Annotated in this window: 199 protein-coding genes, 8 tRNA genes and 18 pseudogenes (2 of these 225 running past the window's edge); 125 read left to right on the plus strand and 100 right to left on the minus strand. The window is 35.1% G+C overall.

Annotation, left to right across the window (positions count from 1 at the left end):
- Window positions 1–584: the 3' portion of an aspartate-semialdehyde dehydrogenase gene (locus AACH21_RS01510; protein WP_012673309.1), read on the plus strand. 451 nt of this gene lie to the left of the window's left edge; 584 of the gene's 1,035 nt are visible here — the last part of the coding sequence; its start codon lies off the left edge, out of view; its stop codon occupies window positions 582–584.
- 452 nt (window positions 585–1,036) lie between these two features.
- Here AACH21_RS01510 and AACH21_RS01515 read toward each other — a convergent pair whose 3' ends face one another.
- Window positions 1,037–1,993 carry an IS5 family transposase gene (locus AACH21_RS01515; protein WP_265029812.1) on the minus strand — a complete coding sequence of 319 codons (957 nt, stop codon included), beginning with the start codon at window positions 1,991–1,993 and terminating at the stop codon, window positions 1,037–1,039.
- A 34-nt stretch (window positions 1,994–2,027) separates the two neighbouring features.
- On the opposite strand from AACH21_RS01515, the gene AACH21_RS01520 reads away from it, so the two are divergent.
- Entirely contained in the window at window positions 2,028–2,216 is a 189-nt protein-coding gene (locus AACH21_RS01520; RefSeq protein ID WP_338482635.1) for a hypothetical protein, read from the plus strand.
- 278 nt (window positions 2,217–2,494) lie between these two features.
- Here the strand turns inward: AACH21_RS01520 and AACH21_RS01525 are convergent, their stop codons facing one another.
- Entirely contained in the window at window positions 2,495–2,995 is a 501-nt protein-coding gene (locus tag AACH21_RS01525; protein ID WP_236514444.1) for a Smr/MutS family protein, read from the minus strand.
- 92 nt (window positions 2,996–3,087) lie between these two features.
- Here AACH21_RS01525 and rlmB point away from each other — a divergent pair, with 92 nt between their 5' ends.
- The 6 genes and pseudogenes from rlmB to AACH21_RS01555 all read left to right on the plus strand — a co-directional run.
- Entirely contained in the window at window positions 3,088–3,852 is a 765-nt protein-coding gene (gene rlmB, locus AACH21_RS01530) for a 23S rRNA (guanosine(2251)-2'-O)-methyltransferase RlmB (protein WP_236514443.1), read from the plus strand.
- A 79-nt stretch (window positions 3,853–3,931) separates the two neighbouring features.
- Entirely contained in the window at window positions 3,932–4,654 is a 723-nt protein-coding gene (locus AACH21_RS01535; protein ID WP_010962942.1) for a Bax inhibitor-1/YccA family protein, read from the plus strand.
- On the plus strand, window positions 4,655–5,191 hold the full coding sequence (locus tag AACH21_RS01540; protein ID WP_006279376.1) for a cytochrome c oxidase assembly protein: 537 nt from the start codon (window positions 4,655–4,657) through the stop codon (window positions 5,189–5,191).
- 170 nt (window positions 5,192–5,361) lie between these two features.
- Entirely contained in the window at window positions 5,362–6,348 is a 987-nt protein-coding gene (locus AACH21_RS01545; protein ID WP_236514441.1) for a quinone oxidoreductase family protein, read from the plus strand.
- Window positions 6,349–6,843: 495 nt separating this feature from the next.
- Window positions 6,844–7,812 (plus strand): IS110 family transposase, encoded by a 969-nt coding sequence (locus tag AACH21_RS01550; RefSeq protein WP_236514440.1) that lies wholly within the window; start codon window positions 6,844–6,846, stop codon window positions 7,810–7,812.
- 180 nt (window positions 7,813–7,992) lie between these two features.
- Window positions 7,993–8,975, plus strand: a pseudogene (locus tag AACH21_RS01555) (IS4 family transposase); the annotation flags it as partial.
- Window positions 8,976–9,183: 208 nt separating this feature from the next.
- On the opposite strand, the gene AACH21_RS01560 reads toward AACH21_RS01555, so the two are convergent.
- Window positions 9,184–10,131 carry an IS110 family transposase gene (locus AACH21_RS01560; RefSeq protein ID WP_209472550.1) on the minus strand — a complete coding sequence of 316 codons (948 nt, stop codon included), beginning with the start codon at window positions 10,129–10,131 and terminating at the stop codon, window positions 9,184–9,186.
- Between the two features lie 216 nt (window positions 10,132–10,347).
- Here AACH21_RS01560 and AACH21_RS01565 point away from each other — a divergent pair.
- The 4 genes and pseudogenes from AACH21_RS01565 to AACH21_RS01580 all read left to right on the plus strand — a co-directional run.
- Window positions 10,348–10,755, plus strand: a pseudogene (locus AACH21_RS01565) (IS4 family transposase); the annotation flags it as partial.
- 157 nt (window positions 10,756–10,912) lie between these two features.
- Window positions 10,913–12,526: a hypothetical protein gene (locus tag AACH21_RS01570; protein ID WP_338482637.1), complete on the plus strand. Its 1,614-nt coding sequence runs from the start codon at window positions 10,913–10,915 to the stop codon at window positions 12,524–12,526.
- Window positions 12,527–12,703: 177 nt separating this feature from the next.
- A complete protein-coding gene (locus AACH21_RS01575) occupies window positions 12,704–13,051 on the plus strand; it encodes an IS630 transposase-related protein (RefSeq protein ID WP_338482638.1) in 348 nt (115 codons plus the stop codon).
- Window positions 13,052–13,218: 167 nt separating this feature from the next.
- Window positions 13,219–13,554, plus strand: a complete 336-nt coding sequence (locus AACH21_RS01580) for a transposase (protein ID WP_049973597.1) — start codon at window positions 13,219–13,221, stop codon at window positions 13,552–13,554.
- A gap of 416 nt (window positions 13,555–13,970) precedes the next feature.
- Here AACH21_RS01580 and ubiB read toward each other — a convergent pair whose 3' ends face one another.
- Window positions 13,971–15,401 carry a 2-polyprenylphenol 6-hydroxylase gene (gene ubiB, locus AACH21_RS01585; RefSeq protein WP_236514429.1) on the minus strand — a complete coding sequence of 477 codons (1,431 nt, stop codon included), beginning with the start codon at window positions 15,399–15,401 and terminating at the stop codon, window positions 13,971–13,973.
- Window positions 15,398–16,138, minus strand: a complete 741-nt coding sequence (locus AACH21_RS01590) for a metal ABC transporter ATP-binding protein (RefSeq protein ID WP_006279528.1) — start codon at window positions 16,136–16,138, stop codon at window positions 15,398–15,400. The genes ubiB and AACH21_RS01590 overlap by 4 nt, the downstream gene beginning before the upstream one ends.
- Between AACH21_RS01590 and AACH21_RS01595 the strand changes: the two genes are divergently transcribed.
- Window positions 16,130–17,011: a zinc ABC transporter substrate-binding protein gene (locus tag AACH21_RS01595; RefSeq protein WP_012673303.1), complete on the plus strand. Its 882-nt coding sequence runs from the start codon at window positions 16,130–16,132 to the stop codon at window positions 17,009–17,011. The genes AACH21_RS01590 and AACH21_RS01595 overlap by 9 nt on opposite strands.
- 38 nt (window positions 17,012–17,049) lie before the next feature.
- Here the strand turns inward: AACH21_RS01595 and AACH21_RS01600 are convergent, their stop codons facing one another.
- A complete protein-coding gene (locus AACH21_RS01600) occupies window positions 17,050–17,343 on the minus strand; it encodes a helix-turn-helix domain-containing protein (protein WP_338482639.1) in 294 nt (97 codons plus the stop codon).
- A 25-nt stretch (window positions 17,344–17,368) separates the two neighbouring features.
- Complete coding sequence (gene rpmG, locus AACH21_RS01605; protein WP_006279743.1) at window positions 17,369–17,569, minus strand: 50S ribosomal protein L33; 201 nt, start codon at window positions 17,567–17,569, stop codon at window positions 17,369–17,371.
- A 149-nt stretch (window positions 17,570–17,718) separates the two neighbouring features.
- On the opposite strand from rpmG, the gene AACH21_RS01610 reads away from it, so the two are divergent.
- The 5 genes and pseudogenes from AACH21_RS01610 (at window position 17,719) to AACH21_RS01630 (ending at window position 24,606) form a co-directional block, all read left to right on the plus strand.
- Window positions 17,719–19,482, plus strand: coding sequence for an Rne/Rng family ribonuclease (locus AACH21_RS01610; protein WP_338482641.1), 1,764 nt, complete (start codon window positions 17,719–17,721; stop codon window positions 19,480–19,482).
- An 86-nt stretch (window positions 19,483–19,568) separates the two neighbouring features.
- Complete coding sequence (gene dnaK, locus AACH21_RS01615; RefSeq protein ID WP_338482642.1) at window positions 19,569–21,491, plus strand: molecular chaperone DnaK; 1,923 nt, start codon at window positions 19,569–19,571, stop codon at window positions 21,489–21,491.
- Window positions 21,492–21,561: 70 nt separating this feature from the next.
- Complete coding sequence (locus tag AACH21_RS01620; RefSeq protein WP_077188332.1) at window positions 21,562–21,846, plus strand: BolA family protein; 285 nt, start codon at window positions 21,562–21,564, stop codon at window positions 21,844–21,846.
- Between the two features lie 7 nt (window positions 21,847–21,853).
- Window positions 21,854–23,087 (plus strand): annotated as a pseudogene (gene metC / locus AACH21_RS01625) (cystathionine beta-lyase).
- A complete protein-coding gene (locus AACH21_RS01630) occupies window positions 23,062–24,606 on the plus strand; it encodes a UDP-N-acetylmuramoyl-L-alanyl-D-glutamate--2,6-diaminopimelate ligase (protein ID WP_338482643.1) in 1,545 nt (514 codons plus the stop codon). The pseudogene metC and the gene AACH21_RS01630 overlap by 26 nt, the downstream one beginning before the upstream one ends.
- A 1-nt stretch (window position 24,607) precedes the next feature.
- On the opposite strand, the gene AACH21_RS01635 is transcribed toward AACH21_RS01630, so the two are convergent.
- The 6 genes from AACH21_RS01635 to AACH21_RS01660 form a co-directional block, all read right to left on the minus strand.
- The gene (locus AACH21_RS01635) at window positions 24,608–25,501 is read right to left on the minus strand and encodes an ankyrin repeat domain-containing protein (protein ID WP_338482645.1); all 894 of its coding nucleotides are present in this window, start codon (window positions 25,499–25,501) and stop codon (window positions 24,608–24,610) included.
- 64 nt (window positions 25,502–25,565) lie between these two features.
- Entirely contained in the window at window positions 25,566–26,291 is a 726-nt protein-coding gene (locus tag AACH21_RS01640; protein ID WP_006279736.1) for a ComF family protein, read from the minus strand.
- A 227-nt stretch (window positions 26,292–26,518) separates the two neighbouring features.
- On the minus strand, window positions 26,519–26,833 hold the full coding sequence (locus tag AACH21_RS01645) for a hypothetical protein (RefSeq protein ID WP_010082388.1): 315 nt from the start codon (window positions 26,831–26,833) through the stop codon (window positions 26,519–26,521).
- Between the two features lie 54 nt (window positions 26,834–26,887).
- Window positions 26,888–29,683, minus strand: a complete 2,796-nt coding sequence (uvrA, locus tag AACH21_RS01650; protein WP_338482646.1) for an excinuclease ABC subunit UvrA — start codon at window positions 29,681–29,683, stop codon at window positions 26,888–26,890.
- A gap of 425 nt (window positions 29,684–30,108) precedes the next feature.
- A complete protein-coding gene (locus AACH21_RS01655; RefSeq protein WP_186809131.1) occupies window positions 30,109–30,258 on the minus strand; it encodes a hypothetical protein in 150 nt (49 codons plus the stop codon).
- Between the two features lie 658 nt (window positions 30,259–30,916).
- On the minus strand, window positions 30,917–34,024 hold the full coding sequence (locus AACH21_RS01660; RefSeq protein ID WP_236514424.1) for an AIR synthase-related protein: 3,108 nt from the start codon (window positions 34,022–34,024) through the stop codon (window positions 30,917–30,919).
- A gap of 108 nt (window positions 34,025–34,132) precedes the next feature.
- Here AACH21_RS01660 and AACH21_RS01665 point away from each other — a divergent pair, with 108 nt between their 5' ends.
- Entirely contained in the window at window positions 34,133–36,949 is a 2,817-nt protein-coding gene (locus AACH21_RS01665; RefSeq protein ID WP_338482648.1) for a WPE palindromic element domain-containing protein, read from the plus strand.
- A gap of 116 nt (window positions 36,950–37,065) precedes the next feature.
- Here AACH21_RS01665 and AACH21_RS01670 read toward each other — a convergent pair whose 3' ends face one another.
- Window positions 37,066–37,392 (minus strand): transposase, encoded by a 327-nt coding sequence (locus tag AACH21_RS01670; RefSeq protein ID WP_338482649.1) that lies wholly within the window; start codon window positions 37,390–37,392, stop codon window positions 37,066–37,068.
- Between the two features lie 119 nt (window positions 37,393–37,511).
- On the opposite strand from AACH21_RS01670, the pseudogene AACH21_RS01675 reads away from it, so the two are divergent.
- Window positions 37,512–38,798, plus strand: a pseudogene (locus AACH21_RS01675) (IS4 family transposase).
- On the opposite strand, the gene AACH21_RS01680 reads toward AACH21_RS01675, so the two are convergent.
- Window positions 38,785–39,084: a transposase gene (locus AACH21_RS01680; protein WP_338482650.1), complete on the minus strand. Its 300-nt coding sequence runs from the start codon at window positions 39,082–39,084 to the stop codon at window positions 38,785–38,787. The pseudogene AACH21_RS01675 and the gene AACH21_RS01680 overlap by 14 nt on opposite strands.
- A gap of 63 nt (window positions 39,085–39,147) precedes the next feature.
- Here AACH21_RS01680 and AACH21_RS01685 point away from each other — a divergent pair.
- Both AACH21_RS01685 and AACH21_RS01690 read left to right on the plus strand, forming a co-directional pair.
- Window positions 39,148–39,980, plus strand: a protein-coding gene (locus AACH21_RS01685; protein ID WP_338482219.1) for an IS5-like element ISWpi1 family transposase whose coding sequence is annotated in 2 segments (ribosomal slippage) — window positions 39,148–39,517 and window positions 39,517–39,980 — 834 coding nt in all. Because the reading frame shifts where the segments join, the coding sequence is not laid out codon by codon here.
- Between the two features lie 36 nt (window positions 39,981–40,016).
- A pseudogene (locus AACH21_RS01690) lies at window positions 40,017–40,868 on the plus strand (IS630 family transposase).
- 28 nt (window positions 40,869–40,896) lie between these two features.
- On the opposite strand, the pseudogene AACH21_RS01695 reads toward AACH21_RS01690, so the two are convergent.
- From AACH21_RS01695 to AACH21_RS01710, 4 genes and pseudogenes are all read right to left on the minus strand, one after another.
- A pseudogene (locus AACH21_RS01695) lies at window positions 40,897–41,280 on the minus strand (IS66 family transposase); the annotation flags it as partial.
- A 205-nt stretch (window positions 41,281–41,485) separates the two neighbouring features.
- Window positions 41,486–43,759, minus strand: coding sequence for a polyribonucleotide nucleotidyltransferase (pnp, locus tag AACH21_RS01700; protein ID WP_338482652.1), 2,274 nt, complete (start codon window positions 43,757–43,759; stop codon window positions 41,486–41,488).
- Window positions 43,760–43,773: 14 nt separating this feature from the next.
- Window positions 43,774–44,046, minus strand: a complete 273-nt coding sequence (rpsO, locus tag AACH21_RS01705) for a 30S ribosomal protein S15 (protein ID WP_006279944.1) — start codon at window positions 44,044–44,046, stop codon at window positions 43,774–43,776.
- Between the two features lie 12 nt (window positions 44,047–44,058).
- Window positions 44,059–44,319, minus strand: coding sequence for a hypothetical protein (locus tag AACH21_RS01710; protein ID WP_006279945.1), 261 nt, complete (start codon window positions 44,317–44,319; stop codon window positions 44,059–44,061).
- Window positions 44,320–44,460: 141 nt separating this feature from the next.
- On the opposite strand from AACH21_RS01710, the pseudogene AACH21_RS01715 reads away from it, so the two are divergent.
- Window positions 44,461–45,443, plus strand: a pseudogene (locus tag AACH21_RS01715) (IS4 family transposase); the annotation flags it as partial.
- Window positions 45,444–45,651: 208 nt separating this feature from the next.
- Here AACH21_RS01715 and AACH21_RS01720 read toward each other — a convergent pair.
- Complete coding sequence (locus AACH21_RS01720; protein WP_209472550.1) at window positions 45,652–46,599, minus strand: IS110 family transposase; 948 nt, start codon at window positions 46,597–46,599, stop codon at window positions 45,652–45,654.
- 216 nt (window positions 46,600–46,815) lie between these two features.
- Here AACH21_RS01720 and AACH21_RS01725 point away from each other — a divergent pair.
- A pseudogene (locus AACH21_RS01725) lies at window positions 46,816–47,223 on the plus strand (IS4 family transposase); the annotation flags it as partial.
- A gap of 72 nt (window positions 47,224–47,295) precedes the next feature.
- A pseudogene (locus AACH21_RS01730) lies at window positions 47,296–48,117 on the plus strand (IS5 family transposase).
- A 13-nt stretch (window positions 48,118–48,130) separates the two neighbouring features.
- Here the strand turns inward: AACH21_RS01730 and AACH21_RS01735 are convergent.
- Window positions 48,131–48,396 (minus strand): annotated as a pseudogene (locus AACH21_RS01735) (IS4 family transposase); the annotation flags it as partial.
- Window positions 48,397–48,550: 154 nt separating this feature from the next.
- On the opposite strand from AACH21_RS01735, the gene AACH21_RS01740 reads away from it, so the two are divergent.
- The 4 genes from AACH21_RS01740 to AACH21_RS01755 all read left to right on the plus strand — a co-directional run bounded on the left by AACH21_RS01740 (window position 48,551) and on the right by AACH21_RS01755 (window position 51,035).
- Entirely contained in the window at window positions 48,551–48,685 is a 135-nt protein-coding gene (locus AACH21_RS01740; RefSeq protein ID WP_255324782.1) for a hypothetical protein, read from the plus strand.
- A 32-nt stretch (window positions 48,686–48,717) separates the two neighbouring features.
- Complete coding sequence (locus AACH21_RS01745) at window positions 48,718–49,074, plus strand: hypothetical protein (RefSeq protein ID WP_223823154.1); 357 nt, start codon at window positions 48,718–48,720, stop codon at window positions 49,072–49,074.
- A 24-nt stretch (window positions 49,075–49,098) separates the two neighbouring features.
- Window positions 49,099–49,401: a hypothetical protein gene (locus AACH21_RS01750; RefSeq protein WP_231115838.1), complete on the plus strand. Its 303-nt coding sequence runs from the start codon at window positions 49,099–49,101 to the stop codon at window positions 49,399–49,401.
- Window positions 49,402–49,508: 107 nt separating this feature from the next.
- Window positions 49,509–51,035 (plus strand): acyl-CoA carboxylase subunit beta, encoded by a 1,527-nt coding sequence (locus tag AACH21_RS01755; RefSeq protein ID WP_077188322.1) that lies wholly within the window; start codon window positions 49,509–49,511, stop codon window positions 51,033–51,035.
- 53 nt (window positions 51,036–51,088) lie between these two features.
- On the opposite strand, the gene AACH21_RS01760 is transcribed toward AACH21_RS01755, so the two are convergent.
- A tRNA-Thr gene (locus AACH21_RS01760) sits at window positions 51,089–51,161 on the minus strand.
- A gap of 247 nt (window positions 51,162–51,408) precedes the next feature.
- Between AACH21_RS01760 and mutM the strand changes: the two genes are divergently transcribed.
- Together mutM and pdxH are read left to right on the plus strand one after the other, a co-directional pair.
- Window positions 51,409–52,224, plus strand: coding sequence for a bifunctional DNA-formamidopyrimidine glycosylase/DNA-(apurinic or apyrimidinic site) lyase (gene mutM / locus AACH21_RS01765; RefSeq protein ID WP_010963068.1), 816 nt, complete (start codon window positions 51,409–51,411; stop codon window positions 52,222–52,224).
- A gap of 16 nt (window positions 52,225–52,240) precedes the next feature.
- Window positions 52,241–52,834, plus strand: a complete 594-nt coding sequence (gene pdxH, locus AACH21_RS01770) for a pyridoxamine 5'-phosphate oxidase (RefSeq protein ID WP_022626142.1) — start codon at window positions 52,241–52,243, stop codon at window positions 52,832–52,834.
- Window positions 52,835–52,837: 3 nt separating this feature from the next.
- Here pdxH and AACH21_RS01775 read toward each other — a convergent pair.
- Window positions 52,838–52,914: transfer RNA gene (locus AACH21_RS01775), tRNA-Met, on the minus strand.
- A gap of 62 nt (window positions 52,915–52,976) precedes the next feature.
- Between AACH21_RS01775 and AACH21_RS01780 the strand changes: the two genes are divergently transcribed.
- The 5 genes from AACH21_RS01780 to AACH21_RS01800 all read left to right on the plus strand — a co-directional run bounded on the left by AACH21_RS01780 (window position 52,977) and on the right by AACH21_RS01800 (window position 58,854).
- Window positions 52,977–55,136 carry a ComEC/Rec2 family competence protein gene (locus AACH21_RS01780; protein WP_236514433.1) on the plus strand — a complete coding sequence of 720 codons (2,160 nt, stop codon included), beginning with the start codon at window positions 52,977–52,979 and terminating at the stop codon, window positions 55,134–55,136.
- 61 nt (window positions 55,137–55,197) lie between these two features.
- On the plus strand, window positions 55,198–55,650 hold the full coding sequence (locus tag AACH21_RS01785; RefSeq protein WP_338482654.1) for a hypothetical protein: 453 nt from the start codon (window positions 55,198–55,200) through the stop codon (window positions 55,648–55,650).
- A 33-nt stretch (window positions 55,651–55,683) separates the two neighbouring features.
- On the plus strand, window positions 55,684–56,634 hold the full coding sequence (locus AACH21_RS01790) for an IS481 family transposase (protein ID WP_338482200.1): 951 nt from the start codon (window positions 55,684–55,686) through the stop codon (window positions 56,632–56,634).
- Window positions 56,635–56,689: 55 nt separating this feature from the next.
- Window positions 56,690–57,889: a hypothetical protein gene (locus tag AACH21_RS01795; protein WP_338482655.1), complete on the plus strand. Its 1,200-nt coding sequence runs from the start codon at window positions 56,690–56,692 to the stop codon at window positions 57,887–57,889.
- 71 nt (window positions 57,890–57,960) lie between these two features.
- Window positions 57,961–58,854 (plus strand): RluA family pseudouridine synthase, encoded by an 894-nt coding sequence (locus AACH21_RS01800; protein WP_236515211.1) that lies wholly within the window; start codon window positions 57,961–57,963, stop codon window positions 58,852–58,854.
- A 51-nt stretch (window positions 58,855–58,905) separates the two neighbouring features.
- On the opposite strand, the gene AACH21_RS01805 is transcribed toward AACH21_RS01800, so the two are convergent.
- The 3 genes and pseudogenes from AACH21_RS01805 to AACH21_RS01815 form a co-directional block, all read right to left on the minus strand.
- Window positions 58,906–59,094 (minus strand): hypothetical protein, encoded by a 189-nt coding sequence (locus AACH21_RS01805; protein WP_265029936.1) that lies wholly within the window; start codon window positions 59,092–59,094, stop codon window positions 58,906–58,908.
- Window positions 59,095–59,210: 116 nt separating this feature from the next.
- Window positions 59,211–60,043 (minus strand): IS5-like element ISWpi1 family transposase gene (locus AACH21_RS01810; protein WP_236514306.1). Its coding sequence is split into 2 segments (ribosomal slippage): window positions 59,211–59,674 and window positions 59,674–60,043, totalling 834 coding nucleotides; the frame shifts between segments, so codons are not numbered across the junction.
- 90 nt (window positions 60,044–60,133) lie between these two features.
- Window positions 60,134–60,985: pseudogene (locus tag AACH21_RS01815) on the minus strand (IS630 family transposase).
- Between the two features lie 357 nt (window positions 60,986–61,342).
- On the opposite strand from AACH21_RS01815, the gene recR reads away from it, so the two are divergent.
- Together recR and AACH21_RS01825 are read left to right on the plus strand one after the other, a co-directional pair.
- Window positions 61,343–61,948, plus strand: a complete 606-nt coding sequence (gene recR / locus AACH21_RS01820) for a recombination mediator RecR (RefSeq protein WP_010963080.1) — start codon at window positions 61,343–61,345, stop codon at window positions 61,946–61,948.
- 3 nt (window positions 61,949–61,951) lie between these two features.
- A complete protein-coding gene (locus AACH21_RS01825; RefSeq protein ID WP_077190565.1) occupies window positions 61,952–63,172 on the plus strand; it encodes a P-loop NTPase fold protein in 1,221 nt (406 codons plus the stop codon).
- Window positions 63,173–63,217: 45 nt separating this feature from the next.
- Here AACH21_RS01825 and AACH21_RS01830 read toward each other — a convergent pair whose 3' ends face one another.
- A complete protein-coding gene (locus AACH21_RS01830) occupies window positions 63,218–64,042 on the minus strand; it encodes a hypothetical protein (RefSeq protein ID WP_007550761.1) in 825 nt (274 codons plus the stop codon).
- An 83-nt stretch (window positions 64,043–64,125) separates the two neighbouring features.
- Here AACH21_RS01830 and AACH21_RS01835 point away from each other — a divergent pair, with 83 nt between their 5' ends.
- Window positions 64,126–65,508 carry an IS66-like element ISWen3 family transposase gene (locus AACH21_RS01835; RefSeq protein WP_007548562.1) on the plus strand — a complete coding sequence of 461 codons (1,383 nt, stop codon included), beginning with the start codon at window positions 64,126–64,128 and terminating at the stop codon, window positions 65,506–65,508.
- 93 nt (window positions 65,509–65,601) lie between these two features.
- Here the strand turns inward: AACH21_RS01835 and AACH21_RS01840 are convergent, their stop codons facing one another.
- A complete protein-coding gene (locus AACH21_RS01840; RefSeq protein WP_338482801.1) occupies window positions 65,602–66,966 on the minus strand; it encodes a pyruvate dehydrogenase complex dihydrolipoamide acetyltransferase in 1,365 nt (454 codons plus the stop codon).
- A gap of 70 nt (window positions 66,967–67,036) precedes the next feature.
- On the opposite strand from AACH21_RS01840, the gene AACH21_RS01845 reads away from it, so the two are divergent.
- Window positions 67,037–67,528: an SH3 domain-containing protein gene (locus AACH21_RS01845; RefSeq protein ID WP_007551030.1), complete on the plus strand. Its 492-nt coding sequence runs from the start codon at window positions 67,037–67,039 to the stop codon at window positions 67,526–67,528.
- Here the strand turns inward: AACH21_RS01845 and AACH21_RS01850 are convergent.
- The 7 genes and pseudogenes from AACH21_RS01850 to AACH21_RS01880 all read right to left on the minus strand — a co-directional run bounded on the left by AACH21_RS01850 (window position 67,525) and on the right by AACH21_RS01880 (window position 76,869).
- Window positions 67,525–68,010: a hypothetical protein gene (locus tag AACH21_RS01850; RefSeq protein ID WP_236514438.1), complete on the minus strand. Its 486-nt coding sequence runs from the start codon at window positions 68,008–68,010 to the stop codon at window positions 67,525–67,527. The two genes, AACH21_RS01845 and AACH21_RS01850, sit on opposite strands and share 4 nt — an antisense overlap.
- A gap of 121 nt (window positions 68,011–68,131) precedes the next feature.
- Entirely contained in the window at window positions 68,132–70,942 is a 2,811-nt protein-coding gene (locus AACH21_RS01855) for a hypothetical protein (RefSeq protein WP_338482657.1), read from the minus strand.
- Complete coding sequence (locus AACH21_RS01860) at window positions 70,923–73,277, minus strand: type VI secretion protein (RefSeq protein ID WP_338482658.1); 2,355 nt, start codon at window positions 73,275–73,277, stop codon at window positions 70,923–70,925. Before AACH21_RS01860 ends, AACH21_RS01855 begins: the two co-directional genes overlap by 20 nt.
- Before the next feature lie 44 nt (window positions 73,278–73,321).
- Complete coding sequence (locus AACH21_RS01865) at window positions 73,322–73,696, minus strand: hypothetical protein (protein WP_006279398.1); 375 nt, start codon at window positions 73,694–73,696, stop codon at window positions 73,322–73,324.
- 94 nt (window positions 73,697–73,790) lie between these two features.
- Window positions 73,791–75,191 carry a hypothetical protein gene (locus AACH21_RS01870; RefSeq protein WP_338482659.1) on the minus strand — a complete coding sequence of 467 codons (1,401 nt, stop codon included), beginning with the start codon at window positions 75,189–75,191 and terminating at the stop codon, window positions 73,791–73,793.
- Between the two features lie 123 nt (window positions 75,192–75,314).
- The gene (locus AACH21_RS01875; RefSeq protein ID WP_077188405.1) at window positions 75,315–76,343 is read right to left on the minus strand and encodes an NAD(P)H-dependent flavin oxidoreductase; all 1,029 of its coding nucleotides are present in this window, start codon (window positions 76,341–76,343) and stop codon (window positions 75,315–75,317) included.
- A 5-nt stretch (window positions 76,344–76,348) separates the two neighbouring features.
- Window positions 76,349–76,869, minus strand: a pseudogene (locus tag AACH21_RS01880) (cytochrome b).
- A gap of 837 nt (window positions 76,870–77,706) precedes the next feature.
- Here AACH21_RS01880 and AACH21_RS01885 point away from each other — a divergent pair.
- The 3 genes from AACH21_RS01885 to AACH21_RS01895 all read left to right on the plus strand — a co-directional run bounded on the left by AACH21_RS01885 (window position 77,707) and on the right by AACH21_RS01895 (window position 80,361).
- Window positions 77,707–78,894 (plus strand): phosphoglycerate kinase, encoded by a 1,188-nt coding sequence (locus tag AACH21_RS01885; protein WP_077188326.1) that lies wholly within the window; start codon window positions 77,707–77,709, stop codon window positions 78,892–78,894.
- Between the two features lie 233 nt (window positions 78,895–79,127).
- Entirely contained in the window at window positions 79,128–79,457 is a 330-nt protein-coding gene (locus AACH21_RS01890) for an EndoU domain-containing protein (RefSeq protein WP_338482660.1), read from the plus strand.
- Between the two features lie 71 nt (window positions 79,458–79,528).
- Window positions 79,529–80,361 (plus strand): IS5-like element ISWpi1 family transposase gene (locus tag AACH21_RS01895; RefSeq protein WP_338482219.1). Its coding sequence is split into 2 segments (ribosomal slippage): window positions 79,529–79,898 and window positions 79,898–80,361, totalling 834 coding nucleotides; the frame shifts between segments, so codons are not numbered across the junction.
- On the opposite strand, the gene AACH21_RS01900 is transcribed toward AACH21_RS01895, so the two are convergent.
- From AACH21_RS01900 to AACH21_RS01915, 4 genes are all read right to left on the minus strand, one after another.
- The gene (locus tag AACH21_RS01900; RefSeq protein WP_338482661.1) at window positions 80,336–80,893 is read right to left on the minus strand and encodes a 5-formyltetrahydrofolate cyclo-ligase; all 558 of its coding nucleotides are present in this window, start codon (window positions 80,891–80,893) and stop codon (window positions 80,336–80,338) included. The genes AACH21_RS01895 and AACH21_RS01900 overlap by 26 nt on opposite strands.
- On the minus strand, window positions 80,877–81,497 hold the full coding sequence (locus AACH21_RS01905; RefSeq protein ID WP_006279429.1) for a hypothetical protein: 621 nt from the start codon (window positions 81,495–81,497) through the stop codon (window positions 80,877–80,879). Before AACH21_RS01905 ends, AACH21_RS01900 begins: the two co-directional genes overlap by 17 nt.
- 97 nt (window positions 81,498–81,594) lie before the next feature.
- Window positions 81,595–82,740, minus strand: a complete 1,146-nt coding sequence (locus tag AACH21_RS01910; RefSeq protein WP_338482662.1) for a SurA N-terminal domain-containing protein — start codon at window positions 82,738–82,740, stop codon at window positions 81,595–81,597.
- A gap of 184 nt (window positions 82,741–82,924) precedes the next feature.
- Window positions 82,925–83,015, minus strand: a tRNA-Ser gene (locus AACH21_RS01915).
- 348 nt (window positions 83,016–83,363) lie between these two features.
- On the opposite strand from AACH21_RS01915, the gene AACH21_RS01920 reads away from it, so the two are divergent.
- Together AACH21_RS01920 and AACH21_RS01925 are read left to right on the plus strand one after the other, a co-directional pair.
- Window positions 83,364–84,332, plus strand: a complete 969-nt coding sequence (locus AACH21_RS01920) for an IS110 family transposase (protein WP_236514440.1) — start codon at window positions 83,364–83,366, stop codon at window positions 84,330–84,332.
- 74 nt (window positions 84,333–84,406) lie between these two features.
- Entirely contained in the window at window positions 84,407–84,535 is a 129-nt protein-coding gene (locus AACH21_RS01925) for a hypothetical protein (RefSeq protein WP_338482663.1), read from the plus strand.
- 62 nt (window positions 84,536–84,597) lie between these two features.
- On the opposite strand, the gene ppa is transcribed toward AACH21_RS01925, so the two are convergent.
- The 5 genes from ppa to AACH21_RS01950 form a co-directional block, all read right to left on the minus strand.
- Window positions 84,598–85,113 (minus strand): inorganic diphosphatase, encoded by a 516-nt coding sequence (gene ppa, locus AACH21_RS01930; protein ID WP_077188435.1) that lies wholly within the window; start codon window positions 85,111–85,113, stop codon window positions 84,598–84,600.
- 75 nt (window positions 85,114–85,188) lie between these two features.
- A complete protein-coding gene (locus AACH21_RS01935; RefSeq protein ID WP_338482664.1) occupies window positions 85,189–86,454 on the minus strand; it encodes a hypothetical protein in 1,266 nt (421 codons plus the stop codon).
- Between the two features lie 649 nt (window positions 86,455–87,103).
- Window positions 87,104–88,216, minus strand: a complete 1,113-nt coding sequence (gene mnmA, locus AACH21_RS01940) for a tRNA 2-thiouridine(34) synthase MnmA (protein ID WP_006279545.1) — start codon at window positions 88,214–88,216, stop codon at window positions 87,104–87,106.
- Window positions 88,217–88,532: 316 nt separating this feature from the next.
- On the minus strand, window positions 88,533–89,609 hold the full coding sequence (locus tag AACH21_RS01945) for a rod shape-determining protein (RefSeq protein ID WP_236514315.1): 1,077 nt from the start codon (window positions 89,607–89,609) through the stop codon (window positions 88,533–88,535).
- 23 nt (window positions 89,610–89,632) lie between these two features.
- Entirely contained in the window at window positions 89,633–91,054 is a 1,422-nt protein-coding gene (locus tag AACH21_RS01950) for a carboxypeptidase (RefSeq protein ID WP_077188438.1), read from the minus strand.
- Between the two features lie 275 nt (window positions 91,055–91,329).
- Between AACH21_RS01950 and AACH21_RS01955 the strand changes: the two genes are divergently transcribed.
- From AACH21_RS01955 to AACH21_RS01970, 4 genes are all read left to right on the plus strand, one after another.
- On the plus strand, window positions 91,330–91,809 hold the full coding sequence (locus tag AACH21_RS01955) for an OmpA family protein (protein ID WP_010081889.1): 480 nt from the start codon (window positions 91,330–91,332) through the stop codon (window positions 91,807–91,809).
- Window positions 91,810–91,993: 184 nt separating this feature from the next.
- Window positions 91,994–93,289, plus strand: a complete 1,296-nt coding sequence (gene tilS / locus AACH21_RS01960) for a tRNA lysidine(34) synthetase TilS (RefSeq protein ID WP_338482665.1) — start codon at window positions 91,994–91,996, stop codon at window positions 93,287–93,289.
- A gap of 12 nt (window positions 93,290–93,301) precedes the next feature.
- Window positions 93,302–95,140, plus strand: a complete 1,839-nt coding sequence (gene ftsH / locus AACH21_RS01965) for an ATP-dependent zinc metalloprotease FtsH (RefSeq protein ID WP_338482667.1) — start codon at window positions 93,302–93,304, stop codon at window positions 95,138–95,140.
- A 155-nt stretch (window positions 95,141–95,295) separates the two neighbouring features.
- On the plus strand, window positions 95,296–95,964 hold the full coding sequence (locus AACH21_RS01970) for a hypothetical protein (protein WP_010081999.1): 669 nt from the start codon (window positions 95,296–95,298) through the stop codon (window positions 95,962–95,964).
- Here the strand turns inward: AACH21_RS01970 and tmk are convergent.
- Window positions 95,957–96,547, minus strand: coding sequence for a dTMP kinase (gene tmk / locus AACH21_RS01975; protein ID WP_236515193.1), 591 nt, complete (start codon window positions 96,545–96,547; stop codon window positions 95,957–95,959). The genes AACH21_RS01970 and tmk overlap by 8 nt on opposite strands.
- A gap of 108 nt (window positions 96,548–96,655) precedes the next feature.
- Here tmk and AACH21_RS01980 point away from each other — a divergent pair, with 108 nt between their 5' ends.
- From AACH21_RS01980 to AACH21_RS02000, 5 genes are all read left to right on the plus strand, one after another.
- Window positions 96,656–97,228, plus strand: a complete 573-nt coding sequence (locus AACH21_RS01980) for a thioredoxin family protein (RefSeq protein ID WP_338482670.1) — start codon at window positions 96,656–96,658, stop codon at window positions 97,226–97,228.
- Window positions 97,229–97,233: 5 nt separating this feature from the next.
- Entirely contained in the window at window positions 97,234–98,952 is a 1,719-nt protein-coding gene (locus AACH21_RS01985) for a cation:proton antiporter (protein WP_338482672.1), read from the plus strand.
- Window positions 98,953–99,575: 623 nt separating this feature from the next.
- Complete coding sequence (locus AACH21_RS01990) at window positions 99,576–100,169, plus strand: transposase (protein WP_338482673.1); 594 nt, start codon at window positions 99,576–99,578, stop codon at window positions 100,167–100,169.
- Window positions 100,170–100,206: 37 nt separating this feature from the next.
- Window positions 100,207–101,039, plus strand: a protein-coding gene (locus AACH21_RS01995; RefSeq protein ID WP_338482219.1) for an IS5-like element ISWpi1 family transposase whose coding sequence is annotated in 2 segments (ribosomal slippage) — window positions 100,207–100,576 and window positions 100,576–101,039 — 834 coding nt in all. Because the reading frame shifts where the segments join, the coding sequence is not laid out codon by codon here.
- Between the two features lie 109 nt (window positions 101,040–101,148).
- Window positions 101,149–102,160, plus strand: a protein-coding gene (locus AACH21_RS02000) for an IS630 family transposase (RefSeq protein WP_338482214.1) whose coding sequence is annotated in 2 segments (ribosomal slippage) — window positions 101,149–101,610 and window positions 101,612–102,160 — 1,011 coding nt in all. Because the reading frame shifts where the segments join, the coding sequence is not laid out codon by codon here.
- A 36-nt stretch (window positions 102,161–102,196) separates the two neighbouring features.
- On the opposite strand, the gene AACH21_RS02005 is transcribed toward AACH21_RS02000, so the two are convergent.
- Window positions 102,197–103,029 (minus strand): IS5-like element ISWpi1 family transposase gene (locus AACH21_RS02005; RefSeq protein ID WP_236514306.1). Its coding sequence is split into 2 segments (ribosomal slippage): window positions 102,197–102,660 and window positions 102,660–103,029, totalling 834 coding nucleotides; the frame shifts between segments, so codons are not numbered across the junction.
- Window positions 103,030–103,315: 286 nt separating this feature from the next.
- Here AACH21_RS02005 and AACH21_RS02010 point away from each other — a divergent pair.
- Window positions 103,316–104,698 (plus strand): IS66-like element ISWen3 family transposase, encoded by a 1,383-nt coding sequence (locus AACH21_RS02010; RefSeq protein WP_007548562.1) that lies wholly within the window; start codon window positions 103,316–103,318, stop codon window positions 104,696–104,698.
- Between the two features lie 308 nt (window positions 104,699–105,006).
- Here the strand turns inward: AACH21_RS02010 and ubiA are convergent, their stop codons facing one another.
- The 5 genes from ubiA to AACH21_RS02035 form a co-directional block, all read right to left on the minus strand.
- Window positions 105,007–105,864, minus strand: a complete 858-nt coding sequence (gene ubiA, locus AACH21_RS02015) for a 4-hydroxybenzoate octaprenyltransferase (protein ID WP_077188461.1) — start codon at window positions 105,862–105,864, stop codon at window positions 105,007–105,009.
- Between the two features lie 3 nt (window positions 105,865–105,867).
- A complete protein-coding gene (locus tag AACH21_RS02020; RefSeq protein ID WP_006279769.1) occupies window positions 105,868–106,266 on the minus strand; it encodes a ribosome-binding factor A in 399 nt (132 codons plus the stop codon).
- 9 nt (window positions 106,267–106,275) lie between these two features.
- Window positions 106,276–108,600 carry a translation initiation factor IF-2 gene (gene infB, locus AACH21_RS02025; protein ID WP_338482674.1) on the minus strand — a complete coding sequence of 775 codons (2,325 nt, stop codon included), beginning with the start codon at window positions 108,598–108,600 and terminating at the stop codon, window positions 106,276–106,278.
- Between the two features lie 9 nt (window positions 108,601–108,609).
- Window positions 108,610–110,181, minus strand: coding sequence for a transcription termination factor NusA (nusA, locus tag AACH21_RS02030; RefSeq protein ID WP_006279771.1), 1,572 nt, complete (start codon window positions 110,179–110,181; stop codon window positions 108,610–108,612).
- Between the two features lie 88 nt (window positions 110,182–110,269).
- Window positions 110,270–113,071, minus strand: coding sequence for an efflux RND transporter permease subunit (locus AACH21_RS02035; protein WP_338482675.1), 2,802 nt, complete (start codon window positions 113,069–113,071; stop codon window positions 110,270–110,272).
- Between the two features lie 96 nt (window positions 113,072–113,167).
- Here AACH21_RS02035 and AACH21_RS02040 point away from each other — a divergent pair, with 96 nt between their 5' ends.
- Entirely contained in the window at window positions 113,168–114,151 is a 984-nt protein-coding gene (locus AACH21_RS02040) for an IS481 family transposase (RefSeq protein WP_338482676.1), read from the plus strand.
- Here AACH21_RS02040 and AACH21_RS07090 read toward each other — a convergent pair.
- A complete protein-coding gene (locus AACH21_RS07090; RefSeq protein WP_410541809.1) occupies window positions 114,075–114,341 on the minus strand; it encodes an efflux RND transporter permease subunit in 267 nt (88 codons plus the stop codon). The two genes, AACH21_RS02040 and AACH21_RS07090, sit on opposite strands and share 77 nt — an antisense overlap.
- A 175-nt stretch (window positions 114,342–114,516) precedes the next feature.
- Here AACH21_RS07090 and AACH21_RS02045 point away from each other — a divergent pair, with 175 nt between their 5' ends.
- A complete protein-coding gene (locus AACH21_RS02045; protein ID WP_338482678.1) occupies window positions 114,517–115,140 on the plus strand; it encodes a hypothetical protein in 624 nt (207 codons plus the stop codon).
- Window positions 115,141–115,149: 9 nt separating this feature from the next.
- On the opposite strand, the gene AACH21_RS02050 is transcribed toward AACH21_RS02045, so the two are convergent.
- Window positions 115,150–115,887 (minus strand): glutamine synthetase, encoded by a 738-nt coding sequence (locus AACH21_RS02050; RefSeq protein WP_006279775.1) that lies wholly within the window; start codon window positions 115,885–115,887, stop codon window positions 115,150–115,152.
- Window positions 115,888–116,213: 326 nt separating this feature from the next.
- Here AACH21_RS02050 and dnaA point away from each other — a divergent pair, with 326 nt between their 5' ends.
- Entirely contained in the window at window positions 116,214–117,596 is a 1,383-nt protein-coding gene (gene dnaA / locus AACH21_RS02055) for a chromosomal replication initiator protein DnaA (protein ID WP_338482679.1), read from the plus strand.
- 27 nt (window positions 117,597–117,623) lie between these two features.
- Here the strand turns inward: dnaA and AACH21_RS02060 are convergent, their stop codons facing one another.
- A complete protein-coding gene (locus AACH21_RS02060) occupies window positions 117,624–118,898 on the minus strand; it encodes a metallophosphoesterase (protein ID WP_338482680.1) in 1,275 nt (424 codons plus the stop codon).
- A 190-nt stretch (window positions 118,899–119,088) separates the two neighbouring features.
- On the opposite strand from AACH21_RS02060, the gene AACH21_RS02065 reads away from it, so the two are divergent.
- The 8 genes from AACH21_RS02065 to AACH21_RS02100 all read left to right on the plus strand — a co-directional run bounded on the left by AACH21_RS02065 (window position 119,089) and on the right by AACH21_RS02100 (window position 127,321).
- A tRNA-Leu gene (locus tag AACH21_RS02065) sits at window positions 119,089–119,176 on the plus strand.
- A 29-nt stretch (window positions 119,177–119,205) separates the two neighbouring features.
- Entirely contained in the window at window positions 119,206–120,288 is a 1,083-nt protein-coding gene (locus tag AACH21_RS02070) for a GTP cyclohydrolase II (RefSeq protein WP_338482682.1), read from the plus strand.
- A 72-nt stretch (window positions 120,289–120,360) separates the two neighbouring features.
- Window positions 120,361–121,041, plus strand: a complete 681-nt coding sequence (locus tag AACH21_RS02075; RefSeq protein WP_338482683.1) for a type IV secretion system protein — start codon at window positions 120,361–120,363, stop codon at window positions 121,039–121,041.
- On the plus strand, window positions 121,034–121,828 hold the full coding sequence (gene virB9, locus AACH21_RS02080; RefSeq protein ID WP_410529901.1) for a P-type conjugative transfer protein VirB9: 795 nt from the start codon (window positions 121,034–121,036) through the stop codon (window positions 121,826–121,828). The genes AACH21_RS02075 and virB9 overlap by 8 nt, the downstream gene beginning before the upstream one ends.
- A 16-nt stretch (window positions 121,829–121,844) precedes the next feature.
- Window positions 121,845–123,305: a TrbI/VirB10 family protein gene (locus AACH21_RS02085; protein WP_338482684.1), complete on the plus strand. Its 1,461-nt coding sequence runs from the start codon at window positions 121,845–121,847 to the stop codon at window positions 123,303–123,305.
- Window position 123,306: 1 nt separating this feature from the next.
- Window positions 123,307–124,299, plus strand: coding sequence for a P-type DNA transfer ATPase VirB11 (virB11, locus tag AACH21_RS02090; RefSeq protein ID WP_338482685.1), 993 nt, complete (start codon window positions 123,307–123,309; stop codon window positions 124,297–124,299).
- Window positions 124,300–124,329: 30 nt separating this feature from the next.
- Entirely contained in the window at window positions 124,330–126,333 is a 2,004-nt protein-coding gene (locus AACH21_RS02095; RefSeq protein ID WP_077188467.1) for a type IV secretory system conjugative DNA transfer family protein, read from the plus strand.
- A 121-nt stretch (window positions 126,334–126,454) separates the two neighbouring features.
- Window positions 126,455–127,321: a P44/Msp2 family outer membrane protein gene (locus AACH21_RS02100; protein ID WP_338482686.1), complete on the plus strand. Its 867-nt coding sequence runs from the start codon at window positions 126,455–126,457 to the stop codon at window positions 127,319–127,321.
- A gap of 156 nt (window positions 127,322–127,477) precedes the next feature.
- Here AACH21_RS02100 and prmC read toward each other — a convergent pair whose 3' ends face one another.
- Window positions 127,478–128,317: a peptide chain release factor N(5)-glutamine methyltransferase gene (gene prmC / locus AACH21_RS02105; RefSeq protein ID WP_077188468.1), complete on the minus strand. Its 840-nt coding sequence runs from the start codon at window positions 128,315–128,317 to the stop codon at window positions 127,478–127,480.
- A gap of 971 nt (window positions 128,318–129,288) precedes the next feature.
- Between prmC and rpsL the strand changes: the two genes are divergently transcribed.
- The 12 genes from rpsL (at window position 129,289) to AACH21_RS02165 (ending at window position 145,193) form a co-directional block, all read left to right on the plus strand.
- A complete protein-coding gene (gene rpsL / locus AACH21_RS02110; RefSeq protein WP_006279787.1) occupies window positions 129,289–129,663 on the plus strand; it encodes a 30S ribosomal protein S12 in 375 nt (124 codons plus the stop codon).
- 5 nt (window positions 129,664–129,668) lie between these two features.
- Window positions 129,669–130,148 carry a 30S ribosomal protein S7 gene (rpsG, locus tag AACH21_RS02115; protein WP_338482687.1) on the plus strand — a complete coding sequence of 160 codons (480 nt, stop codon included), beginning with the start codon at window positions 129,669–129,671 and terminating at the stop codon, window positions 130,146–130,148.
- Window positions 130,149–130,169: 21 nt separating this feature from the next.
- Window positions 130,170–132,245 (plus strand): elongation factor G, encoded by a 2,076-nt coding sequence (gene fusA / locus AACH21_RS02120; RefSeq protein WP_338482688.1) that lies wholly within the window; start codon window positions 130,170–130,172, stop codon window positions 132,243–132,245.
- An 11-nt stretch (window positions 132,246–132,256) separates the two neighbouring features.
- Window positions 132,257–133,429, plus strand: a complete 1,173-nt coding sequence (tuf, locus tag AACH21_RS02125) for an elongation factor Tu (RefSeq protein WP_253303378.1) — start codon at window positions 132,257–132,259, stop codon at window positions 133,427–133,429.
- A 13-nt stretch (window positions 133,430–133,442) separates the two neighbouring features.
- Window positions 133,443–133,515: transfer RNA gene (locus AACH21_RS02130), tRNA-Trp, on the plus strand.
- Between the two features lie 19 nt (window positions 133,516–133,534).
- Window positions 133,535–133,735 carry a preprotein translocase subunit SecE gene (secE, locus tag AACH21_RS02135; protein ID WP_022626186.1) on the plus strand — a complete coding sequence of 67 codons (201 nt, stop codon included), beginning with the start codon at window positions 133,535–133,537 and terminating at the stop codon, window positions 133,733–133,735.
- Window positions 133,725–134,561 (plus strand): transcription termination/antitermination protein NusG, encoded by an 837-nt coding sequence (gene nusG / locus AACH21_RS02140; protein ID WP_065094731.1) that lies wholly within the window; start codon window positions 133,725–133,727, stop codon window positions 134,559–134,561. Before secE ends, nusG begins: the two co-directional genes overlap by 11 nt.
- A 2-nt stretch (window positions 134,562–134,563) precedes the next feature.
- A complete protein-coding gene (locus tag AACH21_RS02145; protein WP_006279541.1) occupies window positions 134,564–135,004 on the plus strand; it encodes a 50S ribosomal protein L11 in 441 nt (146 codons plus the stop codon).
- A 4-nt stretch (window positions 135,005–135,008) separates the two neighbouring features.
- Window positions 135,009–135,662, plus strand: coding sequence for a 50S ribosomal protein L1 (gene rplA, locus AACH21_RS02150; protein WP_077188473.1), 654 nt, complete (start codon window positions 135,009–135,011; stop codon window positions 135,660–135,662).
- A 12-nt stretch (window positions 135,663–135,674) separates the two neighbouring features.
- Window positions 135,675–136,193, plus strand: coding sequence for a 50S ribosomal protein L10 (gene rplJ / locus AACH21_RS02155; protein WP_006279539.1), 519 nt, complete (start codon window positions 135,675–135,677; stop codon window positions 136,191–136,193).
- Between the two features lie 26 nt (window positions 136,194–136,219).
- On the plus strand, window positions 136,220–136,621 hold the full coding sequence (gene rplL / locus AACH21_RS02160) for a 50S ribosomal protein L7/L12 (RefSeq protein ID WP_007551887.1): 402 nt from the start codon (window positions 136,220–136,222) through the stop codon (window positions 136,619–136,621).
- Window positions 136,622–136,679: 58 nt separating this feature from the next.
- Window positions 136,680–145,193: a DNA-directed RNA polymerase subunit beta/beta' gene (locus AACH21_RS02165; RefSeq protein WP_264329621.1), complete on the plus strand. Its 8,514-nt coding sequence runs from the start codon at window positions 136,680–136,682 to the stop codon at window positions 145,191–145,193.
- 6 nt (window positions 145,194–145,199) lie between these two features.
- Here AACH21_RS02165 and dusB read toward each other — a convergent pair whose 3' ends face one another.
- Together dusB and AACH21_RS02175 are read right to left on the minus strand one after the other, a co-directional pair.
- Entirely contained in the window at window positions 145,200–146,162 is a 963-nt protein-coding gene (gene dusB / locus AACH21_RS02170; protein ID WP_338482690.1) for a tRNA dihydrouridine synthase DusB, read from the minus strand.
- 5 nt (window positions 146,163–146,167) lie between these two features.
- Complete coding sequence (locus AACH21_RS02175; RefSeq protein ID WP_338482691.1) at window positions 146,168–147,910, minus strand: Ulp1 family isopeptidase; 1,743 nt, start codon at window positions 147,908–147,910, stop codon at window positions 146,168–146,170.
- A 332-nt stretch (window positions 147,911–148,242) separates the two neighbouring features.
- Between AACH21_RS02175 and serS the strand changes: the two genes are divergently transcribed.
- The 6 genes and pseudogenes from serS to gatC all read left to right on the plus strand — a co-directional run bounded on the left by serS (window position 148,243) and on the right by gatC (window position 153,943).
- The gene (serS, locus tag AACH21_RS02180; protein WP_338482692.1) at window positions 148,243–149,520 is read left to right on the plus strand and encodes a serine--tRNA ligase; all 1,278 of its coding nucleotides are present in this window, start codon (window positions 148,243–148,245) and stop codon (window positions 149,518–149,520) included.
- A 34-nt stretch (window positions 149,521–149,554) separates the two neighbouring features.
- A complete protein-coding gene (purD, locus tag AACH21_RS02185; RefSeq protein WP_338482693.1) occupies window positions 149,555–150,826 on the plus strand; it encodes a phosphoribosylamine--glycine ligase in 1,272 nt (423 codons plus the stop codon).
- 141 nt (window positions 150,827–150,967) lie between these two features.
- Window positions 150,968–151,957, plus strand: a complete 990-nt coding sequence (locus AACH21_RS02190) for an IS481 family transposase (protein WP_338482694.1) — start codon at window positions 150,968–150,970, stop codon at window positions 151,955–151,957.
- Window positions 151,915–152,370, plus strand: a pseudogene (locus tag AACH21_RS02195) (ankyrin repeat domain-containing protein); the annotation flags it as partial. The gene AACH21_RS02190 and the pseudogene AACH21_RS02195, both read left to right, overlap by 43 nt.
- Window positions 152,371–152,673: 303 nt before the next feature.
- Entirely contained in the window at window positions 152,674–153,600 is a 927-nt protein-coding gene (locus tag AACH21_RS02200) for a ribose-phosphate diphosphokinase (RefSeq protein ID WP_006279728.1), read from the plus strand.
- A complete protein-coding gene (gene gatC, locus AACH21_RS02205) occupies window positions 153,590–153,943 on the plus strand; it encodes an Asp-tRNA(Asn)/Glu-tRNA(Gln) amidotransferase subunit GatC (RefSeq protein ID WP_006279727.1) in 354 nt (117 codons plus the stop codon). The genes AACH21_RS02200 and gatC overlap by 11 nt, the downstream gene beginning before the upstream one ends.
- 41 nt (window positions 153,944–153,984) lie before the next feature.
- On the opposite strand, the gene AACH21_RS02210 is transcribed toward gatC, so the two are convergent.
- The 6 genes and pseudogenes from AACH21_RS02210 to AACH21_RS02235 all read right to left on the minus strand — a co-directional run.
- Window positions 153,985–155,247: a protein TolB gene (locus tag AACH21_RS02210; protein ID WP_338482695.1), complete on the minus strand. Its 1,263-nt coding sequence runs from the start codon at window positions 155,245–155,247 to the stop codon at window positions 153,985–153,987.
- Between the two features lie 5 nt (window positions 155,248–155,252).
- Window positions 155,253–156,887 carry a ribonuclease J gene (locus AACH21_RS02215; RefSeq protein WP_012673044.1) on the minus strand — a complete coding sequence of 545 codons (1,635 nt, stop codon included), beginning with the start codon at window positions 156,885–156,887 and terminating at the stop codon, window positions 155,253–155,255.
- Window positions 156,888–157,095: 208 nt separating this feature from the next.
- Window positions 157,096–158,214: a molecular chaperone DnaJ gene (gene dnaJ / locus AACH21_RS02220; protein WP_338482696.1), complete on the minus strand. Its 1,119-nt coding sequence runs from the start codon at window positions 158,212–158,214 to the stop codon at window positions 157,096–157,098.
- Between the two features lie 82 nt (window positions 158,215–158,296).
- Window positions 158,297–158,374 (minus strand) — tRNA-Arg (locus AACH21_RS02225).
- A gap of 63 nt (window positions 158,375–158,437) precedes the next feature.
- Window positions 158,438–159,385: a hypothetical protein gene (locus AACH21_RS02230; RefSeq protein ID WP_338482697.1), complete on the minus strand. Its 948-nt coding sequence runs from the start codon at window positions 159,383–159,385 to the stop codon at window positions 158,438–158,440.
- A 222-nt stretch (window positions 159,386–159,607) separates the two neighbouring features.
- Window positions 159,608–159,886: pseudogene (locus AACH21_RS02235) on the minus strand (hypothetical protein); the annotation flags it as partial.
- On the opposite strand from AACH21_RS02235, the pseudogene AACH21_RS02240 reads away from it, so the two are divergent.
- Window positions 159,878–160,288, plus strand: a pseudogene (locus AACH21_RS02240) (IS4 family transposase); the annotation flags it as partial. The pseudogenes AACH21_RS02235 and AACH21_RS02240 sit on opposite strands and share 9 nt — an antisense overlap.
- A 7-nt stretch (window positions 160,289–160,295) precedes the next feature.
- On the opposite strand, the pseudogene AACH21_RS02245 reads toward AACH21_RS02240, so the two are convergent.
- A pseudogene (locus tag AACH21_RS02245) lies at window positions 160,296–160,881 on the minus strand (DUF6444 domain-containing protein); the annotation flags it as partial.
- A gap of 424 nt (window positions 160,882–161,305) precedes the next feature.
- On the opposite strand from AACH21_RS02245, the gene AACH21_RS02250 reads away from it, so the two are divergent.
- The 9 genes from AACH21_RS02250 to AACH21_RS02290 all read left to right on the plus strand — a co-directional run bounded on the left by AACH21_RS02250 (window position 161,306) and on the right by AACH21_RS02290 (window position 171,152).
- Window positions 161,306–161,947 (plus strand): protocatechuate 3,4-dioxygenase, encoded by a 642-nt coding sequence (locus AACH21_RS02250; RefSeq protein ID WP_006279956.1) that lies wholly within the window; start codon window positions 161,306–161,308, stop codon window positions 161,945–161,947.
- 96 nt (window positions 161,948–162,043) lie between these two features.
- Window positions 162,044–163,546, plus strand: coding sequence for a leucyl aminopeptidase (locus AACH21_RS02255; RefSeq protein ID WP_338482802.1), 1,503 nt, complete (start codon window positions 162,044–162,046; stop codon window positions 163,544–163,546).
- 533 nt (window positions 163,547–164,079) lie between these two features.
- Complete coding sequence (locus AACH21_RS02260) at window positions 164,080–165,036, plus strand: IS5 family transposase (RefSeq protein ID WP_265029812.1); 957 nt, start codon at window positions 164,080–164,082, stop codon at window positions 165,034–165,036.
- 301 nt (window positions 165,037–165,337) lie between these two features.
- Window positions 165,338–166,525 (plus strand): MFS transporter, encoded by a 1,188-nt coding sequence (locus AACH21_RS02265; RefSeq protein ID WP_006279883.1) that lies wholly within the window; start codon window positions 165,338–165,340, stop codon window positions 166,523–166,525.
- A gap of 60 nt (window positions 166,526–166,585) precedes the next feature.
- Window positions 166,586–166,891, plus strand: coding sequence for an integration host factor subunit alpha (locus AACH21_RS02270; RefSeq protein ID WP_006279881.1), 306 nt, complete (start codon window positions 166,586–166,588; stop codon window positions 166,889–166,891).
- The gene (locus AACH21_RS02275) at window positions 166,891–167,217 is read left to right on the plus strand and encodes a MerR family transcriptional regulator (protein ID WP_006279880.1); all 327 of its coding nucleotides are present in this window, start codon (window positions 166,891–166,893) and stop codon (window positions 167,215–167,217) included. Before AACH21_RS02270 ends, AACH21_RS02275 begins: the two co-directional genes overlap by 1 nt.
- A 45-nt stretch (window positions 167,218–167,262) precedes the next feature.
- The gene (locus AACH21_RS02280; RefSeq protein ID WP_338482698.1) at window positions 167,263–167,859 is read left to right on the plus strand and encodes a M23 family metallopeptidase; all 597 of its coding nucleotides are present in this window, start codon (window positions 167,263–167,265) and stop codon (window positions 167,857–167,859) included.
- A 12-nt stretch (window positions 167,860–167,871) separates the two neighbouring features.
- Entirely contained in the window at window positions 167,872–170,388 is a 2,517-nt protein-coding gene (gene leuS / locus AACH21_RS02285) for a leucine--tRNA ligase (RefSeq protein WP_077188483.1), read from the plus strand.
- A gap of 128 nt (window positions 170,389–170,516) precedes the next feature.
- Window positions 170,517–171,152, plus strand: coding sequence for a hypothetical protein (locus tag AACH21_RS02290; protein WP_338482699.1), 636 nt, complete (start codon window positions 170,517–170,519; stop codon window positions 171,150–171,152).
- Window positions 171,153–171,706: 554 nt separating this feature from the next.
- Here AACH21_RS02290 and AACH21_RS02295 read toward each other — a convergent pair.
- From AACH21_RS02295 to AACH21_RS02305, 3 genes are all read right to left on the minus strand, one after another.
- The gene (locus AACH21_RS02295; RefSeq protein WP_338482200.1) at window positions 171,707–172,657 is read right to left on the minus strand and encodes an IS481 family transposase; all 951 of its coding nucleotides are present in this window, start codon (window positions 172,655–172,657) and stop codon (window positions 171,707–171,709) included.
- A gap of 55 nt (window positions 172,658–172,712) precedes the next feature.
- Window positions 172,713–173,429 carry a triosephosphate isomerase gene (locus AACH21_RS02300; protein ID WP_006279748.1) on the minus strand — a complete coding sequence of 239 codons (717 nt, stop codon included), beginning with the start codon at window positions 173,427–173,429 and terminating at the stop codon, window positions 172,713–172,715.
- A 24-nt stretch (window positions 173,430–173,453) separates the two neighbouring features.
- Window positions 173,454–173,526 (minus strand) — tRNA-Thr (locus AACH21_RS02305).
- Between the two features lie 80 nt (window positions 173,527–173,606).
- On the opposite strand from AACH21_RS02305, the gene rsmA reads away from it, so the two are divergent.
- Window positions 173,607–174,419, plus strand: coding sequence for a 16S rRNA (adenine(1518)-N(6)/adenine(1519)-N(6))-dimethyltransferase RsmA (rsmA, locus tag AACH21_RS02310; RefSeq protein ID WP_338482700.1), 813 nt, complete (start codon window positions 173,607–173,609; stop codon window positions 174,417–174,419).
- Between the two features lie 192 nt (window positions 174,420–174,611).
- Here the strand turns inward: rsmA and AACH21_RS02315 are convergent, their stop codons facing one another.
- Window positions 174,612–174,749: a hypothetical protein gene (locus AACH21_RS02315; RefSeq protein WP_156518046.1), complete on the minus strand. Its 138-nt coding sequence runs from the start codon at window positions 174,747–174,749 to the stop codon at window positions 174,612–174,614.
- Window positions 174,750–174,977: 228 nt separating this feature from the next.
- Between AACH21_RS02315 and guaB the strand changes: the two genes are divergently transcribed.
- The 5 genes from guaB to secD all read left to right on the plus strand — a co-directional run bounded on the left by guaB (window position 174,978) and on the right by secD (window position 179,186).
- Window positions 174,978–176,471, plus strand: a complete 1,494-nt coding sequence (guaB, locus tag AACH21_RS02320) for an IMP dehydrogenase (protein ID WP_338482701.1) — start codon at window positions 174,978–174,980, stop codon at window positions 176,469–176,471.
- Window positions 176,472–176,534: 63 nt separating this feature from the next.
- Window positions 176,535–176,669: an IS3 family transposase gene (locus AACH21_RS02325; protein WP_007548354.1), complete on the plus strand. Its 135-nt coding sequence runs from the start codon at window positions 176,535–176,537 to the stop codon at window positions 176,667–176,669.
- Window positions 176,666–176,800, plus strand: a complete 135-nt coding sequence (locus tag AACH21_RS02330; protein WP_007548509.1) for a hypothetical protein — start codon at window positions 176,666–176,668, stop codon at window positions 176,798–176,800. Before AACH21_RS02325 ends, AACH21_RS02330 begins: the two co-directional genes overlap by 4 nt.
- A gap of 462 nt (window positions 176,801–177,262) precedes the next feature.
- Window positions 177,263–177,433 carry a DDE-type integrase/transposase/recombinase gene (locus AACH21_RS07095; protein ID WP_080717647.1) on the plus strand — a complete coding sequence of 57 codons (171 nt, stop codon included), beginning with the start codon at window positions 177,263–177,265 and terminating at the stop codon, window positions 177,431–177,433.
- Window positions 177,434–177,680: 247 nt separating this feature from the next.
- A complete protein-coding gene (secD, locus tag AACH21_RS02335; protein WP_006279745.1) occupies window positions 177,681–179,186 on the plus strand; it encodes a protein translocase subunit SecD in 1,506 nt (501 codons plus the stop codon).
- A 16-nt stretch (window positions 179,187–179,202) separates the two neighbouring features.
- On the opposite strand, the gene AACH21_RS02340 is transcribed toward secD, so the two are convergent.
- The gene (locus AACH21_RS02340) at window positions 179,203–179,988 is read right to left on the minus strand and encodes an enoyl-ACP reductase (protein ID WP_338482702.1); all 786 of its coding nucleotides are present in this window, start codon (window positions 179,986–179,988) and stop codon (window positions 179,203–179,205) included.
- Between the two features lie 233 nt (window positions 179,989–180,221).
- Between AACH21_RS02340 and AACH21_RS02345 the strand changes: the two genes are divergently transcribed.
- Window positions 180,222–181,037, plus strand: coding sequence for a PAS domain-containing protein (locus tag AACH21_RS02345; protein WP_077188505.1), 816 nt, complete (start codon window positions 180,222–180,224; stop codon window positions 181,035–181,037).
- 62 nt (window positions 181,038–181,099) lie between these two features.
- Window positions 181,100–182,272 (plus strand): porin, encoded by a 1,173-nt coding sequence (locus tag AACH21_RS02350; RefSeq protein ID WP_338482703.1) that lies wholly within the window; start codon window positions 181,100–181,102, stop codon window positions 182,270–182,272.
- A 238-nt stretch (window positions 182,273–182,510) separates the two neighbouring features.
- Here the strand turns inward: AACH21_RS02350 and AACH21_RS02355 are convergent.
- Window positions 182,511–183,343, minus strand: a protein-coding gene (locus AACH21_RS02355) for an IS5-like element ISWpi1 family transposase (RefSeq protein WP_338482219.1) whose coding sequence is annotated in 2 segments (ribosomal slippage) — window positions 182,511–182,974 and window positions 182,974–183,343 — 834 coding nt in all. Because the reading frame shifts where the segments join, the coding sequence is not laid out codon by codon here.
- 66 nt (window positions 183,344–183,409) lie between these two features.
- Between AACH21_RS02355 and AACH21_RS02360 the strand changes: the two genes are divergently transcribed.
- Genes AACH21_RS02360 through ruvC form a run of 3 tightly spaced genes read left to right on the plus strand, consistent with a single transcriptional unit; the run spans window position 183,410 to window position 185,016 of the window.
- Window positions 183,410–183,652, plus strand: coding sequence for a hypothetical protein (locus AACH21_RS02360; RefSeq protein ID WP_265043748.1), 243 nt, complete (start codon window positions 183,410–183,412; stop codon window positions 183,650–183,652).
- Window positions 183,653–183,699: 47 nt separating this feature from the next.
- Complete coding sequence (locus AACH21_RS02365; RefSeq protein WP_006279354.1) at window positions 183,700–184,527, plus strand: cytochrome c oxidase subunit 3; 828 nt, start codon at window positions 183,700–183,702, stop codon at window positions 184,525–184,527.
- The gene (gene ruvC, locus AACH21_RS02370) at window positions 184,528–185,016 is read left to right on the plus strand and encodes a crossover junction endodeoxyribonuclease RuvC (RefSeq protein WP_338482704.1); all 489 of its coding nucleotides are present in this window, start codon (window positions 184,528–184,530) and stop codon (window positions 185,014–185,016) included.
- Window positions 185,017–185,060: 44 nt separating this feature from the next.
- Here ruvC and ruvX read toward each other — a convergent pair whose 3' ends face one another.
- The gene (ruvX, locus tag AACH21_RS02375) at window positions 185,061–185,528 is read right to left on the minus strand and encodes a Holliday junction resolvase RuvX (RefSeq protein WP_077188502.1); all 468 of its coding nucleotides are present in this window, start codon (window positions 185,526–185,528) and stop codon (window positions 185,061–185,063) included.
- 872 nt (window positions 185,529–186,400) lie between these two features.
- Here ruvX and gatB point away from each other — a divergent pair.
- Together gatB and AACH21_RS02385 are read left to right on the plus strand one after the other, a co-directional pair.
- Entirely contained in the window at window positions 186,401–187,822 is a 1,422-nt protein-coding gene (gene gatB, locus AACH21_RS02380) for an Asp-tRNA(Asn)/Glu-tRNA(Gln) amidotransferase subunit GatB (protein ID WP_077188500.1), read from the plus strand.
- Between the two features lie 73 nt (window positions 187,823–187,895).
- Window positions 187,896–189,644: an NB-ARC domain-containing protein gene (locus AACH21_RS02385; protein WP_236515129.1), complete on the plus strand. Its 1,749-nt coding sequence runs from the start codon at window positions 187,896–187,898 to the stop codon at window positions 189,642–189,644.
- Between the two features lie 156 nt (window positions 189,645–189,800).
- Here the strand turns inward: AACH21_RS02385 and AACH21_RS02390 are convergent, their stop codons facing one another.
- From AACH21_RS02390 to AACH21_RS02415, 6 genes are all read right to left on the minus strand, one after another.
- Window positions 189,801–190,220: a YqaA family protein gene (locus AACH21_RS02390; RefSeq protein WP_077188498.1), complete on the minus strand. Its 420-nt coding sequence runs from the start codon at window positions 190,218–190,220 to the stop codon at window positions 189,801–189,803.
- A 6-nt stretch (window positions 190,221–190,226) separates the two neighbouring features.
- The gene (cysS, locus tag AACH21_RS02395) at window positions 190,227–191,600 is read right to left on the minus strand and encodes a cysteine--tRNA ligase (protein WP_236515131.1); all 1,374 of its coding nucleotides are present in this window, start codon (window positions 191,598–191,600) and stop codon (window positions 190,227–190,229) included.
- Window positions 191,593–192,249, minus strand: coding sequence for an exopolysaccharide biosynthesis protein (locus AACH21_RS02400; protein WP_015588796.1), 657 nt, complete (start codon window positions 192,247–192,249; stop codon window positions 191,593–191,595). Before AACH21_RS02400 ends, cysS begins: the two co-directional genes overlap by 8 nt.
- Window positions 192,250–192,339: 90 nt before the next feature.
- Window positions 192,340–192,996, minus strand: a complete 657-nt coding sequence (locus AACH21_RS02405) for an exopolysaccharide biosynthesis protein (protein ID WP_010962397.1) — start codon at window positions 192,994–192,996, stop codon at window positions 192,340–192,342.
- 166 nt (window positions 192,997–193,162) lie between these two features.
- Complete coding sequence (gene tatA / locus AACH21_RS02410) at window positions 193,163–193,330, minus strand: twin-arginine translocase TatA/TatE family subunit (protein ID WP_338482705.1); 168 nt, start codon at window positions 193,328–193,330, stop codon at window positions 193,163–193,165.
- A 128-nt stretch (window positions 193,331–193,458) separates the two neighbouring features.
- Window positions 193,459–194,232, minus strand: a complete 774-nt coding sequence (locus AACH21_RS02415; RefSeq protein WP_338482706.1) for an ABC transporter ATP-binding protein — start codon at window positions 194,230–194,232, stop codon at window positions 193,459–193,461.
- Window positions 194,233–194,379: 147 nt separating this feature from the next.
- On the opposite strand from AACH21_RS02415, the gene AACH21_RS02420 reads away from it, so the two are divergent.
- A tRNA-Arg gene (locus tag AACH21_RS02420) sits at window positions 194,380–194,456 on the plus strand.
- 101 nt (window positions 194,457–194,557) lie between these two features.
- Here AACH21_RS02420 and uvrC read toward each other — a convergent pair.
- The 11 genes from uvrC to def form a co-directional block, all read right to left on the minus strand.
- Entirely contained in the window at window positions 194,558–196,375 is a 1,818-nt protein-coding gene (gene uvrC, locus AACH21_RS02425) for an excinuclease ABC subunit UvrC (protein WP_338482707.1), read from the minus strand.
- The gene (gene glyS, locus AACH21_RS02430) at window positions 196,359–198,476 is read right to left on the minus strand and encodes a glycine--tRNA ligase subunit beta (protein ID WP_338482708.1); all 2,118 of its coding nucleotides are present in this window, start codon (window positions 198,474–198,476) and stop codon (window positions 196,359–196,361) included. Before glyS ends, uvrC begins: the two co-directional genes overlap by 17 nt.
- 3 nt (window positions 198,477–198,479) lie before the next feature.
- Entirely contained in the window at window positions 198,480–199,319 is an 840-nt protein-coding gene (locus AACH21_RS02435) for a glycine--tRNA ligase subunit alpha (RefSeq protein WP_077188493.1), read from the minus strand.
- A gap of 44 nt (window positions 199,320–199,363) precedes the next feature.
- Window positions 199,364–200,122 carry a phosphatidylglycerophosphatase gene (locus tag AACH21_RS02440; protein ID WP_338482709.1) on the minus strand — a complete coding sequence of 253 codons (759 nt, stop codon included), beginning with the start codon at window positions 200,120–200,122 and terminating at the stop codon, window positions 199,364–199,366.
- Window positions 200,123–200,268: 146 nt separating this feature from the next.
- The gene (hemB, locus tag AACH21_RS02445) at window positions 200,269–201,264 is read right to left on the minus strand and encodes a porphobilinogen synthase (RefSeq protein ID WP_151807767.1); all 996 of its coding nucleotides are present in this window, start codon (window positions 201,262–201,264) and stop codon (window positions 200,269–200,271) included.
- Window positions 201,257–202,282 (minus strand): NADH-quinone oxidoreductase subunit NuoH, encoded by a 1,026-nt coding sequence (gene nuoH / locus AACH21_RS02450; protein WP_236515135.1) that lies wholly within the window; start codon window positions 202,280–202,282, stop codon window positions 201,257–201,259. Before nuoH ends, hemB begins: the two co-directional genes overlap by 8 nt.
- Window positions 202,266–204,335, minus strand: coding sequence for an NADH-quinone oxidoreductase subunit NuoG (gene nuoG, locus AACH21_RS02455; RefSeq protein WP_338482710.1), 2,070 nt, complete (start codon window positions 204,333–204,335; stop codon window positions 202,266–202,268). The genes nuoH and nuoG overlap by 17 nt, the downstream gene beginning before the upstream one ends.
- Window positions 204,320–204,532: a hypothetical protein gene (locus tag AACH21_RS02460; RefSeq protein WP_338482711.1), complete on the minus strand. Its 213-nt coding sequence runs from the start codon at window positions 204,530–204,532 to the stop codon at window positions 204,320–204,322. The genes nuoG and AACH21_RS02460 overlap by 16 nt, the downstream gene beginning before the upstream one ends.
- 66 nt (window positions 204,533–204,598) lie before the next feature.
- Window positions 204,599–204,805, minus strand: a complete 207-nt coding sequence (locus AACH21_RS02465) for a hypothetical protein (protein ID WP_338482712.1) — start codon at window positions 204,803–204,805, stop codon at window positions 204,599–204,601.
- A 669-nt stretch (window positions 204,806–205,474) separates the two neighbouring features.
- Window positions 205,475–206,296 carry a uracil-DNA glycosylase gene (locus AACH21_RS02470; RefSeq protein WP_338482713.1) on the minus strand — a complete coding sequence of 274 codons (822 nt, stop codon included), beginning with the start codon at window positions 206,294–206,296 and terminating at the stop codon, window positions 205,475–205,477.
- Window positions 206,286–206,825: a peptide deformylase gene (gene def, locus AACH21_RS02475; protein ID WP_006279678.1), complete on the minus strand. Its 540-nt coding sequence runs from the start codon at window positions 206,823–206,825 to the stop codon at window positions 206,286–206,288. The genes AACH21_RS02470 and def overlap by 11 nt, the downstream gene beginning before the upstream one ends.
- A 138-nt stretch (window positions 206,826–206,963) precedes the next feature.
- On the opposite strand from def, the gene ftsA reads away from it, so the two are divergent.
- Both ftsA and map read left to right on the plus strand, forming a co-directional pair.
- The gene (gene ftsA, locus AACH21_RS02480; RefSeq protein ID WP_338482714.1) at window positions 206,964–208,202 is read left to right on the plus strand and encodes a cell division protein FtsA; all 1,239 of its coding nucleotides are present in this window, start codon (window positions 206,964–206,966) and stop codon (window positions 208,200–208,202) included.
- 132 nt (window positions 208,203–208,334) lie between these two features.
- Window positions 208,335–209,117 carry a type I methionyl aminopeptidase gene (gene map, locus AACH21_RS02485; protein WP_006279681.1) on the plus strand — a complete coding sequence of 261 codons (783 nt, stop codon included), beginning with the start codon at window positions 208,335–208,337 and terminating at the stop codon, window positions 209,115–209,117.
- A 27-nt stretch (window positions 209,118–209,144) separates the two neighbouring features.
- On the opposite strand, the pseudogene AACH21_RS02490 reads toward map, so the two are convergent.
- Together AACH21_RS02490 and AACH21_RS02495 are read right to left on the minus strand one after the other, a co-directional pair.
- Window positions 209,145–209,867: pseudogene (locus AACH21_RS02490) on the minus strand (MFS transporter); the annotation flags it as partial.
- Window positions 209,868–209,895: 28 nt separating this feature from the next.
- Window positions 209,896–210,728, minus strand: a protein-coding gene (locus AACH21_RS02495) for an IS5-like element ISWpi1 family transposase (protein WP_236514306.1) whose coding sequence is annotated in 2 segments (ribosomal slippage) — window positions 209,896–210,359 and window positions 210,359–210,728 — 834 coding nt in all. Because the reading frame shifts where the segments join, the coding sequence is not laid out codon by codon here.
- A 342-nt stretch (window positions 210,729–211,070) separates the two neighbouring features.
- Between AACH21_RS02495 and AACH21_RS02500 the strand changes: the two genes are divergently transcribed.
- From AACH21_RS02500 to AACH21_RS02510, 3 genes are all read left to right on the plus strand, one after another.
- The gene (locus AACH21_RS02500) at window positions 211,071–211,199 is read left to right on the plus strand and encodes a hypothetical protein (RefSeq protein WP_338482715.1); all 129 of its coding nucleotides are present in this window, start codon (window positions 211,071–211,073) and stop codon (window positions 211,197–211,199) included.
- Between the two features lie 131 nt (window positions 211,200–211,330).
- Window positions 211,331–212,479 (plus strand): 2-octaprenyl-6-methoxyphenyl hydroxylase, encoded by a 1,149-nt coding sequence (gene ubiH, locus AACH21_RS02505; RefSeq protein ID WP_338482716.1) that lies wholly within the window; start codon window positions 211,331–211,333, stop codon window positions 212,477–212,479.
- 395 nt (window positions 212,480–212,874) lie between these two features.
- A complete protein-coding gene (locus AACH21_RS02510) occupies window positions 212,875–213,825 on the plus strand; it encodes an IS481-like element ISWpi4 family transposase (protein WP_338482717.1) in 951 nt (316 codons plus the stop codon).
- Here AACH21_RS02510 and AACH21_RS02515 read toward each other — a convergent pair.
- Genes AACH21_RS02515 through AACH21_RS02530 form a run of 4 tightly spaced genes read right to left on the minus strand, consistent with a single transcriptional unit; the run spans window position 213,822 to window position 214,881 of the window.
- Complete coding sequence (locus tag AACH21_RS02515) at window positions 213,822–213,986, minus strand: IS3 family transposase (protein WP_010082072.1); 165 nt, start codon at window positions 213,984–213,986, stop codon at window positions 213,822–213,824. The two genes, AACH21_RS02510 and AACH21_RS02515, sit on opposite strands and share 4 nt — an antisense overlap.
- Window positions 213,979–214,140, minus strand: a complete 162-nt coding sequence (locus tag AACH21_RS02520; RefSeq protein WP_010082071.1) for a DDE-type integrase/transposase/recombinase — start codon at window positions 214,138–214,140, stop codon at window positions 213,979–213,981. The genes AACH21_RS02515 and AACH21_RS02520 overlap by 8 nt, the downstream gene beginning before the upstream one ends.
- A gap of 3 nt (window positions 214,141–214,143) precedes the next feature.
- The gene (locus AACH21_RS07100) at window positions 214,144–214,566 is read right to left on the minus strand and encodes an IS3 family transposase (RefSeq protein WP_182282499.1); all 423 of its coding nucleotides are present in this window, start codon (window positions 214,564–214,566) and stop codon (window positions 214,144–214,146) included.
- 51 nt (window positions 214,567–214,617) lie between these two features.
- Window positions 214,618–214,881 (minus strand): transposase, encoded by a 264-nt coding sequence (locus AACH21_RS02530; RefSeq protein ID WP_317051380.1) that lies wholly within the window; start codon window positions 214,879–214,881, stop codon window positions 214,618–214,620.
- Between the two features lie 136 nt (window positions 214,882–215,017).
- On the opposite strand from AACH21_RS02530, the gene AACH21_RS02535 reads away from it, so the two are divergent.
- Window positions 215,018–215,725 carry a pyridoxine 5'-phosphate synthase gene (locus tag AACH21_RS02535; RefSeq protein ID WP_006279877.1) on the plus strand — a complete coding sequence of 236 codons (708 nt, stop codon included), beginning with the start codon at window positions 215,018–215,020 and terminating at the stop codon, window positions 215,723–215,725.
- Here the strand turns inward: AACH21_RS02535 and AACH21_RS02540 are convergent.
- From AACH21_RS02540 to rplM, 3 genes are all read right to left on the minus strand, one after another.
- The gene (locus AACH21_RS02540; RefSeq protein WP_006279876.1) at window positions 215,718–216,029 is read right to left on the minus strand and encodes an HU family DNA-binding protein; all 312 of its coding nucleotides are present in this window, start codon (window positions 216,027–216,029) and stop codon (window positions 215,718–215,720) included. The genes AACH21_RS02535 and AACH21_RS02540 overlap by 8 nt on opposite strands.
- Before the next feature lie 146 nt (window positions 216,030–216,175).
- Complete coding sequence (gene rpsI / locus AACH21_RS02545) at window positions 216,176–216,631, minus strand: 30S ribosomal protein S9 (protein WP_006279875.1); 456 nt, start codon at window positions 216,629–216,631, stop codon at window positions 216,176–216,178.
- 10 nt (window positions 216,632–216,641) lie between these two features.
- A complete protein-coding gene (gene rplM, locus AACH21_RS02550; protein ID WP_010082596.1) occupies window positions 216,642–217,100 on the minus strand; it encodes a 50S ribosomal protein L13 in 459 nt (152 codons plus the stop codon).
- 129 nt (window positions 217,101–217,229) lie between these two features.
- Here rplM and AACH21_RS02555 point away from each other — a divergent pair, with 129 nt between their 5' ends.
- The 3 genes from AACH21_RS02555 to AACH21_RS02565 all read left to right on the plus strand — a co-directional run bounded on the left by AACH21_RS02555 (window position 217,230) and on the right by AACH21_RS02565 (window position 219,703).
- Complete coding sequence (locus tag AACH21_RS02555) at window positions 217,230–218,453, plus strand: TolC family protein (protein WP_006279873.1); 1,224 nt, start codon at window positions 217,230–217,232, stop codon at window positions 218,451–218,453.
- Between the two features lie 19 nt (window positions 218,454–218,472).
- A complete protein-coding gene (locus AACH21_RS02560) occupies window positions 218,473–219,048 on the plus strand; it encodes a PopZ family protein (protein WP_010082598.1) in 576 nt (191 codons plus the stop codon).
- Window positions 219,049–219,124: 76 nt separating this feature from the next.
- Window positions 219,125–219,703 (plus strand): RlmE family RNA methyltransferase, encoded by a 579-nt coding sequence (locus tag AACH21_RS02565; RefSeq protein ID WP_338482718.1) that lies wholly within the window; start codon window positions 219,125–219,127, stop codon window positions 219,701–219,703.
- Between the two features lie 521 nt (window positions 219,704–220,224).
- Here AACH21_RS02565 and AACH21_RS02570 read toward each other — a convergent pair.
- Window positions 220,225–221,181: an IS481 family transposase gene (locus AACH21_RS02570; protein ID WP_338482719.1), complete on the minus strand. Its 957-nt coding sequence runs from the start codon at window positions 221,179–221,181 to the stop codon at window positions 220,225–220,227.
- Window positions 221,182–221,542: 361 nt separating this feature from the next.
- Here AACH21_RS02570 and AACH21_RS02575 point away from each other — a divergent pair, with 361 nt between their 5' ends.
- From AACH21_RS02575 to AACH21_RS02590, 4 genes and pseudogenes are all read left to right on the plus strand, one after another.
- Window positions 221,543–223,612: an ankyrin repeat domain-containing protein gene (locus AACH21_RS02575; RefSeq protein ID WP_236514336.1), complete on the plus strand. Its 2,070-nt coding sequence runs from the start codon at window positions 221,543–221,545 to the stop codon at window positions 223,610–223,612.
- A gap of 653 nt (window positions 223,613–224,265) precedes the next feature.
- A pseudogene (locus tag AACH21_RS02580) lies at window positions 224,266–225,098 on the plus strand (IS5 family transposase).
- Window positions 225,099–225,520: 422 nt separating this feature from the next.
- A complete protein-coding gene (rsmH, locus tag AACH21_RS02585) occupies window positions 225,521–226,465 on the plus strand; it encodes a 16S rRNA (cytosine(1402)-N(4))-methyltransferase RsmH (RefSeq protein ID WP_006279684.1) in 945 nt (314 codons plus the stop codon).
- Complete coding sequence (locus tag AACH21_RS02590) at window positions 226,462–226,767, plus strand: hypothetical protein (protein ID WP_006279685.1); 306 nt, start codon at window positions 226,462–226,464, stop codon at window positions 226,765–226,767. Before rsmH ends, AACH21_RS02590 begins: the two co-directional genes overlap by 4 nt.
- Before the next feature lie 51 nt (window positions 226,768–226,818).
- Here AACH21_RS02590 and AACH21_RS02595 read toward each other — a convergent pair whose 3' ends face one another.
- Window positions 226,819–227,118 (minus strand): NADH dehydrogenase ubiquinone Fe-S protein 4, encoded by a 300-nt coding sequence (locus AACH21_RS02595; RefSeq protein WP_006279686.1) that lies wholly within the window; start codon window positions 227,116–227,118, stop codon window positions 226,819–226,821.
- Between the two features lie 145 nt (window positions 227,119–227,263).
- On the opposite strand from AACH21_RS02595, the gene AACH21_RS02600 reads away from it, so the two are divergent.
- Both AACH21_RS02600 and pth read left to right on the plus strand, forming a co-directional pair.
- Window positions 227,264–227,875, plus strand: coding sequence for a 50S ribosomal protein L25/general stress protein Ctc (locus AACH21_RS02600; RefSeq protein ID WP_338482721.1), 612 nt, complete (start codon window positions 227,264–227,266; stop codon window positions 227,873–227,875).
- Window positions 227,875–228,423 (plus strand): aminoacyl-tRNA hydrolase, encoded by a 549-nt coding sequence (gene pth, locus AACH21_RS02605; RefSeq protein ID WP_338482722.1) that lies wholly within the window; start codon window positions 227,875–227,877, stop codon window positions 228,421–228,423. Before AACH21_RS02600 ends, pth begins: the two co-directional genes overlap by 1 nt.
- Here the strand turns inward: pth and AACH21_RS02610 are convergent.
- Window positions 228,376–229,389: an IS481 family transposase gene (locus AACH21_RS02610; protein WP_338482723.1), complete on the minus strand. Its 1,014-nt coding sequence runs from the start codon at window positions 229,387–229,389 to the stop codon at window positions 228,376–228,378. The two genes, pth and AACH21_RS02610, sit on opposite strands and share 48 nt — an antisense overlap.
- A gap of 76 nt (window positions 229,390–229,465) precedes the next feature.
- Here AACH21_RS02610 and AACH21_RS02615 point away from each other — a divergent pair, with 76 nt between their 5' ends.
- Window positions 229,466–229,855, plus strand: coding sequence for a phage tail tube protein (locus AACH21_RS02615; RefSeq protein ID WP_006279869.1), 390 nt, complete (start codon window positions 229,466–229,468; stop codon window positions 229,853–229,855).
- 65 nt (window positions 229,856–229,920) lie between these two features.
- Window positions 229,921–230,686: the 5' portion of a hypothetical protein gene (locus AACH21_RS02620; protein ID WP_338482724.1), read on the plus strand. 20 nt of this gene lie beyond the right edge of the window; 766 of the gene's 786 nt are visible here — the first part of the coding sequence; it begins with the start codon at window positions 229,921–229,923; its stop codon lies off the right edge, out of view.

Below are 230,686 nucleotides of genomic sequence, written 5' to 3' on the forward strand. Positions count from 1 at the left end.
GAATCGTTGCTTCAACTTATCAATCAACTTCTGGTGCAGGCAAAGCAGCAATGGATGAGCTCTATGACCAGACAAAAAAAATCTTTATGAACGAAGCTAAAAAACCCAAGATATTCTCTAAGCAAATAGCATTCAATTGCATTCCCCATGTAGGAGAATTCATGGAAAATGGTTCTACAGAAGAGGAATGGAAAATGCAAGAGGAGACAAAAAAAATTTTAGAGGAAGATATAAAAGTTACTGCAACTTGTGTAAGGGTGCCCGTCTTTATCGGTCACGCTATGGCAGTAAATGTGGAATTTGATCAACATATCACTGAAGAACAAGCTCGTGAAGTGCTAAGTGAAGCCGAAGATAGTGGAGTTTTAGTGTACAACAGGCGTGAAGATAGTGAATACATAACTCAAATTGATGTTGTACAGGAGAATGCTGTATATGTATCGCGTATTAGAAGAGACAATACTGTTGAGCACGGATTAAATATGTGGATAGTGGCTGACAACCTGCGCAAAGGCGCAGCATTAAATATAGTGCAGATTCTTGAGATTTTGATAAGAGAGCATTTGTCAATCAAGTGCATATAGAGCGCACGTACGTTGTAATTCGAAGGAAATTTGTATACCACATGGCAGCGCGTGACGCTGGAATGGCTTTGTTGCATCGCTACTTATGAAAGGCTAACTATAATTAGGATTATAAGCAACTTATTGAAAATCTTGTTTTTTTTGCAATCAATCTGATCAAATTTAAGAATAGTAACTTGTTATTTATATTAATAAATTTAATTCTATTGAAAATAGCTAAAGCATTGAAATTCTTGAATTTTAGCCGGATTAGTGAGTGGTAGTGAAATTTCTTTTACTCAAATTTAGGTATTCACTGACCGTTCTTGTTATAAATACCAGAATAATAAGCTACTGATATTCTCCACCTTTTTTATCTTTAATCCATCATAGCTAGCGATGCAACAAAGCCGGCTGGATTCCAGTGGGCTTTGTTGCATCGCTCTTCGGATAGTAGGTAACGTACAATAAATTCATGAAGCTATCTCAAACTTAGCCATGCCTATTTCAGTAAATTTGTTAAGCAAATAACACTTGAGTAGCAGTTCCTTCTCACGATTAATTTCAGATTTGCTCCTAAAACTAAACCCAAATATTCGCTTCAACCTTGAGAAAAATCCTTCAATATACGATCTTTTTCCGTAATTTACTTCTTCTTTCCATCTTTTTATACCATTCTCACCATGTAATTTCATTAACTGAATAGCGGCATTTCTATCAAGCATATAATCCAATTTTGGATGCTCTGCTGCGTTGTTTTTCGGAGGAATTTTCGTTTTTATACCATATTGATTACACAGCTTATAGAGCTTTTCTCTGTCATATGCCCTATCTGCATATAGTACTTTTATGACATACTGAAAATCGACTTCTTTTAGCAAATCACAAGCTCCATAGTGATCAGAGTAGACACCGTTACTGTATTTTACAGCTATGGCTTTTTTGCTGTTTGTATTCAACATTACATGCAATTTTCTTGTCTGTTCATAGCTGCGATACTTTCTATCTTCGCTATTTTCTTTGCTATGACCAGGAGTGTTGTTGTATATACTAATTCCTGTACTGTCTATAGCAATTTCGATATCTTCCATATTATTTTTATCAATTCTGCAATCATTGATCTTAATATTGAGTTTCTTAAACCTTCTTGATGATTGTGAATAGCTGATAACTTGCAAATTTTTCCCAATTTGCTCAAGGTATCCTGCTATAAACCCAACTGTTTGCCTCAGGCCTATTCTAAATAAACAAGTTATTATGTGCACCAAAATTACAACTTTATCGCTATAAATATTGTTGCCACCTGGTATTTTTGGACCATTCTCGTACCACTTTTCTATGGCTTCGTTGATATAATGAAAAATATTTCCTCTTTTTTCTAGAAATTTGTTATATTCGCTATGGTTACTGACCCTCATTTTTTGTGGCATATTTTTTCTTTCAAGGTTAAATGGCTATTTTATAATGAATTTTGTCAGTAGCCACCAGATTTTTCAGTTGCTATGCAACAAAGCCATTCCGGTGTCAAGCACTGGAATGACACCATTTGCTGTGCAGTTTACCTTCAAAAATGAATGTTCGTACAGCTATGGAATAAATCGCGGTATGACGGTTCGCAGCGGTATAGTAACTCGTCACCCCGCTACTTGTTAGCGGCTGAGATACCGCGGCGGTATGACGTAGAAGCTATACTTTTATACTCACCAACTCAGTATCCAATCTGGATCCAAGTAGTCAAGCTATTCGGATGACACCCTCATAAAGTGAAATGAGATCCCGCTAACACGTAGCGGGATGACGGGAAAAGAGGTACTGGGAGACATCCTTCCTGGTAGACCCAAATCACAATGTTCGCACAGTTGTGCGTCACGCGCTGCCGAACACTGTATGGTTATACAAGAAAAATTAAGGCTTAAAAGGAATTTTAAGTATCAGGACTCAAGGTTTTTATTCCTTCTTAATAAAACATAAAAAGCCCCTTTACCACCATGTTTTTTCGTAGCTTGTTGGTAGTATAGAACCATATGCTGGATTTTAGTGTCATTTAACCATTTATTTAAGTTACTCTTTATAGTGTCTGTTTTATTTGTTGCACTGCCGTATCCCGTAATTACCAATAAACATCTATTTCCTGCTCGATAATTTTTGATAATAAAATCTATCAATTTACAGTAAGCATCCTCTATATTATAGCCGTGCAAATCGAGCTTATCGCTTATAAAATATTTACCCCTATCAATCTTTGATTTTGTGTTGTAGTCAAGACAAAATGATGAGTTACTATTATTGGTATTAAGAAAATTCCCTTGTAAGTCGGAGGTACCTTTATCAACCATAGACTTTATATTTACTTTATGATCAACTTTCAAAGTAACTTTTCCACATTCTATTGGCTTAACATTTTTTTGCCAATCCAACTCATCGTCCGACATAAACGCATTAATCGAATTGTATAATTTTACAACAATATCCAAACATAGTAAAATGTTGCTTATTCTATAAAAACCCGATTTTCAATAATACGATGAAATCGTCAAAAACTAATGAGAATTTTTGGCTGTATGGAAAGCACACCTGCATGTCAGCACTGAAGAATAAAAATAGGCGGTGTATAGAACTGTTAGCAACAGAAAATTTCTATAGAGAGCACAAAAAAGAAATTAGGCAATGTGTAGACAGTAAGGGCATTAAAGTTCGATTAGTAGAAAACAAAATACTTAATGACGTTTTACCCAAAGGTGCTAACCATCAGGGAATTGCTTTAAATGTTGCCCCTATTCTTTATAACTTAAGCATTGAAGAAATAGCTGAAAGCTCAAACGACAGCTCTACTATAGTCATTTTAGATCAAGTCACTGACACGCACAATATTGGGTCGATTTTAAGAACTTCAGCTTGTTTTAATGTCAACGCATTGGTTTTACCACATAACCATTCACCGAGTGAAAATGCATCTATTGCAAAAGCAGCAAGTGGGGCTTTAGATATTGTTCCGCTAATATACGTTACAAATATAGTAAAAACTATGCAGTATTTAAAAAAGGTCGGCTACTGGTGTTACGGGTTTGATTGCAATGCTAAAGAAAATATAGATGAAATAAAGAGTCTTGAGAAAAAAAGAGTAATTATTTTTGGTTCTGAAGAGAAAGGAATGCGGAGGTTAGTTAAAGAAAATTGTGATTATCTTTTAAAGATCCCAATATCAAACGTAATTGACAGCTTAAATGTTTCAAATGCAGCAGCAATAGGCCTATATTCTATTTATATTAAAACAAATGCCAGCGCATAGCTGTTTATAATAAAAACACTTGATAAAAATGTGGTTTTATATTATAATGTGTTAAATAATGGACAAAAGGAGTTATATTATGTCTTATATGAGAAATGAACAGGATATTCGCTCTCAAGGCGTTTACTATAGCGCTGGGCTTAGAAGTTACCTAACTAAAGTATACAATTACATGGCTTTAGCTTTGGGCGTCACAGGGCTTGTTGCATTTTTAACAGTATTTTCTGGTCTTTTTCAAGTAATTTATTCTAATCCCGTTCTATCGCTTGTGGTAATGTTATCTCCGGTTGCATTGGTGTTCTACATGTCTTATAGAATTCAACACCTAAGTGCTCAGTCTGCCGTTACTATATTTTTCTCGTTCTCAGTGTTAATGGGGCTTTCCTTATCTTATGTTTTTATAGTTTATACTGCAGAAAATATAGCAAGGGCGTTTTTCATTACATCAATCATGTTTGGCTCTATGGCTTTATATGGCAATACTACAAAAAGAGATCTTACAAGTATGGGCTCTTTCTTGATTATGGGAGTTTGGGGGTTAATCATTGCGTCTATAGTAAATTTATTTCTTGGAAGTAGTCCTCTCCACTTTGCAATATCGTTCATATCAGTAATAGTCTTTACCTTAATGACTGCGTATGATGCTCAAAGAATCAAGGACGTTTATTATAAACATAATGACGGATCAGAAGTTGCTACTACTAAATTGGCAATACTCGGTGCAACTAATCTTTATTTTGACTTTATTAATATATTTCTCAATCTACTCAGGTTACTTAACTTGTTCAACAATAGGGATTAGATGTTTTCCTTTTTAAGGAAAGGCAGTAAGAATTCTATAGTTTTCTTTTTAGTATCTTTAGTTGTGTCGATGATATGTCTTGCATATGCATCGGTACCTCTATATAGCATTTTCTGTAAAGCTACTGGGTATGGTGGCACAATAAGAAAAGTAACTAACACAACAACAAATATAACTAACCAAAAGATCAGGGTCCATTTCAATGCTGATATAATGTCCGATCTACCTTGGGAGTTTAAATCAGAAACTAACTACGTTGACGTAAACATAGGAGAACAAAGTTTAGCGTTTTATTACGCAAAAAATCTATCTGATCAACCTTCATTTGGAATGGCGGTGTATAACGTTACGCCTTTCAAAGCAGGTAAGTATTTCAATAAAATTGCATGCTTTTGTTTTGAAGAACAAATGTTGCTACCAAAACAAAAAGCAGCTATGCCCGTATCTTTTTATATAGATCCTGAGATAATGCTTGATAACAATACAAAAGATTTGAGCGAAATAACACTGTCATACACGTTTTTTAAGCTTAAGTAACAGAATGTTTGCAAACCATGTCATTTCAGTAATCAATAGGGTGTCATCCAAGTAGCTGACACTGGAATGACAGGAGGTAACGCAAAAAGTCTATTGATTGTGAAAACAATAACTTTGCAAAATATTAATTGTTAGATAACATAATCAAAGTTTTTGTCTTAATATTCATCATGGTTAGAGCTATACAAATTAAAAAAACTGGGGGACCAGAAGTATTAGAATTTGTAGATAAGAGCATAGGTGAGCCAAAAGGCGAGGAAGTCTTAGTGCGTCACACAACTATCGGCTTAAATCGTTATGATTTAGAGCACAGAAAAGGTACACGCAAAATTAAAAATTTACCATCAGTGCTTGGAGTGGAAGCAGTTGGGGTTATTGAAAAACTTGGTAAAAAAATCAGTGATGGATTCAAAGTTGGAGACAGAGTTGGATATTGCACAGCTCCTCCAGGGGCATATTGTGAAAAGCGCATTATACACCAGAAATATCTGATAAAAATTCCAGATGACATATCTGATGAAGTTGCTGCTGCAGTGCTGTTTAAAGGTATGACAGCTCACTATTTAGTTAATCAATCTTATAAAATCAGGCCTGGTGCTTTCGTGCTAGTTCATGGAGCTAATGGTGGCTTAGGGCAAATAATATGTCAATGGGCAAAGGATAAAAAAGGTGTAGTGATAGGTTCTGTAAGCTCTGATGAAAAAATGAAGATAGCTTTACAAAGTGGCTGCACATACGCAATAAACTACAATGATAAAGACTTCGTTTCTAAAATTATGGAGATTACGCAAAACAGAGGAGTAGGTGCAGTGTATGACCCCATAGGTTACGCTACAAGTAAGCTCTCTTTTGAATCTTTAGGCAGGTTCGGCATATACGTTTCCTATGGGCAGATATCAGGTAACGCTCCTATTAGTTTTTCTTTACTTAGTTCACGTTCGTTATTTGCAACTGGAACCTCAATATACCATTATAAGCATGATAGATTCACATTAGTGCTTACCACAATGGAAATCTTCGAGATGATAAGAAAAAAACTTTTAACTGTACGGATCAATAAAAAATATAAATTTGATGAAATAATTCAAGCACATCACGATATGGAAAATAGAAAAACGAGTGGGTTAAATATTATTAAAATCTCTCAAATAAATTAATAGTTAAAATTAACCATTCATTAAATTATATCAACTAGAATTTCACATATTTAATTCTCCTTTTGGGGGAATTAAAAGCATATAGCTAAACTGACTTAGGCTTACCGACGATTTGAAAAACCATCATTTCGCTACTCGTTAGCGGAATCTATACCGCGAATAGACTTCTTGCATAACCCAAATTAAGTAGAAAGAGGTATCATCCGAGTAGCTGACACTGGTTCCTTTATGACGGTAGTAGCCCCCCTTCTCCTGTCATTCCAGTGCTCTCTTCTTGTCATCCCAGTGCCCAGACACTTGTATCTTTATGATGTGAGGCATTAGAGCTAAAATACCTCACAGGGAGGGTGAAGCTGATGCGACACTAATGCCATTAAGCCAGATTTTGCTTCCCTCCCATAGAGTTAAAGACTGAACAGTATCTTTTGGAATTATATCCCGTATTACAAGGTTAGTCTAAACTCTCAGTTTATTTATAGTCTTGGAGGCAATTTTATGCAAGTAAATGCTATTTTGGGTGTGGATATTTCAAAAAAGAAATTTGATGTTTGTTTGTTAGTGGACAGTAAAAAACGACACAAAGTCTTTCAAAATAATCAAGATGGTTTTGCAAAACTTGTAGTTTGGTGCAATGGCCATGGAGCAAATCTTACTCATTTATGTCTTGAAGCAACTAGTTGGTATGGAGAAGATTTGGCTACTTTTATGCACGATTTAGGACATAATGTCAGTATAGTAAACCCAGCCCAAATCAAAGCTTTTGGCAAAAGTGAGCTGCTCAGAAATAAGACAGATAAATCAGATGCAGCTATGATAGCTAGATTTTGTATCGCCAACAAACCTGCTCTTTGGAAGCCCATTGCACCTGAAATGAGGCATTTGAGGGAGCTTTACCGTTGCATGCAATCGCTAAAAGATGATAAGGTGCAACAGACAAATCGCTTGGAAAACAAAAATATGCATTCCAGTTGCAAAGAAGCTATATCTAAAGTAATTTTGGCAATAGAGGAGCAAATTATTGTTCTCGAAAAAGAAATTAATGAGCATATAAATAACTATCCACATCTAAAAAATATGGTGGAAAACCTTAAGACTATAAAAGGTATAGGATATCTTACTGCTGTTGCTGTTGTCGCAGAAATGCCATCAGTTGATAACTTTGACAATGCTAAACAATTTACAGCTTTTGCTGGTCTAAATCCAGGACATTATCAATCGGGATCGTCAGTAAGTAAGAGAAGTTGCATATGCAAAATAGGATCTGAGCGTATTCGAAAAGCTCTTTATATGCCAGCTATAGTAGTCAAAAACCATAATAATCATTTTCAAAAGTTTTGTCAGCGTCTAGCAAGTAAAGGCAAATGTCCAAAAGTCATAGTTCTTGCGTTAATGCGAAAATTAATGCATGTCTTTTTTGGTATTCTTAAAAATAATCAACCATTTAATTGTAATTTTGTTGGATAATTTGTTTGACAGCAGAGACAGTATCTGGGATCCAGTTTCACCTTGTGATGGTGTCATGAAAGTAGCTGACACTGGTTTCCATCCAAGACGGTGTCATTCCTTACTATTACCCACAAATATAAATGTACTTATAAATAAAGTATTACAATATTAGAGTTTGCAAATATTGAGGGTATAAAAATGGCAAACGAGAGTAATGAATGGGCTAAAAATGAATTTGGAGATGCTGTACTTGGAGATAAAAGATTAACTGACCGATTAGTAAATATTGCTGACAGTTTGATAAGTTTACCTGAAAGCTCAATTAATGAGGCATGCGGAAGTTGGTCAGAAGCAAAAGCAGCATATCGTTTTTTTTAAAATGAGAACGTAAAAGAAGTCGATATTCTAGCTTCACACATTGATAAAACAGTTGAGAGAACAAAAGCTCACAAGAGGGTTCTTGTCATTCAAGATACCAGTTACATTGTATATAATAACCATAAAAAAACAAGCGGATTAGCAAATTTGTCCAGTTATGATACTGCAAAAGGTATTATAATGCATACAGATCTTGCCGTTAGTATAGAAGGTTTGGTACTAGGGATACTAGATCAAAAAGTTTATTCAAGACCTGAAGAAAATGAGAACCTTAAAAAAAAGAGCGATCGCATTGAAGATAAAGAAAGCGTAAAGTGGTTGGAAACTTTAAGAAAAACAAATAATATTATTGATCCAACTCAAACTGAGACTATAACTGTATGCGATAGAGAAGCAGATATATATGACTTTTTTGAGCTTGCACATAGTCTTAATTCGGCAGTGCTAGTTAGAGCATGCAGAGATAGAGCAGTAAATAGAAAATCTCGATATCCTGAAAAAGGTGAGCAGAAGTTATGGGCATTTATTAAATCCTCTCATTGTGCAGGTACGGTAGAAGTTGAAGTTCCTGTAAAAGATAATAAGCCAAAAAGAACAGCACGTTTGGAAGTTAGATTTGGAAAGTTTATGATGAATCCATCTAAGAATAATATTAGGCATAAGACGGAAGAACTACCTAAATTACCACTTTATGCAGTTTATGTTGTTGAGAAAACTCCCCTTCCCTTAAAAAAAAACCGCTAGAATGGATGCTATTAACGAATCTTTCAGTTAATACTTTCGATGAAGCTGTTGAAAAAATTAGTTGATATCAACTATGTTTTTTAAAAATTTTTTTATTTGTGTAATTTTGCAAATTATATGGGCAATAAAAACCCGTTTGTCATAGAAATAGAATTTTATATCAAACAGCTACCACAGCAATTTCTGCTTAAGCTAATGAATATGTGCTTTAAGTCTGTGTGGACGCACATATTCATTAGCCAATTTCAGTTACCGTTGTGAAGATTTTTAAGTATGCAAATTAATTGCTTCTTTAAGTCTTGTATTAGCAATTACTATAATTTTACGCATTAGGGCTGTTATAGCCACCATCTTCTTCTTACCACTTTCAACAAGCTTAGAATAAAAGGCGCCAAGTATAGATTTTGACCTTGTAGCAGCCATAGCGGCTGTAAACAGCTTTGAACGAACGTTACTTCTACCACCTGTAATCCTTCGGTAACCAACAGCTTTACCACTTTCTTTTGGATGCGGTGCAACTCCGGCAAGACTTGCTACTTCTTTTCTATTTAAGTAACCAAGCTCTGGCATTAAACACAAAAAATCTTGTGATAACTTTTTACCTATTCCAGGAACTGTTTTAAGAATTTTTTGGCGTTGTTGTAATTCGCGGCTTTCATCAATAATCTTTTGTATAGTATCATTGAGTTCGTTTATTTGACTATCGAAAAACTCAATGGTCTTTTGACAGCTTTCTTTTATATGATCATTTTCCGGTGCTTCAAGTCTGCATTTTTCTTGAGTTCTCATTTGCGTAATATCATCACGACGTTGACAAAGTGCAGCCAAAGTTGATTGTTCTGTAGAGGTAGGTACAAATAGAGAGATAGTTCTATGGCGTTCAAATCCATATTGAGCAAGAGCTCTTGCATCTGATCTATCAGACTTTGCTAAAGTTCCGTGAGATAAAATAAAGCTTTTTACTTTACGAGTATTAGCTCGATGCACGGCAATATTTTTGTCGGTAAGAAAATGTGATAAGCCAAGCTCATATTTCCCTGTATTTTCTAAAGTCACTAAAGCATTAGGTAGAATATCTGAAAACTCTTGAAATAATTGTTGCCAACCAGAAGCATTATTATCAAATTCGACAGCATTCTTCTGTTTGTGAATTGCAACGACATTTTTAAATTTTCCGATGTCAATGCCAATAAAATTTTGATAAGATGTAACCATAATAAACCTCGATAGTTTTAGTTAATTTAAGATTGTAAACGGGTGCATATATATGTCCCAAGCAACTATTCAAACGTATCGAGAGATAGGGCTAGCGTACCTTGATACCAACGGTTGTAATACCAATTTCCTTTCGGTCGCGCACGCCCGCTATTCCTAGTGAGCAGGGTTATCTTTCTCTCTTATCTCTTTTATATCACGTTTTTAACTTACAATTGCCTTAGATGGAAAATAGAGATATTACATAAAATTTTAAATCCGGTCTCAAAGTTGAGGAATGTAGACTTGGAACAGCAGAAAGATTAATGAGGTATTTAACAGTCATGAGGATTATTGCTTGGAGAATTTTCTTTATTACATCAATTGCAAGAACTAACCCAACATTACCATGTACTGCCTTATTAGCTGAGGAAGAATGGAAAGTTTTATATGTTAAAATACACAGGAAACCATGTCCAAATATAGCCCCTACTATAAAAGAAGCCGTTTCGTGAACTTGGAGGTCATTTAGCAAGAAAAAGCGACCCAAAACCAGGACCAATTACTCTTTGGAAAGGATATAAACGTCTCTTTGATTTAGCAGAAGGATGGCGACTTGCTCACGAACCTCATATTTGTTGGTAATAGTAAGTTGTTAGCGGTATCTGGAGATACCGCGGCGGTATGACGTAGGGAAATCTTACTTATTATAGCTATAGTTCTACATGAATTACAAAAGTAACATTTACTAGATCTTAATATTTTAGATCTATATTTTAATAAATAATGAGCTGTAATTAGTATGAATAATCCATTTAAAAGTGAGAACTATAAAAAAAATCTCGATTCTCTGATCAAAGCTGTAAAGCTAGGAAATGCAGAGAAACAATATAACAAAACGTTAAGGGATTTATCTCATGCATTAGAAGGTTTTACAGGTGAGGCAAAAGGTATAGCTGAGTTTGTTATATATACTGACTTGAACAATTATGTAGAACAGCCATTAGGTCTTTTTAAAACATTAATGAATAGAATTTTGGGAAAAAATTTTCCAACCAAGAACAGTAGTATAAGTAATTTTATAAATGATGAGTTGTCAAGTTTCACTTTAGAAACAGCAGCTAAGTATACAAGAATTTTAAAAAAAATTGATCTCTTGGAACAATTAGAAAAAGATTTCAGAAAAAATAATATTTTAAAAGATTCTTTAAATTTAGAACAAAGTGAAAAGAGTCAAGGAAAAGATAGATCACACGAAGTGAGTTTGGAAGGTAGAAAGCAAAAGGAAGGTACTTTTGAGCTGCGAAAAGAAGAACAGCCGAAAGAAAAATTAGGTGGTAATCGCATGAGGCAAATAAAGCGACCAACAACAGCACCTCCGGCTGCTCCAGATTCGAGGAAGGTACGCTTTAAATCAGAAATATCCTCAGATGGAGAAAGCAAGGCAAAGTCTACATCTTCTTTACTAAAAGGAGCTAATAGTTTTAGTATGCCTGATGCTAAGGAAAATCCTTCTGAGGATTCAGGCTATGAAAGTTCATTAGATCAGGGGTCTGAATATGAAGACATATCAAATTATCAAGAGAAAAAGCAAAAGGAAAATCCTTTATATGAGCAGAGAGAAGATTCAGGCTATGGAAGTTCATTAAATGAAGAGTCTGTATACAAAGAGATATCAAATTATCAAGAGAAGAAGAGTAAAATTTTAATAGAAAATTCGCAGAGTTCAAAATCGCCCAAAGAAGAGCCAATTTATGCAACAGTTCCTAAAGAACATATAGAAGCAAAAAGAGAACGTAAGCAGAAACAACAACCTCAATCCCTCGTACCACCAAAACCACCGCAAGTGCCAAAAAAAATGTTTACTACTGGTCAAGAAGTTAGACAAGAATCGAAAGTGGTAATCAAAGATAAACCTGCAGTACCGCCAAAGCCTAAAAATCTAAGCCGTGCTAATCAAAAAGTAAGCACAGAGCCAAAAGTAGTAGGAGTAATTCTTAAAAAATCAGCTGAAAGAGTACCACTAAAATCTGAAAATCAAGACAATAGGAAATCAGCACAAAAAGCTGCTGGTAAGGCGATACCAAAAGTAGCAGCAGCTACTATGAAAGGAGGAGCTAATCGCGAGATGGGCAGTAAAGTAAAGGCATTAAAAGAAAAATTTGAGCAAAATCAAGCAAAAGGAAATGCTAATGTACAGCTTGCTGAAAGCAAAACCACTCCAGCAGCACAAGCGGATATCGGTGTGAAGAAAAAACAATCTCATTCATTTCTAACAGAGAATAAAAGATCTGCAACGAAACACGTAACAGCAAAATCTGATCCAAAATCTCATGTCAGCAAAAATTCCCTTCTCACGCATGCAAATGTAAAGGAAATGGTTGCACAAATTGAGAAAGGAAAAGGAGGAAGATAGTAACATTTGGGAAAAAAACATATGTGTCAAGTCAAGAGATTGTGAGCAAATTTAGGAAATTATAGCTAAACTGACTTAGATTTACCGACAATTTGAAAAACCGTCATTCCGCTAACTATAGTATTTTCGAAAGCGAATGATAAAGGTATAATATGTTTTTTTAAAGTAGGGAAAGCGATGGTATATAGTGTAGATTTAAGGGAAAAAGCAGTGTCTTTGGTAGAAAAAGGAAAGTCAAAGGTTGAAGTTGCAGAGGTTTTTGAGATAGGGATAGCAACACTATATAGATGGCTAAAAAAGAAAGCTACTGGCCAAGGTCTCAAAGCGGTAAAAAGTACTGGTTTTATTCGAAAAATAGATCCAGAAATACTCAAAGAATATGTCAAAAAACACCCAGATCACACACTAGCAGAAATGAAACAAAACCTTGGCTTTGGGATAAGTGCAATTTGTTATAGATTAAGACAGCTAAAAATAACCTTTAAAAAAAGTCACATTCTATCAAGAGCGCAATCAAGAAGATAGGCAGCAATTTATCGATAAAGTCTCAAAAATAGACCACTGTAGCATTTTATATATAGATGAAGCAGGAGTTGATAATAGACTATACCGAGAATATGCACGAGCTCCAAGAGGAGAAAAAATATATGCTGATGTTCCAGGAAAAAAGCGGGAAAGAGTGAGTATAATAGGTGGATGAGAAGTTTATTGCACCAATGACCTTCACAGGAGGGTGTAATAAAGATATATTTAATGTATGGTTAGAGCGAAGATTACTTCCACAATTACAGCGTGATACAACCATAGTTATGGATAATGCTACATTCCATAAAACTCCCAAAACAAAGTCATTAATAGAGTCTTTTGGCTGTCATTTGCTTTATCTTCCAACATATTCACCTGATCTAAATCCGATAGAGCATTGTTGGCACACCATCAAAAGTTGCCTCAGACCTCTAATGCATCAATGTACAGACTTACACCTTTTAGTTGGTAATACCATTTTAGACGTTTATCATTCGTTTTAGAAAATACTATAGTTGAAATAGCACAGTTACTCACCCCATAAATTTGGTGCTCTCTTTCAATCAAAGGTGTCTTGCTGCTTGAAATGTTTTCTTTGTAAAAATTTGGCTTATCTTTATATCATCTCATTCAAACAGCATTAACATAACTTATGCCTTTTTTAGATGTAGAAATTTTCTAGGAATTGTCTTTTTGAATTCTATGGTATTTTGTTTAACATTGAAACAAGAGGCCAGTGTCACGCACTGGCATGACACCCATTTGTTCCTATAGTTGTCTTTTCTCGTCTACCTTATTTTGCCACTCTGCTGAACAGATACATAAAGAAAGTGGAAAATTGGACATTCTCAACTCGGCTCCTGCAGATTAAAAATTAAGTTGAATAAAAATTGGATTTGACGCAGTTTTTTCCCATAGTTTAAGAAATTAAAAGTTTAACGATTAGAATTATAATTACAAACCACAATAAAAAATAGACTTTTCCATTTGATTTATTTTTAATTTGGATGTTTTCTAATTTTTTATCAGCTATTAGGTTTAATTTTTCTATAAGGCTAAATATCCCTTGGATTGTTTTTACAGGATAAGAACTTCTAATTTTTTCCCTATACCCTATTTTACTTTCATGTTGACTGCTTATCCACGCTTCAACTACTTTCCACATATTGATTTCTGGGTAGATCTTTCTACATGTCCCTTCCAGTAAAATCATAGTTTTCTGCAGCAATAACAATTGTGTTTGAACTTTCATATCAAAATCACCAGTTATTTTTAATAGCTGAGCAAGTAAACTAGCAAATGAAATCTTCTGTATAGGCTGCCCAATAATGGGTTCACCTATTGCCCTGCAAGCTGTGACAAAATTTCTATGCTGTGATGAAACGTAACCAGCTTTAAAGTGCATTTTTGCAACGTGATCATAATCCCGATTTAAAAAGCCTTTGAGTATCTCTATAACGTAATAGCATGTCTCACGATCTATTCTACCCATGATTCCACAATCCAGAGCAATAATATTGTTATTACTATCAACCATTAGATTTCCAGGATGCATATCAGCATGAAAAAAACAATCCCTGTATACCTGATTACAAAACGATTCTATAAGATTGATAGCTATTTGCTTATGATTATTCAGTTTTTCAACTTCGTATATTGGCGTTGCTTCTATCCATTCTAATGTTAAAACCTTTTTTGCAGTTCTATTCCAATCTATTTCAGGTACATAAAAACCTCTGTCATTTTTTGTGTTTTTCTTTAGTTCCGAAGAGTGAGCAGCTTCAAAACGTAGATCTAACTCTAATCGGCAAATTTCAGCAAAAGTTTTAACTAATTCAATTGGCCTCAGCCTTTTTGATTGTTCGCTAAATTTTTCTGCAATTTCTGCAAGCCAAGAAAGCATTTTTATATCTCTTGAGAATGTTTTCTCAATATTTGGCCTTAAAACCTTCACAGCAACTTCCTTACCCTCAGTTGTAACCGCTCTATGCACCTGAGAAATCGATGCTGCTGCAATTGGCTTTTCAGAAAAGCTTGAAAAAATGTCGCTCAATTTACAATTAAACTCACTTTCTATAGTTTTAACTGCTATTTTATGTGAAAATGATGGCAATCTATCACATATCAATAACAAGTTATTTGTTATATCTTCATTTAAAACATCAGTACGTGATGAGATAGACTGCCCAAACTTAATGAACACCGGACCTAATTTTTCAAGAGCACACTTTAGCTTGTGGCCTTGTATTTTATTTATTGATTTTTTTGATGGTGGAAGTAAATAAGGTAATATATTGTAACGCGTCAGCACCGTAGTTATGTGCAGAAGACGCAAAATATTTTGAATCATTTCGCTGCGTAACTGCTAAATATTTCATTTAGGGTTCTATTTTTCATAATCTCATCAGGCTTGCCTTGGCAATAGATAGTATTATTTATACAAATTATGTAATCTGAGGATGGTAGAGCAGAGTTAAGATCATGAGAAGTCATAAGAATCGATACCAATCGTTTTTTTGCTATTTTATTTATAATATCATAAAATTTAGCCCGCGCGTTAATATCCATTGCACTAACTGGTTCATCTAGAATGATCAAGTCAGGCTCTGCAATTAAACAACGTGCAAGTAGCAATAATTGTGTTTGCCCTGCAGAAATTTCTAACACTTGATTCTTCAAAATGTTACCGATACCAACCAACTCTATCGTTTCTGTAATAATGGATTGATTTTTCTTTAGTCTTTTCAAGGAGCTATTTAAAAGGAAATATTCAACTGTTATTGGCATCAAATTACTAATACTAAAATTTTGCGGCATATAGCCAATTTTTATGTTGTCAGCAAATACGATATTACCGGTACAGCTTTTATTTATGCCAGCAATTGCTTTCACTAAAGAGGTTTTACCTCCACCATTTGGACCAAGTATTGTAATTATGTCTCCTCTTTCCATGAACATATTGATATTGTCAAGGATTCTTTTACCATCATATGTGAGAGCAAGATTTTCTATTTTTAGAACACGATTATTGACATTATTCAATTTATTGACAAAATTTAACTTCTTCTCAACGTTTATATGAGACATTTACTGACTTTTTTTCTATTACTTTCATTTACACTATACTATAATATCGCCTTTTCATCCAATTTAAAAGTTGTAGCTACAATCAAACCTATCCACTCACTTGTAGCTTCTATTACAGAAGGGATTTTAGAACCGGAATTGCTTGGCTATGCAACATCTGCGCATAATTATATATTAAAGCCATCTGATGCGAGTAATTTAGAATCAAGTGACGTTATATTTTATGTTGACGATAACTTAGAGACGTTTGTTCAAACTTTCGCCAAAAATAATAAAGAACTAGTGCAATTGTCAAAGGCAATCAACCTACTTCCTACTCGGCCACATTCATTTTCTAGAAAAATTACTCACATTAAAGATGAAAAAGATTTACACATTTGGCTGAGTCCCGAAAATGCAAAGAGCATGATACTTTCTGTAAGTGCAACATTGTCTAACATAGATAAAGAAAATTCCCATCGATACAACTCTAATGCAACAAAAGCTATAAAAAAAATAGACCAAGAAGTAAAAGAAATCATGAAAGAACTGAATGATTTTAAAAATCAAAAATATATCGTCACTCACGATGCTTATCAATATTTTGAAAAATATTTTGGTTTAAATCACCCAAGCGCCATTCTTTCCATAGAAGAGGATTCTTACATAGGTATGAGGAGTTTAATGAAGCTAAAAAAGATAATGAAGGAAGAAAACGTTAAATGTATATTTGCTCATTCACAGGAAGACAGCATAAAGCCTAATGCTCTTTCTAATGACGCAAAAATGGTAGTTCTTGATCCTATTGGATCAGACATAGAGCCTGGAAAAGATGCATATCTAGCTATAATCAATAACATTGCACAAAATTTTAAGTCTTGTTTTGTTGAGTAATAAGTTCCCTTTTAGCTTACTGTTTTATTGTTCTGCATTTATTTGTCCTTTACATATTGTGCAGGTTTAGAATTATGCTTTATTCTTACGTTTATGTCTTGGCCCAATACAATCAATAAGTTAAGCAAGTATTCTAAGGAGAACCCTTCGATTTTTGACCTATTGATTTGAGATACTTTAGGCTGATCAATCTTTAGAGCGTTTGCTGCTTTTTTCTGTGTTGTGTATCTCTTACCTATTAATTGTGCAATGACCTTTATTAATTTCAGTTTTGTATCCTTTACATTGTCCAACTCTATTATTACAGGATAACTTAATTGTAAATTTTGCATAATAATAAACTTTCCTATAAAAAAACTACTTTAATTTTTCTTCTTTAAATAGCACATGCCTTCTGACTACTGGGTCATACTTTCTAAACTCCAGTTTTCTGGTGAGCTTTTTTGGATTACGCTTTTTTACATAAAAATAGCCTGTTGATTTTTCTTCACCAGCTCTTGTTGTCTTGATTGCAGTGCTGACTAACTTAACAAGCAAAGAAGCATTTTTTTTCGCCATACTTATAATGATATAATAAATTCTATGCGAGTTTATTACGCAAAATACTAAAAGTCAATCGAATAATGCAGATTGCAAAATCCTTGACAATCAACAGTGCATTAAGTAGCATAAAGTTAACTTCAGAATAAAAAGCAAACGGTAAATAAGTGATAAATAGTGGTAAAAGGGTATTATTGATAGAAAATTCTATCTGTTCTAATGAGGTAAGAGTTGCCTTGTCAATTAATAACAAGGTTGTAGAATTTGAACAAGAATTCAAGGAAAAAAAACAATTAAGAGGTAATATATACGTTGCTTATATAAAGCGTATAGAGCCTTCTTTGCAAGCCGTATTTATTGAATATGGAAAAAATAAGCAAGGTTTTTTGTCTTTTTCCGAGATATCTCTAGATTACTTCAACATTCCAGAAAAAGAAAAGGAAACTATCTTTGAGGGCTACTCAAATGACGATTGTATAGAAGAAGCCTCAGCAAATGTTTCTTCAGATTCTGCAGCTAGTAAGAATGTCAACGAATCAGGTAGTGGTTTTGTAAGAGAGGTACCTTTATATAAAAAATACAAATTACAAGATGTTATTTCAGTAAATCAAAAAATATTGGTTCAGCTAACTAAAGAGGAACGAGGCAATAAAGGAGCTTCATTTACAACATACATAACTTTAGTGGGTAGATACTGTGTTTTCATGCCAAATTCCATGAGCAAAGGTGGAGTGTCCCGCAGAATTGAAGATGCTAATGTCAGAAAGCAGTTAAAGGATATACTAAATTTAATAAACTTGCCAAAAAGATCAGGTTTAATAGTAAGAACTGTTGGTTCAGGAAAAAGTAAGAAAGAAATTGAGCAAGATTACAATTACTTATCCTCATTATGGCAGAGCATTCAAAAAAATGCCTTCTCTGTAAATGCTCCATCATTAATTTACAACGAAGCAGATGTAATTATGAGATCTGTTCGTGATTTTTGTAGCGATGGTATAGAAGTTATAGTGTCTGGAAAGGAATCTTTTGAAGCAGTTAAGCAATATGCTAACAATGCACTAAAAGGTAGTAAGTTGCGCTATAGATTGTATAGAGGTTATGCTCCGATCTTTACTTACTACGGAATCGAAGATCAAATTTCTGAGTTATATAGCAATAGAGTAGAATTGCCATCTGGTGGGTCTTTGATAATAACTTTAACTGAGGCGTTTGTTTCAATAGACGTAAATTCAGGAAAGATGACAGGAGAAGATAGCATAGAAGAAACAGCTTATAGAACCAACATGGAAGCAGTACCTGAAATATCAAGACAGGTGAATCTTAGGGGCCTATCAGGATTAATAGTAGTCGATTTTATTGATATGTTGAAATATCAGTATTGCAGAGCTGTTGAGTCTGCTATAAAGCAAGCGTTTAAAGACGATAAAGCTAAAGTTCAATTTAGCTACATAAATGACTTTGGTTTAATGGTATTTTCAAGACAAAGAATTAAACCAAATATACAAGAAATTAATACTACAGAATGTTTACACTGCAAAGGTACTGGAAGAATAAAATCAAACGAAGTAATTGTTTCATCAATACTAAGGGACTTACAACATATTGCTAACAAGAATCGAAATAAGTCTTTTGATTTAGTAGCACACAGTGCAGTTATAGCGCACATTTTTAATAACAAACGCAATACAGTTTCTACAATCGAAAAAGAGTTTAATATTACATTGAACGTTAGTATTGATAACAGTTTAGATGTAAATACATTTATTTTAAAACAAGGAGATGATGTTAATTTAAACGGTTATAAGCCATTACAGAACTCTGGATACCAAATTGGGGATAGCAGCAATGAAGAAGCTGATAATTCAAATAAACTACGAGGCAATTTTTGGCTGACTAAGTGGCTTTCGCGCCTTTTAAGTTCTAATAACTAATTAGAAACCTAAATTGGGCTTGTAATTAATGAGCCCTATACTTATATATTCTTATATCAGATAATATTTACAATGGGGTACTCATTATGGGAAGAGCAATAGGCATAGATCTCGGAACAACAAATTCTTGTGTTGCAATAATGCAGGGCAAAGATACAAAGGTAATAGAGAATAAAGAAGGAGCAAGAACTACTCCATCTATAGTTGCATTTACTTCTTCAGGAGAAAGGTTGATTGGTGCTCCAGCAAAAAGGCAAGCAACCACCAATGCAAGTAATACCTTTTTTGCTACTAAGAGATTAATAGGCCGTCAATATAGTGATCCTGAGATGAAAAATCTAAGTGTACCATACAAAGTATTTGCAGCAAAAAGTGGTGATGCATGGGTTGAAACAACTGATAATAAAGAATATTCTCCTAGTCAAATTGGTGCATTTATACTACAAAACATGAAAGAGGCAGCAGAAGCTTATCTTGGAGAGGAAGTAAAAGATGCTGTGATAACAGTGCCAGCATACTTCAACGACTCTCAACGTCAAGCAACAAAAGATGCAGGAAAAATTGCCGGATTAAATGTACTCAGAATAGTAAATGAACCGACTGCTGCAGCACTTGCTTATGGTCTTGATAAGAAACATGGGCACACAATAGTAGTATATGACCTTGGTGGTGGTACATTTGACGTTTCAATACTTGAAATAGGTGATGGAGTTTTCGAAGTGAAAGCAACAAACGGTGATACCCATCTTGGAGGTGAAGACTTTGATAATGGAGTAGTGAGTTATTTACTAGATGAATTCAAGAAAAGTAATGGCATTGATTTGAAAAATGATCCAATGGCTATGCAAAGAATCAAAGAAGCTGCTGAAAAAGCGAAAATTGAATTATCAAGTGCAATGGAAACGGAAATAAATCTACCGTTTATTACAGCTGATGCAAGTGGTCCAAAACACTTAAATATGAAATTAACGAGAGCAAAACTTGAAAGCTTAGTGAATGATTTAATCGAAAGAACTATGGCTCCTTGTAAAAAAGCTCTTGAGGATGCTGGTTTATCTGCTAGTCAAATTGGCGAAGTGGTTCTTGTTGGTGGCATGACTCGTATGCCAAAAGTCATAGAGAAAGTTAAAGAATTCTTTGGCAAAGATCCACATAGAGGAGTTAACCCTGATGAAGTTGTAGCAATTGGAGCTGCAATACAGGCGGGGATCATTCAAGGTGATGTAAGAGATGTGTTACTACTTGATGTGACCCCACTTTCTCTTGGTATTGAAACTCTAGGAGGAGTATTCACTCCACTTATTGAGCGTAATACTACAATTCCTACTAAAAAATCTCAGGTGTTTTCAACTGCAGAAGATAACCAAACAGCTGTTACAATTAAGGTGCATCAGGGTGAAAGAAAACTGGCAGTTGATAATAAGCTACTCGGTCAGTTTAGTTTGGAAGGGATACCTCCTGCTCCGCGCGGAAGGCCACAAATTGAAGTGACATTTGATATAGATGCAAATGGAATAGCACACGTTTCTGCAAAAGATAAAGCTACTGGAAAAGAGCAAAAAATACGCATTCAATCTTCAGGTGGTTTATCTGATGATGAAATAAATCGCATGGTAAAAGAAGCTGAAGAAAAAGCGCAAGAAGATGAAAAGCGCAAAAAGTTTATTGAAGTGAAGAATCAAGCGGATAGCTTAGTCCATTCTACAGAAAAGTCTCTGACAGAGTATGGTGATAAAGTTTCACCAGAAGATAGATCTGCTATTGAAAATGCAGTTAACGAATTAAAAGAAGTTAGTAAATCTGATAACATTGATGACGCTGATTCAATACAGCAGAAAGTCACTAATCTTTCTCAATTATCTATGAAACTTGGAGAAGCTATGTATCAAGCATCTCAACAAAATAGTGCTGAAAATGGCTTTTCATCAGAAGGAAATCCAAATGATAAAGAGGAAAAAGTAGTAGATTCTGATTATCAAGACATAGATAATAAAGAAGAGAATAAGTAATTGCGATTGTCATCCAAGTAGCTGATACTGGGATGACAAGAAGAGCATATTGTTGCTTAAAGAAACCATTATGGATATTATTAAAACAATAGAAGAAAAGATACGCGATTCGATAGATGTAATTGATATCAACATTATCGATGAATCAGCAAAGCATGCTGATCATTATTTTGCTTCATCTTCAACATTACCTTCGCACATTAAATTAATATTAATATCTGACGGCTTTATTGGAATGAGCGTTCTAAAAAGACACAAGTTGATTTATGAGTTATTGAAGGGTGAGATAGAGCTAATACATGCAATTTCTCTTCACTTGTATACGCAAGATGAGTACAATTTAAAAAATAAATAATAAAAATGTGAAGGAAGAGTCTATATTAGTTAAAGCAGGAAGAAAATTTAATGACTATAAAGGTTCCATGAACCCGCCAGTTTATCATTCTTCTACCATATTATTCCCTACTTACAAGGACTACTTAAATGCAGCAAATGGAGAAAGTATATACGATGTAATCAACGATGGTGTTGCAAGGGATTATAGCTACAGTAATGTTGGTACTCCTACTGTTCATTATCTTTCAAATGCACTGGCTGAAATTGAAGGGAGTGGACAAGCGCTTATTTATCCTTCCGGACTATTTGCACTTACTTTTGCTATTCTAACTTTCGCTAAAGCAGGCTCGCACGTTTTAATTCAAGATAATAGTTATTATAGGCTTAGGAGGTTTGCAGAAAATGAGCTACCAAAAAGAGGAACAGAAGTAACTTTTTATGATCCAACACAGGATATAACTGATTTAATTCAGAGTAATACTTCATTGATAATGATCGAGACTCCTGGTTCTGTAACGTTTGAGATTTCGAATATAGAGCATATAGTAAAAGTTGCTAAAGAACGTGGAATTGTAACCGTTTGTGACAATTCATGGGCCACTCCTTTGTTATTTAAGCCGCTTGATTATGGAGTTGATGTTGCACTATATGCGGTGACAAAGTATCTAGCCGGTCACTCAGATTTAGTGATGGGAGCTATGGTTGCTGAAGGTGAAACTTTTAAATTGCTTTATGAGAGCTATAAAAATTATGGAGTAACCATTCAATCGCACGACTGCTACCTTGCACATAGGGGACTAAGAACACTGCATGCACGTATGGCAAGGCACCAAAATACAGCAATGGAAGTGGCAAAGTGGCTAGAAAAACATTCAAAAATCAAAAAAGTTTTGTATCCAGCACTTCCCTCCCATCCTCAACACGAATTATGGAAAAGTTACTTCAAAGGAGCAAGTAGCGTATTTAGTATAATACTGGATAGAGAATATTCATGTGAAGAACTAAGCTGCATGGTTGATCATATGAAAATTTTTAGTATTGGTGCTTCTTGGGGAGGGTGTGACAGTTTGATATTACCAATAGATCGTAGATCTATGTCAAGATCTGTAATGAATTCAGATTATGGTGGAAGTTTCATGCGGATATTTTGTGGACTAGAAGATTCTGAGGATTTGATCTCTGATTTAAATGCTGCACTAGCAAGACTGCCATGTTTGAATATCAAAGCTGGCAGATGAAACTGAGAGAATTACTGCATAACATTATTGATGTTAACTTTGATATTGAAATCAAGGGCGTTACATGTAACCCCAAGAGAGTCAAGGAAGGTTATCTTTTTGTTTGTGTGTCAGAAAGGAGTAAAGAATACGCAACATGCGATACTGGAATCCATATCCTTCCTACTGAATCACAGTGTTACGTACACAACTGTGTAGACGTTGTGATACAAGGGGCCAAGAAAGATGTCATCCCAGTGCTTGACTACTTGGATCCAGAAAATTTAATTGTAAATGAACACACTAAGCAATTGTATAATAAAAACTGGATTCCAGTGTCAGCTACTTGCATGACAAATACTCCGGGTTTTGCAGTGCTTGAACACCTAAACCCTCAAGAAATATACCGCGAAATAGTCAGCAGGTTTTATCAATTCAAACAGCCCAAATATGTTGCTGCTGTAACTGGTACAAATGGTAAAACTTCAGTAGTAGAATTTTGCCGCCAGATCTGGCAAAACTCTGGCTATAATGCTGCGTCTATTGGAACACTTGGAACATGCATCAATAATGGCAGAAAAGGTAATAGCAACAGCCTTACCACTCCAGGTGCAGAAGACCTTTACGCAACATTGCGTGGTATAAGTGTAGAACACTTAGTGTTGGAATCATCAAGTCATGGGATTGATCAATACAGAATCCATGGATTAAAGTTGAGTGCTGCAGCTTTTACTAATTTCTCGCAAGATCATTTAGATTACCATAAAAGTCTTGGTGGATATTTAGAAACTAAAAAAAGGTTATTTTACGAAGTATTACCAGAAGGAAAAACAGCGATTTTAAATGCGGATATAGATGAATATGGCGCATTGCTTAAAATAGCTGAAAAACGCAGTAATAAAGTTGTGACTTATGGAAAAAAAGGCTCTGATATTACTTTATTAGAGCAAACATCAACCCCTAATGGTCAACATCTTACAGTAAAAATTGATAACCAAATTTACAATACATTTTTCCCAGTTTTAGGAAAATTTCAAGCATATAATCTGCTATGTGCAATTGGTATATCTGGATTAAATTACAGAGAAATATGCGTAGAAAAACTCGTTTCTCCACCAGGAAGAATGGAAAAAGTGAAACCTTTTGCATTCGTGGATTACGCTCATACTCCAAGTGCGCTTAAACAAGCCCTATTGTCTTTAAAATGGCATATCAACAAAAAAATAATTCTAGTTTTTGGATGCGGTGGAAATCGCGATCAGACGAAACGTTCAGAAATGGGCAAAATAGCACAAATGTATGCAGATAAAGTAATAATTACAGATGATAATTCGCGTGATGAAGATCCGGCAAAAATTCGCCACGATATTTTGCTACATTGCCCTGATGCACTGGAGATAGGAGGTAGGAGAGAAGCTATAGAGAAAGGCGTAGATATTGCCTATAACGAGGGTATGATTCTGCTAGTTGCAGGAAAGGGAAATGAGAAATTTCAAATTATAGGCAACCAAACTTTTGAATTTAGCGATGTTGAGGTTATTAAAAATAAAGTTGCATCTTGACCTATATATTCTGGCCAACTTTCTGCACAAAACTCTCTGTTTCTTCCATTTTAGTGTTAGGTTTTGACATTACGTACGCAATGCAAACAGATACTAATGCAATGGATACAGATATACCAATAGTTACTAGTATAGGTAATTCAACAATGTATCCAATACCCGCCACTATCAATGCAGTTGCAATACCACCTACAGCAATCATTTTTGCTTGCCTTTTTTTCTTACATTCCATTTCTCTCTTATGTTTTTCTTCTTCTGCTTTCTTTAAAGCAGCAGCCTCTTCCTGATGTTTTTTTTCCTCTGCCTCCTTTGCAGCATTTTCCTTAGGCTTCTCTTCTTCTGCTTTCTCCAAGACAGCAATCACCTCTTTGTCTGTAGCAAACATACTGGGAATGGAATTATTATTATCTAGTGCTAAAGGACTAGCTCCTTTATTTAACAGGCACCTCACTGCATTTATATGATTATTAGTAGCAGCAAAATGCAGCGGTGTTGAGCCAAGTTTAGAACATGAGTGAATATATGCTCCTTGCTCCAGTAGTAATTCTATTATTTCCGTATTACCGCTGTTAGCGGCACAATGCAGAGCAGTGTGTCTACCACCATCGCGTGTACTAACCTCTGCACCTTTCTCCAGTAGACGTCTTACTGTTTTTACTAAGCCTTTATGAGCAGCAATATTTAACGCAGTAGTATAATACCTAGAAGCATGGGTAATCTCTTGCCGTATTTCAAATAAATGATCTATGTGAAAATTAAGTCTTTTCCACTGATTGTATGTATCTTGGTTACATACGAGCAGCTTTTGCTTAATTTCTTCAATTATGTCACTTTCTTTTGATTCTTGCTCTATTTCTTGGGATATGGCATCAATTTCTTGCTCTTTTATACTCATAAGCTCTCCAACAACTATTTGCTATAAGTTATTTTATAGATAAAACAAAAACAAGTCAAGATTTTTACGTAATAGTTTCACAATCATTTACCGTTCTTGCAAGTGATAGCACTCTCACTTCTTTTGCACCGGAGTTTAAAATTTCCTGAGAGCAAGATCTTACAGTTGCTCCGGTTGTTACCACATCATCAACTAATATCACGATTTTATTTTTGATAATTTTCTTGTTGCTTGTTTTAAAAGCCTTCTTTAAGTTTTTTTCACGCTGTTTAAGTGAAAGACCAGCTTGAGGCACAGTATGGCGAAGGCGTTTTATTGCAAATGGCGTATAGGATAAATTGGACAACTTACTCAACTCTTTTGCAAGCAACGCTGCTTGATTATATTTACGTTTAAACAAGCGCATTTTATGTAACGGTATAGGAATTATGACCTCTGCGTTCTGAAATGTATCCTGATTAGCTTGGTGTATCCACTTTGCATAGATTTTTACGTAATTCAAATTATCAAAAAATTTGAAATTTATAATCATGTTTCTACTATGTTGATCATAAGCAAAAACTGATCTTAATACTTTAAACGGTGGAGGATTGATGATGCACTTACCACACGTATAAATATTGTCTGAGATTACTACGCCACAAACATTGCAGTAATGCTTAGTTAGAAAATTGATTTTTTTGTTGCATTCACTACACAGATTAAGATTTTCATCAATGATACATTCGCAACTTACGCATACGCTTGGAAATATGAGATTTGTAGCTTTTTTTAGTAAGAGAAGGTTCACAACTCATTAAATATATTATAAAATAATTTATATAGTATAGCTAAAGTAACTTAAGCTTACACTCTTTCACTTTTTATTTCATTTCAATATAGTTCAAACTGAGCCACTGCTGAGTGCTGTAGCTAGTGCAAGTCAGGTTTTCCTACGTCATACCGCCGCGGTATCTCTAGATCCCGCTAACAAGCAGCGGGATGACGAATTTGTCGTTTATCAAATCGTCGGTAAACCTAAGTCACTTTAGTTATAGTATCAAACATAAAGGTTGCAATATTATGTTGGCTGCTAAAATAGCACCAAGTGCACACAATGAATACACTTTCTCTGCCCTGTGACCCACGTTTATCATTATCTTGATAATACTTGTTATAATTGTCTTTACTCTCAACTCCACAAATTACATCTTTCACAGGTCCTAGCACATTATCAACGTAACGTACAGATTTATAGAAACTATTTTCTGGAACTAGTGTGTTATCTTCTGCTTTCTTAGCAGGTACAACTCCATATTCAACGTACCTTCTAAAGTATCGATATACTGACATTCTTATCTCCAAATCATAAATATGCAACCTAGCCTAATATAATTAAGAAATAGTTTATAATAAATACGTTTTAAGATACCTGCCTGTAACACTTTCTGGAATTTTTGCCACTTCTCCTGGAGTTCCAGTAGCAATCACTTCTCCGCCTTTTATTCCGCCCTCTGGTCCGATGTCTATTATATAATCTGCAGTTTTTATAACGTGCAAATTGTGCTCGATAACTATAACAGTGTTTCCCAGATCGACTAATCTATGGAGTATTTTTAGTAAGTTATTTATATCTTCAAAGTGTAATCCAGTTGTTGGCTCATCAAGAATATACAATGTTCTTCCGGTAAATCGTTTTGATAGCTCTTTGGACAGCTTTATTCGTTGTGCTTCACCCCCAGACAACGTTGTTGACGACTGTCCGAGTTTTATATAGCCAAGCCCCACTTCCTGCAAAGAAACCAACTTTTCTTTTACCATTGGAAGGTTTTCAAAAAAATCACAAGCTTGATCTATCGTCATATCAAGCACATCAGAGATTGATTTTTCTTTATAAGTAACTTCCAATGTTTCCCGATTATACCTTCGTCCTTTACACTGCTCACACTTCACGTAAACGTCCGGTAGAAAATGCATCTCTATCTTTAAGTGCCCATCACCTTTACAAGCCTCACACCTTCCCCCTCTGGTATTAAATGAAAACCGGCCTATATTATACCCCCTTGCTTTTGACTCCGAAAGACCTGCAAACCAATTTCTTATATGAGTAAACATACCGACATATGTTGCTGGATTTGACGCAGGAGTTCTACCAATTGGCGACTGATCAACTTCTATAACTTTATCTATATATTCAAGGCCTTCTATCTTATCGCATTGGCCATACCGTGCAGACGAATGATGTATCTTATGTGCTGAATATTTATATAACGTTTCTATGACTAAACTTGATTTTCCCCCTCCTGATATTCCAGTAACACAAATAAGATTCCCTATAGGAAATTTAACGTTCACATTTTTTAAGTTATTTTCACATGCATTTATTACTTTTATGAACTGAGTTGCTTGCTTTCTTCTTCTTGGAATTAAAATTTTTTTCTCTCCACTCAAATATTGCCCTGTTATGCTCCCTGAATTTCTTTGCACCTGGTCTGGTGTTCCTTCTGCAACAACTTTTCCACCATTTACGCCAGCTCCAGGACCAATATCAATCGCATAATCAGCAGCCATTATTGTATCTTCATCATGCTCAACAACGATTACAGTGTTACCCATGTCTCTCAAGTTTTTCAGTGTAGCAATTAACCGATCATTATCGCATTGATGAAGGCCTATCGAGGGTTCATCAAGCACGTACAGCACTCCTGTTAAACCAGAGCCAATTTGTGAAGCAAGCCTGATCCTCTGACTCTCGCCACCAGAGAGAGTGCTAGATTCTCGATCAAGCGTTAGGTAATTCAACCCTACATTCTTTAAAAATGCTAGCCTCTTGATTATTTCATTTAATATTTTACTTGAGATTTGCTTCTGTTGTTCTGTGAGCTTGTCTGGCAAATTTTCAAACCATTTAAGGGATTCATCGATGCTGAGCCTTGATATTTCACCTATATGTTTGCTATCAATTTTCACTGTAAGCGCTTCTTTTTTCAATCTATAGCCAGTACATTCTCTGCAGTGAGTGACAGAGCAATATCGCTCAACAAGTGTTTCATCATAATCCATCTGGTTCTCCAAGATACTGATCAAACCTTGAAATTTATTAGAGCCAAAGAGTATCATATCTTTTACTTCTTGATCTATGTTCTTCCACGGAATATCAAGGTTAAATTTGTAGTTTTCAGCCAGTGATAGAATTGCACTTTTTAGAAATCCATAACCTGTGTGCACTTGACGGAACATTGATCCCACTGGCTTTAAAGCACCCTCAGATATTGAAAGAGTTTCATCCGGTACTATTAGCTTTATATCAACACTTAGTTTTTTACCAAGCCCATTACACGAACCACATGCACCGTAAGGGCTGTTAAAAGAAAATAATCTTGGTTCTATTGCCTCAAGAGTGAAACCAGACTCGGGGCATGCAAAATTCTCTGAAAAAGTTAGAATTTGACCATTTTTATACTCGGAATTATGGTTGTCAGGTAGGTTTACTATTTCTACATACATTAGACCATTACCAAGTTTTAGTGCGGATTCTATACTACTTGGCAGTCGATTTCCTATATCGCCCAATATTGATATTCTATCTGCAACCACAAAAACGTCGTGTTTCTTGTTCTTATCGAGTTTAGGCAAGTCATCTACATTGTACACTTCACCATCTATTTTGAACCTTACGTAACCTTGTCTTTTAATTTCCAATATCTCTTTAAGATGTTCTCCCTTTCTACCACGCACAACAGGGGCAAGTATATATATCTTAGTTTCTAAAGGTAACGCAATTATAGTGTCTACAATTTGAGACACCGTTTGTTTTGTTATTGGTAATCCAGTTGCAGGTGAATAAGGAACTCCTATTCGTGCATATACTAAGCGCAAGTAATCGTAAATTTCGGTAACAGTTCCAACTGTTGACCTTGGATTTTTTGAGATCGATTTCTGGTTGATAGATATTGCAGGAGAGAGACCTGTAATCGACTCAACATCTGGTTTATCCTGAATGTTGAGAAATTGACGCGCGTAAGCTGACAGGCTTTCAACGTACCGGCGTTGGCCTTCTGCATAAATCGTATCAAATGCAAGGCTAGACTTGCCAGAACCACTTAGCCCAGTTATAACAACTAGCTTATTTTTCGGTATATTGACGTCTACACCTTGCAGATTATGTTCCCTTGCGCCCTTAACTCTGATAAAATCGTCCATATTATACCATATAGCGTATTAACCATTATAGCCTCAAAATACGTGAATTTATAGTGATATATTGATTTTCTATTGATTTTTTCAACTGTTACGGAAAATTAGGCAGCGTTTGATAAATCGTCATTCCGCTACTTGTTAGCGGCTGAGATACCGCGACGGTATGACGGTTAAGTAGGCCAGTGCCCTGATGATGTCATCCCAGTGTCAAGCACATAGCTGTACGAACGTTGTAGTTTAGGAGCAATTCCCACCAGTGGGCCAGTGCCCAGACACTGGTTCTATGCAACTTAATTAAAAACGTTTGTTTTAGCGTAAGACAACTACCTTTAGCTCATCAGCTCAGTTATAAGCAAAATTTCTGGATTCCAGACTGGAATGACACCATTTGCTGTGCAATTTACCTTCAAAAATGAATGTTCGTACAGCTATGTGTCAAGCACTGGGATGACACCATTCTTTTTTCTGGATTCCAGACTGGAATGACACCCCCCTGATAGGCTCAAATCATAGTGTTTGTACAGTTGTGAGTTTAGGCTACCTATAAATTCTAAACTGTTGTTACGTATTAGGACCACCAAATACACCCCCAGGACCCAAAGTCAGTTTAGCTATATCAGAAAACAGGTTATGTGGAAATCTTAAAATACTTCTTGTTCGCCAAGCAAAATAAATACATTCCTACAAACAAGCAGATGCTCAATACTGACACATAAGAAAACTTAAAAATTAAATCTCTAATGTATATTGATAAGCATTTACCTGCAGAAAATTTGTATAGTAATCCAACACATACAACGGCACTATCAACCACTGATGCTATAATTAAAGTAATGAAATTTGCCATATGAAAATTCAACTTGGACTTCAATTTTTCAAAAATAATTATGCTTGAGAGAAGAGATACTAAAATTGCAGTATATGAAATCAATATCATCAAATTAAAACTTTGCCATTTAAAAACACAACATAGCGCTGTACACACTATTAAGTTGTACGTAGCTTTGCTTCTGCCATAAAATTCAACCATTGAATTTACAACTAAAGCAGCTCCCACAAATAAGGCAGCACATATCATCAATTTATTTGAAGTGTTGAGTAAAGAAAGACTGATAAACAGGAGTATCGATAAAATAGACATAATTACCTACCCAAAATTAATAACATACATTCATTCTAAATAAACATTACATATAGTAAAAGAGTTATTTAGCATAATAAGAAAAATATTTTATATTAGCATGCCACATCTTTCAGATCTACTTTTAAAACATCCTTTATGTTTAGCACCTTTTTCTCTGTTACTTTGCCAATACATGAATAAACTGCACCTTCAAACAATTCTTCAAACCTCTTCTGATTTTGTGGTGCAATAGTAACCAAAATTCTACTTTGCGATTCAGAAAACATTATTATCTTGTTTATTATGTCTGTATTTTGTATTTTTCCTATTGGCACTAGTGAAAGATCGATTTCAGCACCAAGGTCTCCTGCAATTAGCGATTTTGCCAGAGCAATAACTAATCCGCCTAAGTTTGGTGCAATTGCAGAGGCAATTATGCCATCTTTTATTGCCTGGTTGTAACGCTCATACAACTTCCTAGCGCTCTTTGCATCAACTTTTGGTACGTTGTTATTACCTATTCCACTATATAACTGATATTCAGATCTACCAAGTTCATCAAGTGTTTCTCCAAGTACATATATCAAGTCTCCCGGCATTTTCACATCAAGCGATACCGCATTTTCAATATTTTCTATAATTCCAATTGCTGAGATGAGTAATGAAGGTGGTGCGGAGATTATCACTTTCTCGCCATTTTCATCATATCCCTTGAAGTCATTGAACATACTGTCTTTTCCGGATATGAATGGTGTTTTAAATGCAGTTGCAAAGTCGTAACAAGCCTCTGCAGCTCTCTTTAGCTGCCATAGCCTTTCTGGATTATAAGCATCACACCAGCAAAAATTGTCGAGCAACGCTAGATGATTTATATTTCCTCCTGCGGCTACATAGTTGCGTATCGCGGTGTCAATTGCACATGCTGCCATGTGGTAGGTGTCAATTTCTCCATAACTTGAGCCAAATCCTTGCGATTTTACAACACCTTTATTTGAAGAAAGAACAGGCCTTGAGACAATAGCTTCGCTGCACATTCTTCCCTTGCCTTGCAGTGGTTTTAACACTGACGATCCTTGAACCTCATGATCATATTGCACCACTATGAACTCTTTGCTGCAAATGTTTGGTCTGCTCAGCATTTCTTTTAGTTCAGTTTCTTGGCTTGATGTCATGCAAGTAGCTGACACGCAAAGGGTGTCATGCAAGTAGCTGACACTGGAATCCATTTCACATTCAATTCCACCATTAGATGAGTTTTGGCGTAAAATGTTTGCAGGCTTTACCTGCTGGATCCCAGTGTCAAGCACTGGGATGACAGGAAAGGATACAGCAGACTCCTTAGACCACGGCTTTGTCTGTAAATGCACTTTAGGATTACCATCATGCAGAAATTCAGTTCCGATATCCATTATTACTTTCCCTTTAGGACATTTAACAACAGCTTTACCACTCTCATTGAACTCTCCAATCACACAAACCTCCACATCATGTTTTTTCATGATTTGCTTAAACATAGGGAGATTTTCTTCTGGCACTGCTAAGGTCATTCTCTCTTGTGATTCTGATATCCATATTTCCCACGGAGCCATACCATCGTTTTTAAGGAGAACCTTGCTCAAATCAACTTCAAATCCGTCTTTTCCCATTTCACCAATAGATGATGATAGACCGCCTGCTCCATTATCCGTTATTGCATTATAAAGATCAAGATCTCTTGCTTCCAAGGCGGCGTTGGATAATTTTTTTTGTGTTATAGGGTCACCAATTTGCACAATTGTTGAAGGGCTGTTTCCCGACAAAGCCTCTGAGGAAAACGTTGCACCGTGAATTCCGTCCCTTCCAACTCTTCCGCCAATAATTACGATTTTATCGCCGTTTTTAGGCCCTTTGATGTGTGAAGGTGCGTTATTTATGTTGCGTGGAATAATTCCGACACTGCCAACAAAGACTAACGGCTTTCCACAAAATCTATCGTCAAAATATACCGATCCAAGTTGTGTTGGAATACCAGAGCAATTACCAGCAACATTAACACCGTGAATCACTTCTTTCATTATATATTTTGGCGGTAAGATCTCATCAGTGCGCTCTTTATCCCTATAAAACTTGCCTTTTGCTTCTTTGGCAAAGCAAAAGTAATAGGTATTCATTATAGGCTCTGCGCCTTTACCGAAACCAACTATATCACGATTTACTCCAAGCACTCCAGTCATTGCTCCACCAAATGGATCAAGAGCTGAAGGGCTATTGTGAGTTTCAACTTTATCTACAATCAAGTAATCGTCATCAAAAATTATTCCTCCTGCGTTGTCAGAGAAAACTGACACACATATGTCAGAATTTATCTCACGCGTTGCACGCTTGATATAATGTGCGTATAGGCCATCTTTTATTTCATCAATGGGAGAGCAAAAGATATTGTGCTTACAATGTTCAGACCAAGTTTGTGCTAGGGACTCAAGTTCAATATCATATGGATTTCTATTAAGTTTTTTAAAGTAATCCTTTATAGCTTTCATTGCTGCCAGAGAGAGCCCTAAAGTGCCATTACCATCGATTCCATCTCTGCTGATCTTTTCAAGCTCTTGGTCACTTACATTGAGGTCAACGGACTTAGTACTATCCTCTGTCATCCCAACCCTACCTTCTGTCATTCCAGTGCTTGACACTGGAATCCAGTTTTCATTATACAATTGCTTGAAATTTTCTGGATCCCAGTGTCTGGGCACTGGGATGACACCTTTTAATTTACCGTAATGCCTCCAATAGCAATTGCCGTTTTCTTTATAAACAAGAATGCAATACTCAGTGATAGGATTAAATTCTTGTTTTATATCATCTTCAGTTGCTTGACTTAGAATCAATTTTGAACTTCTTGCTTTTATACAAACATTTTCATCAATGTAGTCCTTGTTTATTAAATATTCTCTAACAATTTGTTTCGCTGTGTTGCCTACATTGTCAGTCATGCCAGGTAAAAAGCTTATCTCCAAGCCCCACTTTGCTTGTGGTTCTATGAAGTTATATTGAACTTCTTCAAGGTTTTCATTGTAGGAATAATAACGGCAGTCTTGTATGACTTTATTATAAAATAGCCCACAAATTTCTTCATGTAATTTTGATGGTAATTCTTTGCTTATGTAAATCAAGTAAACATTAACTACCCTTCTGCGGCCAAATTGTTCACATTTATTTAAAACTTCTATTCTGATGTTTGCCATGTAATATTGTGAAAGACTTTAATATATCATAGCATAAGAAACTGCGAGCACATTTATATTTTAAATAATTTCTATACAATAAAAGTATTGTATTAATTGTTACTGTTAGTGGGAAGAGTTTTTACTGTTAATGTGGATGAATCCCTTTTTGATGTGCTGGTTCAGCACATATTTTCTGAATATGAAAGAGAAAAAATTCCCGAGATAAAGGTCATACTTCCTTGCAAGAGGGATGTGATAGCGCTGCTGAGTGCATTCAAGAATTATAACGCTGAAAAATGCATAATTTTGCCAGAGATAGTTTCGCTAGAGAACATTGATGAGGAAGATTTAATATTAAATCTTGATAGAGTTAAAGTTATAAGTCCAATAAAAAGGACGCTGCTATTCATTCAATTCATATTGGAATGGAATAGAAAAAATAATGATAATTTCCCAATTGATTTAGCTTATAGCCTGCCATCATTGCTTGATAAAATTCAATCTACCCAAACAACGGATTGTTATCAATTTGATGAACATTCAAAAAAAATAGAGAATTTCATAAGCTTACTCACTGAGACTTGGAGTAAAACTTTAAAAGATTTAGAAGTAGTAGATATATTAAAACATAAGAGTGATTACATAAACAATATGATAACCTCTTTACAAAAAGACCAACATATAATCTTTGTTGGAATTGGAAAGGATAAGTCGTTAATTAAGGCTATATATGATCTGCCATTTGGAAAAATAATTTTGCCTAACCTGAATTTGAAAATTAAAGAGAAAGACTGGAAATTGCTTGATAAAAAACACTATCAATATTGCCTGAAAGATCTACTCGATTATTTAAAAGTGGATAGAAGGGATGTTAGTTTTCTGCCAGAAGCGTGTTCTGGTGTCATCCCAGTGCCCAGACACTGGGATCCAGAAAACTTAACTTTAAATGAGCGCACCAGGTGGCTGTATAATGAAAACTGGATCCCAGTGTCAGCTACTTGGATGACAGAAGAAAGGGCTGGGATAACAGGAAGTCCTGAGGAATATCTAGATTACGTCTTTGATACAACTGCCGATCTAAGCAAAGTTAGTAGTGGACATGTTGGCAATATTGAAGTCATCACTTGTGATTCCAGAGAGGAAGAAGCACAAGTGACATCATTAATTATAGAAAATGAAGGTTATGAAAACATTTCTTTGGTCGTCTTTGATAAATTACTTGCAGCTCGTATAGCATGTTTATCAAGGCAACACAGTGCCATACCGGAAAATTACCCTTATATAACGCTTCTGCTTTATAGTATCGAAGTTTTGACCTCAAATTGGAGCAGTGTGTCATTACTTTCGCTCCTTAAACATAGGCTAGTGACTTTTGGTTACACTCAAGAAGAGTACACTCGGATTTTATCTGAATTTGAAATAGAGATATTACGCAACTTTAGTACAAATGGCCTGAGCGATATTATAAATGCTATCAATGCCCATAAAAAGCTAAAATACAAAGAAGATATATTAGTTATTATCAGTAAGTTAGAGGTTATATTTAATCCTTTACTTCGTTCTATAAATTGCTCTATTTTTGATGTGGTAGCAACTCATTTGCAGTGTATTAATATATTATCTGGTATAAATTTTTCAGAGCTAAATAGTGAAATAGGTAATTTTACCTGTAATTTTTCAAATGCATGTGAGGGTGTAGAAATTAAATGCTCCTTAGAGTTATATAGCCAAATTCTGACCTTATTTTTAGAGAAAGAGTTTTTCTCTGTAGCAAGTGACTTGAATAAATTCAGCTTATATCACAACAAAGTTGTGATACTTGCTGGATTTAATGAAGCGCCAAGCTTTCAAAGTCCGCTTTTGAATGCACTTACGAGAGAAAAATTTAATCTTCCTTCTGCGCAAGAAGAGCAGGGGTATTTTTTTTATACTTTACACAATTTGTTTTGTGCAAGTAAGGTTTATATTACAAGATCGCTAAGCCATAGAAAACCAATGCTATTGCAGCGTTTGGAAATTCTGTTGCAGGGGTCAAAATATCCTTATCGTGATTGGCTAAGGATATTAAATACGCCTGAATGTACTGTTCCATGTACTCAGCCTATGCCAAAACCTCAAACCGAAGTTAGAAAAGAAAAAATGCAGGTGATGTCTTGCAGTGCAATAGAAAAGCTAATTCGTAATCCTTATTCATTTTACGTTGAGTATATACTGGGCCTTAAACAATTAAGAGACTTGAATTTTAAGCCATCGATATTGGAATTTGGCACTATGGTACACAACATTCTTGCAAGATATTTACGCAACAAAAAATCTCCAATGAGCATTGCACGAGAAGCATTCTCGACTAGTCAGTTTAATTTTTCAAATATGTGGTGGGTAAGACTACAAAAGATAATTCAATCTTTTGTCGAATTTGATGAAACTCGAAGCAATTATGTTGAGTTGGAAAAGAGCTTTTCCTGTCCGATATTTCATATTCCAGCGCGTGACACTGGTTCTTGTGATCAGTATGAAACTGCTTGGATGACGAATAGAGATCTGATCCCACAAGAAATCTTACTGACAGCAAGATGTGATAGAGTTGAGTATCTACCAAGTGGGCAAGTAGCAATTATAGACTATAAGCTTGGTACACCACCTTCCAATGAAGAAGTGATGTCGGGGTTTTTTCCGCAATTAATTTTACAAGCCTTAGCGGTAGAACATATAACAAAAAGAGAAGTCTCAGAACTTGCTTATTGGAAACTTGATTATGATAAAATAAAAGTTATTTCTATACAAAATTATAGATACAAAATGCAAGAATTAAAAAATGATCTGCCTGGTTTTTTATCTAACTATTTAAGTGATTCCACACCCTTTATTGCCTCTCCATATTTTGATAAATTCTTGAGATTTAACAGCTATAAACAGCTAGAAAGGGTAGGAGAGTGGTTGTAAATGGTGTCATCCGAGTACCTGACACTGGTTTCTATCCAAAAGGGTGTCATCCCAGTGCTTGACACTGGGATGGCTTTGTTGCATCACACTTTATGAGATGGTGATTTATGGTAAATTCATGTAACTATCTCAAATTTAGCCATACCAATATCAGTGAATTTATTAAGCAAATAGCATTTGATTAGCAGTTCTTTTTCTCGATTTATCTCAGATTTATTCCTAAAACTAAATCCGAATATTTGCTTTAATCTTGAGAAAAACCCTTCAATATAAGATCTTTTCCCATAATTTACTTCTTTTTTCCATTCTTTCATGCCATCTTCACCGTATAATTTTATTAACCTAATAGCAGCATTCCTGTCAGACATATAATCTATTTCTGGATGTTCTGCCGCATTGTTTATTGGTGGAATTTTTGTCTTTATATCATATTTGTTACACAACTTATAAAACTTGTGCCTATCACATGCTCCATACGCGTCAAGTTAAGGAAATAAAGGTATGAAAGAGATAGAATAATAAGGTATAAGTTCTCCCAGATATACTTTTAGTGAGAGAACCAATGAATAAAATAACTTGCTTATCAAAAAAGCTCAAAGAATTTTTTAATGAAAAAGCAGAGAAAATCTCAATTACAACAAGGTTTATAAAAAGAAAGAGAAAGCTAAAAGGTTCATCATTCGTAAAAGCCATGGTCTTGGGTAATATAGGAGTTGATAATTGTAGCGTAGAAACAATGTGTCAATTACTAAACGAGGACTCGATAGATATAACAAAACAAGGTTTGGATTTTAGATTTACTGAAGAAGCAGTGGAATTTATGAAAAGGATGTATAATGAATCTGTGGTTCTCTTTAAAAATATCTTGCAAGTTGATTGCAAAATCTTACAGCAATTTAATAGTGTTAAATTATTGGACAGTAGCTATATTACTCTACCTAACAGTATGGAAGAGATGTATAAAGGTTATGGTACTAGCTGCAGTGGCTATGAAAGCAATACTAAGTCTGGAATAAAGTTACAATTAGTTTTCGATTACATGAATCAGATAATAGACCAACTTAATTTAACGGAGGGAATAAGATCAGACCAGGGATATAGGAAACATTTAAGTAATATATCAAGCAATGATTTGCTAATATCTGATCTCGGTTATTTTGTGCCAAGTTCTTTTAAACAAATCAATGAAATAGGAGCTTATTTCATAAGTCGTCGATACCAACGTATATGATGTAGAAACAAATCAAAAAATGGAGTTATTAGAATGTTTAGAGGATAAGTTATTTTTAGAAAACGAGGTATTGTTAGGAAAAGAAGCAAAAATTAGAGTAAGAATTATATGTCAGAAACTAACTGAAGAACAGTCTATAGCCAGAAAAAGGAAAGCTAATAGATTAGCAAGATCGCAGGATCCTCTAAAAGAAATCAAAAATTGTTGAATTGGTATAACTAATGTTCCAGAAAATAAAATTAGTGCTGAGCAAGTATTACAGAGTAAGGTGGCAAATTATTTAAATTGTATAAAAGTCATATCAGGCTTGATAAGCTAAAAGGAAAGCCATGCAGAGTATTATGTGAACTATATGCTAAATTGTGCGCAATTCTTATATTTTACGGCATAGTTGGTTGCACAGAAGTGAAAAAGAATACAGAACTTAGCTTAACAAAGGCATTTATTGAGCTAAAAAGACGGGTTAGAGAGTTATTTTTAGTATTAACCAAGATTAATAGTTTAAAAGCATTTCTTAAAAAACTCACTATAACTTGGTCGCGATTTTCATTAAAAGACAAACGTAGAAGGGCTAGAGTATCCACTTTAACCTCTCTAAATTTGCTCACAATCTCTTAACTTGACGCGTATGATCACATGCTCTATCTGCATATAGTGCTTTTATGGCATGATGAAAATCAACTTCTTTTAGCAAATCACAAGCTCCATAGTGATCAGAGTAGACACCGTTACTGTATTTTACAGCTATGGCTTTTTTGTTGTTTATATTCAACATTACGTGCAATTTTCTCGTTTGCTCATAGCCACGATATTTTCTGTCAGTGCTATTTTCCTTGCTGTGACCAGGAGTGTTGTTGTATATACTAATTCCTGTACTGTCTATAGCAATTTCGATATCTTCCATATTAGAGGTTGTCCGGAAACAAGTAAAAGGCTATAATATCTGAAATTTTAGTACGGGGTAAAGATGAGAAAAAAGTATCCAACAGATCTAAGCGAAAGGGAATGGGCAAGAATAGAAAAACACTTCAGAGTATCATACAAGAAAGGAGGAAGGCCGCCAAAGTATAGCAAAAGAGAAATATTAGAAGCAATTTTCTATGTATTGCGTACAGGGTGTCAATGGCGGTATTTACCAAATGATTTTCCGCTATGGAAGACTGTGTATGAGCAGTTCAGGCAATGGAAGAAGCAGGGAATTTTTGAGAAAATGAATTATGAAATTACAAAATATAGTAGAAGAAAAATAGGAAGGAATGAGCAGCCGAGTGCCTGTATAGTAGATAGTCAATCTGTAAAGACTACAGAAAAGGGGGGATCAAAGGCTATGATGGAAGTAAAAAAGTAAAGGGTAGAAAAAGGCATATAATTACAGACACTCAGGGTTTTATACTAGGTTGTTACGTAGGCGCTGCTAACGAAAATGATAGAGATGGTATTAAAATAGCATTAAACAATATGAGAACAAAATATACTAAAGTTAAAAAAATGTGGGCTGACATGGGATACCAAGGAAGAAATTTAAAGAATCACACAAAGGAAGAATATGACATAGATATTGAAATTGTTACAAGGCCTCCATGTAGATTTTGGGTGCACAAAGATACGCCACCTGAGCTACTACCAACAAGAGAACAAGGGTTTAAAGTACAGCCAAGAAGATGGGTTGTAGAAAGGACTTTTGCTTGGGTTAATAGGAATAGAAGGCTATCGAAGGAGTATGATTTACTCACAACATCCACTGAGAATTTCATATACCTAGCTATGAGTAGGGTTATGTTAAAGAGGGAATATGCTTGAATTTACTTGTTTCCGGACAACCTCTAAGGAGGTTGAATGCCAGCAGCATATAGTTATGATTTAAGAAAAAAAGCAATGGAAGCGCTAGACGAAGGAGAAAGCAGAGAAACAGTGGCAGCAAGATTTAAGATTGGACGAACTACTTTATGGGAGTGGCAGCAAAGAAGAAAAGAAACAGGAGACTTTCAATCAAAAAAACTTGGAAATGGGGGTTACAATCACAAAATTACCGACTGGGGTACCTTTGCCAAATTTGCCAGAGAACACGGAGGAAAGACTCTATCGGAAATGGCTAAACTTTGGAACAACGTTAGTATCCAAACGATCTATCGAGCCCTTAAAAAAATTGGATTTACGCGCAAAAAAAGACATATGGATACAAGGAAAGAAACGAAGAAAAACGTGCTGAATTTTTGAAAATTATAGCGACAAAAGAACCTAAAAACTTAGTGTATATAGATGAGTCTGGCATTGATAACACCGAAGACTACCCCTACGGATATTGCCAGAAAGGACAGCGGTTTTATGCCTTAAAATCTGGAAAGAAAACTCAACGAATCAGTATGGTTGCAGCCTTAAGTGGAAGAAAGATAGTTGTTCCGTTAACCTTTGAAGGCCACTGTAATATGGATGTTTTTAATGGATGGTTTGAGCAATTTTTGACACCGATCTTGGAACCTGGACAGACTGTCATTCTTGACAATGCTACTTTTCATAAGTCTGATAAAGCTTGCTAAAGGGGTTGGTGCAGAAATTTTGTATCTGCCGCCTTATTCTCCAGATTTCAACAAAATTGAGCATCATTGGTTTGCTATAAAAAACAGAGCCAGGAAAAACATTCCTCTATTCGAATCCTTTCGTCGTGCTGTTGATTCTGCCTTCCTATGACCTGTTCGGACTATTATGAGAAATGCTATACTACATAAGGCCTAATTTCCGGAAGATCAACTTTTTGGTGAACATAAGGTTTTTCGCATATTACAAGCTCTCCTCCGCATTCGCAAATATTAGGCAACTCTATTTTTACTACTTTATCCGCTTCCATTGTAGCATGAAAATTTCCTTTATGCCCAACCTGATCGCCAACATTCCTTTCGCTTTTTGGCTTGTCCTTTTTTGTTTTGTACAATTCTTTAGAGCTCGGTAGAGATGAATTTTTCGAGTTTAAACCAAGCCTTTCCTTTAATTCAGCGTTCTCTATCTTTAAAGCTTTATTTTCTGCTTTTAAGTTTTCTATCTCTGCTTTCAGTTTTTCTATTTTTTGCTGTAAATTTTTGCAAAGTTCTAAAAGGTTTACCACATTACCTCACTTTTGCTCTATGATTATCTTTTTAGATCACTTTGTCTACCTTATTCTACCACTCCGCTGAACGGATACCTTGGGTTAGCTATAGCTAACACCACAATTGTACTAACATTGTGATTTGAGAACAACCTTCACCAGAAAGGGTGTCATTCCAGTGTTAAGCACTGGAATGACGAGAGGTAACGCAAGAAGTTTACTCTTAATAAAAACCTGATGATGAATCATTATTACCAAATTTCGGCCTATTTCTATTGCTGAAACCAGAACGAGGACGAGGAGGCCTCTTATGGTGACTTCCTCCAGGTTTTCTACTAAATGAATTATTGTAATAATTATCCCTGTCATTTGGACCATCTTTCCTTTCCTCGTTGTAAAGCTCACCTTCAAAAAACTCTCCCGTCTCTTGATCAACCCGACGTCTTGACAACTTTGGACACCCACCTTTTTCGAAGTCAATTACTAGTGCTTTGAAAGTATCATCTTGTTTAAGTGCGCTCTCTATAGAATCTATATGTTCATTAGCTACTTCACTTATGTGCATTTTTCCTTTTCTGCCATTAAGAAATTCAAGCTCTACAATAGACTTCTCTATTCTTACAACCTTGACATCAACTATAGAACCTTGTTCTAGTTCTGTTATTGAATCAATCATCATACTCTTTGCAATTTCAGCTTCAGTGCCACTCGTAGCAAAAACAGAAACTTTACCATCATCTCCTATTTCAATTTTTGCATTACTTCTTTCACACACACTGCGTATATTTTTCCCCTTAGAACCTATAGCAGCAGAAATTTTGTCTTTATCTATGTAAAATGATAACATCCTTGGTGCATGGTCTTTGACATCATCACTGTGTTCTGAAATCACTGCATTCATTTTTTCTAAAATATGTAATCTTCCAGCTTTTGCCTGTTCTAAAGATTTTTCAACAATTTCAAAGCTTATACCAGAAATTTTCATGTCCATTTGTAGCGCCGTAACCCCTTCACTAGTTCCTGCTACTTTAAAGTCCATATCACCAAGATAATCTTCATCACCAAGTATATCGGAAAGTATTACATACTCGTCTTTATCTTTGATGAGACCCATAGCAATTCCAGCAACAGGGGCCTTTATTGGCACACCCGTATCCATTAAAGCAAGAGAAGTCCCACAAACTGTTGCCATAGAAGAAGAACCATCAGACTCCAAAATTTCGGACACTACTCTTATTGTATAAGGAAATTCAGACTTATCGGGTAAAACAGGATGAATTGCTTTCCAAGCAAGTTTGCCATGACCGATTTCTCTTCTTCCTGGTGCACGCGCAGCAGAAGTTTCTCCAACAGCAAATGAGGGAAAGTTATAATGCAACATGAAATGCTCACGTCTATCCCCTTCAATATCATCCACAATTTGCTCATCTTGAGTGGTGCCAAGAGCAGTAACAACCAGTGCCTGAGTATTGCCTCTTGTAAATAGTGCAGAACCGTGAGTTTTGGACAGAATATCAACTTCAACTTCTATCTGACGTATCTCATCATGCTTACGACCGTCTATCCTTACACTTTTCTTCCTAATTATTTCACGTACTAAAGATCTTTCAAAGTTTTTTACTGCATACGTAATTAACTTTTCGTCTTTTCCAGTTTCTTTAAGAGTATTCAATATATTCTCTCTGATCGCTTCTAGAGCTTGAACTCGCTCTTGTTTTACTGTTTGCGAATATGCTTTTTCAAAATCTTTACCGTATTTTTCGAGCTTTTGTGTTATATCTGATGCATCAATAGGGGCAAAGCTCTCAGGTTTATTGCCAATTGTATCAGCAAACTCTTTTATGAGCTTAATGACAGGCTTAAGGTGTTCATGGCCAAATTTTATTGCATTAAAAACATTTTCTTCAGAGAGCTCTTTCACTTCTGATTCAACCATTAAAATTGAATTTTCATCACCAGACAAAAACAGATCCAAGCTGCTTGCTTTCATCTCTTGAACAGAAGGGTTGAGTATATAGTTATTATTTTCATCACAACCAACCATCACTCCAGCTATAGTAAAGTGAAAGGGAACACCAGAAATTGCAAGAGCTGCAACAGCACCAATCAATGCTGGCACTTCAGGAGGATTGACTGTATCATAAGTTAATAGATTGCACACCACACTAATTTCATCATGAAATCCTTCTGGGAATAGTGGTCTTATACTTCTATCTATTACTCTTGAGATTAAAGTTTCTCTATCAGATGGCTTGCCTTCTCTTTTAAAAAACCCGCCAGGGATCTTACCCATGGCATAGCTTTTTGCGATAAACTGCACATTTAAAGGTAGGAAATCAACGCTTTCTTCCTTCTTTTTACGTACAACAGTTACTAAAACAGAAGTATCACCGTAATTTACAACTACTGAACCATGAGCTTGGCGTGCTATTTTTCCTGTTTCTAAAGATAAGGGACGACCACCCCACTCTATAGATTTTTTTATAATTTTAAACATATTAAATTCCTCGATTATTTTCTAATGCCTAACTTCTCTATTAATTCCTGATAGGCTTCATTACCAAATTTACGCTTTATATAATTTAAGTGCTTGCGTCTTCTACCTATCAATATAAGTAAACCACGCTTAGAGTGATGGTCATGCTTGTGCACTTTAAAATGCTCAGTTAAGTTACTGATCCTCTCGGTCAAAATTGCACATTGTACAAAAGATGAGCCTGTATCATCTTCTTTAATTGCATATATATTTATCAAACTCTTTTTCTTTTCGGATGTTATCGACATCTAAACCTCATTTTAAATATTAAAAACACGAATAGGTTTCACACAACCATAAATAAAACTGCAGATTGCAATAGGTACACTACCCACCACCGCACAACAAATATCATGATTCTTTAAATTACGCAAGTTATTTAATACAACTTCCTGACCTTTTCTGATTTTTCCCGCATCTTCTAGGGAAATTTCAACTTTGAACATCGATTTTAAAGCCGATTCAATGGGGATGACGAAACTTTTTGTATTACTCCCTGTCACTCCATCATCTTCTGTCATCCCACCCCCCTCTGTCATGAAAGTAGCTGACACTGGTTTCCATCCAAGACGGTGTCATTCCTTACTATTACCCACAAATATAAATGTACTTATAAATAAAGTATTACAATATTAGAGTTTGCAAATATTGAGGGTATAAAAATGGCAAACGAGAGTAATGAATGGGCTAAAAATGAATTTGGAGATGCTGTACTTGGAGATAAAAGATTAACTGACCGATTAGTAAATATTGCTGACAGTTTGATAAGTTTACCTGAAAGCTCAATTAATGAGGCATGCGGAAGTTGGTCAGAAGCAAAAGCAGCATATCGTTTTTTTTAAAATGAGAACGTAAAAGAAGTCGATATTCTAGCTTCACACATTGATAAAACAGTTGAGAGAACAAAAGCTCACAAGAGGGTTCTTGTCATTCAAGATACCAGTTACATTGTATATAATAACCATAAAAAAACAAGCGGATTAGCAAATTTGTCCAGTTATGATACTGCAAAAGGTATTATAATGCATACAGATCTTGCCGTTAGTATAGAAGGTTTGGTACTAGGGATACTAGATCAAAAAGTTTATTCAAGACCTGAAGAAAATGAGAACCTTAAAAAAAAGAGCGATCGCATTGAAGATAAAGAAAGCGTAAAGTGGTTGGAAACTTTAAGAAAAACAAATAATATTATTGATCCAACTCAAACTGAGACTATAACTGTATGCGATAGAGAAGCAGATATATATGACTTTTTTGAGCTTGCACATAGTCTTAATTCGGCAGTGCTAGTTAGAGCATGCAGAGATAGAGCAGTAAATAGAAAATCTCGATATCCTGAAAAAGGTGAGCAGAAGTTATGGGCATTTATTAAATCCTCTCATTGTGCAGGTACGGTAGAAGTTGAAGTTCCTGTAAAAGATAATAAGCCAAAAAGAACAGCACGTTTGGAAGTTAGATTTGGAAAGTTTATGATGAATCCATCTAAGAATAATATTAGGCATAAGACGGAAGAACTACCTAAATTACCACTTTATGCAGTTTATGTTGTTGAGAAAACTCCCCTTCCCTTAAAAAAAAACCGCTAGAATGGATGCTATTAACGAATCTTTCAGTTAATACTTTCGATGAAGCTGTTGAAAAAATTAGTTGATATCAACTATGTTTTTTAAAAATTTTTTTATTTGTGTAATTTTGCAAATTATATGGGCAATAAAAACCCGTTTGTCATAGAAATAGAATTTTATATCAAACAGCTACCACAGCAATTTCTGCTTAAGCTAATGAATATGTGCTTTAAGTCTGTGTGGACGCACATATTCATTAGCCAATTTCAGTTACCGTTGTGAAGATTTTTAAGTATGCAAATTAATTGCTTCTTTAAGTCTTGTATTAGCAATTACTATAATTTTACGCATTAGGGCTGTTATAGCCACCATCTTCTTCTTACCACTTTCAACAAGCTTAGAATAAAAGGCGCCAAGTATAGATTTTGACCTTGTAGCAGCCATAGCGGCTGTAAACAGCTTTGAACGAACGTTACTTCTACCACCTGTAATCCTTCGGTAACCAACAGCTTTACCACTTTCTTTTGGATGCGGTGCAACTCCGGCAAGACTTGCTACTTCTTTTCTATTTAAGTAACCAAGCTCTGGCATTAAACACAAAAAATCTTGTGATAACTTTTTACCTATTCCAGGAACTGTTTTAAGAATTTTTTGGCGTTGTTGTAATTCGCGGCTTTCATCAATAATCTTTTGTATAGTATCATTGAGTTCGTTTATTTGACTATCGAAAAACTCAATGGTCTTTTGACAGCTTTCTTTTATATGATCATTTTCCGGTGCTTCAAGTCTGCATTTTTCTTGAGTTCTCATTTGCGTAATATCATCACGACGTTGACAAAGTGCAGCCAAAGTTGATTGTTCTGTAGAGGTAGGTACAAATAGAGAGATAGTTCTATGGCGTTCAAATCCATATTGAGCAAGAGCTCTTGCATCTGATCTATCAGACTTTGCTAAAGTTCCGTGAGATAAAATAAAGCTTTTTACTTTACGAGTATTAGCTCGATGCACGGCAATATTTTTGTCGGTAAGAAAATGTGATAAGCCAAGCTCATATTTCCCTGTATTTTCTAAAGTCACTAAAGCATTAGGTAGAATATCTGAAAACTCTTGAAATAATTGTTGCCAACCAGAAGCATTATTATCAAATTCGACAGCATTCTTCTGTTTGTGAATTGCAACGACATTTTTAAATTTTCCGATGTCAATGCCAATAAAATTTTGATAAGATGTAACCATAATAAACCTCGATAGTTTTAGTTAATTTAAGATTGTAAACGGGTGCATATATATGTCCCAAGCAACTATTCAAACGTATCGAGAGATAGGGCTAGCGTACCTTGATACCAACGGTTGTAATACCAATTTCCTTTCGGTCGCGCACGCCCGCTATTCCTAGTGAGCAGGGTTATCTTTCTCTCTTATCTCTTTTATATCACGTTTTTAACTTACAATTGCCTTAGATGGAAAATAGAGATATTACATAAAATTTTAAATCCGGTCTCAAAGTTGAGGAATGTAGACTTGGAACAGCAGAAAGATTAATGAGGTATTTAACAGTCATGAGGATTATTGCTTGGAGAATTTTCTTTATTACATCAATTGCAAGAACTAACCCAACATTACCATGTACTGCCTTATTAGCTGAGGAAGAATGGAAAGTTTTATATGTTAAAATACACAGGAAACCATGTCCAAATATAGCCCCTACTATAAAAGAAGCCGTTTCGTGAACTTGGAGGTCATTTAGCAAGAAAAAGCGACCCAAAACCAGGACCAATTACTCTTTGGAAAGGATATAAACGTCTCTTTGATTTAGCAGAAGGATGGCGACTTGCTCACGAACCTCATATTTGTTGGTAATAGTAAGATTTGAGAGGTTGTCCACAAACCAAGGAATACGTAGTATATAAAGAAAGAATATTGAGGTAAGAGATGAGGAAAAAATATCCAACAGATTTAAGTAAAAGGGAATGGGCAAGAATAGAAAAACACTTCAGAGTATCGTACAAGAAAGGAGGAAGGCCACCAAAATACAGTAAGTGTGAGATAGTAAATGCAATTCTTTATATACTGCGCACAGGATGTCAATGGCGCTATTTACCACACGATTTTCCGCCGTGGAAGGCTGTGCATGAACAGTTTAGAAGATGGAAAAAGCAGGGAATTTTTGAGAAAATGAACTATGATATCACTAAATATAGTAGGTCAAAAATGGGAAGCCGAGCGCATGCATAGTGGACAGTCAATCGGTAAAAACCACGGAAAAAGGGGGGCAAAGGTTATGATGGTGCGAAAAAGGTAAAGGGGAGAAAAAGACATATAATCACAGATACTCAAGGATTTGTGCTTGGTTGCTATGTAGGAGCTGCAAGCGAAAATGACAGAGATGGGGTGAAGATGGCATTGGACAATATGAAGGAAAAATACAGCAATATTAAGAAAATGTGGGCTGATATGGGATACCAAGGAAAAGATTTAAAGGATTACGTAAAGAGAGAATATGGGATAGATATTGAAATTGTCAAAAGGCCTCCATGTAGGTTTTGGGTGCATAAAGATACACCACTAGAACTATTGCCACAACGGGATCCTGGATTTTCAGTACAGCCGAGAAGGTGGGTGGTAGAGAGGACTTTTGCTTGGATCAATAGAAATAGAAGGCTATCAAAGGAGTACGATTTACTTACAACATCTACTGAAAGTTTCATATATCTGGCTATGAGTAAAGTTATGTTAAGTAGGGAATATGCTTGATTTACTGGTTTGTGGACAACCTCTTAAATTCTTGAAAGCCTGTATGGCAAATCTTATACCTTGCTTTAGAAAAAGCTTGCTTTGAGGGTACATGTCAATGGCTCCATAAGTTCACATTCTATTCCCAAACTTTTTTTAACTAACTTTAAAATCATAGAAAATACTGTCGAAAAAGGAAGTTTTCTTGTTCGTGTAAAACTCAACACAATGGATTTTCTGAAAAGTTTTCGAGTATATTATATTTTTAATTTGTAGAATAAGGTTTTTTCCTTTTTGCATATTTCACCTAAAAAGGACACATTTTAGACTTCTTTGTTGAAATAAAACAGAAACAAAAGTGCTGTCCCTTGCACTCTTTGGATAATTTAATGATAAAAAATTTGGAGAGAAATTTTATACACTATCGCTGATATTTTTCCTTAAGTTGACGCCATTGCCTGAACACTTACCTAATGATGAAGCTATCGAAAACATAGCAAAGAGACTTCAAAAATCTATAGACGATGCAAAAAAGCACAAGGTCATGTTTAGTGTTGATGTATTCCAAGGAGAAAAAAGTCATCAATAATAGATTATTCGATACTGATCTTATACCACCTCATGGAGCAAGATAAAAATGTTACTGAGACTGGAAAAGAAAAACTACGGCCTCTTATGTTAGAAATGTTTAATCTAGTTTCAACAGGCACTGATGTGAGCCAAGAAGTTCGGAGATTATTGCCAGAAGATATACTGAAAGAACGCGGCGAATATTTGTCACGTCTAAAACAAATTGTAAGTGATAGTATTGAAAATGACAAAAAAAAAGGAATTGTAGTAGAAAGAGATAATAAATTTTATTATGTACAGTGTCCAGAAAAAAGTGTGATCACTCCTGCAAAATTTATGAACTCCCCGGAATTTAAGGACTTAGAATATGGTGCATTGCGAATAGGAGAAGGAGATAATCTAATCTGAATAAAAAGCTGGCAATATCATGATATGCAAGGCAAAGTAAAAATGACCTTTAGGGTAGGCGATGAAAAGATCGAAATGATTTTATCTTCTGAAAAAGCTGAAAGTTTTGGTAAAATAATGGTACATATGGATGACAAAAGTTGTGAAATCTTCTCAAAGTACCTAAAAGAGCTAGAAAAAGAACCTCGTATAAGCAAGGTTGTTGAAGCTGCTAAAAGTTTTGCACAAACGAAAAGCAGTGCAGTTAGTCCACCTCTTTCTAATATGAAAAGTGTTGACACATCGCAACATTTTCAAAGTAGTGACCATGAATCACCAGAGCATTAACAATTATCATACATACATTGTTGCATATAGCAATAGTGTATGTGTATAGTTAGTAGGGTTTGTAAACTTAATAAAGTCTACAACTAATTTGAAAACTACTTTATTGTATGCAAGACTTTAAAATACTAGAAAATCTAAAAACCAAAGCACTAGAAGCTGAAAAAGGAGGCGGTTCTGACAGGATTACCAAACAACATGAAAAAGGGAAATTAACTGCTAGAGAAAGGCTCAGTATATTGCTCGATGAAAGTTCTTTTGCAGAATACGATAAATTCGTAAAACATCATGCAAATGATTTTGGCATGCAAAATGCTAATTTTTTAGGTGATGGGGTAGTGATTGGTCATGGTACTATTTATGGCAGAAAAGTTTTTGTTTATTCTCAGGATTTTACTGTCTTTGGTGGTTCACTTGGTGCGTCACATGCAAAAAAAATATGCAAAATTATGGATATGGCAATTAATGCCAGAGTTCCAATTATCGGACTAAATGATTCTGGTGGAGCCAGAATTCAGGAAGGAGTAAATTCTCTTGCTGGTTATGGAGAAATTTTTCAAAGAAACGTAAATGCATCGGGTGTTATACCACAAATTTCTTTAATTATGGGCCCATGTGCAGGAGGTGCAGTTTATTCCCCAGCATTAACTGACTTTACTTTCATGGTGAAAAACAGTTCATATATGTTTATAACCGGGCCAGATGTAGTAAAAAAGGTTACCTACGAAGATGTAAGTTTCGAAGACCTCGGTGGAGCAAAAATTCATACAAGCAAAACAGGAGTAGCGGATTTTGCATTCAATAATGATGTTGAAATGCTGCTAAAAATGCGTGAATTCTTTACTTTCTTACCAGCAAATAATCAAGAATCACCGAAACCTAAATCAACCTGTGATTCAGTTAATGATATTGATGAATCTTTAAATACTCTGATTCCTAGCAATCCTAATACTCCTTATGATATGTATGAACTCATTGAAAAAGTTTGTGATGAAAGGAATTTCTTTGAACTGAAACCTGATTTTGCTCGTAATATCATAACTGGTTTTGGTAGAATTGGAGGAAATACTGTCGGTATTGTTGCAAATCAACCTATGCACCTTGCAGGATGTTTGGATATTGATTCTTCAAGAAAAGCTGCGAGGTTTGTAAGGTTTTGTGACGCATTTAACATTCCGATCATCACACTTATTGATGTTCCAGGATTTTTGCCGGGTACAAATCAAGAATACAATAATATAATACAACACGGAGCGAAACTGCTTTACGCTTACGCTGAAGCGACCGTGCCGAAAATTAGCCTTATCACTAGAAAAGCGTATGGTGGTGCATACATTGTTATGAATTCGAAACATCTAAAAGGTGATATAAATTATGCCTGGCCAACTGCTGAAATAGCTGTGATGGGCCCTGAAAGTGCAGTTGAGATTATATTTCGACACGAAAAAGATCAGCAAACGTTAATTAAAGAATATAAAGAAAAATTTGCTAACCCATTTTTTGCTGCATCATATGGATACATTGATGACATTATAGTGCCAAGTAAAACAAGGTATCACTTTTGTAAAGCATTAGAGCTACTCAAAAACAAGAAGGTAGAAAGGATATGGAAAAAGCATGACAACTTACCTCTGTAACTTTCTTCTAAGCCTTGCTTACAAGTTATGCAATATTATAAGTATAATCAGTGTGCCGTTACCAAGACTCGAACTTGGGACCTCGTCATTACCAATGACGTACTCTACCACCTGAGCTACAACGGCAAGTTTATATATTATGATAATGAATAACACAAAAAAGAATAAGGAAAAAGAAGAGGAGAAAAAAAGATTAGCGAAAGCTTTAAAGCAAAATATTTTGAAAAGAAAAAAGCAGCAACAGAGTAGACAGAGAACCCTTTCAAAACTCGTTTGTGGTGAGGAATTTTTAGGAGAAAGCACCGCAGAATACTCGAATGTATTTGAGAACGACAAAATTACCATCAGAAACTTAAGTTTTGAAGGAGGTATCATGCCAGAACTACCGGAAGTGGAAGTAATCTCTAATTTTTTGCTTGATAAAATTAAAAACAAGCAAATCAGTAATGTTATAGTGAATAATTGGAATTTACGTGCCCCAATAACAAAAAATATTGATGATATGCTAAAGGGCAAAGTCATACGCAACATCAAGCGTAGAGGTAAGTATACCATCTGGAATACAGATGGTAGTGTGGCTGTAATCATACATCTTGGCATGAGCGGAAAGCTTATATATGCTGACCACGATCAAATGCGGAATAAGCATGATCACGTGGTATTTTTATTTTCTGACAATACTTCAATAATTTTTAATGACCCAAGAAGATTTGGATTAGTTATCGTTTTAAATAAAGAACAAGAAACGGATTTTTTTAGCGATTTTGGAATAGAGCCCCTCACGGATGAATTCAGTGGAGACTATTTACAGGAGTTGCTGAAAAACAAAAAAGTGAATATCAAATCAGCGTTAATGGACAATAAATCAATAGTTGGCGTAGGCAACATATATGCTTCTGAGAGCTTGTTTAGAGCCCGTATATCACCACTCAGGTCAGCAAAAAACTTGACCTATAGAGAGTGCGAAAAACTTGCTGCTGAAATAAAAAATACTCTGAGTGATGCAATTGCTGCAGGTGGTTCAACACTGAAAGATTATGCACAGCCATCTGGATCTGCTGGATACTTTCAAAATAACTTTTACGTATATGGTAAAGTTCAAAAACCTTGCAAGATTTGCAATAATATCATAACACTTATACGACAAAATGGCCGTAGCACTTATTTTTGCAACGCGTGCCAGAATTAAGATTTTATTTTTTGATATGATATTTTCACTTGAAAAAGATCCATTTGATTTGTTTTCAAAGTGGTACAAAGCAGTACTTAATTCTCCGTGTGAACAACCAACTGCAATGACGCTAGCAACTTGTAGCAAAGACTGTATTCCATCTGCAAGAGTGGTATTACTAAAGGAATATAGCAAAGAAGGTTTTGTGTTTTTCACTAACGTAAACAGTAAAAAAGGGAAAGAATTGACTGAGAACCCCAAAGCTGCGTTAGTGTTTCATTGGATAGAATTTGCTAGGCAAGTGCGAATTGAAGGAGAGGTTAAACTTCTAAACGATGAAAGAACTGACAAATACTTCTCTTCTCGAGCGCTGGGTAGTCAAATTAGCGCATGGTGCTCAAAACAATCGAGCATTCTGAAAGATTGGCAAGATTTTGAGCAAGCTATAAAATTGAAGGAAAAAGAATTTCACAATACACAAGTTTCTCGTCCTGATTTTTGGGTGGGATTTTGCGTAATCCCAAAAGTAATTGAATTTTGGCAAGAAGGTGAATATAGGAAGCATATTAGATTTAGATACACTCTTGTTGAGGGAAGCGATTGGAAAGTGGAACAACTATATCCTTAAAAATGGTTGCGGGAGTAGGATTTGAACCTACGACCTTCAGGTTATGAGCCTGACGAGCTACCGAGCTGCTCCATCCCGCGTCGTTGCTTATTTAGTTATTATATATACAAATAATGAAAAAAGAAAAATAAAATTTCACCACATGCAAATATCGACACACTTATTAACTTTTCTTGACATAATAGTTAGTTATATACGTAACAATCTGCGCAATGAACAATATAACTTGATACTGTGGTTTCCTGTTTTTCAGTGTGTAGGAATTCTAACCTATTTTTCCCTAAGTTTTGAACCAAGCTGCATATCTATTTTTCTTTTGCTTTTACCCACACTAATTTTGATTGCAATATTGTATAAAAGGTACGCGATATTGTGTATCGCTTTAATTGCAGTGCTCATAGGATTTACAGCTAGTAAATTAAGAACAGCTTTAGTTGATACTCAAATTCTTGATAAAGAGAGATATGTAAAAGATATCGTTGCCACAGTGAAGGATATTAACGACAGGGGCTCATATAAACAATTTCTGCTTTCTGTTGAAAAATCCCCTACTATCTCAAAATCCTCTCCTGTCATCCCAGCGCCCCCTTTTGTCATCCCAGTACTTGACCTTACCCAGAAAAAAAAGATATGGATTCCAGCGTCACGCGCTGGAATGACACCGGATAGAGCTCTAGATAACATCAGAATATCAGTTAGAACCAAAGTGGAAAAAGGCATTAAAATAGGCGATCAAGTAAAATTATCAGCAAAACTCTTCCCTCCAAAAATTGCGCCTTCGGAGTATGCATACGATTTTGCAAGAATAGCATATTACCAGAAAATAAGTGCAACAGGTTTTGCAACAAGCAAAATAACCCTGCACAAAAAGGCTGAAGCAAGGAAATTTCTAGAGTATATAGAATCTTTCCGTCAATACATTTATGAAAACCTGCAGCAAAATATCAAAAAACCACATGTAGACATAATTTCTGCATTACTGATCGGTAAAAAAGACGGCATAGATCAAAAAACTATGGACGCGATACGAGATTCAGGTATAGCACATTTGTTTGCCATATCTGGTTTGCATTTATCATTCGTTGCTGGTCTGTTTTTTGTAGTGTTTCGTAATTTATTCGCAATATCTGAAACTTTGACTCTTAAGTATAACACCAAGAAAATATCTGCATTTCTTACCATTTTGCCAACCACGTTTTATTTGTTGATTACCGGTATGCAAATTTCTGCTCAGCGTGCCTACATCATGGTGATTTTAGTACTCGTTGCAATAATGATAGAGAGAAAATATCGAGGGTTAATAGCAATTGCGTTTGCTGCTGCAGTGATACTTATCATAGAACCAGAAGTAATTTTAAAGCCTGGCTTTCAGATGTCATTTTCTGCTGTTTTGGCACTGGTTGCCAGTTATCAAATTAATGCTAATAAATTGTTCAAAATAAAAATAATGAAATATTTTGTGTCGATAATGATTAGCTCAGTAATAGCAAGTTTAGCAACTGTTCCGTACACGATATACAATTTTAATTATTTTTCAATTAGTGGCATTATCACAAATTTAGTTGCTATACCAATAGTTACATTAATTATTATTCCACTTGGAATAATCTATGTTTTGTTGATTCCTTTCGGTATTGAATGGATTATAGCGCCACTTATAGAACGCCCAATTGACAGCATTTTGTATATAACAAACGCTATCGCTAGTCTTCAGTATTTGGTTATTCCCATTCGCACTTTTCCTGCATCATCAATTATTATAATAACACTTGGTTTATTGTGGCTGTGCTTGTGGGAAAGAAATTGGCGTTTCTTCGGAATTTTCTTTATTGTGCTGGGTATTTGCTTTAGCACCGCATATAAAACCCCCGACATACTAATAAATGCTGATAATGTTGCTGTAAAAGAAAGTGATAACTTACTATATTCTCTCACCAGGAAAAATAGGAACTTTGTTGTCAAAACATGGGCGAAGCAAAATGGGCAGAACCAAATTTTGAATCATAAAAAATACAATAACTCAGATAAAAGGCTAAAGTGTAACGATTATGGCTGCATATATAATAAAGGAAATAATAAATCAGTGTTGCTAGCTTATAAGGAAGAAGATATTCTAGAAAATTGTGATAAAGTTGATTTAATAATTCAATTAAGTGAATTCGACTATTCAGTTTGTAATACTAAAACTATCAAATATGCCAATCTAAAAACATATGGCACACATTCAATTTGGTTAACAAATCGTTACATAAAGATTAATAAAGTGCGCTCTAATAGGCCTTGGCACATGTTGAAAAATTAAGAAACTTGATTTTAAGGTTTGGTTAATGTATACCTAAATAAGTTTAAACTAGAAAAATGTTATGGTTACAGACACTAAAGATCCTTTCAAAGACTATTTTGATTTTTTAGGATTTAGAAAACTTTCTGACCAGCCCAGTAGAATTTTGAGCTCTATAAGAAAGTATTCTGGTACTATATCGATAGCAAGTACCATTGCTACTCTTATAGCATTTACTACCTTTTCTATTCAGCCTGTTATAGTAAGTATTGCTGGATTTGCGTTCACGCCAGCACCTCTTGCCTTTATTCCTCTTGCAGTTTTCTTATTTACTGCTGTTATAAACTTTATAAATACACAAAAAATAAAAGAGAATGAGATAGATAAAAAAGTAGGAAACTATCAAGTTGATGAACAGTACAGCCAGATTGTTCAAGAAGCCGAAAAAATTGAAATTGTAACAAATTTAGATCGTAAGAGGAAAAAGCTTTCAATAGTTTTACCAATTTCTAAGATGTATGGTCCCAGAGAGTGATGGTATACTATCATCATCATTTAAGGAGTCATTATGGGACAGATATTACATGGGTGCGCCAAAACAACACAGACGATTCGTAGAGCAATACAAAATAGAAAAGAGAGCATAGCAAAACTCTCCAAGCATTATAACCTTAATCCAAAAACTATTATTAAGTGGAGAAAACGTTCATTTACGAAAGATGCTGATATGGGTCCAAAGCATCCAAGATCAACTGTTTTAACGCTAGAAGAGGAAGCTATAATAGTTACATTTCGCAAGTATACACTACTGCCACTAGATGATTGCCTTTACGCTCTGCAGTCTACAATTCCGCATTTGACTCGCTCTAGCTTGCATCGTTGTTTACAAAGACACAACATTAGCAGATTACCAACTGTTGATGGAGAAGTTAAGTCAAAAAAGAAATTCAAACAATATCCTATCGGTTACTTTCATATTGATATTGCTGAAGTTAGAACTGAGGAGGGCAAATTACATTTGTTTGTTGCTATTGATAGGACATCCAAATTTACCTATGTTGAGTTGTGTAACAGTGCTACAAAACCCATAGCTGCTGAGTTCTTACGTAATTTGATTAGAATTTTACCGTATAAAATCCATACTATTTTGACAGATAACGGTATACAATTTACAAACCAGAAGCGTCATAAGTATGCTTTCCAACATATATTTGATAGAGTTTGCGAAGAGAATGTTATTGAACATCGTTTGACAAAAGTTAGCCATCCTTGGACGAATGGGCAAGTCGAGCGTATGAATAAAACTTTAAAGGATGCTACAGTTAAGAAGTATTACTATCAATCGCACCAGCAACTTAAAGAACACCTTTATAACTTTGTTATGGCTTATAATTATGCAAAGAGACTCAAAACTCTTAAGGGTCTTACTCCTTATGAATTTATATGTTATCAGTGGACACAGTCTCCAGAATTATTTATACTAAATCCACACCATCACACTCTGGGACCATACATCTAAGACGCAGAGAAAAATACTAGAAGATATAGAAGCAGAAAATAGAAATAGGATTCTCTTGTTTACAGGATCATATGTATTTGGTGCTATTATAGTAGTTTCAGCAATATCACAATCCATTAATGCTCCAATAATATTAATAGCTTTATTAGTCGCTATTCTTTTATGCATCATATCAACACTTAGCAATCTAATAAGTAATAGCGTGGATCATGAAAATCATACTATTAGAAAACACAGTTCTTTAGGTCTTCTATTTCCATACTGGTCTGGAAAGGGCATGGTTGTATCAGTAGTAGAAAATAAGCTTGGTAAAAGGGAAAATGAACTAATATCTCTAATGAAAAAACTACTTAGTCCGCTTTGCAACTCATTTGACAGTAACCTTAAAAAAGCTTGCGATTTACTTGATAATAGTCTTTTAAAGCCTGCAAATATTAACATTAAAGAAACGCTTGATCACCTAAAAAAAATCAGAGAAGACATCAAAAAAGATTTAGATTGGCTACATGCAGAAATTTCAGAAGTTTTAAACAACACTAAAGAATTGACAAAAAAAGCACATTCACTAGATATTGAAGGTACTTTTTCTAGGTTAGAGAATGCTATTAAAATTGCTGAAGATAAGATTGAACGATTTGAACCAAGCCGCTTTGTAGGCTGGCTTCAATCAACTACGCAGTCTAATAATAACGAGTTCCTTAGCATGCTAAAAAAGTTAAAAGAGGATACAGAAAAGGAAAAAACGGAATTGAAGATGCAATTAAACGTAGTAAGGAATGAATTAGAAGAAATAAAAAAGAAGCAAGCTCAACCAAGTACGCCTGATTTAGAAGCTAACAATGGAAATAATACTAATAAATTATTAGTGTTAGAAAATAAAGTCAAAGAACTACGTGACACAGTTAGAAAGTTAGAGCTGGAAGCAGAACAAAATAAGCTGCAGCAAAAGAAGGAAAAGTTAGAGCAAAAAAAATCTGAACAAGAAAAAACAGATGAATGGAAAGAAAAAATCAATGGCAACCCAAGTGACTTTCTATATTATTTATTAGAATCTATTAAGCTGGAAGAAAAAGATAATAAAGAAAAAAAGGTTGAGGCAACATTACGGGATTTTGATAACAAAATAATAATTCACTGGAAAGATGGCTCTCAAACAATTTGCCATATTAAAAAACAAGGTGATCTTCCTAGTACAAAAGTTGATTTTGTAGATCAAAATATTCAAGCAGCATTTGCAGTAGCTCGCGCGGGGTAGTTGTTATAGACCACTTAGAAGTAACCTTAAGTGTTAATAATGACAAAGAGAAATTAAGGTTAGACACCTATATAGCTGAAAAATGCAACATATCACGCAGCAAAGCGCAAAGATTGATACAAAATGAGCAGGTGAAATTACTTGGCACACCGATAATTAATAATGACTACATAGTAAAACCAGATGAAGAGTATGTGGTGCATCTCGTTCAACCTGACATATCCACATCAATTGAGCCTAATTATGACATAAAACTTGATATCGTCTATGAAGATGAGGACATTATAGTTCTGAGTAAACAAAGTGGATTAACAGTGCACCCAGGTGCTGGGACAAACAATGATACGCTTTTGAACGCAGTTATCGCTCACCTTGATGTAAGACCAGGAATTGTTCATAGACTCGATAAAGATACTAGTGGGCTAATGGTAATTGCAAAAAATGAAGCAGCCCATAGTTTTTTGTCTGAATTGTTATCGAATCGCAAAATAAAGCGGGAATACTTAGCAGTAGTTTGGGGAATATTATCTTCCCAGCAGGGAACTATAGAAACTAACATTGCTCCAAAGCGTGGTAATAAAGAAATGATGTGTGTTACAAAAACAACGGGCAAATTAGCAATCACTCATTACTCAGTAGAGAAAGTTATAGGACAAGCAAGCCTCGTTAAATGCACTTTAGAAACAGGTAGAACGCACCAAATTCGAGTCCACATGAGCCACATAGGACATTCTATAGTTGGTGATCAAGTTTATGGGAAAAATAGTAGTAAAAGCACAAAATATGCTAAAAACTCTAGTTTTATTCGTAATTTCAACAGACAAGCACTACATGCTTATACACTGGGCTTATACCACCCAAAAAGTAAGGAATACATGGAATTTGTCTCTGATTTACCACAAGATATAAAAACTTTAATTGGTGAGTTTGAAAATATACCTAAGAAAGGGTTACCTGATTTTTGAAGTATAAAATCAACGGCATCATTGCTGGTATATATCTTTGGCTAAAATAAATTAAGATTTACTGCAACTACAATAAGTGCTCTTATCATCACATTTTGGTGTTAAGTCAGGATAGAACGTGAGTATAGCATCATTCTTTCTTATAAATACTGATTGATAATTGTCATCCTCCATTTTATACAGGCACATTCCATCTTTTCCCAATTCCTTAAACGCCTTAGTTGCAGAAATTATCGGCATGAAGGTTATATGCATATCCATTTGGGCATTTAACTTTCACTTCTCCATCCTTGCCCAAATATTTCATTCCAAATGTATAAACTGGCGGCTTAGAGGTTGTCCGGAAACAAGTAAATTCAAGCATATTCCCTCTTTAACATAACCCTACTCATAGCTAGGTATATGAAATTCTCAGTGGATGTTGTGAGTAAATCATACTCCTTCGATAGCCTTCTATTCCTATTAACCCAAGCAAAAGTCCTTTCTACAACCCATCTTCTTGGCTGTACTTTAAACCCTTGTTCTCTTGTTGGTAGTAGCTCAGGTGGCGTATCTTTGTGCACCCAAAATCTACATGGAGGCCTTGTAACAATTTCAATATCTATGTCATATTCTTCCTTTATGTGATTCTTTAAATTTCTTCCTTGGTATCCCATGTCAGCCCACATTTTTTTAACTTTAGTATATTTTGTTCTCATATTGTTTAATGCTATTTTAATACCATCTCTATCATTTTCGTTAGCAGCGCCTACGTAACAACCTAGTATAAAACCCTGAGTGTCTGTAATTATATGCCTTTTTCTACCCTTTACTTTTTTACTTCCATCATAGCCTTTGATCCCCCCTTTTCTGTAGTCTTTACAGATTGACTATCTACTATACAGGCACTCGGCTGCTCATTCCTTCCTATTTTTCTTCTACTATATTTTGTAATTTCATAATTCATTTTCTCAAAAATTCCCTGCTTCTTCCATTGCCTGAACTGCTCATACACAGTCTTCCATAGCGGAAAATCATTTGGTAAATACCGCCATTGACACCCTGTACGCAATACATAGAAAATTGCTTCTAATATTTCTCTTTTGCTATACTTTGGCGGCCTTCCTCCTTTCTTGTATGATACTCTGAAGTGTTTTTCTATTCTTGCCCATTCCCTTTCGCTTAGATCTGTTGGATACTTTTTTCTCATCTTTACCCCGTACTAAAATTTCAGATATTATAGCCTTTTACTTGTTTCCGGACAACCTCTTATAGCATTTCTCATAATAGTCCGAACAGGTCATAGGAAGGCAGAATCAACAGCACGACGAAAGGATTCGAATAGAGGAATGTTTTTCCTGGCTCTGTTTTTTATAGCAAACCAATGATGCTCAATTTTGTTGAAATCTGGAGAATAAGGCGGCAGATACAAAATTTCTGCACCAACCCCTTTAGCAAGCTTTATCAGACTTATGAAAAGTAGCATTGTCAAGAATGACAGTCTGTCCAGGTTCCAAGATCGGTGTCAAAAATTGCTCAAACCATCCATTAAAAACATCCATATTACAGTGGCCTTCAAAGGTTAACGGAACAACTATCTTTCTTCCACTTAAGGCTGCAACCATACTGATTCGTTGAGTTTTCTTTCCAGATTTTAAGGCATAAAACCGCTGTCCTTTCTGGCAATATCCGTAGGGGTAGTCTTCGGTGTTATCAATGCCAGACTCATCTATATACACTAAGTTTTTAGGTTCTTTTGTCGCTATAATTTTCAAAAATTCAGCACGTTTTTCTTCGTTTCTTTCCTTGTATCCATATGTCTTTTTTTGCGCGTAAATCCAATTTTTTTAAGGGCTCGATAGATCGTTTGGATACTAACGTTGTTCCAAAGTTTAGCCATTTCCGATAGAGTCTTTCCTCCGTGTTCTCTGGCAAATTTGGCAAAGGTACCCCAGTCGGTAATTTTGTGATTGTAACCCCCATTTCCAAGTTTTTTTGATTGAAAGTCTCCTGTTTCTTTTCTTCTTTGCTGCCACTCCCATAAAGTAGTTCGTCCAATCTTAAATCTTGCTGCCACTGTTTCTCTGCTTTCTCCTTCGTCTAGCGCTTCCATTGCTTTTTTTCTTAAATCATAACTATATGCTGCTGGCATTCAACCTCCTTATCATCATCTACCCTTATCCTATCACATCCGGACTTTTATGGAAAGAGCTATACTTGGTAGAGTTAAATTTCCTGGATCCAAGTAGTCGGCTACTCGGATGACAGGAGAAGGTACTGCCGTCATAAAGGAACCAGTGTCAGCTACTTGGATGATACCTTTTTTCTACTTAGTTTGGGTTATGCAAGAAGTCTATTATAATCAGGCTTTAAGTGTGCGGAAGTAATTTTTTTCGTTAAAGTAAAAAATTTTTTCTATAGCTGATCAAAGTGGGATCAAGAGAAACTTACCACTTTCTTTACAAAGGGTTTGATGTTACCATTTGACTGCCTATTCTGAATTTATTGAATGAACGTTAACATAAAGAATCTAGTTCATGCTTTCTCTAAATTGCCAAGTTTAGGGCCATCATCATCACGCAGGTTAGTTATACATTTACTCCAAAACAAAGAAAAAGTTATGCTACCACTTGCATCTTTGATTAAAGAGCTAGCAGATCTTATAATAGAGTGTGAAGTTTGCGGAAATCTAGATACTAAGTCACCTTGTTCTATTTGTACTAACCCAAAACGTGACACTAAGTTACTGTGTGTAGTAGAAGAATTAGGTGATCTATGGGCGTTTGAAAAAGGAAATATATATTCAGGTTTATACCATGTTTTGGGTGGCAGATTGTCTGCAATAAATGGCATAGGTCCAAAAGAACTCAACCTTGACACTATTCTGAAAAGAGTGACAGAGTCTAAAATTGAAGAGATAATTATCGCAATTAATCCGACATTAGAGGGCCAAGTTACTGCACAATATATAATTGAATTGCTAAAAAATTTGGATGTGAAAATATCACGCCTTGCTTGCGGCATACCAATGGGCGGAGAAATTGACTATCTTGATGAAGGAACGCTGAGGATAGCACTTACTTCAAGACAAGAATATGAGTTAAATATAAAATAAGACATGTGCTTAAAAAAACTTATATCGCTAATAACATTCAAAAAGAAAAAAATAGTGCCACCACTTAAAGTGGTGGCTTGGGAAAATGACCACCTAAACTATAAGCAATTTTCAGGTAAATTCAACACTATAATTAAAACAATTGATCAGTCTTTTACAATAATATCTTTGGAAGGATATGATGGATGGGGCAAGACGTTTTTTTTGAAAGAATGGGTAAAAGAGTTAAAACAGCAAAATGAAATTGCAGCTTATTATAGTGCATGGGATATCAATGCATTGGACCAACCACTGCCTTCTTTTTTAAATTTCCTATTTGAAGATTTATTTGTATCGTATAAAGTAAAAAGAAGTGTTATACAACAGTTCAAGAACATAAACCAAGAGCTATTTTCTCTAAACACACTAGGAAAGCTGATCAGTAAATCTCCACTTGCTATGCTTTCAGTATTTCTTGATGCTGCAAAAGAGGCTGATAAAAAAGACATAGGTTTTGTCTTGAGTGAATTAAGTCTTCTCCAAAGAAGAAAAGAGAGTACTAGAGATTTTAAAACACAGTTAGCGGATGTGGTTAATAAAATCAGAAAAGACAAAAACATTTATATAATGGTGGATAATCTTGATGTGTGCCGTCCTAAATTCGTTGTCGATTTTTTGGAATCTATAAAGTATATGCTTGATGTGGAGGGGCTGGTTTTCATTATTTCTGTAAGTAAAGATAAGAGTAATGTACAAAGAGCAATCAGCACAATACTTGGACCAAATTTTGACCTAAAATCTTTTACTGATCTCTCTTTACATTTGCCAAAACAACCGATAGAAAAATTTACAAAAGAACTATTTGAAAATATTAAATTACCGAAAAAGTCAAAAAATTTGATTGTAGATAGTTTTATATTTTATACAGAAAGCCTGTCACTATCGTTAAAAACAATAGAATACTGCGTAAAAAAAATAAAGCTGTGTCTTCTGAATCACACAAGAGAAGAATTACCTGATCCGAATTTGTTTTCATTTTTGGTAATACTGCAATCGATAAATATTGATATATATGAGGAATTAGGTTTTTCATATCAAAGAGCATTGGAAAAAATTGAAAATGAATATAAATCTTTAGTTCTAAATGGTCAAGAAGAATGGGAAAAACTTAAAACCTCTCTAGAAACTGCTTTTGCAGAGAGGGAGTCAAAAATTAACAAAGCTATAAAGGATATACTATTTTGAAAAGATACCCTACCTTTACATATACAAAGATAGGGTAACATTTGATTAACGCCCTTTTACTATGTCATTACCTTGTTCAAACTTTCTGATTAATTCGCTTACATTGACATTAGATAATTTTTTACCTGCAGATTTGTCATTATGTGAAGCATCAGGTTTACGAAGGTCTTCCTTACTGTTACTCCTAGTAATATTACATCTAACAATGTTTGAATTATTAGACTTATCGCTTACATCTGAAATATTGCTTTTTTCACTACATGAAGACGAATTACTCGACATATTGCCTAAGCTAAAGAGCTTTTTACCTTGATAGATTGGATTCCAATCAAGTGGATTATAAGTTTTTTTGCTAGTCTCAACCTTTTGGTTATTTTGCTGTTTAGGAGAAAAACCAAGTTTTTCTCTTTCTTTCTTGCTTAGCGTTTTGAGAAATTTTACGGTTTCTAATTCATCAGTTGCTTGTACTTTATGTAAATCAAAGCTTTTTTGATGGTTATCCTGCTTAACATTTTCCATCATTTTATCTTTTATTGTTCTATCCTCATCATCAGAAGTGCTGCTACTAATATCACTGATACCACTATCCCCTGAATTGCGGCGTTGTTTGTTAGGAGTGCTATGAATGTTGTCTTCCATGAGTTTTTGCATTGTTGGGCCAAATGTTCTTCCAAGATTGCTACTCACTGTTTTATTACTATCATTTGCTTGAGAATGAGGTACATTTCGCTCAAAAATTGCTTTTATTCCAGCAAATTTAGCTTGGGAAGATTTCGGAGGAACAGGTGGGGCAACCATGCCTTTTGAGTTAATCTTTCCTTCATTTTGAGGAAAAATTTTTGGATTATTTTTTTCTACTGTAGTATTCATTTTTTGTATCCGTTCAGCGGAGTGGCAGAATAAGGTAGACAAGGTGATCTAAGAAGATAATCATAGAGCAAAAGTGAAGTAATATGGTAAACCTTTTAGAACTTTGCAAAAATTTACAGCAAAAAATAGAAAGGTTAGAAGCAAAAATAGAAAGATTGGAAAAAGAGAATGAAAGTTTAAAAGCAGAAAATAAGGCTTTAAAGATAGAAAATGCTGAGTTAAGAGAAAGACTCGGTTTAAGCTCAAAAAATTCATCAATACCAAGTTCCAAAGAGTTGTATAAAATAAAAAAGAATAAGCCGAAAAGCGAAAGGAATATTGGCGGTCAGGTTGGTCATAAAGGAAGTTTTCGCGCCAACATGGATGCAGATAAAGTAGTAAAGATAGAGTTGCCTAATACTTGCGAATGCGGAGGAGAAATTGCAATATGTGAAAAACCATATATTCATCAGAAAGTTGATCTTCCAGAAATCAAGCCTTATGTAGTGGAATATCAGTTAGAACATGGCCGTTGTCGGAGATGCGGAAAGAGAAGAAGTAGCAAGTTACCGGAAGGTGTTACGCCAGATACATTTGGTCCAAGGGTTAAGTCAATAATTGCAGCGTTCAGCGGATTCTACAAAAATTCAAAACGCGAAATAGCGAGTGTCGTAAATGATATCTTCAATTTGAACATAAGCGTCGGTAGCATATCAAATAGTGAACATAGAGTTGCTTCAAAATGCAAAAAAATGTATGAGCAGATCGAACAAGAGATAAGTAGGAGTAAAGTTCTACATATTGATGAAACGAGCCATTATAACAAAGGTAAACTCGCTTGGTGTTGGATGTTTGCAAGCAATACGGCAAGTTTTGTAAAATTTACAGAGTCAAGAGGAATGAAAGTTTTACAAAATAGTAAATTCTGCAATCGCAATAGCTTGGTAATAACTGACAGGTATGCAGCATACAATTATTTTGCCGATAAAAACAGGCAAATCTGTTGGGCACATTTATCAAGAGATTTTGAAAGATTAGCACATAGTTGGAATATTGAAGTTAAAGTTCTGGGTTGTTACTTGAGAAACGTGGCCACTGAATTATTTGCACTAAAAAAAGCTTTACTAAAAAGTGAGATAGATGTTTTGAGGTTTGTCAGACGTGCCAGAAAATTAAGAAAACGTACAAAGTATTACTTGAAGGAGATATCTCGTTTACCTGAAGCAATTGGAGCCTCTCGAGTTGCAAAAAATGTTCTGAGATCTGAAAGAATGATGTGGAAATTTTTAGATGACCCAGAAAATATTCCGCTGACAAATAACCACGCTGAACGGCAAATTCGGCATTATGTCGTTTATCGCAAAAACTCATATTTTACACAATCAAAGCGGGGAAATACATTCCTTGAGCGGATAATTTCATTATACTTAACTTGGAAACAAAGGGGTCTCAATCCTTTCCAAAATCTCCTATCTATTGTTTCTTAAACCACTCTCCTGAACGGATACCATTTTTTTACCTCTAAACCTATTAACTAATAAAAGTATAAACTTAGAGGTATTAATTTTGTAATAACAATGCTAATAGATTACCGCAGTTTCAATAAGCATCACCAGAGGATTCTCTATATAATGCTTAAAGGCATTTAAAAACTTTGCTCCGAGTGCCCCATCAACTGCTCTATGGTCAACAGAGAGCGTTACTGTCATTATTTCTGCTATTTCTATTTTCTCATTCATAACAATTGGTTGTTTTTTAGATGCACCAACTGCCATAATGCAAGATTGCGGCGGATTGATTATAGCACTGAAGGCTTTTATACCAAACATCCCTAAGTTGGAGATAGTAAACCCTCCTCCTTGAAACTCTTCAGGTTTCAATTTTCCAGATCTTGCTCTGCTTACTAAATCTTTCACTTCTTTTGATATAGATAAAATACCCTTTTTATCAGCATTTTTTACTATAGGAGTAATTAGCCCATCTTCAAGTGCCACAGCGATTGAAATATCTATATTTGAATATCTCAGTATTTTATTATCTATCCACGAAGAATTTATATCAGGAAATTTTTTCATGCTGAAAGCTGCAGCTTTTATGATTAGATCATTAATTGTTACTTTATTGTTTTCATCTGCTGAGTTAATCTCGTTTTTTAACGATATTAACTTATCAACCTGGCAATCTACAGTTAAATAAAAATGTGGAACATTCTGTTTTGATTCAGTCAGGCGCTGTGCTATCACTTGGCGCATGTTGCTTACTTCAACTATGGTATCTTTCTCAGGACTTTCAGTATGTATACCACTGCCTAAAAACTCCAACACATCAGCCTTAATTATGCGACCATATGGTCCTGTACCTTTTAATTGCTGCACATTAACCCCTTCATTTTGAGCTATTTTCTTAGCTAATGGGCTTATTTTTGTTCTACCTTCTGCATAACCCTCTGTCATCTGAGTAGCTGACACTGGGATCCATTCTTCTTTTCTAGATCCCAGCGTCAAGCACTGGGATGACATTGAGGGGTTGGATTCCAGCGTCACGCGCTGGAATGACACCGAAGAATGACTTATTGGCTTTCCGTTTAAATCTTGGTGTTCTGATTTTTGATTATCAACAGCACTTTTTGTCACTTCCTTTTTAACTGCACTATTGATGGAAGTTGAAGTATAGTTGTCAAGTGCACTTTCATCTTCTCCTTCTTCCAGCATTAAAGCTATTGGTTGATTTACAGGCACGCCACTTGTTCCTTCTGTTACTAAAATTTTTGCTAAAACTCCTTCATCTATAGATTCAAACTCCATTATGGCTTTATCAGTCTCTATCTCAGCAATTACGTCGCCTACTTCAACTTTGTCTTGTTCTTTTTTATGCCACTTTACAATTTTTCCTCCAGTTTTGCTCATTGTCGGTGAAAGAGCAGGCATTAATATTTCTATAGGCATTGATTTTGCATTTAAAGATCTATTCAATTTTTAATTTACTCTTTATCTTATGTCAACCTAATCGTGAATTATGATGAATAAGTCTGTTACACTATCCCTCACGTTATCCCAGTGCGTGACACTGGGATCTTGGTTCAGTACTATTATCCTATTGTTTTTATTATTTAGCCATAGCTTGTTTGCTAACAACTTTGTTTCAACCAAATCAAATAAGATCAACATGAGAACGGGGCCAGGGTTTCACTATCCTGTAAAATGGATATACACTTGCAAAAATCTGCCCCTGAAAGTGATAGAAGAGTTTGAGAGTTGGAAAAAGGTCTGCGATATAGATGAAGACTGCGGATGGATAAAAGGCAATCTTCTTAGTGATAAGCGCTACGCGATTGTAAAAGAAGATACTTATGGATATCAAAAACAGAGTGTAGACAGCAAGATTACTATGAAAATAGACAAGTTTGTTGTGATGAAGATAGAAAAATGCAACGAAGAATGGTGCTTTCTTTCCACCCCAAAACGCAAAGCATGGGTACAAAAAAAACATATATATGGGGTTGATTAGGTTGACAAAAGATCTGAATTAACACTAGTTTCTGGGCCTTCTGTAGCATGCTCTTCAGATGAAGCAGAGGGTTCTTGAGGCTCTGGAGACTGTACAGGGTTATCACAGAAACTCCTTAACATCTCCTCAGCGGATGAATCTAAAATTTGTACAATAGACTTTTCACTCTGCTCTTTTAGCGATTGATCCACTCTAGAAATCAACTCAGAAAACTCGCTACCTGATTTTTCAGCTTCATTTTTTATTTTACTTTCTATGCTTGCAATATTGCCTTGTTCAATTTCTTCTTTTGTTATGTTGAACGAATTTGCAGCATCTTGATATCCAATCTTGCAATTTCCACAACCAATTATGCAAAAAGCAATAGAATTAGATATTTCGCTTGCAGCCCACTTATGTATAGCGTAAGCCAAATAATTGTCATGGTATTTAATGCTAAATTGTTGTTCTATTAGCTCAGAAATTTTATTCTTTAGAGACATAAAGTACCCTCCTTACATTCGTTATACCTTTTTGTTAAGATACAGCAATTACACCATTTACTACATGCTTTACTTTAATTAATTATTAAAACGAGAGCATAATTTTCAGAGTTATATCTTTTTACCTTAACAATTCTTTTTTGAGTTCCTCTTTAATTATCCCACTTATATTCACGTTAAGATCCCCTACCCAAAAATCAGTCATAGTTTCAAGATCGTATAGATCCTCTATTACTTTTTTAATAGCAGCATTTATTTCTTCTTCGTCAAATTCCTTTATAATAGGTCTAATCTTCACATACCCTGGAGAGCCTTTACCATAAATTCCTTTGCTTTTATTAATGCAGCCACCTGCACCAGATCTACTGCTTCTCAAACCACTTCCACACTCTACTGTTTCATACTTGATTTCACCATTTTCTATATATGCTATTTGATTGTCTTGTGTAGACTTCAGTTTATCTGCCTTTACAATTTTCTCCTCTAGCTTTAAATCTTGCTTATGAATTACTGTTTCCTCATAACCCTTACCACCGTATGTTCTATACTCACCTCCACCTGCAACAGTAATCAGTTGCTGGCAATGTTGCTTCTGCGAATTGCACATTTCTATGAAAACAGGTCCCCCGTCCTTATCTGAGAGGTTACTTTCCTGGTTACCCCCTCCCTCTGTGACTTGCACCTTAATTATAGGATAATTAGGATCGATTTTCAGTTTAGCTTTAATATAATCTCCTGGCATCCCTACTCTGCTTTCAGTAGAATGGCATTTTTGATTGTCACAGCCACTACCTTGTATATGACCTGCTTCACCACTTCCCCACGCTTCTATTTTAATACGATCAAATTTTATTGATAAGTCATCTGTATAAACATCTTTATTTTTATGATCATAGGATTTTTCATTATTTTTTTCAAGATCTGGTTTCTTATTTTTCAGATGTTCCTTGATTATCTCTTTTAATTTTTCTTTTAATTTCTTTTTGAGACCTTCTAAATCGAACCTACACAATTTATCAGCGTAAAAGACCTCCGTTCTGTTTGCTTTAATTGGTGCTTCTTGTTGTGTGACAACGCCATTTGTATTTTGTGAAATCTTTGTATAAAAAGGTTGAGTGTTTTCTTTGTCTACATATCGTGTTGAACGGCTGCATGTTCCAGTAAAGCAGATACAACCATCATCACCTTGATTACATTTTTCTCTATGCTCTACATCCGTCAATTTGTATACTACTTTCAGTCCTTTACTAGATTTAAATGTATCGTCTATCTCATCATTTCTTTTTACACAGTAACTGCATTCTCCCTTCTTCTGCTCATTTTCATCAGGGAAGAAAACATACTCTTGCTTATTAAATATTATTTTATCCAACCTCTCTTGAGTTTCTTTCAAAGGGTAAACTATTTCCTTGCTTGGAAGATAATAGAACTGATTTGATTCCTTGGAGTAAACAGCATTGTATTTAGTATATCTTGTTCCCATTAATTTTAGTGGTATTATTTTATTTTCTCTTTTAAGAACAAACTCCTCTGGTTCTGGCTGCCATCCAGAAAGACAAAGCATTTTACTGTTAGAATTTCCTTTATACTTTACTTCTATTTCCGGCTGCCCAGAGTTATTAAATTCACATTGAATAGATTTGTCTTTTAACTTTTTCTCAAAATCATTAAAACTATAAAAACTTCCGCCTTTAGAACATTTAATTTGCACATCAGGAACATAGCCATATTCTTTCAGAACTTTAAATTGTTGCGGATTACTTTCTAATATACCTTCTATAATATTATCAATATTACTATCAGTTGTTTTTGCTACTATTGCTGGTTTTACTACTTTTAAAGATAGGGGGCCAATGTTTATAGGATGGTTGAGGTCAGTATTAACATTAAAAGTACAGGAACCATTACTATAGGTTCCATGTGCTTTAGCACAAGTGCTCTCACTCATCTTCATTTCTACTTTCAATGTATTTTTATTTACTATCTCCACTATCTCAGGTTCTGGAGCAGGTGGTGCAGGAAAACAGCGGACGAACTGTGGATTTTGTTCATTTATACTTTGAGTTCCAAGGTATTCAGCACAGAGCTGGCCCTTTTTTCTATAGGTTTTGAAGTAGTACGTGATGCCATCTTTGTCTAAAATAGAGCGCCACTCAGCTTTATTTTCTCCATACCCTTTAGGGAAATCTAATTTTTCTCCAATCTCTCCGTCTCTTCCTTTCAGATCACCAATGATTACCTTAACCTTAGGATTAAAGTAATCATTGTCTTTATCTGTTATAGGAACAATTCTAACTTGTGGAGGTGACATTGCAAGTTGCTCGCAAAATGGAGGGGGACTAGGTGCAAGTGGCACGGGAGCACATTTTACTGCCGTTTGGTAGCAGGTATCACAGACTTTTTCCATCTCCCCAGGACGAAAAATATTCTCACCCGAAAATACTCTAGAACCCCATGAAGAAATTCCTGACATACAAGCCCCTTTTTGACTGCAAGCACATATTTTAGGAGAGTTAGCGAATCTTCTTTTTTCCTCATCAGTAACACCGTCTGCCCATTCCCATTTAAGACCCCGAGCAATTTCTCCTCCAGCTTTTGTTTTATCCCCTTCCCAATCAATAAAAGCTGCAGCAGAAACTCCAGCTCCTGTACCTTGCGTTCCATATATCTGGCGGCAGGATTCCCCACTTTGTAAGTCATAACAATAACTTTGTCCATCATAAGCACATACTCTAATTTTGGGATTAAAGTAACCATCAACTCCTTGATCTTTTATTGCTTGCACCTTAATTTCCTTTACCCAATCTCCACCAACTATTGCTTCCAACCAAGTATTACTTTCTACAAATGTTGGACAATCAGCATATCCTTGATACGAAAGACCAAGTATCAAAAAAAATATCAATAAGAAATTAAGCCTTACACTTCTCATAAAATACCGGTAACCACTCATTAACTTCTTCTCCTTTTTCCTTTATTGCCTCGTACATATACTTTATCGTCTCTTTGTTAGCTGAAAGTACATGTATTTCTTGCATATTCTTTAAATCTAAATTTAAAGTTACTAATCCTTTATACTGTTTTATCAAAAATAAACCTTCCTGCGTTGGCGTCTGCAGAATTATATTCAGCTCCTCTTTTGATAAAGAAAATGCTTTCATGTATAATCTATTTGCATTGACGTTCGGCATCAAGATTCTTGTATCAACATGTTTATCTAAATATTGAGTAAATTTGCTAGCAAATGCGAGATTTAAATTTTCAGTACTTAGGATTACTGCAACATTTAGTTCCGTCATTCTTTGCATCCAGTTATCAAACTCTTTCTCTGTAGGAAAAATATTACTTATCTCCCATGCTTCATCCAAAACAAGTATTGCAGGCGAGCCATCACATTTTGCCTCAAAAGAATATAAAAAATAGTAAAGTATCACGGACATACATTCCTTTTGTTTTGTAAGGTTTGCGGTGTTGAGAGATATAATTTTTGTTTCCCAGTCAATATCTGATTCATTACCATCTTGAAATAAGTAAGCAAAGTCACCATCGTCACACCATCTACTTATCTTACCCCCAAGGAGCAAGAGCACCTCAGAAATTTGTGAAATAGAACGTGATTCCTTGGGTATAGCAAATATAGAATCCACAATTTTTCTTATCTTTTCTTCTACGTCCACCAAGCTCGTATCGGCTACCATTCTTCTGATCAGTTCAACCAACATATTGCGATTGGAAGCACTATCTTCAATGTTTAGTGGATTAAATTTTAGGCTTTTGTCCTTATATTTTGGATCGATTATGTAATATTTACCACTCACTGCTTTAGTAAAAATTATTGATTTTCCAGTGTTATCCAATATGACAATTCTTGGGTTAAACTTTCTTGATTCTGATAATAGAAAATTAATGAGTGAAGTTCTGCCTGAATTTGGAGCTCCGAGTATCGTAGTATGGCCATTATTTCTTTTTCCATGAAAATTAAAGAAGTAAGGATTTCCTTTTTTTGAGAAAAAAATCATTACCGCTTCTTTCCACCTTCTTCCTTTTAATGTACCTGACGTAAAATCGTGCAGCATAGCAAAGCTGCAAGCGTATTTTGTTAAGATATTTTTCGGTTGCGTAATAAAAGCAAAATTGCCTGGAAGTTGTGCCCAAAAATGACTTTCCATATGTAAATCAGTTCTAAACATCATGAAGCCAACTAATGACATTATAGAAGATAAATCACTAATACTTTCAGCTAACTTATTCCTATCATCTGCAAATATTGTAAAAATAATTTTCTGTTGGCAGAAGTCTATACTAGAGGTCTTTTCAAGCTCTATTATTTCTTCAATTCCTGAGCTTTTAAGTAAGGTATTATCCTCACTAATTTGCAGCATGTTGATTTGTTTTTTAAATTCTTTTATTGCTTTGTTATTACTAGTAAATATCATTATTTCTGTAATGATAAATTCAGATTCAAGCTGCAAGCATCTATCTATATTACCTAAAGAGATTTCCCGGTATTCTTTTATGCTGAAAATAGAGCCAAATTTCTGTTGATTTTCAAATATTGTTTGAAACGTATTGAAACCAAAAGCTATTTTAAAATTTCTAATATATTGCGACAGGTCCCTTTCATGTATTGGATAATCTTTGTGCGTTAATGTAACAATATAGTGGAGAAATTCTATCATTTCAGAATATATTTTACCTTCACTAAACCTTAGACTCAGTTTTTTAGCTCCAAAAGGTCCTAAATCATTTTGAATTACGTCAGTTATCTTTTGCAACTCCTGATGGCTTTCTTGTAAAGACAACTTATGCTTATTCTTTATTCTATTGAAAAAAAACGAATTATTAGTATGCTTGCCAAAATCGCTAAACAATATTACAATGTATAGTTCATTTATATACTGTAATTTACTATCAGTTAGTTTATTAAACCACGTTGAATGTAGGTTGTCAGAGAAGTCTTCAGTTTTATTCCATTTCAAGCTCAGTTTATTGCGCTTTCTAACGGTATGAATCCAAACGGTAAAATACAGGCTATTAATATTTTTTGATATGCTTTTTCTAATTTCAGTTCTGAGGTCGCTGTAGTTATCAACAGAAGAATAATCTTCTAACTTGATTATTTTTAACAATTCTCCCTGTTTTGTTAGTATGGTTTCTTCATCGTAATGACAAGCATAAGGAACAAAATCTAAATCAATGCTTTCTAGTAATGCTAAGTTGTTCTTTTTTTTAAGCTTAGAGTTAACTGTTGGTACTTTTAACTGCATATGCGTATTCAATAAAGATAATTAAAAAAGATAAAAATACTATCTTAATTTTTATCTTTTTTTTCGCTATCGGATTGTAATTTTATATCTTTTGCAAAGTTAAATTTTTCTTTTAAGTAGTCTGTTGCCTTTTCTGTACTACCGAACACCAGGACCAGTACACCAAACATTATCATAAAAAAGATTAGACCTCTGAACACTACTGCAAGTATCACTGCAGCTATACACAACCCTATGATTGTTGAAGGACTCATATTTTCTACAGTATCTTTAACTGAAAATGAAGAAATAAAATTTTTTACCGTTTCTTGTATACCCTTTAATTCATCACTCGCCGAACTTGCTTCGCTAGAATATGATGCAAAAATGAAACTTAATAAGGCTATAAAAACCAAAACTTTATTCAATTGAATGCGCATCAACTAAACACCTTTTAAACACTCCTCAAATATAACAACTTTTATATCAATAGGCAAGAACTGAATTCACTTATCCACTACAAGTAACACATATTTAATTTTTACCGCTGCGAACATGCTGTAAGCTCTTATCATCAACAAGAGGACTCACATTAATGGATGTTAATTTACTTGATAGGAAGTTTGAATGCAATTCAGCTACTGCTGCTATAGCAAGCACTGCAACCATAGCAAGTAGTCCTGCTCCTATCAACCCTGATGTCATTGCTCCTGCAACAATGCACCCTATTGTGGAGAGAGCACAACCTGCTACAAATGCAACGTGAAGATTTCTGTTATTGGGTTGTTTTTCAAGTGGAGTATCTTCACCCTTTTTCTTATTCAAAGGAAATTTCTGCACGATTGTAATGGCGTTTTTTCTGTCCCTTTTTTCTTCGGGTTGCATTGAATCTTTTGCCTGGCTGCCTGTCATCTGAGTAGTTTGACTATTTGTATCCATACTTTCTTTTTCTCTGGATCCCAGTGTCACACACTGGGATGACACCTGTGGTGACTCTTTCTCAACTTGATCTTCAATCTTTTTATTATATTTAGAAGGAGATCTTCGTCCACTTGGCCCTTTGGACCTTGTTTTAGTTAGGTGTGCTAATTTTGTCTCTCCTTCATCCTCTGGTTGTAAGCCATTATCTCCTTCAACAGAGCTCAATGTTGAGTTTAAACTTTCCTCAGATGAAGTGCTTGCTATTGATGTTAAACTGTTTTTTCTACTATTTATTGGTGATATCGAGTTTTTTTCACTCAGTCCAGGTGAGTCTATTCCACTATCTGAGTCATTGCCACTACTGAGTTTAGAAGTTTGCTTCTCCTCTATTTCTTTCACAACCTTGCTATATTTTTCAAACACTTCCTCTGTAACATCTGAATTACTAAGTATTTTATTATCACCACTTTTTTTCTCAGCTACATTCAAGGGTGTTTCTTGTGTGTTGTTTTGCTCTTCAATATGTTTTAGCTGCATTTGATCTTCAATATTTTCTTCAACAGCATTTGGTATTGAGCTTACACTGCTGCTCCTGTTAGTAATATCCCAAATTGTTTGTACTATTGCTGCCTTTTTTTTTGAGTCTAGTTTTTTTGACTCTGTTATTTCTGCTTTCAACGCTGGAAGAAAGTGTTGGATATAATTATTATAATGTTCTCTTTTTTTCCCCACTGATTTTTCTAACTCAGCTAATGCTTCAGGACTAGTTCCTTGCTTGGATGACTCTAAGTGTTTTGCAATAGCCTGCTCATTTTGTCGTTCTCTCAGTATTTTTTCCAATTCAGCCAATGTTTTAGGACTAGCTCCCTGCTTGAACAACCTTTTGCATTCTTTGGAAGTCTCATCTTGATTTTCTTGATAATTTTCTGCTGTTACCTTTTTGTATATAGTGTTGCTCAATTGTTGGTTAATATCTCCTTCCTTACTCTTAGGTTTTTTAAAGGGACTGTGCATAACATTCCTCCATACATAATAAAATGTATAGATACCTCTTTAGCGTTAATTTTACATTAAAACTGGGCAATTATGCCATATTATAAATAATTGCGGCAACTTGCTTATTGGAAGGTCGCTTAACTATTTGCTTTCTGGGCTTTCTACTTCTACAGATTTGCTATTAATATGATTCTTTGCTTGTTGAACTAACATATCCACTACTTCTTTTACAGGCTTTTCCCTATCAACCATGCCAACACTTTGGCCGGCCATTAAAGATCCTGTTTCAACATCTCCTTCAATCACTGCCCTTCTTAAAGCTCCAGCCCAGAACTTTTCTATTTCAAGCTGCCCATCTTCTTTTGAGATCTGTCCCTTTTGGTATTCATCAATAACTTCTTTTTGACGCTTCATGAAGTCATCGCTTGCTTTGTTGGCTATAGCTCTTACAGGAATTACAGGAAAATCAGCACTTATCTGTACAGAAGGTATTGCATTACGTGCGGCCGATTTAATAAACACTTCCTTAAAATTTTTGTGGGCAATTGACTCATTAGTGCAGACAAATAATGTACCTATTTGACAGCCACTTGCTCCCATTTCCAGGTAATTAACTATCATTTCACCTCTTCCTATTCCACCTGCAACAAACACTGGTATTTGTTCATTTTTAAAATGAGGCAATATCTCTTGTGCAAGAACAGAAGTGCTAACTGGACCTATATGCCCACCTGCTTCCATTCCTTCTATTATTAATGCATCTACTCCCATTTTTACTAACCTTTTCGCAAGGCTTAATGCTGGTGCAAAGCACATAACTTTAATGCCTGCACCCTTGATTTTTTCTATATTAGGCTTTGTTGGCAGTCCACCGGCAAGCACTATATGGCTCACTTTCGTTTCAATACACACATCTATCAACTCACTCAACTTTGGGTGCATAGTAATTAGGTTTACACCAAATGGCTTGTTAGTTAATTTTTGTGTCTCTATGATTTCTTTTTCCAGTAAGTCTGGGAACATTGCACCACATGCAATCACACCAAAACCACCAGCGTTTGAGATTGCTGAAACCAAGTTTCTCTCTGAAACCCAGCTCATAGCACCACCCATTATCGCAAACTCACTGCCAAGAAAATCTGTTCCTTTTTTCCAGAGGCTACTTAACATATAACCTATATCATGCGTTTAAAAATGTTTTGCTTATCTATAAATGTGTGCTTTAAGGCGCCAAGTATATGTAAGATTATAAAGAGTACCATAAAACATGCAAGCATCGAATGTAGCTCGTTAGCCGTGTTAGCTAGATCTTTGTTTTGATTAATCAACAAAGGGATATGGAAAAATATTTGATCTGTTTGCCAGAAGCAGAAGACATGACATAGCCAGATAGTGGCATTAGCACCATTAAAGAATATAAACCAAAGTGCACTGCTTTACTTGTATTGATTACAAACCGAGAAAAATTTGCTGGAAGTGGTGGAACATAAGTAAAGACGCGAAAAAATATGCGTACTATGATTAATCCAAGAATAGCGATACCGCAAGCCTTATGAATAGCGTATATGTTGAACTTAATTTCATTGCTAAGTGGTAAGCTTTTCATATAAAGTCCAGAGCAAAGCATACCGATAATAAAAACAGCCATCAACCAATGGATAACTCTTAAACCTAGGCTATATTTATCGTCTTCCATTTTGATTACCCTAAAGTAGCATTTATATAATAGAAAAACTATTTTTCAATCAAAATTATTAAAGCAATTTAGATTTACCGACAATGTAGCTATACAAATTCGACCCAGCCGAGAGTCAAGTAGCAGGCACTGGCATCTAAGTCATAGAAACGGATCAAATGCAAAACTTACTTGACACCCTTCGCCAGCCCCCTTATCATGAAACTGAAGCTATTTATTTATCTTCTCTGTACAGATTAAATGACAAAAAAACTCAACGTATCTGGCGTCTCATGTTTAATTTTTTGCACTATGTGCACTCTATGTCTTTATCAAATTTCTAGGTTTTTACCTATACAAGCTGAAATACGCTTATAAAGCATTTAAAACATCAAAAAACGCCAACTTAAAAAATGGATAGTGAATAATTAGCTACCCTAGGGTTTCTTTTGCCTTTTTTTCTGTTTAGTAAATTTCTTAAACATTTATGACTAAAGGTTAGTTGCATTAAAAAGCAGCTAAATCGCGGTTATTAAGCGTTTAGAATAAAAAAACGCCATACTTGAAAGTATAATGTAAGTAATTAGCCAACCACGGGGCTTCTTTTGCCTTTTTTTCTGTTTAGTAAATTTCTTAAATATTTATGGCTAAACGACAATCGTCATCCCTGTAAAGGTCAAGTATCCCGCTACGTGTTAGCGGCTAAGAGATACCCGGCGGTATGACGGTTCGTGATGGCATGACGATAAGGTTCCAGTGTCAAGCGTTTGGCATGCAAATTTCCTTAAACGTTCGTAAGCTTAAAACTTTACTTTAGATCAAACTGCTGTATAGTGACTTTATAGCTTCAATTTTGTAATGAATATACCTAGTATAGAAAATTGTGATCTTCACAATAAAACCGTCTTACTCAGAGTTGATTTCAATGTTCCTATAAAAGATGGAGAAATTCGTGACGTCACTCGTATTTTGAGAGCATTGCCTACTATTCAGTATTTAGTGAATGCGAGTGCAAAGATTATTATTATATCGCATTTTGGACGCCCAAAGGCTAGAGACAATAATCTGTCGCTAAAAAATATAATTGACACTTTATCACAGTTACTAAATAAAAAAGTGAAATTCATTGATGATTGCGTTGGTGAAAAAGTGCAAAAAGCAGTGAGTGCTATGGATGCAGGAGATATAATATTACTAGAGAATCTAAGATTTTATGAAGGTGAAAAGGAGAATGATGCAAACTTTGCCAGACAATTAGCATCTCTGGCGGATACATATGTCAATGATGCATTTTCTTGCTCTCACAGAGCTCACGCTTCTATTTCACGCATTACAGAGTTTTTACCTTCCTACGCGGGATTTTGCTTGCAAGATGAGCTAAAGTATCTTGAAAAAGCTGTATCGTTTAAAGCTAAACCTATTACTGCGATAGTTGGGGGAGCCAAAATGTCAACTAAGATAAAAATGCTTATAAAGCTAACAGAAAAGGTTGATTACCTAGTTCTCGGAGGTGCAATTGCTAATAATTTTTTGTCATTTAGCAAAGTAAATATAGGGAAATCTTTCTTTCAAAATGGTGTTGACGACCTTCTGCATAATATTCTTGAAACAGCAAATAAAAACAATTGCAAAATAGTTGTGCCAGAAGACGTTCTGGTTGCAGTAAACTCTGATTACAGCACTAGTATTTCAAGAAGAACTGAGTCCATTTTGGACGGTGATATAATTTTGGATATCGGACCACAAACTTTGAGTACAATAAGCAGTATAATAGCAAGCAGTAAGACTCTGCTGTGGAATGGACCTATTGGTGTTTTTGAACATTCAGCTTTTGCAAGTGGTACAATAGGGGTAATGAAAATCGTAAGTGACTTAACGCACAAAGGAAAGTTAACCAGCATAATAGGGGGAGGCGATAGTCTATCTGCAATAAGTGCTGCAGGCTTTACCGATAAGGATTTTACATATGCTTCCACTGGTGGAGGAGCATTTTTAGATTGGTTAAGTGGCGATGAAATGCCGGGAGTTGCTGCTCTGCAAAAATGATTAGATTAAAACTTTTTTAAATTATTTCTTATAGGCTAGCTTTTTTGTGAACGTGATTATGTCGAAGACAGTTAAACTAATTTTGTGTTTAATAATACCAATAATAGGATTTATTTTTTATATTAGGGATCATTATTTTCACACTGACTATGTAGAAGAAAATAATTTTGAACCATTTTTCAGTTCACAACCAGCCACCATTTCCAGAATTAACTGACTTCGATAGAGGAGTGTTGAAAGTTTGTGGAGATTGGGGAGCGCATCCAGATAAAGAAGATTTCAAAATTTTACTTAGTTGTCTGCAGCATCAAGAAGTAGTGAAAGAAATATATGATGAGCTTGATCATCAAATTGTCACACCAGATGCGGATTTGGAGCTATTTAAAGATGAACTGGCTAACATTTGGTTTACAAATAGTGGAAGTGAAAAAGAAACTATAGGGTTTGGACATATTTTTTGTGGTGAGCCAAACGATAAATTAGGTGGCATGCATTTTGTAGGCAGATATGTTGAAGCTCAAGAAGATAAATGGGCAGGTGCGATTTGGAATCCTGTGCAATAAATCAGATATTAAGAGGTTGTCCGGAAACAAGTAAAAGGCTATAATATCTGAAATTTTAGTACGGGGTAAAGATGAGAAAAAAATATCCAACAGATCTAAGCGAAAGGGAATGGGCAAGAATAGAAAAACACTTCAGAGTATCATACAAGAAAGGAGGAAGGCCGCCAAAGTATAGCAAAAGAGAAATATTAGAAGCAATTTTCTATGTATTGCGTACAGGGTGTCAATGGCGGTATTTACCAAATGATTTTCCGCTATGGAAGACTGTGTATGAGCAGTTCAGGCAATGGAAGAAGCAGGGAATTTTTGAGAAAATGAATTATGAAATTACAAAATATAGTAGAAGAAAAATAGGAAGGAATGAGCAGCCGAGTGCCTGTATAGTAGATAGTCAATCTGTAAAGACTACAGAAAAGGGGGGATCAAAGGCTATGATGGAAGTAAAAAAGTAAAGGGTAGAAAAAGGCATATAATTACAGACACTCAGGGTTTTATACTAGGTTGTTACGTAGGCGCTGCTAACGAAAATGATAGAGATGGTATTAAAATAGCATTAAACAATATGAGAACAAAATATACTAAAGTTAAAAAAATGTGGGCTGACATGGGATACCAAGGAAGAAATTTAAAGAATCACACAAAGGAAGAATATGACATAGATATTGAAATTGTTACAAGGCCTCCATGTAGATTTTGGGTGCACAAAGATACGCCACCTGAGCTACTACCAACAAGAGAACAAGGGTTTAAAGTACAGCCAAGAAGATGGGTTGTAGAAAGGACTTTTGCTTGGGTTAATAGGAATAGAAGGCTATCGAAGGAGTATGATTTACTCACAACATCCACTGAGAATTTCATATACCTAGCTATGAGTAGGGTTATGTTAAAGAGGGAATATGCTTGAATTTACTAGTTTCCGGACAACCTCTAACACACATCTCAGTGATTATAATATCCAATTTTTGATCATGTTTTTCTACAGGTAAATCTTTACAATATTGTTTCTCATAGGCTACACCTATAAATATTTTTCCAAGTGGCCGCAGTTTTTCTATCATTGTATCATACCAACCACCGCCAAAACCTAATCTATTAAAATGATCATCAAAAGCAATAACAGGAGTAATGATTGTGTCGGGAATTACATCTTCATTTGTTTCGTTCCATTCCTCAAATTTTAGTAACTTATTTTTATTAGGAATTGCTACTTTATAATCTAAATCGAGTAAACTATGCATCAAAGGCACAACATCTATTTCCTCATCCATTGGAATGTAAGCTGCTATTGTTTTGCCTTTAACGTAGCTTAAGTTCTGATTAAAGAGATTAATAAGGGAATTTGCCGCATAACTGGAATAACTTTCATCAATATCTTTTCTTATAGCTCTATATTGCTCTCTTATTTCCTTTTTGTGCTGTTTAATATCTTTGAACATGATCTATCCATTTTGCAGTAAGTTTTTCTTGTAAACTATTTTGCTTCAAGCGCTCACTTAAAAAGTCAAAGTCAACACACCCCATATCCTGGTCTTGATTACTGCAACTATAAACAAAACTCCTTTCTCCTGTTTTCGCATTTATATGTTGCTGCACACACTGAGCGCAGATTTCTTTCATCATACACTGCATAGGAGAATTAACTGATGATATCGCTATGTGGCCTGATTTCAGATATGGCTTTAAAATTGTTTTTCTAGCTTCATTCACAGCTTTCATCATTTTGTCAGAACCAATAGTGATAATTTTATCTATAACGTTCAAATTAATACCTAATCTTCCTTGTTGATAAGAGACTATTGCATCAACTATATTACCATGAAAGGATTTATCTTGATCTCTGCTTGTTTCTATCAATCCTTCTTCACATGCCCAAACTACTGCATTTGATGCACGCTCTATCAGTGCTCGTTTAAATACATCACTTAACTTCTTATAGCCAGCAAAGTACAAAACCTTGTTATTATTTTCAAGACATGCCTTCCCTATCGAAAATAACACTGCATTTCCAACTCCACCACCAATTAGCATTATATTCTTCATGTGCTATTTTAACTGCATTTGTTCAAATTTTTTGAAATTTTATAGAACAAAGTAATTTATATAGTTCTATACACAAAGACAAGGACACTCTCTGACTTCAACTATACCGATAACTGATAGCTGCATTTTTACGCATATCATCTAATAACAAGTTGCTTTGTATCATAATCTTTTGTTGGTACATTTTCTGTTTGATTGCTTCTATACCCGCTACATTACTCTTGATATCACACAACATCATCAACTTTGCAGTGCCATTTTCTCTCAATTCTACTATTTCATTCACACTTGTTTTACTAAATAAAATCTGCAAATCAGGATTTAAATCTCGCATTTTTATTTCAAATTCCTTTGCGTTTGGCAACTTAAAATTATCTGCCAATTTATCAAAATTTAAACAATTAACTTTTTGCTCCTTGAGATTATCTAATAAACTTTCTGAACCTTCAACCACAATCTGTTTTAATTTTAAAGTGCTTTCCAGCAGTGCATGATTAAGTTGTACTTTATCTATTACTTTTATAACAGAGTAACCTTCACTAAAACTGAATGGACCTGCTATGTCGCTGGTTTCTAATCCTTCTAAAACGCTCTTGAGTTTTCCTTTTAGCTGACTTAAATTAACTGTTGCTTTACGCATCTTTATTGGAGATTCTGGGTTATTACTGTTGCGTAATTTTTTTACTAAATCTTCAGCTATACCATAAACGTCCTTGTCTTTTTGATCAGGAGTTATAAACTCTTGGAACGTGATAAGATAATCCGGCTTTTCTGTTTGCCTTTTTACATCATCTACTTCTTTATCGCTTATATTAATAAATGGCACAATTCTTACTTCAATAATTTTGCTCCACAGTAACTGACATTTTATTTGTTTTCTTAAAATACCAAGATCTATATTATGCTTCTCTATGTATTGATCAACTTCATTAGCCTTAAGTTTAAAACTTTGGGTTAAAAATAACATAATAGCATTATCTAACTCCTCGTTGCTCAATTTTATATTCAGCCTCTGTGCTTCATTGATAATGATGATTTCGTCTATTAGCTCCCTAAGCACTTGAGGCTTTGCTTCTTTTTGATTAACACTTTGAGTGCCAAACAATGAATTTATAAAGTTGATGCGTTTTTCGATATCTAAATTTGAAATTGGTTCACCATTTATATCTGCAACAATTTCAATCTCGGTTGCAAGCAACCTAAGTGGCAACACTATCAACAGTAAGATTAGTATTTTATACATACAAGTAAAGTTGTTTAGTTAATAACCAATTCTATAATAAATACTGAGTCAATGCTAGCCAACTTTTTAATAGTGATCTCAGTGACAATGGAAATAAAAACCATTGCAACAAAATCAGGTACGCTGGTAAATAGGCTAAAAACATGCTAATATAGCGAATTTAGACCGTGCTCAAAACAGTATACGGAAGGAGAGGGATTCGAACCCTCGATACGACTTTTGGGTCGTATAACGGTTTAGCAAACCGCCGCCTTCAGCCGCTCGGCCACCCTTCCAAATTTAGAACCTAAAGATTATATAATACCAAGACCTCTACCGCCTGTCTAATGCTTTTAATTGCAATATTTGTATCTGTTCAGATGCATGGCTAATGCTGAAACAAAAATTCCAGTGCTCCCTTTCTTGTCATCCCAGTGCCCAGACACTTGTATCTTTATGATGTGAGGCATTAGAGCTAAAATACCTCACAGGGAGGGTGAAGCTGATGCGACACTAATGCCATTAAGCCAGATTTTGCTTCCCTCCCATAGAGTTAAAGACTGAACAGTATCTTTTGGAATTATATCCCGTATTACAAGGTTAGTCTAAACTCTCAGTTTATTTATAGTCTTGGAGGCAATTTTATGCAAGTAAATGCTATTTTGGGTGTGGATATTTCAAAAAAGAAATTTGATGTTTGTTTGTTAGTGGACAGTAAAAAACGACACAAAGTCTTTCAAAATAATCAAGATGGTTTTGCAAAACTTGTAGTTTGGTGCAATGGCCATGGAGCAAATCTTACTCATTTATGTCTTGAAGCAACTAGTTGGTATGGAGAAGATTTGGCTACTTTTATGCACGATTTAGGACATAATGTCAGTATAGTAAACCCAGCCCAAATCAAAGCTTTTGGCAAAAGTGAGCTGCTCAGAAATAAGACAGATAAATCAGATGCAGCTATGATAGCTAGATTTTGTATCGCCAACAAACCTGCTCTTTGGAAGCCCATTGCACCTGAAATGAGGCATTTGAGGGAGCTTTACCGTTGCATGCAATCGCTAAAAGATGATAAGGTGCAACAGACAAATCGCTTGGAAAACAAAAATATGCATTCCAGTTGCAAAGAAGCTATATCTAAAGTAATTTTGGCAATAGAGGAGCAAATTATTGTTCTCGAAAAAGAAATTAATGAGCATATAAATAACTATCCACATCTAAAAAATATGGTGGAAAACCTTAAGACTATAAAAGGTATAGGATATCTTACTGCTGTTGCTGTTGTCGCAGAAATGCCATCAGTTGATAACTTTGACAATGCTAAACAATTTACAGCTTTTGCTGGTCTAAATCCAGGACATTATCAATCGGGATCGTCAGTAAGTAAGAGAAGTTGCATATGCAAAATAGGATCTGAGCGTATTCGAAAAGCTCTTTATATGCCAGCTATAGTAGTCAAAAACCATAATAATCATTTTCAAAAGTTTTGTCAGCGTCTAGCAAGTAAAGGCAAATGTCCAAAAGTCATAGTTCTTGCGTTAATGCGAAAATTAATGCATGTCTTTTTTGGTATTCTTAAAAATAATCAACCATTTAATTGTAATTTTGTTGGATAATTTGTTTGACAGCAGAGACAGTATCTGGGATCCAGGATTTTGATTAGCACTAAGTTGGTGAGCATATAAGTGTTATGTTAAAATATAACGTTTTTACGGAAAGTCTGGATCCCAGTGTCAAGCACTGGGATGACATCGTTTACTATGTGCCATATTGCAATGTTCGTACAGTTGTGGGCGGTATCTCATCAGCTAACACGTAGCGGAATGACGAATTTGTTGTTTTTCAAATCGTAGAGCCACTTTAGCTATAAATCAACAAAAACTAATTTCCGCTTTTAATAGAGCTTGCAACAATTTGTTTTGCTTCTTCTACACCAACCCATTCTCCAACTGCTACTGTTTTTCCCTTTTCTAGATCTTTATAATGAGAAAAGAAATGAGTAATTTTATCTAGTAGATTTTTAGATAAATCAGAATAGTTCTTTATATTGTCATAATAGCTATCAACACTGGAAACAGGCACTGCTAATATTTTCTCATCTTCTCCTTTTTCATCTTTAGTGAGTAATGCGCCTATTGGACGTACCGATATTAAAACACTAGATGCTAAGGGAAATTGAGTTAGCACCAAAACATCCACAGGGTCACCATCACCTGCGCAGGTATTTGGTATAAATCCATAATTGCAAGGATAAGTCATTGAGGTAGATAAAAATCTGTCAACTTGTAACAACCCAAGCTCTTTATTAAATTCATACTTTACAGGCTCAGCATTTGCACTTATTTCAATTACCACATTCACCGCATTTGGTCCCGCTGTTATTTTACTTAAATCCATAAATTACCTCTTAACTTAAGAATAAGCATTATACAATATGTGCTTTTAAGTTGCTACATTTATGTAGTTCTAAGCTTATTTTGCATGGAGCGGTTCTAATTTTTTATTCTGCACATCATCGACTGTTGAAAGTGGTGGTTTCTGTGATAATTGAAATAAAGCATATACTATTACAATAGTAAGCACCGCACCAACTATCAGGTTAGTAAGGTTGTCTTGTGGCAAAACATTTTTTATTGAGTTGAACAATTTTTGCTCCATAAAGAAATAATCAGCAACATATAACCCAACAGATAATACAAACATACCTAAAATAAGTTTACAGACTGTGTTTTTATGGTCCTTTTCTTTTTTCTTGCTGACAATGAGATCTGGCCTATATTCATTCTCTTCTGGCAACACTGAGTAGTATATATTCTCAGGGCTCGTTATTAATTGTTCAAATTCATCACTATTTTGGTTTTTTAACAGTTGCTCTAGGGTGTTTTTTCTATTTATAGGACATATTAATCCATTCATTTTCAATTCTTCCTCTTGCCAATCCATATTTTCACAGTCGGCTGTATATTTGATGGTTCCATCTCTACTTAGTAACTCGATTTTGCTTAACATTTGTGATAATCTCACAATGTAATCAAAATACAGTGGTGTATTGATCATTTTAGCTTTCTCATTAATATATTGATTAAGCGATAAAATATCTTTATCTTTGGAAATATCATTATCTTTGGTATGTATAGAAAATATGCCATAACTAGAAAATAGTAATGCTATATCTTTATCTACTTTTATATTGTGGATAGAATAATAGTGATCGATTACTTCTTTACATAAGCTAAATTCTTTATCAAATTCATTTGCATAATTTATCTTTAGTAACTTTTTAACATTATTAAGTACTTGTTTCTCAAAATCATTATTATTGTTAAATAAAGTTTTGCCTTTTGGATTCGCTAAAATATTAAGAAGCTTTAATTTTTTTTGATCTTCTGTTGATTGCTCACCACTAATTATTGAACTTAACTGTTCCTCTAATTCACCCTTGCTAACTGACATATATATCTTGTCGATTACTTCTTGAGTATTGAGCTGAACATTTTCTATAAGAATTCTATAAGCTTGAGCATAAATTAAGAATAGCCCTTGTAGACTAAACTTTAAGTTAAAATACTTATCTAATGGTTCTTTTTCTTTTCCAATGAATTCAGGCAAACCAAAATGATTTCTATGATCTCTCCATTTTAATCCAGCATGTTGATAACTGCCCCAACGAATAAACAAAGCCTCTAATAAATTGCCCTTGCCAACAATTTTTATTAATTCTTCAACCTCTTTAACCATTGCTAAAACCTATAATGTTCTACTTTATAGTATAAGGGATACATGGCAAAATAGCAATAAATGTTATTAGACTTCTTGCATAACCCAAACTAAGTAGAAAAAGGTATAGCTATACCGCCGCGGTATCTCAGCCACTAACAAGAGATCCCGCTAACACGCAGCGGGATGACGAGACTTATCTTTATGCCGCCGCGAACCGTCATACCGCGATTCATTCGCGGTATCTCTTAGCCGCTAACAAGCAGCGGGATGACGGTTGTCGTTTAGCTACAAACATTAAGAAATTTACCAAATGAAAAAAAAGGCAAAAGAAACCCTAGGGTAGCTAGTTATTCACTATCCATTTTTTAAGTTGGCGTTTTTTAATGTTTTAAATGCTTTATAAGCGTATTTCAGCTTGTGTAGGTAAAAACCCAGAAATTTGATAAAGACATAGAGTGCACATAGTGCAAAAAATTAAACATGAGACGCCAGATACGTGAGTTTTTTTGTCATTTAATCTGTACAGAGAAGATAAATAAATAGCTTCAGTTTCATGATAAGGGGGCTGGCGGAGTTTGTCAAGCAAGTTTTTTTGTTTCTATTCCCAATGTTATATGGTTATGCAAGAAGTCTATTGTATGTTTACACTCTGCATTAAAGCTTTTAGTTAAGAGCATATCCATCCACCGCCGATAACTTGCTCATCTTTATACGCTACACAGGCTTGACCTGGACTGATGCCAAAGTAATCGTCGTTTAAAATGACACAGGCTTTATTTTTTTCGTCAGTTGAATGTATTGTTGCTAAACTTCCCGCATGTGATGATCTCAGCTTCACAGTTACTTCCATACCTTCCTTTGGTTGTTCTAACCAATTTAACTCCTTGATCAATATTTTTTTTTGCATTAATACGTTGATCGGACCTACTATAACCTCATTATTTTCTGTATTAATTTTTATCACATAAAGAGGTTCATTGTGTGCGATACCCAAGCCCTTTCTTTGCCCCACTGTAAAATTTACTATGCCACTGTGCTCGCCTAGCACTTTTCCATTAACATCCACTATTTTACCTTTCTGTACAGATTGTGGAGCTAATTTAGCTATTGTTTTACTATAGCTTTCGGAAACAAAGCATATATCTTGACTGTCCGGCTTTTCAGAAATTTGTAAGCTGAAATACTTTGCTAATTTTCTTATATCACTTTTATAGAACCCACCTAGTGGAAATCGCAAAAGCTTCAATTGCTCTTGAGTTGTAGCAAACAAAAAATAACTTTGATCTTTACTTTTATCAATGCTTCTGCACAACTTTACCTCACCATTTTTTTCTAACCTTCTCACGTAATGTCCTGTTACGAGCACATCCGCACCAAGATTTTTTGTAACTTGTAATAGATCACGAAATTTTACCGTTTGGTTACATCTCACGCATGGTATGGGAGTTTCCCCACGCATATAGGTACTCGCAAAATCCTCTATTACTTCCTTTTTGAATATTTCCTCATAGTTTAAAATATAGTGAGGAAAGCCAACACTTTCAGCTACACGCTTAGCGTCATAAATATCCTGTCCAGCGCAGCATGCACCCTTTCTTGCGTTAGCATTACCGTCAGTGCCATAGAGTTGAAGAGTCACACCTATCACCTGGTACCCAAGGTTATGTAGCAGTGCTGCAGCAACCGAGCTATCAACTCCCCCGGACATTGCAACAACAGCCTTAGTCTGGTGCGGAGTTTTATCTTTTAGCAGAGGTTCAATTTCAAATTCTTTTAGCATAACCGCCTTAATTTATAAACGCAAATCTTGTGTCATTCCAACATACAACTGTGCAAACGTTTTGATTTGGGGGCAATTTACATAGTAGATAATGTCATGAAAGTAGCTGACACTGGAATCTAGCTTCTATTACACAAATTCATTAAAACAGCATATTTATTTGTAATCAAGTTTCCTGGATCCCAGTGTTAGCTACTCGGATGACACCCTTTTCTGCTAGAAGTTGCCTTCAAATTACTTGGTGCATGACACTGGGATCTCATTTATATTACATAATTCCATCAAAACAATTCGATAAACTACCTTCAAAAATAATTTAATCTTGCTTGAATAAAACATGGCCAAAATAATCCATGTTTTCAAGCACTTTTCCACTACCTAAGGCAACACAACAAAGTGGGTCATCTGCAACACGAACCGGTAATTTTGTTGTTTCACTGATAACTTTACCTAGATTACGTAATAATCCACCACCACCGGATAAAACTATTCCTCTATCGACTATATCAGAAGAAAGTTCAGGTGGAGTGCTCTCCAGCGCAGTCTTAATAGCAGAAATTATCTGATGTACAGGCTCTATTAAACTCTCTGCAACTTGGTATTCTGATAAAAGCATTTCTTTTGGCATGCCACTCACTAAATCCCTGCCTTTAATTATCATTCCCTCTTTGTTATTTTCACCTGGCAGACTGGCTGAACCTATGCTTTTCTTAATTTTCTCAGCGGTTGTTTCACCGATTAATAACTTATGATTTTCACGAATATATGATTTTATTGCTTCATCCATAATATCGCCACCTACTCTGGCAGAACGTGAATAAACAATTCCGCCTAAAGAAATAATTGCAACTTCAGTTGTACCGCCTCCTATATCAACAATCATAGAACCCTCAGGTTCAGTAACCGGGAGCCCAGCTCCGATTGCTGCAGCCATTGGTTCTTCAATTAAAAATACTTCATTTGCACCAGCACTTTCTGCTGCATCTTGTATAGCACGCCTTTCAACTGGCGTGGATCCAGATGGAACGCATATGATAATATTAGGTTTATTAACAGTGAATTTTGTGTTTGCACTGCGTATGAAATATTTTAGCATTTCTTCCGCACTTTTAAAATCAGCAATAACTCCATCCTTTAAGGGCCTTATCGCCTCTATTTCTCCAGGCGTTTTTCCAAGCATCATTTTAGCTTTTTTACCAAAAGCATAAGGAACGTAGCTTCCTTTTTCTTTTATTCTTGCTACAACTGAAGGCTCATCAAGCACTATTCCCTGATTTTTCTGATAAACTAAAGTGTTTGCAGTGCCAAGATCTATAGCAATATCGCTAGCAAATAAACCTTTGAAAGTGAAAAGACTACAAAACTTTTCGGTTAATTTTCGAACAAAATTCATACGCAACTCAAGAAAATCATTTATTAAGACAAATTATACTTTCCAGATAAGTAGCTAATGCAGCACTCAACGTCTAAACCCTTACCTGTTACTTTTTTTAGCAGTTCCAGGCCACACTTTGCACTGTATATATTTTGAGATAACCAACTGATAAGTAAACTAAAATCTCCTTTTATTATAGCACTTAATGATTCGTAATGATTCTTTTTAACGCAAGAGAAAATCTGCACAGCAGCAATTAAAGCAATAATTTTTATAGGAAAGTAGCCCATAACACCGCTTGCCCAATATTCATCTTGAAAATAAGTGTTTAGCTCATTTTCAGCTTTTACTGGAATTTTATAGTGCTTCATACCTTCCAGCCACGCATCATGCAGGTCTTTGACTTCCAATGTACCATTTATTATATCTTGTTCTAACCTAGTTCTCAACATAATATGAGCTAACAGACTAAATTCATCTGCATTTTTTAAAAAAGAAGAAAGGTTTATTTCATTGAAAATCAAGTACAAATTTTCAACACTGCTAACTTTCTCGTTAGTTTTGCCTTTTATAGCAAATTTCTCTTTTATGTGTGGTTGAATAAACTCAATAAATTCTCTGGATGTTCCAATCATCCTTTCCATGAATAACCCTTGAGTTTCATACATAACATGTCTCGTAATTGGGCTACTTATAGAATTTTGCGCTAAACATTTTTGATAAATTGCATAACCACTATGCCGTAAAAGAGAAAATAAACCATAACAAAAGTCAGATTCATCATAATCTATAGGGTAGTAATAAGAAGTACGAACCTCATGCAGTGCGACACCCATTTGCTGTAAACATGACGAGCCAAGTTCAATCTGCTTCTGAGTAGCAACTTTTTGTATATTAGTAACCTTATCCTTTTTCTGCTTTTCAATTATTTTATCTACATTTCCACTAAAGAATTTGCCTACCTTGGGAAATATTTCCTTTATATTCTTTTCTGTGATATCAGAGTCATAGTCAGCAAGCAGTGAGTCGTATTTTGAGCATTTTAATTGCTGCGATTTTATAGAAGCTACTTCGCGAATGAGTTTGATTAAATCAGTAAAACGTTCTTTTAGTTTTTCCAAGTTACTGGCTTCAGAATTGGTTAGCCTCCATAAACTTTGGCATTCAACTTTAGCTTTGGACAAAGATTTTACTAAATCAATAGGAACAGCACTGTTGCTCTTATGTATTCTCTCTATTAACTTTAGCTGCTGAGTATTTGCACTTTTTTTGTTACCAAGAGCATCTGCTAATGATTCCTTTATTACGTCATGAGAGATAATTTCATGTCTGATTTCTTCTAGAAGGCTCATTTGTTCAACTTTGTCCTCTATATTCAATTGGCTTTGGTTTAGTACTTTTAGCGTATTTTCGATATTCTTTACCCTATATAATACTTCCTCTAAAAACTTATAAGATTGCATATTTGTTCATTATTTTAGAAAACATCTGTTTAATACCGTAATAGATTAATAATAAAGTTAAAAGTATATTTGCTTAAAGTACAATAAAAAATTGTACTTTTTATTCTTTTATTGGATTTTTCTACTCAGAGTCCAGCATATTATAGGAAAATTAATTGTAAGGTTGTAGAAAAAGTATTTAGTATTTTATTTCTCTTGACTATATTACAATATGGAGAGATATTAGCTACTGAAATTAAAGTTACGCACTATTTAAAATTTATGGAGGTTTAGTAATGTGGAGTAGACTGGTTATAATGTGCTGTTTTTGTTTATTACTTACTGGTGTAAGTTCTTGCCCAAAAAAAGGAGCAAATACAACAAATAAAATAAATTCTGTTGTTAAGCAGATAGGTGATAAAAGAGTTTTCTTTGGTTATGATGAATCTAGTATTGCTGAAGTAAGTGCAGATGCATTACTTGACGTAATGGAGGTGTTACAAGATAACCCTGACGCGAAGGTTACTTTAACTGGTCACACTGACAACCGTGGTTCTCATGAATATAATCTTGCGCTAGGCGCTAGAAGGGCAGATGCAGCTAAAAAATTTATGGTTAGTTGTACACCCTACATAGAAAACAGAATAAAAACTGCTTCTAAAGGTGAAACTGAGCCTTTGGTTAATGTAAAAGATGATTCTAGAAATTCTAAATATGAAAAAGAGCATGCTAAAAATCGTAGAGTGGAATTTTCATTTTCTGGAATAAAGAAATAGTTTCTTGCATTAAAACCTGGATCCCAGTGTCAAACACTGGGATGACATAAAGAAAGGGCACTGGGGTAGACAAAAAAGGACAAACTTGTCATATTTCGTTGCTTGTTAGCGGGATCTATATATACCACAAATAAGTCGCGGTATGACGTAAGAGATCTGACCTGTCTGGCCATCAAGAGACATAATGGAATTAGAGTTATTATTTCAAAATGTGGTTAATAGTTTTGCTTTCTATAACAATCAAGTTGCAGTTGCAGTATCAGGTGGTGTAGATAGTATAGTCTTACTGCACTTAATGACTAACTGGGCAAAAAAAAACAAGCTTTCACTTCCTACAGCATTAACAGTAAATCATGGGTTACGTCCAGAGTCTCAAAAAGAAGCTGATTTTGTTGTAAGTTATGCAAAGGAACTTGGAGCAAAGGAATCGTTCATATTAAATTGGGAGAAGCAAAATATTAAAGGCAATATTCAGTTACAGGCACGAAAAGCACGGTATAAGTTACTAGCAGAGTGGTGTAAAAATAATAATGTTAAATATTTACTTGTTGCTCATCACAAAGATGATCAAGCAGAAACGTTCTTGTTAAGATTAGAGCGAGGTAGTGGCGTAGATGGATTATCATCAATGGACTACAAGTCTTTCCTAAATGGTATTTATATATTTAGGCCATTGTTAAATTTTAGTCGTAGTGAAATAGAAAAGTACGCTAAGCTTCATCGGTTAAAATGGATCGAAGATAGAAGCAACTATGACTTAAAATACAGGCGAACTTTATACCGTAACTTACTTAAAGCAAGTGATAATCAAGAGATTTTAACAGGGCGAATATGCCTCACAGCCCTTCATATGAAAAGAGCTGCAAAAGCGTTGATGCACTACACACGCCTTGCGTTTAATGACTGCGTTAATGTGCATGATCTTGGTTATATTGAAATTAAACTAAGTGAGTTTTATCAATTGCCAGAGGAAATAGCCTTGAGGCTTCTTCTTTACTCCATAATGGCAATTGCCAGTAAACATTATAAACCAAGGTACAACAGCCTTATCGTAATATTTAATAAAATATTGCAAAAGGATAGTAATGTTAACTGTACACTTTCTGGGTGTAAAATAAGAAAACATGGAGAAAATATCTTGATAATTAGAGAATCGTCAAAGATACAAGAAATTACCTTAAACCTACCTTTAAATGAATCTACTCAATGGGATAACAGATTTAGCTGCACAATACTCGGAAATCAAGAGTGTTCAGTTATCATCGCTCCATTAAAAAAAACACAAAAAGTTCCTGAATTTCTGAAGGATTACAACTTCTGCCCTGAAGTTTTCTATTCTTTGCCTGTAGTGCTAAAAGATGGAAAGGTGCTTGCTTATCCTGATGTAAATTATAACGGAAAAAATACCAATGACGATAAGGTTCAATGCATTATTAATAGCACGATAAAACAAAATTTGGTAAGCTTGATTAGTATTTAGTTAGAAATAGAAATGAAAAAATTTTTAGAAGGCTTATTGATCTGGTTAGTAATTATTGTTCTTATTTCAGTTGCTTATATTCAGTTCAGCGGAAATGTAGGTAAAAGTAAAACAATTATACCTTTTTCGGAATTTTTAACTAGATTAGAAGACAATGATGTAGAAAATATTGTCATAAAAAACCAGAGCATTGAAGGCAAGTTCAGGGACGGTTCAAGTTTCAATTCAAGCGGTGTCATATATAGCGACCTAATAAAAAATTTACATGATAGAAAAGTGAGATTCTCCTTTTCAACTGGAGATTCTGCCATGAACGTAATTGGTGGATTACTTATCTCATGGGTCCCAACATTTATCTTTATTGGCTTCTTGCTATTCTTTCTTAAACAAACACAAGCGGGGGGCAACAGAACTATAAGCTTTGGCAAGTCAAGGGCTAGACTCATTACTAGTGGAAAAAAAGTAACATTTGATGATGTTGCCGGAATTGATGAAGCAAAAGAAGAGCTAGTAGAGATCGTTGATTTTCTTAAACAAAGTCAAAAATTTCAAATATTAGGTGGAAAAATACCAAAAGGGTGCCTTTTGATTGGCTTTCCTGGAACTGGTAAAACTTTACTTGCTCGTGCAATTGCAGGAGAAGCTAATGTGCCGTTCTTTAGTATTTCTGGATCTGATTTTGTTGAAATGTTTGTGGGTGTTGGTGCAAGTCGTGTTCGTGATATGTTTGATCAAGGCAAGAAAAATGCTCCTTGTATAATTTTTATAGATGAAATAGATGCGGTGGGTAGACATCGTGGCATTGGTCTTGGTGGCGGCAATGATGAAAGAGAACAAACATTAAATCAGTTATTAGTTGAGATGGATGGCTTTGAGTCTAATGAAGGTGTAATAATAATTGCTGCGACTAACCGTCCGGATGTCTTAGATCCAGCACTGCTTAGACCTGGTCGTTTTGACCGACAGATTACTATTTCTTTACCCGATATAAATGGGCGTGAAAAGATATTAAATACTCATATAAAGAAAATATCAATAGCACCAGATGTAAACGTGAAAACAGTTGCAAGAGGAACACCAGGCTTTTCTGGAGCTGATTTAGCAAATTTAGTGAACGAATCTGCACTTATTGCTGTAAGAAGAAACAAGAAGATTGTTACCATGGACGATTTTGAATATGCACGTGATAAAGTGATGATGGGCGTAGAAAGACGATCCCTAATTATGACAGAAGAGGAAAAGAGACTGACTGCATACCATGAAGCTGGTCATGCGATAATTGCTGTTAATATGCCTGCTTCTGATCCTATACACAAGGCAACAATTATTCCACGCGGTAGAGCACTCGGTTTAGTTATGAGACTACCAGAAACAGATAGAGTGTCCCTCACAAGAGAAAAGATGATAGCAGATATTACTGTTGCTATGGGTGGAAGAGTGGCAGAGGAGCTAATTTTTGGCTACGATAAAGTCACAAGCGGTGCATCTTCGGATATAAAACAAGCATCTGATTTATCACGCGCTATGGTAACAAAATGGGGAATGAGTGACAAAATAGGTCCGATCTATCACAATCGCGAACAAACCATGCATGGTTCTGAGATAATTTCTGAAGATACGTTAAAACTTATAGATGAAGAAGTGAAGAAAGTTGTGTCTTCTTGCTATGAAAAAGCAAAAGAGATTTTGACCAAGCATAAGAAAGGCTTAGATCTCATTGCCGAAAATCTACTGGAGTTTGAAACTTTAACAGGAGATGAAATAAAGGACATATTAAATGGAAAAAAAATTGTTAGAGAGGAAAATGAGAAGAATGAGAAAATAAAAAAATCCTCTCTCTATGAGAGTTGACCTCATCTTAAAAATGTTAATCAGCTAACGCTGCAATAAAACAATTTAGAATTGTAACTGTCAATATAAATTGTATTAAAATATTCATAATATTGCATTTTCATCACAGTAATGCTATCATTCAGTTAGTATTAATGTTTAATGAGGTGTGAGTAATGATTGATATAGCTTCTATTGGTGTAAGTACAGTTATTGATCAGAATTATAGAAGAAAAGCACAATTATGTTTATCAGGATTATTTGTAACTGTGTCAATAGCAACTGTTACCTGGTTTATTTTCCCTGCGTCACAAAATGTATTAGCTCCGTTTTTACTTCCGGCTATGTTCTTGCTCTTCACTTTATCGATGGGTTATTACATGTTCATATTTAGTTGTGAAGAAAAATCTTTGGTAAAGAATGTTCTTGGTATGGTTGAACCGGCTGAATCGGTAAAGAGAGTGCATTGCCAAGAAAATATTAAGTCCTTATTAGCAGAAGTGAGAAGTACTACGAAAGATAGGTTTCGCAACGTGCTTGTTAATCTTTGTTTTGAAGATCGTAGTAAAGCACACAAACTTGCATTATATGTGAAAGAAATTGACGATATTGTGTCTTCAATAAAAAATAAAGACCTCTTAGACCATTTTGATCAATTTTTTACTATTACTGAAGTAAGCAATAAAAAAAATAGAAGTGAATTAATGAACCTCGCAAGGGCATATAAGATGATAAGTGAAGAAGATCCAGACAAAATACAGGATTTTTTAGCTACTCAAACAAAAAGTTATTCATATGAAATAATGTTACCTGAAATTGATAATTTTCTATCACAAGCTAGGTGATTTTATCAATAATTTCATTGTGTACGTGATTATCATTTTTTGTTTCAATTCCAGTGATAACACTGCACCTAACGGGCTCTTTTATGGCTATTTCCTGAAATCCTTTTCTGACCTTATTGTAAAAATTAACATCCATTTCTTCATATTTATTCTTGTCTTTTGCTCTATTTAACCCAACTTTAACATCAATATCTAGAATAAATGTAATATCTGGACATTTAATTTCCACTAGCTTATGTAAGTCCCTTATTAGCCCTAAGTCAACTCCAAACCCATATCCTTGATATGCAATAGTTGAATCAATAAACCGATCACAAATCACTATTTTTCCTTCTGCAAGAGCTGGTAATATTAATTTTTTCATATGTTCGCGCCTCATCGAGATAAGTAGCAAGAGTTCAGAAATAGAATCAATATTATTCGTTAACAATACTCCTCTTACCTTCTCTGCAAAGTTAGTGCCACCTGGTTCTCGAGTCAATACCACATTATTTTCGCCGCGAATTTGCTTAAAATGATTTGCAAGTAGCTTAGATTGTGTTGTTTTACCAGAGCCGTCTATTCCTTCGAAAGTTATGAACATAAGTTTTATAATTATAATACTAAAAAAGAATATGCAAACAGTATACATAGAAACCGTTTGACATTTAAATAATAAGACCGTAAATTACATGTGGTATAATAATAGTCTATGGTTGCTCTGAATACTCCTAAAGTTGATTTTAGTTTTACTGCAAAAGATTTTAATCTTTTGGGAGTAGACAATAAATATTATGCATTAAGTGACTGTTGTGGAAAAAATGGTCTTATTATAATGTTTATATGCAATCACTGTCCTTACGTTCAGTCAATTATTAGCAATCTGGTAAGCGATGTTGATCAATTGAAAAAAGATTATCAAGTAGACACCATTGCAATAATGCCAAATGATGTAAATGAATATCCAGAAGATTCCTTTGAAAATATGATTAATTTTGCCAAGGAAAATAAGTTTACATTTCCATATTTAATTGATAGTACACAGAAAATAGCTAAAGAATACGGGGCTGTTTGCACTCCTGACTTTTTCGGCTTTAATTCCAATTTAAACCTTTGCTATCGTGGACGTTTTAACGACACAAAAAAAGAAAAGGTTCAAAGCTATGAAGTAGGAAGTAGTGACTTATTTCAAGCTATGAAATTTATTGCAGAAACTGGTAATTCTCCAATTGACCAAAAATCAAGTATTGGCTGCTCAATTAAATGGTCTAATTCTACAGGTTAAATATCATGCACAGTGGCTCTCAGCATTTGTTTGATATTATAATTTTACTTTCTGCTGCTGTGTTTATAGTCATAGCATTTTGGAAAATGAATATTAGTCCAGTGCTTGGTTACTTCGTTGCAGGTGCAGTTATTGGTTCTCACGGATTTAATCTGATACACTCAGCTGAAGCAATGGATAATCTTGCAGAATTTGGTGTAGTTTTTCTATTATTCATTATAGGCCTTGAATTGACATTTGAACGCCTGATCGCTATGCGTATTCATGTATTTGGGTTCGGTTCTCTTCAAGTTATAGTTACCATGGTAGCAATATGGTGCATCGCTCTTGCTTTCGGAGTGAATACGAATATAGCAACAGTTATTGGTGGTGGGCTTGCGCTATCCTCAACAGCAATAGTGTTGCAGGTTCTGCAAGAAAAAGGTTCTCAAGCAAGTCAGGTTGGTAGATTGTCGGTAGCAGTGCTATTAATGCAAGATTTTGCAGTGGTACCATTAATAGTATTGGTACCTTTACTTACTGGCAATTCTGAGCACAGCCTGATAAGCTCATTGGCAGGTTCATTGGTGCAAGCAGCTATTGCATTAGTGCTGATATTTATAACTGGTAGATTATTGCTTAGACCTTTATTTTCGGTTATTGCTAAAATGGAAAGTAATGAGGTCTTTATATCAACAACGCTTTTAATAGTATTAGGAGCAGCATTTATTACTGAGCAATTCCATTTATCGTTGGCATTAGGTGCATTTGTCGCTGGATTGTTAGTTGCAGAAACAGAATACAGACACTCAGTGGAACACGCGGTACTACCATTTAAAGATTTGTTTCTTGGCTTATTTTTCATGACTGTTGGTATGTCCATCAATACCGAACTTTTACTCAATAAGTTACCACTAATCACCTTATTATCGATTATCCTTATCGTTTTAAAAACATCTATCATATATATATTGTGTAGATTTTTTGGGTTTAAGAGTGCACCTGCTATACAAGCTGGGTTACTGCTTTCACAAGGCGGTGAATTTGCGTTTATTTTATTTCGCTTAGCAGATGAGCTAAATGTGCTACCAAGTGAAATCGCTCAAGTACTTATGATGGTAACTACAGTAACCATGGCTTTCACTCCTCTTTTATCGGGGCTTGGAGATTGGATAGCAAACTCATTTAGCACTGAGAAAACAATATTAGATGATGAAGCTGTTGAAACAGATACACAAGATCTTTATAACCATGTGATAGTTGCTGGATTTGGTAGAGTGGGATATATGGTAACAAAAATGCTTACTGCAGAGCATTTAAGTTACGTTGTTGTAGATATTCAATCGAAAATAGTCAAAGAAGGAAAAAGTGATAGTTTTCCTATATATCTTGGAGATGTTACAAGATGTGAAATTTTAAAATCGGTAGGAATAGAAAGAGCTCAAGCTCTCGTTATTTCAATAAAGAATGAAGTTACTATAAAAAAAGTTGTTTCTTTAGTTGCAGCAAATTTTCCGCATGTAAATATTGTAATACGCTTACCAGATCTGAGTAATGTGGAGGTTTATAGAGATCTAGGAGCTAGTAAAATTATTCCTGAAACACCTGAGATAGGATTGCAGCTAGGTGGAGCTGCACTGAGCCTTAGTGGTATTAGCGAAAGTGGAGTTACGTCTTTAAAAAGTAGATTTAGAAAAGGCAATTATAGTATGTTAAAAGACCTTGGTAGTGATAAAGATGAATAACTACTTCTCTAATTTTATGTACAGAAAGCTTCAAGCTTTGTTGAGGTTAGATGCATGGCTAATGCTGAAACAAAAATTCCAGTGCTCCCTTTCTTGTCATCCCAGTGCGTGACACTGGGATGGCTTTGTTGCATCGCTAGCTATGATGGATAAAGATAAAAAAGATGGAGAATATCAGTAGCTTATTATTCTGGTATTTATAACAAGAACGGTCAGTGAATACCTAAATTTGAGTAAAAGAAATTTCACTACCACTCACTAATCCGGCTAAAATTCAAGAATTTCAATGCTTTAGCTATTTTCAATAGAATTAAATTTATTAATGTAAATAATAAATTACTATTCTTAAATTTGATCAGATTGATTGCAAAAAAACAAGATTTTCAATAGGTTGCTTATAATCCTAACTATAGTTAGCCTTTCATAAGTAGCGATGCAACAAAGCCCACTGGGATCCAGATTGGGCACTAAGTTGGTAAACACGAAAGCGCTTTACAACGTTTTTGATGGAACTGTGCAAAAGGACTGGATGCCAGTGGGCTTTGTTGCATAGCAACTGAAAAATCTGGTGGCTACTGACAAAATTCATTATAAAATAGCCATTTAACCTTGAAAGAAAAAATATGCCACAAAAAATGAGGGTCAGTAACCATAGCGAATATAACAAATTTCTAGAAAAAAGAGGAAATATTTTTCATTATATCAACGAAGCCATAGAAAAGTGGTACGAGAATGGTCCAAAAATACCAGGTGGCAACAATATTTATAGCGATAAAGTTGTAATTTTGGTGCACATAATAACTTGTTTATTTAGAATAGGCCTGAGGCAAACAGTTGGGTTTATAGCAGGATACCTTGAGCAAATTGGGAAAAATTTGCAAGTTATCAGCTATTCACAATCATCAAGAAGGTTTAAGAAACTCAATATTAAGATCAATGATTGCAGAATTGATAAAAATAATATGGAAGATATCGAAATTGCTATAGACAGTACAGGAATTAGTATATACAACAACACTCCTGGTCATAGCAAAGAAAATAGCGAAGATAGAAAGTATCGCAGCTATGAACAGACAAGAAAATTGCATGTAATGTTGAATACAAACAGCAAAAAAGCCATAGCTGTAAAATACAGTAACGGTGTCTACTCTGATCACTATGGAGCTTGTGATTTGCTAAAAGAAGTCGATTTTCAGAGGTTGTCCGGAAACAAGTAAAAGGCTATAATATCTGAAATTTTAGTACGGGGTAAAGATGAGAAAAAAATATCCAACAGATCTAAGCGAAAGGGAATGGGCAAGAATAGAAAAACACTTCAGAGTATCATACAAGAAAGGAGGAAGGCCGCCAAAGTATAGCAAAAGAGAAATATTAGAAGCAATTTTCTATGTATTGCGTACAGGGTGTCAATGGCGGTATTTACCAAATGATTTTCCGCTATGGAAGACTGTGTATGAGCAGTTCAGGCAATGGAAGAAGCAGGGAATTTTTGAGAAAATGAATTATGAAATTACAAAATATAGTAGAAGAAAAATAGGAAGGAATGAGCAGCCGAGTGCCTGTATAGTAGATAGTCAATCTGTAAAGACTACAGAAAAGGGGGGATCAAAGGCTATGATGGAAGTAAAAAAGTAAAGGGTAGAAAAAGGCATATAATTACAGACACTCAGGGTTTTATACTAGGTTGTTACGTAGGCGCTGCTAACGAAAATGATAGAGATGGTATTAAAATAGCATTAAACAATATGAGAACAAAATATACTAAAGTTAAAAAAATGTGGGCTGACATGGGATACCAAGGAAGAAATTTAAAGAATCACACAAAGGAAGAATATGACATAGATATTGAAATTGTTACAAGGCCTCCATGTAGATTTTGGGTGCACAAAGATACGCCACCTGAGCTACTACCAACAAGAGAACAAGGGTTTAAAGTACAGCCAAGAAGATGGGTTGTAGAAAGGACTTTTGCTTGGGTTAATAGGAATAGAAGGCTATCGAAGGAGTATGATTTACTCACAACATCCACTGAGAATTTCATATACCTAGCTATGAGTAGGGTTATGTTAAAGAGGGAATATGCTTGAATTTACTAGTTTCCGGACAACCTCTAATACCAATTCCCATTACAGGGCAAACAGATGGACAATGATGGAAGAAAAGCCATACTGAAGTAAGTAAAATAGCGAGGTTTAAATGGCATTAAGATCAAAATTATTGGATGAAAAAGTAGTAGAATCAGCAAAAGAAATGCTGAAGAAAGTAAGGAATAATGCATATGTTTCAAAAAAACTAAATGCTGTAATTGCAGCAAAAAAGTACAGTATAACGGCTGTAGCAAAAATATATTGCATTTCAAGAAGCGCACTAACTTCGTGGGTAAAACTCTTGAAAATTGGCAGAGAAGAAAAACTGTTTGCTCCTTCACAACGTCGTAGAAAAACTAAATTAAATCAGGCTCAACTACAGCAAATTGAAGAGTGGATAGAAGAAAATCCTAATATCACCATTAAAGAAATGAGAATAAGAATCCAGGAAAAGTTCGGATTAAATATCAGCAAATCTACAGTACACCGCCATATGCAAAAGATGAAATTCTCATATATTACACCAAGACCAGTTCATAATGGACAAGATAAAAGCAAACAAGAGGAATTCAAAAAAAAATCTCAATGGAGCTATTAGCAAGTATCCAGAAAAAGAGCTATTTTTCTTTGATGAATCACGGTTTGGCACACATTCAAAAGTTGGACATGTGTGGTTTAAAAAGGGGATTAGAACACAGGTTAAAACAAAATTAGGTAGGCAAAATTTCTATCTCTATAGTGCAGTTAATCCTAGAAATGGAGAGAGTTCTAGCTTATTTGCACCAAATGTCAACACTGATTGCATGAACATATTTCTTGAGCAAATTTCGCAATATCTAGAAACACGAGAGGCTTTTCTCGTTATGGACTGTGCTAGTTGGCATAGGTCAAAAAATTTAAAGGTACCTAAAAATATCGACATTATATACCTACCTCCATACTCACCTGAGCTAAATCCTGTTGAGAGGCTTTGGTTATATATAAAACAGAACATTTTGCGCAATAAAATATACGATACAATTGCTCTACTTGAGGGTGCTTTGTGCAAATTTATTACTTCTCTTGCCAGCTCCACAATTAAACAACTCTGCAATGTTTCCTATTTGACTGGACAACAATGAGAATTGGTATTAGAGGTTGTCCGGAAACAAGTAAATTCAAGCATATTCCCTCTTTAACATAACCCTACTCATAGCTAGGTATATGAAATTCTCAGTGGATGTTGTGAGTAAATCATACTCCTTCGATAGCCTTCTATTCCTATTAACCCAAGCAAAAGTCCTTTCTACAACCCATCTTCTTGGCTGTACTTTAAACCCTTGTTCTCTTGTTGGTAGTAGCTCAGGTGGCGTATCTTTGTGCACCCAAAATCTACATGGAGGCCTTGTAACAATTTCAATATCTATGTCATATTCTTCCTTTATGTGATTCTTTAAATTTCTTCCTTGGTATCCCATGTCAGCCCACATTTTTTTAACTTTAGTATATTTTGTTCTCATATTGTTTAATGCTATTTTAATACCATCTCTATCATTTTCGTTAGCAGCGCCTACGTAACAACCTAGTATAAAACCCTGAGTGTCTGTAATTATATGCCTTTTTCTACCCTTTACTTTTTTACTTCCATCATAGCCTTTGATCCCCCCTTTTCTGTAGTCTTTACAGATTGACTATCTACTATACAGGCACTCGGCTGCTCATTCCTTCCTATTTTTCTTCTACTATATTTTGTAATTTCATAATTCATTTTCTCAAAAATTCCCTGCTTCTTCCATTGCCTGAACTGCTCATACACAGTCTTCCATAGCGGAAAATCATTTGGTAAATACCGCCATTGACACCCTGTACGCAATACATAGAAAATTGCTTCTAATATTTCTCTTTTGCTATACTTTGGCGGCCTTCCTCCTTTCTTGTATGATACTCTGAAGTGTTTTTCTATTCTTGCCCATTCCCTTTCGCTTAGATCTGTTGGATACTTTTTTCTCATCTTTACCCCGTACTAAAATTTCAGATATTATAGCCTTTTACTTGTTTCCGGACAACCTCTTAGCTAGTCTTTTACTATCTCTGTCGAGTATTGGCATTTTTTGATGTCTTGTAACGCTTTATAAGCGCGTTCAGCTTATTTAGATAAAAATCTAGATGTAGATGAAGTTTTGTAAAGACATACAGTATCTATATACTGCAAAAAATTGGTATCCGTTCAGCGGAGTGGCAGAATAAGGTAGACAAGGTGATCTAAGAAGATAATCATAGAGCAAAAGTGAAGTAATATGGTAAACCTTTTAGAACTTTGCAAAAATTTACAGCAAAAAATAGAAAGGTTAGAAGCAAAAATAGAAAGATTGGAAAAAGAGAATGAAAGTTTAAAAGCAGAAAATAAGGCTTTAAAGATAGAAAATGCTGAGTTAAGAGAAAGACTCGGTTTAAGCTCAAAAAATTCATCAATACCAAGTTCCAAAGAGTTGTATAAAATAAAAAAGAATAAGCCGAAAAGCGAAAGGAATATTGGCGGTCAGGTTGGTCATAAAGGAAGTTTTCGCGCCAACATGGATGCAGATAAAGTAGTAAAGATAGAGTTGCCTAATACTTGCGAATGCGGAGGAGAAATTGCAATATGTGAAAAACCATATATTCATCAGAAAGTTGATCTTCCAGAAATCAAGCCTTATGTAGTGGAATATCAGTTAGAACATGGCCGTTGTCGGAGATGCGGAAAGAGAAGAAGTAGCAAGTTACCGGAAGGTGTTACGCCAGATACATTTGGTCCAAGGGTTAAGTCAATAATTGCAGCGTTCAGCGGATTCTACAAAAATTCAAAACGCGAAATAGCGAGTGTCGTAAATGATATCTTCAATTTGAACATAAGCGTCGGTAGCATATCAAATAGTGAACATAGAGTTGCTTCAAAATGCAAAAAAATGTATGAGCAGATCGAACAAGAGATAAGTAGGAGTAAAGTTCTACATATTGATGAAACGAGCCATTATAACAAAGGTAAACTCGCTTGGTGTTGGATGTTTGCAAGCAATACGGCAAGTTTTGTAAAATTTACAGAGTCAAGAGGAATGAAAGTTTTACAAAATAGTAAATTCTGCAATCGCAATAGCTTGGTAATAACTGACAGGTATGCAGCATACAATTATTTTGCCGATAAAAACAGGCAAATCTGTTGGGCACATTTATCAAGAGATTTTGAAAGATTAGCACATAGTTGGAATATTGAAGTTAAAGTTCTGGGTTGTTACTTGAGAAACGTGGCCACTGAATTATTTGCACTAAAAAAAGCTTTACTAAAAAGTGAGATAGATGTTTTGAGGTTTGTCAGACGTGCCAGAAAATTAAGAAAACGTACAAAGTATTACTTGAAGGAGATATCTCGTTTACCTGAAGCAATTGGAGCCTCTCGAGTTGCAAAAAATGTTCTGAGATCTGAAAGAATGATGTGGAAATTTTTAGATGACCCAGAAAATATTCCGCTGACAAATAACCACGCTGAACGGCAAATTCGGCATTATGTCGTTTATCGCAAAAACTCATATTTTACACAATCAAAGCGGGGAAATACATTCCTTGAGCGGATAATTTCATTATACTTAACTTGGAAACAAAGGGGTCTCAATCCTTTCCAAAATCTCCTATCTATTGTTTCTTAAACCACTCTCCTGAACGGATACGAAAAGATAATTTCATTATACTTAATTTGGAAACAAAGGAGGCTGAACCCTTTTCAAAACCTTCTATCTATTGTTTCTTAAACCACTCTGCTGAACGGAGACAAAAATTGAACATAAGACGCCGATACATTAAGTAATCCTTACCTTTTAATCTGCAGATTGGCGAAAGCAAATACAATAGCTTCAGTTTCATGATAAGAGGGCTGGCGGAGTTTGTCAAGCAAGTTTTTTTGTTTCTGCGGGCTACCTGAGTCTATTGATTTCATTAGAGCCGAAACTCTTGAGACCTAGGTGATAATTCTATCTAAAAGAATGCCGAAAAAGAGCAGCAACCCTACGTAGGAGTTATTTTTAAATATGGACATGCATTGACTGGGATCGTCAGGATTGAAATTTTTGTATTGGCGGTGAAATATGAACCCTACAGCAAGTAGAGCAATATAAAAAATGTTATTTAATGATGATAAAATACCAGCATATAGCCACGTCATAAGAGATATTAAATAAAATCTTTTCAACCAAGATTTTGTTGTATCACCAAAATATAATGCGGTAGATTTCATCCCGAGTTTTTCATCATCTTTTTTATCTTGATGGGCGTATATGGTGTCATAGCTAAGTGTCCAAAAGACGCATCCTATATAAAACAGCAAGGATTCTATACTGATCTGGTTTGTTATTGCTGCTGAGCCCATGAGCGATCCCATATTGAAGGTAAACCCTAAGAACAATTGTGGCCACCAAACATACCGCTTTAATAAAGGGTAAGTAGCTATCATACACATTGAGATTATTCCAAGTATGAGTGTAGTTTTATTAGTTAATAATAAGATTACCAGGGCAATAGACAGTAACAGTGAAAGTAAAGCTAAAGCCTGCTTTATGTTTAATGCACCACTTGCAAGTGGCCTATATTTTGTTCGTTCAACGTGCGCATCTATTTCCCTATCGAAAATGTCATTGATTATGCACCCTGCGGGTCTCATTAAAAATGCACCTATAGTAAACAAAACAAGGAGAAAAAGAACCTGATACGATAGAGAAGTTGAGGCTAAAAGAATACCGCTCAAACTGGGAAATAGCACAAGCCACAAACCCGTTAAACTGTGCAACCTCATTAATGAAAAGTAACGATTGAAATGCATTAATTAAGTGTGATTATGTAATATTTTGCTTACATTAACAAAATTATCGAACGCTAAGTCAGGCTTGAAAACTAGTTCAGGTATAAATCGCAAATCAACATAACACAATATAGATTTACGTATTGACCATGCAGATTGGTTCATTTCATTAACAACAGTATTAATATCACAATTATTCTCAGAAGGATCTCCAGTGCGTCTTTTTTCTGGATCTAAGTAGTCAGCTACTTGAATATTCAATGAAGATAACACAATATATACATCTGCTTTTTTCAAATCTTTACTTAATTTTACGTCAGATACCGCTACATTTTTATTGAACACCTTACCTTCCATTAGGACTCTTGATATCGCTCTATGCAATACCGATGCTATTTTTAGGTTTCTAATTTCCTTTTTCATATCCAGCTACTATAATACCCTTTCTTCTTGCACTAATTGATAAGCTTCTAAAATATCTCCAACTTTAATATCGATATTACCCTCTAGTGATACTCCGCATTCAAAGTTTACACCTACTTCTTTAACATCATCTTTAAATCTACGTAGTGCTTTTAACTTTCCTTCATGCACCAATTTGCCACCACGCATTACCTTAATTAAAGAATCTTTTCTTATGACTCCATCACTTACGTAACATCCAATGATATTACCAGCTTTAGATACGTTAAATATTTGCCTCACAGATGCAAAGCCAACACGAACCTCTCGTGTAACAGGCTTTAACATTTTAGTTAAATACATTCTCATGTCGTCAATGAGCTCGTATATTATGTTATAAGTATGTATTTCTACACCTTTTTGTTTTGCCAAGTCCCTTATTTTTGAATCCACTTTTACATTAAAAGCTAAAATTACTGCACTTGATGCTTCTGCAAGCAGCACATCTGAATCTGTTATCCCTCCTACTGCTTTGTGTAGGATATTTAATTTCACTTGGTCTTTACCGAGTTTATCAATTGAACTTGATATTGCTTCAATAGAACCAGTTACATCGCACTTTAAAACTACAGATAGTTCTTCTGTTTCGCTGTTATTACGACTGAATATATCTAAATTATTGTCGCCCAAATCTTCTTTCTTTTTCTTGATTAACTCTAGCCTGTATTCAACAATTTCACGCGCCTGCTTTTCAGAATTTATAACAACAAATTTATCTCCAGCATTTGGCACACCATTTAGACCAGTAATTTCAATTGGAGCGGAGGGTAGTGCTGCTTTTTCTCTTTGACCGAGGTGATTAACCATACTACGTACTTTGCTGTATGTTGTACCAACTACCAATATATCACCAACCTTTAACGTTCCTTCCTCAACTATCAATGTGGCTGATATTCCTTTCGCTTTATCTATTTTGGATTCTATTACCCATCCAAGTGCTCGACAATCTTCTATTGCTTCTAGCTTCATTAATTCAGCGATTAACAAAATCGTCTCTTCTAGTTTATCTAAATTAGTTTTCTTTTTTGCTGATACTGGCACAATCATAACATCACCACCAAGCCCTTCAGGGATGAGATCATATTGAGGCAAACTATTAATTATTTTTTCTACATCACCAGGCTCAGATTTATCAATTTTATTAATAGCAACTATAATGGAAACATTTGCTGCTTTTGCATGATTTATTGCTTCAACTGTTTGTTTCATGATTCCATCGTCAGCTGCAACTACTATTACAACTATATTAGTAATATTGGCACCACGTGCACGCATCGCAGTGAACGCTTCATGTCCTGGTGTATCAATAAAGGTAATTTTTTGCTTATCTTTTGTCGTTATTTGATAAGCACCTATGTGTTGAGTTATGCCACCTGACTCTCTTTCTGCAACATTAGATTCACGAAATACATCGAGCAATGAGGTTTTACCATGATCGACGTGTCCCATAAAAGTGACGATTGGTGGTTTAGGTTTTTTAGGCAGGCTTTCTCTGCCTTCTATAAAAAATAAATCTTTTTCTCTGTTGGTATCGCTCACTCGTTTAGCCATATGATTAAATTTTTCCACTATTTCACATGCTATATCTGGATCCACCAGATCATCTACTCTATAACTCTCACCGACTTCTTCTTTGAACATTTTTAGCACACTCTTGCTATCTTCTGCCATGCGAATAGATAACTCCCTGATAGTTATTTTGTCTGGTATAATAACTTCTCTTGATATATTTTTACCCTTGGTAAACTTTGACTTTCTACTTCTTATACCAAATCTTTGCTTAAATACAGGGGGTTGTTCAGTTTTTTCATCTATTGCCTGTGCAATTACCAGTTTAGAATGCTTAGAATATATATCTTTGTTGACTTTAGAAGACTTTTTATCGTCGCCCTCATAGTCAATATTATCTTCTTTTAGTTCAACTAAGTGAGTATCACTTAAAACTTGCTTATTTATTTCTTTAGATAAAGTGTCCGCTTCATTTTTCTCGTCAATCTCTTTATTGCTGTCTTCTTTTGCTGTTTTCTCTTTTTCTTCTCTCTGATTTTTTTCTTTCAGCAAAGCAGCATTCTGCACAGCATTAATGCGGAAAATTTGTTCTTTCTCTGTTAAAGAACCTAATTTACTCTCGTCAAATAAATTATGTTCTTCTGCATCATGAGATTTTTTTCTTCTTTTTTTTACTATTCTAGCTCCAGTACTTGGGCTAGTTGAAGAGTTTAAATTGAGGTCTAATTTAAGCTTGCTTAAGCCTTGGAGCGTTAATTTTTTATTACTGATATCTTCATTATTCATATTATTTTATTATATTAACCCAAGCTTTTTACGTGCTTCTATGATTATTGAGTCTACTGTATCTTTTAGATTTTCTGAATTCATCTTATTATCAGCTGAGGAAGAGAGTATGCTGCAAAACTCATAACTTGATAAATCTGCTATGTCCTCTAAAGTCTTAATATCATGTTTACTAAGAGCAATTTTATTGTCTATTGATAAAGTTAAATTGATTACATCATCTTCCATACCTAGACTTTTTAGCTCTTCTATTTTTCTATCATTTTCTGCTTTCAGATACTTGTTTGCTCTATTGTGAAGTTCGTTTGCAATATCCTCATTAAAGCCCTCTATTGAAGCAAGCTCTTTAATTGAAGCGCTGGATATATCTTCTACGCTTGAAAAACCTTCTGTCACCAATAGCTGACCCATAATCTCTTCTAAGTTTAAAGCTTCAGCAAATAAAGCTGAACATTGACTAAGTTCTTTACTTCGCCTTTCTGATTCTTGCTGAGTGCTTAATATCTCAATTTTCCATCCAACAAGCTCTGAAGCTAATCTTACATTCTGGCCCTTTTTTCCTATAGCTAAACTCAATTGATCTTCAGCAACTATTAATTCTATGCAATTTTCATTTTCATCAATAATAACCTTCGATACTTCTGCAGGAGTAATGGCTTTAATAACAAATTGACCCAAATCTGAGGAGTAATTTATAACGTCAATTTTTTCACCATTTAATTCGTGTATAATGGTTTTTATTCTATCTCCCTTAACTCCAACACAAGCACCTACTGGATCAATGTTCTTGTCAGGAGAGAAAACAGCAACCTTAGACCTTGAGCCGGCGTCTCTAGCTATACCTTTAATTGTTACTAACCCATCAGCAATTTCTGGTATTTCTTGATTTAATAATGCCTCTAAAAAGCCTTCATGAGTCCTAGAAAGAATAATTTGACGTCCATCATCAGAGCGCTTAACAGTCTGTATATAAGTTTTAACCTTATCGCCTTCACGAAATGATTCACCACCGGTTAAATTTCGTAATGGAAGATATGCCTTAGTGCCATTTATGTCTATAATAAGATCTGAATATTCTACTTGTTTAACAATACCATACCTTATTTCTCCCACCTTATCTTTAAATTCCTCATATTGCTTTTTTGACTCTTCATCTTTAATTATTTGAGCAATTTTTTGCTGGGCAATTCTTGCTGAAGCAAGATCAGTGTTAAGAGAGAGTAATTCACTAACAGTATCTCCAATTTTTGCATCTTCTTTTATTAATTTAGCTTGTGTCAGCGTAATTGATTCATACTCAGTATTCTCTTCTCTATTTGATTCGTCATCAATAACTTTTAGTTTTCTGTATGAAGTAACTTTGCCTGTGTTTCTATCTATATTAACTACAATTTTACTTTTGCTACCATATTTTTGATAAGCCACTGCTTCTATAGCACTTTCTAGTGCCTTTATTACAACATCAAAATCTAAACCTTTTTGAAGTGAAAGCTCTCCTGCTGTTTTTATTACATCAAGGCTTCCAACTATGTTATTCTTGTTACTTTTCTGCTTAACACTGCTTTTACGATTAGCAATCATAATAAATAAATCCAATGTAATTAGTTATAATTATAGCTCCAACGGGCAAAGAACACTATCTTAAATGTTAAATGATTGCTAATTTAAGTCAAGTTTTTTCATGTCTTTGTATAACAAGCAACGCAGGAGTAAAGAATAAAGTTAAAACCGTTGCAACCAATATTCCACTTGCTATGGTTGTTGAAATGTCAACCCACCACTGGCTTGATGGAGCATCATATGTGATTTGTAGCGTAAAAAAATTGATATTTAACCTGGTAATCATCGGTATTAAACCAAGAACTGTGGTTGCAACGGTAAGCAATATTGGCCTAACGCGAGAAATTGCAGCGTTTATTACACATCGCTTGATGTCATTTTTGTGTACCTTAATTTGGTGATGAAAGGCATCAAGTAATAGTATGTTATTATTCACTATAATTCCCGCCAAAGCAATTATCCCCACTCCACACATAACAACTACGAAAACTTGTTGGATAAGAAAGAAAACAAAAAACACACATGTTGTGGATAAAAACACTGCTGTCATTACGATAAATGTATGGTATACATTATTAAACTGTGTCACTAATACCAATATCATTAGTGTAATCGCTAATATAAAAGCCTTTAACAAAAATGCTCCTGATTTTTGTTGATCTTCTTTGTCGCCTTTAAAATCAATTTTTACTCCCTTGTCCCAATCCTGGGCAATAGAATTCTGAATGAACTTTACTCTTTCATCAACAAGATAGCCAGTATCAACGTCAGCAGAGATTGTCACTATGCGTAATCCATCAATCCTGTTTAGTTTGTTTACCTTTTTTTCGGGAGCATATTTTACTATATTGCTCATAGGATACGGGCCATTAACTGTATTGATAAAAAGATTGTCTATAGTCTTCATGTTGCGATCCTTTCCAGGGAAACGGAGTACAATATCGATTTCTTCATCCGTGTTATTTGGTCTATATTTTCCAATCAACACTCCATTTGTAACCATCTTTATAAAATCGCCAATGGTTGCAACACTTACTTCAGAGCTTGTAGCCTTACTCTTATCAACACTCATATTCCACTCTATTTCAGGTGCTGATCTGCTATCTTGAATATTTATAAACCCGGATGAAGGTTGGTTCATAATTTCTAGAATTTTCTCTGCTGCTAAATTCAAACTGGATACACTCCCGCTGAGGTTAATTTGTATTGGCTTGTCAGCCGACGGTCCTGGCTTTTCCTCTTGAACATTAATTATTATTCCTTTCATGTCTTGCACACTGCTCCTTATATCATTTAGTATGTGCTTAGCTTTGCGCCTGAAGCGCCAATCCATAAGTTCTAGTTGTATTCTGGCGATAACGTTGTCTGAAAATGCTCCTGATCTAGCATAAGAAACATGAATTTCTTTTTCAATGCTCAAAATGCGTTCTTCCACTTCTTTGAGTATCAGATCTCGTTCTTTGGCTGATAAGCTTTCTTTTGCTTTAACACTGATTAAAATATTATCTGAATCCACTTTCGGAAAAAACTTTACTCCAGGACCAAAAGTAAAGTACAGCACACTAAATGAAAACAAAACGAATACAGTAGCACATACGAATTTTTTAGGATTATCCAAAACCTTCTCTAGCATGCGTACGTAAGCTCTTATTATAGGCCCAGCATTTTTTATTTCACCACTTTCTATAGCACTCATTTTTTTTATTTCTTTTTTTGAAGTTATCGAAGGCTTACCAAATATTGCACCAAGTGTTGGTATAAAAACCAAAGCCATAATGAGCGATCCAGTCAAAGTTAGAATTATTGTAATTGGTATGTACTGCATGAATTTACCAACAGTATCAGGCCAGAATAATAGAGGAAAAAACACTGCTAATTTAGTTAACGTTGATGATAGAACCGGATAAAACATATCACGAACTGAAGTGTAAAAAGCTTCTACTTTATCCATTCCGCAGATCATCTTTCTATCGGCATATTCGCTGATCACAATTGCATCATCAACCAGCATGCCAACAGCCATAATTAAACTGAAGAGCACAACGATATTTAAGGTTATACCCATAAAGTAAAGAGCTATTATCCCAATGAGAAAGGAACCGGGTATCGAGAGTGCCACAAGAATAGCAATCCTTGTTCCCATAGAAAGCATCATTATGATCAATATTAACAACACAGCAAATATTATGCCGTTTTCCAAGTCATCAAGCACATCGCGGACGTTTTTTGACTGGTCGTTTAAGTACACCACTTTTAAATTTTCAGGTAATTGATCTTTTGCCTTATCCATTAAGTATTTTACTTGATTTACTGTGTCTATTATGTTTTTTCCGTTACGTTTTGAAATTTCTAGCATGACACTAGGTAATCCATTAATGCGAGCAAATCCTTGGTGATCCTCAAACCTAGGGTATACTTTTGCTATATCTTTGATTCTCAAAACTGCATCGCCTTGAGATCTAATAGGAATATTCATAATATCTTCTATATCTTTTAATAACCCTGATATTTTAATCGAATATTTACCGGCCAGTGACCCAGCTCCCACTAGTCTATTATTGCTTGATATAGCTTGGAATATTTCGTTTGATTGAATGTTATATTTTGTTAGAACTGTGGGCTCAATTATAACTTCCACTGTTTCTTTACGAATACCTGCCACTTCAACTTTGAGAACATTTGGCAGAGATTCTATTTCTTTCTTTAACTTGCGTGCTATTTCAGTTAAGGCTCTTTCTGGCAGATTACCAATTAAGCCAACATTTAATATGGGAAATAGACTCAAGTTTATTTCATTTATTATTGGAGATTCCGCTTCAACAGGTAACTTCGATTTTATGTTTGAAAGCTTTGAACGGACATTATCGAGCACTTCTTTATTATCATACTCTGTTCCAAATTCGAGTATCATGTGAGCACCATCATTAGTTGCAAAAGCTCTCAATTCTCTTAGATGTATGGTCCCAGAGAGTGATGGTATACTATCATCATCATTTAAGGAGTCATTATGGGACAGATATTACATGGGTGCGCCAAAACAACACAGACGATTCGTAGAGCAATACAAAATAGAAAAGAGAGCATAGCAAAACTCTCCAAGCATTATAACCTTAATCCAAAAACTATTATTAAGTGGAGAAAACGTTCATTTACGAAAGATGCTGATATGGGTCCAAAGCATCCAAGATCAACTGTTTTAACGCTAGAAGAGGAAGCTATAATAGTTACATTTCGCAAGTATACACTACTGCCACTAGATGATTGCCTTTACGCTCTGCAGTCTACAATTCCGCATTTGACTCGCTCTAGCTTGCATCGTTGTTTACAAAGACACAACATTAGCAGATTACCAACTGTTGATGGAGAAGTTAAGTCAAAAAAGAAATTCAAACAATATCCTATCGGTTACTTTCATATTGATATTGCTGAAGTTAGAACTGAGGAGGGCAAATTACATTTGTTTGTTGCTATTGATAGGACATCCAAATTTACCTATGTTGAGTTGTGTAACAGTGCTACAAAACCCATAGCTGCTGAGTTCTTACGTAATTTGATTAGAATTTTACCGTATAAAATCCATACTATTTTGACAGATAACGGTATACAATTTACAAACCAGAAGCGTCATAAGTATGCTTTCCAACATATATTTGATAGAGTTTGCGAAGAGAATGTTATTGAACATCGTTTGACAAAAGTTAGCCATCCTTGGACGAATGGGCAAGTCGAGCGTATGAATAAAACTTTAAAGGATGCTACAGTTAAGAAGTATTACTATCAATCGCACCAGCAACTTAAAGAACACCTTTATAACTTTGTTATGGCTTATAATTATGCAAAGAGACTCAAAACTCTTAAGGGTCTTACTCCTTATGAATTTATATGTTATCAGTGGACACAGTCTCCAGAATTATTTATACTAAATCCACACCATCACACTCTGGGACCATACATCTTACACCTTCGATGGATCTTAGTTCATTTTCTATAGGAAGCACTAATAGCTTTTCACTATCTTGAGCAGAAATCCCAGGAAGTCCAACAAACACGCTGATTATAGGAATCTGTATATCAGGATTGCTTTCCCTTGGCATTTTTACATAAACGTATGAACCGAAGATAAAAATTACTATAAGTAATAATACCACCGCCCTGTTTCGCTCTATGAGTAAGCTCTGCATGTTGAATGTTAGCTGAATATGTGTGTTTGTACAATATTATAGTCGAGATACATTGCATATTAATTAATCCTTGTGTAGCCTTAAAACTTTATGCAAATAATTAAAATTTTCGCAAAATTGCAAGTATAAGAAAATTCCTGTATAATAATTCTAGAACAGTATTTGAGAGGTTATTATGGTGGCAATTCTAAATGTAACAAAAGGCAAAAATAAAGTTATTGTGTCTGGATTAGCTGGAGCTTTATCAGCTTTAATATTTTTAACAGCAATCCACATTGCCGCAAAGATAGCCATTATCGTTTCTGCTGCTGCAGTTACTTACTTATTACTTTCGCTGATTAATAAAATAAGAACTAAAGCTGAAATTACTCGTGTTTCAGGAGATAAAGTTTCAGAAGATGAAGGTGAAGAAAAAGATACCGTAAAAGAACCAAAAAGAACTGAAACTGAGCTAGAAGAAGAATTAAAAAATAAAAGAGCAGAAGAAGAAATGAAAAATGGACTACCTAAACATATGGATTTCAAAGGTAATTCACTTTCTAAAAGCGCTGATACTAAAGATAGTCATTCCGTTTCTAGTGCTACAAATATTGTTATGGAACCTTTACCTAAACACATGGATGCGCTTGGTAATCCACTTCCTGAAGGACCAAGTGCAAATATTAGTATAGAATCTAAACCTGAGAGAAAACTATCTCCTGCAGAGTGGCTATTACAGTGCGGGAATGTAAATAATGATGTGAGGGAAGTGCTAAAACAGCCAATTATCCAACAGCCATTTAACGGGTTAGGGTTTTAGATGTAGTTGCTATATCAAACTCTCCATCTTATATTGAGGATCAGATGCAATGCCATACACTCTATTTGGCGGAGCAATTTTGTTCTCTATACCAAAAACTATACCTTCAATTATTGCTGTGAGTACTTTTTCAAGGTTGCAATCTGCTCCAGGAACACGGTGCTCTAGGCGGCATCTTTTGGAATCGTTGCCAAAATAGGGAATTCTTATTGCAGCAGTTCTGTTATTTATTCCCCAACTAATCGTAGTTGGAGTGTGAATATCCGGGTACTGAAATCTTAAATATGAATCATCATTTGGAGCAAAAAACAACATATGTTTTTTCATCATTGCACATAATCCACCAATACTATGAATCAGATAGTCACTGTACTTTTGCTCATTGATATAAAATAAGTTATCGTTATTTGAATTCACGAGATTAACATGCACATTTAATGCACTGCCTGCTCTATCCAAATAGGGCTTTGCTTTAAAAGAAATATTCCCACCTAGTTTTTGTGCTGTTTCAGTAAGTGATTGTTTTGCTAACTCAAAATGCTTAATTAAATTGTCGGAGTTCGTATAACAACCACTTTTTATCTCATACTGATGTGTAGAATTCTCCTTCTCGCAAGAAAATTCAAGAGATGCTATTTTATTTTTGATGCTATTCAGAAATAAGTATTCTTTTTCTATTCCTTCAATGTAAAACTCTAGTTCAATACCGAATACAGCATAACAACTCAAATTACTTAATATAATCATAAATTTGCTTCAGTAAATCTATATTAGGTTAGCTATATTTATATGAATACTTTACTTATTTGCCAGTAAATTTAACATCTTATTTATACATAATGTATTACTGTTTTTAATAGCATGCTTCTAATCCTCGATACAAGCGACATTTACAAATTTTTCATTTTTTTGAAATAAAAATGATCAATTTTAATGTTTTTATACCCTTTACAACCCATCAAAAAATCACCATAATTTTTAGTATGTATTAAGTAGTATTAGCTTTTCATTTTGCAGTAAGCTATTGATTATCTTGTATTTTTCTAATTATTGCTTTTTTCTTGGTGTGGTATATGAACTTAACTAGCCCTAAGGTTTCTACTGTGTTTTTTGATCAGATTATTACAGTAACGGATCACAATGTTACTTGGGAAAAAATCCAAAATTGTCTTTATAATCTTTATGGAGAAGCAACATATAATAGTTGGCTGAGTTCACTAAAATTTGTCAGTAGCAGAAATGGGGAAGTTCTTTTATCCGTGTCAACAAGGTTTATAAAAGAGTGGATTACAGTTCATTACATGAAAAAAATATTATCATTATGGCAAAGCGAAGATAAAAGTATACGTTCTATTGATATTCAAGTAATTGAGGAGAGGAATTCAAATTTTAATGTTATACTAAAAAACAGAGAGGAAAGTAATCATAATCTTGGTTCGCCGCTGGATCCAAGGTTCACCTTTGATAATTTTGTAGTGGGAAAGCCAAATGAATTAGCATTTACGGCGGCAAAGCGTGTGGCAGAATCTATAGATCCAATATTAGGCAGCAATCCTTTGTTTCTATATGGTGGAGTGGGACTTGGTAAAACACATCTAATGCATGCTATAGCTTGGCACATAGTCAATTCCCCATCAGCAAAAAGAAAAGTGGTGTATTTATCAGCAGAGAAATTCATGTACCAATATATTACAGCGCTGCGAAGCAAAGATATTATGTTATTTAAAGAGCAATTTAGATCAGTAGATGTATTGATGGTAGATGATGTGCAATTTATCAGTGGTAAAGATAGTACACAAGAAGAATTTTTTCACACTTTCAATGCATTGATAGACCAAAATAAACAATTGGTTATATCAGCTGATAGGTCTCCTAGTGATCTTGATGGAGTGGAAGAAAGAATAAAATCACGACTCGGTTGGGGGTTGGTGGCAGATATTAATGAAACAACTTTTGAATTAAGGCTTGGTATATTGCAGGCAAAAGTGGAGCAGATGAATATGTATGTTCCGAAAGATGTCCTAGAGTTTTTAGCAAGGAACATAAAATCTAATATAAGAGAATTAGAAGGAGCATTAAATAAGGTTACCCATACCTCATTAATTGGAAGAAGTATGACGGTAGAATCAGCTAGTGAAACCCTAATCGATCTTCTTAGGTCAAATCATAGGTCAGTCACAATAGAAGAAATACAAAAGAAAGTAGCTGAATTTTTCAATATAAAGGTTGCAGATATGCAATCCAATAGAAGGCTTCGCAGTCTTGCAAGGCCAAGACAAATAGCTATGTATTTTGCCAAAAAATTTACGCAAAAAAGCCTACCAGATATTGGGAGAAACTTTGGTGGCAGAGACCATGCTACTGTTATACATGCAGTAAAACAAGTAGAAAATTTTATAAAGACCGACTCAAAATTTGCTGATGAAATCAATCGATTAAAAAAAATGTTTAAGTAGCGTTTTTAAAATAGCTAATAACAAATCCTAAAATGAATCGACTATAGTTTTAATCCGTTTAAGTTTAAAATCTTCTGTTAGCTTCGCAGAATACATTTCCTTATTGTGTTGATTATAGAAGGTAAATTCGTGATCATCTAAATTTAGTATTGCAAAGCCAAAGCCAAAAAAGTTTCTAACCTCGTGTGCTAAGTAGTTTTTACCATTTAAATAGTCAAATTCTACATTTTGATAAACAGATTCTTGATCTTGAGCGTGTAATGATGCACCACCGTTTCCAACTATAATTTGGTCTGGAACATTATCCATTAATAAAATCTGGGCTATATGAATGTGGCCAGAAACTATGGTAGTAACATTGCTTGGAAATTTATCTCCAAAAGCTTCGATTTGTGTAAGATTACCATGGCTTTTTAATGTCAAAAATTCTTTTTTTGGAGATCTCCAAAGCGGTTTATGAGTTAAAAACCACATGGGCTTGTCAGAACTATTTTGTATCAATTTATCAAATTGCCTCTCAAAAGCATCAATTGTGCTTTGGGTTGTAAAAATATCCTCACCGGATGAAGAGTCGAAGATAAAAAATTTCATCGGTCCAGCATCTAAGGACCAACTAGAAACGAAGTTTCCACATTTTTCAGACGAAAAGGGGTATGAATCTAGATACCTGAACCATCCTTCATAAGCTCTATCACAACTCTCATGGTTTCCACGAACAAAAAGGAAAGGGGATTGTGATAAAATATCCTTTGCAGGCTCAAACCAATCAGCGTACCAAACTTCTTTATTATATCCATAAATATCGCCACACTTTTTTGTATTTCTACATTTTGTTTGTCTATAATGATAATCACCAACATGGATAATTAAATCTGGTTTATGAAGGGCGATTGAATCTAAATTTTTTTTTAAAGGCCAGCTATCTACCGAATTACATTCCTGCTGAAATAACATATTTATTCTACAGCCCGTGTCACCAATGAAAGCAATTTTATTAACCTTTTTTGGTAATATAGGAACCCGTAGATCCTCAATACTAATGTTTTTGGCACTTGTTTGTACTTTCAGTTCACAAACTGTTTCGTTATGATCACCATTGTTAATTGAGCTGCGATTCAGCATTTCTGTTTCCTCGCCATCAACATAAACAATGGGACACATGTCATTGTCCGTAATTGCGCGTATGCTTAGTTTATTTTCTGGGATAACTTGAGACCATGTGTATAATATTTGTGCATGGACGAAATGAAAGCTAGTTATAAGAGAGAGAGCTAAAAAAATAAAGATATTAGCTATATTCATTTGTATAAAAACCTAAGTTAAAAATTAGTAGTAAGGTTATCTTAAATGATTAAAATTTATAATCACAAAATTCATAATCAAATTATACAAACAATTTCTAAATTATTCTAGTATCAGATTGACACTCTAGATGAAAAATTCTAAAATGATTAAGTAATTTAAAATAATTATATAAAAACTAGAATATAGTGCGGCCGTGGTGGAATTGGTAGACACGCAGCGTTGAGGTCGCTGTGGCTCATAAGGCCTTGGAAGTTCAAGTCTTCTCGGCCGCACCAGTTTTTATCGCTGTTTAATATGGGTAAAAATGTTTATAGGAAATCAGAGTAGCAATAAGGTAGAAAGAGCTATCAGCGAAATCAGGCGCGGTCGGCCAATTGTAATATATGATGAAAGTAATTACCTATTGTTTGCTGCTGCTGAGGCTTTAGAAAGAGATTTATTTAATCAATACAAGTTTACATCAAGTAATGTATATGTTACTTTAACTTCAAGTAAGGTAAAATACATATCTCAGAATAAAGAACATAACAGCAAACGTCTGTTGGTGAATAATTTTGATGAACTGCTCTATTTAATAAACTGTTCAAAGGAAGATTGCATAAAAGAGTTGCAATGCTCAAAGACAATAGATGAATGTGCTATTGCCTTGCTTAAGTTGTCAGAATTATTGCCATACGCGTTAGTGGCTGATATGACTTTTGAGAATAACCATGAAATGCGAAATTGGTGCGAGAAAAATGACGTTATTGCACTGGACACGTCATTCATAAATAATTTTCAAGAAAATCAGGATGTATATGAAGTGTGCAAAACATCATTATTTTTAAAACAGACTCAAGAAGTAAATATCATATCTTATAGAACCGAAAGTGGTGGAAGAGAACATCATGCAATTATCATTGGCAATCCAGATAAAGATGACGAACCATTAGTGAGAATTCATTCTTCGTGCTATACGGGTGACTTGTTAGATAGCTTGTCATGCGATTGCAGAAGTCAGTTACATCAAGCAATTCAAATGATAGCTGACTCTGGAAGTGGTATTATATTGTATTTGATGCAAGATGGAAGAGGCATTGGTTTAACTAATAAGTTAAGAGCGTACAGTATGCAAAGAGGACATAATCTTGATACTGTTGATGCAAATAGAATATTGGGTTTTGAAGATGATGAAAGGAGTTTTGCTGTTGCAGCTAAAATGCTTAAGAAATTGAACATTAACAAAATCCAATTACTTACAAACAATGATAGGAAATTGTCAGAATTGGAAAGTAGTGGTATAGGAGTTACAAAGTGTCTACCACTTATTGTGGAACGTAATAAATATAACGATTCATATATGGAGACAAAGTTTGGTAAATTAGGCCATAGATTAAGAGTTTTTTAGCTTTTTTGCTGTAACTACTTTGTTAATTTGCTATGTTTATTAACATAAGTTAAGATTTTTAGGAATACTAAAATGCTAAGATTTTTTAAGCGAGAAAAAAATACTGAATCCTTAGATAAGGATATAAATTGGAATTCAAACCGCTACAGCACAGTTATTGCTCAAAGGAATATTCTACTTTTATTTGCATTAATATTATTAGCAACGATCTCTATCAGCATATTAGTCGTATTTAAAATTAGCACAAGTAGCACTATTGAGCCATTTGTTATAGAAATTGACAAGAAATCAGGAATAGTGCAATTGGTTGATCCTGTCACAGTAAAACAGTATTCTGCAGATGAAGTGCTAAACGATTATTTTATTTCAGAGTATGTAAAAGCAAGGGAGGTTTTTGATCCATATCATTATAATTATAACTATTATACAAAGGTGAGGTTGTTTTCCTCACCTAATGTGTATAATGAATTTAGAAATTATGTAGGATCGCAGAATATGGATGATCTTTTTAATTTATATTCAGATACCAAAAGTGAATTTAAAATTCGCTCAATTCAAAAGTTAGGTAACGATGCTCTTCAGGTGAGATTTTTTGTGGAATTTACACGGAAAGATGGAAGTTCTACGAGAAAAAATAAGATAGTTATTATGTCATATAGATATGCATCGCTTGAAATGGATGATCAGCAAAGATATATTAACCCATTAGGATTTCAAGTTATTTCATATAGAGTAGATGATGAATATGTATAGGATATTATTAGTTTTAGCTTTACTTGTAAGTGGCAATTTAAACGCATCCATTAATTATAATGAGCCTATTTCTATAGATAGTAGAATAAAGACTTTTGTGTATAGCCCTAATGAAGTATTTACGGTGGTTTTTAGTCAGGGTTACTATTCTTATATTGAATTTGCGGAAGGAGAAAAAGTTAAAAATATCGCTGTTGGTGATGCATCAAGTTGGAAAATTAATCCTTATGACAATAAATTGCTTATCATGCCATTTGAAGTTAGTAGTCGCACTAACATGATTATTACGACAACTAAAAAAAGAAATTACATTTTTGATTTAATCTCAAGGCCAAACTACGATAAATACCCGGGTACTGATGCTAAGAAAGTGGATCACGATTATTCTGCTGAAAAGGATATATCTTACGTAGTACGTTTTTATTATCCTCAAGAAGAAGGTGAATTTGATGTTGATTTAGATGAGGTTTCTTTACCTACTCAAATGCAATATACTACAGACAAGCTAGAAAAAATAATACAAGAAAATGATACGAAGTACAATTATACATATATTGATGAAGGTGGTAATGCGGATATAGTTCCGATTGAGTTATTTGATGATGGTTATTTAACCTATTTAAAATTTAGAAATAATAATAAAATACCTCAGATTTTTGTAGAAGGGGAGGATAAACCTTGTAAAAGGCTGTTATTTGATGATTATGTTATAATAAAAGGAGTACATAAAAAGCTATTTATGCGTTATGAAGATGGTGAAGTTGAAATTATAAATAGGTCACTTTAGCTGTGGTACATGCAATATGAATAAAGAAAGGCGTAACAATTCAGAAGATGAATCAGAAATAGAGAATAAGGTAGTAACAGTTGGCTCTAATCAAGGTCATAGGGCATTGATGGTCATTATTTTAGTGCTTCTGGTTGGTGGAGTGTATTATCTCTATTTTAGTCCTTCTCCTAAAGAGGGTTCAGAAGTTATTAAAAAAGAGGAAACAAAGCAAAACGTTCAAGAATTAAAAGGAAAGTTGGAACAAGTTCCAGATAATGTAATGGTTCCTGAAAGAATAATAACTGATCACTTACCACCCTTACCTCCTCTTCCTACACCACTAATCATACCAGAAATAAAACAAATTAGAAAAGAAGAAGTGATGAAAAAAGAAGAAGAGAAACCAAAAGAAACTCCTGTGTCAAATATACCTATTTTGCCAAAGCAAAATTTTCCTTCTAGTAATGTTATGGGCAATTTACCTACCTCGTTTCCTACAATAGGGGGTGGCGGTTATCCTAGAGACAGACGTAGTGCACAGATGTTGACAATTTCAGGTGGTAGTGGAGAGAACAAGGCTGCTGATGCTATTTTATCCGACACTTCAGCACAATCGAGCAAAGCTACCAGAGTAGGAAAGCTTGGTTTAATGATTACTCAAGGTAAAATTATTGATGCTGTTCTTGAAACTGCAATAAACTCTGATCTGCAAGGAATGCTGCGTGCTATGGTGAGTAGAGATGTTTATGCAGAAACTGGTGATACAGTTTTAATACCTAAAGGCTCAAGATTGATAGGCAGTTATTCATTTGACTCGAATGTTGCTAAATCTCGTGTAAATATAAACTGGAATAGAGTGATTCTGCCACATGGAATAGATATTGCAATCTCATCACTTAGTACTGACGAGCTTGGTAGAGCAGGAATAGCAGGAATAGTTGATAACAAAATGGTAAGTGCGTTATTCTCTTCAGTGACACTTGCTGGTGTTTCGATTGGTTCTGCTGTTATAGGGCAAAAGGCTTCTAATCTTGTTGATACGCTAACTATCAGAGATGCAGTAAAGTCTATCACTGCAACCGAAATAGATTTTTCTTCTCTCCAACTCATTATTGACCCAGAAAAGAAGATATCTAGTGACAAATGGAAATTAGGCCTTGGGGCTATCGGAAGAATTCGGAGTGCCAAAAGCAGACAAGATTTACTAAAAATAATGAAAGAGGAAATAGCAAAAGCACTAGGAATTGAAGAAGACGAGGTAAATATAAGCCTGGAAATTGTAAATCAACTGTTAGAACAAATTCAAAGAAAAAGCAAGTCTGTTTATGATGAAGCAATCGGGAAATCAATCGAGGATTTTTCTAAAGATATGCGGGATGTAGTGGGCAGATATACAGATAAAAAACCAACTATTTATGTTGATCAAGGCACTGCATTGAAAGTATTTGTTAACCAAGATATAGTATTTCCTCCACAGGCAATATTAAATCAATGAAATGAACTATGCTGCACTTGATACATATTTGGAGCCATTACAAGGCATATTTCAAGAAGAAGGCGTAAATGAAATATCAATAAATAAGCCAAAGGAAGTATGGATTGAAAATCGCGGTGAAATAAGGTGTGAAAAATTAGAAGTATTCGATCTTAACCATTTGAAATCTCTTGGCAGACTGATTGCTCAAGCTACAGAACAAAAACTTAGCGAAGAAGCGCCGTTACTTTCGGCAACATTACCAAATGGTTATCGTATACAGATAGTATTTCCGCCAGCATGTGAACCTGATAAAGTAGTCATGTCGATTCGTAAGCCTTCTAGCATGCAGTTAGCACTCGATGATTACGAAAAAATGGGGGCTTTTTCTGAAACTGTTACAGAAGCAACTGATAATCCAGTTGACCGTCATTTGGATTTATTGTTAAGGCAAAAAAAAATAAAAGAGTTTTTAGAATACGCTGTAATAAGTAAGAAAAATATTATAATTAGTGGTGGAACTTCCACTGGTAAGACTACTTTTACTAATGCTACTTTGCGTGCTATTCCAGCTGAGGAAAGAATTATTACTGTTGAGGATGCAAGGGAAATCGTTTTGAACGATCATCCCAATAAAGTCCATCTAATTGCCTCTAAAGGAGGGCAGGGCAGAGCAAAAGTAACCATTCAAGATTTGATAGAAGCGTGCTTACGTTTAAGGCCAGACAGAATAATAGTTGGTGAGCTCCGTGGAGCGGAAGCTTTTAGTTTTCTCAGGGCGATAAATACTGGTCACCCTGGATCAATATCAACCCTTCATGCAGATAGTCCAACAATGGCCCTTGAGCAAATAAAATTGATGGTTATGCAGGCAAATCTTGGCATTCCTCCAGACCAAATTATACCATACATTAGAAATGTGATTGATATTGTTATTCAGCTAAAAAGAACCGGTGGGGGCAAAAGAAGCATTTCTGAGATATTATTTACTAGATCTGCGAGCGAAAATGCTTAAATTTATACATAAGTTAAGGAAGAGTAGTTTATGAGTAATGGAAATCACCTACGTAATATTCTCATAGGAGGTGTAGTAGCTTTTAGCGTACTTGAGTTTTGCTTCTATCTATCTGGTATATTGTTTGTTCTGTTTGCTGATGGTCCGGATGCTGTGGATTTTAAGGCAATTAATCCTAGTTTGACGCCTTTCCCTCAAGCTCTTTGGCCAACGATTTTTGATCATATACAATATTGTTGGCATCATCCAGAGTTATATAGCCTTGAGCTCAAAATCACATTAATTATATCTTCTGCACTGCCTATCATTGTTTTAATGATTATCTTATGGAATTTAAGAGAAAGGATAATTGAGTGGCGACCATTTAAAAAGAAGGAATCACTTCATGGAGATTCGCAGTGGGCATCAGAGAAAGACATACGAAAAGCAGGATTAAGAAGCAAAAAGGGATTATTGCTTGGTAAAGATAAAAGAGGATACTTCATTTCTGATGGGTTTCAGCATGCATTGTTATTTGCACCTACAGGTTCTGGTAAGGGTGTTGGCTTTGTAATTCCTAATTTATTATTTTGGACTGACTCGGTAATTGTACACGACATAAAATTAGAAAACTATGAAATAACAAGTGGTTGGCGAGAACGACAAGGACAAAAAGTATACGTATGGAATCCAGCGCAGCCAGATGGAATAAGTCACTGTTACAATCCATTACAATGGATTAGTGAAAAACCTGGGCAGATGGTTGACGATGTGCAGAAAATAGCTAACCTAATCATGCCTGAACAAGACTTTTGGCAGAATGAAGCAAGAAGCTTATTTGTTGGAGTGGTATTATACTTACTTGCTGCACCAGAGAAAGTTAAATCTTTTGGTGAAGTTGTGCGTACGATGCGTAGTGATGACGTGGTTTATAATCTTGCTGTTGCTCTTGATACAATGGGTAAAATACTACACCCTGTAGCATATATGAATATTGCAGCTTTTTTACAAAAAGCTGATAAAGAAAGGTCAGGTGTTGTATCAACCATGAACTCATCACTTGAATTGTGGGCAAACCCATTGATCGATACTGCAACTGCGTCAAGTGATTTTAATATTCTAGATTTTAAAAAGAAGAAAATTACAGTTTATGTTGGTTTAACTCCTGACAACTTGACTAGGCTCAGGCCTTTAATGCAGGTTTTTTACCAACAGGCAACTGAGTTTTTATGTAGAAAATTGCCATCGGATGACGAGCCTTATGGCGTATTGTTTTTAATGGATGAGTTTCCTACACTTGGAAAAATGGAGCAATTTCAAACAGGTATTGCATATTTTCGTGGTTATCGAGTTAGGTTATTCTTAATTGTTCAAGATACTGAGCAGCTCAAAGGAATATACGAAGAAGCAGGGATGAACTCCTTTTTGTCAAACTCGACTTACAGAATAACTTTTGCAGCCAATAATATTGAAACAGCTAATTTAATATCGCAACTTATAGGAAACAAAACTGTACAACAAGAATCGTTGAATAAGCCTAAATTTTTAGATTTAAATCCTGCTTCAAGGTCATTACATATCTCCGAAATACAGAGAGCATTGCTATTGCCTCAAGAAGTTATTATGTTGCCACGTGACGATCAGATAATTTTAATAGAGTCGACTTACCCAATTAAATCAAAGAAAATTTTGTACTACAGTGATACCACCTTCACAAGAAGGCTGCTCAAACAAACTCGTGTGCCTACACAAGAACCATATGACCCAAACAAAGTTCTTTCTGCCGCTGCGAGCAAAGATAAGGTTAATAACGAGGGGAATAATGTTCTTGAGGGACCTAATTCAGTTGATTATCCTGCTGAAACTAAAACCGAAGATGCAGTATATGATGAATCAGATGAATTTGCAGACGAAGATATTGATGATGAAGATATCGACGATAAGTTTGAAGATGATGACGAGGAAGATGAGGATAGGAGCGATGATGGGTTTGATGACGAAGAAGAGGAGGATGAATTTGAAGATGAGGATAAATTAAAAAATGACGAGAAGTAAGGTTAACTTTGCCTATTTTTAGCTCAGAAAAGTGCAAGTTATGCAAATAATTAGGTTTTTCATATTAAGCCATTTTTAATTAATTAGTATTAGATTAGCTATTTTAACTAGGGGAGTAGTAATGATTAGTAAAAAAACATTAGCGGTTACAGCACTTGCTTTATTGTTGTCACAACAATCTTTTGCGAGTGAAACAGAAGGGTTTTACTTTGGTAGTGGGTATTATGGTCACTTTTTTAATGGCATGGGTGAACTAAAAACAAGCACTACAGATATCAAAAATTTGTCTATAAATGACAGGGATGCTCGGAACACAAAAGGTCAGTCACTAAGTGAGTATAAAGGAGATTATAATCCACCTTTTGCTGCAAATGTGGCATTTGGTTACACAGGAGAATTGGGTAACAACAGCTATAGAGCTGAATTGGAAGGGATGTATTCTTCTGTAAAAGTGGATAATGTTGGTTTAACAAGTAGTCAAATAACTGTTTCATACCTAAAGGACATTGGTAAGGATGCTGGTAAAAAAACTTATATCTATAGTGCTACAGTTAATCATGACCAAATTGAAAACATGTCTCTAATGGCAAATGTTTATCATCATTGGAAGAGTGACCGTTTCTCTTTTTCTCCTTATGTTGGGGTTGGAGTCGGTGCAACAAGAATGACAATGTTTGAAAAATCGTCAATAAGACCCGCAGGTCAATTAAAAGCTGGCCTTGATTATCACATAAACGAAGATGTAAATATGCATATCGGATATAGAGGTTTTGGTGCTATTGGTGGTGTTATTGGTGATGGTCTTAAACTTACAACGGATGCGCTTGGAGAAATTATAGATGATCCTAATAACAGGGGTAAAAAGAAGCTTGATGATCAGAGTAAACCAGCAAATGCAGCAAAAGAAGATATAAATATAGGTAATACATTGTTTTACACACACGGTATAGAGGCTGGCCTTACTTTCCACTTTGCCAGCAAAGCTTAAACATGTTGCCCTTTTAAAAAATGCATAAAACCGTTCCTGTCATCCTATGCCTTGACCATAGTAAATATAGATCCAAGTAGTCACGCTACTTGGATGACTAGCTAGAGGGTGCTGGGATGACATAGGATAATATGGGATGAAGGAAGAAAACATTAGCTATGTTTTTTGCATAACAATGCACCTCTTCATTCCTGCCAAATCATGTACATATTCCTGAAAAGCTAATTTGTATGAGGGTATTATTTTGTCAATATCATTTTGATCTTCACCTATCTCCAATATTGCAAACCCATTTTTTTTAAGGCACTTTTTCAATATTGGAAAAATACTCAAGTAACAGTTTAAACCATCAATTCCACCATCAAGAGCAATTCTTGGCTCTTTTTGCACTTCGGCTTGTAAGTCTTTTAATTTGCTTCTTTTAATATATGGAGGATTGCTAATTATCAGATCAAATGAACCTCTGCACTCTGTCCATGAGCTTGGAAATATTTTGGCTCTGCTGAGAAGATCATGTTTCTTTGTGTTCTGATAGGCAACTTTGTATGCTTCCAAGCTTTTTTCAAAACCGATACCAACGGCATATTCATACTCACTAAGTACGGATATCAATAAACAACCTGTGCCTGTACCAAAATCTGCAATTTTTAGTCTCTGCTTTTTATTTGGGTAATATTTTAACACTGTTGAGATTAATGTTTCACTATCTGGTCTTGGATCCAAAACATGCTGGTTAACTATAAAATTTTTACTCCAGAATTCACGATTACCTATTATTTGCGATATTGGATATCTTTCCGCTCTTTTTTTTGTTAATTTCCAAAATAAAAGTTCTTTCTCCATCGGCACTTGATCAGCATGGTTCATAATTATGAATGATCTTTCCACTCCAAGTACGTGCTGCATGATGATTTCACAATCTAAATGTGGTGATTCAACTTTATGTGACGATAATAACTCCGATCCTTCTTGAATTAAAGTGCTGATTGTTTTCATTATTCTAAAAATATGTTCCTTTCAGCCAAGAATAGCAAGATGAGCTTCCAGTTTAGGGTAGCTGCACTAAATCCCGGTGTCAAGCACGCAGCTGTACGAACATTGCAATTTGCAGATCCAAGTAGCTTGACTACTTGGATCCAGCTAAGTTGGTGAGCATAAAAGTATAGCTAACGCGAGCTTTACGTCATACCGCCACGAACCGTCATACCGCGATTCATTCGCGGTATCTTAGCCGCTAACACGTAGCGGAATGACAGCAGTCCACGTCATACCGCCGCGGTATCTCTAGATCCCGCTAACACGTAGCGGGATGACGATTGTCGTTTAGCCATAAATATTTAAGAAATTTACCAAATAAAAAAAAGGCAAAAGAAGCCCCGTGGTTGGCTAATTACTTACATTATACTTTCAAGTATGGCGTTTTTTTATTCTAAACACTTAATAACCGCGATTTGGCTGCTTTTAAACCGCAACTAATCTAAATTATAAACGTTAAGAAATTTACTAAACAGAAAAAAAGGCAAAAGAAACCCTAGGGTAGCTAGTTATTCACTATCCATTTTTTAAGTTGGCGTTTTTTAATGTTTTAAATGCTTTATAAGCGCATTTCAGCTTATATTAGGTAAAAACCTAGAAATTTTATAAAGACATAGACTGCACATAGTGCAAAAAATTAAACATGATACGCCAGATACGTGAGTTTTTTTGTCATTTAATCTGTACAGAGAAGATAAATAAATAGCTTCAGTTTCATGATAAGGGGGCTGGCGAAGCTTGTAAAGTAATTTTTTCGTTTCTACTGAATGACAGTTGTGGCTTGGGAGGTAGTGCAAGAAGTCTACTGATGGCTTTCAAGGCAGTTGAGCTTAATTATTAGAGTAGTAATGTTTATTTTTATATTGACTATTGAGGTTTATTATTTTATAACTAAAAACTTAGTTATTTTAATGAGCTTGAGTTTATAACATATGCCTACGATAAATCAATTAATACGTAAGGGTAGATTAGGATTGACCCATAAGAAAAAGGTACCAGCTTTGGGAGAAAGCAACCCTCAAAGGAGAGGTGTTTGCACTAAGGTGTATACTACAACTCCTAGAAAGCCTAACTCAGCACTCCGTAAAGTAGCCAGAGTAAAAATTAGTGGGTATGGTGAAGTGACGGCTTATATACCTGGTGAAGGTCATAATTTACAAGAACACTCTGTTGTTTTGATACGTGGTGGGCGGGTTAAAGATTTGCCAGGTGTGCGTTATCACATAATAAGAGGTGCCCTTGATCTGCGTGGTGTGCAAAATCGAAAGAAAGCTCGTTCAAAATATGGTGTAAAGAAATCTGGTTAAAGTTTATGGCTCGTCGGAATAAAGCAAAAAAAAGAGAAATAAGTCCTGATTCGCGTTACGGCAGTGTTTTGCTGATGCGTTTCATTAATACAATCATGAAATGTGGTAAAAAATCTACTGCAGAAAAGATTATCTATGACGCTTTGTCTTTAGCTGAAAAGAAAATAGGCGAAGGTGGGTTATCAATTTTTGAGACAGCAGTAGGAAATGTTACTCCTTCTATAGAAGTGCGTTCTCGACGCATTGGTGGTGCAACTTATCAAGTACCTGTTGAAGTTCGACAAGGTAGAGCGGTTTCTTTAGCGTTAAGGTGGATTGCTAAAGCAACTTCTGCTGCTCGAAAAAAGAGTGGAAAAACCACTGTTGATTGTTTGCAATCTGAAATACTGGATGCTTATAATAAACGCGGTGGTGCGTTTAAGATGTGCGAAGAAAAATATAAAATGGCTGAAGCTAATAAGGCATTTTCTCATCTTCGTTTTTAATGTTAGCTAATTAATTGTGATATGGAAATTGGAATATCTAAATACAGAAATATAGGGATAATGGCTCACATAGATGCTGGTAAGACTACCACAACAGAGCGTATTTTATTTTATACTGGTAAGCAAAATAGAATTGGTGAAGTGCACGATGGTGCAGCTTCTATGGATTGGATGGAGCAAGAAAAAGAGCGTGGTATTACAATCACATCTGCTGCAACAACATGTTTTTGGAATGATCATAGGGTCAATATAATAGACACTCCTGGTCACGTTGATTTCACTATTGAAGTTGAGAGATCTTTAAGGGTTTTGGATGGTGCAGTTGCTGTATTTGATGGAGTTGCTGGAGTTGAACCTCAATCTGAGACAGTGTGGCGTCAAGCTGATAAATATAGCGTTCCTCGTATCTGCTTTGTTAATAAGATGGATAGAATAGGGGCAAATTTTTATCGATGTGTTGATATGATAAAGACGAAGCTTGGTGCAGCACCTTTAGTTATTCATTTACCAATAGGGAGTGAGAAAGATTTCAAAGGTATAATTGACCTTATTTCTATGAAAGCCATTATATGGCAAGAAGAAACGTTGGGCGCTAAATTTTCTTATGAAGATATTCCTTCTGATTTGCTTGATAAGGCTCAAGAATATCGAAATCTTTTATTAGATGCTGCAGCTGAGATGGATGATGAAGCGATGAATACTTACTTTGAGTCTAATGATCTGCCAGTGGATTTACTGAAAAAATGCGTGAGAAATGGGACCATTAAAGGAAAATTTGTTCCTGTGTTGTGTGGATCAGCTTTTAAAAATAAAGGCGTACAACCACTTTTAGATGGTGTGGTTGACTTTTTACCTTCTCCTATTGATGTTGATGTAATTGTTGGAATTGATCCTAAAGATTCAGAAAAGAAAATTGAGGTCAAACCTTCAGAAAAAGAGAAATTTGTTGCTCTTGCATTTAAAGTGATGACGGATAAATTTGTAGGCAGCTTGACGTTTATCCGTATTTATTCTGGTAAATTAAAGTCTAAATCTACCGCTTCAAATGCGTTAAAAAACGAAACTGAAGGGATTGGCAGAATGTTACTTATGCATGCAAATAACCGAGAAGATATAACTGAGGCTAGGGCTGGAGATATAGTTGCTTTAGTTGGGCTAAAGAAAACAACCACCGGAGATACTTTATGTTCTGTTGATTTTCCTGTATTATTGGAGCGTATGGAATTTCCTGAGCCTGTTATTGAAATTGCTGTGGAACCTAAAACCACTTCAGATCAGGAAAAATTAGGTATTGCTCTAAATAGGTTGGTTGCAGAAGATCCTTCTTTGAGAATGTCAGTAAATGCGGAAAGTGGCCAGACTATATTGAAAGGCATGGGTGAGCTCCATCTTGAGATTATTGTTGATAGAATGAAGCGCGAATTTAACGTTGAGGCTAACGTCGGTGCTCCTCAGGTTGCATATCGTGAAACTATCACTAAATCTGTTGAAATTGATTACACTCATAAAAAACAATCTGGTGGAGCTGGTCAGTTTGCTAAGGTTAAAATAAAATTTGAACCTCTTGAGCCTGGTTCTGGGTTTCAATTTGAAAGTAAAATTGTAGGTGGTGCTATTCCAAAAGAGTATATTCCTGGGGTAGAAAATGGCTTGGAGTTGATAAAAGAAGGTGGTATAATTTCGGGATTTCCGTTGATTGATTTTAAGGCTACCCTTCTTGATGGTGCTTTTCATGAGGTTGATTCTAGTCCTTTAGCTTTTGAACTTGCTGCTAAAGGTGCTTTTAAAGAGATGGCAAATAAAGCTGGTCCAAAAATGCTGGAGCCTATAATGAAAGTTGAAATCATTACTCCTGAAGAATATATGGGTGATGTTATGGGTGATATAAATAGTAGAAGAGGAAATGTTGCTGATATGCTCGATTTAGGTAATAATAGTAAAATAATTACTGCTTCGGTACCTCTTGCAAATATGTTTGGTTATATCAACGTTTTGCGTTCTATGTCTCAGGGAAGGGCGCAGTATAGTATGCATTTTTCTTGTTATGAGCAAGTGCCACAATATGTGGTTGATGAGTTAAAGTTAGAGTATAATTAAGGGTAATAATTATGACAGCAGTAGTGGAAGCATTTGGAAAGCCGCATGTAAATGTGGGAACAATAGGGCATGTGGATCATGGGAAGACGACGTTAACAGCGGCGATAACGAAGCATTATGGAAATTTTGTAGCGTACGATCAGATAGATAAAGCGCCAGAAGAAAGGAAGAGGGGGATAACGATAGCAACAGCGCATGTTGAGTATCAGACGGAAAAAAGGCATTATGCACACGTTGATTGTCCTGGACACGCTGACTATGTAAAGAACATGATAGTAGGTGCAGCACAGATGGATGCGGCGATATTGGTAGTGTCGGGGGTTGATGGGCCAATGCCACAAACGAGAGAGCATATATTGCTGGCGAAGCAGGTAGGTGTTGGATATATCGTGGTGTATATAAATAAAGCTGATGTTGCTGATGCTGATATGATAGATTTAGTAGAAATGGAAGTGAGGGAATTACTGAGTAAATACGGATTTCCAGGGGATGAAGTGCCTGTGGTGGTTGGTTCAGCACTCAAGGCGCTGGAGGATGACAGCAGCGAATATGGAAAGAAATCAATAGACAAATTGATGGAAAAGTTAGATGAATATGTAGCGGTTCCACCAAGGCCTGTGGATTTACCATTTTTATTGCCAATCGAAGATGTATTTTCGATATCGGGGCGAGGAACAGTGGTAACAGGAAGAATAGAGAAGGGAGAGATAAAGACGGGAGAAGAGATAGAGATAATAGGTCTGCAAGCGACGCAAAAGACGATATGCACAGGTGTTGAGATGTTTAAGAAGTTGCTGGATAAGGGAAGTGCAGGGCTCAATGTAGGAATATTGTTAAGAGGAACAAAAAGAGAAGAAGTGGAGAGAGGGCAAGTATTAGCGAAACCGGGGACGATAACACCGCATAGAAAGTTTAAGGCGGAGGTTTATATATTAAAGAAAGAGGAAGGGGGAAGGCATACACCATTTTTTGCGAATTACCAGCCACAGTTTTATTTAAGGACAACGGATGTAACTGGGAGCATAAAATTGCTAGATGGGAAGGAGATGGTAATGCCAGGAGATAATGTGAGTGTAGAAGTAGAATTGCAAGTACCGATAGCAATGGATAAGGGATTGCGTTTTGCGATAAGAGAAGGCGGTAGAACTGTTGGTTCTGGTGTTGTTTCTGAAATTTTGGAGTGAGAGTTTGAGTTATAGGAGTGTAGCTCAATTGGTAGAGCGCTGGTCTCCAAAACCAGAGGTTGTAGGTTCAATTCCTATCGCTCCTGCATTAATGTTGTGGTGGAAATGTTAAAAAGTTTGTGTGGTTTTTTCTGTGATATAAAGCAAGAAATACGAAGAATTGCTTGGGTAAAGAAACAGGAGGTGTTGTCATCTCTATTTGTTGTAATGATTGTTATATTATGCTTTTCGATTTTCTTCTGTTTTGTGGATTTTATGTCTCTTTACGTAATTAAGGCTTTATTTGGAATTATTTATGGAATGTGAATATAAATGGTATATCATTAAAGTTGATTATGGATATGAGCAAGGTATACGCGAATTGGTAAGTAATGCTGTTTATTTTAAGGAAGTGTTTATTCCTTATCAAACGGTATGTAATTCAAAGTCTGATATAAAAGAATTATGTGAAGTGTATGTATATATGCATCTGTGTGATGAAAGCAAAAATATTTTGAATCAAACGCCTGGATTCTGCAGTGGCGAATCTGGTAATTTTGAGATGATTTTAGATGATGAGATAAGTTTAAAGTGTAAAGAATTTAATAGGTATAAATGGTATATCTTGAGAGTTGCTTCTAATTGTGAAGAGAAAGTGCGCCAACATATATTAGAAAATTCTATGAGATTGGGTGTTAATGATTACTTTAAGGAAGTTTTTATTCCATATGAAGAGCTAAGTGAAGTAGAGTTGAAATCTAAGAAAATTGCTACACGAAGGAAATGCTTTCCTGGTTATGTCTTTTTATACGTGAATTTATGCGATGAAGTATTGAATTTTATCAATAATATACCAAAATCTCTTAAGGTTTATGGATTTTTGAAAAACGGTAATATTCCAAAGGTGATTTTGGATGATGAGATTCACTCAATGTGTAATGCACTTTATAATGCTCAAGAGACAAAGAAGTTAGGTTATGGTTATGAAAAAGGTGAAAAAGTGAAAATTAATGATGGTCTTTTTCAAAATTTTACTGGTAAGGTAAATATGGTAAACGATGAGAAAAAAATTATTAATGTGGAAGTATCGATTTTAGGTAAGCCGACAATAATAGAGCTTGATCTGGCTCAAGTAGAGAAAATAGAGGATTAATTATGAGTGTTATAGTTGCTAAGATTAACTTACTTATGGAAGCTGGGAAAGCAGTTCCAGGACCGAAAATTGCTTCAGTACTTGGTCCACGTGGTATACCTGTTCCTAAGTTTTGTGAAGCTTTTAATAAAGTTACTAGTGCTGCTAACGCTAATTATAAAGTAGGCGATTTAGTAACAGTGCGAATTTCCATAAAGGATGATCGCTCTCATGATTTTACTGTCAGCGGTCCGCCTGTGGCTTATTTACTTAAGCAGGAGGCTAAATTAAGTAAAAGTTCTGGTAATCCTGGTAAAGAATTAGTGGCTAAATTACCTATGTCTGCTATAATTAAAGTAGCAAAGTGCAAGATGGTTGATATGAAAGTGGATAATGAAGATTCAGCAGTGAAAATGGTTGTAGGCACTGCAAAATCTATGGGTATAGAAGTTGTGGAAGGTTAGGTAAATGAATACATATAATGATAATCCTAAGCAGTGTTTGAGGAAGATTGTTGAGTCTGCTTCAGCAAAATTTAATGAATCAGTTGATATTGCGGTCAATTTAGGCGTAGATTCACGTAAATCTGAAGAGCAGGTGCGTGGTACAGTAGTTTTGCCTAAAGGTATCGGGAAGAATATTAAAGTAGCTGTTTTCGCTCAAGATAAACATTTATTAGAAGCTGAAAAAGCTGGTGCTGATATTGCAGGAGGAGAGGATTTAGTTGAAGAAATAAAAAAAGGTAGAAAGTTAGATGTTGATTGGTGCATTACTACTCCTGATTTTATGGCAAAAATCACTCCTATTGCAAAAGTATTGGGTGCTAAAGGGCTGATGCCTAACCCTAAATTTGGTACTGTGACTTCTAACATTGCAGAAGCTATTAAAACCATTAAGTCTGGTCAGGTAAAATTTAGAACAGATAAAAATGGTGTTATTCATGGTAAATTAGGAAATATTAAATTTGATATTGATGACTTGCTAGAAAATTTAAAAGCCTTTCTTAAAGTAATTAAAGATAATAAGCCTATTTCTGCGAAAGGAATTTACTTTAAGGGTGTTTTTTTAAATTCAACTATGGGTAAAGCTTATAAGATAGGCAAAGTGGAAGATATAATTTAAGGGAGTGATACCGTGAAGCGTAAAGATAAGGATGAATTTATACAGAGCACAATAAACGTATTTGTAAATAATGATTTCTTGATATTAGTAAATTTTAAATCTATAAATGCTAATGATTCATTAACTCTGAGGAATAGTCTGAAGTCTATAGCAGGTGGGGTATTAGTAGTTAAAAACACTCTAGCGCGCTTGGCTTTGGAAAGGACTGGTAAATTCTCTTATTTATCAGGCAAATTTTCCGGTCCTGTTGCTATTATATACTCTAGTGGCATAGTAGAAGCTGCAAAATTAATAGTTGATTTTACTAATGCTAACAAAGAAAAAATGTCTGTGATTTGCGCAGCTCATTTAAATGAATTGTTAACAGTGGAAGATGTTAATAAACTGGCTAAGTTGCCTTCTCTGGATGAATTGCGTGTTAAAATTATGCGTTTAATATCTTATGATATTCCTGCTCGGTTAGCGTTGTCTATTAATTCATCTTCTATGAGGCTTATGAGAGTTTTGGATTATTATAGTTCTAAAAAATAAATTTGTTGTTAAGTAAGGTGGTAATTATGAGTAATGTAACAAGTGATTTGGTTGATAAAATATTATCTTTAAACCTATTAGAGGCTTCTGAACTTGTAAAAGTTTTAGAAGAGAAAATAGGGTTGCCTGCTGGTTCTTTTCTTGGTGGAGCTGTTGGTGCTGGGGCGCCTATTGGTGATAATGCTGCTGCTCCTGCTGCTCAAGAAAAAGCTGAGTATAAAGTTGTGATTAAAGAAATTGATGCGAGTAAAAAAATAGGAGTTATTAAAGCTGTGAGAGAGGTTAATTCTACATTGGGTTTAAAAGAAGCAAAAGAGTTGGTTGAATCTTTACCTAAAGATTTGACTGCTAATGTTCCTAAAGACGAAGCAGAAAAAATCAAGCAAAAACTTATTGAAGCAGGAGCAACTAAAGTGGAGCTTGAATAATATTTAATGTATTAATTTTATATTGATATAGCTCTTTTAATTAGTTTGGGGTATTTTAATGGTTGATTCTTCTTATATGTACGCTTCTGGTGCTTTTGTTCCTAGAGTTTCTTATTCTAGGTCGATTGATTTAAAAGATTCTTTATTGGATTTGGTTAAGGTTCAAAAAGAATCATATGATTCTTTTACTCCTAAGAATAAGGGTAATGAAAGACTTGAAGTTATCTTTCATACAATCTTTCCAATAAATGATCCTTTGCGTAGGGCTACTATTGAGTTTATAAGTTGTAGGGTAGATGATCCTAAGTATGATGAATCTGAGTGTATAAAGCGTGGTGTAACTTTTTCTGCTCAGGTTATTGCTTCTATACGTCTTGTTGTTATGCAGGATGGTATTTCTCTTGATGAATATAAATCGATTAAAGAGAGTGGAGATCATTCTAAACTTGCAACCGTTGTAAAATCTATAGAAGAGCAGAAAGTCCACTTTTGTGGGTTGCCTATGATGACTGATAAAGGCACTTTCATCATTAATGGTGTGGAAAAAGTTATCGTCTCACAAATGCATAGGTCTCCTGGTGTATTTTTTGATAGCGATAAGGGAAAAACTTACAATTCTGGTAAATTGATCTATTCTGCTAGAATTATTCCTTATAGGGGTTCTTGGCTTGATATTGAATTTGATGTTAAAGACCATTTGTATTTTCGTGTTGATAGAAAAAGAAAATTGCCAATTTCAGTTTTATTAAAGGCGTTGGGTCTATCAAATAATGATATACTCGATAGATTTTATGAGAAAATAAAGTATGTAAAACATAAAGATGGTTGGAAAGTGCCTTTTGTTCCTGATAAATTTAAAGGAGTGAGGCTGCCTTTCGACTTAATGGATATTGAAGGTAATGTGCTGCTTAAAGCTAACGTTCGTATTACCTCAAGACTAGCTAAAAAGCTATATGATAATGAATTGAAAGAGTATCTGGTTCCTTTTAATTCTATATGTGGTTTATTCCTCGCAGAAGATTTAATGGATAGTGCTAGCTCTACGAAAATTTTATCTGCTGGTGAATCTATAAAGCTGGAAGACATAAAGAAGCTTGAGTTATTATCTGTAGATGAAATATCAGTGTTGAACATAGATAATTTGTTTGTTGGACCTTATATATTAAATACGCTTTTCTTAGATGAAAACATGTCTTATCAGGATGCACTATATGAAATATATAGAGTTTTGCGTCCTGGTGAAGTTCCTGTTTTAGAGATAGTAGAAGAGTTTTTCCGTAATCTTTTCTTCAGTCCGGAATATTATGATTTGTCTAACATTGGTAGGTTGAAGCTTAACTCTTACCTTGGATTAAATTATGATGAGGATTTAACTGTTTTAACGCATGAAGATATTATTGAAATTGTGAAAAAAATAGTATTGTTACGTGACGGTCAAGGATCTGTAGATGATATTGATCATTTAGGAAACAGAAGAGTAAGATCAGTTGGAGAGTTTATAGAAAATCAATTTAGAACTGGGTTGTTGAAATTGGAACGCGCAATAGTTGATTCTATGTCCACTTCTAGTTTAGATAAAGTTTCTCCATCTGATTTTATTAATCCAAAAGTGTTAACTAATGTTTTAAGAGATTTCTTCAATTCTTCTCAATTATCTCAATTTATGGATCAGACTAATCCGTTATCTGAAATAACACATAAAAGAAGGTTATCCGCGTTAGGTCCTGGCGGTTTAACAAGAGAACGGGCAGGATTTGAGGTGCGTGATGTTCATCCAACTCATTATGGAAGAATTTGCCCTATTGAGACTCCTGAAGGGCAAAATATAGGGTTAATCAACAGCTTAGCTATATACGCGCGTATTAATAAATATGGTTTCATTGAAAGCCCTTATAGAAAAGTAGTCAATAGGGTTGTTACTGATCAAATTGAGTATCTTTCTGCTATAGACGAAGGCTCACATCATATAGCTGACACTAGCGTAAAGCTTGATGAAAATAATTGCTTTGTTGATGACATGCTATACTGTAGATATGCTGGTAGCTTCGTCATGGTAAGTAGCGACCAAGTTAGTTACATTGACGTATCTCCTAAGCAGGTAATATCAGTTGCAGCTTCCTTGATTCCATTTTTAGAAAATGATGATGCTAATAGAGCATTAATGGGCTCAAATATGCAACGTCAGGCCGTACCTTTATTGAAGCCTACCGCTCCTCTGGTTGCTACTGGTATGGAGTCTTTTGTAGCTTCTGGCTCTGGTGCTGTAGTTTTAGCAAAACGCGATGGCATAGTTGATAGTTCTGATAGTAACTCTATAGTTATACGTGCTTTTGATAAAGAAAGGGTTAACTACTTGGACGTAGATATTTATCATCTAAGGAAATTTCAGCGTTCTAACCATAATACTTGTATTAATCAAAGACCGCTAGTGTGCGTAGGTGATTATGTTAAAAAGGGTGATGTAATAGCTGATGGTCCTGCAATTAACAGTGGTGAGTTGGCGCTTGGTAAAAATTTGCTAGTCGCTTTTATGTCTTGGCAAGGTTATAATTTTGAAGACTCTATTATTATTTCTAGTGAAGTTGTTAAAAAAGATCTCTTTACTTCTATTCATATAGAAGAATTTGACTGTGTTGTACATGATACCCCTTTAGGATCAGAAAAAATAACTCGTGCTATACCTGGTGTTAATGAAGAAAATCTATATCACTTGGATGATAGTGGTATAGTGAAAATTGGTACAAGAGTTGGTCCAGGCTATATTCTGGTAGGTAAAGTTACACCTAAACCTTCTCTTTCATTGCCTCCTGAAACGAAGTTATTGATGACAATTTTTGGTGAAAAGTCATTCGATTGTGCGGATTCCTCTTTATATACATCTCCAGATGTTGAAGGGACAGTAATTGATGTACAAGTCTTTACACGCAGGGGGGTTGAAGAAAATGAAAGGGCATTACTCATCAAACAAAAAGAGATAAATGACTTTGAGGAAGAGCGAGATTATATAATCAATGTTACTAGTGAATATTTCTATGATGAACTGAAGAAACTTCTTATTAATTCTGGTTCTCAAGATCGAGAAAAATTTGACTCTATTGAACGTGAGCAATGGTGGGGTATAGGATTAAAAAACCAATCCATTTCTGAGCAAGTTAAGAGCTTAAAAAAAGATTTTGATGAAAAAGTATCACATGCAATAGCACAGTTTAAGCGAAAAGTAGAAAAATTACATGAAGGTTATGACCTGCCTCAAGGTGTGTCGATGTCAGTAAAAGTTTTCATTGCTGTGAAACATAGTCTGCAACCAGGGGATAAAATGGCTGGTAGACATGGAAATAAAGGTGTGATTTCTCGAGTTGTGCCAGTGGAAGATATGCCTTATTTGGAAGATGGTACTCCTGTTGATATTATTCTTAACCCTCTTGGTGTTCCTTCACGAATGAATGTAGGGCAAATACTGGAAACGCATGTAGGTTGGGCTTGTAGAAAATTAGGGGAAAAAGTAAGTAATATTCTCGATGAGATCAATAAGATCAAAAGTGCTTTTTGCAAGGGAATTAGGTCCCTTAACGATGATAATTTTACACAATTTGCAGTAGCATACCTTGATAATAAAAAAATTGAAAATATTGATGATGATGAAATAACGGCTTCTGTTTTAAATACACCTAATAAGAATGCACTAAATGACGAGTTGAATGAGTTAGTAGAGAACTATTTGAACTCTTGTAAAAGTTCATACAGCAATTTACGTAACTTCCTGATTGAGGTTTATAGCTATGGCAGTAACGTATCTATCTGTAATGATATTCGTAATATTAGTGATAATAATCTCATTGAATTTGCACGCAAATTACGTGATGGCGTTCCTGTTGCTGCACCTGTATTTGAGGGTCCAAAAGATGAACAAATAGCAAAATTATTTGAACTTGCTGGTTTAGATAACTCTGGACAAGCTGTATTATATGACGGTTGCAGTGGTGAAAAATTCGACCGCAAGGTTACAGTTGGTTACATGTACATGCTTAAGTTGCACCACTTGGTTGATGGTAAAATTCATGCGCGTTCAGTAGGGCCTTATAGTTTGGTTACTCAACAACCTCTTGGAGGAAAATCTCATTTTGGTGGTCAGCGTTTTGGTGAAATGGAATGTTGGGCATTACAAGCCTATGGTGCTGCTTATACTTTGCAGGAAATGTTAACTGTGAAGTCTGATGATATTAATGGTAGAGTTAAGATTTATGAATCGATAATAAAAGGTGACAGTAATTTTGAATGTGGAATTCCTGAATCCTTTAATGTGATGATAAAAGAACTACGTTCTTTATGTTTAAATGTAGATTTAAAGCAAAATGATGTAGTGATTGAAGATATATCTCACACTAACATTGCACAACCTTTTAATGAGGTTAGCATATCGATTGCTAGCCCTGAAAGTATTAAGCGTATATCTTGTGGTGAGATAGAAGATGTTTCAACTGCAAATTATCGTACGTTCAAAGTTGAGAAAGGTGGATTATTTTGCCCTAAGGTTTTTGGCCCTGTCAATGACGATGAATGTTTATGTGGAAAATACAAAAAAAGAAGACACAGAGGTCGCATATGCGAAAAATGCGGAGTAGAAGTTACATCTTCTAAAGTAAGAAGAGAAAGGATGGGTCATATAGAGCTTGCATCTCCTGTTGCTCATATATGGTTTTTGAAATCGCTTCCTTCAAGAATTGGAGCATTATTGGATATGTCTCTCAGAGATATTGAGAATATTTTATATAGCGATAATTATATCGTAATAGATCCTCTTGTTTCGCCTTTTGAAAAAGGTGAGATTATTAGTGAAAAAGCTTATAATGAAGCTAAAGATAGCTATGGGATCGATAGTTTTGTAGCTATGCAAGGTGTTGAAGCTATAAGAGAGTTGCTAACGCGCCTTGATTTACATGAAATTAGGAAGGATTTAAGACTAGAATTAGAATCTGTTGCTTCTGAGATAAGAAGAAAGAAAATTATAAAGAGATTGCGTATTGTTGAAAACTTCATTAAATCTGGAAATAGGCCTGAGTGGATGATACTTACAACTATACCTATTTTACCACCTGATTTGCGTCCTTTGGTATCGCTTGAGAGTGGTCGTCCTGCAGTTTCTGATCTGAATCATCATTATAGGACTATTATTAATAGAAATAACAGGTTGAGGAAATTGTTGAGCTTAAATCCTCCTGAGATTATGATTCGTAATGAAAAAAGGATGTTACAAGAAGCAGTTGATTCTCTTTTTGATAATAGTCGTCGTAATACTTTGGTAAATAAAGCTGGTGCTGTTGGATATAAAAAGTCCATTAGTGATATGTTAAAAGGAAAACAGGGTCGTTTTCGCCAGAACCTCTTAGGAAAAAGAGTAGACTACTCTGGACGTTCTGTAATAGTTGTTGGTCCAACTTTGAAACTAAATCAGTGTGGATTACCAAAAAGAATGGCTCTTGAACTATTCAAACCTTTTGTTTACTCAAAGCTTAAGATGTATGGTATGGCTCCAACTATTAAGTTTGCTAGTAAGTTGATAAGAGCAGAAAAACCAGAAGTTTGGGATATGCTTGAAGAGGTAATAAAAGAGCATCCTGTTTTGTTGAATAGAGCGCCTACGCTACATAGACTTGGTATTCAGGCTTTTGAGCCAATCCTTATTGAAGGCAAAGCAATACAGCTTCATCCGCTTGTCTGTACGGCGTTTAATGCTGATTTTGATGGTGATCAAATGGCAGTGCATGTGCCAATTTCATTGGAAGCTCAGCTTGAAGCTAGGGTGTTGATGATGTCCACTAATAACGTTTTAAGTCCTTCTAATGGCAGACCGATTATAGTTCCTAGTAAAGATATAGTACTTGGTATATATTATCTGACTTTACAAGAACCTAAGGAAGATAATTTACCATCTTTTGGTGCTTTTTGTGAAGTTGAGCATTCCTTGAGTGATGGTACTTTACATATTCATTCTAGTATAAAGTATAGGATGGAGTATATTAATAGCAGCGGTGAAACTCACTATAAAACTGTTTGTACAACTCCTGGCCGTTTAATATTATGGCAAATTTTTCCTAAGCATGAGAATCTAGGCTTCGATCTAATAAATCAGATATTAACAGTCAAGGAAATAACTGGTATAGTTGATTTGGTATATCGTAACTGTGGTCAAAGTGCTACAGTGGCATTTTCTGATAAATTAATGGTACTTGGCTTTGAGTATGCCACATTTTCTGGTGTCTCTTTTGGTCGTTGTGATATGGTTATACCTGAAACTAAAGCTACACATGTTGATCACGCGAGGGGTGAAATTAAGAAATTCTCTATGCAATATCAAGATGGGCTAATAACTAGAAGTGAGAGGTATAACAAGGTTATAGATGAATGGTCTAAGTGTACGGATATGATAGCTAATGATATGTTAAAAGCAATATCTATATATGATGGAAATAGTAAGTACAACTCAGTGTATATGATGGTTAACTCTGGTGCAAGGGGTTCTACTTCACAGATGAAACAGCTAGCAGGAATGCGAGGGCTCATGACCAAACCTTCTGGTGAGATTATAGAAACACCTATAATTTCTAATTTCCGTGAAGGATTGAACGTATTTGAATACTTTAATTCTACTCACGGTGCGCGTAAAGGTTTAGCTGACACTGCACTTAAAACTGCAAACTCTGGATACTTAACTCGTCGTTTAGTTGATGTATCTCAAAATTGCATAGTTACAAAGCATGACTGTAAAACAAAAAATGGTCTTGTTGTGAGAGCTACAGTTGAAGGAAGTACTATAGTTGCATCTCTAGAGAGTGTTGTGCTGGGTAGAACAGCTGCAAATGATATATATAACCCAGTGACAAAAGAATTATTAGTAAAAGCAGGGGAATTAATTGATGAGGATAAAGTAAAGCAAATCAGCATTGCAGGTCTTGATGTTGTAAAAATTAGATCGCCTTTAACTTGTGAAATAAGTCCTGGTGTATGTTCTTTATGTTATGGAAGAGACCTTGCAACTGGTAAAATTGTTTCAATAGGTGAAGCAGTTGGTGTTATAGCTGCTCAATCTGTTGGAGAGCCAGGTACTCAGTTAACGATGCGTACTTTTCATATAGGTGGAGTAATGACTAGAGGCGTTGAATCCTCGAATATTATAGCTTCTATTAATGCTAAAATAAAGTTAAACAATAGTAATATAATTATAGATAGAAACGGAAATAAAATTGTGATAAGCCGTTCCTGTGAAGTCGTGTTGATTGATAGCCTTGGTAGTGAGAAGTTGAAGCACAGTGTACCTTACGGCGCTAAGCTTTATGTAGATGAGAGTGGGTCAGTAAAAATTGGCGATAAAGTTGCGGAATGGGATCCTTATACATTGCCTATTATCACGGAGAAGACTGGTACAGTGTCTTATCAGGACTTAAAAGATGGAATTTCGATCACTGAAGTGATGGATGAATCTACAGGAATATCAAGCAAAGTAGTAAAAGACTGGAAATTGCATTCTGGTGGAGCTAATTTACGTCCTCGTATTGTGCTGCTTGACGATAATGGTAAAGTAATGACACTCGCAAGTGGCGTTGAAGCATGTTATTTTATACCAATCGGTGCAGTGCTCAATGTACAAGATGGCCAGAAGGTTCATGCAGGTGATGTTATTACAAGAACACCAAGAGAGTCAGTTAAAACTCGTGATATTACTGGTGGTTTACCGAGGGTTATAGAGTTATTTGAAGCACGTCGTCCTAAAGAGCATGCTATTGTTAGTGAGATAGATGGCTATGTAGCGTTTTCTGAAAAAGACCGTAGAGGAAAACGCAGTATATTAATTAAACCTGTAGATGAACAAATTTCTCCAGTTGAATATTTGGTATCAAGAAGTAAGCATGTAATAGTCAATGAAGGTGATTTTGTACGTAAAGGTGATCTATTGATGGATGGTGACCCTGATCTCCATGATATTTTACGTGTGCTTGGGTTAGAAGCTTTAGCGCACTATATGATTTCTGAAATACAGCAAGTTTATAGATTGCAGGGTGTTCGTATAGACAATAAGCATTTAGAGGTGATCTTAAAACAAATGCTACAAAAAGTGGAAATTACTGATCCTGGTGATACTATGTACTTGGTTGGCGAAAGCATTGACAAGCTGGAAGTTGATAGGGAAAATGATGCTATGAGTAACTCTGGCAAACGGCCTACTCATTATCTTCCTATTCTGCAGGGGATTACTAGGGCAAGTCTTGAAACTAGCTCCTTTATTTCTGCTGCCTCTTTCCAAGAGACAACAAAAGTACTTACAGAAGCAGCATTCTGCGGGAAGAGTGATCCTTTAAGTGGATTAAAAGAAAATGTTATAGTAGGAAGATTAATTCCTGCTGGTACAGGTTTGATTATGAATAAGATCAGAGCACTTTCACTTTGTGATAATGTGGATAAATATGAAAAATATTTTGATATTGAAACTTATGACGAGGAATGGTTGATGGATAATGGTTGTCATTTACACTCTGGTGAGGAAGAGAGCGTAGTGGCATACGATCAGTCGAATTGAGTACAGCTAGTGTGTCTCTTGACCAAAAAAGCCAATAATATTTTCTTTCACTTCTGTGCTATCTGTCATGTTATTTACTCTCACACGAAATTCAGATGAGCCTTGAAGCCCGCTACTGTACCAACCTATGTGTTTGCGGGCCATCTTTATTCCTGTGTCATTTCCATAGTACTCAAGAATATTGTCGTAATGCTCGAGTATGATGCTTAATCTCTCTGAAGCTGTTGGCTCAGAAGTTTCACTTCCACTGAGAAAGTTCATTGCTTGATTAATCAGCCAAGGTTTACCGTAGGCACCACGACCTATCATCACTCCGTCTGCTCCAGATTCTTTGAGAGCATTCTGAATATCATTTAAATTTTTAATATCGCCATTTACTATAACTGGGATTTTTACTTGCTCTTTAACATTTCTAACGAATTTCCAATCTGCTTGACCGTTATAAAGCTGTGCCCTTGTTCTTCCATGTACAGTAATCATCTTTGCTCCTAAGTCTTCGGCAATTTTCGCAAGTCTCGGTGCATTGCGATTTTCATCGTTCCACCCGGTGCGCATTTTCACTGTAACTGGCACATTCACTGCCTTGGCCACAGCTTCAATTATCTCAGCGGCTTTTTTCTCATCACGCATTAGCGCTGATCCTGCATAACCGTTTACAACTTTTTTAACAGGGCAACCAAAGTTTATGTCTATAATTTTTGCTCCCATGTCCTCGTTTAATTTTGCAGCCTCCGCCATAACATCTGGCTCACACCCAGCAAGCTGCACAGCAGTTAATGCATCGACTTTTGCTTTTTGCAGACTCTGATGAGTTTGCATAATCATAGCTCTGCTTGCAATCATTTCTGAAACTAACAAACTTGCACCAAGTTTCTTCACAATACTTCTAAACGGATAATCAGTCACTCCAGACATTGGAGCTAAAATAACTGGAGAATCAATTGTCAAATTTCCTACTTGTAGGGACATATATTCTATGTGTTCAAACCTAGCGCATTTACACATACTGTTACAACACTTTGTATAGCCGAACTTACTTTTTCCATAAGAGAAGGCTCTACCTCTACTATCTCAGCTCTCTCATAATGACCAGGTGCCAAGTATACCGTTTCTTGTTCTTTATTTCCCCATAGCTCGTTGTTCTGCTGATAACCTTCATTTATCATTCCCGCATTTGGCAGAAACAATGTATTTACATCATTACCATTATTTTTATAGTAGACGTCAATTTCAATATTAGCCAGCGAAGCTAAGATAGAAATTTCTTCTATGAAAACATGGTAACTTTGGCTGCTGATTGCCTCTAGATAAGATCTATAAATGGATTTGCCATTGAGAAAAGAATTTGCTGCAGTATCACTATTATAATTTCTATCATATTTTCTTTCACTAATATTGAGATTACTAGCACTAATGCTTCTTAAATCACCTATAACTTCATTTTCTTTTAATGTCGTAAGACAACATAACTTTTTTATTAATTTATTAGTCTTTTTTTTGATCTTCTCTACCCGTCTGTTTGTATGCTGAACCAAATCTTTTATTGAGTCCGACATACCAATCAAATGATTTGGATTTTCTAAGAATGCACCAAAAACTTTCTGCATCTGTCCCTTCAATAACTCAGGCATCCTTGGATTATTCAAAGAGTTAAATTGACTTAAAAATTTGTGCCATTCCATTCTCATATCTTGTGCTTTTTCAGTTTTATATTGACCAGAGCTATTATCACCAAATACCGCATGGAAAAAGCAGTTGCCATCACCTGTAGTATTATATTGAACAATTTTTGTTTGCTTACTTTCTACTGAATCTAAACTTACTCCGCTATCTTTACGACTTATATTTCCTGGACCACCTAATACAGGGCTTGGCGTGCCAGCCCTGCTTTGTTCATCCTTTTTCAACGCTTTTGCAAATTCTTTTCTCTTCTCTATTAATTGCTCTGAACTAAGTTCATATTTTAGCTGATCATCAATTTCATCAAACGATTTGCCTGCTTTCAGCATATCTGTAATTTTCTTAGCATTCTCTAAGGCAAATATTCCACAATTATACTTATCATCTTGTTGTTTAGCTTTTGAGTTTCTAATACTACTATTGTCTATTCCTAGAGTTTTCTGTAGCGCACTTGATACCTCTTCTGGTAATGGTTCACCAAATGAATCGCAATAGCAAGCTCTAAACTTTTCACTCTTTTCGTCGTAAGAAACACCCAGTGTTACCCAATGGTTTCCATTTAAATTAAGGATTGAAGTGAACACTAAATCACTACCCTCTCGTTCTACTTTATTTTTATATTCTTTTAGTTCTTGCTCTAAAGATGATGTAGAGTCAGGACAAGCAAAAATCACACCTTCAGAAGTATCTTTTAAGCCTTTTTTATTTTTGTGTGCTATCCACCCATATTTGCTTTTTACAATATCTCTAATATCAGTAGTAGTTAATTTGTAATTATAATTCTTTTCTTTCTCTGTTTGATGTAAAAAAGAATTATTATCTATAGCTATTTCCGATGTAATAACACCACTATCCCTATCAGGAGTTTTCGGTCTTGCTTGCTTTTCTGGAGTCTTGCCTTGCAAATCTTGTAGTTCTGTATCTTTTTCTTCACTCTTTTCCCCCTTTGAAGCTCTTTTTCCATTAATATAGTTCTTCGCTAAGTAAAATAAAGGTTCAACAACCATTTTGTATGCTACTGTAAGAATTATTCCCATTAAAACCCAAACTACGGGGTTAGAGATGAGCATAGCAAGTGGAAAGGTCAATAGAGGGGATCCTATTACCGCCCCTAAACAGCCAGCAGCGAATGTGGCTGCTAGGCATACACAAGTAGCGTAGATAACGAATTCCTCACCAGCAAAGTAAGTGCTCTCTTTCTGATTATTTTTTGTAATGCCCAACATACTACACCCTATGAACGCTAAGTTAATTAAATTTTAACAAATTCTAACAAAAAAATCAACCATAATAATTTTAGTAGTATGAGAAAATATTGAATATTAAGAGCTTTTAGAGTACAGTAACAATGTTAGTAATAGCACAATATATGCACGATATAGAATATATACGTAAAAACCCTGAAGGATTTGAAAAGGCAATGAAAAGCAGGGGAATTAGAGAATCTACTGCGGAAGAGATATTAGAAATCGATCACGAGAAAAGATCATTAACCACTAAACTGCAGGATTTGAATAGGCAGCGCAATGAAATCACAGAGGAAATAAAAAAGCTTAAAATGAGCAAGAGCCCCTGTGAAGAGCAAATAGAGTTGTCAAAAAGCATCACAAATGAGATAGAGGCAATCAGCTTAAAAGAACAAGCAGAAAAGGATAAGTTAGTGAATGTTTTATCTAACTTGCCGAATATTCCTGCGCAAGATGTGCCAATAGGCGCAGATGAGAACTCTAATTTAGAGGTGAGAAGATATGGAGGAAAAAGACAGTTTGATTTTGTACCAGAATCTCATTATGAACTCGGAGAAAAATTAGGTTTAATGGACTTCGAACAAGCGGCGAGAATTTCCGGATCAAGATTTACGATATTAAAAGGACAGTTAGCTAAGCTTGGACGAGCGCTAATAAATTTTATGCTTGAAATGCATGTTAATGAATTTGGCTATACTGAGCTGTACCACCCGACTTTGGTGAAAAACGAGGCTATGTATAATGTTGGTCAGCTACCGAAATTTTCTGACGATTCGTATTTAACTACCGACGAATTGAGGTTGATTCCCACAAGTGAAGTGTTTTTAACAAATTTAGTTGCTGACAAAATAATGGAAGAAAAAGAACTGCCTGTTCGCTTTACTGCATATTCGGAGTGCTTTCGTAAAGAAGCAGGCAGCGCAGGGCGAGACACGAGAGGTATGATAAGGCAACACCAATTTGGTAAAGTGGAATTGGTTAGTATCACAACTGAAGACCAATCAAATGATGAACTTGAGCGCATGACGAGTATTGTTGAAGAGATATTAAAAAAACTAGAATTACCGTATAGAGTAATGCTACTCTGTAGTGGTGATATGGGTTTTGCTGCACAAAGGACTTATGACATAGAGGTATGGTTACCTGAGCAAGATAAATATAGAGAAATATCAAGCTGCTCAAATTGTGGTGCATTTCAAGCAAGAAGGATGAACACTAAATACTCTTCAGAAACTGATAAAAAGATGAAAAAATATATTCACACTTTAAACGGCTCAGCTTTAGCTATAGGAAGAACGATTATTGCCATAATGGAGAATTATCAAAATTCTGACGGGTCGATTGCAATACCAAACGTGTTGCAAAAATACATGAGTAATGATACTGTTATAAGCAAATAATAATTTTGACATATAGAAAAGCGAGGAAATAAAGATGAAGGTTCTGGTTATAGGTTCTGGTGGGCGTGAGCACGCTCTACTTTGGGCTCTAAAAAAATCTCCTATCTTGACTGAGTTATATGTAACTCCTGGTCGCCAGGCCATGGAAAATTTGGGAGTTCTTGTGGATGTAAATATTCAAAATTCAGTGGATGTTACACAATTTTGCAAGAGAGAAAATATAGAGTTGGTTGTTATTGGTCCAGAACAACCAATAATTGATGGGCTTGCTGATGATTTAGTTGCAGAGGGAATAAATGTTTTTGCTCCAAGTCAAGCAACTGCAAAACTTGAGGGATCGAAGTCTTTCACCAAGGGACTATGTAAACGATATGGTATACCAACTGCCAAGTACGAGTGTTTTGTTGATGAAGGGTTAGCTAAAGATTTTGTACGTAGCAATAAAATAAAGTTTCCACTTGTAGTGAAAGCAAATGGAATTGCAGCAGGAAAAGGGGTGGTTATATGTAATACAGAAAGCGAAGCTTTTTCAGCAATAAATTCAATGCTAGTGGAGAAAAAATTTGGTGAATCAGGTGAAGAAATAATCATAGAAGAGTTTTTAGTTGGAAAAGAAGTAAGTTTTTTTGCTCTTATTGATGGGTTGAAAGTAGTAACTCTTGGGTGTGCAAAAGATTATAAGAGAGTTGATGAAAGTAATGAAAGCCAAAATACTGGAGGTATGGGGTCGTACTCATCACCTTCAATTATAAGTAAGGACATGGAGCAAAAAATTATCCAAAAAATAATATACCCTACAGCTCAAGCATTGGTTAACATGGGTACGTCTTATAAAGGAGTACTCTTTGCTGGTTTAATGATTTGCAAAGATAGCCCAAAACTTCTCGAGTATAACGTTAGATTCGGTGATCCAGAAACGCAATCTATATTACCTAGATTTGATTCAAATTGCGATTTGTTAAAATTGATGTTGTCAGTTGCAGAAGGAAAGTTAAATGTCAAAATGGTGGAACTTAACAACAAATCTACAGTTTGTGTAGTTGTTGCAAGTAAAGGCTATCCGGGTGATTATCAAAAGGGAGAAGTAATTAAAGGATTAGATAAGATTGAAAGCAATCCTGGTGTGTTGGTGTTTCATGCTGGTACTAAATTCGATGAAAGTGGTAACTTAGTTTCCGATGGCGGAAGAGTGCTAAATATAGTAGCAGAAGGGAGCACTATAGAGGAAGCCAAAAGTAAGGTGTACTCAGCATTAAATTTTTTAGAATGGCCAGGGGGCTTCTTCAGATACGATATCGGTAGTTAATGTTAGCTGTCGGTTAGCAGGTGGTTCACAGAAACGAAAAACTTCCTTGACAAACTCCGCCAGCCCCCTTATCATGAAACTGAAGCTATGTATGGTCCCAGAGAGTGATGGTATACTATCATCATCATTTAAGGAGTCATTATGGGACAGATATTACATGGGTGCGCCAAAACAACACAGACGATTCGTAGAGCAATACAAAATAGAAAAGAGAGCATAGCAAAACTCTCCAAGCATTATAACCTTAATCCAAAAACTATTATTAAGTGGAGAAAACGTTCATTTACGAAAGATGCTGATATGGGTCCAAAGCATCCAAGATCAACTGTTTTAACGCTAGAAGAGGAAGCTATAATAGTTACATTTCGCAAGTATACACTACTGCCACTAGATGATTGCCTTTACGCTCTGCAGTCTACAATTCCGCATTTGACTCGCTCTAGCTTGCATCGTTGTTTACAAAGACACAACATTAGCAGATTACCAACTGTTGATGGAGAAGTTAAGTCAAAAAAGAAATTCAAACAATATCCTATCGGTTACTTTCATATTGATATTGCTGAAGTTAGAACTGAGGAGGGCAAATTACATTTGTTTGTTGCTATTGATAGGACATCCAAATTTACCTATGTTGAGTTGTGTAACAGTGCTACAAAACCCATAGCTGCTGAGTTCTTACGTAATTTGATTAGAATTTTACCGTATAAAATCCATACTATTTTGACAGATAACGGTATACAATTTACAAACCAGAAGCGTCATAAGTATGCTTTCCAACATATATTTGATAGAGTTTGCGAAGAGAATGTTATTGAACATCGTTTGACAAAAGTTAGCCATCCTTGGACGAATGGGCAAGTCGAGCGTATGAATAAAACTTTAAAGGATGCTACAGTTAAGAAGTATTACTATCAATCGCACCAGCAACTTAAAGAACACCTTTATAACTTTGTTATGGCTTATAATTATGCAAAGAGACTCAAAACTCTTAAGGGTCTTACTCCTTATGAATTTATATGTTATCAGTGGACACAGTCTCCAGAATTATTTATACTAAATCCACACCATCACACTCTGGGACCATACATATTGAAGATGTGGACAATAATGGGCGAACAGCTCTGTTTTTAGCTGCTAGGCAGTGCACTGAAGCAGAAGATGATAGCAGAATAGAAATTATCAAGTATTTGATAGACAAGCTCAAAGCAGATGTAACAAAGAAAGACAATAATAACAATGCAGTACTCTTTCCTGCCGCTAATAATTGCCCTGGAAAAGTGGTAGAATTCATCATTGAGCAATATATAAAAATCTTTGAGTTAGAGAATTTTATCAACCACAAAAATAATGATGGAATGGATGCTTTGGATATTGCGCTGAATAGTGGAAACGAGAAAGCTATTGAAGTATTAAGATCATATGGAGCAGATATCAAGAATAAGGTAGATGGTAGCATTCAAAAAATTACTGCAGAAAAACCAAGTAGTACCCTAGACAGAGCAGAAAGTGCAGAGGTAGCGCCTCCAATTAAGCAAAGAGTATAAAGCTTTTTATAAAGCGATTATAAATTTCAGTAAGTTGCAGAGGCTCTACAATGGGAAGTGTAGTATGTTAGCAGATACAAATGACTAGATAAATTATATTTCATTAAAGTCATTTACCTTGAAACATAAGCAGGATTTTGTATAGTTGTTTCAATTTGGGTCTGTATATTGAAACAACGCGTGAAAATGACAGGTCATTGTACAAGAGGTACCTAATTCACCGACAAGAATGCTAGATAAAGACACTTACATTTCAATTATTTCACAATTTCTGTATAATCTTAAAAACTCAATTAGTGCGTTATGAAGATAATAATAGGTAATGCTAGTAAGGAATTAGGGGAATCAGTAGTTAACCGGCTAGATGTTCAACCATCCTCTGCTTGGATATCAAAGTTTACCGATGGCGAGGTAAATGTAGAAGTAGCAAATGATCTATATAATCAAGAAGTATATATAATACAATCTCTTTCTCCCCCTGTGAATGATAACCTTATGGAGCTTCTGCTCATAATTGATGCAGTAAATAGATTAGGAGCCAAAAGGATAGTAGTAATTATCCCTTATTATGGATATAGCAGGCAAGATAGAATTATCAAGAACAATAATGTGCAGTCTGCTTTAAGTGCCAAATTAGTTGCAAATCTTATTCAAACTGCAGGTGCAAGTAGTGTTGCAGTTATTGATTTGCACTCAAGTCAAATTGAAGGATTCTTTGATGTACCGATAACTAATTTGAACTGCTTTGAAGCATTTGTTGACTCTATACACACGGAAAATTTGGCAATTGTTGCACCTGATGTTGGAGCAATTGGTAGAGCACGTGCTTTTGCAAAGACTTTAGAGGAAAAGTACAAGATAGGGTTAAGTGATAAGATTATTGTAGTAGATAAATATAGGGAGAAAGCAGGCACATCTCAAGTAATGAACATAATAGGAGAAGTTGCAAACAAAAATTGTGTCATTGTTGATGATATAGTTGACTCTGGTGGAACATTGTGTAATGCAGCTCTTGCTTTAAAAAGTTACGGAGCAAAGTCCGTAACTTCATGCATCACACACGGTGTGCTTTCAGGAAGTGCAGTTGAGAAAATCTCTTCCTCTTCTTTAGATAAATTAGTGATTACGGATACCATACTTCACAAATTTGAAAAAACTGGTAAAATAGAAGTTGTTTCGGTCGTAGATATTTTAACTCACTTTATCCAAGGAGGTAAAGATGCCAGCTAAGTCAACAGAAGACGTTATTACTTCACTAATAGAATTTGCAAATAAGAGAAAAATAACAATTACCAAGGAAGAAATGCTTAAAATTGCACAGCTTGTAAGGATTAAGTTATCAAATGACGAGATTGATCACTACTCCAAAGAACTGACAATGCTGGATTGGATACACGATACTTTATTGCAAGTTAATACTGAAGGTGTTTCTCCTATGCGTTATGGCAGTATAGACAAGGACATTCATGTACGCGATGATGTTATAAATTCTCAAAATATTAAAGAAGAGATATTGTCCAATACAAAACCTGAGCATGGGTATTTTGTAGTGCCAAAGGTTATAAGCGATTAAAGTAAAATAAGGCTCATATCAAACCTATAATAGATCTACTTTCAAAAATAAGACCAATCCGGTAAAGAAGCATTTGTGGGAGTGGAAACCATTTTTTGATTTTTCTTTACTAAGTCTACTAAATATAGTTTAGAGTTGCTTGGTGATTCTGTTCTTGTAAAAATGATTTCTCTACCATTTGGTAGCCATGCCGGGGATTCAATTTTATGCCCCTCTGAAAGCAGACGTTCTTCTTTGCCATCTGGCTTCATAACTCCTATGTAAAATTTTCCTGACTGAATCTTTGTAAAAGCTATCAGATCTCCTTTTGGCGACCAAACAGGCGTAGCATATCTTCCACTTCCAAAACTAATTCTTTTAGGTTTTTTACTTTTGTTAGTAAAATCGATAACGTACAGTTGCTGACTCCCACTTATATCAGAACTAAAAGCCATATACTTTTGATCTGGAGAAAAAGAGGGAGAAGTGCTTATAGCTGAACCTTTAGTAATTTTTTCTGTCCGTTTACTACTTAAATCTAAAGATAATATATTCGTTTCACCACCCAATGAGTGGGAAATTAAAAGAGATTTACCATCAGGAGAAAATCTTGGTGCAGAAACAACTCCTTCAAATGCGCTGATTATTGATTCAGTGTTATCTTTTAAATTTTTTAATATTATATAACTTTTACCATTTGCGTACGAGATATAAACAATACCCTTTCCATTTGGTGAGAATCTCGGTGTTGACACAAATCTATCGCCATTTGTTAAGTATTTTATATTACTTCCATCTTGATTCATCACAGCAATTTTACGCACAGATCTGTAGTTGCTATCTTTTTCTTCAGCGATATACGTGATTTTTGTGTTGAAGTGCCCTTTCTCACCAATCAATCTATCATGTATCACATCCGAAACGAGGTGACCAATTTTTCTCCAGTCTTTTGCTGGAAAAACAACTGACTGAGTAAGTAATTCTCTTTTTGTAAAAGCGTCAAATAAACGAAATGATAGCTCTAATGCACTACCAGATATTTCGCTTAAACTTACTGTGACTACAGTATCGCTTTTCCAAGATTTAGATTCAGCTTCCGCGCCACGTTTTACATTAAATAAGCCACAATTAGATAAATTTGTTCCTATTACCTTTGCAATATTTTCGCTTAATTCGCTTTCCAACGCTGTTTTACATGTACATTTAGATACAACAAGACCAATGTTACCAACACTGCTTTTTTTTATATCAACATATAAAGCAGCTTTTGTAAAATAAGGAATAAATAACGAAATAAATAACACCAGATGAACGAATAGCTTCATTCATTTCATACCTGTTCTATCTGAACCTCAATTATAGGTCTTTTTAGTAAATATTCCTTTAAGATACTCAATATTGAACTTTCAATCTTATTTTTAATTTTTTTTGTTGGCTGCAAACTAAACAACGACTCAACTTTCTTGACAATTTTCTGTATGGTAGCTGCATCTTCTAGCACTTCAAAAACACCAGGTACAAATACTTTTGGTTTAGCAAGCAATTTATTTTTCTTGTTTACAACTGCTGTTACCACAATAACTCCGGCATCTCTCATTCTTTTACGCATTTTTATAACACTGCTCTCCGGATGACGTAGCAACATACCATCAATACCAAAGTAGTCAACATCAATTGAATCAACCTTTTCTCCGTTCTCCAAATTAACAATATCACCTGGTGCAATCATTATTGCTTTTGCCACACCGCACTCTTTAGCAAATTTTACATGTGCATGCGTGTGAATATATTCGCCGTGAACTGGAATAGACATCTTCGGTTTTATTAAAGAATACATTTCCTTTAGCTCTTCTCTTGTTGGATGCCCAGAAGCATGAACATGCTCTGTTTTTTCAGTAATAACTTCTACCCCCATCTCAATAAAGGCATTGAGCATGTTGTGCGCACGAGTTTCATTTCCAGGAATGATTTTTGACGAAAAGATCATGGTATCACCTTGCTGCATTTTAAATGCTTGATGACTCTTAGCAGCAAGTCTTGCGGTAGCTGCCAGTGGCTCACCTTGACAACCTGTGCAAAGTAGCACCAGTTCTTCCCTTGGAAAATTTACTGCTTCCTTTGCTTCAAGAAACTGAGGAGAATCAGTTAAATAACCACTATCTTGCGCAACTTTCACTATTCTCCATAAAGATCTACCAAGTAAAACTACTTTTCTATTTAGTGCTTTTGCAGCTTGGCTTATCGTTTCAATTCGTGCCACATTTGAAGCGAATAGCGAAACAGCAACTAATTTTTTAGACCGCTTTATTATGTTATAAATATTATTATAAATTTCACCTTCTGACTCAGGGTGATGCTTGCTTAATATATTGGTTGAATCGCAAATTGCTGCAAGCAGGTCACCTTTATCGCCAATTTCTTTTAGACGCTCCATATTAGAAGTTAATCCAACAACAGGTTTTGGATCAAATTTCCAGTCTCCGGTATGGAGTGCACTACCCATTTCAGTGCTAATTAATATTGAATTTGCCTCAGGAATTGAATGAGTTACATTTATAAACTCGACGGTAAAAGGACCCAAATTTATGCTGCCATTTATGTCTACCTCTTTCACAGGCACTATACCTTCCAATCGAAATTCTTTTAGTTTCTCTTTAAGAAAATTAACCGTAAACTTTGTTGTATATATGGAGCACTGCAACTCTTCCCACAAGTGGGGCACTGCACCGCAGTGGTCCTCATGTGCATGTGTAATTATTATTCCAAGTAAATCTTTTTTTCTTTGAGCAATAAAATCTATATCAGCAATGAGCAGCTCAACACCTGGCATAGTTTCATCTGCAAAACCAACACCAAGGTCGATCATAATCCACTTACCTTGGTAATGATATAGGCTAACATTCATCCCGATTCTTCCTACTCCCCCAAGCGGAAGAAATAAAAACTCATTTTTGTTTATATTCATTAAATTTAAATTATTAAAACCTGAGAATAGCAAAACTTCGACCTTAAATAAAGAAATTTATTGCTTTTACATAGTTTTAAGGAACTAAGAAGTTTCTGTTGGCTAATAATAACACTATTGTTAAGTTTTCCATTAATAAGGTCAAAGAATTGCAGGATTAAATGAAAACCCGTAAACAGTTACCCCTTTATGTCATTTAGCAGATTTCTTATTTTTTTTTTACTTTACTAAAAAACCCTTCAGATTGCTGTTGTACACTTGCATTTTCCTCTTCTTCAAGCGCTTTTAATAGTTCAATTTGCTTTTTAGTTAAATTTTTTGGATTTAAAGTCTCAACTATTACCTGTACGTATAAATCACCACGAGCATGTGAGTTCATATATGGCATACCCTTTTCCCTACAACGTAGTTTGGTACCAGTTTGAGTGCCTTCAGGGACCTTTACTTTTATTTTAGCTCCATCAATTGATTGAATATCGATTTCACCACCAAGCACTGCTAGTGTCATTCTTATAGGCACTTTACAGTGTAAATCTGCTTTATTTCTAGCAAAGATTTTATGGAAAATTATTTTCACGTATACGTATAAATCTCCACTTTTTCCACCTTTTGTTCCAGCTTCTCCTTTACCACTTATCCTTACCTTAGCTCCTTCTTCTATGCCTTTTGGAATTGAAACGGATATATTTACTTCATCTCTTCTACGTCCACTTCCACCACATTTCTTACATTTGTTTTGTATTATTTCTCCTTCCCCATAGCATGTAGTACATGTTCTTTCGATGGTAAAAAAGCCTTGTTGAGTTCTAATCCTACCGCTTCCCTGGCATGTGTGGCACTGAACTGGTTTAATTGCTCCTTCGCCACCTGTGCCTTGGCATGTATCACATTTTACATTTGTCACATAATGTATAGGCGCTTGTATTCCTTTAAATGCATCTTCTAAGGTAATTTCAAGATCATAACGTAGGTCTGCTCCAGATACTCCTGTTGTACTTCTTTTTGCTCTCGATCTACTTGCACCACCACCGAATCCTCCACCAAAGAAGTCATTGAATATGTCGCTAAAATCTCCTGCAGAGCTAAAGCCTTGAAATCCACCAGAAGCACCTTCGTGGCCATAACGGTCATAGCCTGCCCTTTTCTCAGAGTCAGACAGAACTTCATATGCAGCTGTTACTTCTTTAAATTTTTCCTCTGCTTCTTGATTGCCAGGATTTCTATCAGGATGATATTTTAATGCTAATTTTTTATACGCTTTTTTTATCTCATCAATACCGGCATTTCTGCCTACTTCCAGCAGATCATAGTAGTCTTTTTTGCTCATATATAATAGTTTAGTGCTTAACCCTTAAAGATAGGTATTACATATATTAATTTCAAGTATGACTTCTGTTTCCTATAAAATGTGGTGCACCCTGAGCGACTTGAACGCCCGACCTTTTGATCCGTAGTCAAATGCTCTAATCCAACTGAGCTAAGGGTGCTTTCACAAAGTTAACTTTAGCAGGTTTTGTAGCTTGATTCAATTAATTTGGCTAAAAATAAAACTATTCATTTCTATCATACGTGAACCCCTCACAATTCTCAGACTGCCGTTTCGCATTAGGATTATCAAATTCACTACAAGGAGGAGCAGTTGGAGTAGTATTAGGATCTTGAGAAAAGTAAGGAGGTGGTGCATCATAACGAGAAGGATCTCCATAACCATGCCCTTGTCTAAGACAGCTATCTACCGCTCCTTTAGCTTTCTCGATATTTTCTGATTCTTCCTCATGCTTCATATGAAAAGCTAAACCACCAGCAAAACATACGAGAGAATTAACGCCAAGGATAGCTAAACCCCACACTGGTAAGACTGGGTAAACAGCACAAGCTACCAAAGCTGCCAAAGAAATAACGCCAACCGCAAATTCTATATTTCTGAACGTTTTAAATTTACTATCCAGGTAATCTATTTTTTCTTCTTTTCTAGCCACTTTTCTGCTGCTGTTATACCAAAAACACATACCAGCATGGAAAGCAACACACACAACTGCAGCTACTATACCCAAAGCTAATAGCTTTCTACTGTCTTCTGATTCTTTTTTATTCTCTTTTCTCCCTTGATGAGTGGTATTACCATTGTTAATATTCGTTATATTATTAACCGTAGTGTGACCACGTCCACCGAATAAAGAATCCATCCAGCATTGTAATAGCAAATAATCCCAAAAGTCTAAACCTCTATTGTGTACATGTATATGTGTAATCTGAGAGCCTGTAGGTTGTGCGTTATTCCCTGCGTTATATTGATCATTTCTGCTTCCTGTATCGTGCCTATTGCTTGAATTTGGATGTGTAAATTTTTCATACGCATTTTTAAAATTCTCCTCACTCCAATTTGTGGTATTTTGCGTATTACAAAATTGTAAAAACTCTTTAACATCACTGTTACTACCAGATTTCTTTATATAGGCTAACGCATACCTTTTTAAAACACTATCACTTGCTACCATAAATACCCTCTTAAGTTAAGATTAAATTAATAAATACTTACTTACTTATTATAACAAGATAACATCTACTTGTCAACTTGAGCCTGATTCAAATATCCGTTCAGAGTGTGGCAGAAGAACTTATTCAAATAAAGTAGGTGGTAAAATATAAACATTTTATAAAGTGAAAAATGGACTTTTCAGACCACTGCCGAGCTAAAAAAGCCCTAAAAACCGTGATACTTAGGCCACTTCTTGCTTAAGCTGTACAATTTCAGCTTGAGAAAGGCCAGTGGATTCAGCTATTAAATTAACAGATACACCAGCTTTAAGTAAATTTTTTGCAACTTCGATTTTTCCTTTCTCTATACCTTCCTCAAGTTTGTATTCAAGAATGGCTTCTTCCTTACGTAGATCCATTATTCTTTCTTCATATGCTACTAAATCTTTTTCATTCCAGCTAAACCTGTCTAATTCATCGTAGGCTAACTTTATTATTGGTGCTTTTTCTGCTATTGCCTTAGATGGAAAATAGAGATATTACATAAAATTTTAAATTTGGTCTCAAAGTTGAAGAATGTAGGCTTGGAATAGCAGAAAGACTAATGAGATATCTAACAGTTGTGAGTATTATTGCTTGGAGGATCTTCTTTATTACATCAATTGCAAGAGCTAACCCAACATTACCATGTACTACTTTATTAGCTGAAGAAGAATGGAAAGTTTTATACGTTAAAATACACAGAAAACCATGTCCAAGTGTAGTTCCCAACATAAAAGAAGCTGTTTCATGAACTTGGAGGCCATTTAGCAAGAAAAAATGACCCAAAACCAGGACCAATTACTCTTTGGAAAGGATATAAACGTCTCTTTGATTTAGCAGAAGGATGGCGACTTGCTCACGAACCTCATATTTGTGGGTAATAGTAAGATTTGATATGCTGCCAACACTTATGTTCAAATTAAAAATGTCATTTATGATACTAGCCACTTCACGCTTTGAGTTTTTGTAAAATCCGCTGAGTGCTGCAATTATAGACTTAACCCTTGGACCAAATGCATCTGGCGTAACACCTTCTGGTAACTTGCTACTTTTTCTTTTTCTGCATCTCCGACAACGACCATGTTCCAATTACTACATAAGGCCTAATTTCCGGAAGATCAACTTTTTGGTGAACATAAGGTTTTTCGCATATTACAAGCTCTCCTCCGCATTCGCAAATATTAGGCAACTCTATTTTTACTACTTTATCCGCTTCCATTGTGGCATGAAAATTTCCTTTATGCCCAACCTGATCGCCAACATTCCTTTTGCTTTTTGGCTTGTCCTTTTTTGTTTTGTACAATTCTTTAGAGCTCGGTAGAGATGAATTTTTCGAGTTTAAACCAAGCCTCTCTTTCAACTCAGCGTTCTCAATCCTCAAGGCCTTATTTTCTGCCTCTAACTCTTCTATCCTCCCTTCCAACTTTTCTATTTTTTGCTGTAAATTTTTGCAAAGTTCTAAAAGGTTTACCACATTACCTCACTTTTGCTCTATGATTATCTTTATTATCTTGCTTTGTCTACCTTATTCTACCACTCCGCTGAACGGATACAATTTACTAAACAGAAAAAAAGGCAAAAGAAACCCTAGGGTAGCTAGTTATTCACTATCCATTTTTTAAGTTGGCGTTTTTTAATGTTTTAAATAGCGCGTTTCAGCTTGTGTAGGTAAAAACCTAGAAATATTGTGAAGACATAAGGTGCACATAGTGCAAAAAATTAAAAATAAGACGCCAACTACGTTGTTTTCTTGCTGTTTAATCTGCACAGATGAATATAACTGAATACCTTCAGTTTTATGATAAGGGGGCTGGCGAAGGGTGTCAAGCAAGTTTTTTCGTTTCTATTTCCAATAAAAGTTTGTTATATGGTTATGCAAGAAGTCTATTATAAATGAAATGAATGTGAAAAATATCTTATTAGCGTTTTTAGTACAAATGGTATTCAGTTTGCCGCTATTTGCAGCTGATCCTGTTTTGCTCAACTGCATTGAAACTCCAGAAATATATGACCTTGATGCAAGGCCAAAAAATTTTAGCTCTTCAAACAATTTAAGAAGGAAACCTGGTTCTCCAAATAGTGCAACAGGAGAATTAATACACATAGTGGGTAGAATTACTGATATAAACTGTTTACCAATACAAAATGCTGTAGTTTCTATATGGCACGCGAATTCACGCGGCGTGAACCATTACGATAAGAATATAGAGGATGATCCGAATTTTGCTGGATCAGGAAGGTTTGTAGTGAATAATCTTGGCTATTATAATTTTATTACGATAGCACCTGGTAAAATTGGTGATAGAGCTCCACATATCAACTTTCTAGTTCAACATCCGGATTTTCCGGAATTCACAACGCAAATGTTTTTTGCTGACCATAATTGCGATAATTGCGCTGATCCTGTTCTTGAAGATTTTGTTAGTAATGGGCTTGCAAGCCTTCTCATAACACCATTTACTTACAGTGATCAGGTCATAAAAACCTATACGTTTAACATTACCTTGGGCGGATATAATAAGTTCTCTAATAAAAGATAAAAAACCTTGCATGTAAGGGAGTCCATAGTAAACTTAAGTGTTATTGTACTTAGGATGTATATGAAAAATATCTTACTGATGTTTTTGCTATGTTTTATGTACAGTTTACAATTATTTGCAACGGAGATACCAGCAATGAAAATAACAATTTCTAAAATTTCGCCCGATTTTAAAACAATAGTAATGGGTTTATTTGAAGACAACGAAACCGTAAATGATGGCGGAGTTTTGCAAGGAAAACAGGTCATAGATAATATAAAGCAATTTAGCGATTTCAATGGAAGTTTTGGTGAATTTTTCTCTACTGCTTTGCCAGAAGAAAAAAATGTTATAGTTGTTGGACTGGGTAAGAAGGATGAATGGAATGAAAATAAAGAATTAAATATTGGTGGTAAAATATATTGTGAGCTAAGCAGATTAAAAATTAAAAAAGCAGCGGTTTTAATCGAAGGTAGTGCAGCAAATGTTGCATATGGTGCGTTTCTGCGTAGTTTTGAGTTTGATAAGTATAAAACTAAAAAGGATGAGAAAATTACAGAGGTAGAGGAGATTACCGTATTAGTAAAAGATGAACAATTAAGTAATGCTGAAAGATCATTTGAGCACTTAAGGCAAGAAGGTGAGAGTATATTCCTTGCGCGCTCTTTTATAACAGAGCCTCCTAACATTCTATATCCAGAATCCTATGCTGATCATATAAAAAAAGAACTTACTAAGCTTGGCCTTGAAATCGAGGTGCTTGATAAAAAGCAGATGGAAGAGAAAAAAATGGGAGCCTTGCTTGGAGTTGCACAAGGAAGTAGTAAAGAACCAAAATTAGTAGTGATAAAATGGAATGGGGCTTCTAAAGAACAAAAGCCTATAGCTTTTGTTGGTAAAGGTATAACGTTTGACACTGGTGGAGTATCACTCAAACCTTCACGTGGTATGGAGTCGATGAAATATGACATGGCAGGCTCTGCTACTGTGGTTGGGGTGATGCATGCTTTAGCAGGACGAAAAGCAAAAGTAAATGCAATTGGCGTGGTCGCACTTGCAGAAAATGCAGTGGGTGGTAATGCTCAAAGACCAAGTGATGTAGTAACTTCAATGTCTGGACAAACAATAGAAGTGTTGAACACCGATGCAGAAGGAAGGCTCATACTTGCAGATGCTTTATGGTATACGCAAGATAGATTCTCACCAAAATTTATGATTGATCTTGCAACTTTAACTGGTGCTATAGTGGTTGCACTTGGAAATAACGAATATGCTGGTCTTTTTTCAAATAATGATGAATTAGCAAACCGTCTGATTGATGCAGGAAATGAAGTAAATGAGAAGTTATGGCGTTTTCCTATGAATGAAACTTATGACAAAATTATTGATTCACCGATTGCTGATGTTCAAAACATCGCTCCTGCAGGCTCTGGTGGAGATAGCATAATGGCTGCACAGTTTTTACAGCGTTTTGTGAATGAAACTTGCTGGGCACATTTAGATATCGCAGGCACTGCTTGGCACGAGAAAGGTACTGACATTTGTCCAAGAGGAGCAGTAGGTTTTGGTGTAAGGTTACTTAATAAGTTGGTTGAGAAGTACTACGAAGCCAATGATTAAAGGTCTTTATACTGGATTTATGGCTTAGCTACATGAACGTTTATTTTCGAGGCGCAGCAAATGAAAGTAGCTGATACATATTTCTTTTTTTCTGGATTCCAGTGTCAGCTACTTTCATGACACCCTGACAACCGTCATCCCGCTACTTGTTAGCGGCTGAGATACCGCGAATGAATCGCGGTATGACGGTTCGTGGCGGCGTGACGATAAGCTCGTCATCCCGCTGCTTGTTAGCGGGATCTAGAGATACCGCGGCGGTATGACGTAGGACTGCTGTCATCCCAGTGCTCCTTTTTTTGTCACCCAAGTAGCCTCCTATGGTGTCATCCCAGTGCCCAGACACTGGGATCCAGTTGAGCTATTTCAACAAAAATACTGCATTTTGAGATGAACGTTTATTTTCACCAGATTATTTACAAGTATAACAATTAAAGTCTGGATTCCAGTGGGCTTTGTTGCATAGCAACTGAAAAATCTGGTGGCTACTGACAAAATTCATTATAAAATAGCCATTTAACCTTGAAAGAAAAAATATGCCACAAAAAATGAGGGTCAGTAACCATAGCGAATATAACAAATTTCTAGAAAAAAGAGGAAATATTTTTCATTATATCAACGAAGCCATAGAAAAGTGGTACGAGAATGGTCCAAAAATACCAGGTGGCAACAATATTTATAGCGATAAAGTTGTAATTTTGGTGCACATAATAACTTGTTTATTTAGAATAGGCCTGAGGCAAACAGTTGGGTTTATAGCAGGATACCTTGAGCAAATTGGGAAAAATTTGCAAGTTATCAGCTATTCACAATCATCAAGAAGGTTTAAGAAACTCAATATTAAGATCAATGATTGCAGAATTGATAAAAATAATATGGAAGATATCGAAATTGCTATAGACAGTACAGGAATTAGTATATACAACAACACTCCTGGTCATAGCAAAGAAAATAGCGAAGATAGAAAGTATCGCAGCTATGAACAGACAAGAAAATTGCATGTAATGTTGAATACAAACAGCAAAAAAGCCATAGCTGTAAAATACAGTAACGGTGTCTACTCTGATCACTATGGAGCTTGTGATTTGCTAAAAGAAGTCGATTTTCAGTATGTCATAAAAGTACTATATGCAGATAGGGCATATGACAGAGAAAAGCTCTATAAGCTGTGTAATCAATATGGTATAAAAACGAAAATTCCTCCGAAAAACAACGCAGCAGAGCATCCAAAATTGGATTATATGCTTGATAGAAATGCCGCTATTCAGTTAATGAAATTACATGGTGAGAATGGTATAAAAAGATGGAAAGAAGAAGTAAATTACGGAAAAAGATCGTATATTGAAGGATTTTTCTCAAGGTTGAAGCGAATATTTGGGTTTAGTTTTAGGAGCAAATCTGAAATTAATCGTGAGAAGGAACTGCTACTCAAGTGTTATTTGCTTAACAAATTTACTGAAATAGGCATGGCTAAGTTTGAGATAGCTTCATGAATTTATTGTACGTTACCTACTATCCGAAGAGCGATGCAACAAAGCCATTCCAGTGTCAAGCACTGGAATGACACCGTCTTGGATGGAAACCAGTGTTGGCTACTCGGATGACATCATAGGGGCGCTAGGATGACACCCTGACAATCGTCATCCCGCTGCTTGTTAGCGGCTAAGAGATACCGCGGCGGCATGACGTAGGGAAACCGTTTTTTGGGTTAGCTATAACAGTAGTCAGGAAACAATAGCTTAAAAAGAGACTTAGTGTTAAATTTCTAATAGATTACTTATAAAAATAAATCTTATGGAAAGCAGAGCTAAGGCTTGGTTCATTTGGCTGATTAGTAACTTGGTTGTTATATTCAGCAACATGCAGATAATTTATACCTTTATAAGTGTAAATCTCGAAAAGGAACTTGGACTTACAATCGCGCAAGTTGCACTGGCTAATTCAGTATATACTTGGACTTTCGCCATCTTACAATTTTTTAGTGGAGCAACGTTTAATGTTTTTTCCAGTAAAAAAATTTATTTTTTCTCGTTATCAACTATGATCTTGGGGTTTTTTGTCCTTATTAATAGTGACAATTTCTCCCATTTGATTTTGTCTCAAGTGTTGATTGCAACTGGAGCATCATTTGGTTTTATTGGTGCTGCTCACACAAGTAGCATATGTTTTTCCGCTGCCCAATTTGGACTAATGTTTTCACTAGTGCAGACAATTTCAAGCCTTTCTGCTTTGGTAATTCAAATACTGTTCTCTAACTTGCTTGCCGAAGATGCATATTGGAAAAATCTGATTGTATGCATAATACTATTTGGTGTGTTGATATTTGTACTTACGCTTTTTTGTCCAAACACACTTCCAGAAAGCAGCTCAGAAAAGCGCACAATAAAAAGCTCTATGAAGACAGTAATGTGCTCTATATTAACAGTGCTAAAATTAAGAGATATCTGGATAACTTCAGTGGTGGGTGCTATTACTTTTGGAACATTTTTAGCACTTAATACCTTGTGGGCTCCAAGGTTACTGGGCAACTCAGAACTCAATGCAATGGAGTCAGGTATAGCAACTGCAATACTATGGCTTGGTCTTGCAGTTGGTGCTCCAATTGCAGATCGAATCTCAAACTTATTTAAAAATAGGAAACATGTAATTTCTGCTTTTGCTTTATTGCAAGGCGTCTCAATTATTATTTTACTATACAGCCATTTAACAGTCCACGTTGTGTACTTTTGTATGTTAATGTTCGGGTTTTTTGCGGGAGGACATATGCTTAATTTTACTGTCGGCAGCGAGATTGTGAAACGAAAATACATCAGCACATCATCATCCATTATCAATGGATTTATGTTTATTGGCAGTGGAGTTATAGTGTCAATGTTAGCACTTTTTACAGATCATAAAATGGCACTTTTTGCAATATTTGCGATATTGATAGTTGCCGGTATTTTAAATTATGCAACAAAAGAGACATACTCTAAAAAATAAAGTAGCTGAATCTCGAGTCGATTGCTATATTATATTTACGTATTGTAATATTTATCAATAATGGATCACGTTACAACAAAAGACACAACAGTAACTAAGGCAACGATAGCTGGAGATATAAACCAAGAAATAGGATTATCAAAGGAAGACTCTGTTTCGATAATAGATGATATATTGGACGAAATAAAGACAAGCTTGGTAAAGGATGGAATAGTAAAAATATCGTCATTTGGAACATTCTTGGTTAAGAAAAAGAAGGAAAGACCAGGAAATATACCAAATACATCGGAGAAAGTGATGATTCAGGCAAGAAATTCAGTTTCTTTTAGGCCTTCAAAAATTATAAAAAAATCAATCAATAATTAATGAACAAGGAAAAATTATTTTATACGATTGGGGAAGTAGCTGAAGAGCTACATTTGGAACAGCATGTTTTGAGATTTTGGGAAGGTCAATTTCATCAAATTAAGCCTACAAAGCGTAAAGGAAGAAGGCTATATGATCGCAAGTGTATAGAGGCCATAAAGAAAGTAAAATACATGCTATATGATAAAGGATATACAATAAAAGGAGTGCAAAAAGAATTTGGTAATGATATAAAAGTCACAAAGAATTTGTTGCAAGAACTCACCGATTTGAGGGACTATTTAACTAGTAAAATAAATAACGAGGAAAGTAACAAGCAGGCGTGAAACACTACGTCTCGCTAAAATTTTGGAGTTTTGTGAGAGTTTAAAATGTGGCATATAGCCTCATTTCTTATGTTATTAGCAATATTAATAGGCTGTGGCCTGCAAAAACCTGCACCTGTGCTGCTTAAAGGCGAAGAATTTTACGGAAAAAGAGATCTGGAATATACAAGAGAGTACCATTTAATTAGGGAGCCTTCAGTGCAAAAAGAAAGTAGAAAAGCCATCATAAATAGGATATACAAAGATAACAATAATACACAAAATGTGGGGGTAAATTGTAAATTTGTAATGCCAGTTAAAGGTTCAGCTACCTCTTCTGATGAAATGTGTAAGGATGGCATAAAAATTGCTGCTCAAAATGGAACGAACGTAGTTTCCTCTGCACCAGGCAAAGTGATATATGTAGGCAAAGGGCTGAGATGGTATGGGAATTTAATTATAGTGGAACACAAAGATAATTACATGAATGTGTACTCCTATTTAAAAAACATACATGTTGAAATTGGCGATAAAGTAAAGCAAGGTCAAGTAATTGGATCTGCAGGTAAATCAAGCACACAAGATAAAGATCCACAGATGTGTTTCACAATACGACATAATGGCCAAGCGGTTGATCCTTTGATGCATATGAACTGTAATTGAATTTGGATTTATATGAAATATGATTTTAAAAGTGTTGAAAAATTTTATCAAGATAAATGGGATTTTTCTGTAAGCAAGAGTGGTAAACAAGAAAAGTGTTACGTGTTGGAAATGTTTCCATATCCATCTGGTAAAATTCATATGGGACACTTACGTAACTATGCAATAGGGGATGTGATAGCGCGTTACAAGAGAGCTAATGGATTTGAGGTTTTGCATCCAATTGGCTGGGATGCGTTTGGATTACCAGCTGAGAATGCAGCAAGGGATAACAATATTAGCCCCGAAACATGGACAAAAGAGAATATAGATAATATGCGTACACAGTTGAAATCTATAGGTCTTTCTTATAATTGGGAGCGTGAACTCTCCACATGTGAGCCTGATTATTACAAACACGAACAAAAATTTTTCCTGGATTTTTTAAAGCATGGGCTTGCCTATCGAAAAGAATCATGGGTTAACTGGGATCCAGTGGACCAAACAGTGCTTGCAAATGAACAGGTGGTTGATGGAAAAGGATGGCGATCAGGTGCAGTTGTTGAAAAACGTAAGTTGTCCCAATGGTTTTTAAAGATTACTGATTTCGCTGAAGATTTACTCAAGTGCCTGCAAAGTTTGAAAAATTGGCCAGAAAAAGTCAAAACAATGCAGGAGCGTTGGATAGGAAAATCTGAAGGAGCAACTATAGAGTTTGAAGTAGTTGGCCTGAATAAGAAATTAAAAGTTTTTACAACTTATCCTCATACTTTGTTTGGGGCTTCTTTTTGTGCAGTGGCAGCAGAGCATCCTATTGTGCAGGATTTAAAGAATGGTTCTTCTGTTGTCATCCCAGTGCTTGACACTGGGATCCAGGAAATAAAATCGAAAAGAGAGAACGATGAAAAAATAGGAGTTTACACCGGATTAAACGTCAAACATCCATTTCTTGATAAGGAATTGCCGCTTTACATAGCGAATTTTGTGTTGATGGAATATGGGGAAGGCGCGATTTTTGGTTGCCCTGCACATGATCAGCGTGACTTTGAATTTGCACAGAAATATAATTTGCCGATAATTCCCGTTATTTCTTCAGCCCACTTAGGTGTCATTCCAGCGCGTGACCAGAATTCTTACAATGGATCCCAGTGTCAAGCTACTCAGATGACAAAGGAGGCGTATACTGGAGACGGGACAATGTTTAACTCCGAATTCTTAAACGGATTAATGGTTAGTGAAGCAAAGGAAGCCATAGTTAAAAAATTTGAAGAAAAAAAAATAGGCAAAAAAACAATAAACTATCGTTTGCACGATTGGGGAGTTTCAAGGCAGCGTTATTGGGGATGCCCTATACCTATCATATATTGCAAAGATTGCGGAACTGTTCCAGTGCCAGAAAAAGACCTTCCTGTAGTTCTACCAATAGATGTAGAATTTACAAGTGGTGGCAATCCGCTGGATAAGCACCCAACTTGGAAATTTGTTGATTGTCCAAAGTGCGGAAAGCAAGCAGAGCGTGAAACTGATACATTCGACACCTTTTTTGAATCTTCCTGGTATTTTGCTGCATTCTGTAGTGAAGATAAATCAATAGACAAAGATGCATGTAATCGTTTTATGCCTGTTGATTATTATATAGGTGGGATAGAACATGCAATTCTGCATTTGCTTTATTCAAGATTTTTCTGCCGTGCTTTAACCAAATGTGGCTATTTTGATATTAAAGAGCCTTTCTCTACTTTAATCACTCAAGGAATGGTCTGCCATGCAACTTATAAAGACGAAAATGGTAAGTGGCTATTTCCCGCAGAAGCAAAAGAGTTGATTGCACAAGGAGCTAAGGTTCAAGTTGGAAAAGTCGAGAAAATGAGCAAATCGAAAAAGAACACAGTTGATCCAAATTTTATCATAGAAAAGTATGGTGCTGATACTGCCCGCTTGTTTGTGTTGTCCGACACTCCTCCGGAGAAAGATATGGAATGGTCCGATGATGGCGTGGAAGGTTGTTCTCGTTATGTAAATAAATTGTGGCGTATGGTCATGCAGCTAAGACCTGTAAATATACACTATGATAATGAAAATGTTACGGGTGGACTTCTAGAGTACAGAAAAAAAATTCATAAACTCTTACACGGACTTACAGATGACTTGGAAAACTGCAGATTAAACTGTGTAGTGGCAAAATTTCGTGAGATGACGAATTTAATAGCTGAAATAGACGTAAAAACTGGAAAATCTCTTATTGATGAAGGTATATGTATATTAATCAGAGTAATCGAACCATTCATACCACATCTAGCTGAAAGCCTATGGCAAGAAATAGGAGGTCAACCTTGGCCAAAAGCTGATGAATCATTATTAGTTGACGATACGGTAACTATAGCAGTGCAAATCAATGGAAAATTACGTACAACAATCAAGGTGGCAATTAACTTACCTCAAGAAGAATTGAAGAAAATAGCGATAGACTCTGTGTCCAGTAAGATCGATCAAAGCAAAGTTCGCACTGTATATGCTGTACCAAATAAGATAGTAAATATAGTTATATAAAAGACCTGAGTAGTACGTTTTATATAATCTGATTTTATGGCTATACTTTTTTTGACATGTAGTTATATCTTTTTTAATATAAAGGATATATACTTATGCATTATATATTTTTTTGTATGAGGAGTTATATGAAAATAAAGAGATTGTGCGTTTTGGCTGTGTTGCTTACTTCATCTCTAGCAGGTGCAGCTAGTAATAGTGCAAGTAAGTCAGAAGATAAGTACTATGCAGGTTTAAACTTTGGTGCTGGTTGGGGTGGTGGCTTTAAAATGAAACCTGGTGTTGTTCTTGGTTACCATTATGACCAAAACTCTAAATTTGAACTTGAGGTTCTCAGTAATATTAAGTCATTAAAGAGCATAGGAGCTAGCTTATTGGCAAACTACCGCTTCTATCCTGACCTTGATATTGATCCCGTTAAACTATATGTCAGCGGAGGTTTAGGAGGATATCTCCAAATAACACCTTTTGGCTTTGGTGTTAGTGATACAGTTGATGGTGGTGACAATAGTTCACAAGAAGAAAAAGAAAAGGAAGAAGAAACACAAGGTGCTCCAGAATCAGGTGGTGAAGCTGCTGGTTCATCTGTAGTAGATAAAATACTGAGTTCTATTTCCTATAAACTAAAGTTAGGTGTTGATTATGAAATTACTCCGCAGATAATTGGTGCAGTTGGTATGAACGTGGGTGGGCAACTAAGTGGTATAAAAGCAAAACAAATACCAGATGCAACTCTAGAGATAGGGGTACGTTATAATTTTTAATGCTGCTACTTAGTTCATAAAGGTAGAGACGATGTTGAGGATGAAATAAACAGCATTAAAAAAAATCCGAAAACGTATTTTCGAATATGGTTTTGAACGCTAGCTATAGATTAGAAAAATAACAAGAAAAAGGGTAAACATACTGTAATTGCTGTTGAATGATGGAGTCCATTATTTTAGCACGAAGTAACGAATTCAGTAGAATAAGTTCTTCAAAAATAATTTAAACTTTTATTAGTAGGAGCAGTCTCATGGAATATTATAGCGATCTCACTAAAAGAAACTTTTATAAGTATCGTTGATGAGAAAGGAAAAATTGTTAAGGAAGAAGTTGTTGCAAGAGAAAGTAAGGCAATAGCTGAATTTTTTCTTGGTCAAGGCAAAAAATATGAATCCATGGGAATAGAAAGTGGACAGTTATCAATTGACCTTACCCAGAAAAAGTGGAGAGAAAGTTTGGAATGTTTTTTACAAAAAGAATGATGCATCAAATTGTTCTGGAATGCAATAGTTAGAGGTTGTCCACAAACCAGTAAATCAAGCATATTCCCTACTTAGATGTATGGTCCCAGAGTGTGATGGTGTGGATTTAGTATAAATAATTCTGGAGACTGTGTCCACTGATAACATATAAATTCATAAGGAGTAAGACCCTTAAGAGTTTTGAGTCTCTTTGCATAATTATAAGCCATAACAAAGTTATAAAGGTGTTCTTTAAGTTGCTGGTGCGATTGATAGTAATACTTCTTAACTGTAGCATCCTTTAAAGTTTTATTCATACGCTCGACTTGCCCATTCGTCCAAGGATGGCTAACTTTTGTCAAACGATGTTCAATAACATTCTCTTCGCAAACTCTATCAAATATATGTTGGAAAGCATACTTATGACGCTTCTGGTTTGTAAATTGTATACCGTTATCTGTCAAAATAGTATGGATTTTATACGGTAAAATTCTAATCAAATTACGTAAGAACTCAGCAGCTATGGGTTTTGTAGCACTGTTACACAACTCAACATAGGTAAATTTGGATGTCCTATCAATAGCAACAAACAAATGTAATTTGCCCTCCTCAGTTCTAACTTCAGCAATATCAATATGAAAGTAACCGATAGGATATTGTTTGAATTTCTTTTTTGACTTAACTTCTCCATCAACAGTTGGTAATCTGCTAATGTTGTGTCTTTGTAAACAACGATGCAAGCTAGAGCGAGTCAAATGCGGAATTGTAGACTGCAGAGCGTAAAGGCAATCATCTAGTGGCAGTAGTGTATACTTGCGAAATGTAACTATTATAGCTTCCTCTTCTAGCGTTAAAACAGTTGATCTTGGATGCTTTGGACCCATATCAGCATCTTTCGTAAATGAACGTTTTCTCCACTTAATAATAGTTTTTGGATTAAGGTTATAATGCTTGGAGAGTTTTGCTATGCTCTCTTTTCTATTTTGTATTGCTCTACGAATCGTCTGTGTTGTTTTGGCGCACCCATGTAATATCTGTCCCATAATGACTCCTTAAATGATGATGATAGTATACCATCACTCTCTGGGACCATACATCTTAGTTGCTGATTTTAGAATTGATAAGAGAAAACTTTTTTTCAACTTGTTGTATAATTTTATAAAAGTGATCGAAATCTAAGCTTGCACTGCCAATTAAAACTCCTGATAAATTTGAAATATTTAACAAATTTTCTATATTTTCTGAACTGACTGAACCACCATATATAATGTGTTTTTTACTAGTACACAATTTTATTACCTCTATCACCTCAGCAATTGCATCATTATTTGGCACATGACCTGTGCCTATTGCCCATATTGGCTCATATGCTACGGTATATTCACCGTGTATTGGCAAGCGGTTTTTGCATTGATATTCTATTACTTCTTTCTTATAATCTTCTGAATTTTCACCCACACAGATAATTGGGTGTAAGCCTGATTCTATTGCTATTTCCGACTTAAGTTTTATTTCACTATCTTTTTCATTAGCCCTTTCAGAATGCCCAAGTATTACGTAAGTACACCCTAGTTCTTTTAACATTTCTGCACTAATTTCACCTGTGTAAGAACCGAACTTTTTATGATGGCAATTCTGTGCTCCTATATTAATATTATTGTTCAACTCTATACTGCTTGGAAATGACGTAAAAGGAGGGCAAATCACTAGCTTAGAGGTAATTTCGTTGCTCTTGTTGTTAAGTTTGCCTATAAAGTCAACAAATGAAGAACGCATTCCATTCATTTTCCAATTTGCTACTATTAAAAAGGACATCAACTTTACTTATATGGGCGAGAGTGCCGGCTGTCGGACTTGAACTGACAACCTACTGATTACAAGTCAGTTGCTCTACCAATTGAGCTAAGCCGGCGTTAAACACATTAATAATATACAATTATCAATGAATTTTCGTCAACTAATTTTTATAAAATACTGTATAATGAAAATAATATGAGAAAATTTTTACTGAAGCCAAAAAAGAGTCTAGGACAAAATTTTATTTTATCGAGTGAGATAACAAAAAAAATAGTCGCTTTAGCTGGTAGTCTGGAAAATTTTAATGTCATTGAAATTGGTCCTGGATATGGTGCATTAACAAGAGAAATATTGGTGCATAATCCAAAGTCTCTACTTTCTATAGAAAAAGATAGAGATTTAGTAAAACACCATGATCAACTGCTAAATGAGCATCAAGGAAAGTATAAAATTATAGAAGCAGATGCACTGCACGTTATAGAAGAAGAGCTGATAGAACGTCCAGTTAAAGTTATTGCTAACTTGCCTTACAATATCTCGGTAGTGTTATTTTTAAAGTGGTTAAATAATATAAAATTTTTTACGAACTTGACATTAATGTTTCAAAAAGAGGTAGCAGATCGCATTACGGCAAGACCCAATTCTAAAGATTATGGTTCCTTATCAGTGCTAAGCCAGTTACTATGTGAGATAAAAAAGGAATTTGATATTGAACCTAAAGAGTTTTTTCCAAGACCAAAAATACATTCTTCAGTAATTACAGTAAATCCTTTGCCTATCCCAAAATTTGCAGTAAATTTGGAAACCTTAACAAGATTAACACGTGCTGTTTTTTCTCAAAGAAGAAAGATGCTGAGAAATAGCTTGCAAAATATAACGAACCACGCTGAAACTGTCCTTGAAAACGCTAAATTGAGTGGAAATGAACGTCCAGAAAACTTAACTATTGAGCAGTTCTGTTTGCTGGCAAATAATGTAGAATGCTTATTGTGCAATAAAATATATTAGCAGCTATATATTCTGGTATCTCTTCTATCCCCTAAAAACAGTGAGAGCTATACGACAGAGCCACACCGGCTTCTATAGCTCCGCTTCTGTCATCCTATGGCTTACTGTACGAACATTGCAATATGGCACATAGTAAACGATGTCATTCCAGTCTGGAATCCAGCTTTTTCATAATCATTAAAACGTTGTATTTTAACATAAAACGGCTACTTTTATACTTAATAAAATTCCTGGATCCCAGTGTCTGGGCACTGGGATGACATCATAGGGACACTGGAATGACATCATAGGAGGCTTGGATGACACCTTAACGATTTGAAGAACCGTCATCCCGCTGCTTGTTAGCGGGATCTAGAGATACCGCGAATGAATCGTGGTATGACGTAGGGAAACCTTTCTTGGGTTAGCTATAGAATGCTTATTCTGCAATAAAATGTATTAGCAACCATATAGCTTTTCTATCTCCTAAAAATAGTTAGAGCTATACAATTAAAGGCTCCTAGCTAATTTTGCCTATTGCAATTTAATTAATTGGCGTATAAGCTTTAAATAAAGCCTATGAAAAAAATGGAAGCTTGTTATTCGTTTGACGATATACTTCTTTTGCCAGCCTATTCTAATATATTGCCTTGCGATGCAGATACAAAAACTTATTTAACAAATAGTATAGAACTAAATATCCCTCTCATATCCTCTGCAATGGATACTGTTACTGAATCGGGCTTTGCAATAGCTATTGCCCAACATGGAGGGATAGGTTGCATACATAAGAATTTATCAATAGATGAACAAGTTTTAGAAGTAAGAAGGGTGAAAAAATATGAAAGTTGGATCGTGTATAACCCAATTACGATTTCACCGGATAAAACAGTTGCGGAAGCAATTTCATTAATGAGAGAGCACAATTATTCTGGCATTCCTGTAGTCGATCAACGCAAGTTAGTTGGAATTTTAACTAACCGAGATGTGAGATTTATTGAAGACCAGAACATGAATGTAAAAGTTTCCGAAGTGATGACAAAAGATAAGTTAGTGACAGTGCGGGAGCAGGGAGTGAATAGTGCCTCAGCAATGAAATTGTTGCATGAAAATAGAATAGAAAAGCTTTTGGTCGTAGATGAAAATTCTTGTTGTATAGGTTTAATTACGGTTAAAGACATTGAAAAATACAATAGATACCCAAATTCATGTAAAGACAGTAAAGGGCGTCTCAGAGTTGCCGCTGCAATTGGCACTGGTAAAAAAGATGGTATAGACAGATGTGAAGCTTTGATCGGAGAAGAAGTTGATGTAGTTGTTGTGGATACTGCTCACGGTCATTCCGAAAACGTTATCAATACCATTAGGGAAATAAAAAAGATGTATCCTAATACGCAATTAATTGGCGGAAACATTGCAACAAAGGAGGCTGCTGAAGCGTTGATTGATGCGGGTGTTGATGCAGTGAAGGTCGGAATAGGACCAGGATCAATCTGTACAACCAGAATAGTTACAGGTGTTGGTGTGCCACAATTCTCTGCAATCAAGAATGTTGCAGAGGCGTGTAGAGCAAGAAACGTCAGACTAATTGCTGATGGTGGGGTAAAATACTCAGGAGATGTTGCAAAAGCTATTGCAGCTGGTGCTGACTCTGTGATGATTGGTTCGATTTTTGCTGGCACTGACGAAAGCCTAGGTGAGATTATTATGTATAAGGGCAGAGCATATAAAGGCTATCGAGGAATGGGATCTATTAGTGCAATGAAACGAGGTTCAGCTAGCCGTTATTTTCAAGATAAAGATTCAAAACTCAAATTAGTTCCACAAGGAGTGGAAGGAAGAGTTCCATTCAAAGGTCCAGCTTCAGGAGTAATCCATCAATTGATTGGCGGATTGCAAGCTGCAATGGGGTATACTGGTAATAGGAATATAGAAGAGATGAAAAAAAATTGTAAATTTGTTACTATTACTGCATCAGGATTAAGAGAGAGTCACGCTCATGATATAGTCATTACACAAGAAGCTCCAAATTATGCTTATCAAGCGTCCAATTTGTCAACCGATTCGGAGTAGTCCAGAAAAAGTAGAGAGAAAGTTAAGACGTTTTTGGAGTAAAATAAAACGTTTTTTCAAAATATGACAAATAGAAGAGAATATACAGCAGAATTCAAATTAGAAGCTGTTAAGCTGGTTAAAGAAACAGGTCAAGCAAGTACAAAAATAGCAAAAGATCTAGGTATAGATGGCAGTATGTTAAGTAAGAAAATATGATGGAAAAATGTCTGGAGCATACGCATTTCCAGGCAAAGGCTCCTTATGACAAAGAAAGATTTGATCTAAAAAAAGAGCTAATAAGAGAAAGAGACATCTTAAAAAAAGCCCTGGGCAAAGAAAAAGAGTAAAGTATTCTTTTATATAGAAATTGCTATAAAACACAGGAACTATGTAGGGTTTTGTACTGGTGGTATGGGTTGCTAAGGAAAAAAGCAGTAAAGAATTAGCAAAAGAAGGGCTTCTAGCAGATATTCAAAAAATACATCAAGCATTCTAAATGCAGATATGGAGCCCCTAAAATTCACGCTGAATTAAAAGCTTTAGGCAAAAATTAAAACAGTACAAAGTGTTATGCAAGAAAATGGCATTAAAACCAAGCTTAGACGAAGGTTCAAAAATAAAAAACAGCAAATAAGCAACCGAGTTGTGGCTCCGAACACATTGGATCAAAATTTTACTACTGATCAGCCAAATAAAGTTTGGGATTACCTACATAAAAACTAAAGAAGGTTGTTGGCGGCAATAATTGACCTATATTCACGCATGGTGGTTAATGAGTAACATGATAATTAGTTATAGATTCTTTATTGATGGCCGTTGATAAACGCAAACCCGATAAAAATCTGCTGTTACATAGCGATCAAGGGTCACAGTATACCTCTCAAAATTACCAATTTCTATTGAATACAAAAAACATCATTTCCAGCATGAGCCATAAGGGCTGTTGTTACGATAACTCTGTTGCAGAAAAGTTCACTTAAAAGGGAGCTGCTTATTGATACTTCTCGCTCAACAAACCAGAACTGCCATATTTGAATACATAGAAATCTTTTATAACAAATAACGTAGACATTCTACTATTAACTATTGCATTCCTGCACAATTTATTCTCATGATAAAAACGTCTTAACTTTCTCTCTACTTTTTCTGGGTAAGGTCAAATAGAGAATTTTACAAAAATCTATTTTTAACTTACAATCAATTATTACAATTTTAAACCTACAACTTATGTACAACAGACTTATAGTCAAATCTTTTTCAGTATTATGCATCTGTTTATTTGCTTTATACATAACACTGCCAAATTTCTTTGATAATAAGCTTTTTATTTCGAAAAAAAGAATAAACTTAGGCCTTGACCTGAAAGGAGGGGCATCTTTGCTTTTAAACATAGACTTAGACTTCTATTTTAAGGAAAAGCTAAGCATGCTAGCTAACGAAATAAAAGAGACATTGCTAACAAAAGATATTGAATCTAACGTACAAAATAGCGTTATAACTTTAAATAATATTGATGATTATAAAAAAGCATCTGTGTTGATTAATGCGATAAATCCAAATTTAGAGCTAAATAGAAAAGATTCTTCAATTCTCATTTCGTATAAACCCCATTATAAAAATTCTTTGATCAGTGAAGTAGCTGCAGAATCAATAAACAATGTCCAGCGCCGTTTGGACAAACTTGGCACAAAGGAAGTCAGCGTTCAAAAACAAGGGCAGAATAAAATATTAGTGCAGGTGCCTGGAGTAGAAGATACCAAGCAGATAAAATCTCTGCTTGGCAAAACTGCTAAGCTAGCTTTTCATTTGGCAAACACTAACATAGCCAAGGTGCAGGATATAGACCATGAAACCACTGTCATGCTCAAGGATTCTTTAGGTAATTCTTATCCAATATTCCGCAAAACTGAAATAGGTGGTGATTCGCTGGTTAACGCATCAGTTAGATTTGGTCACTTAGGTAAACCAACAGTGCATTTTAAATTTGACAGCATAGCGAGTAAAAGATTCGCAAAAATCACTAAAGAAAATGTGGGAAAACCTTTTGCAATTGTTCTGGATAACACAGTCTTAACAGTACCTACAATACGTGAGCCAATTTTAAATGGAGAGGGAGAAATTAGCGGTAATTTCACTGAAAAACAAGCAAGCGAACTTGCAATACTTTTAAAATCTGGAGCACTGCCAGCACCACTTAAAATAATTGAAGAAAAAAACATTGGCCCAAGTCTTGGAGAAGAGTCAATAAAGGCAGGGGAAATGGCAGCAACAATCTCTATTATAGCCGTGGCTTTATTTATAATCATCACTTACGGCAAATTAGGTGTATTGGCCTCTGTTGCACTTTTTTCTAATGTAGTTCTTATATTATCAATTCTCACTCTGCTTGAAGCAACTCTAACTTTACCTGGAATTGCCGGTATTGCACTCACTGTCGGTATGGCGGTGGATGCAAATGTTTTAATATTTGAGCGAATTCGTGAGGAAATCAAATCTGGCAAGAGAGTGGAACGTGCTATTGAAGAAGGGTTTAAAAACGCTATAAAGACAATACTGGATTCAAATATCACTACATTAATTGCTGCAGGAATAATGTTCATTATTGGCAGTGGAGCAATAAGAGGCTTTTCTGTCACTCTATCAATAGGAATTTTATGTTCGATGTTTTCTGCAATCACAGTCACAAAACTCCTGATAGAGTTGTGTATGAACCCGAAGGAACTAGCGCTTTGAATTAAGGATTTAGATCTCAGTCAACCACCTTCATTCCCACAACGTTATATCCTGAATCAACGTGCAAAATTTCTCCAGTAGTGGCACTACTTAAGTCGCTTAATAAGTATAACGCTGCCTTGCCAACATCCTCTATTGTAACATTGCGTCTGAGCGGAGAGTTATTTCTATTCCATTCTGATATGGAGTGAAAATCGCTTATTCCAGAAGATGCTAAAGTTCTGATTGGACCAGCGGAAATTGCATTTACTCTGATATTTTGTGGCCCGAGATCACATGCTATATATTTTACACTTGCTTCAAGTGCCGCTTTACATAAACCCATAACGTTATAATTTGGCATAACTTTTTCAGCGCCATAATAAGATAAAGTAAGTAAACTACCACCATTTGACATCATTTTTTCAGCCCTTTGCGCTAAAGCAGTAAAAGAATAGCACGATATATGCATTGCATTGAGGAAGTTATCCAGTGAAGTATTGACATATTTACCATCTAACTCATTTTTATCGGAGAATGCTATTGCATGCACCAAAAAGTCAAGAGTACCCCATTTTTTCTCTATTATTTCGAAAGCGTTATCTATGATTTTTTCATTTGAAACGTCGCAGTGTAATATTAGCTCCACATTTAGTTCATCTGCTATTGGTGATAGTTTTTCTTTTATTATTTCATTCTGGTAGGTGATTGCAAGTTCTGCTCCGTGCTCTGAGAGAGTTTTTGCTATACCGTATGCTATTGATCTCTTATTTATTATTCCGGTTATTAATCCCTTTTTGCCTTGTAATAGACTTGTCGTCATAGAACTATCTGTTTTTTTATAATTTGGAATATTAACTAGGTAAAGTCAAGATATCACTATGTTTTAAAATATTTTTTGCAGTAACTTGAAGTCTATAAACAGTAATCTTGATTCTTCTACAACAAAGCCATCCCGTATGACATTTTGTCTATACCTAATTAAGCATATCAATAAGTAAGTAAATCTTAATATAATCTTATTATACTTATAAATACGCTGTATAGAATGAAAGTATGGATGATTTCATAACTGCAAGAAGAAAAGATGATGCTGTGGTATCTGTTTGTCAGGATAATAAGAAAAAAAACGTGTTAATTTTAGGGCTCAATCAAGTTGCAAGGGATTTGTTAAAATATGAAGAGGAGAATTTGCTTAATAAGCCATTAATTAATATCTTAAGCACAAGAGCAGCTGACAACGTGAAGAATTATTTAGAGTATACCGAAAATGGGCACGATTTACTTGATATATTACCTAAAGTGATAGATTTTTCCTTAACTGATGCTAAAGGAGAAGATATCAGGACAAAAGTAAAAGTTTTCCGCACTGCACAATTTGCCAGTAATAAAATAAATTATGAGCTGTTAATACGTGATATCAGTTTGTCCCATAAATTAGGAATCTTTAGAGATGAATATCTAATGGGTAAAAAATATAAAAACCATGACTTATTCGATATACCGGGCAATGAGTCCACTATTCTAGAGTTATACGTTATATTGAATTTCGCCTTTCAACATCAAATTAATGCAGCTATAGGAATAATTGGCTTAAATAGTAGCTGTAGCGAGACAAATGATGCACTGAAAGTTGTCATAGAACATTTTTATAAAAATTGCCGTAGTGATGATTTTCTAGGGTATATTGATGAGAATAAAGTGCTTTTTGTTTTGATTAACTGCGATGTAAAAAGTACATCTAAAATAATTAATCGTATACATTCTGCCATTAATAAGCAGTTATTAATGCAAAAATTACCAAGTGTATCAATAATTTATGGGAATATAGCTCAAAAACAGGCAGCAAAATCTACCAGCGGTGCCTTCTGAAAAGTTGTTTTTTATTTATATTGAGTTTAAACTTAAATTTTTATAAAGATTTAAGTTTATTTATGAAGTTAAAGTACTACCTGGTAGCACTGCTTTCATCATTGTTTTTGCAGAATAGTGCTAGCTCTAAAACAATTTTGGATAAGGAAATATTTTATGCAGAACTAGACGGAAAAATAGATTTGAGATTCGGCTACGCCTTCAACAGAGATTCTTTAAATGCTAAGCCTAAGGATAAAACTTCAAGTTATTCATACTTGCGCTTTCTTTATTTACAGCAAGTTTATCCAAATACTCAAATGGGGGTTAATGTTAAGGCAGGGGTTTCTGGTATTGCAAACCTAAAAGCGTTAGACATAGAAAAGTTAGACATGGAGGAATGGTATTTTATCATAAAAAACCAGGAACTTGGATCAATTGAATATGGTAAAAGAAGTTTAGTTGGTCAGAGCATGTTAATTAACACTTCAAAAATTTATGCAGCTGCTGGAGGAGTAAATGGTCATTGGACAAACTATGCAAATTTGCGCGGTGATCATAAAAAAGATGGTGACCCTGGATATGATCAAGACAAGGTGTTCTGGGTCAAGCCCAATATTTATAGCGATTATAATGAACTCGAACTAGGGTTAAAACAATCATCAATTAACTACATCTCCCCTGAAATCTATAACTTTCAACTCGGATTCAGTTATGTTCCAGGAAAAAATAACTTACAGTACAGCAATTTAATTGCTGCTGGCCTTTCCTATAAAAACAGCTTGTCAGATGATATAGGTTTTACTACTGCCTTAACTGGTGAATTTGCAAGAGAAAATTTAACTGATTGCTCAGATGGGACTTCTAAAAATTATGAATGCCGCAATCAATTACTACACTGGAATTTTGGTTTGAAGCTAAAATTGTTCGATCTTGATTACATTTTTTCGTATGGTAATGGTGGTAAATCTGGTGAGAAGCGTAATCCTGAAACAAATAATACGTATTATATGAATGCAGGTATCGCTTACCGTTCTGATTCTTACAAATCGAGCTTAACATATTTTAGTAGTGGTAGGGATATTGCAGGCGAAGGTACAAACGAGTTAACATCATATGCTTTAAGTCTTGAAAATTCTCTTTTTTTAGGTACTTCATACTATTTCGATATTGTAAAGTTTAGTACAAAAGAGCCTAAAATAGAAAATAACAACTCTGGTTATGTGTTCTTGGCTGGACTGAAATTAAGTTTTTAATATTGCCTCCTTCCAACACTCTTTTCTGTCATCCAAGGTAACCGTTCACAGATTTCCACTTAATTTTTCAATCTCACTCATGGAGAGGCCAGTAAACTGACCTTACCCAGAAAAAGTGGAGAGAAAGAAAAGAGTTTTTTTGGGTAAAATAGAATTTTGGAGGATTAGAAATGGTAAGAGAATATACGGCAGAATTCAAATTGGAAGCTGTTAAGAGGTTGTCCGGAAACAAGTAAATTCAAGCATATTCCCTCTTTAACATAACCCTACTCATAGCTAGGTATATGAAATTCTCAGTGGATGTTGTGAGTAAATCATACTCCTTCGATAGCCTTCTATTCCTATTAACCCAAGCAAAAGTCCTTTCTACAACCCATCTTCTTGGCTGTACTTTAAACCCTTGTTCTCTTGTTGGTAGTAGCTCAGGTGGCGTATCTTTGTGCACCCAAAATCTACATGGAGGCCTTGTAACAATTTCAATATCTATGTCATATTCTTCCTTTGTGTGATTCTTTAAATTTCTTCCTTGGTATCCCATGTCAGCCCACATTTTTTTAACTTTAGTATATTTTGTTCTCATATTGTTTAATGCTATTTTAATACCATCTCTATCATTTTCGTTAGCAGCGCCTACGTAACAACCTAGTATAAAACCCTGAGTGTCTGTAATTATATGCCTTTTTCTACCCTTTACTTTTTTACTTCCATCATAGCCTTTGATCCCCCCTTTTCTGTAGTCTTTACAGATTGACTATCTACTATACAGGCACTCGGCTGCTCATTCCTTCCTATTTTTCTTCTACTATATTTTGTAATTTCATAATTCATTTTCTCAAAAATTCCCTGCTTCTTCCATTGCCTGAACTGCTCATACACAGTCTTCCATAGCGGAAAATCATTTGGTAAATACCGCCATTGACACCCTGTACGCAATACATAGAAAATTGCTTCTAATATTTCTCTTTTGCTATACTTTGGCGGCCTTCCTCCTTTCTTGTATGATACTCTGAAGTGTTTTTCTATTCTTGCCCATTCCCTTTCGCTTAGATCTGTTGGATATTTTTTTCTCATCTTTACCCCGTACTAAAATTTCAGATATTATAGCCTTTTACTTGTTTCCGGACAACCTCTGATAGCATGAAAAATAGATTCAAGAAAAATAATAGATATAGGGATTGGTTTAATTTTTGTTACAGTGATTCAGTAAAGTCTGGATGCATTATTTTGGAAAATATTGTTGATGGATATTGCAGCAGAGCAAGAGAAAACGAAAAGAGCAGAATGCTTGAGTTGTTTAGAATAACTGCACAATTTGTGTTAGATTTTTTGAACGGTGCATATAATTTTTCAAGATTCAATCAATTTCCTAAGGAACATTGACAATTTTAAGCTAATTTGTATCCTTAATAAGTATTTTTTAAAATGCTATGAAAAGTAAAGAACATGATTTTCATTTAGTGGATCCAAGCCCTTGGCCAATTGCTGTATCAGCAGCAATTCTTATTCTTGCACTTGGATTAGTTGGCGCGCTTCATAAACAAATTGTCGGAATGTTTTGTTTAGTTTTGGGAATCTCCGCAGTATCAGGGGTGCTGTTTTATTGGTGGAGAGATGTAATAAGGGAGGCCATTTATGACAAATGTCACACTGCCATTGTAAAACATGGACTCAAATTTGCAATGTACTTGTTTATTCTCTCGGAGGTCGTATTTTTTATAGTGTTCTTTTGTTCATTCTTTAAAGCCTGGCTTGATCCAGTTTTTTTATTTGAGGCGTTTTCTCCTGCAAAAAAAGTTGAATGGCCCCCTGAGGGAATTTTGCCACCTGATCCGTGGTCACTACCATTCATGAATACATTAATATTATTGCTTTCTGGTACAACAATTACTTGGGCAAATCACTCTTTACTTAAAAATGATAAAAAGAGCATGATTAAAATGCTGTCCATAACTATATTGCTTGGAGTTTTTTTTATAATAGTGCAAGCAATAGAGTATCATGAAGCGAGTTTTTCTCTACAAGAAACAGGAGAAAAGCTTATTTATACATCCAATTTTTATATGATTACCGGTTTTCACTGCGCACACGTTATAATAGGAATAATATTTTTATCAGTGTGTTTATTTAGAGCACGGAAAGGCCAATTTACACTTCAGGACCATTTGTGCTTTGAGTTTGCCTCCTGGTATTGGCACTTTGTAGATGTAGTCTGGATATTTTTATTTTTGTTTGTCTATTGGTTAAGCGTTTATTAAGTGGTTAAAATAATAGGTCTAGATCCAGGAATAAGCAAGACTGGGTGGGCCATTATCAGCCTGAACGAAAAAAATAATATTGAATTTTTGGGCGGCGGTACCATATCAACTGATGGTAAATTGGGTACAGGTGAACGCCTACATACAATTTTTGAACAATTAAAGAAAGTAATTTCCCTATACTCTCCGAATGAAGCTGCGGTGGAGAAAATTTTTGTTAATAAAAATCCTAAATCTTCACTAACTTTAGGATATGCAAGAGGGGTTGTAATTTTAGCGTTAAAAATAACACAGCTAACTATGAATGAATATGATGCAAACTATGTAAAAAAAAGCATTACCGGAAATGGCCATGCTGATAAGGATCAGATGATATTTATGGTGAAGCAAATAGTTAAAAATTTGAGTATAAAATGCCACCATGCTGCTGACGCTCTTGCTGTAGCAATTTGTCATGCTTATACGAAAGGTTCTTGTTTTGTTGAGTAACTTTTATATGGGATTCAGTTTGAAGATTTCCAGATCTGGAAAAACTATTTGATTGTATTTATCTTGTCTAACGTTCGTTGCAAAATAATACATGCGGAGATTTTATCATCTATTTTTTTCGATTTTGTGATTGATATTCCAGTGATTTTTAGTGTATGAGTTGCAATAGATGTTGATAAGCTCTCGTCTTGTAAGTATATATTTACTTTATATTTTTTTATTATTTTATTTGCAAATTGGATTATGGTTTTACACCATTTAGTTTCTTGCTCGTCTATGTTTAATGGTATTCCTATTACCATTGATCCAGCTTCATTTTCTTTGAATATTCTATGTAGATAACCTAAATCTTTGCTCATATTTTTTCTGTGATATATGCTATGAGCTGTGGCTATGAGCTGTGTTTTATCGCTAAATGCTATGCCTATTTGCTTTTCTCCCATGTCAAGGCACATTATGCGCTTATCTTTTGGAATAGACTTTAGAAACTCATCTGGATTTCTATGTAGCATCTATTAGACTTCCTTTAAAGTGACCTTACCAAAAAAGTGGAGAGAAAGTTAAGAAAATTTTTTACAAAAAGAATAATGAATCAAATTGCTCAGGAATGCAATAGACTTCTTGCATAACCCAAACTAAGTAGAAAAAGGTATCATCTAAGTAGCTGACACTGGTTTCCATCCAAAAGGGCAGTGCCCCTATGATGTCATTCCAGTGCTTGGCACTGGAATGACAGCAATCCTACGTCATACCGCGATTCATTCGCGGTATCTCGGCCGCTAACAAGTAGCGGGATGACGGTTATCGTTTAGCTACAAACATTAAGAAATTTACCAAACGAAAAAAAAGGCAAAAGAAGCCCCGTGGTTGGCTAATTACTTACATTATACTTTCAAGTATGGCGTTTTTTTATTCTAAACACTTAATAACCGCGATTCAGTTGCTTTTAAACCGCAACTAATCTAAATTATAAACGTTAAGAAATTTACTAAACAGAAAAAAAGGCAAAAGAAACCCTAGGGTAGCTAGTTATTCACTATCCATTTTTTAAGTTGGCGTTTTTTTATGTTTTAAACGCTTTATAAGCGCGTTTCAGCTTATGTAGGTAGAAGTTTTATAAAGACATAAGGTGCACATAGTGCAAAAAATTAAACATGAGACGCCAGATACGTGAGTTTTTTTGTCATTTAATCTGTACAGAGAAGATAAATAAATAGCTTCAATTTTATGATAAGAGGGCTGGCGAAGCTTGTCAAGTAATCTTTTGCATTTAACCCGTTTCTATGGGTAAAACAATCTGCATACCACTTAGCTAACATGAGTTTTGTTTTGACTTTTTGTGCTAATTTTGCAGAATATTAAGATTATCATTTAAATAAAATACATGACGAAAGAGGATTGGGAAGCGGTAATTGGGCTTGAGGTACACGCTCAAGTTTCTTCTAATACGAAGCTATTTTCTAGCTCATCAACGGAATTTGGTGCTGAGCATAACACTCAAGTTTCTCTAGTTGATGCGGCAATGCCAGGTACGCTGCCAATACTAAATTATTACTGCATAGAGCAAGCAATACGCACTGGTCTTGCACTTTCTGCAGAAATTAATAAGTATTCTTACTTTGATCGGAAAAATTATTTTTATCCTGATTTACCGCAAGGTTACCAGATAACTCAGTTTTTTGAGCCAATAGTTAAAAACGGTAGAGTATTTATCAACGACAATGAAAAAGAAATAAGAATTGCGAGAATTCATTTAGAGCAAGATGCAGGAAAGAGCGTTCATGAGGAAAGCAAAACTTATGTAGATTTAAATCGTGCAGGGGTTGCTTTAATGGAAATTGTTTCAGAACCAGATCTCCGTTCATCTGCGGAAGCTGCAGAATGCATGAAAAAATTGAGGCAGATTTTGCGTTACATTGGTTCGTGTGATGGTGATATGGAAAAGGGATCACTTCGTTGTGATGCAAATGTTTCTGTCCGCCTAAAAGGCAGTAGCGCACTTGGCACTCGTTGTGAGATAAAAAATCTGAACTCGATACGTTATATTGTGCAAGCTATAGACTATGAAATACAAAGACAAATTGAAATTTTAGAAAGTGGGGAAGAAATAAGTCAAGATACCTTATTGTTTGATGTTGCTTCGGGAAAAACAAAAGTGATGCGAAACAAAGAAGATGCAAGCGACTATAGATACTTCCCTGAGCCTGATTTATTACCTGTTGAGGTAAGCCAGGATAAAATCGATTCTATTAAATCATCTTTGCCTGAGTTGCCAGATCAAAAAAAGCTGCGATACATTGAGGAATTGGGTATCAACGAATACGATGCAAACGTCATTACTTCCGATAAGGCGATTGCTGATTACTTTGAGGAATTGATAAAAAAACATGATTCAAAGCTCGCGGTCACCTGGTTAACTGTAGAGCTTTTCGGTCGTTTAAATAAAGCAGGTATTGATATTGTGAGCTCCCCAATCAAAGCAAATGCTTTGTCCGAACTCTTAGATTTTATCGTTGATGGAACAATCTCTGCTAAACTTGGCAAGCAGGTATTCGATAGTATGTTTGAAACTGGCAAACCTGCATCTTTAATTATAGAAGAGCAAGACCTAAAACAAATAACCGATAGAGGTCAAATATCAGGAGTTATCGACACAATCGTCAATAACAACCAAGATAAAGTTCAAGAATACAAAAGCGGTAAAACAAAGTTATACGGATTCTTTGTCGGCGAAGTTATGAAACTTACCAAAGGAAAAGCCAGCCCTGATGTGGTGAATTCAATTTTGAGTGAGAGATTAGAGTGAGGTGCCTGTAAGATTATCCTGCTCGGAAGTTAAGCGCACCTTTCATGGTATTATGTATCAAGCGAGATGGCTAATGCTGTTTCCTAAACATGCAGTAGATAGAGAGTATTCTTTCCGCCTATTCACAGAGAAAAAATCAGCTAAGGATTTTGATGATATTGTTCTTCGGTATGAACAAGATGGGAAAATAGTACATAGATTCATACAAGTCAAGCACAGGCAGGGTAGGCACAAAAAGATCAGCATAGGTGACTTATTAACACCGGGAAAGAATGGTGCGTTTGGCTTAATAAAATATCTCATTGCTTATTTAAAGATCAAAAGTAGTGGAGAGTTTGAGGGTGAAATAAAGGATTTTTTTATTGCCACAAATGTCGGTTTTGACTTTGAAAGTCTAGCAGATAAGGGAATTTCATTTACAAGAATGAACACAGAAGATGAGTTTCTGAATATAGGCAGTAGTGTAAGATATAAATTTGATAATAGTATTATCTCACACTTGCAAGAGAATATGGATTTTATAAAGGGTGAGGTAGGTGGACAAGTTAGCGATGGAGAAATAAATAAGAAAATAGAGGAATTTCCAGATAAATTGGTGTTTGCAGTTAATTTACCTAACCATGCTGAACTGGAAGGATTAATCAAAAATGAGATAAGTAACAAATTGATCGAAAAGTTCAACTACTTTGGTAATGACGAAACTGCTTACAACGCGCTTTTTATGAAAATGTGGAGTTGGATGAAGGATAGAGAAGGACGTTTCCTTTCACATAAAGAAGGCGAAGAGCTTTTCCGAAAAGTAGAGATGTGTGCTAGTACTTTAAGTGAGATAAGACAAGAAGTAGAGAAAGGGAATAAAGAAATAGGTAAAATAGCAAAACAACAGCGTAAGGATAGTAAAACACTGCATAAAATACATGCAGTTGCAACAACACAGAATAACAAGCAGATAGAGAAGCCTATTCAGTTTAATATGGTATATCCAGTTGAGATGTTTGTTGGGAGGGACAGCGAATTGCAAGAAATATATGGTAAATTGCATGAAAGTACTGGCAAACTAACGGCAATATCACAAATGGTTGTTATCGGTGGTCTTGGAGGAATAGGAAAAAGTGAGTTAGCTAGGAAATACGCTTATGAATATAGAAAAGATTATGATGGCAATGTTGTATGGGTAAACGCTGAAAACTTTGGAATTATGAAGAATTCTTTTCTGAAGTTAGCTGAGGATGATAAACTAGGTATTCCTCCCCAGGATAAGTACGGAAATGACAAGACGATAGAAACTATTGTTAAAGAAATATATGCTTTCTTTGCAAGAAGGGGAAGGAAAAGCCTGTTCATTTTTGATAATGCTGAGGGATATGAGGATATTAGTAAGTTTTTGCCATTCTCTTTAGGCCAGGACTATAACAAGCCTTGCGTATTAATTACTTCTCGTAGTAAAGATTGGAAAGTAGGAGAAGAGGAAGGTAAGATACAAGTAATACAATTAGATGAGTTTACTGAAACAGAAGCTTTGAGGTTTGTGAAGAAGGCTTTGAATATAAGAAATAATTTACAAGATGAAGAAATAAAAAAACTAACAAAAGAATTGCAGTATTTTCCATTAGCTTTGGGGCAAGCAGTAAAATATATAAACGAAAGCAATATTGTACTAAGTCGTAGAAGTAAGAAAAAAATTAGTGTTAGTGACTACCTGAAAGAATATGAAGAAGAAGCAGAAAAACTGCTTGACTTTGAATCCAAATATAAAAGTGACTGTTATACTAAAACAACATTTGTAATTTGGAAAATTACAAATGTCCTACCTTGCTCCTGATGATATTTGTATAAGAGAAATTTTTTCAAATAAAGTTACTTTTAGCTCATGGTGCATCCTTATAACTATTGAAATTTTGCATTTAATTTATAGCTCCGCTTCTATCAGGGCATAGGATGACAGAAGTGGGCTTTAATAGCTGTAGTACTATAGCTGTTATACGCCAAAAGTAAGTATTAGATATAACAAATAGAAGAAATTAGATAGAATGATTAAAGGGGCAAGGATATAAAGGTTTAACTTAAAATAACCTGATAAAATTTGAATCACACTTCCAAGTGCTGGCACCCACGAAAGTAATGCAACTGCACAAATCAGTAGATTTCTTACGATTTTTGGTGTTTTATGCTCGTTCTCTAGTTTGTGGTATGATTTTCGTATAGAGATTGTTATTCTACCTAAGTACCAGTTAACTATTCCACCAAGGCTTGATCCTAGTACTCCAAAAAATAACATAAGTAGTGGAGTGTGATACGACCTGAAATAAAGCATGGTATTGAACACAAAACCTTGATGTATGGGTAAGACTAATGATGATACTAGACTATCTGTGAATAACAGGAAGTAGTTTTCCATATGAATTTACCAGGTTGTTGTACCATCTTCATTGTCAGAAATTGTAATCCCCATTTGTTTCAACTGATTTCTTATTTTGTCTGCAGTATCGTAATTTTTATTTTTTTTTGCAATTTTTCTTAAGTCTATCAACCTTTCTATTTCTTGATGATTTACATCCACAGCAAACCACTTTTCATAACTTGACTCAAGAAGACCAATAAATCTGGCACTCTTAACAAAACTCTCAGTTAATTTAAGCTTTTCACTTTCATTACTCATTTTGTTGATTTTTGCAGCCATTTCATGTAATATGGCTAGAGCTTCAGGGATGTTTAAGTCGTTTTTTAAAGCGTCTATAAAATCTTTAGAAATCTCTGCGTTACTTTCATCAATATTCGTTATATCTAAACCACGTAATAACCGATAAAATTTGTTTAAGGTTTCCTGTGCATCAGAAATAACGTTTTCTGTCCAATCAAGTGGTTTTCTGTAGTGAGTTTTGAGCAGTGCATAGCGTATTACTTCACCCTTTATTCCACTATCTAGCAAATCCCTTACTTTGACTATATTAAATAAGGACTTGCTCATTTTTTCTTCATTTACTGTAAGAAAGCCGTTATGTATCCAGTATTTTGCAAACATTGATCCAGCAAATGCGGACTTACTCTGTGCAATTTCATTTTCATGGTGAGGAAATTGTAAATCTATGCCGCCACCATGAATATCAAAATCTTTGCCAAGGTAAGCATATGACATTGCTGAGCATTCTATATGCCATCCAGGCCTGCCCTCTCCCCATGGGCTATTCCAATAACTTGAAAGTTTGTAGTCAATATCATTTGCAGGCTTCCACAGCACAAAATCTCCAGGGTGCTTTTTATTTTCATTAACTTCAACTCTGCTACCTGGAACCAATTCATCAGTTTTTTTTCCTGATAAAGCACCATATTCATGGTAAGATTCTATATTAAAATACACGTGTTTGTCAGATTCGTAAGCGTGGCCTGATTGCAGTAAATGTTCAATTAATTTTATAATATAATCTACGTTTTCCGTTGCTTTTGGCTCGTGTGTTGGCTCTTTACAATTTATGCTTTCCATATCATCATGAAAAGCTTTAATGTAATATGTGGTTATACTTTCTATGTTGCTATTTTTCTCGCTTGCTGCATTAATTATCTTATCATCAATGTCGGTTATGTTACGCACATAGGTAACTTTGCCATAACAAAACTTGAGTAGCTGAAATAACACATCATACACAACAACAGATCGTGCATTGCCTATATGTGCTGTGTCATATACTGTTGGTCCGCAAACATACATTTTCACATGATCTTTATCGGTTGGTGTAAAAAGTTCCTTTTTTTTTGTTAAGGTGTTGTAAAGCCTAACCATATACAAAGCTTTTGAGAAAAGAAAATGCCCCAATTATAAGTTGTGGCCCTTTGACTACTACAACAAGAGTAAGCAATAACCCACACAATGATATTAGAACTCCCAATATGGATAGAAACCCATCTTTACTCATGATACCAAGCGAAATAAGAGTCGTACCAATTGCAGGAATGAAGTTAGTAAGAGGTAGTGGAAGAGCTATTGATAACGCACAAAGCAGCATTATAAAAGCTAAAATTTTTTCACCGGGCCCATAGAAAATAAAAGACATTCTTGGTCTCATGAACTTTTCTATTTTTTTTAATGCTGGAGAAGTTTTCTCTACCACAAAAGCTAGTGTTGAACGCTGAAAAGACCTTCTTTCCAACCAATGCGGCATCCAAGGAGAATCAAATCCAAATAGAAGCTGCAGTGAGAATAAGATTAAAGGTATAGAAAGAATAGTTGTATAACCAGGTGGAACCGGTATAGGCACCGATAGCGGCAAGGAGAAGATGATTATTAAAATACCAAAACCACGCTCATGCAAAGCTGTTTTAATGTCAAACAAAGTTACTTTATCGCTATCATTGTTATTGGTATCTGCAACTTCTTTTAGAATATCAGAAGCTAATTTATCACTTTTAGTCAACTTATCATTTTTTGACACGAAAAACCTTTGATAAAAATAATTCTTAACACAATTATTGTTTTATTTCAATATGCATTATTCATTTTGCGCTAGTAATTCGTTCTTTTGTTAAAGTGTTGTAAAGCTTTTAAGAAGAGAAAGTGCTCCGGTTATAAGTTGTGGTCCTTTGACTATTACAACAAGAGTAAGCAACAACGCGCACAATGATACTAAAACTCCCAATATGGATAGAAACCCGTCTTTACTCATAATGCTAAGTGAAATAAGAGTTGTGCCAATTGCAGGAAGGAAGTGAGTAAAAGGTAATGGAAGAGCTATTATTATTGCACAAAGCAACATCATAAAAGCCAGAATCTTCTCACCAGGCCCATAGAAAATGAAAGACAGTCTTGGCTTCATGAATTTTTCTATTTTTTCTAATACAGGGGAAGTTTTCTCTACCACAAGAGCTAGTGTTGAACGCTGAAAAGATCTTCTTTCTAGCCAACTGGGCATCCAAGGAGAATCAAATCCAAATAGAAGCTGCAGTGAGAATAAGATTAAAGGTATAGAAAGAATAGTTGTATAACCAGGTGGAACCGGTATAGGCACCGATAGCGGCAAGGAGAAGATGATTATTAAAATACCAAAACCGCGCTCATGCAAAGCTGTTTTAATGTCAAACAAAGTTACTTTATTGCTATCATTGTTATTGGTATCTGCAACCTCTTTTAGAATATCAGAAGCTAGTTTTTTATCTTTAGTTAGTTTCTCACTTTTTTGCACAATTATCCTTTAATAAAATATTCCTCTTAAGCTAACATAGTTGTTGCTGTATTTCAATATTTGTTATTTATTTCATACCAACACTTCATCTCTTTCATTCTTTAACCTGACTAAGTTTTTAAACAGATGACATGCACTAAGGTGCATGTCACGAAGTATGAGGACGCTAACGATCTGGTTCATTAGACGATAATTTTTCTGAGTCCTTAAGCCCCTGTTTAAGGTTTTTGATGCCTTTTCCTAAATCACCCATAACTTGCGGTAATCTGCCTGCACCAAACAGAACTAAAATTATTATTAAGACTAGAAACAATTGCCATGGTCCTAAACTCATTTTCACCTCCATTTAAAATATTGACCTTTAAATATTAAAACTTGACTGAAGTCAAGTAACACATAGATTATATCACCTTTATTTAATTATAAATCAAGGTTTTTTAATTATTTTATAACAATCCCAAACTAGATTATTTTCTTGCAGCGAATAAGTGGAAACTTTTCGCTTAACTGTGGAGTAGAAGAGAGCTCACTAAAAAACTTTGCTAGCGTATCATCTTTAGGCTTATGGTATATATCGCTAGAAACTCCTGATTGAATAATTTTACCATTTTTCATTACGTAGATAAAATCTGCAACTTTCAATGCTTCTTGCGGGTCATGAGTTACCATTAGCACAGGGATATTTTTACTTCTAAAAAGGGACAATATATGTTGTCTTATTCGGCACTTGAGCAGTATATCTAAATTAGAAAATGGTTCATCTAACAACACAACATCAGGGTTTTGTGCCATCACTCTTGCTATTGCAACTAATTGTTGCTGTCCTCCAGATAAGGCGTTAGGGTACATATTTTCATATTTTTCTATATTGAGTAACTTCAAGATTTCCAATGCAATTAGGTGCTTTTCTCTCTTGGAAGAGCTGCGGATAGCAAAGGTTATATTTTCTACTACTGTTTTATGAGGAAATAATGCAGAATGCTGAAAAATCAATCCGATATTTCTATGCTCTATAGCGACTGATGCCTTATTACTTGCAACTAACCTATCATTTATAAAAATAGTTCCAGATTTTGGATTTTCTATCCCCGCAATTAATTTCAAAATTGTTGACTTGCCACAGCCAGAATGCCCCAATAAACATGCAACATTTCCTTTCTTTACTTTAATGTTTATATTGCTTAAAGCAAAGTCGTTTTGATTGTTATAGAAATAACCAATATTGTTAACTAGCATTAATCTTACTTAAACCATGTTATTAAATATAATAGCATTATACTCAAGAAGTACAGAAATGTTTTTTGTCGTCATAAATTGGTTATGCAAAAAATCTAGAAAAGAAAGGATTTTTTGCTATAACTTTACATGAATGGTAGGAAACACGGGACTATAGCTCAGCAGGATAGAGCGTTGGACTCCTAATCCGAAGGTCGTGCGTTCGAATCGCACTAGTCCCACCACATTGCTTCACAAATTTTATGGAGATTTTTTTTCACAAATACGCACACCTTTTTTTGCGGTTTTAAGATATAAATTCCCTAATAATAAAACGGGTTTTGTGTCATTCCAGTACTCCTCTCTTATAATTCACGTATTTAAGAATGACTTCTGCTAAACCTTTACTAATTCCAGGTACGTTTTGAATTTCAGCCAGAGAAGCTTTGCTTATATTTTTCACTGAACCAAAATAAGACATCAACGCTTTTTTTCTTTTGTTGCCAATGCCGGGTATTTTGCTTAATTGTGAAACTATAAACTGTTTATCGCGTTTTTTTCTATGTGAAGTTATCGCAAAACGGTGGGCTTCATTACGCAGCGATTGTAAGTAAAGCATGACTTTGCTGTCATTTGCCAGACTGAATTCTTCCCTGCCCAGCATATAAAATCTTTCATTTCCTGCGTTACGATCAGGACCTTTTGCCATACAAGCAAAAGGAACGTTTATATTCAATACTTCCAGTACATTCTGTACTATGGAAACATGTCCTGGTCCACCATCAATCAGTAAAAAATCAGGTATTATGCCTTTTATATTGCCGGAGAAACGTCTGGTTAGCACTTCCCTCATCATTTTATAGTCATCGCCTGAAAATTTTTCCTTTATAGTAAATTTTCTGTACTCACTTTTTAAAAAACCCTCCTGCCCTGCAACAACCATTACACCAATTTGTTGGTTTCCAAATATATGGCTATTGTCATAAACCTCAATACGCTTTGGAATATTTGGTAACAAGAAGATTTTGCTAAGCTCCTCAAGCTTTTCTAGGTTATTCCTATAATCGATAAGCTTCTGCTCTAAGCTATGCTGAGAGTTATCATAAACAAATTTCAATAAATCACGCTCTTTTTTATTCTTTGCATGCAGAACTTTTACTGGCTTTTGAGCAACCTTATATAGTGCTTGTTCTATAATTTCCTTATCCACAATAGAATCTGGAACGTAAATTTGTATTGGAGGTATGTTAGCTGAATTATAAAAATTGACCAAAAAGGTGGATAAAATTTCATCATTTGAGTGATCACCACAGTTCTCGGGAAAGTAAGGAGTGCTGCCGTAGTTGTCTTTATTTCTGAACGATAACACACTAATACATGCTAGATCCTCTTCACGTACAATACTGAAGAAATCTGCATCTTTTTCAAAAGAAAAATCCGTGTGCTGTATTTGAATTTGCTCAAGAAACTTTACCCGATCTCTATATATAGCAGCAAGCTCATAGTTTTCTTCACTGCTGCACTTTCTCATTGTGAAAAGTAACTGTTCTTTCACTTCCTTATTTCTTCCAAGCAATGTATTTCGTGCCTGTTTTACTGATTGGCAGTAGTCGTCTTTTGTGATTTTGTTTATGCATGGTGCTGAGCAGCGCTTAATTTGATATTCAATACATGGTCTTTTTGTTGAGGAAAAGTATTGATCTGAACATACTCTTAGGAGAAAAGCTTTTTGCAACGACAATATAGTTTGCTTAACAGCAGCGGCAGATGTAAAGGGACCATAATAATGAAACTCATTTTTCTTAAATTTGCCTCTATATTTTGCTATTCTTGGATAATCGTGCTTGGAAATTGTTATATAAGGATAAAATTTTCCATCCTTGAGCACAATATTATAAAGTGGTTTCAATGATTTTATTAGCTGTGCTTCAAGAAGCAGTGCTTCGATTTCATTCTCAGTGATGAATATTTCAACCTTAATAACCTGTAAGAGCATAACTCTAATTCGTTCAGAAAGGTTTTCGAATTGAAGGTAGTCGGATAATCTCGACTTTAAGTTTTTTGCTTTTCCAACATATAAAACTTTATTCTTATCTCCGACCATCTTATACACGCCACAGGACTGTGGAGATGATTTGATTTGTTCTTTATATTGCCTGAGCATTTATCCATTGCTTAACCTGTATGAGGTTAAAATCTGCTACTAAATGAAAGATGGAAACTACATTTTCAAGCAAAGATAATCTGTTTCTTCTCAGCTTATCAGAATCACAGTTAATCTTTATACTGTCCATAAACTGATTGATAAACGGAGCAAAACCAGCAAGTTCATCAAGTGCTACATTAAAGTGGTTATTTTTTATCGCTTGTTTTATGTTTTTACAAGCAGTTATAGCACAATTTGATAGCGCAATTTCTTCACTTTCAATCAAAAACCTCTTACCGTAAGATGCACTATAAGTAGTGCCATCACTTTTCCTTGCTTTGCTCATCATGTTACTGACTCTTTTGTAAGTGCTTAGAATTTGTTCACCTTCTGGAGTACTAAGATAACGATCCAATATAACAGTTTGCTTTTCTGCTGTCAGCAGATCATTAATATCGATTTTATATAGTATTGAATCTACAACATCTTGCCTTATATCTCTATTTTTTAAAATAACCTTGAATCTTTCTAAGCAAAATCTAAATACTAGTTCTGAAATTTGTTTTCTATTCGGCTTATCAACTGACGCTGTATTTTTATTAAATAGAAGCCTTGAATATAAAGATACTGACTTGTCTATCATTAGCCTAATTAGAACATGCAAATTATTTTCAAGTATTGTCCTAATTATACCAATTGTCATTCTCCGCAAACCAAATTGATCATACGAACCAGAGATTTTCTCACCTGCTGCAATTAAACCAACTAAGCTATCCACTTTGTCTGCAATTGACACAGCAATTGCAGAAGGAGATTTAGGACACTCCTGCTCTGGCCCGATTGGCTTATAATGCTCAGTTATAGCTTCCACTATTTCTCTATCTTCTTGAAAATAAGAAGCATAATATCCACCCATTACTCCTTGTAATTCTGGAAACTCTCTTACTATCGATGTTGCCAAATCAGCTTTTGCCAAATATGCAGCACGTTCAACTTTTATCAGCGAAGCATGTGGAATAAATATAGCTATATACTTTGACAAAGCCGTAATACGCTTCACCTTTTCCCCCACGCTGCCAAGTGAAGCATGAAATAATATTGAACCTAATCTTTTGACATAATAATCTAGATTTTCCTTTTTATCTTGAGATATTAAAAATTGGGCATCAGCAAGACGTGCTTCTAATATTCTTTCGTGTCCTTTAACAACTTCACCATTGTTGACGTTGACAACAGTGACAAAGTGTGAAATTCTCTTTCCATTACTTAAAGCAAGGTATTTTTGTTGTGTATTAACTATACTAAGTATTACTTCCTTCGGTAATCCAAATGACTTTTCTTGATTCACTTCACCAAACAGTACGATTGGCCACTCTATAAGCCCTGTCAATTCATTTAGTAAATAATCATTTTTCTCAAGTTGTAAATTCTGCTCTTTTGTGAATTTATTAATCTGATCTAGTATAAATTGCTTTCTTTTGTCCATTTGGAGAATTACACTGTTTTTTTCTAGCAATTCAAAATAGTCTTTAGGTGTTTTAACAGTAAGCGCCGTACCACTTGAGAGAAATCGATGGCCATATGTTGTGTTAGATGCTGTAATCCCTGCAAAAGATACAGGTATTATTTCATCATTTAAAATGCATAAAATGTTTTTAATTGGCCTAACCCACCTTTCTTTTCCTTTGCCCCATCTCATACTTTTTGGCCAAGAGAAATTTTTTAATATTTCTCCTAGTTGATTTTTAAGAAACTCTTGAATGTTAAATGAGCAGCTTTCTCTTTTAATGAAGTAAAAATCTTCATTATTTACTTTTCGAACGAGCAAATCTTCTTCATTTTTCTGATATTTTCTTAAAAAACCTTCGATAGCACTTTTTGGTGCGTTAATGTTTGGTCCCTTAACTTCGTTATTGGAATCCTTTAGCTCCAAAGCATTTATGTTGTCGACAAATAGGGTAATGCGACGTGCCGTTATAAAAACCTCCATTGATGTAAATTTTACATTATTTTTGTTAAAAACATTGGCAATACAGCTCTTAACTTGAACTGTAGCTGAATTCTGCATTCTCGGTGGTATTTCTTCTGAAAGGCACTCAAATAACAACTGCAACGACATACGCTATTTACTCATGTACAATTCACAACATTTTTTTGTTAGCTCTCTAACTTTACCAATATAAGCTGTACGTTCATTCACACCAAGCACACCTCTTGCATCAAGCAGATTAAGTAGGTGACTAGTTTTAATACATTGGTCATAAGCTGCCATTGGTAGCTCCTTTTCAATAAGGAACTTACACAATTTTTCCGTATCTTCGAATTGCTGCTGTACCACTTTAGTATCATAATAATCTAACGCTAGATAAGAAAATTCATATTCTCTTTGTTTAAAAATATCTCCGTAAGTTACACCGTTATCGTTCCAAATTATATCGTAAACATTATCTACACCTTGTATGCACATTGCTAAACGTTCCAACCCATATGCCACCTCACCAGGAATCATCTTGCAGTCAATCCCTCCAACTTGCTGTATATAAGTAAGCTGTGTTACTTCCATTCCATTGCATGTAACTTCCCATCCAAGTCCTGATGCACCAACACTTGGGTTTTCCCAATCATCTTCAACAAACTTAATATCATATTTTTCTGTAGATATGCCAAGAGCTTTTAAGCTATCTAAATAGACGTCTTGTAAATTATTACCAGATGGCTTTATTATAACTTGATATTGGTGATGTTGATACAAGCGATTAGGATTATCACTATAGCGCCCATCTGATGGCCTAATTACTGGTTGTAGATATGCAATTTTTGTCGGTTTTGTATCAATTGCAGACATAATTGTTGCAGGATGTAATGTACCAGCACCAACTTCAGATGTGTATGGGTGAAGTATAACGCACCCTTCACCAGCCCAAAAATCTTGTAACTCTTTTATTATACTTTGTAAGTTCACACAAATTGTACACTTTTTATACTAAATATATAAATAAATAAGTACTATTCAATATTTATTTTTTTTGCAGCACTATGTAAATAATCACCTAAAACTGCTGAACTTTCCCTCACATACTGAATTATGCTTTTATTTAGGACAATTGCATCACGCATAGTTAAATCGCAGAATATAAATGCTGTTAAATACAGTAAAATCACCGCATAAAATGTGTGAAAAATCCCCTCAAATGTAATTGACATTGCATTATTATAGCTGAGCTGTATTGAACTTATTGGCCATGGTTTTATCACTTCTACGACATTAAAAAATACGTAAGGTATCATAAGAAAAAAGAAAAAGTGCATAAAATCATTAAACCAAAATGGGCATTGAAACATCTGCTTATATATATTCCCATAGAGTTTACTTACAGCATAATAAATTGACATTATTGCTGGCATTGAAAGTGCTACAGTCAGTACTTGCCCTGACGCTATTTGTATTACTATTTCTTCACCACTGTTTGCTGAAGGGTCTTGAGCATGAAAAATAAATATTCCAATTAATTGCATTACTAACATAACTATTGCCAATTTTGTAAAAACAGCAGCTACAACTATTCCTGAGTCTGGCATTTTATATAGTAAGTATTCGCCTCCATATGTAAGAATTAATATAACATCGACAATAAATAATATTAAAAAAGAAGACCAATAGTTCTGCCAACTTGGTAAATATCCTATTCCTAAAAGAGAGCTTACTGTTTTGGCAGGAAAAACCTTACCTAGCATCTTTCCCAAAAATTTAAAAAAAATCCCCATGTTCTAAGTAACACTTGGTTTATATTATTTATAATACTGTATTGTAACGGACTTATCAACAACTTAAAACATGTATTGGAAAACTTTAAGTAATATGCAGCAACAGTAGAAGAACGTGCGCCAAAAATTTAATAATTTTATAGGGCTTATGCACTTAAATTTTTTGCAATATCAAGTGCAGCGTAAGTGAATATTGCACTTGCACCCGCACGTTTGAAACCAATCAAAGATTCATAAATCACCTTGTCATAATCTAGCCAGCCATTATTTGCAGCAGCTTTTATCATTGCGTACTCACCGCTTACTTGGTAAGCAAAAATCGGAAAATTAAACTTATCACTTGCTGTTTTGATAATATCCAAATATGGCATACCCGGTTTAACCATAATAAAATCTGCACCTTCATTTATATCCATTTCAATTTCGCACATTGCTTCGCGCGCATTTTTATAATCCATTTGATAACCACTTTTGTCTATAGAATGTGATAGCCCACATGAACCAACGACTTGCCTGAATGGAGCATAGAAGCTAGAGCAGTATTTCACTGCATAAGATAATATTAATACGTCTTGAAAGTTGTTATCATCTAATGATTTTCTGATTCTTCCTATTCTACCATCCATCATATCAGAAGGAGCAACTATATCACATCCTGCTTTCGCTAAAGCAAACGCTTGCTTACACAGCACTGATATAGTTTCATCGTTTTCTACATCCATCTGATTATCTTTTAAAATGCCGTCATGGCCGTGAATAGTGTATGGATCCAATGCAACGTCTGCAATAATACCAATTTCAGGTACCTTTAATTTTACAGCACAAATTGCTCTGCAGATTAAGTTGTCAGAATTATATGCTTCCTCAGCGTTTTCAGATTTTAGTTTACTATCAACTACAGGAAAAATTGCAACAGCATTAATCCCTAAATCTTTAGCTTCCTTAACTATAGACACTAATCCATCTATTGAATAACACTTTACGCCTGGTAAGCCAGAAATTGGTTCAGTTGTTTCTTCTCTGTCATGAACAAACAGAGGAAGAACCAGATCATTTACTGATAAACTATTTTCACTTGTTAAATTGCGAACCCATTTGCTCGAGCGCCTGCGTCTTAATCTTGTATTTGGGAAATTAAACATTGGATCCAGGCAAATTCCCAGTAAAGAGCAACACCCCTGAAATGAGTATCACCCAAAACACTGATATTGGTAAAAATACTTTCCAACCAAGGCGCATTAGCTGATCATATCGATAACGAGGTATTGTTGCTCTAATCCAAATAAATACGAATAAAAGTATAACTATCTTCAAAACGAACCAAATCAAACCTGGAATTTTATAAAGCAAACCAAGCTCTAACGGAGGATACCATCCCCCCAGAAAGAATATTGTCATCATAGCACTTGCTAAAATCATATTTGCATATTCTCCAAGAAAAAAGAGGGCAAAAGGCATGGATGAATATTCAACGTTATATCCAGAGACAAGCTCTGCTTCAGCTTCTGGTAAATCAAATGGGTGACGATTAGTTTCTGCAAGCAAAGAAATAAAAAATATTATTCCTATAGGCATTAGTAGTAAATCAACCCAAAATGGCATATTATGTTTTGCCACTACCATTTCTCCAAGATTCAATGTTCCAGTGGTAATAACGACTGTAGCAACTATTAAGCCTATTGAAACTTCATATGAAATCATCTGAGCAGCCGACCGTATAGCGCCAAGAAATGCATAATTAGAATTGCTTGACCAGCCTGCAATAATTACGCCGTATACTCCCAGCGACGATATAGCTAGCACATAAAGCACTCCAACATTAATATTTGCTATAACCTTAGGAATCACTACTTGCTGGCCATTTTTTACAATTACTTCAGCACCAAACGGTATAACTGCCCAGGCAATTAATGCCAAGATAAAGGTAAGCATTGGAGCCATAATGAACAGTATGGTGCTCGCTCTAAATGGTATTATCGGCTCCTTAATCAGGAGCTTAATAGCATCTGCAAATGGCTGCAATAGCCCAAAAGGTCCAACTACACTTGGGCCGTGCCTCAGTTGAATTGCAGCAAGGACCTTACGCTCAAAGTATGTCAAATATGCAACTGAAAGTAGTAGCGGTACTAAAATAAATAAAATATTAACTAGCGTGTTCATAAAAAGCTTTAGTACAATCTGCCATTATTTTTGAAGCGCGACTTATTGAATCCGTCATATAAAAATTACACTCCTTTAAAGTAAAAGGTGTATTACTTAAGCTTATTTCACCGCTGCTGATTGGTACCCATGTGTTTTTTACCACTTGATCAGCATTTCTAAACTGTGGACCGATAGTATCTAATTTTTTTCTCACGTCAAATAAACTATCATATGGTAAGCAAAGATCCAAATATTGCGAGAGATTTTTAATAATTAACCAATCCTCCTTTGCTTCACCTGGAGGAAATACAGCTAAATTTGTTCTTTGCACTCGACCTTCAGTGTTTACATAAGTTGCATATTTTTCTGTATATGCAGCACCAGGCAAGATAACATCTGCCACATGTGCACCCTTATCACCGTGATGACCTTGATAAATTACAAATGTATTTTCTAATTTTGATGTATCAATTTCATCTGCACCAAGAAGATAAACCACTTCTATTTCACCACTTTCTGCATGTTCCAATATTTGATTAATATCCCTTTCGCCTTTTTTAGGAACAAACCCAGTATCTAGCCCACCAACTCTTGCTGCAGCTTTATGCAGCATATTAAAGCCATTCCAGTCATCTCTGACCATGTTAAATTTTTCTGCAATTTTGCCAGCTAGAACTAGAACTGATTCAGAATCGTCTCTTACTAATGCATCTTGACCGATAATCAGCATAGGGCTCTGAGCAGCACTCAGCAGCTCACAGAACTTATGATTTCCATTTGCTATTTCACTCAAAATATCAGGATTATCGCCCAATTTCTCAACATGATACAAATATTCAATGTTAGGACCAACACTTGCAACAGGAAAGTTGCCCTGTAAATATCTCTTTCTCAATCTTACGTTAATAATCGGTGCTTCTATCCTTGGATTTGTATTTATAAGCAGACATAAATCTGCATTTTCTATACCTTCAATAGTGGTATTGAACACATACGATCCACGATTACTTGGTATAAGCTTTGCACCATCTTGCCTACAGTCTATATTCCCCGAGCCGAGCTTCTGCATCACTTCTTTGAGTAGAAGCATAGACTCACAATCTGCTAAATCACCTGCAATTGCAGCTATTTTATTTGATTTTGTATTCTTTAATTGCTTTGCAGCAACAGTTAATGCTTCATTCCAATCAACTGGGGCTAATTTACCATCTTTTTTTATATAAGGTCGATCAAGACGCTGAACTTTTAGTCCATCATAGGCAAAGCGGGTTTTATCTGATATCCATTCTTCATTTACCTCTTCGCTCAGCCTTGGTAATATCCTCATAACCTCCGGGCCACGATAATCAACTCTAATTGCGCTGCCCACAGCATCTAGCACATCTATAGTCTCACAATGTGATAGCTCCCATGGACGCGCTGTAAAGGAGTAAGGCTTTGAAGTTAAAGCCCCTACCGGGCAGAGATCTATGATATTTCCAGATAATTCAGAACTAATATGCCTTTTTATGTAAGTGCTAATCTCTACATTTTCTCCCCTTCCGATTCCTCCAAGTTCATTTGTACCTGCAACATCAGACAAAAATCTAACACACCGAGTGCAATGAATGCATCGATTCATCGCAGTCTCAATCAGTGGTCCGAAGTGTTTTTTTGGCACAGCCCTCTTATGCTCATCAAGTCTGCTGGTTCCTTTCCCATAAGCCATCGTGATATCTTGCAAATCGCATTCACCACCTTGATCGCAAATTGGGCAATCAAGCGGGTGGTTAATTAGCAAAAACTCAAGCACACCTTCACGTGCTTTTTTAACCTTAGGGGTATCAGTGTGAATAACCATCCCTTCTGCAACTGGCATTGCACAAGAGGCTACTGGTTTTGGAGGTCCACCCTCCACTTCAACCAAACACATTCTGCAATTACCAGCAATTGCTAAACGCTCATGATAACAAAAACGTGGAATTTCAACGCCCACGACTTCACAAGCTTGAATTATAGTGAGCCCATGCTCTACTTCACATTCCTTAGAATTAATAGTAACTTTAACCACAACTATTATACAGCTTCCCACTTTATAGGATTGCCGCTTACCTCATCTTCAACCAGATTGCCGTTGTCATATTGAGCAGACATATAATTCATGCGCGAATCACGATCTATATATCTAACAGGTTTTACCGGTTTATCTTTATACATTTTTTCCTCAGCTTTCTTACGCTGAGTAGGGTTATTTTTACTAGCTGTCTTTGCTTTCCCACCTGCTGCCATATAAACTCCTAAAAACTTTTCATTCTATTTTAACACTTAAGTATATAGCGTCAATATTTAATAATTTTAAAATTTCAATAGATCTATTATTATAATCATTTTACAATCATTGCTTAAATAAAAAGTTACCCCTTGATGCCATTCCAGCGCATGACGCACACCTGTACGAACATTGCAATTTGCAGGCAATTTGCGTGGCAGATTCAAGTAGCTGACACTGGTTTCCATCCAAAACAGCAGTAGCTCTTTTGGTGTCATTTCAGTGCTTGACACTGAAATCCAGGATTTTGATTGGATACTGAGTTGGTAAGCATAAAAGTATAGCTAACGCGAGCTCTACGTCATACCGCGATTTATTCGCGGTATCTCAAAGCATAGATCCCGCTAACAAGCAGCGGGATGACGATTGTCGTTTAGCTATAAACATTAAGAAATTTACCAAACGGAAAAAAAGGCAAAAGAAGCCCTGGGGTTATTATCCGCTTTAAAATATTGGCGTTTTTTATGTTTTAAACGCTTGACAAGCGAAATTCAGCTGCTTTTAATTGCAACTAACTTACGCTGCAAATGTTTAAGAAATTTACTAAGCAGAAAAAAAGACAAAGGACCCCCGAGTTAGCTAGTCTTTTACTATCTCTGTCGAGTATTGGCATTTTTTGATGTCTTGTAACGCTTTATAAGCGCGTTCAGCTTATTTAGATAAAAATCTAGATGTAGATGAAGTTTTGTAAAGACATACAGTATCTATATACTGCAAAAAATTGAACATAAGACGTCGATACATTAAGTAATCCTTACCTTTTAATCTGCAGATTGGCGAAAGCAAATACAATAGCTTCACTATCATGATAAGGGCGCTGGCGAAGGGTGTCAAGTAAGTTTTTTCGTTTCTAACGATTGTTAACATGCTGCAAAAAACTATGCAAGAGGTCTACCACTTTATTAGGTATTTGTGCAGTTATTGGTGTTATCAAGATACTCCCTAATCTTCTTCAAGTCCTCCCAGGCTAAACGTTTTTGTGCCGGTTGACGAAGTAGGTAAGCTGGATGAAATATAGCGGCTGTGGTGATTGAATTGGACAAATATTGGTTAGTGTACGTATGAAATCTGCCACGCAAATTCGATATAGTTTTTGTGCTGTCAAGAAGGCTATAACATGCGATTCCCCCGATCAAAATTAAAATTTGTGGTGAAACTAGTGCAACGTGTTTTTCGACAAATGGTCTGCACATATCAAGCTCTAGGTCGGTTGGCTTTCTATTGCCAGGTGGACGCCAAAATACAGTATTGCTTATGTATACCTTAGTGCGATCAAGATTGATTGCATTTAACATTTTATCGAGCAACATTCCACTTGCACCACAAAATGGTATGCCTTGAAGGTCTTCATTTGCTCCTGGAGCTTCACCAACGAGCATAACTTTTGCGTTTGGATTACCATCGGAAAAGACAGTATTAGTTGCAGTTTTTTTTATTTCACAACCTTCAAATGACTTCACTACACTTCTTAGTTCATCCACACTATTACATTTGCTTGCAAGTTTCCTTGCTTCGATTATCCAGTCACTTGGAAACATGTCTTTTCCATCTTTAGTGTCATCCCAGCGCATATCTGCATCTTTCTTCTTGGTCCCAGTTTGGATAACAGAGGGTTGTACACTCTCTTTGCTCTCCAGCTTTTTTTCCTCTTCACCCTCCATTAGTGTGCAATCAACGCCCACTTCATGGTAAAATTTTAATAATTCTAGGTCTTTATTGCTCATAATGCTTTTTAACCTTTTGTGCTTTTTTCATGGCCATATCATACTTTAATTTAGATAAATGTCTAATATATAATATGCCGTTTAAGTGATCTAATTCATGCTGAATACACCTTGCAAGCCAACCACTAGCTTTTAGCGTCTGTTCTTCGTTATTTAAGTCTCTGTATTTCACAGTTAAATACTTTGGACGCTTAATTTCATAGCTTTGCTCTGGAATTGAAAGGCACCCTTCCTTGAGAGTCACTTGTTCATCAGATAATTCCGTAATTTCTGGATTAATCATGCAAAATTTGCCAATTGATTCATATCCTGCTGGCTCATTTTCAATTGTTTCTAGCTGAACATCCACAACAAAAATTCTCTTTAACACTCCAACTTGCACTGCAGCAAGGCCAAGACCTTCTGCATCATACATAGTTTCGAACATGTCGTTTACTAATTCTTTAATTTTATCGTTTATATCTGTTACTTCACTGGCACGTGTGATTAGTCTTTCATCAGGGGCAATTACAATTGGTAATATGGACATAAAAATTATAATTCTATGTTTTGCTTTTCCTTTTGTCCAGAATTTAGTGTATATTAAAATGTTGCTATATCTATAATAGAAATATAAATTATTAAAGAAAGCTACAATTTAAATGAAATTGCGTAATAAGGTTAACTAATGTACTCTGCAGTAATAGCAAAACCAAAGAGAAACGTTTTTGCTGTTTTAGACATAGGTACAACAAAGATTATTTGTCTAATCGTTAAGATAAATAGCAACTTCAGCTATAAAGTAACAGGAACGGGTTATAAGATTGCAGAAGGTGTAAACGGTGGATCAATAACTAATGTAAAACACGCAAATTACTCCATCTCATCAACTATAGGTTTAGCTGAACAAGTATCAGAAGAAACCATAGATCAGATATATGTGAACATTGCTGGATGTGGCATCTCATCTTTCAATGTACATAATGAAATTATTGCAGCTAACCATGAGATTTCTGAGCGTGATATAAGACGTGTAGTTTTTCAAACATTTGAGAAATATATTGAAGACAATGTTATCATTCACAATATACCACTAAAATATCACTTAGATGACATGACTGACATAAAAGAAGTTGGTGGATTGTACGGAAAAAGACTATCTGCTGATGTTAATGTTGTCACTGCTTCGCGTCCAGCGCTTACCAATATTGAAAACTGTATTACCAATAATGGTGGATTAAATATGGCAGGTTGTATTGCTTCTGCATATTCTGCAGGTCTTGCCTGTCTGAGTGGAGATGAAAAAGAGCTCGGGACTGCTATTGTTGATATAGGCGGTGGGTGCACTGCAATTGGAATTTTCAAAAGAGGGAAACTTGTGTATGCAAGCAGCGTTCCAATTGGTGGTGTTCATATCACTCGAGATATTGCTTACGGGCTATGCACAAGCATAGAACGTGCAGAGTATATAAAAATACTGTATGGCAGCACTATCGTAACTTCAATAGATGAGAATGAGTACATTACAATGCAAAACAACGAAAATGATGAACCTACTCAAGTATTCAAATCTGAGCTTATTAACATCATAAGACCAAGAGTTGAAGAAATACTTGAAATGGTAAGAGAGCAATTTCAAGAGCAGAAAGGTCCAATTAATAAAGTAGTGATCACAGGTGGAACTAGTCAACTCACAAGCATGAAGGAAATTGCAGGCTATATATTCAATAAGCAAGTTCGAATTGGGTGCCCTGAGTCTTGTAGCGGTCTTGATGGCGAATATGATAAAAATCCTGTATTTTCTGCTGCTATAGGCTCTATAAAGCTAATAGTTGACACTTTTTATAAAAATAATTCTGGTATTTTAGGTCAGGATGGTAAAATGAGTAAATTGTATAATTGGGTTAAATCAAAAGTTACAGTCTAGATTTCTGTTTTACCACCTTTCATACAAATGACTTGACACTAGGATCCATAGGACTTATTTTTATAATATGTAAAATTATTATGTTTATGTACTTGCGAGTAAGCGTACCAATTACAATAAGACATGGAAAATATGAACATAACTATACACTCACAAGAAGATTTTGAATTTATGCGCAAGGCTGGCAGGCTTGCTGCTGAAACTCTTGATTTCATTGCACCGTACGTAAAGGTAGGGGTGACAACTAATGAGTTAAATGATCTATGTCATGATTTTATAATTAATGCAGGTGCAATTCCAGCACCACTAAACTATAGGGGGTATCCAAAATCGATTTGCACTTCAAAAAATGCAGTTGTGTGCCATGGTGTTCCCGATAATAAACCACTTAAAGATGGAGATATTTTAAATATTGATGTCACGGTGATTTTAAATGGCTGGCATGGTGATACAAGTCGCATGTTTTGGGTTGGCAAGCCATCAATAAAAGCAAAACGCTTGTGTGACGCTACTTATCATGCATTGATGGAAGCAATCAAACAAGTTAAGCCCGGCAATAAGTTAAATGAAATAGGGCTTGCTATAGAGAAATATATTAGAGATTTTGGATATTCTATCGTACGCAGCTACTGCGGACATGGTATAGGAAAAGTCTTTCATGCTCCACCAAATGTAGTGCATTTCTATGATCAAGATGAAAATCTCGTCTTGAAGGAAGGTATGTTCTTTACAATAGAGCCAATGATTAATGCTGGAAAACATGAGACTCTGCTCAGTAAACTCGATGATTGGACAGTGACAACACGCGATCTTTCACTTTCTGCTCAATTTGAACATACGCTCGGAGTAACAAAAGATGGTGCTGAAATATTCACATTATCACCTAAAAATTGGCACTTCCCGCCTTATAATTAGATTTTTTTAAATTCTGCTATACTGCAACTATACTTGGTTTACTTTGGGTAATTTTGAAGAAAGCTCACCCTTAATTTGCGATATAGCAACTAGCCCAATTAATGCACAGAAAATCATGTAAAAACTAGCTGAAGTCTCTTGTCCTGTAACCTTGATAATTGTTGTGCATATAAATGGTGCAAAGCCGCCAAAAAATCCAGCAGCTATATTTCTTGATAAACCAAATCCACTGTACCGAACCTTTGTTGGAAATAATTCGCACATAAGTGCACTGACAGGACCAAGCGATGCAGCTATTGGAATTATAAAAAGAATGTGTGCCAGCAAGTAATTGCCACTACATAACATTGAAAAAACTGGATAACTCACTATTACAAAAGCTATAAATGCAAATTTCATAACTTTTTCTCTTCCTACCTTATCAGAAAGTATTGCAAACAATATTGTCAATCCTCCGAGCGCAATTTGACTCAGTATTTCCACTATATGATTAAAATGAGTATTTACTGTTAATATTTTATTCGTAAGCACATTGAAAAATACCAAATATATATAGAGAGACGCATTTTCAACCAAGTCAATACCTATTGATATTAGAACAGGCTTTTTGTAATTGTTTAATAACTCTTTTAGTGGCAATTTAGACGGATTTTTTTGTCTTTTATACTCTGGGCTTTCATCAAGTATATATCTCATATATATGCTAATTAATCCCATTGCTAAACTGAAAATGAAAGGTAATCTCCACCCCTAAGAGGTTGTCCGGAAACAAGTAAATTCAAGCATATTCCCTCTTTAACATAACCCTACTCATAGCTAGGTATATGAAATTCTCAGTGGATGTTGTGAGTAAATCATACTCCTTCGATAGCCTTCTATTCCTATTAACCCAAGCAAAAGTCCTTTCTACAACCCATCTTCTTGGCTGTACTTTAAACCCTTGTTCTCTTGTTGGTAGTAGCTCAGGTGGCGTATCTTTGTGCACCCAAAATCTACATGGAGGCCTTGTAACAATTTCAATATCTATGTCATATTCTTCCTTTATGTGATTCTTTAAATTTCTTCCTTGGTATCCCATGTCAGCCCACATTTTTTTAACTTTAGTATATTTTGTTCTCATATTGTTTAATGCTATTTTAATACCATCTCTATCATTTTCGTTAGCAGCGCCTACGTAACAACCTAGTATAAAACCCTGAGTGTCTGTAATTATATGCCTTTTTCTACCCTTTACTTTTTTACTTCCATCATAGCCTTTGATCCCCCCTTTTCTGTAGTCTTTACAGATTGACTATCTACTATACAGGCACTCGGCTGCTCATTCCTTCCTATTTTTCTTCTACTATATTTTGTAATTTCATAATTCATTTTCTCAAAAATTCCCTGCTTCTTCCATTGCCTGAACTGCTCATACACAGTCTTCCATAGCGGAAAATCATTTGGTAAATACCGCCATTGACACCCTGTACGCAATACATAGAAAATTGCTTCTAATATTTCTCTTTTGCTATACTTTGGCGGCCTTCCTCCTTTCTTGTATGATACTCTGAAGTGTTTTTCTATTCTTGCCCATTCCCTTTCGCTTAGATCTGTTGGATACTTTTTTCTCATCTTTACCCCGTACTAAAATTTCAGATATTATAGCCTTTTACTTGTTTCCGGACAACCTCTAACTATAATTAGGATTATAAGCAACTTATTGAAAATCTTGTTTTTTTGCAATCAATCTGATCAAATTTAAGAATAGTAATTTGTTATTTATATTAATAAATTTAATTCTATTGAAAATAGCTAAAGCATTGAAATTCTTGAATTTTAGCCGGATTAGTGAGTGGTAGTGAAATTTCTTTTACTCAAATTTAGGTATTCACTGACCGTTCTTGTTGTAAATACCAGAATAATAAGCTACTGATATTCTCCACCTTTTTTATCTTTAATCCATCATAGCTAGCGATGCAACAAAGCCATCCCAGTGTCAAGCACTGGGATGACACCTTTATGTTTGAGGCAAAACCGGCCATAGCATTTAACACACTGCCTTCGCAAAATGTTCGTACAGTTGTTCGTTACGTGCTGGAATGACAAGGTGGAGTGTCTTTAGATGTCATCCAAGTAGCTGACACTGGGATCTAAAAAATTTAATTTATATATAAAGTTTGTTTAAACTATTTTCAAAACAGATAAAATATAATTTTACAATTAGCGTAAATAAAATGAATTATGATGTAATCATTTCAGGTGGTGGGTTACTTGGTCTTATTACTGCCATTGGCCTCAGTTGTGACTCTGTGTCTGTAGCTGTGATTGAAAAAAATAGTCTACCACGTGTAGTAGATGATAATCGAGCATTTGCTATTTCTCAAGGCTCGAAAAAAATATTGGAAAAGTTAGGGATTTGGCAGTTTGTGGAAAGTGAAGCTGAGCCAATACTTGATATATGCATATTAGATGCGGTTACTGTGCATTACAATCATAAAATGGTTAGCGAAGAGCCAATGGGTTATGTTATCAACAATGCTACTATATGGAATGCAATCAACAATAATTTTCTAAATAAACTGAATATATACTCTCCACATTCCTATAAAACAATTGCTTGTGATTCAGGATATGTGGAAGTGATTCTTGATAATAACCAGGAATTAATATCATCGCTACTTATCTGCGCTGAAGGCAAAAACTCTAAATTACCAGAGTTATTTTCTATACCGACAGTGAAATTTGACTATAAACAAAGTAGCATAGTATTTAATGTAAAGCATGAACTGCATCACCAAAACTTAGCTGTAGAGCGTTTTTTTCCTGGCGGTCCATTTGCAATTCTACCGATAAAGGATGGCTATACTTCTTCGATAGTTTGGACAGAAAAATCTGGAATTTCAAAAATGCTAATGGATCTGTCTGAAGAAGAATTTATTATAGAGCTTAAAAAAAGATTTGGTTCTTATTTAGGAAAGATAAAACTAGAGGGTGAAAGAAAACTTTATCCTTTAAGTTTTGTTTTCGCAAAAAAGTCATATAAGGGTAGAGTTTTGCTTATCGGCGATGCAGCACATTCAATTCATCCAGTTGCAGGTCAAGGGCTTAATCTTGGAATTAGAGATGTAGAAAGTATTATAAAGCACGTAGTTGCCGCAAAAGCATCTGGTATTGATGTTGGCAGTAGTTATTTATTAAAGAAAATTTCACGTAACAGATACTTTGATAATTTTACAATGGCGCTTGCAACTGATGGATTAAATAGGATGTTTTCCAACAGAATATTCTGCGCTAAAGCACTAAGAAATCTTGGCTTGATTGCAGTTGAAAATTCAAATTTCCTCAAAAAACGCTTCATTCGGCATGCTATGGGATTTATATAAATCACTATTTTATAGTTAATGCAAGTCAGGTTTCCCACGTCATACCGCCGCGGTATCTTGGCCGCTAACACGTAGCGGGATGACGAATGTATCTGTTTAGCAGTTGTGTTAAAAGTCAATAGAAAAATTGATGTAGCTGTGGATAAGTACTTTTATCTGTATAAACGTGCTTATCCACAGCTATACTGGCTCTTAGATAGAAACAGACAGAGAGTTATATTCCTCAGTAAAAACCCTGTCATCTCTGACTAAAGAGTTAGCAAGAATAAGCAATTTCCTCATGGCAGCAGTGGAAGCAATTTTATATGGCTTTTTATATTGACTATATAATGTATGGTCCCAGAGTGTGATGGTATGATAAAATATGAGAAAACAATACCATCAAAGGAGGAATTATGGGACAAATATTACATGGGTGCGCCAAAACAACAGAGACAATTCGTAGAGCAATACAAAATAGTAAAGAGAGCATAGCAAAACTCTCCAGGTACTATAACCTTAATCCAAAAACTATCATTAAATGGAGAAAACGGTCTTTTGCCAAAGACGCTGATATGGGTCCGAAGCATGCAAGATCAACTGTTTTAACTTTAGAAGAGGAGGCTGTAATTGTTGCATTTCGTAAGCATACTCTATTGCCATTAGATGATTGTCTCTACGCTTTGCAAACCTCAATCCCACACTTGACTCGCTCTAGTCTACATCGTTGCTTACAGAGGCACAGCATTAGCAGACTACCAGATGTTGATGGCGAAGTTAAACCAAAAAAGAAATTCAAACAATATCCTATAGGCTATTTCCATATTGATATTGCAGAAGTCAGAACAGAAGAAGGAAAGTTATATTTGTTTGTTGCAATAGATAGAACATCCAAATTTACGTATGTTGAGTTGCATAAAAGTGCTACAAAACCTATAGCTGCTGAGTTTCTACGTAATTTGATTAAAATTTTACCATATAAAATCCACACTATTTTGACAGATAACAGTGTACAATTTACCAACCAAAAACGCCATAAATACGCTTTTCAACATATATTTGATAGAGCTTGTGAAGAAAATGACATTGAACACCGTCTAACAAAAGTTAGCCATCCTTGGACAAATGGGCAAGTTGAGCGTATGAACAAAACTTTAAAGAATGCCACTGTTAAGAAGTATTACTATCAGTCTCACCAGCAACTCAAAGAGCATCTTTATGACTTTGTTATGGCCTACAATTATGCTAAAAGACTCAAAACTCTTAAGGGTCTTACACCTTTTGAGTTTATATCTTTACAGTGGACAAAATCTCCTGAATTGTTCATACTAAATCCACACCATCACACTCTGGGACCATACATCTAATAGTGACGTTGTTTGTTATAAAAAATTTCTATGTATTCAAATATTGCAGTTCTAGTTTGTTGAGCAGAGTGTTGTGAAGTATCAATAAGTATTTCTCTTTTCAATGAGCTAAAGAAGCTTTCTGCAACAGAATTGTCGTAACAACAGCCTTTATTACTCATCTATATTCTTTACAGCTAAGAGATATTGATACCCTTGCGCAGTATATTGTGAACCTTGGTCACTGTGCAGCAGTAGATTTTTAACAGGTTTACGCCTATTAATGGCCATTAATAAAGAGTTCATAACTAATTGTTTATTTATTGCACTACTCATTAACTACCATACGTGAGAATTATTGCTGCCAAATATAGCCATCCCTCCTTGGTTTTGATGTAAGTAATCCCATACTTTATTTGGTTGATCAACAATAAAGTTTTGATCTAGTATATTGGGAGCTACAGCTCTATTATCTGTTTGTTGTTTTTTAATTTTAAACTTTCTTCTCAGTATAGCCCTGATGTCATTTTTCTGCATAATACTTTGCACCGTTTTCAAATTGCAACTTTTACCCAAAGCCTTCAATTCAGCATGAATTTTAGGAGCTCCATATCTACATTTAGAAACTTGATATATTTTTTGAATAGCTTCGAGTAGCTCTTTATTTGCTGATTCTCTACTGCTTATTTTTCTTGTGGTCCACTTATAGTAGCCACTAGCAGAAAATCCTACATAATTCCTGTACTTTATAGCAGTTACTATGCTCTTTTATAAAAAAATATTTTACTCTTTTTGACTGGCCAGGGCTTTTTCTTAAATGTCTCTTTCCCTTGTTACTCTTGCTAACTCTCTTTGTAAATCAAACCTCTCTTTGTCGTAAGGAGCCATGTTACCTCTACCTGGAAATGCATCTGCTGCCGACTTTTTTTCGTTGTGTTTCTTTATCCATTTTCCTAATAAACCACCCTTTATTCCTAAATCCTTTGCTGTTTTTGTAATTGTTTGACCTACCTTTCTTTGTTCATTTGCCAGCTTAACAGCTTCCAATTTGAATTCTGCCGTATATTCTCTTGCCATTTCTAATCCTCCAAAATTTTATTTTACCCAAAAAAACTCTTTTCTTTCTCTCCACTTTTTCTGGATAAGGTCAAACAATGACTATGCAAAAAACCTAATAACATGTATAATCTATAAATAATTTCTGAGGTAGATTGTGAAACTAGGTGTTAATATCGATCACGTTGCAACCCTCCGCAACGCACGCGGAACTTCTTATCCAGATCCATTGAAAGCAGCAGAAATAGCCATTGACGCTGGAGCAGACTTTATTACTGTACACTTACGAGAAGATAGAAGGCATATTAGAGATGAAGACGTATTTAACCTAAAAAAAAGCATTAGCACTGAGCTAAATCTTGAAATTGCAGCCACGGAAGAAATGCTTGAAATAGCAAAAAAGGTAAAACCCTATTCGATTAGTATAGTACCAGAAAAAAGAGAAGAATTAACAACCGAAGGTGGCCTGGATATCGTGAATATGCACAGTAAACTTTCTAGTATAATAGAGGAAATGCATAGCTCTAGCATAAAAGTCTCACTGTTTATCGATCCAAATATTGATCAACTAAAATATCTTGAAAAGCTAGGGACAAAACCTGACATAATAGAAATTCACACAGGGGATTACTGTGATAATCCATCAGAAAAAAAGTTACAGTTAATTACTAATGCTGCAGAGTACGTCAATAAATTAGGAATAGAATGCCACGCAGGACATGGCATAACTTATAAACACGCTAAGAAGATGACAAGAATACCTCACATCTCAGCTCTTAACATAGGCCACTATTTAATTAGCGAAGCTGTATTTTACGGCTTACACAGCGTAGTAAAAACAATGAAAATGACAATGTCTAACTAACTGCTGCTTTTTCCTTCTCATTTAAAATACTTAAAAGAGTTTGGCTTGCTTTAAATTTTACCCTTGTCTTTTTAGGAACAGTCATGATCTCACCACTTTGGGGGTTACGACATTGTTTTTCCTGACTGATAGCAGTAGAAAATGTTCCTATTCCATGCAAACGTATTTCACCTTTCCCATGCAGCTCATTCTTTATTATTTTAATAAACGCATCATGAATCTTGCTCAAATCAGATTTTGTTATATCTATATTCTGACTAGAACAATCTTCCTTTAATTGTTTTATTATATCTTCTTTACTCATAAATTACCTTAATATTGAAAAAATCACATAAATAGCATATTATGTTGACACCGATAGTCAACTAAATTCATCACAAAAATAGAGGATATCATACATTTTTGCAAATATTTGTATAATACTTACAAAAAAACACCCCTATAAAATAACTATCTCTTAGAAAATTGACACTTTTTCCGAGCTTTATGTTGACCATATTTCTTACGTTCAACAACACGTGAATCTCTAGTTAAGAACTCACCATTACGTAGTATAGAATGCAAATCTTGGCTTACACTACTTAAAGCTCTGCTTATTCCATGAGCTAGAGCACCTGCTTGACCAGATAGCCCTCCACCTTTTACAGTTGCAAATACATCGTATTTATCCAATGTGGAAGTTGCAACAAATGGCATTTTTACTATTTGGCACACTGACTCTCTTTTAAAATAAGAAATTAGATCGCCTTTTTTGTTAACACTAAATTTTCCACTCCCTGGCTTTATCCATACTCTTGCTACAGATTCTTTTCTTCGGCCTGTAGCATATAAACGACCAAGCGAATCAACTGCTGATTTAATTGTCTTTTCTGACCAATCATTGTTATTTATTGTAGAACTCTTCATTTTTACTCCATTACTTTTTATTTTTACGATTCAAAGAGGCAAAATCTATCTTTTCAGGTTGCTGTCCTTGATGCTTATGCTCTGAACCAGAATAAACATACAAATTTTCAAAGCGTCTACGTGCCATAGGCCCATCATCAAGCATCCTTTTCACTGCCATTTCTATTACACGCTCAGGAAATTTGCCATTTAAAATATTATCTGGAGTAGTTTTCTTCAAACCACCAGAATAACCTGTATGCTTATAGTAAATTTTATCTTTAAGCTTCTTTCCGGTGAAATGCACCTTTTCTGCGTTGATAATAATTACATTATCGCCACAATCCATATGAGGTGTATACTCAGGTTTATGCTTTCCACGTAATAGTGTCGCTACAAATGCTGCAAGCCTCCCTACCACTAATCCTTCTGCATCTATGACAAACCACTTTTTATTGATTTGTTTCTCCTTTAAGAAAAAAGTCTTCATTATTTGATCCAACAATAGTAAGCTATGATATACTTAATTTCTCAATAGTGTCAACAATATTAGTTATTGATTATTAAAGTAATTTATGTTAGTAATTGAGCTGCGCAACCAGTATGCATAGGAATTAGAATGTTTCGATTGATTATCACACTTGCGATCATTTTTAATACTATAAGTTGCTATGCAACCGATGTGGGAGAAGTGATAAGCAAAGCCATCAAAAATAGCTCAAAAATAAAGTCTCAATTTTACCAATATAAAAGCGCAGAAAAACACTATAAATCTTCTGGGTTAGCTGGATTTTTACCTGACATTAATTTGCAATACAATTTCGATAGTAACTTTAATCTTGATACATCTGAAAAAAAACTTACATTGCGCCAGAAATTAATCGATGGCGGTGGTACCTTTGCCACATTCAGTCGATCAAGCCATCTTCTCAAAGCAGAAAAGATGCGATTTCAGCAATTAAAACAAGAGCTTGCACTTAATGCTGTGAAAGCATATGTTAATGTTTTACAAAAGACAGAAATATTAAAGCTCAGAGAACATAAAGAACGCGTTTCTTTGGAACATTTGTCAGCTATGAAAAAACGCTTTTCCCTTGGAGAGGTAACCAATGCTGAAGTTTTGTTAGCAAAAGCAAAATTTTCGTCTTCTATATCCGAAAGAGTTGATGCTGAAGGTAAATTAAAGTTGGTAAATATTGCTTATTATCATTTGATTGGCGAAGATGCTGATGACCTTTCTGAAGCTAATGATAAACTACCTTCTGTTCCAGAGCTAAATGAATGTTTACAGTTAGCAAAAACCAATAATTTATCTCTAAAAGCAGCAGTTTATCAAAAAAGAGCAGCCGGAATGGAAGTGATTGCTGAAAGCTCCAAGTGGCTTCCTTCTTTAAATCTAAGTGCAAGCAAAAATTTTGGGGAGGATGGTATGAAGGTAGACAAACTATTAGAAAATGTTCATGTAGTTTTTACTCTTGATGTTCCGATCTTTAAGAGAGGAGTTAATGCTTTTGGTGTCAGTAAAGCTAAAATGGATGCAAAAAAATCTACCTACGATTATTATGAAACGGTAAAAAATATAGAACAAGCAGTTGTAAATGCTTGGAATAATGTGTTGACAGCAAAGGCCATTATCAAAGCAAGTCAAGAAGCGGAAAAAGCAGCAGCTCTAGCATTGGAAGGAGTTGAGCAAGAAGTAAACTTAAATTTAAAGAGTACATCTGACCTTTTGGACACTGAAGATGCATTATTTAAAGCACGTTCAGACTTAGTTGAAGCAAAAAGCAATTATGTGATTAGTGTTTACAACTTGCTTTTTATGATAAATAGTATAGACCTCTAAATTTAATGGTATTAGCACTATGCATGATGAACAAGGCAATCAATCTGTAAAAGATATCCTAGAAGATATAAAAAAAGCTATATCGGGTAAAAACGCGAGTAACGATAAAGCAGAAATAAAGGATGAAAATGATGATGTGCTATACCTTGAGGAAGAGTATCCAGAAGAAATAGAAGAAGATGGCAAAAAAGAAAATAATGAAAAAGAGGACATTGATAATGATGACCAAAGTGAGGAAATGGCTTGCAACAATAACCAATTTAATGGCCATAGCTACAATTCAGAAGAAAAAAAAGATATTTATTTGTACGATAATATCCAAATGAGTAATAACAAAGCGAGTAATAGCGGCTTACAAGCGCAAAATAACGATCATCTAATTTTAAAAGAGAATATGGAAGAGATCAAAGCGTTGCTTGGAAAAATGCAAAACGAATTACAGCATAAACAACAAAAAAAAGCGAACCTTACTGTTGAAGAATTAGTTACATCTCTTTTAAAACCTCAGCTCTCAGAATGGCTGAATAAATATCTACATGCACTGGTAAAAGAAGTAGTTGAAAAAGAGCTTAAAGATATAATCAATAATAAGTAGGGTATTAGCAATAAAAACTAGAGTAAAGACGGCTAGAGGCAGAAAACTATCTTCAACAAGGTGGCTACATCGTCATTTGAATGATCAGTATGTGCAAAAAACTAGCAAGGATGGTTATAGGTCACGCTCAGCATATAAGCTGGTAGAAATGGATAACAAATTTAAATTATTCCAAGAAGGGGAAAAAATTATTGATCTTGGTGCTTCTCCTGGTGGATGGTCACAAGTTGCATCTCAGAAAGATGCAAATGTAGTTGCTCTTGACGTAAAACCAATGAATGCAATTAATGGAGTAGAGTTTATACAATGCGATATTATCAATGAGCTTGAAATTTTAAGAGAAAAATTCAAGGATCAAAAATTTGATGTAATTTTATCTGATATGGCCCCCGAATCTTGTGGTTTAAAATCGTTGGATCATATCAGAATTATGCTTTTATGCGAAGCAGCGCTCAATTTTGCAAAGCATTTCTTGAGTCATGGTGGCACGTTTGTAGTAAAAATTTTCCAAGGAGAATCTGATAAAGATTTTTGTAACGAGCTAAAAAAAATGTTTAAAACAGTAAAATACTTTAAACCAAAGTCAAGTAGATCTGAATCTACAGAAATGTATTTGGTAAGTTTAGGCTTTATTGGCAGCAAACCTTCTATATAATATTAATCCAGGTAGTCCGCAGAAACAAAAAACTTACTTGACAAACTCCGCCAGCCCCCTTATCATGAAACTGAAGCTATTTATTTATCTTCTCTGTACAGATTAAATGACAAAAAAACTCACGTATCTGGCGTCCCATGTTTAATTTTTTGCACTATGTGCACCTTATGTCTTTATAAAACTTCTAGGTTTTTACCTAATATAAGCTGAAATGCGCTATTTAAAACATCAAAAAACGCCGATTTAAAAAATGGATAGTGAATAACTAGCTACCCTAGGGTTTCTTTTGCCTTTTTTTCTGTTTAGTAAATTTCTTAATGTTTATAATTTAGATTAGTTGCGGCTTAAAAGCAACTAAATCGCGGTTATTAAGCGTTTAGAATAAAAAAACGCCATACTTGAAAGTATAATGTAAGTAATTAGCCAACCACGAGGCTTCTTTTGCCTTTTTTTTCGTTTGGTAAATTCCTTAATGTTTATAGCTAAACGACAACCGTCATCCCGCTACTTGTTAGCGGGATCTATGTTAAGATGTATGGTCCCAGAGTGTGATGGTGTGGATTTAGTATAAATAATTCTGGAGACTGTGTCCACTGATAACATATAAATTCATAAGGAGTAAGACCCTTAAGAGTTTTGAGTCTCTTTGCATAATTATAAGCCATAACAAAGTTATAAAGGTGTTCTTTAAGTTGCTGGTGCGATTGATAGTAATACTTCTTAACTGTAGCATCCTTTAAAGTTTTATTCATACGCTCGACTTGCCCATTCGTCCAAGGATGGCTAACTTTTGTCAAACGATGTTCAATAACATTCTCTTCGCAAACTCTATCAAATATATGTTGGAAAGCATACTTATGACGCTTCTGGTTTGTAAATTGTATACCGTTATCTGTCAAAATAGTATGGATTTTATACGGTAAAATTCTAATCAAATTACGTAAGAACTCAGCAGCTATGGGTTTTGTAGCACTGTTACACAACTCAACATAGGTAAATTTGGATGTCCTATCAATAGCAACAAACAAATGTAATTTGCCCTCCTCAGTTCTAACTTCAGCAATATCAATATGAAAGTAACCGATAGGATATTGTTTGAATTTCTTTTTTGACTTAACTTCTCCATCAACAGTTGGTAATCTGCTAATGTTGTGTCTTTGTAAACAACGATGCAAGCTAGAGCGAGTCAAATGCGGAATTGTAGACTGCAGAGCGTAAAGGCAATCATCTAGTGGCAGTAGTGTATACTTGCGAAATGTAACTATTATAGCTTCCTCTTCTAGCGTTAAAACAGTTGATCTTGGATGCTTTGGACCCATATCAGCATCTTTCGTAAATGAACGTTTTCTCCACTTAATAATAGTTTTTGGATTAAGGTTATAATGCTTGGAGAGTTTTGCTATGCTCTCTTTTCTATTTTGTATTGCTCTACGAATCGTCTGTGTTGTTTTGGCGCACCCATGTAATATCTGTCCCATAATGACTCCTTAAATGATGATGATAGTATACCATCACTCTCTGGGACCATACATCTAAGGTATGACGGTTAAGTAACTCGTCATCCCGCTACGTGTTAGCGGGATCTGGAGATACCGTGACGGTATGATGAGGGAGAACAGTTAGCGGCTGAGATACCGCGAATGAATCGCGGTATGACGGTTCGCGGTGGCATGATGTAGGACTGCTGTGACACCATTATAGAGTGAACCAGTGTCAGCTACTTGGATGACAGACAAGAAAATGTTTATGACTAATTTTTAGATCAAACATGGAATTTCGACAAACTTAACTTTTTTGTGAGACTGTTCAGCAATAATAAATAAATTGAGAGGAAAGGTTATGGCAATAAAAAAGGAAAAGTTTTTTGAAATAATAAATGAGGTAAGCAAGAGTGAAGGTTTAAATGAGAATAATTTACTTGAAAGAATAGGAAGTGAGCTAAAAGATGCAGACTCAATAGTATATAGCACTTATAACAATTTGAAGATAGATAAGATGTTCAGTATATTAGATTCAGACAAAATTGTAAATTATATGTTGGTACATCTTGCTGTGGAATGTAACAGTGTACCAATAGTAAAACTCCTACTAGCAAAGGAAGCAAAAGTTAATGAACCAATATATGAACTTGATGAAGCTAAGTCTAAGCTAACTGCTTTGCACATTGCTGCTTTGCATGGTCATCAAGAGATAGTTCAGCTTTTATTGAATAATGACGCAAATCCTTTACTAAAAGATAGTCAAGGCCGAACTCCAAGGGATATTGTCGGTGATGTAAAAGGTAAAAAGGCTATAATAGAAATGTTAGAGGAAGGAGAACAACGTTATGCTGAGGCAGGAGCTACGAGAAGACAAAATAGACAAGGCACTTTACCGCAGCCTAATAATAAAACTCCAGGAAATTTAGCTGTGAACGGAAATAACGCAACTGCTGCAGTGCAAGCATGTAATGCAAGAGATCAGGAAGAGAACAACGGAACTACACCAAACAACAGAAAAATCTATGTACAAGATGAGGATGAACAGACTTCTTCAAACTCAATCGTTAATGAAAACAATACAGACAAAGTAGATGATACATTAGAAAAAGAACAGGCTATAAGAGAAAGAGATGCTATGGCGCAAAAGTTGCAAGAGGCAGAACAAAGACTTGCCAATAATCAGAAGCGCATAGAACATAATGACTTGCACAGTCAACATCCAGAGCAGTATACTACATATAATGGGGAACAGATCTTTTTAAATAAAAGTAATAGTGGCGATAGTGGAATATATTTTGATGCAGATGAATCTGAAGCTTTAGACCAATCTATATTAGAAGATGGAGAAGACATTAATGCACAAGATAAAGATGGCGTGACCCCTTTACACTATGCTGCTGCAAAAAGCGCTAAAGAATCAGTAAAACTTTTGATAAAACGTAAAGCAAATATTAATGCACAAGATAAAGATGGACATACCCCTTTATATTTTGCTGTTGCAAATGACAATAAAGAATTAGCAAAACTTTTGATAAAATATGGAGCAGATCGCTCATTGATAAAGGATGAAGACCTAATAGATAGACTAAACAGTATGTGTGATCAGCCATCTGAGGTTGTACCTAGTACCTTTTCTCATTCCAAAACACACAACGCAACGGAAACTCCAGAAAAAGCAGAAAAGGTTGAAAAACGTAAAGCTAAGTTAAAAGAATTACGTACTCAGCTAAAGGATGAGCAGAAAAAGAATGAATTGCTAAAACAAAAAATACAAGATCTAGAAAGTAAAAACACAACACTTGAGGGTGGACTAGGAAAAGCGCAAAAGGAACTAACAGAATTGAGAAATTGTGTCACTGAACATGAGACTAAATTGGAAGTACTGGAGAAACTCAATGAAGAGAATGAATCACTAGAACAAAAAATACAAGATCTAGAAAGTAAAAATACAACGCTTAATAGCGAATTAGAAGAAAACGAAAATAAGCATTCTAAAACAAAAGTGTTGTTAGAAAAAGCGCAAAAGGAACTAGCAGAATCAAAAAGTTGTATAGCTAGACATGAGACTAAGTTGAAACAATTCAATAAAGAGAATGAATCACTAACACAAAAAATAAGAAGTCTGGAGAATGAAAACACACCACTTGAGGGTGAACTGGGCAAAACTAAAACAAATGAAGTGTCACTAGAAAAAGTAGGAAAAAGACAATTTTCCCCAAAAGTTGCCTACGCGAGCCTTGCAGCTATGTTAGCAGTAGGTGCTGCTCTTAGTATTGCTTCCGGATTGTCTGCTCTATTAATAGTTGCAGCTTCTGTGGTATCTGCATTGATAGCTGGTGGCATTACATACACAATATCAAAACCCATCGCTCCTGACACTGAATTGAAAGAAGTGGATATTCAAGGTTCAGCACAACGGTGTTTGTAAAACTTAGCACCCACAGTTGTACGAACATTGCAATTTGCAGATGCAAGTAGCTGCACTGGAATCCCAAAAAAGGATGATGTCATTCCAGTGCTTGACACTGGAATGGCTTTGTTGCATCGCTACTTATGAAAGGCTAACTATAGTTAGGATTATAAGCAACCTATTGAAAATCTTGTTTTTTTGCAATCAATCTGATCAAATTTAAGAATAGTAATTTGTTATTTATATTAATAAATTTAATTCTATTGAAAATAGCTAAAGCATTGAAATTCTTGAATTTTAGCCGGATTAGTGAGTGGTAGTGAAATTTCTTTTACTCAAATTTAGGTATTCACTGACCGTTCTTGTTATAAATACCAGAATAATAAGCTACTGATATTCTCCACCTTTTTTATCTTTAATCCATCATAGCTAGCGATGCAACAAAGCCATTCCAGTGTCAAGCACTGGAATGACACCATCTGCCACCTGCAAATTGCAATAGCCGTGTCTGTGAGGGTTAATTATGGAAAAAATTCAAGCTATAAATGAGTTGTACAATAGCATTTATGCAGCACTAAAGGCAAATTCTGATTTAAGAAAATATGTTACTAAGAGGTTGTCCGGAAACAAGTAAAAGGCTATAATATCTGAAATTTTAGTACGGGGTAAAGATGAGAAAAAAATATCCAACAGATCTAAGCGAAAGGGAATGGGCAAGAATAGAAAAACACTTCAGAGTATCATACAAGAAAGGAGGAAGGCCGCCAAAGTATAGCAAAAGAGAAATATTAGAAGCAATTTTCTATGTATTGCGTACAGGGTGTCAATGGCGGTATTTACCAAATGATTTTCCGCTATGGAAGACTGTGTATGAGCAGTTCAGGCAATGGAAGAAGCGGGGAATTTTTGAGAAAATGAATTATGAAATTACAAAATATAGTAGAAGAAAAATAGGAAGGAATGAGCAGCCGAGTGCCTGTATAGTAGATAGTCAATCTGTAAAGACTACAGAAAAGGGGGGATCAAAGGCTATGATGGAAGTAAAAAAGTAAAGGGTAGAAAAAGGCATATAATTACAGACACTCAGGGTTTTATACTAGGTTGTTACGTAGGCGCTGCTAACGAAAATGATAGAGATGGTATTAAAATAGCATTAAACAATATGAGAACAAAATATACTAAAGTTAAAAAAATGTGGGCTGACATGGGATACCAAGGAAGAAATTTAAAGAATCACATAAAGGAAGAATATGACATAGATATTGAAATTGTTACAAGGCCTCCATGTAGATTTTGGGTGCACAAAGATACGCCACCTGAGCTACTACCAACAAGAGAACAAGGGTTTAAAGTACAGCCAAGAAGATGGGTTGTAGAAAGGACTTTTGCTTGGGTTAATAGGAATAGAAGGCTATCGAAGGAGTATGATTTACTCACAACATCCACTGAGAATTTCATATACCTAGCTATGAGTAGGGTTATGTTAAAGAGGGAATATGCTTGAATTTACTAGTTTCCGGACAACCTCTCATTAAGAAACCCACTGCAAACACTCCAAAAGCTTTCAATACGCTGGTTAGTTGATCATCTGATGGAAAAAACACACCACCTATTATGTTTATTAAGTGGCCAAAAAGCATGTGGTCATACCACAATAAAGTGTTACAAATCAAACTCGAGAATATTGCTTTTGTTATTTGCTGCATAATCTTCTATAGTTTGTTTAGTATTTAGTAATATACATTACTTTTTTTTATATAATAGAAAAATTTGAACATTATACTAATAATGGTATCTTATTAAATCTTAATATTTTTATATCATTGACTATATTCAAGTATTTTTATATTATTGCCTATATATTTCCATATGTTTCAGTGGGAAGCTATTTTTATTTGTATGCACAGAGTCTCTTGATGGAGCACTATGACACACACTCCAGTTTTGTTAAAAGAGATGCTATCACTACTATCACCGCAGGATGGTGGCATATACGTGGACGCCACATTTGGAGCTGGAGGGTATAGCAAAGCAATATTGGAGTCAGCTGATTGCAAAGTATATGCAATTGATAGAGATGAAACGGTAACTAAGTTTTATGATGATTTAAGCGTTAGATATCCAGATAGAATAAAACTATTCATTGAGAAGTTTAGTAATATTAAAAGTATACTAAGCAGCGTTGAGCCATCTCCTGTCATCCCAGTACTTGATACTGGAAAAAATAACTGGTCACGCGCTGGAATGACATCAAACGGGGTGGATGGAGTGGTCTTTGACATCGGAGTTTCATCTATGCAGCTTGATAACGGAGATAGAGGGTTCTCATTTTTACATGATGGTCCACTCGATATGAGCATGGATAACTCTTCTTATATAAACGCTTCAACGTTTGTTAACGCTTTACGCGAAGAAGAAATCGCAAATACTATATATAACTACGGAGGCGAACGTCATTCTCGCAAAATTGCAAGAGCAATAATAAATGCACGGAAGAAGAAAACTATCAAAACTACATTTGAGCTTGCGGATATTGTACGTTCCGTGGTATTTCGTGGAAAAAGCAAAATTGATCCTGCAACCAGAACATTTCAGGCAATCAGAATATGGGTAAACGATGAGCTGGGAGAACTTGAAAAGGGTATTAAAGCTGCATCTGAGATTTTAAGTGAGAATGGCAAATTAATTGTCGTCACCTTTCATTCCTTAGAAGATCGTATAGTCAAAACTTTTTTTAAAGATTTATGTGCTACTGATTGCAAGACATTCTCTCTGCTAAATAAAAAAGTGATCGAAGCAAGTATAGAAGAAGTAAGTGCAAATCCGCGTTCACGCTCAGCAAAACTAAGAGCTATACAGAGGTTGTCGTGAGAACTTTCTGCATCATCTCAATAGCTGTGTTTTTTCTTAGCATTGTAGGATTATTTAAGGTAAAATTGCATGTTCAGTCGTTAAATAGAGAGCTAATAAAAATAAAAAGTGAAATTAATTTAGTGCAAAGTGATATAAAAGTTTTACAAGCAGAATGGAGCTATTTGAATAATCCAAAAAGACTTGCAAGCCTTGTAAAGAAATACCTGAAAAATAACTCTTTAATACTGGCTAGCCAGGTTAAAAATCTTGACTCTTTAAATGGCCGCAGTGTGTTAGCACAACTTAAAACCCAGAGTTAAATTGGTTATACTAAGCTTTATCTTTTACAGATAAGCACACCACAATAAACCTTACTTTAGTATGAAATTGCTTGCGTAAGATTTTGGCAGCCTCTTAACATTTTTTGGCATTTCAATTATGTATTTAACGTTGCATTTTTTTGCGTAGAATACTGCTTTTTCAAGAGAATCAAACTTTAATACAATCTGTTTTTTGGGATCTTTTGAGCCAACCCACCCCATCAAAGGTTCAATGTAGTAGGAGCCAGATTCAATTTTTAGGTGCCAGAAATTTGTATTACCTAAACCAGATTGTGTTGCAGTTCTTGTTGGTTTATAAATCCTAAAAACTACTTTATCGTCAATGCCCATAGTTCTTGTTAAATAAGTTTAAATATATATCTAAATAAATCCTTTCACAAACAATTAGTATGAAAGAATGAAGTTTGAAATAAATATTTTTATGTTATATTATTATTAAATTATATTAAAAGGATTAGCTGAATAGGAGTAATCGATGACGCAACAGGAAATAGCAACAATTAATGCAGAGTTACGTAACGTGACAAAAACAAAAGCGGTGCATTCTCTAAGGAAGAAAGGAAACATCCCTGGAATAATATATGGAAAGGGCCATGATAATGTAAATTTGACATTGTCTGCAAAGGAATTCACGAAGCAATATAAATCAGGTTCTCTTTCTGCACATTTGATAGAGCTGAATATTTCGGGCAAAAAGGAATATGCTCTTGTTCGCGATATCCAATTGCATGTAGTAAAGGATACTGTGCAACATGTTGATTTTCAATTTGTTGATAAAGGCAGTGAAATTAAAATAGACATACCTCTATCATTTGTGAATGAAAGTAAAGCCCCAGGGATCAAGTTAGGTGGAGTGCTTAATGTTTTGTGTCGTTCTATTGCTGTTAAATGCTCTCCTGATAAAATACCTCAGGTTATTGAAGTTGATTTATCCGGTAAAATGATTGGCCAGTCTATACATATTAATGATGTAAAATTACCAGAAGGTGTTAAGTTTGTAGCCCATGAAGAAGAAAATTTTACCATTGTTACAATTTCTGCTGCCGATAGTGACGTTGAAGAACCTCAAGCAGAAACAGAGGAATAGTGCACCTGATAGTTGGGCTTGGTAACCCTGGTAGTCAATATGAGTTAACTCATCATAATATCGGCTTCATCACCGTTGATGCAATCTGCAAATATTGGGGTTTTCAGTTGTTCTCTAAAAAAGCCGATTATCTGATAACCTCTGGCATAATTAATGATAATAAAATCATGTTAATAAAGCCTTATTCATTTATGAATAATTCAGGCATCCCTGTTGCAAAAATACGAAACTTTTACAAATTATCGCTAGATAATATCGTTGTCATACACGATGACGCTGATTTGGAACTTGGAAGAATAAAAATAAAGAAAGATGGTAGCTCTGCTGGACATAATGGACTTAAATCCATAGATAGTTTTATTGGCAACGATTATTGGCGCTTGAGATTTGGAGTGGGTAGACCTGAAGATCAAAGAAGCTTAGCAGATTATGTGTTATCAAAATTTTCAAATTTTGATAATGTTACTCCCTTAGTGGAAAAAATAGCAAAAAATATACACTTAATGCTGCAAGGAGATAATACAGCTTTTATCAATTTGATTGTATAATATTACGAAACACAGGAAAGTGTATGGTCCCAGAGTGTGATGGTGTGGATTTAGTATAAATAATTCTGGAGACTGTGTCCACTGATAACATATAAATTCATAAGGAGTAAGACCCTTAAGAGTTTTGAGTCTCTTTGCATAATTATAAGCCATAACAAAGTTATAAAGGTGTTCTTTAAGTTGCTGGTGCGATTGATAGTAATACTTCTTAACTGTAGCATCCTTTAAAGTTTTATTCATACGCTCGACTTGCCCATTCGTCCAAGGATGGCTAACTTTTGTCAAACGATGTTCAATAACATTCTCTTCGCAAACTCTATCAAATATATGTTGGAAAGCATACTTATGACGCTTCTGGTTTGTAAATTGTATACCGTTATCTGTCAAAATAGTATGGATTTTATACGGTAAAATTCTAATCAAATTACGTAAGAACTCAGCAGCTATGGGTTTTGTAGCACTGTTACACAACTCAACATAGGTAAATTTGGATGTCCTATCAATAGCAACAAACAAATGTAATTTGCCCTCCTCAGTTCTAACTTCAGCAATATCAATATGAAAGTAACCGATAGGATATTGTTTGAATTTCTTTTTTGACTTAACTTCTCCATCAACAGTTGGTAATCTGCTAATGTTGTGTCTTTGTAAACAACGATGCAAGCTAGAGCGAGTCAAATGCGGAATTGTAGACTGCAGAGCGTAAAGGCAATCATCTAGTGGCAGTAGTGTATACTTGCGAAATGTAACTATTATAGCTTCCTCTTCTAGCGTTAAAACAGTTGATCTTGGATGCTTTGGACCCATATCAGCATCTTTCGTAAATGAACGTTTTCTCCACTTAATAATAGTTTTTGGATTAAGGTTATAATGCTTGGAGAGTTTTGCTATGCTCTCTTTTCTATTTTGTATTGCTCTACGAATCGTCTGTGTTGTTTTGGCGCACCCATGTAATATCTGTCCCATAATGACTCCTTAAATGATGATGATAGTATACCATCACTCTCTGGGACCATACATATTTTAATAAAAGGAGGTGATAATGAGCAAATTACAGCTAAAAATTAAAGATCATGACAATAATTTTATTGTGTTAAATAATATACGAAACCTAAGGTTTACTTTGCGTAATAACAGAGAAGAGGTGAAAGATATTTCTTCTTTTGGCTGGAGAAAAGTATTGGATTCTGCTGGAAGCAGACACATTACGATAAAAATTAATGGAATTTTAGACTCTGTATTAGCTGATGAATTATTACGTAATTCTGCTATGCTAAACTCTAATAATGATTATGAAATTAGTTTTAATGCTAAGGAAAAGATAAGGCTTAGGTGTTCAGTTGAATTGTATGAGAGGTGTTATGATCCTGTTACTTTTGACAGCTTTACTGTCGTTTTAGTCAGTGCTGAAGTTGTAAACGCTTTTCATTAATGTTAATTTAATTTTTTCATATACAATAGTAACTGGTGAGAATTTTAACTAAATTAAAAAAAATCATGAACGACAAAGACCTTTTCGAGGAAGACGGTGATGATATTGAAGAAAATAACGATGATAAAAGAGAGAAAAGTTTAGAAAATGAAAATCAGCAAAATCAAGAAGAACAACACAAAGAGGAAGATAAGCAATACATAATACAATATATTCAAGACTATTTGAAAGTTTTTGAGGATATTCTAAATCAGATCGACGAAGGAATTGATAATTTAGATAGTTACGAAAGGACTATGCAAATAAAGCGAAGCATAGACAGGCTCATAGAGACTTTATATAGTCAGGCTGCGTCCGAAGATATTGATGCAGAATTTGAAACTACCAAACACACTCGCGATAAATCAGAATCTATGAAAAGAGTTAGAGAGAAGAGAAGAAAGCCAGTGATAGAAGAAGTATTAAGTAGCATGTTTGCCCAGCAACAAAAGGAGCTAATGAACGCTAAACACTTAAGTCATGGACATGAAACAGCAAAAGATGGGGATGTCCACGAAGCAAAGGAAAAAGTGAAGTCTTCAATCAGGGGAGTGTTGTTTTCGGTGATTGCTCATAGGATGGATCCAAGAAGGAGGGCAGGGGAAACTGCTGACGGTAACGAAAAGCAAGCTCATATATATGGCAGGGAAGCAGTTGGTGGAGCTTTAGGTGCATTGTTAAAAACGTTTTTAACAGCAGTTATTGCCGTTGTGCGTGAAATTGCTAAGCCACTTCAGAAACCGGAAACATCTTTTGCAAAACAAGTTGAAGAAAGCAGAAACGCAGATTCAC

This window comes from Wolbachia endosymbiont (group A) of Ophion costatus (genome assembly GCF_963969245.1).
Lineage (GTDB): Bacteria > Pseudomonadota > Alphaproteobacteria > Rickettsiales > Anaplasmataceae > Wolbachia > Wolbachia pipientis.

Bases quoted from the DNA above. Each gene is read 5' to 3' on its own strand.
- AACH21_RS01515 (WP_265029812.1), bottom strand. From the start codon at position 1,993: ATGCCACAAAAAATGAGGGTCAGTAACCATAGCGAATATAACAAATTT.
- AACH21_RS01520 (WP_338482635.1), top strand. From the start codon at position 2,028: ATGAATTTTGTCAGTAGCCACCAGATTTTTCAGTTGCTATGCAACAAA.
- AACH21_RS01525 (WP_236514444.1), bottom strand. From the start codon at position 2,995: ATGTCGGACGATGAGTTGGATTGGCAAAAAAATGTTAAGCCAATAGAA.
- rlmB (WP_236514443.1), top strand. From the start codon at position 3,088: ATGAAATCGTCAAAAACTAATGAGAATTTTTGGCTGTATGGAAAGCAC.
- AACH21_RS01535 (WP_010962942.1), top strand. From the start codon at position 3,932: ATGTCTTATATGAGAAATGAACAGGATATTCGCTCTCAAGGCGTTTAC.
- AACH21_RS01540 (WP_006279376.1), top strand. From the start codon at position 4,655: ATGTTTTCCTTTTTAAGGAAAGGCAGTAAGAATTCTATAGTTTTCTTT.
- AACH21_RS01545 (WP_236514441.1), top strand. From the start codon at position 5,362: ATGGTTAGAGCTATACAAATTAAAAAAACTGGGGGACCAGAAGTATTA.
- AACH21_RS01550 (WP_236514440.1), top strand. From the start codon at position 6,844: ATGCAAGTAAATGCTATTTTGGGTGTGGATATTTCAAAAAAGAAATTT.
- AACH21_RS01560 (WP_209472550.1), bottom strand. From the start codon at position 10,131: ATGGTTACATCTTATCAAAATTTTATTGGCATTGACATCGGAAAATTT.
- AACH21_RS01570 (WP_338482637.1), top strand. From the start codon at position 10,913: ATGAATAATCCATTTAAAAGTGAGAACTATAAAAAAAATCTCGATTCT.
- AACH21_RS01575 (WP_338482638.1), top strand. From the start codon at position 12,704: ATGGTATATAGTGTAGATTTAAGGGAAAAAGCAGTGTCTTTGGTAGAA.
- ubiB (WP_236514429.1), bottom strand. From the start codon at position 15,401: ATGATTCAAAATATTTTGCGTCTTCTGCACATAACTACGGTGCTGACG.
- AACH21_RS01595 (WP_012673303.1), top strand. From the start codon at position 16,130: ATGAGACATTTACTGACTTTTTTTCTATTACTTTCATTTACACTATAC.
- AACH21_RS01590 (WP_006279528.1), bottom strand. From the start codon at position 16,138: ATGTCTCATATAAACGTTGAGAAGAAGTTAAATTTTGTCAATAAATTG.
- AACH21_RS01600 (WP_338482639.1), bottom strand. From the start codon at position 17,343: ATGCAAAATTTACAATTAAGTTATCCTGTAATAATAGAGTTGGACAAT.
- rpmG (WP_006279743.1), bottom strand. From the start codon at position 17,569: ATGGCGAAAAAAAATGCTTCTTTGCTTGTTAAGTTAGTCAGCACTGCA.
- dnaK (WP_338482642.1), top strand. From the start codon at position 19,569: ATGGGAAGAGCAATAGGCATAGATCTCGGAACAACAAATTCTTGTGTT.
- AACH21_RS01620 (WP_077188332.1), top strand. From the start codon at position 21,562: ATGGATATTATTAAAACAATAGAAGAAAAGATACGCGATTCGATAGAT.
- AACH21_RS01630 (WP_338482643.1), top strand. From the start codon at position 23,062: ATGAAACTGAGAGAATTACTGCATAACATTATTGATGTTAACTTTGAT.
- AACH21_RS01635 (WP_338482645.1), bottom strand. From the start codon at position 25,501: ATGAGTATAAAAGAGCAAGAAATTGATGCCATATCCCAAGAAATAGAG.
- AACH21_RS01645 (WP_010082388.1), bottom strand. From the start codon at position 26,833: ATGTCAGTATATCGATACTTTAGAAGGTACGTTGAATATGGAGTTGTA.
- uvrA (WP_338482646.1), bottom strand. From the start codon at position 29,683: ATGGACGATTTTATCAGAGTTAAGGGCGCAAGGGAACATAATCTGCAA.
- AACH21_RS01660 (WP_236514424.1), bottom strand. From the start codon at position 34,024: ATGGCAAACATCAGAATAGAAGTTTTAAATAAATGTGAACAATTTGGC.
- AACH21_RS01680 (WP_338482650.1), bottom strand. From the start codon at position 39,084: ATGGAAGATATCGAAATTGCTATAGACAGTACAGGAATTAGTATATAC.
- pnp (WP_338482652.1), bottom strand. From the start codon at position 43,759: ATGTTTAAAATTATAAAAAAATCTATAGAGTGGGGTGGTCGTCCCTTA.
- rpsO (WP_006279944.1), bottom strand. From the start codon at position 44,046: ATGTCGATAACATCCGAAAAGAAAAAGAGTTTGATAAATATATATGCA.
- AACH21_RS01710 (WP_006279945.1), bottom strand. From the start codon at position 44,319: ATGACAGAAGATGATGGAGTGACAGGGAGTAATACAAAAAGTTTCGTC.
- AACH21_RS01720 (WP_209472550.1), bottom strand. From the start codon at position 46,599: ATGGTTACATCTTATCAAAATTTTATTGGCATTGACATCGGAAAATTT.
- AACH21_RS01745 (WP_223823154.1), top strand. From the start codon at position 48,718: ATGGAGCAAGATAAAAATGTTACTGAGACTGGAAAAGAAAAACTACGG.
- AACH21_RS01750 (WP_231115838.1), top strand. From the start codon at position 49,099: ATGCAAGGCAAAGTAAAAATGACCTTTAGGGTAGGCGATGAAAAGATC.
- AACH21_RS01755 (WP_077188322.1), top strand. From the start codon at position 49,509: ATGCAAGACTTTAAAATACTAGAAAATCTAAAAACCAAAGCACTAGAA.
- mutM (WP_010963068.1), top strand. From the start codon at position 51,409: ATGCCAGAACTACCGGAAGTGGAAGTAATCTCTAATTTTTTGCTTGAT.
- pdxH (WP_022626142.1), top strand. From the start codon at position 52,241: ATGATATTTTCACTTGAAAAAGATCCATTTGATTTGTTTTCAAAGTGG.
- AACH21_RS01780 (WP_236514433.1), top strand. From the start codon at position 52,977: ATGCAAATATCGACACACTTATTAACTTTTCTTGACATAATAGTTAGT.
- AACH21_RS01785 (WP_338482654.1), top strand. From the start codon at position 55,198: ATGGTTACAGACACTAAAGATCCTTTCAAAGACTATTTTGATTTTTTA.
- AACH21_RS01790 (WP_338482200.1), top strand. From the start codon at position 55,684: ATGGGACAGATATTACATGGGTGCGCCAAAACAACACAGACGATTCGT.
- AACH21_RS01805 (WP_265029936.1), bottom strand. From the start codon at position 59,094: ATGCCGATAATTTCTGCAACTAAGGCGTTTAAGGAATTGGGAAAAGAT.
- recR (WP_010963080.1), top strand. From the start codon at position 61,343: ATGAACGTTAACATAAAGAATCTAGTTCATGCTTTCTCTAAATTGCCA.
- AACH21_RS01825 (WP_077190565.1), top strand. From the start codon at position 61,952: ATGTGCTTAAAAAAACTTATATCGCTAATAACATTCAAAAAGAAAAAA.
- AACH21_RS01830 (WP_007550761.1), bottom strand. From the start codon at position 64,042: ATGAATACTACAGTAGAAAAAAATAATCCAAAAATTTTTCCTCAAAAT.
- AACH21_RS01835 (WP_007548562.1), top strand. From the start codon at position 64,126: ATGGTAAACCTTTTAGAACTTTGCAAAAATTTACAGCAAAAAATAGAA.
- AACH21_RS01840 (WP_338482801.1), bottom strand. From the start codon at position 66,966: ATGCCTATAGAAATATTAATGCCTGCTCTTTCACCGACAATGAGCAAA.
- AACH21_RS01845 (WP_007551030.1), top strand. From the start codon at position 67,037: ATGATGAATAAGTCTGTTACACTATCCCTCACGTTATCCCAGTGCGTG.
- AACH21_RS01850 (WP_236514438.1), bottom strand. From the start codon at position 68,010: ATGTCTCTAAAGAATAAAATTTCTGAGCTAATAGAACAACAATTTAGC.
- AACH21_RS01855 (WP_338482657.1), bottom strand. From the start codon at position 70,942: ATGAGAAGTGTAAGGCTTAATTTCTTATTGATATTTTTTTTGATACTT.
- AACH21_RS01860 (WP_338482658.1), bottom strand. From the start codon at position 73,277: ATGCAGTTAAAAGTACCAACAGTTAACTCTAAGCTTAAAAAAAAGAAC.
- AACH21_RS01865 (WP_006279398.1), bottom strand. From the start codon at position 73,696: ATGCGCATTCAATTGAATAAAGTTTTGGTTTTTATAGCCTTATTAAGT.
- AACH21_RS01870 (WP_338482659.1), bottom strand. From the start codon at position 75,191: ATGCACAGTCCCTTTAAAAAACCTAAGAGTAAGGAAGGAGATATTAAC.
- AACH21_RS01875 (WP_077188405.1), bottom strand. From the start codon at position 76,343: ATGTTAAGTAGCCTCTGGAAAAAAGGAACAGATTTTCTTGGCAGTGAG.
- AACH21_RS01885 (WP_077188326.1), top strand. From the start codon at position 77,707: ATGAATATACCTAGTATAGAAAATTGTGATCTTCACAATAAAACCGTC.
- AACH21_RS01900 (WP_338482661.1), bottom strand. From the start codon at position 80,893: ATGTTCAAAGATATTAAACAGCACAAAAAGGAAATAAGAGAGCAATAT.
- AACH21_RS01905 (WP_006279429.1), bottom strand. From the start codon at position 81,497: ATGAAGAATATAATGCTAATTGGTGGTGGAGTTGGAAATGCAGTGTTA.
- AACH21_RS01910 (WP_338482662.1), bottom strand. From the start codon at position 82,740: ATGTATAAAATACTAATCTTACTGTTGATAGTGTTGCCACTTAGGTTG.
- AACH21_RS01920 (WP_236514440.1), top strand. From the start codon at position 83,364: ATGCAAGTAAATGCTATTTTGGGTGTGGATATTTCAAAAAAGAAATTT.
- AACH21_RS01925 (WP_338482663.1), top strand. From the start codon at position 84,407: ATGTTAAAATATAACGTTTTTACGGAAAGTCTGGATCCCAGTGTCAAG.
- ppa (WP_077188435.1), bottom strand. From the start codon at position 85,113: ATGGATTTAAGTAAAATAACAGCGGGACCAAATGCGGTGAATGTGGTA.
- AACH21_RS01935 (WP_338482664.1), bottom strand. From the start codon at position 86,454: ATGGTTAAAGAGGTTGAAGAATTAATAAAAATTGTTGGCAAGGGCAAT.
- mnmA (WP_006279545.1), bottom strand. From the start codon at position 88,216: ATGCTAAAAGAATTTGAAATTGAACCTCTGCTAAAAGATAAAACTCCG.
- AACH21_RS01945 (WP_236514315.1), bottom strand. From the start codon at position 89,609: ATGAATTTTGTTCGAAAATTAACCGAAAAGTTTTGTAGTCTTTTCACT.
- AACH21_RS01950 (WP_077188438.1), bottom strand. From the start codon at position 91,054: ATGCAATCTTATAAGTTTTTAGAGGAAGTATTATATAGGGTAAAGAAT.
- AACH21_RS01955 (WP_010081889.1), top strand. From the start codon at position 91,330: ATGTGGAGTAGACTGGTTATAATGTGCTGTTTTTGTTTATTACTTACT.
- tilS (WP_338482665.1), top strand. From the start codon at position 91,994: ATGGAATTAGAGTTATTATTTCAAAATGTGGTTAATAGTTTTGCTTTC.
- ftsH (WP_338482667.1), top strand. From the start codon at position 93,302: ATGAAAAAATTTTTAGAAGGCTTATTGATCTGGTTAGTAATTATTGTT.
- AACH21_RS01970 (WP_010081999.1), top strand. From the start codon at position 95,296: ATGATTGATATAGCTTCTATTGGTGTAAGTACAGTTATTGATCAGAAT.
- tmk (WP_236515193.1), bottom strand. From the start codon at position 96,547: ATGTTCATAACTTTCGAAGGAATAGACGGCTCTGGTAAAACAACACAA.
- AACH21_RS01980 (WP_338482670.1), top strand. From the start codon at position 96,656: ATGGTTGCTCTGAATACTCCTAAAGTTGATTTTAGTTTTACTGCAAAA.
- AACH21_RS01985 (WP_338482672.1), top strand. From the start codon at position 97,234: ATGCACAGTGGCTCTCAGCATTTGTTTGATATTATAATTTTACTTTCT.
- AACH21_RS01990 (WP_338482673.1), top strand. From the start codon at position 99,576: ATGCCACAAAAAATGAGGGTCAGTAACCATAGCGAATATAACAAATTT.
- AACH21_RS02010 (WP_007548562.1), top strand. From the start codon at position 103,316: ATGGTAAACCTTTTAGAACTTTGCAAAAATTTACAGCAAAAAATAGAA.
- ubiA (WP_077188461.1), bottom strand. From the start codon at position 105,864: ATGCATTTCAATCGTTACTTTTCATTAATGAGGTTGCACAGTTTAACG.
- AACH21_RS02020 (WP_006279769.1), bottom strand. From the start codon at position 106,266: ATGAAAAAGGAAATTAGAAACCTAAAAATAGCATCGGTATTGCATAGA.
- infB (WP_338482674.1), bottom strand. From the start codon at position 108,600: ATGAATAATGAAGATATCAGTAATAAAAAATTAACGCTCCAAGGCTTA.
- nusA (WP_006279771.1), bottom strand. From the start codon at position 110,181: ATGATTGCTAATCGTAAAAGCAGTGTTAAGCAGAAAAGTAACAAGAAT.
- AACH21_RS02035 (WP_338482675.1), bottom strand. From the start codon at position 113,071: ATGATACTCGAATTTGGAACAGAGTATGATAATAAAGAAGTGCTCGAT.
- AACH21_RS02040 (WP_338482676.1), top strand. From the start codon at position 113,168: ATGGGACAGATATTACATGGGTGCGCCAAAACAACACAGACGATTCGT.
- AACH21_RS07090 (WP_410541809.1), bottom strand. From the start codon at position 114,341: ATGCAGAGCTTACTCATAGAGCGAAACAGGGCGGTGGTATTATTACTT.
- AACH21_RS02045 (WP_338482678.1), top strand. From the start codon at position 114,517: ATGGTGGCAATTCTAAATGTAACAAAAGGCAAAAATAAAGTTATTGTG.
- AACH21_RS02050 (WP_006279775.1), bottom strand. From the start codon at position 115,887: ATGATTATATTAAGTAATTTGAGTTGTTATGCTGTATTCGGTATTGAA.
- dnaA (WP_338482679.1), top strand. From the start codon at position 116,214: ATGAACTTAACTAGCCCTAAGGTTTCTACTGTGTTTTTTGATCAGATT.
- AACH21_RS02060 (WP_338482680.1), bottom strand. From the start codon at position 118,898: ATGAATATAGCTAATATCTTTATTTTTTTAGCTCTCTCTCTTATAACT.
- AACH21_RS02070 (WP_338482682.1), top strand. From the start codon at position 119,206: ATGTTTATAGGAAATCAGAGTAGCAATAAGGTAGAAAGAGCTATCAGC.
- AACH21_RS02075 (WP_338482683.1), top strand. From the start codon at position 120,361: ATGCTAAGATTTTTTAAGCGAGAAAAAAATACTGAATCCTTAGATAAG.
- virB9 (WP_410529901.1), top strand. From the start codon at position 121,034: ATGTATAGGATATTATTAGTTTTAGCTTTACTTGTAAGTGGCAATTTA.
- AACH21_RS02085 (WP_338482684.1), top strand. From the start codon at position 121,845: ATGAATAAAGAAAGGCGTAACAATTCAGAAGATGAATCAGAAATAGAG.
- virB11 (WP_338482685.1), top strand. From the start codon at position 123,307: ATGAACTATGCTGCACTTGATACATATTTGGAGCCATTACAAGGCATA.
- AACH21_RS02095 (WP_077188467.1), top strand. From the start codon at position 124,330: ATGAGTAATGGAAATCACCTACGTAATATTCTCATAGGAGGTGTAGTA.
- AACH21_RS02100 (WP_338482686.1), top strand. From the start codon at position 126,455: ATGATTAGTAAAAAAACATTAGCGGTTACAGCACTTGCTTTATTGTTG.
- prmC (WP_077188468.1), bottom strand. From the start codon at position 128,317: ATGAAAACAATCAGCACTTTAATTCAAGAAGGATCGGAGTTATTATCG.
- rpsL (WP_006279787.1), top strand. From the start codon at position 129,289: ATGCCTACGATAAATCAATTAATACGTAAGGGTAGATTAGGATTGACC.
- rpsG (WP_338482687.1), top strand. From the start codon at position 129,669: ATGGCTCGTCGGAATAAAGCAAAAAAAAGAGAAATAAGTCCTGATTCG.
- fusA (WP_338482688.1), top strand. From the start codon at position 130,170: ATGGAAATTGGAATATCTAAATACAGAAATATAGGGATAATGGCTCAC.
- tuf (WP_253303378.1), top strand. From the start codon at position 132,257: ATGACAGCAGTAGTGGAAGCATTTGGAAAGCCGCATGTAAATGTGGGA.
- secE (WP_022626186.1), top strand. From the start codon at position 133,535: ATGTTAAAAAGTTTGTGTGGTTTTTTCTGTGATATAAAGCAAGAAATA.
- nusG (WP_065094731.1), top strand. From the start codon at position 133,725: ATGGAATGTGAATATAAATGGTATATCATTAAAGTTGATTATGGATAT.
- AACH21_RS02145 (WP_006279541.1), top strand. From the start codon at position 134,564: ATGAGTGTTATAGTTGCTAAGATTAACTTACTTATGGAAGCTGGGAAA.
- rplA (WP_077188473.1), top strand. From the start codon at position 135,009: ATGAATACATATAATGATAATCCTAAGCAGTGTTTGAGGAAGATTGTT.
- rplL (WP_007551887.1), top strand. From the start codon at position 136,220: ATGAGTAATGTAACAAGTGATTTGGTTGATAAAATATTATCTTTAAAC.
- AACH21_RS02165 (WP_264329621.1), top strand. From the start codon at position 136,680: ATGGTTGATTCTTCTTATATGTACGCTTCTGGTGCTTTTGTTCCTAGA.
- dusB (WP_338482690.1), bottom strand. From the start codon at position 146,162: ATGTCCCTACAAGTAGGAAATTTGACAATTGATTCTCCAGTTATTTTA.
- AACH21_RS02175 (WP_338482691.1), bottom strand. From the start codon at position 147,910: ATGGGAATAATTCTTACAGTAGCATACAAAATGGTTGTTGAACCTTTA.
- serS (WP_338482692.1), top strand. From the start codon at position 148,243: ATGCACGATATAGAATATATACGTAAAAACCCTGAAGGATTTGAAAAG.
- purD (WP_338482693.1), top strand. From the start codon at position 149,555: ATGAAGGTTCTGGTTATAGGTTCTGGTGGGCGTGAGCACGCTCTACTT.
- AACH21_RS02190 (WP_338482694.1), top strand. From the start codon at position 150,968: ATGGGACAGATATTACATGGGTGCGCCAAAACAACACAGACGATTCGT.
- AACH21_RS02200 (WP_006279728.1), top strand. From the start codon at position 152,674: ATGAAGATAATAATAGGTAATGCTAGTAAGGAATTAGGGGAATCAGTA.
- gatC (WP_006279727.1), top strand. From the start codon at position 153,590: ATGCCAGCTAAGTCAACAGAAGACGTTATTACTTCACTAATAGAATTT.
- AACH21_RS02210 (WP_338482695.1), bottom strand. From the start codon at position 155,247: ATGAAGCTATTCGTTCATCTGGTGTTATTTATTTCGTTATTTATTCCT.
- AACH21_RS02215 (WP_012673044.1), bottom strand. From the start codon at position 156,887: ATGAATATAAACAAAAATGAGTTTTTATTTCTTCCGCTTGGGGGAGTA.
- dnaJ (WP_338482696.1), bottom strand. From the start codon at position 158,214: ATGAGCAAAAAAGACTACTATGATCTGCTGGAAGTAGGCAGAAATGCC.
- AACH21_RS02230 (WP_338482697.1), bottom strand. From the start codon at position 159,385: ATGGTAGCAAGTGATAGTGTTTTAAAAAGGTATGCGTTAGCCTATATA.
- AACH21_RS02250 (WP_006279956.1), top strand. From the start codon at position 161,306: ATGAATGTGAAAAATATCTTATTAGCGTTTTTAGTACAAATGGTATTC.
- AACH21_RS02255 (WP_338482802.1), top strand. From the start codon at position 162,044: ATGTACAGTTTACAATTATTTGCAACGGAGATACCAGCAATGAAAATA.
- AACH21_RS02260 (WP_265029812.1), top strand. From the start codon at position 164,080: ATGCCACAAAAAATGAGGGTCAGTAACCATAGCGAATATAACAAATTT.
- AACH21_RS02265 (WP_006279883.1), top strand. From the start codon at position 165,338: ATGGAAAGCAGAGCTAAGGCTTGGTTCATTTGGCTGATTAGTAACTTG.
- AACH21_RS02270 (WP_006279881.1), top strand. From the start codon at position 166,586: ATGGATCACGTTACAACAAAAGACACAACAGTAACTAAGGCAACGATA.
- AACH21_RS02275 (WP_006279880.1), top strand. From the start codon at position 166,891: ATGAACAAGGAAAAATTATTTTATACGATTGGGGAAGTAGCTGAAGAG.
- AACH21_RS02280 (WP_338482698.1), top strand. From the start codon at position 167,263: ATGTGGCATATAGCCTCATTTCTTATGTTATTAGCAATATTAATAGGC.
- leuS (WP_077188483.1), top strand. From the start codon at position 167,872: ATGAAATATGATTTTAAAAGTGTTGAAAAATTTTATCAAGATAAATGG.
- AACH21_RS02290 (WP_338482699.1), top strand. From the start codon at position 170,517: ATGAAAATAAAGAGATTGTGCGTTTTGGCTGTGTTGCTTACTTCATCT.
- AACH21_RS02295 (WP_338482200.1), bottom strand. From the start codon at position 172,657: ATGGGACAGATATTACATGGGTGCGCCAAAACAACACAGACGATTCGT.
- AACH21_RS02300 (WP_006279748.1), bottom strand. From the start codon at position 173,429: ATGTCCTTTTTAATAGTAGCAAATTGGAAAATGAATGGAATGCGTTCT.
- rsmA (WP_338482700.1), top strand. From the start codon at position 173,607: ATGAGAAAATTTTTACTGAAGCCAAAAAAGAGTCTAGGACAAAATTTT.
- AACH21_RS02315 (WP_156518046.1), bottom strand. From the start codon at position 174,749: ATGACGGTTCTTCAAATCGTTAAGGTGTCATCCAAGCCTCCTATGATG.
- guaB (WP_338482701.1), top strand. From the start codon at position 174,978: ATGAAAAAAATGGAAGCTTGTTATTCGTTTGACGATATACTTCTTTTG.
- AACH21_RS02325 (WP_007548354.1), top strand. From the start codon at position 176,535: ATGACAAATAGAAGAGAATATACAGCAGAATTCAAATTAGAAGCTGTT.
- AACH21_RS02330 (WP_007548509.1), top strand. From the start codon at position 176,666: ATGATGGAAAAATGTCTGGAGCATACGCATTTCCAGGCAAAGGCTCCT.
- AACH21_RS07095 (WP_080717647.1), top strand. From the start codon at position 177,263: ATGGCCGTTGATAAACGCAAACCCGATAAAAATCTGCTGTTACATAGC.
- secD (WP_006279745.1), top strand. From the start codon at position 177,681: ATGTACAACAGACTTATAGTCAAATCTTTTTCAGTATTATGCATCTGT.
- AACH21_RS02340 (WP_338482702.1), bottom strand. From the start codon at position 179,988: ATGACGACAAGTCTATTACAAGGCAAAAAGGGATTAATAACCGGAATA.
- AACH21_RS02345 (WP_077188505.1), top strand. From the start codon at position 180,222: ATGGATGATTTCATAACTGCAAGAAGAAAAGATGATGCTGTGGTATCT.
- AACH21_RS02350 (WP_338482703.1), top strand. From the start codon at position 181,100: ATGAAGTTAAAGTACTACCTGGTAGCACTGCTTTCATCATTGTTTTTG.
- AACH21_RS02360 (WP_265043748.1), top strand. From the start codon at position 183,410: ATGAAAAATAGATTCAAGAAAAATAATAGATATAGGGATTGGTTTAAT.
- AACH21_RS02365 (WP_006279354.1), top strand. From the start codon at position 183,700: ATGAAAAGTAAAGAACATGATTTTCATTTAGTGGATCCAAGCCCTTGG.
- ruvX (WP_077188502.1), bottom strand. From the start codon at position 185,528: ATGCTACATAGAAATCCAGATGAGTTTCTAAAGTCTATTCCAAAAGAT.
- gatB (WP_077188500.1), top strand. From the start codon at position 186,401: ATGACGAAAGAGGATTGGGAAGCGGTAATTGGGCTTGAGGTACACGCT.
- AACH21_RS02385 (WP_236515129.1), top strand. From the start codon at position 187,896: ATGCTGTTTCCTAAACATGCAGTAGATAGAGAGTATTCTTTCCGCCTA.
- AACH21_RS02390 (WP_077188498.1), bottom strand. From the start codon at position 190,220: ATGGAAAACTACTTCCTGTTATTCACAGATAGTCTAGTATCATCATTA.
- cysS (WP_236515131.1), bottom strand. From the start codon at position 191,600: ATGGTTAGGCTTTACAACACCTTAACAAAAAAAAAGGAACTTTTTACA.
- tatA (WP_338482705.1), bottom strand. From the start codon at position 193,330: ATGAGTTTAGGACCATGGCAATTGTTTCTAGTCTTAATAATAATTTTA.
- AACH21_RS02415 (WP_338482706.1), bottom strand. From the start codon at position 194,232: ATGCTAGTTAACAATATTGGTTATTTCTATAACAATCAAAACGACTTT.
- uvrC (WP_338482707.1), bottom strand. From the start codon at position 196,375: ATGCTCAGGCAATATAAAGAACAAATCAAATCATCTCCACAGTCCTGT.
- glyS (WP_338482708.1), bottom strand. From the start codon at position 198,476: ATGTCGTTGCAGTTGTTATTTGAGTGCCTTTCAGAAGAAATACCACCG.
- AACH21_RS02440 (WP_338482709.1), bottom strand. From the start codon at position 200,122: ATGGGGATTTTTTTTAAATTTTTGGGAAAGATGCTAGGTAAGGTTTTT.
- hemB (WP_151807767.1), bottom strand. From the start codon at position 201,264: ATGTTTAATTTCCCAAATACAAGATTAAGACGCAGGCGCTCGAGCAAA.
- nuoH (WP_236515135.1), bottom strand. From the start codon at position 202,282: ATGAACACGCTAGTTAATATTTTATTTATTTTAGTACCGCTACTACTT.
- AACH21_RS02460 (WP_338482711.1), bottom strand. From the start codon at position 204,532: ATGGCAGCAGGTGGGAAAGCAAAGACAGCTAGTAAAAATAACCCTACT.
- AACH21_RS02470 (WP_338482713.1), bottom strand. From the start codon at position 206,296: ATGAGCAATAAAGACCTAGAATTATTAAAATTTTACCATGAAGTGGGC.
- def (WP_006279678.1), bottom strand. From the start codon at position 206,825: ATGTCCATATTACCAATTGTAATTGCCCCTGATGAAAGACTAATCACA.
- ftsA (WP_338482714.1), top strand. From the start codon at position 206,964: ATGTACTCTGCAGTAATAGCAAAACCAAAGAGAAACGTTTTTGCTGTT.
- map (WP_006279681.1), top strand. From the start codon at position 208,335: ATGAACATAACTATACACTCACAAGAAGATTTTGAATTTATGCGCAAG.
- AACH21_RS02500 (WP_338482715.1), top strand. From the start codon at position 211,071: ATGCAACAAAGCCATCCCAGTGTCAAGCACTGGGATGACACCTTTATG.
- ubiH (WP_338482716.1), top strand. From the start codon at position 211,331: ATGAATTATGATGTAATCATTTCAGGTGGTGGGTTACTTGGTCTTATT.
- AACH21_RS02510 (WP_338482717.1), top strand. From the start codon at position 212,875: ATGGGACAAATATTACATGGGTGCGCCAAAACAACAGAGACAATTCGT.
- AACH21_RS02515 (WP_010082072.1), bottom strand. From the start codon at position 213,986: ATGAGTAATAAAGGCTGTTGTTACGACAATTCTGTTGCAGAAAGCTTC.
- AACH21_RS02520 (WP_010082071.1), bottom strand. From the start codon at position 214,140: ATGAGTAGTGCAATAAATAAACAATTAGTTATGAACTCTTTATTAATG.
- AACH21_RS02530 (WP_317051380.1), bottom strand. From the start codon at position 214,881: ATGGCAAGAGAATATACGGCAGAATTCAAATTGGAAGCTGTTAAGCTG.
- AACH21_RS02540 (WP_006279876.1), bottom strand. From the start codon at position 216,029: ATGAGTAAAGAAGATATAATAAAACAATTAAAGGAAGATTGTTCTAGT.
- rpsI (WP_006279875.1), bottom strand. From the start codon at position 216,631: ATGAAGAGTTCTACAATAAATAACAATGATTGGTCAGAAAAGACAATT.
- rplM (WP_010082596.1), bottom strand. From the start codon at position 217,100: ATGAAGACTTTTTTCTTAAAGGAGAAACAAATCAATAAAAAGTGGTTT.
- AACH21_RS02555 (WP_006279873.1), top strand. From the start codon at position 217,230: ATGTTTCGATTGATTATCACACTTGCGATCATTTTTAATACTATAAGT.
- AACH21_RS02560 (WP_010082598.1), top strand. From the start codon at position 218,473: ATGCATGATGAACAAGGCAATCAATCTGTAAAAGATATCCTAGAAGAT.
- AACH21_RS02570 (WP_338482719.1), bottom strand. From the start codon at position 221,181: ATGGGACAGATATTACATGGGTGCGCCAAAACAACACAGACGATTCGT.
- AACH21_RS02575 (WP_236514336.1), top strand. From the start codon at position 221,543: ATGGCAATAAAAAAGGAAAAGTTTTTTGAAATAATAAATGAGGTAAGC.
- rsmH (WP_006279684.1), top strand. From the start codon at position 225,521: ATGACACACACTCCAGTTTTGTTAAAAGAGATGCTATCACTACTATCA.
- AACH21_RS02595 (WP_006279686.1), bottom strand. From the start codon at position 227,118: ATGGGCATTGACGATAAAGTAGTTTTTAGGATTTATAAACCAACAAGA.
- AACH21_RS02600 (WP_338482721.1), top strand. From the start codon at position 227,264: ATGACGCAACAGGAAATAGCAACAATTAATGCAGAGTTACGTAACGTG.
- AACH21_RS02610 (WP_338482723.1), bottom strand. From the start codon at position 229,389: ATGGGACAGATATTACATGGGTGCGCCAAAACAACACAGACGATTCGT.
- AACH21_RS02615 (WP_006279869.1), top strand. From the start codon at position 229,466: ATGAGCAAATTACAGCTAAAAATTAAAGATCATGACAATAATTTTATT.